Here is a 230686-nt window from a genome sequence, read left to right as displayed (position 1 = left end):
TGCTTTTTGACCAACTTCTGGTTGTGAACCAGCACCAAGACCACGGGTATATTTAGGGCCTAATTGAATGACTGTTTCTGCTTTTGAATTTTTTAATGCTTGAACGTCAGTGTTGGCTGCAATAAATTCTACGCCTTTGACATTTTCTTCGATCATACGATTTACTGCGTTGCCGCCACCACCGCCGACTCCGATGACTTTGATCACAGCGCCGTCATTGATGTTATTATCAATTGAAAATTCCATAGTTTATCTTCCTCCTGAGAATCGTTTTAGATTATTCAAAGATATTTGAGAAGAAATCTTTTACTCGGTTTGTGATCGACTCACCTTTTTTCTCTTCTTCTGTTTCTTCATAAGTTTCTTCTGGAGCTTCATATTGTTCGTAATGCACTTCTTGTTGTTGAATGGCAACGGGCTGTTGCGCGACTGTTTTTTCACCAGTGATCGCACTTTTGGCAAGCTGATAGACTTCGCTTAAGTTTGCTGAATAGTCAACGATACTGATTACATTGGTGAATACAGGATTTCTAAGTCCCATATGATTAGGAACGTAAAGCTTAACGTTTGTTTCGAATACTTCTTGAGCCAAATCTACGACACCCGGCAGGCTTGCAGCACCACCAGTCAAAATCACGCCACCTGGCAAATCAAGTCCATCAATTTCATCTAAGACTTCTTTTGATTTGGTAAAAATCTGTTCCATACGTGCTTCGATGATTTCTGACAAATAGCGTTCATCGATCTTCACAGGTTCTGATTTCCCAATCACATCCACTGGAAATTCTTCACTAGCGGATGTCCGTTCAGGATACGCATCCCCATAATTGATTTTTAATGCTTCTGCATTGTTGAAGGAGGTATTTAAAACTGTCGAAATGTCTTTTGTGACAAATTCGCCACCCTCTTGGTTCACATGGGTAAATTTCAATTGCTTGTCGTGCATCGCTGATGTCGTCGTTTGGCCGCCGCCGATGTCGATAACGATCGTACCAAAATCTTTTTCACCATCAGATAAAATCGATTCTGTCAGTGCTAATGGCGTAATGACTACTTCATTAACGATCAGACCAGATTTTTCCACACATTTACGAATGTTGTGAATGATGGTTTTTGGACCTGTATAAACCACACCAAACATCTCTAGGCGAACACCGATCATGCCACGAGGATCTTTGATCCCTTCAAAACCATCCACTGTAAATTCTTGCGGTAAGATAGCAATGATCTGTCTTTCAGGAGGGGTTGAACGTACAAGTGCTGCGGAAGCAACATTGCGGACGTCTTCGTCGGTGATCTCTTTTGATTCACTGTTGACAGCGATCATCCCTTGACAATTTTCCACTTCAAGAAGATTGGCTGGTACACCAACACTTACACTGCGAATTTGAATTCCTGCTTTTTCTTCTGCTTGTCTTACTGCTCTTTGAATGGCTTGTACCGTTTTATCGATATCTACAATGATGCCACGGTTGATTCCTTCTGATTTTGCATTTCCTACACCAATGATATTCATTTGGCTGTCAACGTATTCGGCTACTACAACTTTTACAGATGTCGTACCGATATCAAGGCCAACATACATTCCCGTTTTTGCCATGGATGGGGTTCCCTCCTACTTAAATTGGATATATAGCGAACCATCACAGTCCGTTTTTAGAGTTCATTCGAATAATTTGTTCACTGTTACCAATTCTACCATATAATGGCGCTTTTTAGAAACAAGTTAATGAAAAAAACTCTTGAATTTTTCCTAAGAATCACTATCAGCTGTTTGATTTTCGTCTGCATCGTCTTCTTGTGTATTTGAAATTGGGTAAGTAAAGATCCCAACTTCCATATCCACAATACTGTCCTCGGTCAAATCTTTGGCAATTTGCGGATAATACTGCATTTGACTCACCATATTTGAGATATTGACAATCACTTGATTGCCATCATTCATAAAGAGAGTTAACAGTTCATCATTGCTGTCACGGGGGGTGTATTTGATTTGAGAAATGCCATCTCGAATTTCTGAACTTAATTCTTGATAGGCATTGAGTGTCGCCTTGATTTTGTCTTCAGCCGAAAAATTTTCTAAAACCGGCAATCCTTCCTCTGGCTGCTCACTGATATCATCCAAAACAGCGCCATTTTCCAAAACTGGTGCATAGCCGCCATCTTTGGCTAATAAAGCCACTTCCTGGAATTCAGTGACAGTGATATCAAAACGATTAATACCAGATAAAGAAATAGAAGCATTTTTTATGCGCGGCAATTCTTTTTTGATTGCTGCTACACTCTGATTCCGTTCAAAAAATTGCGGCCACATCTCTTCATTGACGGCTAGGTCAGAATTTTTGAGAATCGCTTCTGCGGATACTTCTTGATTGCCTTTGACCACCACATTAGCCAAACGACTAAGCGGCGAAACAAAATACAAAACAATCAGCAAAGGAATCATCAGTAAACCGATAATCAGCGCTAAACGGCGAATCAATACTTGATTGCGGTACGCCTTTAGATTAGGTAGCCGGTCAGCAAAGGAGCGAGCCTTTTTTTCTGGCTCAGGCAGCTCTTCTTTCCCAGCGTCGGTTTCTTCTATCGCTTGTTCTGCTTCAAAAAGTGCTTCTTCTGCCAACTCCTCTTCATCTTCATGCGCTTCTTTCATGTCTTCTGTTTCTTCAGAAGCGGGTGAAGACCAAGCTGGCTGATTGCCTTTTTCTTGCAAATATTTTAGATTTTCTTTTTGCCAAGGGGTCAACTCTTCCGTTGACGAGGGGGTTTGATCATCATGAGGTGTTTTGTCTTTACTAATGATAATCGCTCCTTTCTATCCCACACATTGTACTATTTGATTACCTCTTGCACAAGTCGAAATAATCGTTCTGAGGCATCGCTGATCCCTTGTTCTTTTGAGGCTTTGGCCATCTTACTACGAAGGGCTTCATCTTGCATGATACTATCTACTGCTTCCACGAGGTTTTGGCTGTTTAGTTCATGATCGGCAATCATTTTGACTGCTCCTGCATTAGCTAAACTTTGGGCGTTCTTTGTTTGGTGGTCATTAGTCACATAAGGGCTAGGAATCAGAATTGCTGGAATCCCTAATGCCGTAAATTCGGCAATCGATGTGGCACCTGCTCGTCCAATCAACAAATCACTATTTGCCATCACTTCTGCCATTTGATCGATATAGGGACGAATACTGATATTAGGGAAAGCATCTTTTGACATCCCGATTTTTTCTTCGATCTCTTTGTAATACCTTTCGCCAGATGCATAAAGTAACTGATACTCTTTTTGAGCAAAAAGCGGCAGCGCATCAATGATCGCTTGGTTGATTTTCAGAGCTCCTTGACTCCCACCAAAAACCAAAACCGTTTTTTTCGCCGGATTTAAATCGTAAGAAGACAAAATCGTCGACTTTTGACTATTCCGTACTTCTTGCCCCCTGGGATTGCCCACTAGCACCGTTTTCTTCGCTGGAAAGTATTGAGAAGCATCGTGAAAAGCAATGGCGATTTTATCCACATACTTGGTTAGAAACTTATTGGTGATTCCAGGAACACTATTTTGTTCATGAATAATGGTAGGTATTTTCAACTTCGCTGCAGCAAAGACCACGGCGCCAGAAACATAGCCGCCGGTGCCAATCACCACATCCGGTTGAAACTCCTTGATGATTTTCTTTGCTGCATAATAGCTTTTCATGAAAAGCTGGATCGTTTTTACGTTATCAAAAGACAGCTTACGCTTAAAGCCTTGAATCTCTAACGTTTTAAAAGGAATACCTGTTGGAGGGACGATTTTATTCTCCAAGCCCCTTGTTGCACCAATGTATAAAAATTCGGCTGTCGGGTCAATCTCTTTTACGTAATCGACAAAAGACAACGCTGGATAGATGTGGCCGCCAGTACCGCCGCCAGTCACAAGTATTTTCATGTCCTTCACTCATTTCTATTTAAGTTCTGCTACTGCCGCCATAAATTTGTCGCCGCGAACTTCAAAATTAGGGTATTGATCCCAACTTGCATTCGCCGGTGACAATAGAATCGTATCTCCAGCAGCACTTAAAGAAAAGGCAACTGGGACGGCGGTTTCAACATTGTCTGTCATTTCAATCGTTTTTACGCCAGCTGCTTGAGCGGCTGCGGCTAATTTTTCTTTTGTTTCTCCAAACACTACGATAGCTTTGAGTCCTTTTAGTGCTGGAACCAACTCATCAAAACTGTTACCACGGTCCAAGCCGCCTGCCAATAAGACCAATTTCTCATTGTCAAAACCGCCTAAGGCCATTTCTGTTGCTAAGATGTTGGTTGCTTTGGAATCATTGAAAAATTTCACCTGATTGATGGTGGTGACATACTGGGTCCGATGAGGTACCCCAGTGAAGGTTTGCAACGCTTGTTTGATTGCTTCGTTTGGCATATTGCAAAGTTTTCCAACAGCGATCGCCGCTAAGGCATTTTCAATATTGTGTGCCCCTGGTACGCCAAGTTCCTCCGCTGCCATAATTGCTTCTTCTTTATAGTAGAGCATCCCATCAAGCATATATGCTCCTGCTACTTTTTCCTTGGTGGAAAAAGGAATGATTTTCGCCTTTGATTTGGCCGACAGTGCTTCTAGTTCCGGTTGGTTCCAGTTGATCACTAAATAATCGTCAGCGGTCATTCGTTGTTGCAAGCGCCATTTTGCTAAGACATATTCCGGGCGACTACCATGGTAATCGATATGGGCTTCATATATATTCGTGATGACAGCGATTTTCGGCCGTAAGGTATCGATTCCCATCAATTGGAAACTTGAAAGCTCCATCACCAAGCGATCTTCAGGCTTAGCTGTTTGAGCAACGGAACTTGCAGGAAACCCGATATTTCCAGAAAGCAATGCCTGTCCTTTTTCCATTCCAGCATTCAAGACATTGGCGATCATAGTCGTTGTGGTGGTTTTTCCATTCGTACCAGTAATACCGATAATCGGCGCTTCAGAGATTTGATACGCTAGTTCCACTTCCGTGATCACAGGAATTTTTTTCTCTAAAGCTTTTTGAACAAGAGGTTGTGAATAGGGGATCCCTGGATTTTTAACGACTAGCGAAAATCCTTCATCCAATAATTCAATCGGGTGGCTGCCAGTGATCACTTTGACCCCTAAAGCCAAAAGATCTTGTGCTTCTGGATTTTCAGCAAATGGCTTTCCGTCATTAACGGTCACAAGTGCGCCCAAATCATGTAACAATTTGGCCGCACTGAATCCACTACGCGCTAATCCTAGCACAAGAACTTTTTTATTTTGATATGTTGTAATTTTTTTCATTTTCTTCATCTCCTACCATACAAGGGCTATTGTGAGCAACGAGCAACCTAACGCGATACACCAAAACACAGTGTCGATCTTCCACTCAGACCATCCGCTCATTTCAAAATGATGATGGATGGGTGACATCTTGAAGATTCGTTTGCCTGTTAATTTGAATGAGGCAACTTGCAGCATCACGCTTGCTGTTTCACAAACATAGACCAGTCCGACAAGCAATAGGGTCCATTCTTGGTGTAAAAGAATCGAGATAGCTGCCAGCAGACCGCCTAAAGCCAGTGAGCCGACATCCCCCATAAAGATTTTTGCCGGTTTGCGATTGTAGGGAAAGAAGCCGATCAATCCGCCGATGATCGCAAGACAAACGATTAACACATCGATTTGATCTTGTCGCCAAGCAATCAGTGCGTAAGTTGAAAAAGAAATCGTGCCCAGTCCTGCGACTAGCCCATCGATACCGTCCGTCAAGTTGACTGCATTTGAAAAACCAACAAGCCAAAAAATGACGAACAAGCCATAAAAAATCGATAGCGACACGTCTATCCCAAAGAAATTCAGTACATCCGCATTGCCTTCGGATCGGAAAACAAAGTAAAAGACGAGTCCGCCTAAAATCTGTCCAATCAGCTTTTGCAACGAGTTCAGCCCCATATTTCGTTTGCGGAAAATCTTGATGAAGTCATCAAGAAATCCTAATGCACCATAAACCAAGGTAATGAACAAAAGAATGAACAATGAAGCAGTCAATTGATTTTGCCATGCTCCTACCCAGATGGCAGTGATCATTGCAGAAATCAAAAATACAAACCCACCCATCGTTGGTGTACCGGCCTTTACATTGTGCCATTTGGGGCCGTCACCACGTATTTCCTGTCCGTATTTCTTCATTTGAAAATAGCCGATAAACAAAGGCATTGTGGCTGTTACGATCGCAAAGCCACTTGCCAAAGGTAATATCATCTCTGTCCATTCCATATTGTTCTCTCCTATTTATTCGTTTTCACTTAGTGTAAACTTGATCGATTGTCCTGATAATTCGGTGTATGGTTCCACGCTTTGTTTGGTACAATAGCCGTTTCCTTCAAAACTGACGTCTACATTCAGCAGACTACCAAATTTGATTAAGTCTGCTTTTGACCAAGAAGTCGTATCCGGCATATAGTACTTATCGCTGTCGGTAACGAGCAGTACCCGTCCGCCAGGCATGATCGAAGTCCCACTGTCAACCGATTGGGCAATGACTTTTTCACCATCCCCGATGACTACCGGGATCAATCCAGCTTTTTGAACATCCGTTGCAGCCGATTCTGTATCGAGATTGCGATAATCCCCCACAGTTGTTTCGCTACCAGATGTTGTGCTTTCTTCTAATGCAGAGTTTTTCAGATCCATGACCCGTTTCATCAATGGATTGGCAATTTCACCCAACACGGTGCTTTCGTGCTTCTCTGGTAATTTAATCGTCAAATACAAAATGTATTCTGGTTCTTCTGAAGGAAACATCAAAACAACGGAATATAGATAATTGGTGCCACCAGACAAATACTTACCGGTTGTTGGATCGGCTACTTGGGCCGTCCCTGTTTTTGCAGAAATGTTGTAGCCAGGTAATTCATAAACGCCATAGGCACTTCCATAATTTTCACTCTCGACAACATCACGCATATATTCACGGACCTCTGTTGCAGCCTCTTTTGTGATCGGATGGCCGACCTCTTCTGGTTGCGTGACCGTTTCTTCTCCAGTATTGCCATCAACGATTTTACTAATAAATTGTGGTTTCAGCATCGTTCCATTATTTGCGACCGATGTGAAAGCCTGCATCATTTGGAAATTCGTCACACCAATCGCTTGACCAAAGGAAGTCATCGCTTGGCTGACAGGATTATCTTCTGGGGTGATTCCAGTATTTTCGTTAGGCAATCCTGAATAGGTGCTACGGCCAAAGCCAAATTCTTTTAAGTATTGTTGCCAACGATCAGCCATCCGCTGCTCCAAGGTCACCATTCCGATATTACTGGACCATGAAAGAGCTTGGCGCATCGTCAGTGTTCCTTTTTGACCAAAGTCCCAGTCATTGATGGTTGCATCGTAAAGTTTTAATCCATCAGGACTTGGGGTAAAGGTTTCGTTCTCATTGAAGATGCCTTGATCGATGGCAGCTGCTGTCGTCAAAATCTTCATGGTTGATCCTGGCTCATAGTTGTCTTCAACTAACAGATTTTGCCAATCATTGATCGAATCCAAATTTTCTGGATTGTAGGTTGGTCGTTGCGCCATCGCTATGATTTCGCCGGTTTTGGCATCCATTAAGTTCGCTGTTAAGTTTTCTGGTTTGTTTTCTTTAAAGACGCTGTCCATCAGCGTTTCCAAATAGCTTTGGATTCGACTATCGATGGTGGTATAAACGTCTTTTCCGTCAACGGCTGCGACGGTCTCTGCTACTGTTCCGGGCAGCGGGTTTTGATTGTTATCTTTTTGATAAACGATCTCACCATCAGTTCCCGATAATACATCATTGTAAGCAGCTTCCAACCCAGTTTTGCCGACTAGACCAGTATCGTCATCATTGGCAACAGCATACCCGATAAAGTGAGAAGAAAAGACCCCATTCGGATAAAGGCGAGCTGGATGGCTATCAAAATGGAAGCCGGCAATATCTTCTTTTTCCATTGCATCTTCGATCGCATTTTTTTGTTCTAATGTAATATTATTTCCCTTGCTCCCAAAAGAGACCCGCCACAATTGTTGCTCAAGGCCATCCTCTAACGTATTGACTGCTGTTTCTTGATCAATGGACAATACATCTGACAAAATTTTGGCCAACTTATTGAAGTTTGCTTTTTCTGCAAAGAGATTTTTGTTGCCATCTTTGTAATTCTGATTCAAAACAGCATAAATGGAATACGAGGTCACATCTTCGGCGATCGGAATCCCATTACGGTCATAGATTGTTCCACGTTTCGCTTTGATCACTTCGCTGCCTTCATAAAGATTTTTGGTCTTTTCTGCTAATGAAGTTCCCGCGACATCCCCGACAATGACGATATAGCTCAAACGCGTGACAAACAAAAAGAACAATCCAATACTCGTAGCAAAGAGAATAATACCTACTTTTTTGCGATTGTTCGTTGTAGTTTGATTGTTCTTTTTTAAGTATTGCTTGAATTTATCTGTTAACTTCATTTAGTCCACTTTCCTTAAATTGCCATCATCGATCGACAATCCATTATCCTCAGCAATCTTTTGGATGCGCTCGGTTTTAGAAAGTTCATTTTTCTCTTGTTCCAACTGTTCTGCTTGTGTTGTTTTCTCAGTGATATCCGATTGGATCAAGGAAATATCATGCTCAACTTGGCTGATATTGGTCCGAATATTGATGGTCAAGATTGCCAACGTCAATACAGCGATAATCACAAAGGCAGCAATCAGTTTTTCTAGAGTAGAAATACTTTTTAACCGACGAGCCGGAGATGCTGGTACACGGATGACCTCAGGACGCTGGGGATCAGTAGGCAGTTTTTCAGTTGTCGGTTCAGAGTGATCCAAAGGTTGTGATTCAAGAGGTTCTCTGAATTCATAGTCATGAACTTTTAGTTCTGCCATAGTTGTTACCCTTCGCTTTCCTTGATTTTTTCCGCGATTCGTAGTTTCGCACTACGAGAACGATTATTTTCAGCTACTTCTTCCTCAGTAGGAAGCAGTGGTTTTCTTGTTATAAGTTTTAGTGTTGGTTGAAATTCTTCTGGTATCATCGGCAGACCTGGTGGCATATCCTTTGGTGTACTGTATTCCTTGAACATCGATTTCACAATGCGATCTTCTAATGAGTGGAACGTGATCACACTGACACGTCCGTTGACTGCTAAAAGATGAATGGCTTGTTCAAGTGATTCTTCAATTACACCTAGCTCATCATTGACTGCAATTCGAATGGCTTGGAAAACCCGTTTTGCTGGGTGACCGCCCTTTCTTCTTGCTGGAGCTGGAATGGCTGTTTTGATGATATCGACCAATTCCCCTGTTGTTTCGATGGGATGATCTTGTCTCACCCGCTCGATTTCCCGAGCGATTTGTTTTGAGAATTTTTCTTCTCCATAACGGAAGAAGATTTTGACTAATTGATGGTAGTCGAATTGATTGACCACTTCATAGGCAGTCAATGCTGCAGTTTGATCCATCCGCATATCCAGCGGTGCATCTTGGTGGTAGCTAAAGCCACGTTCGGCTTCATCTAATTGGGGTGAGGAAACACCTAAATCATACAAAATACCATCGACTCGGCTTACGCCGTGTTGATTCAATGCTTCCTTTAAATAGCGGAAATTACTTTTAATAAACGTGACCATCCCTTTAGCAACATAAGGTGCTAAACGTTCTTTTGCATGGTCGATGGCGGTTTGGTCTTGATCAAAAGCAAAGAGATGTCCTTCTTCAGACAGTTGTGACAATAAATATTCACTATGACCAGCTCCACCTAATGTACAATCGACATAGACGCCTTCTGGACGAATTGATAATCCATCAACGGTCTCCTGTAGCATAACGGTGTAGTGTTGAAAATCTGCCATGTGTTTTTTCCTCTTCCTATCAAGCCTATAAGCCAAAGTCGATCATTGTTTCAGCAATTTCATCAAAGTTTTCTTCTGCTTCTTCAGAGAATGCTTGCCAACGCGTTTCATCCCAAATCTCGATTCGATTTGAAACCCCGATGATCACGCAGCTTTTAGTAAGGTCTGCATGATTTCTCAATGTAACAGGGATATTGATTCGTCCTTGTTTATCGATCTCGCACTCTGTTGCAGCAGAATAAAAGAAGCGGACAAATGTCCGAGCATCCTTTTTCGCTAAAGGCATTTCGTTTAGTTTTTCTTCAAGTTTTTCCCATTCAGATAAGGGGTAGCCAAATAAACAGCCATCTAATCCACGTGTCACAACAAATTTTTCTCCGAGTTTTTCTCGTAGTTTTGAAGGGACGATTAGTCGGCCTTTTGCATCTATCGAATGTTGAAATTCACCCATAAACATCGATAAATAACCCCCGATCTCCACCTGATATTCACAGTCTACCACAATCCCCCACTTTCTACCACAAATTATATGAAATTTGAAAGGGAAGTTGTTTGACTTTTCTTTACCAAATGAACAAAAAGAGGAAATCAGACTCCTTAAAGTCTTTAAAAAAACTTTAAGTGAAAAAATGGACGTTTATCAAGGGGCAAAACACTATAAGTAACTTACGATATTTAGAATGATCAAAACGACATGAAAAATGATCGTAAATAGAAAAATACTGCGCCAATACATCTTAAAATAGCGACCATATTGGATCTCTTCATAGTAGTACGCCTGAAAGACGGCCAGTAGAATGCCTAATAAAAAAATGGAGATCAAATAATACAATGTGATTGCTTGATCAAAAGTATATTTTGATAATTGATGAATCCCCACCATTAAAAATGGTACCGCTAAATCCGGTGCCTTCACATGGAAACGATCATTCAACGAAAGTGCAGAAACGATAAAACGACAAGCAAAATAAACGAGCACAGGAAAAATATACCAAAACAAAACGATTGGATTAAATCCAGACATACAGCAAAATCCTTTCTAACAACTAGTGTCACTATACTTTATTTTCTTTACATCCATGTTTCAGTTCTTTTAAAAATTTAAGCCGGAATAAGACAGCCATGAAATTTTTTAAGGAGGCTCTTATTTCAACAACTAACTTTTGAAAGTTTTAAAGAATGTATTTCTTTACCTATTAAAACAGAAGGGCGTAGCTTCAACAAGCCTATCTTGCCATTCTAACGAATTTTTTTATAGTGAAATTGAAATTTTCTTAATTTCTCCTTGGATCAACTTGAGTTCTTGAGAAATTGAGGGTAAACTGTCACTAGAATAACTCTAAAAGGTGGATTAGAATGAACGAGAAAAAACCAAAAAGTACCTTTGCAAAAATCACGCAAGTCGTGATCTGGACCATGCTTATTCTCACTGTCGGCTCGATTTTCTTAGCAGCGTACACAAGTATTATGGGTTAATCCTATTAAAAAATGCCCTTTTCCAAAATGATGGCTTCCATCTTTTGGAAAAGGGCATTTTTTTACAGTAACGGTGACACAAGACGTGCCAGGCCTTCCTTGATCTTGATCGTCAATTTTCTTTGTTGATATGCTTCGATCGTTAATGGTTTGGAATCGATCGAATCCGCCAGAAACGCTTCTTTTGTTTGAGTCGCAAGTTGCGCATCATAGATAATCGTATTGACTTCAAAATCCAGACGAAAGGATCGAACATCGATATTTGCTGAGCCAATCGATACAAGTCCACTATCTATAATCATCGTTTTCGCATGCATAAACCCTTTCTCATAGGTTTCAATGATTGCGCCAAAATGAAGCAGCTCAGCCGCAAAGGAATAGGTCGCCCAGTAAACCAAGGGATGATCTGGTTTGTTCGGAATTTGTATATGAACTTTCACCCCAGAGAGCAGTGCTAACTTTAAGGCGTTATGAATGGCTTCATCCGGAATATAGTACGGCGTTTGAATTAGGATTTCTTTTTTGGCTAAATTGATCATTTTCAAATACGTCATTTTAATTTCTTCATGTTCCGTATCAGGACCACTAGTGATGACTTGGGCTGCGACTGTCCCCGCTTGTTTGATTTCAGGAAACAAAGAAGGATCATATTTGATCTCCAAGGCGTGTTGTGAATTCCAATCCATGAGAAACCGATTTTGCAGCGAATAGACTGCTGAGCCGGCAATTCGCAAGTGATTGTCTCGCCAATAGCCAAATTTTTCCACTTGCCCTAGATACTCATCTCCCACATTAAAACCGCCTGTATAGCCAATCTCACCATCAATCACCACGATTTTGCGATGATTCCGATAATTGATTCGCGGATTGACATAAGGAACGAACAAAGGAAAGAAAAAAGCAATTTGCCCGCCATGCAGACGCAATTCATCAAAAAACTTCAATGATACTTGAGTACTGCCCCAAGCATCTAATAAGACTCTTACTTTTACGCCTCGCTTTGCGGCTCGTACTAATGCTTCTTTGACTTCATTTCCCAATGCATCACTGCGATAAATATAATATTCCATATGAATGTGATTTTTTGCCTGTTCGATATCCGCGATCAAGGCATCAAATTTCTGCCGCCCATCGGTATAAAGTGTCATGCTATTGGCTGTCGTATAGAGGGATTGACCAAAGACCGTCAATAGATAGACTAACTGCTGGACTTCTACTTGAGCAGTCGGCGGATGCGGAAACAAATGACGCGCGAGTGCTTGTTTTTGTTCTTCTAATTCAACGTTTAGACCAATCTTTGCTTGTGAGCGCATATCGAAAATCTTTTCCTTGGAAATTCCTCTACCAAAGAAAAAGTAAAGCACAAAACCAACGATTGGGATGAACATCAAGACCAAAAGCCAGGCCCATGTCTGAGCAGTCTGACGTCTCTCTCTGAAAATGATAATGATTGATAACAAAATATTAACTATAAATAAAATGGTTACCAAATTATCCATTACAACCATTTTTCCACCTCTTCCCCGATTTCCCGCTACTAAAGCATATCAAAAAATAGTACCTAAAGTAAAGAAACACTGTGATGAAACAAAAAAAGCCGATCTGACGATCGACTTTAATAAAACATACGTTTAGAATTTTAAGAATCGGCGCATTGATAAGATGGAACCAAGCGAACCAATCACGATACCAATCAGTGCCATCACACCGCACACTTGTATTAGAAACATATTTGGTGCAATTAAGCTGTAATTTGAACGTAGCAAGGATGGATTGACCATTGCATAAACTTGATGATACCCGAAGTACATCAACGCAATTGGGACAATTGATCCTAAGAGTCCGATCCAGCCGCCTTCAAGGAAGAATGGCCAACGAATGTAGCCGTTTTTCGCCCCAACCAGACGCATGATTTGAATTTCTCTTTGACGGGACAAAATCGTGATCCGAATCGTATTAGAGATTAGGAACATTGCCACAAAAATCAGTAAGACAGCAGCAGCTAAGCCCCAAGTCCGCACAGCCGCAGACAATTCAAAGATTCGGTCAGAAGAATCTCCACCGTAATCGGCTTTAAAGACATTCGGCAAATCCCCAGCTTGTTCTGCGATCTCTGTCGTATACTCTGGATCTGTTGCACTTACAACAAATACGTTATACAGTGGATTACTGTCGCCTTCGAACAAGTTCCATGAATCCCCCATGGCATCCTGGATCTTCTGCAATTCTTCGTCTCGACTAGAAAATGTCACTTCTGAAACGTTCGGCAGATCATTTAAGGCCTGTTCTAAAGCATCCATGTCTTCTTGTTCTGTACCAATATCAACGAAAACCGACACGTCCACATTCTCACGAATATCTTCGGCTAGTTTTGTTGCATTTAAGATTACACCTAGAAAAATACCGACTAATGTTAATGTGATCGTCACGGCACTCAATGACGCGATAGTCATCCAGCCGTTACGCTTTAAACTTTTAATACTCTCCAGGAGATGACGGAAAAATGTTCTAATCATCGTAACCATATTCTCCTTCCGCTTGGTCGCGAATAATGCGGCCATTCTCAATCGCGATCACGCGATGACGAATCGTATTTACGATCGTACTATTATGGGTCGCCATAACGACCGTTGTTCCTTGTGCATTGATTCGATCAAGCAATTTCATGATTTCCCATGAGTTTTCAGGATCTAGATTTCCGGTTGGTTCATCCGCAATCAATACCTTCGGTGTATTTACGATGGCACGAGCGATCGACACCCGTTGTTGTTCCCCACCGGAAAGTTCACTTGGAAAGACCCGAACTTTATGTTTCAGTCCGACCAAATCCAAAACTTCCATCACCCGTTTTTTGATATCACGGGGTTTGCGTCCGATAACTTGCATTGCATAAGCAACATTTTCAAAGACCGTTTTCCGCGGTAAAAGTTTGTAGTCTTGGAAGACCACGCCGATTTCCCGGCGCATCAAAGGGATCTCACGGTTTTTCATGCCGACCAAATCATATCCTGCGACATTCAAAACGCCTTTTGTTGCTCTTTCTTCTCGATACATCAATTTGATAAAGGTTGATTTTCCGGCGCCGGATGGTCCAACGACATAGACAAACTCCCCTTGATCAATTGAAATCGAAAGGTTACGGATAGCAGTCGTACCATTAGAGTACTTTTTCATTATATCTTTCATTTCTATCATACAGCTATCTCTCCATCTCAAATTTTCATTCTGGCTTATTATAGCATGAATATATTTCACCTTGCTTGCAACAGATTACAATTGTGTTTCAATCTGTTTAAGTCATACCAGGTTATTTTTGATTCAGTTTCAGCTTCAAATAGGCATCGATAAAGCCGTCCAAATCGCCATCCATGACTGCCTGTACATTCCCAGTTTCGAAATTCGTTCGGTGATCTTTGACCATTGAATAGGGATGGAAGACATAAGAACGAATTTGCGAGCCCCAGCCGATCTCTAATTGCTCGCCTCGCAAGGCTGCTGCTTCTTGTTCTTTCTTTTCGACTTCTAATTGATACAGCTTAGCTTTCAACATCCCCATCGCTTGCTCACGGTTTTTCAGCTGTGAACGCTGGGCTTGGCTAGCGACCACTGTACCTGTTGGAATGTGAGTGATCCGCACAGCAGATTCGGTTTTGTTGATGTGCTGTCCACCAGCGCCGCTTGCGCGGTACGTATCGATCTTCAAATCATCTGAGTTGATCTCCACATCGATCGCCCCATCTAATTCTGGCATCACATCCACCGAGCAAAATGACGTATGCCGTCTCTTAGCAGAATCAAAAGGTGAAATACGGACCAAGCGATGCACGCCTTTTTCCGACTTCAAATAGCCATAGGCGTTGTGGCCTTTCACAAGTAATGTGACACTTTTGATCCCCGCTTCATCACCGGCTTGATAGTCCAAAGTTTCCACCTGATACCCATGTTGTTCGCAAAAACGAGTATACATCCGTAACAGCATGCTGCCCCAGTCTTGCGACTCGGTACCGCCTGCTCCCGGGTGCAGCTCGATGATGGCATTGTTTCGATCATAGGGTTCATCTAACAACATCGACAATTCATAAGAAGCCATTTTCTCATTTAACTTACCGATTCGCGCATCAAGTTCTGCTTCCATTTCCGGATCGGCTTCTTCTTGAATCATTTCCAACATCACTTCGAGTTCTTCCAATTCTTCTGCTAGCTGATTGAATTGATCGTAAGTCTCTTTGTTGGCATTGTTGGCGTTAATGACTTGTTGAGCTTTTTCTGAATCATCCCAAAAGGTAGGATCTGCCATTTGGTGTTCCGCTTCCGCAATGTCCTCTTCTAACTGATCTAAGTCAAAGAGACCCCCTAAAACTGATTATTTTTTCATTCATCTGGGTCAATTGATTCCGAATATCTGCGATTTCCATTAAAATTCCTTCTTTCTTTTTTTCTTACAAACGAAAGTAGACTGGACAAAAACGTCTGCCAGCCTACTCTCACCTTTTTCAAAACTTGTTACATATTTTTCCCGTGGCAATTCTTGAATTTTTTCCCGCTTCCGCAAGGACAAGGATCATTGCGGCCCACGTTTTTGAAACTTGGCGCTTGGGCAGCCGGTGCTTCTTCTACCCCTTGTGCTTCTCCTTGGGCTACTTGTTCCCGTTGAACGTTTTGGCGGATTTCTGCCTTCATAAACAGACGAGTTACTTCATACTCGATGGCTCCAACCATGTTTTCAAACATATTGAATCCTTCTGTTTGGTATTCAACTAACGGATTGTTTTGTCCATAAGCCCGTAACCCAACCGATTGGCGCAATTGATCCATGGCATCGATGTGGTCGGTCCACTTCGTATCAACGACTCGTAAAATCACTACTTTTTCAAATTCCAGTAATTGTTCTGGACTATTAAGTTGTGTTTTCTTTTGTTCAAAGACTTCTTCTGCCCGTTGGTTTAGATAATCTTTAATCTCTTGAGCTGATTTGCCCTTGATGTCTTCAATACTGATGGTATCTTCATGAACAAGTGCATTAGCAGCAAAATCAACGATTCCTTCATAATTCCAATTGCTTTCTTCTAATTGCGTATGACTGTCAACGACACGGCTGATGGAACGTTTCACCATATTCATTAATTGTGGTGAAAGATCCGTTTCTTCCATGATTACTTCTTGACGTTGTCCGTAAATAACTTCCCGCTGTTCTCGCATTACGTCATCGTATTGCAAGACGTTTTTCCGGGTATCGTAGTTATTCCCTTCCACTCGTCTTTGGGCAGATTCTACTTGTTTTGAAAGCATCTTACTTTGGATCACGGCATCGCCTTCATCGATTTTCATCCGATCTAAGAACACTTTGATTCGTTCAGAACCAAAACGTTTCATTAAATCATCTTCTAGCGACAGGTAAAATTGCGACATCCCTGGATCTCCTTGACGTCCCGCACGTCCCCGCAACTGGTTGTCGATCCGTCGTGATTCGTGACGCTCGGTACCAATAACTGCCAATCCGCCTAGTTCTGCAACACCAAGACCCAACTTGATATCCGTTCCCCGACCAGCCATATTGGTCGCGATCGTTACAGCGCCTTTTTGCCCAGCATTCAAAATGATTTCCGCTTCTTTAAAGTGATTCTTAGCATTCAATACTTCATGAGGAACTTTCTCCCGATCAAGCATTGATGATAGTAATTCAGAAGTCTCAACAGCGACCGTCCCTACAAGGACTGGTTGCCCTTTGCGGTGACGTTCTTTGATGTCTTGAACGACTGCTTGGAATTTGCTAGTAAGTGTTGGATAAAGCAAGTCCGCACGATCATCCCGTAAGATCGGTTTGTTCGTAGGAATCTGAATGACTTGCATGTTATAGATTTCTCTAAACTCTTCTTCTTCCGTTTTCGCAGTACCGGTCATCCCAGACAATTTTTTGTACATCCGGAAGTAGTTCTGGAATGTGATCGTCGCCATCGTTTTGGTTTCATCTTCGATCTCGACACTTTCTTTTGCTTCAATCGCTTGATGCAGTCCGTCAGAATAGCGGCGGCCATCCATGATCCGACCTGTAAATTGGTCAACAATCATTACTTTGCCATCTTGCACCACGTAATCAATGTCACGGATCATGATGTAATTCGCCCGCAACGCTTGGTCCAAGTGATGGGTCAATGCGGTGTTTTCGATATCATACAAGTTTTCTAAGCCGAAGGTCTCCTCCGCTTTTTCGATCCCACGTTCTGTCAAGCCGATCGTTTTTGATTGAATATCGATTTTGTAGTCTTCTTCTTCCGTCAAGCGTTTGACGAAATTGTCGACCCGATTGTATAGCGCGGTCGATTTTTCTGCTTGTCCTGAAATGATCAATGGCGTTCTCGCTTCATCAATCAAGATCGAATCGACTTCATCGACAATGGCATAGTTTAATGGACGTTGTACCATTTGATGACGATAAACCACCATGTTGTCCCGCAAATAGTCAAACCCTAATTCATTGTTTGTACTATAAGTGATGTCACAAGCATACGCCGCACGTTTTTCTTCTGCTGATTTTGAGTTGATGTTCAAACCGACTGTCAATCCTAAAAAGTTGTACAGCTCTCCCATCTCAGTCGAGTCACGAGTTGCCAAGTATTCATTGACGGTTACGACATGGACGCCTTGACCACTCAAGGCATTCAAATAAACAGGTAATGTCGCCGTCAAGGTTTTCCCTTCACCGGTACGCATCTCTGGAATATTCCCATCATGCAAGACGATCCCACCCATTAATTGGACGTGGTAAGGATAAAGACCCAAAACGCGTTTTGCAGCTTCACGTACTACTGCAAAAGCTTCAGGTAATAATTTATCCAAAGTCTCTCCCTCTTGGAAACGACGACGAAATTCATCGGTTTTCCCGCGTAATTGTTCATCAGATAAAGCGGCCATTTCATCCGCATGTGATTCAACTTGATTCGCAATATGGTCAAGACGTTTTAATTCTTTTTTGTCGTTTTCGATTAATTTTCTAAAAAAATTGGCCATACCTTAATAATTCTCCTTTTACTTCTACATTATCCTAGCTGGAAACTCTCCTAACTATTTTAGCACTAGTTCACCATAAATGAAATATTTTTCGATAGAACTATCGCATCAATCTTGCGTGATAAACGGATTCTTAACCTTTTTTCACAGATTTTAAAGAAACGAAGGGAAAAAATACGCAACAAGCCATCGATCGGTGCCCAAAGTCCAGCGCACGTCCAAATGACTTGTTGCGAATATTTGCAAATTAGGCCGTTTTAAAACGGGTTTTTAAGAAAGCTAAGAAGAGCATCAGCAGCATGCCTAAAGATTGGATCCCAATCATCAAGATGATGTCCGCGCCAATAAATCCTGCCAACATCGCCACCAGAGAGCCTGCCCCCAGTGCATTTAAAATCACGTTGGTACTTTCTTTGAAACTGCTGATCGTCGACAGTCGCGACTTTTTCGTCAGCCAGAGGAAAAACGCTGCGCCCATGACGAGGATACTATTCATTGCCACCAATAAAAATGCCACCGTGATCGTCTGGCTGAAGAAAATCGCCGTCTCGTTGTTGCGATAAAAGCCGTCTTCGATCACTTTCTGAAACGAAGCCGCATCATGCACTTGATCAGGCATCATTTCCGCCGTGTAACGCATCTCATAATGATAGGTTTGTCCATCGATTTCCTCTTTGATGGTCCAGTCTGTCTCACGAAAATTGATGGCATATTTTGCTTCATCAAGGTCCGCTTCTGAAAGCGCAACACCTATAATGCCCGCTTCTGTTTGCGAAAAGACTTGTGACTCATCCGTTAAAAGTTTGCCATCTTCCAGCTGCAGTTCACTGTATTCGGCTGCTGTTTCAGCAGTCATGAGTGTTTTTGCATGGGGAAAAAATGCTACAAAGGCTTGATCCGTTTGCTTGCTGATCATCAAGGTCAGCGGGATCATCAGCAAGGACATCAAGAAAATATAGACAAACACTTGCTGCCAGCGATTTAATTTTTTACGCCATGCATAGACTTTTGTTGGAGAAAATATGGCCCCAAAGTATGTTAAGGGAAATCGTTGTTCAGACATCCTATCATTCCTATCCTTTTGTTCCGCCCGAGGTCAAACCTGAAACAAAGTATTTTTGTAAGAAGAAAAACAGTGCAGCAATCGGTACGGCGATCAAAATCGCCCCAGCCGCAAAGAGTGCTACCCGTTGGTTACGGGCATCGTTGATAAAAGTCTGCAGACCGACTGCGACGGTCAAACGCTCTTGTGAGCGAAGCAAGAACCGCGCCAGCAAGAATTCGCCGAATGGCCCCATAAAGGCCCACAATGCTTGGACGGCAACCATTGGTTTTACGAGGGGCAAAACGATTTGCCAAAAGATGCGAAAATGCCCTGCACCGTCAAGTTTTGCTGATTCATCCAAGTCGATCGGTACCGTATCAAAGTACCCTTTCATCAGCCAAGTATTCATGGGAATCCCACCACCGATATAGATCAGTGTCAAGAACCAGAAACTATCTAGGCCGTTTGCTAATAAGCCCATGACATAAAAAGCGGTCAACGCCGACATTGTTGGCACCATCTGAACGATCAAGAACACCATCAAACTGCTCTTACGACCGGCAAAGCGATAACGACTGTAAGTATACCCTGCCAGTGTTACGATCATTACTTGGATCACCATCGTGGAAACAGCCACGATCAAGGTGTTTTTATACCATGTCAAATAGGGGGTTTCATTGAACAATCGTCGAAAGTTGTTCAATGTCCAATCCGCATCAAAATCCAAGCGAAAGGCGATCATATTCCCTGCCTTGAAGGCTGAGGTTGCGGTAATCAACAAGGGATAGATGATAACGATCGATAAAGCGATCATAAACAAGTAGGTAAATAATTTGCTGAAAGAAAACTTTTTCTTTTTCATCCTCAATCCTCCATATTAAATGCATTCGTCTTTTTAAACACCAGTAATGAAATGGAAATCACCACAAAGGAAATGATCAAGGTCAATGCAGAAGCAATCGAGTATTGTGGCGAGCCGCCCGTCGTCAATTTGTAGATCCATGAAATCAAAATATCCGTCGAACCGGCATTTCCACCTAAACTCCCTGGACCACCTTCGTTAAAGAGATAGATCATGGAGAAGTTATTAAAGTTCCCTGTATATTGCGTAACGAAGGTTGGTGCTGCCACCAAAAAGATCGCCGGTAACGTAATATTGCGAAAACGCTGAATCGCATTTGCTCCATCCATTTTGGCTGCTTCATACAAATCTTCAGAAATGGATTGTAAAATCCCTGAGACCATAACATAAATATATGGAAACCCTAACCAACCTTGAATCAAAATAATCGCGGTCTTTGTCCAAAACGGGTCGGTTTTCCAAGCAATATTGCCAATATCCACAAAGGGCAGATTGTTCAATAGCGGGATCACCTGCGTATTGATCGCTCCTGCGGTATCATTAAACATATTTGAAAAACTCATGATTGTGATAAACGCTGGCACCGCCCAAGGAAGCAAGAAAATCACCCCGAAGACCCGACGGAACTTCACAAATTTTTGATTGGCAACAACTGCTGTCAGTATTCCTAAGGTAATTTGCAAAGTAGTTGCTAAAACGGTCCAAATCACCGTCCAACTAAACACTTTTACAAAGGTGTCGCGGTAAGAACTTAAGGTGAAGATATTCGTAAAATTCGAAAAACCGATCCAGTCGATTAAGTTTGCTGGCGGAATATGTCGAAAATCATAGTTGGTAAACGCCATGAAGAGTGTCACCATTACCGGAAAAATAATTGCTACGATCATCACCAGATAGGCTGGGATCGTCAATAGATAAGCGAAACCATCCTCATACAATTTATTGAAAAACTCTTTTCTCGTAACTGCCACCGGGAACCCTTTTTCAATACTTTGGCGAACTTGATAGGCATCTTTGATATTTAAAACCCAAAAGATAATGAAAATAACGGTAACGATGACCTGTAGCGTTCCTTCGATCAACAAGAACAAAGAATTGTGTTCCATCGGTACTGATCCCAGTGTGACAAAGTTATATAATGCTTGTCCACCGAACAAAAGCATTTCGCCTAGAAAAATTAGAAAGACCGCAAAAAAGAGTCCCGCTTTAAATTTCTGACCATTTTTGAATTGTCCCACCCCAGGGATGATTGAAAGAAGCGCTGTCTGCGTGGCTTTTGAATTCGTCCTCATATGTATCCTCCTTAAAATCGAAAGTCTGCCAAGCGGCCGACGATCCATAGAAATCAATCTCATCAAGCAATTTCTTGCGTGCTACGTTGCAAGGAATCCTTTTGACAAACATCCTCTATAGAATCGTCGACATGAATGACAGACCGTAATCGGCTATTTATTAATATTTCTGCTCAATCGCTTCTTCGATTGTTTTGGCAGCATTATCCGCTGCTTCTTGAGGAGTCATATTGCCTGAACCTGCATCAAACAGCATGTTTTCAGCCCCTACCCAAACCTCAGACATTTCAGGGATATTTGGCATTGGTTGTGAAACACTGTATTGCTCGATCACTGCTTTTGCTACTGGATCATCAGAAGCAGCAACTGTTTCTTGAGCCATAATGTTTGCTGGAATATCATGACGCATTTCATACAATTTCTCTTGATTAGCTTCGTTTGTTAAATATTCGACAAATTGTTGAGAAATGTCTTTGTTTTGTGAGTAGTTGGAAACAACCCATGCTTTTCCACCACCAAACGTTTCATAATCATTGCCATTGCTCAGCGTTGGGATTTTCGCTACGCCATAGTTAATCCCTGCTTCTTCAAAGCCGTTCACGCCCCATGGTCCGTAAATGATGGCTGCTGTTTTGCCTTGGTTAAAGTAATCTAACATCAAGTTTTCGTTGGCTGATACATCCAGCATTCCTTGCGGCCAGACATTTTGGAACCAATCAGTTGCGTACGTGATTGCTTCAACAGAACCTTCATTGTTGATCCCTAAATCAGATGGATCTGTCCCTTCATCCCCAAAGACATAACCACCATAACCAGCTAATAGACCATACGTATAATAAAAGTCTGTCCAACGAGCTAAGAAACCAACATTGTCATCGCCTTCTGCAAAACGATCATCTTTTGCTAGCTCTTCTAAATCAGAAAAAGTTGCTGGCGCTTCATCGATCAAATCTTTGTTATAGAACATGACAACTGCTTCAATCATTGCTGGTGCGCCATAGATTTTATCATCGATCGTCACTTGTTGCTTGTCTGTATCGCTGTACCGTCCATCATCTGGCAAAGTCATTTCTGCCAAATGCCCTTGCGAGCCTACTTGACCTACACGATCGTAAGGAGACATCGTAACATCTGGACCTTTCCCAGCAGGACCGTCTAGTTGAAGCGCATCCATTTGATCGAACATATCCATTTCTACAACGTTGATGGTAACATCATTTTCAGATTCAAAGTCAGATTTCACTTCATTGATATAATCAATATAGTCTGCTCCTACAGAGACCGTGAGCGTTTTTTCATCGCTACCTGAACCTGCATCTGCATTACTACCATCGGTACTACCACCGTTGCCGCCACACGCCGCAAGCGCTAACAACGCACTTCCTGAAACTAATCCTAGAGCTGCCTTTTTCCAATTCACTTTCATCCTGTTTACCTCCTGCAATTTGTAACTCCATTATGCAACCGGTTTCTTAAAATGGCAAACCTTTTCTAAATGTTAGCGATAACAAAAATAGAAAAAGCCTTTAAATTAAGATGTCGATGAATCGAAAAGAAATTGCGCAACCATTTGCTTAATTTTTCATTTTGTGGATTCACGAACCACGAGTTGAGGTAAAAAGCGCTGTTGTCGCTGGCTCGTATCATTATGTTCGATTTTTTGGATCAATAATTCGCCGCAAACTTCCCCCATTTCCACAATGGCTTGCTTCATCGTTGTCAATTTTGGCGAACTTACCTGATCAAGGAATACGCCATCGTAGCCGATGATCCCAAAATCATCTGGCACCTCCACTCCGATCGACTGTAAGCCTTGATTGATGCCTAACGCTAAACGATCTGTGGCACAGATAAAACAAGTGTTTTTCATTAAATGCTCATTCTGCGATTGGATAAACTTGCGGGCGGCGGAAGATCGGTTGTCAAAACGATAGATTTTTGGTGATATTCCCGCTTTTGTGACTGTATCTATGTACCCTTTTTCTCGGCTTTTCGTAAACGCTTCTTCCAACTCTAAACCAATATAGACCAATTGTTGATAGCCGGTGTCGATAGCATGTTTGCATGCAGAAACGATTCCTTGGTAGTTGTCACTGTCAACAAAACTGAACCCAGCTTCATTTTCGCCAAATAACACCACAGGCTTTCTTAAATTTCTTATCCAGTCCATGTCAGCCTGGCGAAAGCCCGTAATGATGCAGCCATCTGCTGGACCACGATCCACCCCGTCAGTCGTAACTAGCTGCAAAGAATAGTGTGCTTTACCAATAGAACGAGCGATCCCAACCAATAAGTTCATATAGTAAGGTTCCGTCGTATCCATCTCCTCTAAAATATACACTTTGATGATATGGGAACGCTTGGAAACTAATGATTTGGCAGCAATATTCGGCTGATAATCCAATTCAAGCATCGCTTGATGAACCAGCTGCTTTAACTCTTCAGTTACTTTGTCCGGATGATTGATCACTCGAGAAACGGTCATTGCGGAAACATTTGCTTTTTTAGCAACATCTGCTAGCGTAGTCATGATTCACTCTCCTTGTATTATTTCATCTATAGTATAACATAATAAACCAAAAGAATAACCAAGACACTCTCTATATAAAAAAGATTTCCAGCCAATTTAACGAGTATAAAAAAACAGAGTAGCTTCTCAGCTACTCTGTCAAAAAAGACTATTTTTTGGGGTGTCGAGAAAAAGGTATCAACACTTGTTAATCGGTTTCGATCAACCCGTATTTGCCATCTTTTCGACGATACACAATGCTCGTTCCATTCGTTTCCGCATCTTCAAAGATAAAGAAGTTGTGTCCAAGCATGTTCATTTGTAAAACAGCTTCTTCACTGTCCATTGGTTTTAAAGACAAACGTTTTGTACGTACGATGTCTAATTCAGAACCATTGTTTTCTTCATCGTTTGCTTCAGTTGTGAACAAATCACCATCTGTTGGCGGAACCAATGCTGTCTCGCGAGATTTGCGGTTGATTTTTGTTTTAAATTTGCGGATTTGGCGTTCCAATTTGTCAACAACCAAATCGATACTAGCATATAGATCAGGTGAGGTTTCTTCCGCACGCAGAACTAAGAATGGTAAAGGAATCGTTACTTCTACTTTTGCTGTTTTTTCAGTATAAACTTTCAAATTAACATGTGCTGTTGCTTCCGGCACATCGTTAAAATAACGTTCTAATTTACCTACTTTTTTCTCGACGTAATCACGGATCGCTTCTGTTACCTCGATATTTTCGCCGCGCACATTATATCTAAACATAAAAATTACCCCTTTCGTCTACCAGTAAAGAAGGAAAAGGACCACTCTTTTCTTCTTCTTAACTCTATTATATCGAACTCTTGCTCATTTGCCTAGTAAATCGAACAAATTTCTTTAAGCGTTTTCAAAATAACGATTCAACGGGCAAAGGAAAAGGATCGAATCGACTGGGGGCCAAAGGTCTGCAATGCTTCAGCTGCGTGATATAACGTTCTACCGGTAGTGTAAACATCATCGATCAACAACAGTTTCTTGTTTTTTATTTCAACCGTTGCCTCTGGCTTCACCGCAAAAGGTTGCACCTCCTCTAATCGTTGCTTGCGAGAACGTTGAGCTTGTGGTGCGGTATCAACCACTTTATCCAGCCATTCTTTCGACTTAACTCCGCCTGCGTCCAGCACAGCGGTCACTTGATTAAACCCTCGCTCCTGGTAACGTTCTGCCGATAGCGGGATGGGTATCAAACAATCGTAATCAAAGTTGTTGATCTTTTGTCTGATGGCAGCAGCAAAGGTCTCTCGCAACTGATAGTTTCCCATTAATTTGTATTCGTGAATCCACTCCTTCATCCCTTGATCGTAAGCGAACAGTGCCCGATGCTGCAAATGGATCATGGGACAGGTTTTCGCCCAAAAGAGACAGTCACTGCAGGAAATGGTATCCTTTTTGCCACATGTTGGGCAGCAGCTTTGCCAATTGATCACTGTAAATCGCTGAGCGCATTGTGGACATAATTCTTTTTCGGGGATGCGCCAAGGAGCCAACAGCTCAATGATCGTTACCTCTCTTGAAAAAAATATTTGGCACCAACTACACTCCATCGGTCAACCAGCTCCTTGCTAATTGGTTCATCTCATTGATTTCTTTGATTGCTTGACGGATCGCTTCTGTCGTTTGGTCGTAGAAAAAAATGACTTCCCCTTCTGTAAACGCACCTTTGCGATCGACACGGCCAGCGATTTGTACTAACGCCGATTTTGTAAAGACCGGGTGATTGGCTCCCAGTACCACCACTGAGACATTTTCAAACGTTACACCTCGTTCTAAAATCATCGTTGTAAACAACACCTTGTACACTTGGCTGCGTGCCGATTGGACTTTTTCCCTCCGTTTTTCATCTTGTGAAGAAACACTAGTGAGGAGCCATGATGCTTCTTGCCTGCGGACTGCCCCTTCCATTTCCTTCATCAGCTGAATACTTGGACAAAATACCAAGACAAAGTTTTTTTTAACCAACCGCTGCAAGTGCTGTAGCAATGGTCGCAGCCAACGTTTTTTGCGATAAGCCTGCGCCCAGCGGCTATAATGAATAGGTTTCGGAACGATCAGCGGACGCTGATGAAACCGTAGAGGCATTTTTAACACTGCAAATTCCGAATAAATTTCTTGCAACAATCGTTTTGAAGGCGTCGCACTTAAATAGATCAGACACCCGTTTTCTGCCAAGGCATTGTATAATCCGTAACGCAGCTGCGCATCGCCCTCGTAGGGAAATGCATCTATCTCATCCACCACGATCAGTTGAAAGCTGCGATAAAAATGCAGTAGCTGATGAGTGGTGGCAATAAGGATCGTTGTATAACGATAAGGTTCTTCTGATTTCCCATAAAGGAGCAGGCTTTCCTCTTGTGGGAACGCTTGTTGAATCCGGGGGAACAGTTCACGGCAGACATCGATCCGTGGCGAGACGATCGCCACACGACCACCTTCTTGCCGTATGTGGCGGATCGTTTCAAAGATCATCTCGGTCTTCCCTGAACCCGTGACTGACCAAACAAGAGACGATTTCTTTTGTCGACAATTTGCCACTAATTGCTGAGAAATTTTTTGCTGAAACGAAGTCAACACTCCTGGCCAAACGATCTTGTGATCAAAGGCTGCAAGATCCGTTTGTTGAATTACGAGTTGGCCATCTGATGTGATCCGACCATAGCGAATACAAGTTGGACAGTAATAGCAGCCTATCGGCAATAGAACCGACGGCTTGTGGTGGGAAGAACCGCAACGCTGACAAACGATTCTCTTCCCCTGCTCGAGCATTGCCGGTCGAGAATCAAAAGTTTTTCCTACACTCATTGTTTCATCTAAAACAAAAAATTGTCTTCCTTTTTGATTGGTCATAACATACACCTCAGTTTTAAGTACGCAAAAAAATCGGTTCAAGTACTTTTTGAAAAGTACTTGAACCGATTACAGGTTTCTTGTTTGCTTCAACAGCAGGTCTTGCTTATTCGCCGATCAATGTCAAAGCTTGATCTAAGACTTTTTCGCCGTTCATCATGCCGTAATCTGCCATGTTGATTACTTCTAATGGAATTCCTTTTGGCGCTAGACGTTTCTCGAAATCGCCTTTCATGAAACGAACTTGTGGTCCTAATAGTAAAACGTTTACGTCTTTGCTTTCTAAATGTTGATCTGCTTCTGATGCGGAAACTGCAAAAATATCTGCTTCTAATCCTTTTGCTTCAGCTGCTTTTTGCATTTTTGTTACTAATAAGCTTGTACTCATCCCTGCAGAACAAACTAACATAATTGTTTTTTTCGCCATATCGAACACTCCTTGAATTTTAAGAATAAGATAACATTTCCTATCTCTAGTATAGAACAAGTTTGAAATTTGTCAACGCTTTCTATCCAGCAACCAGTTTGATTTTACTAAACGATTAAAAACGACGTACTCTTTTTTTAAATTGACTAGGACTACCTCGTAGCCGGCATTCAGCCACGCATAAGCCCCATTTTCTGGATGTCGGTAATCATTCGCCCACCAATCGCTACTGGTGCGGGCACTTTTGGGCAAACCGGATGCGGGGAAAAGAAATTCATCAAACTGCGTAAACGTTAAGGTGATTTGCGAACCACCGTTGTTTTTTAAATAGTGAGTGATCGTATCGTACTTTTTGCGTCTACCCAAAGCAACTGCCTCCTCTTTTTAGAGTCTATGTTCGTACCTGTTTCTTTCTTCTATTTGTAACTTTCCTTCCGATTGCCTATACTAGAAACATAAAGGAGGCGATCGTGCGCGTGACTTATCGAACGATTCGACAAGACGGAGAAACAGAAATAGAAATCAAAAAATCGCGTTTCCTCTGTTCATTAAAACGAATTCAATCAGAAGACGAAGCCAAAGCGTTTATTCAAGCCCTCAAGAAAGAGCATTGGAAGGCAAATCATCATTGCAGCGCCTATGTATTAGGTGAAAATCATGAGATCCAGCGCAGCAGTGATGATGGTGAACCGAGCGGCACCGCTGGGGTACCGATTTTAGAAGTGTTAAAGAAAAACGAACTGATCAATGTGATCGCCGTTGTTACCCGCTACTTCGGTGGAACGAAACTGGGTGCTGGTGGATTGATTCGCGCTTATTCAAGTTCGGCCTCTGCTGGAATCAAAGAGGTAGGAATCGTCGAGGGTATTTTGCATCAAGAACTTGCCTTGACCATCGATTATCCCCTTTTAGGCAAGCTCCAAAACTACTTAGAACTGCAGAATATCTATATAAAAGATATTGCTTATACGGAGAAAATCGTTGTCACCTTAATGATTCCTGAAGCAGTACTTGCCGACCAAGAAGCCGCTCTGATCGATTTGCTACAAGGTCAAGTGCAATTGACCAGAGGGACTACCGAATATGTAGAACGCTTGATCGAGCAGTCCACAGAGTAAGCCAGCTTACTAAAGACCTTCCAGTGTGTGCTCTTTTCCTCAAGGAGGACGCTGCCAAGTTTGCTACAACCAATGCAGGAAGCCCAAATATTTGAAAAGCCGAAACGGTCATGCAACCAGCGACGCTACGCAACAGCTGAAACGCTCGTAGGGTCCTTTCGGCTTTTTTGGGCTTTTTGTTGCCAATTGAAATAGACAGGTTATTTTTCCATATAAAATTCAAAACGATTACCAACATATTGGGTGCGCACGTATTCAAATGGTTGACCATCTTCAAATGAAGTGATTTGCCGCATACGTAAAATCGCATCGCCGCGTTTGATTTGTAAGTAATCAGCAATTTGCTCGGAAGCGACCATGGCTGAGATTGTCTGTGAAGCGCCACCGATTTTCCGTTGTCCTTTTTCCTCTAAAACTTTATAGAGGGAAGAGATGATCTCCTCTTTGCTAAAGTCATGAATAAACTTCTCAGGGATACTCGCGACTTCAAAACAGATCGGCACATCATCCGCATACCGAATCCGCTCCATCCGTAAAATCGTTTCGTGACCTTCTAATTGCAGCTTTTCCATTTCACTGGAGCTAGGTGCAGTCAAGAAATAAGCGACCGCTTTGCTAGAAGGTTTACGACCAAGAGAATTCATGATTTCGGTAAAACTCGTCGTGCCCGTCATTTTCTCCTGTACTTTTTGGCGAGCCACATAAGTGCCGGAACCGATTTTACGCTCAAGAATCCCCTCATCTGCTAAGGTTTGGATCGCTTGTCGCAACGTCATGCGACTCACACCGAATTGTTTCGACAACTCGCGCTCTGAGGGCAGACGATCCCCGATTTTGTATGTATTGTTTTCAATATTGGCTTTAATTTGATCATGAATCTGGATATAAACAGGTAATTTTTCCACCACTACACATTCCTCCGTTCCCCTCCTATTATAACTGGTATATACCTAAATAGCTAATAAAAAAAGCAAAAACTGCTCTGTTTTTCTCAATTTGTGCGAATTCTTTCCCTATTTTATAGGCAGAAGAAAGAAGTTATCACAAAATGTCCAAACAAGAGCAGTCGCTTTTCTTTTAAATTGGTTCGGTCGCTGGCTTGAGAATTTATTCAGCCAACGCTTTATTGGCAGTGGCCATCAACAAGCGGATACGATTCAATTGATTGACGATCGAGACACCTGGATCATAATCAATGGCCGCAATGTTCGCCTGCGGGTATTGACGACGTAATTCTTTCATAACACCTTTTCCTACCACATGATTGGGCAGACAGCCAAATGGTTGCAGACAAATGATATTGTTGACATTATTTTCCAATAGATCAATCATCTCACCGGTCAAGAACCAGCCTTCTCCCGTATGATTACCAATGGAAACAATCTCGCTCGCTTGCTCCGCAAGCTGATGGATCGAATGGATACCATCAAAACGCGTTGACGCCCTCAGTGCTTTATCCATCGGTTTTTGGAGCCTTTCAATCGCCATGATCGCAAAATCAGCGATCATTTTACTTTTCTTCGCCATCCCCAAATGCTCGTAGCGCCAAATCTGATTGTAGAGGGAATAATTCATGAAGCCGACAATATCTGGTACGACCGCTTCCGCTCCTTCTGCTTCTAACAGGCGAACGACATCGTTATTGGCAGTCGGTGAATACTTCACTAAAATCTCTCCCACGACACCGACACGCGGCTTCTTGATATCTCTTATCGGCACTTGATCAAAGGCTTGAATGATTTTTTTCATATTTCGATTAAACAGACTGAAGGAGCCATTGCGGACATTTTTGGCAATTTTTTCCAGCCATTCTTGATGGAGCCGATCGACAGCCCCTGCTTCTTGCTCATACGGACGGGTGCGATAAACGACCCGTTCAAAGAGATCTCCGTATAAAAATGCCACCGCCAAACGCTTCATCATCGGTAAGGTAAAGCGAAAGCCCGGATTTGATTCAACCCCGGTGTTGCCCATCGAAATAGATACCACCGGCACTTGTGGAAATCCTGCATCGTTCAGTGCTTTACGTAACAAAGGAATATAGTTCGTTGCACGACATCCGCCGCCCGTCTGAGTCATCAAAACACTGGTATTTTCAACATCATATTTTCCGCTTTGCAATGCTTCTACTAGCTGTCCAATGGAAATGATCGCCGGATAGCACGCATCATTATTGACAAAGCGTAAACCGACATTAACCGCCTCACGATCTTCACTAGGTAGACAGACCACTTGATACCCAGAAGCTTGCAAAGCAACATCGACTAACCCGCTTTGATGGATGGGACTCAACATCGGCAATAAGAGCGTGTGCTGCTTGCGCATCTCTTTGGTAAAAATAATCTTTGCCGGTTCCTCGTATTGCTTTTTAGGTACAAAGTGCTGTTTGTCCCGTTCGTTGACTGCTGCTTTCAAGGAACGCAACCGAATCCGAATTGCCCCAAGGTTCGCTCCCTCATCGATTTTCAACACCGTATATAACTTCCCATACTGCGCCATAATCTCTTCGACTTGATCAGTAGTGACTGCGTCGATCCCGCAACCGAATGAGTTTAATTGAACCAGTTGTAATTGTTTGTTTTTCGCGACCACTCGAGCTGCCGCATACAATCGCGAATGATAGACCCATTGATCCACAACCCTCAGATCGCCGACATTTGCTAAATGAGCAATACTGTCCTCAGTCAATACATGGAAGCCTTCTTGGGTAATGACTTCTGCAATCCCATGGTTGATTTCAGGATCCAAATGATATGGTCTTCCAGATAAAACGATCCCTTTTTGATTGGTCGTCATCAGCATACGTAGCGTTTCTTCTCCCCGTTGCGCAATATCTGTCTTGAACTGATCCAGCTCCTCGAAACCGCTGCGTAGGGCTTGGGCAATTTCTTCTTCTACAAAACCAAAATCTTGAAAAGTACTCGTTAAAGTTTTGACCATTGAGGCTTCATCCGCCAAATTCAAAAACGGACAGCGGTAGTCAACCGCCCCTTCACGAATCGCATCGACGTTATTACGAATCACTTCTGGATAGCTTTGCACAATTGGACAGTTAAAATGATTCTCAGCGGCAGTGTTCTCTAATCGCTCAAAAATGACCCCTGGATAAAATATCAACGGTACGTTTTGATCAATCAGTGCTTGGATGTGTCCATGGGCTAGTTTGGCTGGGTAACAAACCGTATCACTAGGAATCGTTTCGATCCCTTGCTCATATAGTTCTTTGTTGGAACGTGGCGACAAGGTTACTCGAAACCCTAACTTGGTGAAAAAGGTATGCCAAAGCGGATAATTTTCATAAAGATTCAATACTCTTGGTAGGCCGATTTCACCATGGACGGCCTCTTTTTTACGCAAGGAACGGTACTTAAACAAGCGGCGATATTTTTCATCCACAAGATTGACTTTGCGGTCTTCTTTCTTGATTTTGATTCGCGCACCACGTTCGCAGCGATTTCCGGTAATAAATTTTCGACCGTCAGAAAAGAGGGTCACCGTCAACAAGCAATTGTTTTCGCATAGACCGCAATTCGTAAATTCTTTTTCTGCTTGGAAATCGGCCATTTCTGCAGGAGACAACAATGTACTAACATCGTCAAGGGCTGCTTCTTCTAAAGCGATCAAAGCGGCACCATATGCCCCCATCAAACCGGCGATCGATGGTCGAACGACTTCACGGCCGCTGATCAATTCAAAAGCGCGCAGAACCGCTTCGTTATAGAAAGTCCCTCCTTGGCAGACGATTTTCTCGCCGAGGTCTTCAGGTCGCCGAACCTTGATCACTTTATAGATGGCATTTTTTATGACCGAGTAAGACAAGCCGGCTGAAATGTCGCCAACAGAAGCCCCTTCTTTTTGGACCTGTTTCACTTTTGAGTTCATAAAGACGGTACAACGCGAACCAAGGTCAACCGGTGCTTGGGCTTTTGTCGCTGCCAACGCAAATTCTTTGACATCCTGATTCATAGATTTGGCAAATGTCTCAATGAAGGAGCCGCATCCTGAGGAACAGGCTTCATTCAATTGAATCGAAGATAACGCGCCATCTTTGACCGTCATCGCCTTCATGTCTTGCCCACCAATATCTAGGATAAAATCAACCCCCGGCTGGAAATGTTCGGCAGCTTTGTAATGGGCCATCGTTTCCACTTCACCGATATCGACTTTCAGTGCATGTTTGATCAAATGCTCGCCGTAACCTGTGATCGTTGACTTTGCGATGTAAACGTCAGAAGGCATCTGACGATAAAGCTCTTGTAAAACCGCCATCGTTGTCGCTAACGGTTCACCTTCATTATTGCCATAGAAAGAAAACAATAATTCCCCTGCATCATTGATCAAAACCACTTTCGTTGTGGTTGATCCTGCATCGATGCCTAGATAAGCAGCGCCTGTATGCTCAGACAACGCTTTTTCTGTGGCCACCGCTTGAGCATGGCGAGCACGAAAAGCAGTCAATTCCTCCTCGTCTTTAAACAATGGGGCTAATGTATCAGTTGGCGCGAGTTTGCCATCTTCTCCGTTGGCTAAGCGGGCCAATAGCACGGAAAGCTGTTGCTCTTCTTCTGCATACAGTGCGGCCCCCATCGCTACAAACAGTTCTGGGTTCTCGGGAAAAATGATATCTGCTTCTTGCAGGTTCAACGTATCGATAAATCGTTGACGCAGTTCCGACATAAACGTCAGTGGACCGCCTAAGAAGGCTACCTTGCCTTTGATTTTACGACCAGCAGCCAAGCCAGCAATCGTTTGATTGACCACCGCTTGAAAGATACTCGACGCAATGTCTGCTTTTGCTGCTCCTTCATTGATCAGCGGCTGCACATCGGTTTTGGCAAAGACCCCACAGCGTGAGGCAATCGGATAAAGGGTTTGATAATCTTTGGCTAGTTCATTGACCCCATTGGCATCCGTTTTCAATAAAACCGCCATCTGATCAATAAACGCACCCGTTCCACCGGCACAACTGCCGTTCATTCGCTGCTCCAATGCCCCTTCAAAAAAGGTGATCTTCGCATCTTCGCCGCCTAACTCGATAGCCACATCGGTTTCGGGAATCATTGTCTCAACTGTTTTGGTACAAGCGATGACCTCTTGGACAAATGGGATCCGCAAAACTTCCGCCAGACCCATCCCACCCGATCCGGTAATCGCCAGCGCCAGCGGCTGATCTTCGATCACTTCTTGCGCTTCTCTAATGATTTTTTCCGCTGCCTTCTGGATGTCTGCATAGTGTCGTTCATATCTTGAAAAACACGTTTGATTGCCTTCATCTAACAGAACCATCTTGACTGTTGTCGACCCGACATCGATGCCCGCTTTATATTTTTTCATTTGTTGCCTCCATCTAAACAACACTTTGTTGATTATCTAACAAGCCGTTTGTTATAATACTTATGTTCATTGTAATTCTTTTGATTGATAATTCAACAAACAATTCTAAGGAAGGTGTGGGATAAACAACAATTACCCGTTTTTTGTTGTTTATTTTGAAAGGAAATTCACAATATGAAAAAATTGGATTTACGTGTCAAACGAACCAATAAGTACATTATTGAAGCTTTTATCCGCTTAGTGGAAGAAAAAGGCTTCGAGCAAGTGACTGTCCAAAATATCGCCGATGAAGCCATGATCAACCGTGCAACCTTTTATGCCCATTACAAAGACAAACAAGACTTGTATGAAAAGATATTTGACTTGGCTGTCGAATCATTTACCGCGATTCTTGATTTTGAAGATTTTGTTCAAGGAAATCGCATCAAAATCCGCAAAATCGAAGCGGCCATGACCGAACTTTTTTTACACATTCAAAACAATCGTTCCTTTTATTTGACGATCATGGATGCCTCTGCCATTGAGATCATCCGTAAAAAGTTGGGCCTGATTTTGACTGAACGTTACCAAGAGATCTTTTCAACGTTAAGAATCACCGAAGGAGACATTGAAGTGCCCTTAGACTTCATCATTGACTATATGACCTCGATATTTGTTGGTACCTTGCATTGGTGGCTAACGGCAGAAACAACGATGACACCCGACCATCTAGCAAAACTTGTCATCAAACTGGTGGCAAACGGCCACCTGACTGTCTTGGGGATTGAGATTGAGGAATAAAAAAAAGAAGCTGCGAATGTGCAGTTTCTTTTTTATTCCTCAATTAGTGATTCTTTGAACGCCATTTGATCGTGTCTTTCGTCTTGCGCTGTTTCGTTACTTTGATTCCTTTTGGAGCCACACGAATCGCATAATCTTCCTTTTTCACCACATCATAGACATGCTCTGCAACTTCCGTTACTTTTTCTTTTAGATTCAATTTAAATTTCATGTGTTTTCATCTCCCGAATGCTTTACTAATAGCCTATCGCAAATAAAAAAAATCTTCAACTTATAGCCCTTCATAAAAAAGGATTTTTAGGGTTTTCGTTCCTCTTTATTGGACAAGCGATTTAGACGCAACCAATGCTTCGTAATGCTGAACTGTTTTTCTAGGTTTAGTAGAAAATTTGTTGAACAAACGGAACGATCCTTTCTTCTCCCCTTCACCGTTCCCCATTTCTGGCAATTCAGCATTATTGACATAGCTTTGGTTTGAAGGATGTTTGCAGAAACTTATCTTTTTCATATGCTCCTCGTTTCTTATCAAATGAGACTGAGTTTGATCGACAGATTGTCTCCAGTTAGACGCACTTATTTTCTATTTTCAATAAAAAAGTGTCAGTAGAAAATCCAACGATTTCCCACCAACACAAAATAGTGTAGTTTCCAACTACCACGAAGTTCGATTAATAAATTAAATAGTCAGAAGCACCAGCTTGCTTGATCTCGATCACTAGCTTATGAGGCAGGCAAATGCTCGTCTGTCCATTGCGATAGATCCAGCTGGTTTTGACAGCAATTTGGTCCGGGCTATTGTCTTCACGCACTCGGATCGCACCATCTTTGATCTCGACGATATTGTACTGACCTTCTGCTGGATAATACGTTTTTTCCATCGCATCGATTTCTTCCAAGTTGAAACGGTCAACTTCTTCCCCATTGATTCGCACGATCGCATAACGATCCCCAGTATCACTTTGGGCTTGCGCTTCAAATAGAAAAAGCGGTAAAAAAGAGCCAACAACTAATAGAACAAACAATAGATAATCATAGGGCTTTAATAGTTTTAAAAATGGCTGGATCGTCTTTTTCATCACATGTACGCCTTTCACTGTTCATTCACTGTTCCTTTTTAGAAGGTAATCGCTCTTCGAAAAAAGCAGTTAGATCAATGATCTCTTCCTCTGTGAAGGTTTCTTGCTCCCATTGGTCAAGAATTTGTTCTTGCAAAGCCAAATCCATTTCCCAAAAATGATCGATCTTCTTGAAATGCTTTGGGTCAAAGGAACGAAACACGGGGTAGATCATCAAAAATTCTTCAAAGGTAAGATCCCAGTCCTCAGTATAATCTTTAACGACCCCTTCTGACAAGGCTTTTTCCGTTGGATCGCCATTTTCTTTGATTAAACCAGCTTCGTAAAAATGGCGATAGATGGCCTCTTTGGTGATCTCTGGATGAAATTTTTTACTGTGACGATAGGCTTCTTCAATCAATGATGGATAGATGATCTCCATTTTCCCCCTGCTTTCTGGACGGCGTCATAAGACGGCGTTAATTCTTTTCGATTGGGTGCTGTGCTTTGTATTCTGCTAAAGATACATGGTGGCTGCGCTTGAAGGTTCCTGTTGTCCCATCAAACGAAATCGCTGGGGATTTGACGCCATGGTGGGTCCGACGCTTATTCTTTTTTGCTTTTGATGTTTTTCTTGCAGGTACTGCCATGTCATTTCCAACTTTCTGTCACTTTTTCATTATGCACGCAGCTGCAATGCATTTTTTCGTTTGTTTCGTTTAAATTCATGAATGATTTTTAATGCGCGTTTCCTTGTTTTGATGTTCGGGCTCTTTAAACGTCGATACGCACTAGACAAGTCCGTTTTTTCCATGTTGACTCCTTTCTGTTACCAGCTTGCTTTTGTAACGCCGGGAATTTCTCCGAGGTGTGCATGCTTACGGAAATTGATCCGTGACATGCCGAATTTATTCATGTAGCCCCGAGGACGACCATCGATCATATCCCGTTTCTTCAAACGAGTCGGATTCGAATCCTTCGGTAGTTTGGCCAATGCTTGGGTATCTCCTTGCGCTTTTAATTCTTGACGCACTGCTCGGTATTGTTCGATCAGTTGTACTTGCTTGTTGTATTTTGCCATTTTTGATTTTTTTGCCATTCAGTTATTGTCCTTCCTATTTCTTGATTTCACGAAAAATCGCTCTGCGCCGCAACTTTGGTGAATATTTTTTTAATTCTAAACGTTCCGGCGTATTGCGCTGGTTCTTATTAGTCAAATAAAGTCTTTCCCCTGTCTCCACACATGCCAAAATAATATTGTTTCTCATAATAACCAGCTCCTTTCTCTTGCGTCACACCAAAAAAGGTTAAAGTGTAACGATTACGTTTTGTATCATATCACACTCAAACATAGGAAGCAAGCAAAACTATTTCTTCTTTTTGTTATTTAACACGTGAAGAAAACGTCATATGAATTTGTTTTCAATCGTTGCTGTCATTGGCGGCAAGGTAACAGGAACCTGTAGCTTTTGATCGCGCAAAAAAACCACCTGATCTTTAAGGAATCACTGGTCGGGCTTTTCAAGCAGCCCACGTCGTGATCCTTTATCAGGTGATTTCTTTCGGTTAATTTACTGATTTGTTCTCATGTGATGCAAGCCATTCACTGATCGCTTGCAAGCGTTCTATCCGCAAGTTCGGCAAGCCATTGCGTGATAAACCATGAGAGGATTGAGGAAACAGCATCAGCTTCGTATCGACGCCTTTACGCTGCAACGCCATGTAAAACTGCTGTCCTTGTTCTTGCGGACATCGCAAATCATTTTCCCCATGGAGTACTAGCGTAGGTGTCTTGACTTGGCTGGCATAGGCCAAAGGCGACATCTTCCAAAGTCCTTCGGTCTCATCAAGTTCCCGCAACAATTGGAATTTGACAAAGGCAGGTCCAATGTCGCTCGTCCCATAAAAGCTGATCCAATTTGAGATCGAGCGTTGCGTAACTGCCGCACAAAAACGATCGGTATGACCAACGATCCAGTTGGTCATAAAGCCACCATAGCTGCCACCAGCTACATGGATCGTGTTCGTATCGATTTCTGGATGGTTTGCCACCACGGCATCAACCCCCAACAGCAAGTCTTGATAATCTTTATTGCCATAATCACCTAAAATCGATTTGACAAACGCCTGACCGTACCCTTGCCCGCCACGAGGGTTCAACAAGATGACCCCATAGCCGTTAGCGGCATGGACTTGCATCTCGTGGAAAAATGTTTCGCCGTAGCAGACTTGCGGACCGCCATGGATGTACAAAATTGCTGGATGACTTTCTTGTGTTTCGGTCGGGGGCAAATACCAGCCTTGAATTTGCCAACCATCTGCTCCTTCGTACCAAAACGCTTCGGGTTTACTGATCGCTAACTGTGACATAATTGCTTGGTTGGGATCATATAGATCAGTTACTTCGCCACTTGTTAAGTCAATCAAGCCTAAGCGACTAGGGATCGATGGCGTCGCATAAGCAACAGCAAGTTTGGCTTCCGAATAGATCGCCGCATCAAGGATATCCATTTTTTCATCAAGCAGTTTGGTCCATTCTCCTTGGATCGAGGCGCGGTACAATTGTAGCTTGCCATGCTCCGTTACGGGTACAAGGAATGTGTCATCCGTCAACCAGGTGATCGCTACGCCGCGATTTTTTTGTTGAAAATCACTGATGATCGCATTGCCAAAAGCGATGTCAAGATCTTGGGAAAGATTTTTGACCGCTTTCGTTTTTAAATCGATCAAAAATAAATCATCCAAGGTCACAAATCCGTAAGAGAGGTCATTGCCTAATAATAGCAGCTGATCATTGCGCGCTGCAGCAAAAGTATACGTTCCTTCTGGCAGAATGTTTTCTAAACTTTCTGTCTTTTTCGTCTGGCTATTTAGGAGACAAACCTTCGATCCATAGTCCCACTCGTCTTCTTCCTCTTTGTCAAAAGTGAGAAACAAAGTCTCTTGATCATCCGCTAAGCCAGAGAACACAAAGGGATACTTATGCTCAAAAATCAGTTCCGTTTCTTGTGTCGCGATCGTTTTTTTGATGATCGAATGTTTTTTTTCTTTTAAAAAGCCGACGCCATCCGCCAAATAATTGACTTTCGTAGTAGCTTTTACTTGTGGAAATTCCTTTTGCTTGTCCGTCTTTTCTTTGTCGTCTTGATTCTCTGAAACCGTCTCCTCTTGTGCCAGCTGGTAATAGATAGCTGTTGCGTCTTGCTTCCAAAAATAGTCGCCCAGACCTTTTTCAGTCACAAGTGCTTGGGGCTTGCCGCCGGACACCGACATCGTCCATAACGTACTTTCACCTTTCTTTGGATCGGTCGTCACAAAACTGAGCCATTGCTCATCTGGCGAGACCTTTAGGCTGTTGTGGGTCGTCGCTTCGGTGCCCCACTCACGCCTTTCGTTGGTCTTTGGGTCAATACTATAAATCGCTGAATCATACGTATTGGTCTCTTGGTTGACTGCCGTTTCCAAGTAAAAAACCTGATTTTGCCCCACGGCAGGTTGCGCAATCGTTTTCAGTTCAAACAGTGTCTCATTCGTTATTTTTTCCATCCATTTCCCTCCAAATATACGTATTTTCGCAGTAACTATCTACTAGTATATCAAAAGAAACGAATTTTTCTGCATTTTTTAATAGTGAAATCCTCGCAAATTCGCTACTTCTTCAAAACCAGCCGACATCCCTGTCTGCCTTAAGATCTCCTGCCCATTTTCTAAAAGGGTTAAGGTGATTTCCGTACTGGCGCTTTCGCGAATGATCCGATTCATTTGTCCAATAGAAGGTGCTAACAACGAATGGCCTTCTTTCGTCAAAACTTCGATCGTCAGCAGCCACTGTTTTTGTTTGAGATGGATCACTAAACGGTCTTCCGTGCGTTTGACATCATGAATCTTTGCGCCATGATAAGTAGCAAAACGATATTCTTGGCTGCCGACTTGCAGAACACAAATCGTTCCCAAAAAAGCAAAACCCGCAAAGGGAATGTCGGCTGCGGAGAAAAAGAACCGAACATCTGGCGCATCAAAGCTGTTGCACTGAACCCAAATATAAGCTGCTGGAAAGGAGGTTCCCCAATCTTTTTCCAAATAACCGATCCCGTTCGTAAAATCGATTGGTTCTTCGTTCCAGTACAGCGTACCTTCTAAGGTATGACTCATGCTCAAGACACCGTGGTAGCACTCCATAAATGACAGATACGAAAAAGGCCCCATGATACTCGGCGCATAACGTGTCCGCTGAATCGGTTTGTGGTCGTTGTATTTTACTGCTCCTTGTACTTGAAGATCGTTATTTTTTAAAGAGACTTGAATGCCTGCTTCACTAAAGATATTGTCACCAATCGTTACTTTACGCTCCTCTTCTGACACTTGAAAGTCAGTTTCCGGAAAGGAAAAGTAATGCGCGCCCTCATGATTGATCACTTGAATGAACACTTCTTTGGTCCCGTCTTTTTGAATCGAAAAACCAGGAATAAAAGCATAGACTTCTTCACCGATTTGGTGCTTATGGTACCAGCCTTCAAAAAAAGCGGTCTGCTTGTCGTGGCCGTGAAAGAACCGATCTGTTGTCAACATCTTGATTTCCCTCCGTTTCTTTTTTAAGTGTAGCATGAAGCAGAAAGATTCCTCAGGATAATGCTTTTTCTATGTAAAAAAAGCCAGAAACAAGTAAGACACTTGTTTCTGGTTTTGCTTATTGCTCTTTCATCACTCGTTTGAAAATATTCTAGCAGAATAAAAAAATCTCCTAAGAAGAATTTTCTTCTAGGAGATGTTTTTATCAAATATATCAACGTTTCACCCCACGTTGATAGGAATCATTGTACGCTTGAAAGGACTTATCGTGAAGTTTAGCCGCTGCATCTGCCAACCAGTTGACATTTCTGATCAACGCGCGGCCTTGTAAAACCAAATCCACTTGATTGGTTTGCAAAAGATATTCGCAAAGATCAGGATTATCCAATAAACCGACTGCTGCTACGGGAATATCGACCACTTGCTTGATGGCTGCAGCAAAGGGCACTTGGTAGCCATCATAGATCGGAATATTAGGCTTTTTATCCACCACACCACCGGTTGAGCAATCAAGACAATCAATGCCATCTGCTTGAAGCCATTGGGCTACTTGCTGCCAATCTTCCAACGAATTTTGGCGTCCTGGTTCTTCATAGTCTGTCAGTGACAAGCGCATCCACAATGCCCCAGAAAAGACCGCCCGAACTGCTTGTACCGTTTCTTTTACAAAGCGATACCGATTCTCTAAGGAACCACCATACTGGTCGGTGCGTTGATTGACGAATGGCGAAAGAAATTGGTCCATCAAGTAGCCATGAGCCCCATGAAGTTCGATCATCGCGACACCCGCATTAGCTGCTCGTTGGGCAGCCTGAACAAAACTGTCTTGCACCCGTTTGATCTCCGCCAGGGTCATTTCTGACGGTAACGGGTAGCGTTCGTTAAAGGCAACGGCACTTGGTGCCAAAGGATTGGTGGCATCAACTGCTTTTCGTCCTGCATGGCTTAGTTGGATGCCTACTTGCGCATTGAAACCATGCAGCAGTTCCACCAATTTCGTCAGTTCTGTTTGCTGTTCTTCATTCCATAACCCTAGATCATTGTTTGTGATTCGTCCGTCTGGTTCAACGGCAGTTGCTTCGATAATGATCAATCCGGCTTTGCTTAATGCTCGTGCCCCATAGTGAACAAAATGAAAGGGCTCCGCAACACCGTCTTCTTTTTTTACTTCATACATACACATCGGCGACATAACGACGCGGTTGGCCAATGTTAAATTCGCTAGCTTCACTGGTGACAATAGTTTGGACATGTTGACACTCCCTCAACGATTTTTCGCTTTGTATTTTTCTCTATATTCAGTATAAACAGCCCCTTCAAAAACACAAGCAATGACCCTTTTTCTCATTTTTAAAACAAAAAAATAGACGCATTCTGCTTGCTCCCATGACATTGGAACAATCAGCTGCCTCTTCCCACTATTATTATACCGCATCCAGAGTCAAAAAAATAGACTAGTATTTTTGGTGGATGCCCGTATAATTGAGTTACTTTGGAGAATGGATGTGAGTCTGAATGAACAACCTAAAGGCTGAAAAGAAGCATCTCGCAGACACGTACCAGCAATTGCTGACACGAAAGACAGTGCTGAACAGTTTCTTGACTGAAGGCAGAAAAAAAGATCGCCTTGCGATGCAAAGCATCGGCGAAGAGATTCGCTTAAACTTTGATAATTTTGCTGACCGTTTAGATACTTTTGCTGCCATCGAAAGTAAGAATCGTGAGATCGACCAAATGAACGCCGCTCTTCAATCTGCTGAACGTGAATTAGCTGCCATCGACCGTCTTCTGGATAGTCCCTACTTTGGTAAAATCTCCCTACAATTTGAAGATGAGGAAACGATAGAAGATTTTTACATTGGGATCAATGGTTTTGTTAATGAAAATAAGGAAGGGCTGATCTATGATTGGCGCTCCCCAATTGCCGAATTGTTCTATGCCAAACGCTTGGGTCCGGTCTCTTATCAAGTGAACAATCAGACGATTTCTGCCGTTCTTGAACAACGCCGTCAATTTATTATCGAAAAAGATCAATTGAAGCAAGCCTTTGATACCTCAGTGGCGATTCAAGATGACGTGTTACTGGCAGCCCTTGAAGCCAATAATAGCCAAAAAATGCAGGATATCACTGCTTCGATCCAACACGAACAAAACGTCATCATCCGTGACTTAGCGCATAAAAACCTACTGGTCAACGGTGTTGCTGGAAGCGGAAAAACTTCTGCTGTCATGCAGCGGATCGCCTTTTTGCTGTACCATTTTCGTGAAGAGATGACCGCAGAGAATGTCTTGATCCTCTCCCCGAATTCGCGGTTTATTGATTATATTTCGCAAGTGCTGCCTTCCCTCGGTGAAAAAAATCCATTGACGTTGACCATGCGGCAGTTTTGCCAAGTATTTCCTAGCGTTGACTTAGAACCGGAAGAGGCTTATTTTGACCGCATCCAGCAAGCACCCAGTGAAGCAATCGAACTTTTACGCAGTGCTGACTTCAGCCGCTTTCTTCAATCCTTGAGCAAACAGCTGCCAGAAGAACTTGTGCTTCAGTTTAAACCAATCAAAAGAAAAAACGTCGTCCTTTTTTCTGAAGAAACGATCGACACTTTCTTCCAAGAAACACCGAAACAGGCACCCTTGCGCGATCGCATCCAAGCTGTCAAAAAGAAATTGGCTTACGCTTGGGAGGAACGATTGCAAAAAAATGCCTTAGCAGCGAATGTTCACGACCAAGTTCGTTCTTTGACTGAAGATGAACAACGATCCCTTTTAGGGACAGTTTTAAAAGATGATTCAGAAAAAACGATTCAGAAAGCAGCCCTTCGCCTCCTAAAGAAAAAATATGCAAAAGTTACGAAACAAATCAACGACCTTACGTGGTTTGATACGAAACAATTGTTAGCAGACAGTGCCGACTATTTTACTCATGGACAGATCACTTTGACGCAAACAACAGATAGTTTGGATTATACTGTTTGTCTATTGCTGATACGTCATTTGGTGGCCGAAAAACAACCTGTCCCTGCTTTGCGCTATCTCTTTATCGACGAAGTCCAAGATTATACGCCAGCACAACTGCAGTTTCTATTATGTCTTTTTCCTATGACCGCTTTCACCCTCGTGGGGGATCAGCAACAGGCGATTTTTACAAGTGCCATCACCGTATCAGAAATCCAAACGATATTTCAACAACAGGCGAAATCCCTCGAAACGTATCAGCTGACTACGAGTTATCGGTCTAGCGGTGTAATCACACGGTTATTTGCTCAAATGCTACCAAAAGAAACCAATTTAAAAATCTCTGCCGTTCGACCAGCAGGAAAGTTGCCACAGTTTTATGCCAATCTGACTGACGTTGCCTTGGTAGACATAGTAAAGGAACTTAAGCAGCCAGTAACGATCATTACAAAAGATAGTCGATCCAGTGAAGAGCTTAAACAATTCTTCGATAAACAGGCCGTGTCATTTCATGGAACGGTTTTACCGATTCATCTTGCCAAAGGATTGGAATTTAAGCAGGTTCTTTTATATGATGTTTCAGCAGAAAATTATCATACCGATCAAGATCAGCGGATTCTCTATACGGCGATTTCTCGTGCAATGGAAGAACTGATGGTAACTTCAAAAACGACCTTTTCACCGTTTCTCACTATTTGATAGTAGAACGAGAAACCTCCTATTTTCTATAGAATCTTGATAAGATTTGAGAGAACCCTGTCTTGTCTCTCTGGGTAATTCTCTTGTCTGACCGATTTAGAAAGCGATCGATCAAATAAAAAAGCATCAACGCGATTGCGTTGATGCTTTGCTTTTGATTTGATTAGCGATGGATGTAAGTATATCCAGATGCGCTCAATGTTGCAGTGTTTGGTCCACCAGGACTGTCAAAGCCCATTCCGCCTTGAGAGATTGTGATCGTATTGTTTGATGGGTTGTATGATTCAACATAGGCTACGTGACCATAAGTTGGATCAGCAGTCCAAACGCCACCAACTGATTGACCAGCGGCAAAGACTACAACAGCACCGGCTGCTGGTGTACCATTGACAGTGTACCCATCAGCTGCAGCTGACGCACCCCATTGGGCCCCGTTACCCCAGTAAGTACCTACCCAAGGAGCGCGGTTTTTCACGTACCAAGTACATTGACCCCAAGCATACATGTTCCCTGAGCTTGAATGATCTTTTCCGCCGCCTGTAGAAGTACTTCCGGTAGAATCATTGTTTGATGAAGAGTTTGAACCTGAGTTACTTGAACTTGAATTGCTTGAACCATTGTTCGAAGAGCTTGTGTTCGATGAACTTGAGCTGTTAGAACTGCTAGTATTGCTTGAACTTGAGCTTGTGTTGCTTGAAGAACTACTTGTTGCTGTTTCAGTAGAAGCAACTGTATTTTCTGTCGTGCTCTCTGTTGATTGGGCAGCAGCTTCTTCTTGTGCTTCTTTCAAAGCAGCAGCTTGTCTTTCTTCTTCTGCTTTTTGAGCAGCAGCAGCTTCTTGTTGTTCTTTCAAGATACGGGCTTTTTCAGCTTCCGCTTCTTGTTTTTTCTTGTTCAATGCATCTTTGTCTTTTTCAGCAGTTGCTTGTTCTGCTGCTAAGTTTGCTTTCAAGACATTTAAATCAGCTTGTTTTGCTGCAATGGCATCTTTTTGTTGGCTAAGTTCTGCTTGGTTTGCAGCAACTTCTTGGATCTTGCTTTCGTTTTCTTTGACTTTGTCTTCAACATCTTGTTTGTCTTGTTTTTGTTGTTCAACTAAATCATTGTTTGCATTGACGATCGTTGTCATCGCTTGTACGCGACCGATAACATCCGTTAAAGAATCTGCTTCTAAAACAGCATCAATGAAATTGGTGCTTTGACCGTTAACTTGTACATCACGGGCTTGCTTTTGAATTGCTTCTTCACGTTTGGCAATACGCAATTTCAATGTTGCGATTTTGTCTTGCAATTTCTCAGCTTCTTGACCTAACTCAACTTGTTTTGCTTCTAATGAAGCAACTTTTGCACTCACTGTTTCAATTTCTGCTTCTAGAGAATCGATCTGTGATTGGGCGTCAGCTTGCTGACCTTTAAGAGAATTGATTTTTTGGTCTTGCTGCTCGATTTGATCATCAATGGAATCTGCAAATGCTAATGCAGGTGCTGCAACTGCGGTTAATGTTAGTGAACACACCATTAATGCTGATAACAAACTATTCTTCACTCGTTTTTCCTCCGACTAGCTGGTTGATTTGACAGATGAACTGCCTTTATAAAAACTTAATTTTGTCTAAGAAAGTTTAATGTTCGATTTAACGACAAATGAATTCTACCATAATGATATGACACACAGATAAAGGAAATGTTACAAAAATGTTTCAATCTAACACTTCCTTTATCTCAGCGATAAATAACAGAACAATTAAAGACCGTTAAATCAATGTTTCTGAATAAAACACCGCGTTTTCTTTTCATTTTCAAAAAATGATGTTCTTTCTATTTTAGTTATTTTTATCACATAAAAGCACCTAAATAAGAGCACTTATAGTTTTTTCGGAATTATCTTAACAAGAAAAACTATGAAAACAAGAAATCTTTCAAAAAAAGACCCTTTATGTGACAAGATTCCTTTTCCTTCCTATAATAAATAAAACAAGCGAGGAGGGAATCGCGATTCGTACACACAAAAAATGGTTTTGGCCATTGGCACTTCTTACACTTTTTGTCACCTGTTTCCTGTTATTCTTTCAATTTCGTAAGATGCATGAAGCCGATACACCTTTGCAACAGGCAAGCAACAGTGAGTTTTGGCTCTTAAGTGATATTCATTTTCTTTCCTCCACGCTTCATGATAATGGCGAAGCCTTTCAGACCTTCACGCAAGGAGCTGCTGGCAAAGAGATGATGTATCAAGAACAATCAATCGAGGCCTTCACCGCTCAAGCCTTAAAAGAGAAACCCACGGGAATTATTTTGACCGGTGATATGACGCTCAATGGCGAGAAAGCAAGTGCTCAAGAGTTGGCAAGATTGCTTGAACCATTGCAAGAAGCTGGCATTATGGTTTTAGCATTACCTGGCAACCACGAGATTTACAATGGTTGGGCGCGAGCATTTCAAGGTGAAAAGGAATACTATGCCGATCAAATCAGTCCTGAGGATTTTCAAACGATTTTTGCTGAAGGTTACGAAAAAGCCAACAGTATCGACAAGTCTTCCCTTAGCTACAGCATTCAGTTAAATGACAAGTATCGCCTCTTTTTACTAGATTCATGTATCTACGATTCTGAGGTTAATTGGGATGATCCTACAACGAATGGTGAGTTGAAACCAGCTACTCTAACCTGGTTGGAGGAGCAATTAACCCTGACAAAAGAAGCAGAGCAAGTACCACTGATCTTTTTACACCATAACTTGTTTGGTCATAATAAATTGTTACAAGACGGTTATGTTCTCGATAATGCCTCTGAGACTGTCGCTTTGTTGGACCGTTTCAACGTGCCAGCCGTTTTCTCTGGTCATATCCACATTCAAGACATTAACGAAGGGAATGATTCGCTTTATGAAGCAGTCACTGGGTCTTATTCAACAGCAGAATTAGGCTACGGCGTCCTTTCTCTTTCTGACAAGGAAATCGACTATGAAGCTCGTCAAATTGATCTAGATGCTTGGGCGGCTGAAACGAAGCAAACTGATGAACAGTTACTGGACTATCAAAACTACCAGAAAAGTATTTTTGAAAATGACACCGACCAACTGGTCCGCGACCAATTGTCCGCCGTGTCTGAACTGTCAGAAGCCCAGATCACACAACTTTGCACGTTTGTCACGAAGCTGAACACGGCCCTTTTTACTGGCAATGATACTTACTCAGTCGAGGAAATAGCTGCCATCAAAGACTCCGAGGAGTATCAGTGGTTAGCGACCTATTCTTACTTTTTGAAGCAATATGTCGATTCAATGCTCGACGATCAAACCGATGATCGCAAGCTGACGATCCCCCTCACAGCAGAATAAAGCCAAAAAGTGTCTTCTTCCTTTCTTTTAGGAAAAAGACACTTTTTCTTTTCTAATGAACGATAGCCCTCTCGTTTGGGTAAACGAGAAGGCTATCTGACGAGTCAATATTTATTCTTTGAAAGTGCAGCATACTATTACTACTATTATTTATTTCTCATTTAAACGATACAATCCCTAACCTCTATTGTATCCTTGTAACTCTGAAGTTACGCCAGGTTTGAATAAATTTCTTCAAAACAAGTAACGTGTGGTACAAAAATATTTGTCGCTTATTAATAACTATACCACGAGACAGAGTGCAAATGGAAGAAAACGTACTTATTCTTAAACATTACTTAAACAAAAAGCTTTGTTTTCATACAGTGTTGCCCTTTAAGAATTTTACGTGAAGCGATCAACCTTCCTGTCATGCATATCTGCTAACCATTCCTATACGGGAATTCCTTTTATTCAATAGGCAAGTCGTGCTGTTTTAAAAAAGATAATTTATCCCAGTAGCCTCTTTGAAATAAAATTTTATCATTTACTATTTGAAAAAAACCGCAGCCTCTCAAACCTAATGGGTCACACCACTCTAAAATTGCCCATTGTCCATCTTCGAAAATGTTCTCAACGATACAAACCATTTTTGCGTTAGAAAAATCTTGCTCAAACATCTGCTTTATCGCTTCTTTCCCAATAACTGGCTCATTGGCAACCTGATGGTTTATTGCATTGTCATCATATAATTCTGAAATACATTCTACATCTGCTTGATTAAACGCATCAACCCATTGGCAAAGTATTTCTTTTGGCTTCATATAAATCCCCCTCGAAATGTAATCATCTTTGTTCCAATCGCAATAAAAAAGCAGCTAATTTGTATCAATATATTCTACTTTTACAATTCATTCAAGACAATATCGATGAAACGAATAAGAATTATCGATCTTTCACATCGATTGCTCTTGTATAAGTACGGGGGACCATACATTGAATCGTGGCATTTTCCACTGTACCTGTTTCTTTATTCTATTCAAATGAGACATGCCATTTGAATCACTTGCGATCAGTGATTTTATTGGTAGCGATGCTACTAAACCTGTTCAATCACTTTTTCATTTACTGTGAAAAGCATTTATTTATTGAATACGGTATAGTGCCCTCTTTCTCTTTTCCTCTTTTTATACGCTTATCATCGAATGAGAAATCATGGATAAGTAAAACACAACGCTTAGGGTTAGTTGACTATCGAAAGCAAAGATGTACTATTTACCATGTTAGGCTCTCAAATCTGCAACTATTCTCTTGTAGCAGATCATCAAAACCCTATCCATTTCAATACTTATATAAAATAAAACAAAAAAAAAGCGAGAACCCAATGGATTCTCGCTTGTTAACGTCAATTAACCTTTAACGATGTTTGTTGCTTGTAAGCCGCGTTGGCCTTCTTCAACGTCGAAAGTCACTGCTTGACCTTCTTCTAAAGTTTTGAAGCCGTCGCCTTGGATAGCTGAGAAGTGAGCAAATACATCATTGCCGTCTTCACCTGTAATAAATCCAAAACCTTTATCTGCATTAAACCATTTTACTGTACCGTTATTCATAAACGTATACCTCCATATTACACATCGACTGTGTTTATTTGTTTGTAATAGAAAATGATGTGTAATTGAAGTGTGTATCAATAGAAAAGATAAACAAGTATTAACATATCAGAACTTTACCTATTCATCATAGCACGGTTAAAATAAAATAGCAAATAAATTTGGGCTTTTTTCTTGATAATAAGCGAAATTGTTATGAAATCTTATGATTAAGCCTAGGAATTGCTTTATCTGGAAGAATCAAAAATCAAAGAGTTGCGCCGTTTGAAGCAATTACTTTTTTGTACCAATCAAAAGATGCTTTCTTGATGCGTTTCTTTGTGCCATTGCCTTCATCGTCTTGGTCGACGTAGATAAAACCATAGCGTTTCGACATTTGTGAGGTCGAAGCACTGATGATATCGATGCAGCCCCATGCCGTATAGCCAAAGACCTCGACGCCATCATGTAACGCTTCATTGATTTGTTCAATATGCTGACGCAGATAGTCGATTCGATAAAAATCATCGATGGTGCCATCTTCGTTTACGACATCCTCTGCTCCCAAACCGTTTTCGGCAATAAACAAAGGTTTTTGGTAGCGGTCATAGAGTTGATTCAATGCTGTTCGCAACCCTTTGGGATCGATCTGCCAGCCCCATTTACTGCTTGGCAAATAGGGGTTTTTTATCCCACCAGTAATCAAATTCCCGACAGCACTTTCCAATCGTTCTGGATGCGCGCTGACTGCACTGGACATATAGTAACTAAAGGAAACAAAATCCACAGGGTTTTCCCGGATGACTTCTAAGTCTCCTGGTTCGATCACCAATTCCACTCCTTTTTCTTCAAACATGCGGTTGGCATATGCTGGATAATAGCCTCTTGCCTGCACATCACTGAAAAAGAGTGAGGTTCGTTGACTTTCGACTGTTTTTTGGACATCATCTGGATCACAGCTGTACGGCGTTAATAATTGATAGCTGATCATACAGCCGACCTTGGCATCGGGAATCAATCGATGGCAATAGTCAGTCACGATTGCGCTGGCGACAAATTGATGGTGCGCCCCTTGGTATTTTTCTTGTTCAATATTAGGATGGCCTTCTTCAATGATCCCAACACTAACATATGGATGGTGTTTGACACAGTTGATTTCATTAAAAGTCACCCAGTATTTGACTTTCTTTTGGTATCGCTCAATCACCGTCTTGGCAAAACGGACATAAAAGTCGATCACTTGCCGATTCGGCCATCCTCCATACTCAGTCACTAAATACAAAGGCATCTCATAATGGGATAGTGATACCACTGGTTCAATCCCATACTTCAAACATTCATCAAAGACTGCGTCGTAAAATGCCAATCCAGCTTCGTTTGGCTCTACCTCATTCCCCTTTGGAAAGATCCGTGTCCAAGCAATTGACATCCGATAGGCTTTGAAGCCCATCTCAGCAAATAAGCGAATATCTTCTTTAAACTGATGATAAAAATCGATGCCCTGTCTTTTCGGATAGTATTTCGTGCTGTTAGGATCCTGTGCTTCTGCAACTTGCTGATGAGTCATCATATGCCATTGGTCAGTCCAACGTTCTTTCGGCATTGAGGAATCGAACAGATAGACATCAGAAACCGACAAGCCTTTTCCATCGATCCCAGAGCCTCCTTCAACTTGGTTGGCAGCTGTTGCTCCCCCCCAGAGGAAATCTTTTGGAAAATAACTTTTCATTTTACTTGCCGCCTTTCAAAAATGATTCGTACGCCAACGCTTCCCCATTCGTGGCGATCACTTGCTGATAATACGCAAAACTAGCTTTTTTCTTGCGGGAAAGATCTCCGCTACCATCATTTTGCTTATCGACATAGATAAAGCCGTATCGTTTTTCCATCTCTCCTGTCCCCGCAGAAACGATATCGATCGGTCCCCACCATGTATAGCCTAGAATCGTTGCGCCATCTTTGATCGATTCCGCCATTGCCTTTACATGGTCTTTCAAATAAGCCATCCGTTCTTCATCGACGATCGATCCATCTTCATTGACAACATCCTTTAAACCAATTCCGTTTTCAACGATAAATAATGGTTTTTGATAACGATCAGTCAATTCGCTGCAAACATAACGTAATGCCAACGGATCGATCGGCCATCCCCAAGCAGTTTCTTTTAGGTAAGGATTCTTTTTCCCCAATAATCCGCCAGTATTGCCTAAAATTTTCATGCCCGCTTCATGCAATGAGCTGCGGTAAAAACTAAAGCCTAAATAATCGCAGGTCCCCGCTTTAATGATCGCTAGATCTTCTTCTGTAATGTCCAGCAACAGATGATTATCCTTCACGATGCGGTCGAAGTATTCAGGATACGCTCCTCGCAATTGCACATCACTATAAAACAAAGAACGACGGCGCAGTTGATACGATTCAAAAACATCTTGCGGGTTGCACGTTGCAGGATAAATCGGACTCAGTGACAGCATACAGCCCATCTGATTGTTTTCATCTACTGCCTTCCCATTCAGAACTGCTTTGGCACTTGCAACAAACATATTATGACTCGCTTGATAAAGTGCCTGTAATTTTTCTTCTTCAGTCTCGAAAGAAAACACATCGATACCTGCTGCGAGTAAAGGGATCGTATGGGTATGGTTGATTTCATTAAAAGTCATCCAATATTTCACTTTCCCTTTATAGCGTGCAAAAACCACTTTTGTATACCGATCAAAAAAATCGATCAGTGCACGATTTTGCCAACCACCATATTTCGTTACCAAATGCAGTGGTGTCTCAAAGTGAGCTAACGTAACAACTGGTTGGATCCCTTTTTCATTCAAGGCATCAAATAAATCATCATAAAATTGTAAACCTGCTTCATTCGGTTCCGTCTCATCCCCATTCGGAAAAATGCGACTCCAAGCAATTGAGGTACGCAAACACTTCAAGCCCATTTCCGCAAACAGTTCAATGTCTTCTGGGTACCGATGATAAAAGTCGATGGCTTCATGGCTCGGATAAAAGTTTTCCTCTTCAAGCTGCAGTGAAACTTGCTCAATACGTTTTTCACCAACTGGTAAAATATCTGCTACGCTTAATCCTTTTCCTCCTTCCAAATAAGCTCCTTCGGCTTGATTTGCGGCGATTGCGCCGCCCCATAGGAAATTTTTTGGAAATACACTCATGAAATCGCTCCTTTTAATAAATCATTTGCTACCAATGCGGTAACGTCTTTTTTCGCTTGATCCACAACTGTCAATGCATCTTCTTTGATCACACTGGTAAAGACCAACATGGTTGTCGGATCATATCCTTTTTCAATAATTTTTGCTAAGTCAAAGGTGCCAATTTTTTGCCCCTTCACGACTTGATCCCCTTGTCTCACCGAAATCTCAAACACGCCTTTTGCTAAATCAACCGTGTCTAAGCCGATATGAACCAACACTTCCGTCCCAGCAGCTGATTGGATCCCAAAAGCATGTCCAGTTGGAAACACTGTCACAACCGTACCAGTAAGTGGCGCATAAATATCGCCGGCTGATGGATAAACGGCTAATCCATCTCCCATTGCTCGAGAAGAAAATACTTCATCTTTGACATCATCAAGCGTGATCGCTTCACCAGCAACTGGTGTCATCACTTGCAGCCCTGCACCATCTTTTAAAACAGGTTCTAGCGTTTCTTCAAATCCTAATACATAGGTCAAAATAGCAGTACCGAAGAACGCAAAGGCAATGCCGATCAAATAGTACACAAAGGTGTCCCCAAAGAAAGCTGGCAATGTCGTCAATGCTGGAAAAACATAGACGATGGCCTTGGTTTGCATCATGCCCATAAACGCACCAGCAATGGCACCAACGATGGTTTGAGCAATCAACGGCTTTTTAAATTTTACCGAAAGTCCATAGACGATGGGCTCTGTAATTCCTCCAAGCAATGCTGGAAGCAAGGAAGATAGCGCCAGGCCTTTGGTTTCTTTTCTGCGAGAGCGTAAAAATACACCTAAAGCAACCCCAGCACTCGCAAATGTTGCTGCTGCGATCATCGGGCGCAGCGTATCATAGCCATATACCGCTAGGTTATTGACCATGATCGGTACAACTCCCCAATGGATCCCGATCATTACTAAGAATGTCCAACCGCCACCGATCAACAAGCCAGCCAACAGCCCACTCTTATCGCTGATAAAGTTCATGGCATTGCCTAAACCGTCCCCAAGCATTACACCGACCGGTCCAATGATCAAAACGGTCAGAGGCACCATGATCAAAAGAGCCACTAGCGATAGAGCAAAAATCTCGATACTCTTAGGAATGATCCGTTTGAGTAGGCGTTCCAAGTGCGAGTAGATATAGATCGAAACGATCGCTGGAATCACGGTACCCGAATACCCCATCAGCACAGCTGGGATGCCAAAGAAATCAACCGTCACACCGTTTTCCGTCACCATTGCTGTAAAATTCGGCTCCAGCAACGCCCCAACGATTGCTAAAGCAATAAACATATTGACTTTGAAAATCCGCGCTGCACTGATCGCTAAAAATAAAGGCAAGAAATAAAAGACACTATTGCCAGCAGCAGCTAATATTTTATAGGTGCTTCCTTCTGCGTCCATCAAATGATAGGTCGTAAAAACAACTAGTAAAGCTTTCAACATCCCTGCCCCTGCAAGCGCAACAATGATTGGATTAAAGATCGCAGACAATACATTGAAGAATCGGATAAATACATTGCCTTGTTTTTCTGTTGATTCTTCGGCATCTCCATCACTTTCCAAAGCGTTTTGGATCGAATACTTGCTCATGATCGTTTGAAAAACATCTGCCACATGATTCCCGATCACGACTTGAAACTGGCCATTTCCTTCAATGACTGACAATACCCCATCAAGCTGCTGGATTTTGTTCTTATTTTTTCGTGCCAACTCGACATCTTTCAACTTAAAACGCAATCTAGTGATGCAATGATACAGGCTAACGATATTTTGTTCCCCACCGACCTGTGCTATAATTTCACTAGCAAGTTTTGAATAATCTTTTGCCAAATGACTCACTCCCGTGTTTGATTTATAAAGCGCTTTATGGCGTTACTATAGCAGATTTTTTTCTCTCACCTGCGAAAGTTCGCAATTTGGAAACTGCTTACAAGAAAGGAAAGAAAATGGGCCTCTTAATCATTCGTTTATTGAATCTTTTAAATAATGCACCCACTGATTCCACCAACTACTATATCGGTTTGACCATGATCAACTATTACGATCAGATCCAAACTCTAAGTATTGGTGAATTCGCCGCTCTTTGCCATGTGTCAAAGTCAACCGTTTCAAAATTCGCCCGTACCTTAGGCTTTGATGACTATGGTGATTTAAAAGACAACGCAGCTTTCATCGAGAACCGCTTCAACAATCCGCTAAATTATCGCTCGAATATTTTGTCTGCTTTGGAGCAAGAAGGCGTAGACTCCTATTTTGACGCAGTGATACAAGACATCGATTATCTGCGGCATCATCTTGATCTGCCAGCCATCGAACGGGTCGCACAAGCAATTGTTTCGCATAAAAATGTCTTTGCTTTTGGAATATTATTCTCAGAATCGGCTGCTATTGATTTCCAGATCAAACTAGCTTACAACGGCAAGTTCATTCGGACCTTCCAAGACGATCTCGTACAAGAAGAAATCATCAAATCTGCCGATGAAGAATCGCTTTTTATTATTTTTACCAATTCCGGTGACTACCTGACCAAGCAACAAATTCGAAATGGAACGCCTCGAAAAGATTTCTTTGATCGAACCAAAGCCAAAGTCATTGTGATCACCGCCAACCCACAGATCTCGGAACTTCCCTTTGTCCAAGAAGCCATCATCTTCCCTCATCAAACCCATTTCCAAACCCATGCCTTTATGTATCAGTTCATCATGGATTTGATCGTATCGAAGTTCAAGCAGTTGACTGATCGAAAGCGAATGTAGTAATGACCCTCCATTATAGAAGAAGTGCATTTCCTCCATAATGGAGGGTTCTTTGTGAATGAGATGTCTCATTCATTCGTAAGCGTCACGCATTTATTCCTAGTTTCTTTGAAATTTTTTTAATCCTAGGCTGATATTTATTAAATTTCTCCTCATTTATGTTTTTTGTTTCACAAACTTCACTTCGGTATGGTATAATCATTTTGTTTTTAAGAAAACTATGGGAATACAAAGGAGAAGGAAACATGAAAAAAACTAAAATCACTTTAATCGCTGCATCATTGCTTATGGGAGGCACTCTTTTAGCTGCATGTAGTTCAGATAACGACACAGCTGCAAGCTCATCATCAACAGCAGCTTCAACTGCTGCATCAACTGAATCATCAGATGATGTTGTTTCAACTGCTTCTATCAGTGACCAAACTTCAGTCATTGAAAAAGCATTGGGTGCAGATGGTAACTGGATCGTTGCTGTAACTGCTGACATGACATTTGATAACGATGTAACCGTTGATGGCGAATTCCATGATAAAGGCGATGACTCAGCTGATATCTACCGTAAATTTGCATTGTACTCACAAGATGAAGACCGCAACGTAACAGCTGAGTACACAGTAACTGTTCCTAAATTGATCGTTAACTCAGAAAACTTCAACATCGTTCACGGTGTAATCAAAGGTGACGTTGAAGTGAATGCAAACGGCTTTGTATTGAACGGTGCAAAAGTTGAAGGTAACGTAACATTCACTTCAAAAGAATTCCAAGATTCAGCAACACTTGACGAAGATGGCGCTTCTGTAACAGGCGACGTAACAGTTAGCGAATAATCTTTCACTGGATTTCTGTGAAATAGATGAAGAAAAAACGAGGTTGACAAGTTGATCATTGATCCTTGTCAACTTTTTTTTGTTTTTTTATAAACAATTGCATCCGCTCTCATTACTAACATTGTGTAAGTAAGAACAAAGCACAAGAAAAAAACTGGCTTGCTTACGCAAAACCAGCTTCTTCTTTAGGCGCTTATTCTTCAATAACTGCCCACTTGTAATCGTATTGCGCACCGGCACCGTGAGAAACGACCCCTTTTACTTTTGGTGCACGTAAATGAGCTTCAACGTTTTGGTACACAGGGATAACCCCTTGTTGATCCATGATGATTTTCTCTGCATCCAACAAATCTTGCCAGCGGGCATCTGGATTGCCAGCATTTGTCGTGGCAGATGATTTCACTGCTGCATCGTACTCATCGCTTGTCCAACGACCTCGGTTGTATGAATTATCGGTTACAAATAGATCTGTAAAACTGCTGGCATCCGCATAGTCAGCACCCCAGCCACCCATAACGACATCAAAATCACCTGAGTTTGAACGATCAAGGCGAACGGAGAAAGGTACTGGACTTAGGCTAACTTTCACCCCATCAAGCGTATCTTGAATCGCACTTTGAATATATTCAATGGCTTTTTTGGTTGAGTCTGTGTCAGAGGCCAAAATTTCAAAACTTAAAGAATCGATTCCCAAAGCCTCTTTGGCTTTTTCCCAATGTTCTTTGGCTTTTTCTTGATCGTATTCAATGACACTTTCCGCTTCATCGACAAAATCAGTATTATCAGTTGGGTTAAAGGTCATTCCTTTTGGTATCAATCCTGTGGAAGCCAATGAACCATCACCTAAAATCGATGTCACTAATGCATCACGATCGATGGCATAAGAGATTGCTTTACGCAGATCCTCATTGCGAAATGGCGAATCTTCTTCTCGCTGATTCAACTCGATATAGGAAGTACGGGCTAATGGTTCTGACACAAACGCTTCATCATTGGCCATTTGCTGCGCCAATTCTCCTGTTAAGATGACGTCGTCCGCTTGCCCATCCTGGAATAGATTCAAAGAGGTCGATGATTCTTTTACGACACTGACATTGATCGTATCAAGTTTCACCGTATCTTTATCCCAATATTGGTCGTTCTTTTCATATGACCATTCTGTATCGGTTCCTGGACCATCAAAGCCAGCTAACACAAACGGTCCATTGTAAACGGCATTGTCGCTTGTTGAAGCATATTGATCGCCGTTGTCTTCTACGACTGCTTGGCTTTGTGGGAAGAAGGATGGAAATGCCAATAAGTATTGGAAGTATGGCGTAGGTGTCGTCAGCGTGATTTCTAATTCATAGTCGCTGACTGCTTTGATCCCCAATTCTGAGGCATCTTTTTCACCTGCTGTTATCGCTTCGGCATTGGTTACGGGCGCAAATAAGTACGCATATTCAGAACCTGTTTCCGCACTTACGGTGCGTTGCCAGCCAAAGACATAATCCGCTGCTGTTACTGGTTCTCCATTTGACCATTTGGCATCTTCACGTAATTTCAATTTATAGGTCAGACCATCTTCACTGACTTCCGCTAATTCGGCGGCACCTGCTGGTTCGGGCTTACTATCAGCATCTAAGCGGTACAACCCTTCATACACATTATTTAAAGCACTGAAACTGATCGTATCGGTGGCTAAGGATAGATCAGCACTAGGCATTTCTTGTTGAACCACAACATTAAAAATTTGTTCGGCAGCTGCTGTCCCACTACCACTTGAACTTTCACCTGTACTTGATGTCCCTCCTGTTGAGCAACCTGCTAATACGATTCCACAAACAGCGATGACACCATATCCCCATTTTTTCTTCATCTTACCTACCCCTTATGAAAATCCAAAATTTTCAGAATTATTACAAAACTCTGAATGTAAATAAGATTTTAATAAATATTAATTATAAAAGCAAGCTATTTTTCTCATTTTATTATTATTTATTTTTTATGTTAACACTGCATGTTATTATTTATGACACAAAAACAAAAAACACAAAGCGAAAGAGATCGCGCTTTGCGTTTTTTTATCTTTGGATAGAAAAGTGGATTACTCCATTTTATAGCTTTGACGCGTCACTTTCCCCTCTCGTACCGCAGCGATAATAGTTGGAATAGCCCCAATCGCCGTAAAGAGATAGACCAGACCTAAGTTCCCGTAATATTGACTCGCTTCCAAATACCCTTCACGAATCAAATCAGGTAAAATACGGAAAGCGTAGAAGACATCAACGTCTGTGTAATAATTCGCTACACTGATCGACCAGTCGATACGATTCCCGACATAGACCATAATGATCATGACGATGATACTACTAATAATACCTTTTGTACTGAGTTTTCCACCTAATAATTCATACCCTTTGATGGCACAGATCGCCATTGCGATTCCAGACAATGCAGCTACATATCCCAGTTGTCCTAATAAAATAATTGCGCCGGCACCAATCAGTGAACCAAGAAACGCGCCCACTGTTCCAGCTAGCCAATTTTCTTTTTTCTGCCCTTTTTCCCGTTCTTGTGCAAGGACCGCTTCTTGTTGTTTCTTAAAGCAAGCTTCACACGCAATGACGGGAGTGCCGCTAATAGCATACAGCGAAACCGGCTCAGTGATCGTTCCGCAGAAGGTACAAGCATTTTGGTAAGCTTTCGTCTTCAAGAAATTCGTCAATTGGTCCAACGCAGTACGGATCTTGTCCACAGTTTTCCCTGCAGTCATCGCTCCGCGTAATGTATAGGCAACTTGATATCCTTGGATCACACAGTCGGTGATCTCTTTTGACTCACTTAAAACTTCTTTGACTTCTTCTTGGTTCGGAAGTTCCCCCTCTTTGCTAAGGGAAAAATGAGCCACAAGAGAATAACTATTGTTATTCTCTTGAACTAAAAAAAGTTTATAACTATGATACGTTCCATAAATCACCCCGGTGGAAGTATCAACTGAGAGCCCCAACGGCTCGGCAAATTTGGTCAATGTCTTCTCGATCTTCTTATTCATTTTTCTCCTTCTTTCCAACAAACACTTACCTTTTTAGGTATAGCTAAAAGTTTAAGGAGAGTAGAAATGAAAGTCAATCAATTTGTTCAAAAAACCTAGTTTTTTTATTTATTCTGTGACAAATCGCCGCAATGCATCAGCAACCCCATGGTCTGTATTGCTAGCCGTCACAAAATCAGCTTTTGCTTTGACCAAATCGGGCGCATTCTCCATCGCAACACCGATACCGGCTGAAGCAATCATTGGCAGGTCATTAAAATTATCGCCGATCGCTAAGGTTTGCGCCAGCGGCACTTGGAAATAGGCCGCTAATTCATTTAGCGCCTTATCTTTTCCCACAGCTTGATGAGTGACTTCCAAATAATTCTCTTTGGATAAATAAAAGGCGCTTTCTAAAAAGTCAGCGTTCTGGCAGGCAGCATGAAGCGCTTGGATTTCTGCCGTTGTGCCGATCAAAAGAAACTTATGTACCTCAAAAGCTTCTTGTGCCAACAGTTGTTCCAATGAAGTTTCCAAAGGGGTCTCTTTGGTAATCGCCGCTTCTGCCTGTGCCCACTGATCCACTCTTTCGCAATACCACTGATCACCAGAGTAGACATTGATGGAAACGGCAGGAAAATCAGCTTTGATGCGAGCAACCAAAGTCTTTGCTTCTGCTTTTTTGACCTCATGACTAAATATTGGTACAAGCGTACCCGTATGATCGTACCGTCCAATCAGGGCACCGTTGTAGCAAGCCAAGGGCCAGTCTTCTATCTCTAATTCTTCAGCTATCGGTAGCATTCCTTTCGGGGAGCGAGCGGAAGCCAAAACAAAAGGAATCGCTTGCTGCTTCAACCGTTTGATTTCTTCAATCAAAACCGGATCGATTTGATGTTTATGATCCAAGATCGTCCCATCGATATCACTTAAAATAAACCCAATCTGCTTTTTTTCCAAATAAACCATCCTTCCCCATTCCCATCCTTTTTACGAAAGCGAATTGATCCATCGCTTTCGACCAAAACAAGCGCCGTTTCCATAAAACTAAAACAGCTTTCTTGTCCTTCTTTGCTTCCAGTTTACCATACTAGCCAATGAAAAAAAGAGTACATCGCTGCACTCTTAGGAAGTATAGATATAAAACTCGATTTCCTTCTTGATCGGCTTTTTGATCCAGCGTTTCACAGCAGCTGCCCGCTTCAAGCCCATATGCTCATAAAAACCGTAATTACAAGTGGTATCGGTATAAAGGAAAAACGGAGCTGTTTTATCATGCTGGACCATCGCTAAGAAGGAAGTAAAGAGTTGCTTGCCTACACCCAATCCTTGTGTTTTGGGACTAACGGCAAACAAACCAACTTCGGTCTGAAAAGGAATTTGTAAGTCTTTCAACATCGCTTGATTTAACTCAGCCACCTCTTTGGCATAATGCAGCAGCGTGTTTCTCCCTTGATTAGAAATCATTAAGCAGCCAGCATGCCACATCGTTTTCCCCCAATAGCGCATTGGATGAAGCTTCTTCCCTCTTTTACTGTCTGCTAATAAGATACCGACAGCTTCACCATTTAAAAGAGCCACACGTGAATAGGTAGCACGGGCAAGTTCATAACACAAAAAGACATGAGCAAAGTGTTTGGCGGTCTTCTGGTCAAATTGCTTGTCGTAGTTCCAGCTATCAATAATTACTTGCACAAGCGCAGGCAGATCTTCTCGTTTAAATGGTCGATATGTTACTTGTTTATTCATTCTATCTTCCTCCCAGTAGTTGACTATCTTTAGTATAAAGTTTACAGTAACTGTAAAGTCAAGGAGGAGCGCCATGAAAACCAAATTAAAAGTATCGGAAATGGCACGCTTAGCGCGAATCAATCCTCGGACACTCCACTATTATGACGAGATTGGGCTATTTCAACCAAACAGCAAAGACGAGAACGGGTACCGGTATTATTCCCTTGATCAACTTTTGGATCTCGGATTGATCCTGTCATTGAAAGAATTATCGATGCCCTTAAAAGAGATTCAAACAGCGTTGCAGGGGGATGCCGAGACCATGAGAAACTTATTGGAAGCCAAGCGGCAAACCATCGATGAAAAAATTCAGCAGTTGTCCAACATCCAAAAAATCATCGAACGAAAAGCAGCGGACTTGCGTCTGGCTGCAGAAAAAACTTCCCCCTTCACCTTGAAGGAACAGCCAGAGGAGTATTTCTCCCTTAGTCCTAGATTAAACGGCAGCAGCATCCCAGAGATGATCACCCAAGCCTACGACCTTTTGATGGCACAGCCTTATCTTTTCTCGAATAACGAATACGGTTTTATGATTCGGACGAACAAAGACAATACGCAGGACATCGACTACGTTTATGTGCGGCAAGAAGAACCACAACGAGCTTCCTTCGTGAAACCAGCAGGTTGCTATTTAACCACCATTTATCAGGGGGATGACGAAGGATTGAAGCAGTTCTATCAAAAACTCAAGCAGCTGATTGCAGCGCACCAATGGCAAATCGATGACTACTTCTATGAACGATCGATCCATGAAACGACCCTTAGCAACGAGCAAGCTTATTTGACAGAGATCCAAGTACGGATTTTATCTGAGGAATAAGGATTCGTCTAAACAACACTAAAAAGTAAATGAAAAAACGCAACGACCACGAGCAGTTTCTTTCGCCTCGCCGTCGTTGTGTTTTAATTAAATCAAATGGTTTTCTTTCAACAGATCGCCAATGTAGGTATGTTCGGTTTTCTTAACGAATCCTTCCAATAGTTTCCGTTCGATAAATGGTAGCTCCATTTCCGTGATTTTTTTCTTATCGGTCAGATAATAGACAGCTTTGGCCAAGGTACGCAGATCATAAGCGGAAGCAAACACTTCTGGTACCCCGCGTTCCACATCTAATAGCTGATAAACAGCCTCCATTGCAGTCCGAACGGAATACTCTGTTGTAAAAACAGTGTCTCTTTCAGTCTCTGCGAAATTACCGATAAAAGCTAAATTTTTGGAGCCATTTGGAATAACCAATGGCCGATCCCCTGGCTCACGCAGCATGAAGTAGGAAGTGATAAACGGCATGTAAACCGGAACTGCCACACTTGATTCTTTTGAAATGCGTTGGATTTCTGCTTCCGGCACGCCTAAATGGTAAAGCAGTTCTTGCACGATTTCTTGTCCCGAACATTGTTCAATTGGTTTTTTGATGTAGTTTCCTGGCGTATTTGACAACAATCCATACACCCATGTGATCGTTTGTTGGTCTTTTTGTTCTTTAAAGTGCGGTTGGCGATGGGTCGCAAAGCTCATCATCCAATTGGAATCTTTGATGGTGACGATCCCGCCAGTGACGATTCTGCCTGTTCGCAACTTGCGATGGGTCAATTTTTCTAAATAAGGTTCAACATCAAAATTTTGCCAAGTGACAGTTGCCGAAACAAACCAGCTTTCTTCAGGTAAGTTTTCATAAAAGACTTCTGGATGACCAAACTCAGGCGATTGCGCCGCCAAGTTTTTCCATAAACGCCAGCTACCACCAGGTGCTTTTGAGATAGGCGCTGGAGTATAATGGTCCCCTTGCGTGGAACTTTCAGTGATCGATCCGTTGGTAACAAAGACCAAGTCATCTTCTGACAAAGGAATTTCTTCGATTGCCCCCGCTTTTTCTAGCACAAGTTTTTGAGCAACTTTTTCCTCGCCCACGATCCGAACATCGATATTGCTGACTGTGCATTCATATTGGAAGTCGACTCCTTGTTCTTCCAAATAAGCAAGTAGTGGTTTGACCAATGACTCATATTGGTTGTAACGGGTAAATTTTAACGCGGTAAAATCAGGCAAGCCATCGATATGATGCACAAAACGCAACACATAGCGTCGCATTTCAATCGCCGAATGCCATTTTTCAAAGGCGAACATCGTACACCAGTATAGCCAAAAATTGGATTCAAAGAATTCTTCGCCAAAAACATCTTCGATTTTTTTTCCGATCAATTGATCTTCTGAAGTCATAAATAATTGAGTCAATTCTTTTTGTGCTGTAGCAGACAAGGTAAATTCTCCATCATCTGCTGCTCGTTGGCCGCGATTGTGGATGATCCGACAGTTAGACGAATTTGGATCATCGTGATCCAACCAGTAAAACTCATCTAACACCGAAGCATCTTCCACCTCCAAAGACGGAATTGAGCGAAATAGATCCCACAGACACTCAAAATGATTTTCCATTTCTCGACCGCCGCGGGTCACAAATCCATCATGGGGAATGAATTTTCCGTCTAATGAACCGCCTGATAAAGAAAGTTCTTCAAGGACGTGGATTTTCTCACCCGCCATATGGCCGTCACGGATCAAGAAGACTGCCGCAGCAAGTCCTGCTAATCCCCCACCAACAATATAGGCTTCTTTCTTTTCGACATCTTTCGGTTTTCTGCTTCTTGCAAAAGCTTCGTAATTTCCGTTCGTATATCTCATGTAGATCCCTCCTAATATTGGTACGTTTTTATGGTATCAGTAACTATTTTTTTTGACAAAAATTTGTACTAGTAAAATCAAGTGATTTTGACAAATCGGCCTTTTTGTCAAAAAAACAAGGGCAAAGTCCCACCTTTTAGAAGATCTGCGCCCAGCACAAAAAGCGCCCCTAAGAAAACTGATTGCAGCTTTCTTAGGGGCGTTTCTAACAAAGGACAAACCCTTTGCCTTTTCAATAAAATATTTATTTCACGCGTAGAGCGAAGCTAGCAGTCGAAAAGCCTGATTGTGCTTCGGTGACTGTATAACCCGTGCTTGGCGCATGGATATAGCTTGTATTACTTGTAGCGATCGCTACATGGTAGGTATTCCCTTTTTGACCCCAGAACAGCAAGTCGCCAGCTTGTGCTTGCGAGACAGGAATGATCGTCCCTGCGCTTTCTTGTGGGACTGTCCAATCACCGATGTTTTTGCCCGTCACTTTTAAGAAGACGTAGCGTGTAAACCCAGAACAGTCGAATACATCTGGTCCTTTGCCTCCCCATTGATAAGGAGTGCCGATATGTTTTCTAGCTTCTGCAACGATCGCTGCTCCGTTCACGCTCATCGGAACATTAGTATTGCCTGCGTTGTTATTGTTGCCAGGAGTCGTCGCACTGACTTCTTTGACATATGCTGCAGATACCCAGCCACCAGTTGATAACTTATACCAAGTGGTATTGCCATTGACTGACGTGCCTTGTTTTTGAGCCACTGCTTTGAAGGTCGCATTACTGCCCAAACTGCTGACCACACTTGCAGAAGTCGATGCATTTGAGCGCACATTCATCCCAGTGGTTGTTTGGAACGTCTTATTGATGGCTTGCTCACTCGCATTGCTTGAGCCGTTTGATGAACCAGTATTGTTTGAACCTGTGTTTGAATTATTGTTATTACTTGTATTTCCAGAACTAGACGTGACGTCACGCACATATGCCGCTGTGATCCAGCCACCAGTCGATACTTTGTACCAAACATTGGTGCCGCCAACGGATGTGCCATTTTTCTGGGCAACGACCTTCACCGTCGTGCTGTTGCTTAGGCTGCCAACGACACTGCCGCTTGTTGACGCACTCGAACGAACATTTAATGCCGCTGTTGTTTTCACGTTCTTGGTGATAGCCGTTTCTGCAGAAACACTTGTATTGCCGCCAGAAGAACTATTGCCTGTGGAGCTACTGGAAACATCTTTGACATAGGCTGCCGTGATCCAACCGCCTGTGGACAATTTGTACCAAGTGGTCGTGCCATTCACCGATGTCCCACTCTTTTGTGCAACGACCTGTACTGTCGCATTACTGCTCAAACCGCGTACGACACTAGAACTTGTCGTTGCATTTGAACGGACGTTCAATGCAGTAGTCGTTTTCACTGATTTCGAAATTGCTTTTTCCGATGAAGAAGACGACGAATTGGACGAGCCTGTATTGGCAGAAGAAGAGCCTGAGGTGCTCTTCACATAAGCCCCTGAGATCCAGCCGCCTGTTGATAGCTTATACCATATTGTATTGCCATTCACTGAGGTACCGTTCTTTTGAGCCACCGCAGTGATTGTTGTATTTGCTCTTACACCACTTACGATAGAGGCACTTGTTGAAGCATTTGAACGAACATTCAGTGAAGCTGTTGTTTTAAATTGTCGATTGATCGCCGTTTCAGCTGACGATCTGGCAAGAGTAGCAGTTGTGTTGGTTGATGACGAAGCGTTCGTCGTTTCGGTCGCATGAGCAAGAGACGTAAAGACACCTGATGTTGATGCTAACGCTGCTGTGATACCCAATCCTTTTTGTACGAAAAGGGACCGTTTTTGTTTCACTAAACGCTTCCGTTTGATTTTCCGAGATTCCAATAAAACACCCCCTGTACCCCATTTTAACAAAAATTAATATTTTTTGATATTGTTTTCGTTTTGTATTTTTTTAATTTGCGTTTAATAAAACGTGTCATTTATTTTCCTGCGTTATTCTTTTTAATCACTTTCGCTTTGACGCTGACCGTTGGCACTATATTTACAAAGATTTCTATAAACAACAAAAAAATGCTATTTCATTCAACGTTATTTTAATTCGCGAATAAAAACAGGATTTTTTTTACAAACAAACCCACTTTTTGAAAATCAAGACTGTTATTTGAATAACATTTCTTTCCTGATCCCCTTTTTCAAAAATCGATACTAAAATCACCCATTTATCATTCCTTTTTTACACACGGGGTTCTGTGAAAAAAGTTTTTTCAAAAAGAATGCTTCTTTTACCAGTGTGATCGACGCTATGATGAAATCCTGTTACATCGCTTCCAACTGGATACGAATTTTTTGATAGAGAAGTCCCTCACTTCTACCGAAAGAAATATTTTCACAATGTATTTCATACGAAAGTTTATAATACCAAGGAGAAAACCAAGAATTTGCACAAGTTTGTGAAATTATGCTATACTAAAAAAAAGGAAGAGGTGACCGAGTATGAAAACAAAGACGAAAGAAAAAGTTTATGCTGAACGACAACATAACTACAAAACGAAAAAAGAAGAGATTTTCAAAAAAGCCCTAGATTCCGTACCGACCACAGACAAGAAAAAAGAAGAACAGAAAAAAGAAGAACAGAAAAAGAAAGCGTAGAATCCTGCGTTTTCTTTTTTTGTTGATCTGTAAAAAGACGAGGCTTCGCCGAAGGGTGGCGAGTCTCGTCTTTATTGTAATCGAAAAAAAAGCAGGCTATGATACTTTCTATCTCAACCATTGTCAATTCACCTTGAAAATCACCGAATGACTACCATCAATGCAATAAAGGGAAACTCTTCCTCAAAAGAAGCGACAGTTTCTTATTCCAACGGGTCTTAAACACAATATTTAGTAGGCGAAAACACGTTCCTACAATATATTGTGGATAAACCTGTTGAAACTGTGCATAACTAAAAAGCCTGCGATTTTTTTGCAGACTTTTTAGTTATTGACATGCTTGAATTAATCTAGAGATAAATAATAGCTCACATTATCTGGTAACGGTTTAAAGCCATTCTTTTTGTAAAAATCCGCTGCGGGCATACTTTCTTCGGTATCTAACAGGATCGTTGGAATCTCTTTCTTGAGCAGATCCTCTTTGATCATTTCTAAGAAAGTGGAACCCAAGCCCTTTCCTTGGTGCTTGCCTGTAATTAAAAAGGTGTCGACCACATACTCTTTTCCTTGATACCAGGGCTTGATAAAGCCTAATGAAAGACCAATCAATTCATTCGATGCTCGGTTTGTTAGTCGATAACCAATAAAAGTATTCATTGCCATCATTGATGATACATAGTCGGTGATTTGCGGCACTGTCAATTGGTCATTCCATGGTTCTGCTGAAAATACAGCAATATAGTGGTCCACGACTTCTGCTAAATCTGCCGTTGTTAATTCACGCATGCTTACGTTCTTTTCCATCCTATCTCCTGCTTCCCTTTCTATTTCGGTCGAGCCTATACTCGAAGAATCCACTAATTTTTGTGCGTGTATCAATCATCGATTCGTTTTGCATAGCCATTGCCATAACTGATATAACGGCGCTTTTGGTTGACGGCCATTTTTTTATGAATCTCTGCTTCAAGATCAATGGAAAGGATTTCTGCTAACCCAAGAAGATAAATCGCCACATCCGCCAATTCTTCTCCTACCTCTTGTTGCTTCCGATAGGCATCAAAGGCCTCCCCTATTTCACCATATAAAGCCAAAAACTCTTTTTCAATATTGGTGACATTGAATTGGTGATCAATCTTGTTTTGATAAATCGCTTTTTGCATTTCTGATAGTTTCATAGTCGCTCCTTTTGGGATAGTATACCATTTAATTAAAATTCAAAATAGAAACTTAGTAAAAAAATCACCTCAAAAAATAGTGACCCCAAAACGTTAGAATTTTGATCTAACTTTTGTAGGTCACTATAATATAGGATTCCCTTTTTTTATTCTGCCCGCTCCAATTCAGCAGATTTGATTGCAACCCGTTGAGCGATTTTTAAAAATGGAAAATAGATTGCTACACAGACGACGATGATGATCACTTGAACCAAAACAACTTTAAAATCCCCTTTTGATGCCAACAATGCACTAAGAATTGGTGGTGTCGTCCAAGGAACCATCACAGAAAGTGGCTCAATGAATCCTACTGCGGTAGCAAAGTAGCCAATCAACGTCGCCACAATTGGACTTGCAACGAAGGGAATGATCATGGGTAAATTGAAGACGATCGGTAAACCAAAGATGATTGGCTCATTGATATTAAAAATACCCGGAGCTAGGGATAGATTGACGACATCCCGAAAAGGTTGGTAATTGCGGACGAATAAGAGCACTGCAATGATCAAGCTGATCGTAAATCCAGTCCCGCCTAGTTGTGCGAAAACCGTCACGAATGCTGAATTTAAGATATTGGGTGGCGTAGCGCCTTCTTGCACGGCTTGCATGTTTTCATTCATATTGACTAACAGCAATGGATCTAATAAGGTGCCATTGATGACGGTTTGGTGAATGCCTAAAGTAAACAGAAAGTTGCCCGTTGAATAGATGATCAAGAACCCAAAAATCGATGTGTTCAATAAACGCAGTGGTTCTTGGATCACTGTGGAAATGATTTGAATCAGATCGGTATCAAAGGCTGCTAGCACGGTCGCAACTAAGGCAAAGAAAGAAATCACTAAAATAGCAGGGATCAACGTGCTGAAGGATTTGCTGACGGCAGGAGGAACTTGATCCCCTAAATTGATTTTTAAGTGCTTGTTTTCTGACAGTCGAATAAATAATTCCGTGGCAACTAACCCACAAATGATGCCAGAAAACATCCCTTTGGTCCCGACATCGTCAAACAGCATCACACCACTGATGGTTACTTCTGCTTGAGCGCCTTCTGGCATCACGGCATGAGCCATCGCCAACATGACCACTAAGCAAGTCGTTGCCACAAAAGTTGCATTGATAGCGCTTGGATTATTTTTGTTGCGACAAAGAAAGTAGGCGATCATCGGAGCAATCAGCAAACCGGCGATATTCAATGTTCCATTGGTGATGGAATTGCCAAACACTTGTATTCGCGCCAAGGCAGCCCCTTCTAAGAACCACGGAAAGAAGACATTATTAAACAACACAGCGATCCCCGCGATAATAAAGGCAGGCATTAAGGTCGCAAACGCATCACGAAGACTTTTGAGATGAACCTGATTGCCGAGACGGACCGAAAACTCTGTAAATTTATCTAAAAACGTGCGCTTTTCTGCTGCCATTTTCTGTTCCTCCTATTCTGCATATGGGTTTGTATAGATCGTACTACCATTCGTTTTGATCACTTCTTTGAACCATTCATACGATTTTTTCGGCACACGTTTCATATCTCGCAACTCATGGTTGCCACGATTGACATACACAAGTCCGTATCGTTTCTCCATATCACCTTGAGAGCTCAAAATGTCGATCAGCCCCCAGCCAAGATAACCAAGACAGACCACTCCATCTTCCACCATCGCTGCAAACATCGCTCGAATATGCTCTTGATGGTAGGCAATCCGGTAATCATCTTGAATCGGTTCGTTGCCATTCCAATGCTCTCTGACACCAATTCCGTTTTCAATCGGAAACACTGGCAAGCGGTACCGCTGATAGACTTTATTTAAGACATCACGGAAGCCGAGCGGATCAATTTGCCAATTCCATTCCGTCGTTTCAATATACGGATTGTCTTGTTTTCCAAAAGTCATGTACCGATTTGGCGGCGTTCCTTCAGGGATTTTTTCAGCGTTCAAGGTAGAAGAAGCATAATAGCTAAAGGCAATGTAATCATTTTTCTGCGCTGCGATCGCTTCTAATTCCCCAGGTAAAATATTCATATTGAGTTGATGATTTTTCACGTATCGGTCTTGTGCTGCCGAATACTTGCCGTGCGCATAGCAATCTAATAAAGTAAAATTCGCAAATTCATCAAACTCTCTTGCTGCTTTGATGTCTTGTGGACGACAAGTCGCTGGATACGCTTCAGAATACGCCAGCATGCCGCCAATCTTCGCATTTGTTGTTTCATGAAGATAGTTACAGATCTCTGCATGGCAAACCATGACATTGTGGAAAATTTGATACAATTCTTCTGTTGTTTCTTCCCCTTCTAAATAGCCGCTGATCTTAAAACCATGATCTTGGTGGAAAAGATTTTGTTCGTTAAAGGTTAACCAATAATGGACTTTATCCGCAAAACGATCCACCATTTCTTTTCCAAAGCGAATGAATGCGTCCTTCACTTCTTTACTGATGAAACCGTTATAGGTTTTCGCCAGATGTAGGGGCATATCAAAATGGTACAAACAAATCATAGGTTCGATTCCTCGAGCTAACAGATCATCAATAAAACGATCGTAATAGGCGATCCCTTCTTCATTAAAGGCACCATCTCCATCGTGAACGACCCTTGACCAAGAAATTTGAAAACGATACATGTTCATCCCCAAATCTTTCATATAATCAAAATCTTCTGTATACGCATGATAGTTATCATTTGCTACATGCCAATCGCTAGCCTGTTCCGAAGCTTCCCGTATATCATAAACGGATAAGCTTTTACCACCTTCATTCCATCCACCTTCTGTCTGCATACTGCTGACACTGTTTCCCCAATAAAATGTCGTCATATTGATTCCTCCATCATTTGTATTCGCTTACAAAACCTATTATAATTAGGTGAAATCGGCATGTAAATTTTTCGAGAACACATGTAAAGCTTTTTCTGTACATATGAATTTCAGTTGATTCTTTAATGATATACCTTGTTTTTATCCCCTTCAAACAAAACTCAAGTCCATGAATTACTTTACATAAGGAGTGATGACTATGACAAAATACAAAGAGATCGTTGATCAGTTGCGGACGAACATTTATGAAGGTGTTTTTCCAGCTTTATCAAAATTACCGGAACAAACTGCGTTAGCCAAACGATTTCAAACCTCGCGAATGACGATCCAAAAAGCGCTAAATCAACTGAAGCAAGAAGGCCTGATTTCCACCAAAAGAGGTCATGGCACCTATGTCAATTCAGCAACCTACCAAGGACAGATCAATGAGTATATCGGTTTAGTCAACCGATATGGCGGGCGGCATAAAGTGCAAAGTAAAATCATTAGTTTCAATGTTCGCTTCCCAGAAGCCAACGAAATGGATTACTTGTCCTTGCGAGAAAACGAACCTGTTTATGATATCGTAAGACTGCGCTATGTTGATAACGAACCCTTTGAATTAGAGTACACGATCATGCCCATCAAAACCATTCCCGATATTGATATGGCGATCCTTGAACACTCGATCTATCGATATATCACTGATTCCTTACACCTCAAAATAGGTCCCGCCATACGTAAAATCCGTGCCGACAAAGCAGATTCCTATGATATCAAATATTTAGAAGTCGATCCCAATGATCCGATCTTAGAATTAGAACAAGTTGCTCGTCTCTCCGACGGGCGGCCCTTCGAATTTTCGCAAACTCGTTATCCTTACCAAAATCGTGAGATTTACTATCTTTCTGAACCTTAATGGCAAAAAAACAAGCCTGAAGAAAACTCAGACTTGTTTTTATTGTCTAGGAAAGGTGAACTCGTTAAGATTCTTCGGTTTTTTTCGCCGTTCGCTCGGGACTGACCCAAACGCCGCTACCGTAGCCAAGGATGGTTTTGACGGCTGGAATAAAGGTAGTGACGATCGTTATGGCATTAATCATCCAGTAAAACAGCATGTAAAAAGGGGCAAAGCGGAAATACTTCAGCTTGCTGCGGTTGTCATCCGCCAAAAGGCTGGTAAATAGCTGCATGACCCCTGCAATCATCTCAAAACACACGAAGAGAAAGGCCATCGTAAACATATGGTAGATCCGCTCGTAATTCCCAGTTGCCCCATAATAAATCAGATAAAAAACAAACAAAGCCGAAGACAACCAGAAAAAGAATGACCAGATAATACTTAAGGACTGATCCACAAACATGGCGGTTCGTCCGATATTTTCAAAAGGGTGTAAGAAAACTTTTTTAAAATTGGTCAACCACACTTCCGTCCCGCCTTTCGCCCAACGTTTCCGTTGCCGATAGAGCATCTTGAGGGTTTCTGGTACCTCCATGAAAAACATCACTCGTGACGCAAATAAGGACAACCAACCATGGAATTGATGGTCCCAGGCAATACTGATATCTTCCGTGGCACGATTTTGTCGAAAAAGACCAACATCCATCAATGCAGCTCTACGATACATCGTGTTGGCACCGCTATAGGCATAGATGACGCCGAAAACGGCTTGCTGGGTTCGTTTGATAATTCCTACGATACTTGAAAACTCAACAGTTTGTGACTTTCCGACGATGGTTGTGCGATTTTGAACGTCCATATTCGCCGTAATAGCAGAGATATTGATGGAATCTTGGCGGATGAAATAATTGACATATTTCCACAATGCATCAGGTTCAGGGACCGTATCTGCGTCGTTGCTCAAAATCAATTCCCCTTTAGCAAACCCTACACCAATATTAAAAGCATGGGCTTTCCCTTGGTTTTTTTCGATGCGCAAAACCCTTAGATTCGGGTACTGTTCCATCAATCGATCTAGTATCACAGGAGTTTGATCCGTTGAGCCATCATCCGTCACCAACACCTCATAGTTGCTGTAGTTTAGATTGTTCATTAAGTAATGAATCGTGTCTTCAATTACGACTTCTTCATTGTGAGCCGGTACCATAATGGTGATCATCGGCTCGATCTCTTCGGGGATTGGTATCCACTCTAATTGACGATAGCGGAACAAAAAACGATTGCAGATCACCCCGATGAACCAAGCAAAACCTCCTAATATCGGATACGTGAACAGAATCATTAAAACGACCGTTAAAAATGTATCCAACCACGGAAACCCAGTATCAAAATTGACAACCATCAGCCCACCCCATTTCTACGGAAAAGTTCTTGGATCTCCGTTTCTCCAATGTTTTGCTCAGGAGCAACGGCATAGTACTTGGCAGCGTGACGCTCTTCTTTGGTTCCGAAGCGTTCTTCGTAAAAAGCTTCTAATACTTCTTTACGTTTTTCTAAGGCAACTTCGTCATGCATCGATTGCTTTTGCAACAATCGTTTGAAGCGGCGGTTGTTCCTCAAGGTCAATAAAGTAAACGTCAGAACCAAGACCAAAAACGAAATTCCTAAGAACAACGCCAAAAAATCAAAAGTCACTGCTTCTTCAAGATATGTCCGAAAGGCGATCCGATCCGCCAGATTCGGTAAAGTCAGCGGGATGGCCAGCCAGACAAAAGGACCCAAGACCATCAGCCAAGCAAGAATCGTCAAAATCGTTTGGCGGGTCTTCAAAGCAGAACGACCTTTTTGAAAATACGCATCGGTGACCAACCGTTCTTTGACTTCTTCCCGTGTCACTCGTTGTTTCATTTTACTCACTCCTTAAAAAGTATTTTTTTGCTGTGAAGAAAAAGAAGCAACAAAAGCAAGTCGTCTTTTGATGGACCTGCTTCGTTCTTCTTTTTGACCTACTTGGATTTCTTGCCAACTTTCAACGCATTGAACAGCGTGTGAAATTGGCCTTTAAAGGACATCACTTGCTCAAACACATCTTCCCCATCATTCAGCATCTTGACAGTCACCCAGCCTAATGCTTCGGTAATACCGCTAGCCACACTGGCATTGATTGCAGCTCCAGCAACGGTGCCGACTGCTGGGACAAATTTCAAGATATTGCCAACGGCACTGCGACCAAAACTCACAACGACTAGCTCTTTCGAGATACTTTTCGCTAACCCTTCGCGCCATGTTCGCCCAAAAATACGATACAAACGGGCCATCATTGTCATCTGAACTGGCACAAGTAACACTGCATCTGAAAAGGGAATCGGTGAACAGCCGATGATCGCCGCCGTCAAAGAAGCCGCATGGATCGTGCGGTGGGCTTTTTTTCGTGTTTCATCATCTACGCCAACCAAAAACTCCTCAAACACCTGATCAAATTGATCCTTGCTTTTCGCTAACACTTTTTCCGCTTGGGCTTTTGATCCGTCATAACCTTTCATCACAAGGGCAGCCGATTTTTTCGGCATTCGCATCATGACATCCGCAAAAAAAGAAGTAAACTCCGCTTCTTCTTGCAGCTCCTCTCCCGTTTGACTTTGCTCGACTTGAACGGACTGTTCCGTTAATAATTCATTTTCGTTTTGTTTCTTTTTGCGTTTTATCCATGGTTTTTTCAAAGAAATGTCTCCTTCTTTCGACTCGTTGTTCATTAAAAAAATCAAAGTGAGCCATGATTTTGTTCCTCTTTCTATTTTAGCTCAGGTTTTTCAAGATAGCGAAAATGTAGCTTGAGAGAGCTTACACTTGCTTAAAAATGCAAATTTGCATCTTTAGATTATTTATTTATATTATCGTTTTTTTATGCTATGATACCCAAAAGGAGTGGATCGAATGAAAAAGAAATTGAATTGGAAAGTCCTTTTTTATCTAGGCTTATTGACTTACTTTCTTTTAAGCGGGATCTTCGCATTCTTTGGCGTCGAAATACCGTTTCTTTATAAACGTTGATCTTCACGTTTTCTCAGAACCATATCATTCAACCCTTTGCTCTATGTTGAGAGAATCTATCATTCTATCGTCCATTCAATCTAATCAGAAAAGGTGATTTTCTTGTCCATTTTATTTGATCTATTGCAGCTGCTTGCCGTTATCTGTATCGCGTATTTATTATTCACAAAAAACCATTTCCTCAAACAATTAACAGATGTTCAGAAAATGGTCTTTGTCGTCTTATGTGTTTCGGTGATACTGCCGGTTCTCTACGAATTTATTACTGGTTTTGCGCAGGGATTTTGGGAACGGTTGTGATTGACGTTCCTTACAAAACTCGCTGCCTTTACAAGACAAATAGATAGCTCATACCTACCAATCCTTTCTCCTTTGATTCAAGCAATGAACCAATTCTTTGGTGCTTAGAATACTAAGAAGAAAGGTTTTTTCTTTTTCTGTGTTGAAGTATTTTTTGATCGCACAAAAAAAGAACCCCTCAAAAGAGGAGTTCTCAAGGCTTGCTTACATCATGCCGCCCATACCCATTGATGGGTCCATTGCAGGAGCTGCTGGCGCTGCTGGTTCTGGTTTGTCGGCAACGACTGCTTCAGTTGTTAACAATAATGCGGCAACAGAAGCTGCGTTTTGTAATGCAGAACGCGTCACTTTCGTTGGGTCAACGATCCCAGCTTCTAGCATGTTTACCCATTCGCCAGTTGCTGCATTGAAACCAACGCCTAAGTCAGCGTTTTTCAATTTGTCGATGATGACTGAACCTTCGTAGCCTGCGTTTTCAGCAATTTGACGAACTGGTTCTTCTAATGCACGTAACACGATTTTGACACCTGTAGCTGCATCGCCATCTGTTTCGATTTCTGCAACTTTGTTGATGACATTGACTAAGGCAGTTCCCCCACCTGAGACCATGCCTTCTTCAACAGCGGCACGTGTTGCATTCAATGCATCTTCAATACGTAATTTCAATTCTTTCAATTCAGTCTCAGTTGGTGCCCCAACTTTGATCACTGCAACTCCACCAGCAAGTTTTGCTAAGCGTTCTTGTAGTTTTTCACGGTCAAAGTCAGAAGTTGTATCAGCGATTTGGTTTTTGATCAATTGAACGCGTGCGTCAATTGCTTCTTTTTCACCAGCACCTTCAACGATCGTTGTGTTGTCTTTATCCACAACCACTTTGCTTGCTTGACCTAAGTTATCGATGGTTGCATCTTTCAACTCAAGACCTAAGTCTTCAGTGATCACTGTACCACCAGTTAAGATCGCAATGTCTTCTAGCATTGCTTTACGACGGTCACCAAATCCTGGTGCTTTCACTGCAACAACGTTGAATGTTCCACGGATTTTGTTCAAGACAAGTGTTGGTAATGCTTCGCCATCAACGTCATCAGCGATGATCAATAATGGTTTTGATTGTTGTAAGATTTGTTCTAACAATGGCAAGATATCTTGGATGTTAGAGATTTTTTTGTCAGTGATCAAGATGTATGGATTTTCTAACGCTGCTTCCATTTTATCGTTGTCAGTTACCATGTATTGTGATAAGTACCCACGATCAAATTGCATTCCTTCCACAACATCTAATTCTGTTTCGATCCCTTTTGATTCTTCAATAGTGATAACACCGTCATTGCCGACTTTTTCCATTGCATCAGCGATGTATTGACCAACTTTTTCACTACCAGAAGAAACAGCACCAACTTGTGCGATTGCTTCTTTTGAATCAACGATTGATGAAATGTTGTGTAGCTCTTCTACAGCCACTTTTGTTGCCATTTCGATCCCACGACGAATACCTAATGGGTTCGCACCAGCGGTGACATTTTTCAATCCTTCACGAACGATTGCTTGTGTCAATAACGTAGCAGTCGTTGTTCCGTCACCAGCGATATCGTTTGTTTTTGAAGCGACTTCAGAAACAAGTTTTGCGCCCATGTTTTCAAAATGATCTTCTAATTCGATTTCTTTAGCGATCGTTACACCGTCATTTGTAATCAATGGTGAACCGTAAGATTTTTCTAAAACCACGTTACGACCTTTAGGACCTAAGGTTACTTTTACTGTATCTGCTAATTTATCTACCCCACGAAGCATTGCTGCGCGTGCGTCTTCTGCAAATTTGATTTCTTTTGCCATGATTTCATCACCTCAAGTATTTTTTATTTTTCTTATTCTACTACTGCAATGATATCTTTTGCAGCAACGATCAAATATTCTGTTCCTTCATATTTCACTTCTGTGCCAGCGTATTTTTCAAACATTACTTGTTCGCCAACGTTGACAGCAACAGGAGCTTTTTCACCGTTTTCGAGCGTGCGTCCTTCGCCGACTGCAATAACGGTACCCGTTTGTGGTTTTTCTTTTGCTGCTGATGCAAGCACGATTCCGCCTACAGTTTTTTCTTCTTCTTTTGCGACTTCGATAATCACACGATCACCTAATGGTCTTAACACGATAAATCCCTCCAATGAATGTTATAGAATTTAGTATTAGCACTCTCTTGTATCGAGTGCTAACTTACAGTTTCAATATTACTCATTTTCCCAAATTTTTGCAAGCCTTTTGCTAAATTTTTTTTGCATTTCTATTTGATTGATAAAAATAGTAGGATTTTTTGTTTCTAGAAGCAACCTAGTCTATAATGAAGCAAAGGAGTGTGAGGAAACAACTATGTCTTTATCAAAATATTCTTTGTCCACGATTCTTACTTACGGCATCGTCTTTTTTCTACCGATCGCCTTCATCCCTAGCGGACATCAAGTGGCCGCAACAACGATTGGTTATTTAGTTGGTGCTGCGATCATGTTTTTCTTGTATTTCAAACAAACGGAACCGTTATCGTTTGAACACAAAAGATCAAAAATTTCATCGATTCTTATTTATGGACTGACAGGTATTATTGCAGCGATCTTGTTGCAAAATCTAGCCATTTTTATCGAATCGCTTTTCGGTGAAGTCAGTGCTTCGCAAAATACCGAAAATATCATTGCTATTGTGCTGCAAAACCCACTGTTCGCCCTCGCGGCAATGGTTGGTGGACCAATTATGGAAGAATTTGTCTTCCGCAGAGCCTTAGTTGGCATCATTGGGAAATACAGCAATGTTTGGGTCGGTGTAGTGGTCAGCGCTGTAGCCTTTGCCTTTGCCCATAATGACAATCATCTCTTAGTCTATATTTTCTTAGGACTGTTCTTTTCTGGGCTTTATGCCTTGACCGGCAGCATTTGGACTTCCATGATTACCCATGTGGGAATGAACACTTTAGTTATTATTATTCAGTTGTTGCTTCATTACGGCTATATCCAAATGCCCTAAAGAAAAAAACGCTACGCAGAAATTTTGCGTAACGTTTTTTTCTTTATACCTTCATGCCATTGGACGCAATCACTTGCTGATACCATGCAAATGAATCTTTCTTCCGACGATCAAGGGTCCCATTTCCTTCATTGTCTTTGTCCACATAGATCACACCATAGCGTTTCTTCATTTCCCCTGTACCAGCAGAAACCAAGTCAATGATGCCCCACGGTGTATAACCCAATAAGTCGACGCCATCATAAGCTACTGCTTCTTTCATCATTTCGATATGGGCTTTCAGGTAATCAATACGGTAGTCATCATGGATCTGTCCATCCTCTTCCACTGTATCTACGGCACCAAAGCCATTTTCTACAATGAAGAGCGGCAATTCGTAGCGTTCGTTGAACCAATTCATGGCGTAGCGTAAGCCCACGGGATCAATCTGCCAGCCCCATTCGGAAGCATCAACATAGGGATTATCCACCAGATCTTGGCTCTCATCATAGTCATAGGTTGGATCATTTTCCTTACCTTTGATCGCAAAAGACATATAGTAACTAAAGCCGATGTAGTCAACACAGCCGTTTGCCAAAATTGCTTCATCTTCAGGGGTGATATCTAAATCAAATTGTTTTCTCTCAAAATAGCTGCGCATATATCTCGGATAGTGTCCACGGGCATGCACATCTGAAAAACAATAGCGGCGCTGCATGGCCACCGTGGCTGCCATCATGTCTTTGGGATTGCAAGAATACGGATAGATTGGACACATCGCGATCATCGATCCGATTTGAAACGCAGGATTGATTGCATGCCCTAGCGCCACCACTTTCGCACTAGCAACGAGTTCGTAATGGGCTGCTTGGTACATGATTTTTTCTCGGTCTTCTCCTTCGGTAAAGAACAGACCGGAATTGGTAAACGGCGCAAAATCTTCTTTGTAGTTTGCTTGATTGTTGATTTCATTGAAAGTCATCCAATACTTCACTTTCTTTTGATAGCGCGTAAAACAAACTTCTGCAAAGCGGACAAACAAATCGATCAACTTACGGTTACGCCAACCTCCGTATTCGGTAACTAAATGATAGGGCATTTCAAAGTGAGAAAGGGTAATAACCGGCTCAATGCCATAGCGTAAACACTCATCGAATAATTGATCATAAAAGGCCAAGCCTTCCTCATTTGGCTCGCGTTCATCACCTTTTGGAAAAATACGGGTCCAGGCAATCGATGTTCGGAAGCACTTCAACCCTAATTCGGCAAAAAGCTTGATGTCTTCAGGATACCGATGATAAAAATCGATCGCTTCATGATTGGGATAACTTTCGCCCGGTTGGATACCTTCCGTGATTCGGCGAGGAATTCCGTTGCCTCCTACAGTCATGACATCAGCGACACTCACGCCTTTTCCGCCCGAACGATAGCCGCCTTCCAATTGATGAGCAGCGACTGCGCCACCCCATAAAAAATCGTTTCTAAGTTTATTCATTTCTTTTCAACCTGCTTCCTTGGTATTAAACGATCTCTGTTTCTTGTTTATAGTTCAAACTATCGACCTTACGAATGAAAGGATAGTAAATAAAGAAGCCGATTGCTAAAACAACAAATTGTAAAATAGCGGTCCGGATGCCCCCTACTAGAAATCCTGAAATGATCGGTGGGGTCGTCCACGGAACTTGCACAGCAGTAAATAACGGTACGATACCGGTATAAAGTGCAAAATACGTGATCACGCCTGAAACCATCGGTGTCAAAATAAATGGTAATACCATGATCGGATTCATGACGATCGGTGTCGCAAAAATAATTGGTTCATTGATATTAAAGAATGCTGGGATCAAGGAGAGACGTCCTAATTGTTTGAACTGCGCTGAACGGGCAAAAGCCACCATATATAGCACGATGCCAATCGTCATTCCTGCGCCAGTTACCGTCATAAATTGATCTAAAAACTGTTGGGTCACGATGTGTCCCCCATTTTCCAATGTCAATGCTTTACCAGATTCAAGAATAGCCGTATTTGCTAATGAATTGGCTTGTAAAATCGGCCCCATGATGCCGCCCACGATCGTCGAACCATGAACCCCGAAGAACCACAAGAATGGTACTAAGAAGCCTAGCATCATTGCACCGCCAAGAGAATCCGTCACACCTTGCATCGGACTTTGAATCACGGTGTAGATCCATTCGACCACGGTTGTCTGAAAGACTTTATCAAAGAAAACATAAATGCCTAATGCGATGGTCGTCAAAACAGCTGCCGGAATCAACGCTGTAAATGAGTTTGCAACATTGGTCGGTACTTGTTCTGGCAGTTTGATCCGGATGTCGCGTTTTAAGAACCAAGTATAGCCCCAACCCACAAAAAGCCCTACTAAGATGGCACTGATCATGCCTTGTCCACCAGTCCATGTTTTATCAATGACATTTGCGATGGTCACATTTGCTTCAGCATCCGTTACACTTGACTCCATAGTTAATAAGAAAATAACTAAACCAATCATTCCTGCAGGGAGTCCTTCGTAACCTTCTGCTTTTACATACGAATAGGCGATACCCATTACGGCGAAAAAAGCCATAATTGCAAAAGAGGCGCCATAGGCTTGGTTGAAGTATTCACCTAAGCCACTATTCGTTACCCAATCCGCAATCGACTGGACGGGAAAGTTTGCTAATAGCAGGAAAATCGATCCTACGATTGAAAAGGGCATCGTATAAAGCATACCGTTTCTTAATGCAGTGATTGCTTTCGTATTAACAAATTTTAATATTGGGGGTAATAATTTCTCATTGATCCATTCGTTCATCTCACATCACTCCTAAAATAAAATTCCATCCACCGGCCAGTGAATTCGCTTACAAATAAATCTTAATGGATAATATTCCCCTTGCCTATAGCTTTTCTAAGTTATGAAACATGTTCCAACAAAAAAAACAGCCGAAGCTGTTTTTTTACGATCGCTTAGATTTGCTTGTAGACTTGATGGGCTAAAAGTTCGATCAGTGTAATCACCGGGACTTGCGTTGTCAGGTTCAAATCGACTTCTTTTCCGCCACTTACGACGGGCATATAATACGATATATTGTAGTCTGCCATTTGGGCGATCGTCGATTTTTCATCATTGGTGATGCTGAGTACTTTTGCTCCATAGCGTTTGAAGTCTTCCGTTTGCTTGATCATTTGAATGGTTTCACCCGACACCGATAAAATGATTGCTAACGTATTTTCCATTCCACGAGACGGTACTGGCAAAAAGGGATCAACGATGCTATAAGCATTAATGCCTAAGTTGGCAAAATAGCGACTGCCATAGGTGCCCAGAATGCCGCTTGTGCCGATACCGGAAAACGCCACATGGCGTGCGGAAAGAATCAATTCTACTGCCGGCTGGATAAACTTACGGTAATCTTCATTATTGACTTTTTTTAAGAATGTATTGACTTGAATCGTTGCATCATAGAAAAGATCAAACGCTCGTGCGTCTTGTTCCTTTTTTTGACAGATTGCATACTTTAACTCTGAATATCCTCGATAGCCCAATTTCGTGATACATCGTAAAATCGTCGACGTTGAGACGTGGCATGCAGCTGACAATTCGCGAATCGTCAGCTGATCGATCTCTTCAAAATGCTGGACAATGTATTTATAAACTGCCATTTCAAGCTCGTTCAAAGTCTTGATTTTTTCTTCATCAAACATCCCACTGCCTCCACCCAACAAATTCATCGCTCTGATGATCGATTAGATCGCAAATAATTCCGTCGCTTTGTCAGGATCGGTATCATAGACTTCAAACGTTTCTCCAACACCTAGATCATGTTCTTTCATGGTGTTGACCATCGTTAAGTGCGCCAACTCTTTCAGGTTGTTTTCTTTACTTAAATGACCAAGATAGACCCGTTTGGTGTTGTCGGTCAAGATATCCGTCATGACAAGTGCGCCATCTTCATTCGATAAGTGACCGCGATCTCCAAGAATCCGCTGCTTGAGACTCCATGGATAAGGACCCATTCGCAACATTTCTAGGTCATGGTTGCTTTCTACAAGGTATGCATCGGCGCCTTTGATGATGCCTCGCACATGATCGCTGCAATAACCGGTATCCGTCAACATCACGAATGATTTGCCGTCTTTATGGAAACGATAAAATTGCGGCGCTGCAGCATCGTGAGAGACGCCAAAGCTTTCAATGTCCAAGTCACCCAAGGTCAGCACTTTTCCCATTTCAAAGATATGTTTTTGCTCGACAGCGACGTTACCGATCATTGGATCCATCGCTTGCCATGTTTTTGTATTCGCATAGACATCAAGTTTGTATTTTCGTGCCAGTACTCCAACACCGTGGATGTGGTCCCGATGTTCGTGGGTCACAAGAATGGCATCCAAGTCTTCTGGTTTGCGCCCTACTTCATCCAATAATGAAGTGATCTTCTTGCCGCTCAAACCGGCATCCACTAAGATCCGCTTTTTATTGCTTTCGATATAGAGCGAATTCCCTGAGCTTCCGCTGGCTAGAATACTTACTTGAAAGGCATTTTCCTTCATCATGGTTTACGTGACTTCCTCTCTGGTTGTTTCAACGAGTTCCATTATACCCGCTTTTTTATGGATTTTCTACCTTTTGAACGGCATTATTCGTGATGATCCGATTGCTAAAGGCATTGACCGTTTCGATTTGGATGGTGTCATCGCCATCTAATTGGAAAGCAATAAACCATGCAGGAATATACACATTTTTTTCCCTAACCTTCAAAATCATCGTATAGGCTAATTCCGTCCAGAGAATTTTCGAGTGACTTGGCAGCTTGTTGTTCAGATAAAGCGTATTTACTGCTTCTTTTTCTGAATAGACCGTCATCTTTTCCCTTAGAGGCGTAATATTGGAGATATGTGTTTGCGTATAACGGGCAATCTGCAGTAGATCATCCGTTTGTTCTAAGGTGATATCGATCCGACTTGAGCTGTCATTGAAAGGAATGCCTTCATACGACTGGACCGCCACCACCGTCGGATGATTGGCGTTCAAGACAGAGAGGTTTTCCAAATAGTCATATTCATCCCCAAACAGGACTTGGTCTTTACGTTGCAAGAAACCATTGACGGTTTCTTCCGTTTGAGAATCATCACTGATATAAAAGCCATTGGTTGAGACATGGATCAACTGCTGCCCTTTGACCGTCGACCCTCTTTTGAACTGAGTATTGAGTTGCGGATTTCGTAGTTCTGCCTCAAAATCCGTCTGTTCACCGCTCAAATAATAGCCACTCAAGACCTCGTCTGATAATTCACCAGAATACCGAATGTCCTCAGAATCGAGTCGTTGTTCGATAGGAATCGTTTGGTTTGATTGTGAAACCATCTGATGCTCGCTGCGAGCCTCACTATAAACATTGAATAAAAAGACATTCAGACCAAGAAAAGCGAGGAAAAAAATCCATTCGATTCGTTTAAAATCCAATTAATTCTCCTCCGTTTCTGCTAATTTTGTCATTAATGCATCATAGCTAATCCAAGACGAGTCATAATTGACATACCAAGCAGGTGTCAAATCAACCAGTGGTGCATCTTTGATCTCCCCCCATTGATAGCCGACGATGATCTGTTGCAACAACGCTGGGTCAGCCCCTGCCGCAATCAAATCATTTTTGACTGACAAACTAGAAGGCAATTCAATCTCCGTTTCAGAAGGAATCGGCACTTGGATCGCATTCAAGCTGGCAGAAATCGTCATTTCACGACTGCCGGTCTGACCACTTTCTGAAAAAGCGACACTGATCACCCCCTGGCCGCCAGTACTAAAGACTGGATAGCCTTCGACGAAAACCCGATAATCCAAGTGTTTGTCTTGTTGATCAAAATAGCGGATCGTCCCAAAGTTATTGCCTAGACGAATAATGTAATCCGCACTCAACATTGCCAGATCCATTTCATCGGAACCGTCTGTGGTGGTTTCAAACTTGACTTGCTGCTGATCTTGCAAGACAGTCATGTTTTGCCCACCTTCATAATAGTAGGTATCGACACTTTCGTCGTTGATCTTGACATTTTTAGGATTGCTGAAAAAGGCTTCTCGGAACAAACTCTGAGACTGTGTCGAAGAATAGTAGCTGTATTTTTTTAGCTTGATCGAATCCTGCGTATAGTATTGATTGCTGGATCGTTCTTGATCAGTCCTCATTGCCGTCCATTCCCGAGGATTGTCTGCTAGTAAGTGTTTTACTTGGCTTTTATCCCAGTCGATCTTGCCTCGAACTACTCGTTGATGGGTAAAGTCAACAAATTGGATCGTATTTTCTTCAAGATCAAACTGGATGCGAGAAAACGGAAAATCCTCTGTTTCACTTTCGTCCTCTAAGGACAGTTCTTTATCAAAGGTTTTCTCGTAATCTTTCAAGTAAAACGTCGTATAGTAGTTTAAGGATATTCCTTGATCGACCTCTTGGGCTTTCGAAAAAGCCTGTTCTTCACCATAGGTTCGCAGGGTCAAATCACTGATCGTTGCCTCGTTGATCACCTCTTGGATCTCTCGAATCACCGCTTCAGAGTTGGTTTCTTTGATATCCTCTTCGTCATTCCATGTCAGATATAGGGGCAAAAACAAATCACTTTTTTGTTTGTAGGTTTGAACCGAAGGATTGACGCCAGTATCTGTTTCGGTGCTGGCATTGTTGAACCCGGTCGGATTTAGCCAAATCATATAGGAGAAATAAAAACTCAAGGCGATCATCACGATCAAACCTGCTCGAATGATTTTTTCTGAGATTCTCATACCCACCAATCCTCCTCATACGGTTCATAAGGCAACATGATGTAAAATGTTGACCCGCGATTTTCTCGACTTTCCGCCCAAATCGCACCGCCATGAGCTTTGATGACTTCACGTGAGATCGCCAACCCTAAGCCGGTGCCTCCTTGTTGGCGGGCTCGAGCTTTATCGACTCGATAAAAACGATCAAAGATCTTCGTGAGATCTTTTTTCGGAATTCCTAGTCCTTGGTCATTGATGCTAAGGACGATGTTGTTATGAGTCTCCATCAATTTCACCGTAATAATCCCACCATCTGGCGAATATTTGATGGCATTATTCATGATGTTGTCGATCACTTGGATCATTTTGTCCGTATCGACTTCCACCCACAATTCTCGTTTGGTGAACTCCCGACGAATCAAATATTTTTTGCTTTCATTCGTCACCATCATGTCAAAACGATCCAACACGAAATTAACCATTTCATTGAAATTGATGTATTCCAACTGCAGTTGCGAATTGCCGCTATCCATCCGCGACAGACTCAACAGGTCATTGATCATGCGAATCATTCGATCCGTTTCATCCAAAGTCACTTTCAAAAAGTTCGGCGCAATTTCTGGATCTTTCCAAGCACCCTCACTCAGCGCTTCGATGTAACTACGCATACTCGTTAGAGGTGTTCGCAACTCATGGGAAACGTTGGAGACAAATTCTCGCCGTTCCTGCTCATTTTTTTCTTGTTCCGTGACATCGTGCATTACCGCAACTAGACCGGAAATGAACCCGGACTCTCGACGGATCATGGAGAAATCAATGCGCAAGATCAGATTTGTTCCCGTCAAATCATTGCTAGGACGTTCCAAAAGCATGTCTTCAGGATTTTCCAAAAGCTTTCGTAACGTGTATTCTTCATCGATTTCCAATAACGTCAAAATCGACTGCCCGATCGCTTCTTCGTTTGTGACATTCAACAAGGACATCGCCATCTCATTGATGGTAATGACTTTGCCTCGTCGGTCGGTGGCAACAACGCCGTCTGTCATGTGGGATAAGACACTATCCAAGCGATTTCGCTCGGACTCCATCGCCTCTTGAGTCTCTTCGATTCGTTCTCCTAGTTGATTGAAGGTTTCCGCCAATTGTCCCAATTCATCTTTTCCATGAATCGCGACCTTGCGGCTATAATCTCCTTTAGCGATGCGAATCGCTTGTTCCCGCATCTCTCCAATTGGTTGGGTAATCGAACGAGAGACCAATAGTGCCACAATGATCGAAATCACTGCCGCAATCAGCGAGGCGGTAACAAAAATGACCGCCGTCGTACTGACTTCATTGTACTTTGACTCTAGATTGCTCCGTAAATAAAGGGTTCCTAAAACGGTATCCCCAGTCGGTGATTGGATCGACTGGACGATATTGAACACCCGCTGACCGCTGGATTCATCATAAAGGACTTCACTGCGGTTCGTATCGTAATCACGGTAATCATTTTTTTCACCCACCGAGCCACGATCATTGATATTGGTGGTTGCACGAATAATCCCTTGCTCATCCACCACCCGCATCTCCAAAATTTCTGAAGAGTTGGTACTCGTTAAGATTCGATTCAAGGAAGCATTCATGGAATCCCAATCCAATCCGTCATCATTATCCATGCGACTCAATTCAGAGCCTAATGTCACCACTAACGTGCTGGCCCGTGCCTCCATGTCGCGTTTGAAGGCATCGACCGTTGTTCTTTCCAATTCGCGAATAAAATACGCCCCGATAATCTGGATCGCAATCAATAAGATCAAGATAAAAGTCAGGGCGATTTTGAAGTTCACCGATTGAAAAAAGCGAACCTTATTTTTCATAGCTTATTCCTGTTCTGGGTTCCGCAAGTAATAGCCCACTCCGCGACGAGTAACCAAATAGTTTGGATGGCTCGGGCTGTCTTCGATTTTTTCACGCAAACGGCGCACCGTCACGTCAACGGTTCGGACATCACCAAAGTAGTCATAGCCCCAGACAGTTTGCAATAAATGTTCTCGGGTCATCACTTGACCAAGATGTTTTGCCAAGTAGTGCATCAATTCAAACTCCCGGTGCGTCAATTCGATGGCTGCACCATTTTTAGTGACCATGTAGGCATCGGGATGAATCGTTAAATCACCAATCGTTAATTCGCTGTTGGCATTGTCGTCTGCTTCCTTCGCAGCTGCCGAGCCGCGACGCAGATTGGCTTTGACGCGGGCCACCAATTCCCGGTTTGAAAATGGTTTGGTTACATAATCGTCCGCACCAAGCTCAAGGCCTAGTACTTTATCGATTTCAGAATCTTTGGCTGTGACCATGATGATCGGCATGTCATGGGTTTTGCGCACTTCCCGTGCAACTTCCAATCCATCCATTTTTGGTAGCATCAAATCAAGCAAAATCAGATCAGGATCGACCTCGGCTACTTTTTCTAATGCCTCTTCTCCATCATAGGCGGTATATACTTCATATCCTTCTTTGGTTAAATTAAATTTGACGATATCAGAAATTGGTTTCTCATCGTCCACGACTAGGATCTTTTTCAAAAATGTCACCTCAATTTTTTTTGGTTTCTTACTTATTATACATTATTTAAACGGGCTTTTCATCTTTCCCAAAAACCGCGGCCTTATTCTTAAGGAAAGCACAAAAAAAGAAAGGCACGGGGCCTTTCTTTTTTACTCTTCTAAAAGCTGGATACCGATCCCTAACAACCCAGGACCCGTGTGGACGACTAATGCGGGAGAAATTTGTCCAAATAAGATTTCTTTGACCTTAGGAAATTCGGCTTCTAATCGTGCTTTCATTTCTTTGGCTTCTTGCAGTGCATCACCTTGCGCCACAGCTAAACGCACATGGCGATGATCACCGATGAATTGCTTGATCAAGTCAACGGTTTTGTCCAAGCTTTTCTTCCGTCCACGAGATTTTGCGACCGTATAGTAGATCCCTTCTTCATTACAAGAGATAATTGGATTCAATTTCAAGGCATTGCCTAAGATGGATGCGACCAGACCGATGCGGCCGCCTTTTTGTAAATACTCTAAGGTAGCTACGTTGAAAAAGACTTTGTTTTTCGGCACTTCATTCGTTAATTGTGCCCGCAGTTCTTCCCAAGTCACGCCTTTTTCTAACAGTTCTGCTGCACGAATCGCTTGCAGCCCTGCACCGATTCCGATATTTTTCGTATCAAGCACGAAAACCTCAAGATCCGTCCGTTGTTCACCTAACAGGCGAACAACATTAAACGTTCCACTCAATCCGCTGGAGATGGTTACAGCAAAGACTTTTTCATACCCATCGGCTTTGATCCGATCAAAGATTTCCCCGATCGCCGCGCCATCAGGTAATGAAGTACTAGGAATCTCTTGCGGCAAACGTTCGTAAATTTCTTCGGCAGTAATATCAACTTTATCGGTATAGGTCCGATCCTTGTAAATAATTTGCAATGGCAGCATATACATGCCGTATTGCTCCATGATCTGTGCGGGAACATCGGTACCTGAATCAACTAATAGGGCAATTTTCTCTTTATTCATGGGCTTCTCCTTTATGTGTTTCTAAATAAATGACTTCTAATTCGATGGTTTTTTCTGCCAACAATTTATTAGCAAAGGAACGCGTTGCACCTTTCATGGCCACTAATTCAATCGGGATTGGTTCCGATGCCATTTGCTCGGGCTCTCCCATTGCTTCTTTGCCAACAAGATGAATTGCTTTTTCTTGTTCTTCACAAAATACATTATAGGCATTTCTGATTCCGACAGCTTTCCCTTGAAAAAGGATGCCTGTCTTTATTTCTGGAATTGTCAACACTTGCTTCAGCATCGTGATCGCGATCAAAAATGCGAGATGCTTTTGGTTGTAACGTTTTTTTTCTGGTGCGGGGATCATCCCTTTTTTGACATAATTATTGACCATAGAAGAGGTCAATAGCGGATGTTTTTCTGTTTGGATCACAGGTGATAAATATTGGTCAATCAAAGTGATTACCTGATCCATATACAGTTCCAGGGTTGGCAACTCTTCCCACCTAGGCAGATGGAATTCCAGCAGCGATTCACCCCATGTTTTCATGTCCGATTGTAATTTTTCCATGTCATCCTCCATTTTGACTAACAGAAGGTTAGATTATCACAAACTGATCATCTAGTTTCGATAACTAGATACATTTTATCACGGTTTTCTGAGTTTTTAAAGCAATCTGATCAATCTTTTAAGAATTTCCTATCATTTGAAATTGGGGAACGAATGGTGTTTTTTTAAGATAACCCCTGTTTTCCAACTGAAAAAAGCGCACATTTTTTTCAAAAGAATGATTGATTTTTAAACACCGGAGTGCTAAGATAATGAAGTACTTTTGGTACGGGCCGTTAGCTCAGTTGGTAGAGCAGCTGACTCTTAATCACCTGCCCTCTTGTGTAGAGGTATGTTTATAAAAGTTGATATGTAGAGGTTTTAATGAGATTTACTTAGTTGATAATCTTCAAGCCATTTTATTGCCAACAATTTGCCAACAAAATGACAGATTTTTTTTAATAGTAATCGTTCAAAGACTTGCCATTCAATTTTGATCAAGTCTTTTTTGTTATTTATTTTTTGAATCCAAATGTATTAGCTAAATTTTCTGCAGAAGCATATTTAAAGCTTGGATCAAGGTGTGCGTAAAGGTTAGCAGTTGTCGTATAAGAGGCATGACCAAGCCACTCTTGAACCTTCTTCATGTGCTCACCATTTCCAATCATTATAGAAGCGGTTGTGTGTCTCAAATCGTGGAATCGTATCCTTTTTATATTGTTTCTCTTGATTACCTTCGCAAATCGTTTGGAAACGAAATCTGGTCTTATGATATTGCCATTTTCCATGGTAAAGAGGTAATCGTCGTCTTCGTAATTATATTCAGCTCCGAAAAGCTTTTTATTTTTTTCCTTCCACCTAGCTAATTTCACCAACTCCTCTTCAACTGTTTCTATTAAAGGAACAGAACGATAGCTGGAAGCATTTTTAGTTCTGTCTTCTTTAAGAACAGTTGTTAAGTCTTCTTTATTTTCCAAAACTACATGTTTAATGGTAATCGTCTTATTCACAAAATCAATCGCATCCCATTTAAGCCCTAAAACTTCACTTCTCCTAAATCCATAAAATACTGTTAATAGAATTATTGGATAGAGCTTCTCACCTTTGAATATTTGAAGTAGTTTTAGCACATCATCCTTTGTGTAAAAGTTTGGCACGAAGGAGTCCTTTTTTGGTCTACGTACACGGTCAGCAATATTTTTATCTATCTGTTCTGTCATAAAAGCTTCCTGTAAAGCTTTTCTAATAAAGGCGTGATAGTGTAGAGCAGTATTTCCAGTGCACCCATCGTCTAATATTTTTTGATAGAACCTTTGCAAGTGGACCGGTTTTAAATCAGATAACATAATTCCACTTGGTCCAAAATAATCCTTTATCCTGATATCGATGTAACGTTTATAACTAAAGTAAGACGTTTTAGACAGTTGTGGTTTAGCAGTTTCAAGATAACTATATAGGTAATCGACAAAAGGTGTTTCGGTTCTTTCCTGTTTTAAAACAAGATAATCCTCTTGTTTCATAGCAATTTCTTGCTCAATCTCAGATATAAATTGGTCTTTTATTCTTTCAGCTCTTTTCTTATTTCCTTTCTTTTTTAGTTTGGTATCTCTCCATCGTTGAGAAGTTTTTCCAAAATCATCTTTTATTGTTACAACAACTTGGAGAGTTCCTCTTTTTTCTACAATATTCGCTCGTAATTTCAATTCAAATCCTCCTAAAACTGAAAAAAGCAAGCTATGGAAAACGCAATTCTAACACCTGTATTATACCATAGCCTGCGTATGCTCATCTGCCACATTTTGGGCATCTTGTAAGTATTCGATCACACACTTTTTAGGAATCTTGTAGTTGCTGCCTATCTTGACATGTTTTATCTTGTTCGCTTTTAGTAACCCATAAGCTTTATTTCTACCTATCCCTCCTAACATTTCTCTCAATTCATTTATTCCAACCAGATCTTTATAGTTCTCAAACATGACGTCATAAATGTTTCGATCCATTTTTACCTCCTAAAAAAACCATAGATTATTGTTGCCAACATTTTAAAATAGTGATACTATATCAAAGTAATAAATTTTGGGCCATTAGCTTAGTTGGTAGAGCACTTGACTCTTAATCAAGGTGTCGAAGGTTCGAGTCCTTCATGGCCCATTGGGTGCCAAACCCACGGAACAGGTAAATGTTGGTGCGAAAGCATTTCGAAAACATTTATGCTGTTCCTTTTTTTATTTAAAACATTTTCTAAACCACCTTGGAAAAGGTACACAGGAGTCTCCTCCTCCCCCTGTTCATCAGCGGGACGCTTACGTGAGTATCATTATCTTCAACAATTATCTCTTTGCCTAAAGTTTCCATGCTTTAGTCACAACTTTTGATCTATCGCTCCTTCAAATCTAAGAGATCTTGGCGCCAAAAGTTGCCTGCTACTTAATCACTGAAAAGAATTTAGAAAATGGGCTATTCTGTTATCAATGAGCAATAAAAGAACGAAAGCGTTCCTTTCTAAAATAGTTTTACCAAATTTTTTTCAGAAGATATATAAGTACAGGCTAGAATGACACATATTGAAAAGTAGATGATCCAAAACACAAAGACTAGTGATTCTAAAAGAATAGTATGCCCCCTATCTTCAATTAATTGTTAGTGACTAAAGACACCACTAGATAAATTTATCGTTCATTTTGATTTTCTTCTATATTGATAATATCCCCTATATGCTCGCTCAACATTAATCTGAGCATCATCGTGCATCCTCTTAAGATAGTTGCTTTGCAAATTACTATAAGATATAGATACTAGCTTTTCTTTCACCAAGTATTCATAAATAGTTTTAGATCTAGTTGGAATACCTTTTTCTTTTAAAAAAGAAGCTATATATAACGAAATAATGTCATAATTATTCTTATATTTTTGGTAATCATTCTCTCTTAAATATTCTTCATAAACTCTCTCCTGCGAAACTTTCTTGTCGTAGTCAAATCTATGATTCTTTAACAAAACATATTCTTTTGATAAAGTAACAATCTCATCCATGATTTCTATTATACGAGCTTCTATTTCTCTACTTCCCATATCACTTTCACCTCTAAATAGTTAAGCTATGCTCTTTCCAAGAATTAAAATAATTTTGTCTATATTCTTTTGGAGATACCCCAGTTTCCCTTTTAAAAAAAATAGTAAATGCACTAGCGTTAAAGAAACCAGTTTTCTCGCCAATCTCAAAAATTTTTTCATCTGTCGATTCCAACAAATTTTTCGCCAACGTAATTTTGATATCATTAATTAAATCCTGAGGCACTTTATTTATTTTATTCATACAAAATCGATTTAAAGTTGGTTTAGACATATGCATAAACTCCGCCAAGTCACTAACGGTCAAATTTCCAGATAAATTCTCTTGTATAAATGCTATTAATTTAAATATTTCAAAGTATTCTTTCAGCGTTGAAAGATTCAATCTAAATGTCTTTCTTATTATCATTTCGATAGCGGGATTCACTACATACGTTCGATCTCTCGTTTCAAACCTTGTAAAAAGTAATTGAATTAAGCTAGATAACTCTTGATTGATTATCAGATCAATCTTTTTAATATAGTTTGAAGAAGGCTCGCAGAACAAATTCAACTCGACAATAATGATTTGATTCAATAGGCTCTGCGAAAGATATTGAAAAATCATATGAGATTCTATCAGAATTATTCCCACCTCAGATTTCTCCATGTACAGTCCTTTCTTCGTCAACAGGATAGCCCAACCATTTTCGCAATGATCATTTGGAGAATAGTTATTACCATTTGTATAATAGATGTTTTTGATTTCTATCATTCTTTTCACCCTTCTACATTATGCTACTCACTTTATTTGTAAAAGTTGACATATTCTGTACGTGTTCATCAACTTCTTAATTCACTTTTATCATAAAAAATAAATTAATAAAACGCTTTCAAATAATGATGATTAAAAACGCAAAATTATTGATTCAAATTACAAATTATTATTATCACTTCTAAATATTTCAATCCATCAATGCTAAATTATCAGCATATAATTTTTCTTTTTAATCGATTCAATATACAATCCAATTTTCAGTAAAATATATCACTTATTAAGAAATAACACCGATAAAAAACTCTATAAACGAATTAAAAATAACTATTTAATATAAATAACAAAACTTCATATCTTCTCACGAAGTCCTGCCAAAATACTTTTTAATAATCAAAATGTCACCTAATTTTTTCGAACGCCTAACCTCCACTTTATAAGTGTTAATTGATGCCTTTGGAGACACAGATCCTAATTTTTTCTTTTTACTTATTTATTGAACTTCTTTAAACTTTATATGGCGGTTTTCGAGTAAACCTTCAAAATTTTTTAACCTAATAAGAAAAAGTCATCACTAATGCGATGATTTATCCTTATTCCAATAGAAAAATAATAGATAAGAATACCCATACAAAGGAAATATTACTAGTTTCCTACGGATTTGAATCATATGAGTAATTGAGAACCAGGCCCTTTTTTGATCATCAATTGTTCAATGTGGGAAAGCAAAAAATCTGGGCCAGATTGATGTTCAATCTGACACAGATTTTATTTTGCACAACTTATCAATCTTTACTGACTAAGTTTTTTTAAATCATGTATTAAAATTAAATCTACTCATTATTACATATCTAGGAAAATCTTTCCCTTACTGAAAAAGCTATTCCTGCATTAATTGTAAAGTCCTTGTTTATGCTTTATGAAATCAAGAAATATAAAATTTTGAGTCCACGCTAAGCAAAGTCCCATTTTATAATGTTCTTAGTCTACATTTCATATTCTTCCACCACTAACTTTCAAGAAAATAATTATTTCCTCTTTCTACTGATATCAAGAGATATTAAATATCATTGAATTTTCCGTTTTCATGCTTAAATTATGGCCACATAACTCTTTGAAATAGGTTCGATAATCATTCTCGGTGATTCGAATGATTTCATTACTTGAAAATTCTTGAATTTTACACAATTCCACTAAAAGATTCAACTTTGCATCAATCCCCAGTATTTCTGGAAGATCTTGCCAAAATGTTGTTTTTGATATATTATCAGTCAGCTCTATCAGTCTAACTATCTGTTTATTGATATACTCTCGAATTTCTTCTGTATCTCTGCGAGACTCATCCAATTCTTGCCAGAAATAGTTAGTATAATCTTTTTCTGTTGTGAATAGAAGCATGTTTATTTTCCTTTCCAAACATTTAAATGTTATATTTGGTACATTCTAGCTACGCATTATTTTAATTCTTTTCACTGCCATCCTTATGGTCTGTATCCTTTTAAAGAAACTATACAAGACTAAAAATATTTTTTTCGTACAGTAATCAGGTGGATATCATATACCCTTAGACATGTAAAATAACACTGAAACTTAGTCAGAACCTCTCACCTATCATCTTAGTTGACTTAAAGTAGCTTAAGCAACTGTAACGATTGTTTACTGTATGCTTATGGATTAATTTTTTTTGTTAAAGAATTTACTTATTTGGTCTCCTATCACTATGCAATCTTCTTAAGTTACCTTCTTATTCTTATAAAAAACACTAAGAGTAAGAGTATAACAAGAAAAATAGAGATAAATAACCAGTAATTATTTGGACTAGAAATAGTTATATCTTGTCGATTAAATTCCTTAGACGTCTGATCATCTACCACAAATGACCTCGTCCACTCCCACTCTAATTCTCCTGAATTTGCTTGTAGATGAAGAACATAAGTTCCTGGGACAAATGACTCACCATTCAAAGGAATTGGAAAGGCAAAATTGGAGTGCGGCGCCATTTGCATTCCTGATGCCTCTGTAGAATAGAGGCGTTCTGTTTGATCTTCATTATAAATTGAGGCAATAACCTCTATCTGATTAACAAACGTCCCCGATTGATTCTGGATCTGAGCACTGAACACATTTCTAAAGTTTAATTGATCCGCATAGACAGCTAAGAGATCTAGCTCGGGAGAAAGTTGCTCCCGCCTATTCGATACAACGAGGCCCATGACATAAGACAGTGTGTTCTCAATAGCCATTGATTCTTCTGACAAGTACTCGCTATCTTTGATTTCTTCCACGCGAATTCCTGCTGCTAGAACACCTTCAAATGGTTTATCTTCTGGTAAGGTCAATAAGAGATCTACTTGTTTCGTCTCCCCTTCACTAAGAGTAATCTTGCCATCTCCTTGAATATAATCAGCCAAAAAAAATGGTAGGGTGTCATCTGGGACATCGGCATCGCTACCATATTCCACTACACCACTCACATTTGTAAAAGCTGTATGTACGGATATTGATAAGTTGATCGCTTCATCAGACATATTTCGTAACTCCAAAGATAACGTCTGGCTTTCTGCAGGCTCAAGATTCAGATCAAAATAGCCTACCTCAGAATTCACTTGATTTTCACCCAGAATCGGTCTAACTGAAAAACCAGCAGATTGATCAGCAAAAGCAACTGGGCAAAAAAACAGGGTCAATATAAAAATTACCACTATGTACATCATAGTTTTCTTACTGTCAAATAGTATTTTATTCATAACGATCTTCCTCTCTATATTCCACGGGGATTGCCTTCATTTCTTTTGCTACTACCATTAGTGCCTAATTCCTACCCAGCATAGCAAAATTCATGAATCATATACGCTCGATTTGTGCATGGGACGATGCACAAATTGACCATCATGATTACTAATGAGGAGCAGTACCGCCAGATTCCTCTCGCTTGTAATCCTCGCAAATGGCCAAACAGAAAAATAGCCTAACAACCAAAATGATTTCCTATTGGATGTTAGGCTGTTTGAACATCTGATGAAGTACGCATCCAGTTGATTTCTATCATTGAATGACATTATCAGGGACCGATTGAAGAATCCACTCCAAGGTGGTTTCATATGTTCCAGTTTGACGTTCCTGTTCGGACGCTAAGTGCAGTACAACACTCTCAGCCGCTTGGTCTGTTGTACCAAAGGCAAATAGCCAAGTTTCTAATCCCGATCCTGCTTGTGCCTGAGCGACAGTAGATGAAACACCCGGAAGGAGCGAGAGTTGTTCTGAATGGGTAGGCTGATTTTCTTGACCGGATGCTGCTATTGCTTGAATATGATGAAACTGCAAAGAAGCGCCAGCTAAAACATGCCCTGTTTCGCTATTCTTAAACTGTTCTCGTTGTTTCACAGATAAGCGCCACCCATCACTTTGATTTCTTCCACGTCTATCAGAAACCTGCACAAAATTTGCACGTGTTTCATTTGCTGTTGTTCTTAATGGTTCGGCGTATAGTGTTTCCGGTGCAAAATACGATATTTCTTGATCCCCAAACTGAATCGCAGGAACAAAATCAATGCTTAAAAATCCTTGATTTTCTGGCAGTTCTGGCATCACCTCTGGATGCAATTCTTCTTGAGGATTCTCTGGATCTTTAGGTGAGACTTGTAACGGCCTTATTGTTACTGGAACGGTGTAATCCATTTGAGCGTATTGCCCAGAGGATAACTTTTCTTGCACTCGAACAACCATGGATGAATCTCCTGGCTGATTCGTATCAGGCATTTCAATGATCTCCGCTATGGAAACGTACCCTTCAGCAATGTCAAAATCAAAAAAACTTTCTGCTACTACCAATAACTCCTCTTCAGAAATATATTGCCAAACCTCATTGTTCAGCAATGGCTTCAACTGATTGATCACTAACGGTCTTAGGTTAGTTGCTGTCACTTCATAAAATGCACTATTTTTATGATTCGTGTGATCTGTGCCTACATTTTCTTCTGCTTCATCTTGCATAAGTACATTCCATTCTAGATTAGAGAAGCCAGCTAAGGCGCCATCAAATTCCTCTCCTGATGAAAACAAGTGCGTCGCGCTGACGATATCACCAACCGATAACTGCAGACGTCCATTTTCTCCCACCGCATTTTCAAAATCTTGTTGTGCTTCGGCAGGTGTTTGCTGAGTAGACAACGTAAAGTCAAAAAAATGTTGGCCTTGGTTTACAAGAATAGTGGCGGAGCCTGAGTATGCATGAAGTGAAGCAAACTCTTGATTTGGCAACTGTTGGATCATTGGTGTAGTTGGATTTGTCCCACCGAGTCCTGGCGATAGGGACAGTTCAGGGCCCGATTCTCCAACGTGATGTGTAAAAGCGGCTATTGTTCGCCACTCCTCGAAGTTATTCGCCCATGTTCCACGTAAACGTATTGTGTTGCCCCAACGAACGGAAATGGGAATACGGACAGATAACGTATGCACCGTTCGATATGTAATGGTCACATCTTTAAATCGATCACCTATATAAAGATAGGAGGATGAGTCAACGTAAGTAACATCGTACTCCCCTGAAGACAACAAGACACCATCTGCCGTTACCGTATGAATCGCACTGCCTAAATCTATGTCTTGGGTTCCCTCTCCTAGAAGGATTGTCTGGGGTCTTACTTGTGCTTCAAGATCAATTGTTTCTTCCCAAACATATACGCCAGGATTCGCACCATTATATCCAGACATAAATGCAGTTGAACTAGCAAATGAAACAAAATTAGTTGAACTAGCCAAACTATCTTGAAGTACCCAACGCCCCGTATAGGTTTCCGTTGCCGGTATATTGGATAACCAGGTACCGTTAATTCTTGTTCCGATACCTAAAGTGAGTTGAGAAAGTGACTCTGCTCGACGAAACATATTGACTACCAGTATGGAAGTACGCCATGAACTGATGTCTAATTTTTGAAGACTAGTAGCTTCCGCAACTATCGCTACAGTACTAGTAACATTGGACATATCCCATTGACTCAAATCTAATTCTGTTATACTACTTGCTCCTTGAAACATTGAGTTCATATTTGTTACCTTAGCAGTATCAAACTTTTCAATCCCTTGTATATTTTTCAATTGAGTTAATCCACTGAACAAGCTTACAGCAGTACTATCCAGGATGACTCGATCTTCAAGAACTATCTGTTCAACATCAGTATAGGTTTTCCAAGGCGCTAGTCCGGTCACCCCAACCTCTCCGCCCCTGAGAACGATTGTTGACGATACTAAATCATAGCTCCATGGAACTGTCCCCCATACGCCAGTGATCAACTGACCTTCGGAAGAACGGGTTTCAGAAGAAACCACATTCTCTTCTTGCTTGTTTTCTGAAGTATTCCTACCACTATCACTGGGAGAAACCGCGTCATCTCTTGCCACTTTATCACTTGATTGAATCTCATCTTCCTCATTATGATCACTGCTTTCCTCAACGCTATCTTCCACGAAAGAATCGCTAGTTTCCTCATAGACTTCGTCTATAGATACTGTTTGAGCAAAAGTTAGCATTGGGGATGAATGACTGATTAAAGAAAATATCGCTATCAAAACTATGAATTTCTTCATTTTCTTCTCCTCATATTTCAACGAAATAATCTTCTTACAAATATTGTTGATCTCATTCATATAAAAGAGACCAACAATATTCTACCAATACGTTTTTGTTGTTCTTAAATAACAGGGGCCAGCGAAGAAGGGACATTGCTTAGACTCCAGTTCAATTCACTTGTGAATTGGCCGTTTGCTCGTTCCCCTGGAATTTCTAAAACAATATTCGGATTCACCTCACCATTTAACGTTCCCCAGGTAATCGAATTCCATCCACGCCCGTTAAGCACTTCTGCACCCATAAGAATTTGGCTGCCATGTTCCGCCGAAATAGTGACAGGATTTGAGTGAATAGCAACCTCGGAATCCCAGGCTTGAGAAAGTCTTGGGTTACTAAACGTAATGGATGCACCATTCAATTGCACATTATTATCATTGGTAAATGGTGTTGCTTGTTCAACTCTCAATGTCCATCCTGTTGATACATCACGGGTATCACGAATCTGAGCAAAATGTGGACGCAAAACTTCTTCCCCAGACTCATCATTCACTTCAAAGGACTCTGCCAGGGCCTCAAATTTTAACAAACCTGTTGAATGAACGTTATCATGCATCCCAAAATTTAAAGTAGGCACGTATGTTATGGAAAACTCCCCGATTTGTACTGGGGGAATGATAATTCCAGGACCTGGGTCTGGACCTGGGTCTGGATCTGGATCGACCGTGTCAACATCATCAACTATCGAAAGAGTTACTTCTCCTTCTGTTTCTGCATTTCTTGTAATTTGTTCGGCTGAAGCTGTAACAACATTTCCAAACAACAGGCTGCTAAGTAATCCAAGTGCTAAATACTTCTTTTTCACTTCTTTTTCCTTCTTTCCTTTTCTTTAATAGGACAAAAACGATCAACAAGATGCTTCCTAGAAACACAATATGTGTTTCTGTTATAGCCATTAACTGGGGAAGCCTTTCTGGCTTTTTGTATGCGGGGATTTCTTGAATGTCTGCCTGATCTCCTTTTGGTGGCTCCGGCTGTATTTCGTCTTGAATGATATTTTGAAAGGTAATCGAACTATTCGATTGAACCGTTTGGGCAGAAACAGTTGGGACAAAAATCCACAATGCTAACAAACAAAACCAAATACATTTCCTCTTTAATAATTGCACATATAATCACCCCTTTTTGAACTTGTGAAAATAGTATCAACCGCTTTAAAATTCTACGTTTCCCCATATTTCGTTGGTGTTGGATCAGGTTTTTCTTTAGAGACATACACACTCGTTAAACTAATTATTCGACCTGTTTCAACTTTTTAATTTTCTTGTATAACAACTGATTTGTCTCATAATTCTTCGATTTTGAGAGAGGAACAAAAAAGACATCCGATCCGATCGAATGTCTTAGAAAAGTTATCAGATTAGGTTTTCTATTTTAGAGAATACATAACATATGTTTATTCTAAAAAACGAAGGTTTTTGATACTTTTGTCTGTAAGTTTGTATGCATACCTTTTTCTTACATGATTAAGGTTACATGATTTTTTGGTCAAATTGGAATCAATATTTTCATATGAAGATGAAATAAATGAAAAAAAACACTTGTTAATACCTTTAACGAGTGTACGGAGATTAGAGAAATGCTTTTCGATACGGATCAATTTTTCTTTCCAGATTCCGCCAGTCATGCTCATCTGGGACAGTTTTTAATAACAAGTAATCAATTTCAATAATATAGTCTAAGAAGTACCGATTATAGTTTGTGACAATCAAATCAATATGATCGGCATTTAACATTTCTTGTATCAGATGTTGTAACGGCAAAAAGGTCAACGTGTGCTTTGCGCCAAACTGCTGCATTGCACGAGTTCGAGTCTGTTGGCAGATGAAATAATCACCTTCTAAAAGAAAGTAAATTCTTTTAGAAGGTGATTAAAATCAAAAATAAAACGCTGTATATCCTTAAACTCACACAAATATCTACAAAATTAGTTAATAGAAATGGGTTTGAAGAATCAGTTCTGATCCAACAGTTTCATAAATTATAAAGCCAATAATTCTTATGTAAACTAAAAAAGGGAATTACAATCGTTTGTAACACATTAAACATGCATACACAAACTTTCAAAAGGTCCCATTTTCAGTTGTGAATTTATTAAAAACCTAAACTCTATATTGCTACTACTCTATCTTTATGATAAAGTCTGAAATATTTCCCCGAGTAGTCATTCTAGAATCTCTTCAAACATTTATGCACGTTATCTAACACTTTATTCTATAAAATGCATTTATGCAAGTGATTCATGTAGAAAACAATACTAATTTATCGTGACTAAGGTATTAAAAATCTATAGAATCAGTTTAAATGCTTAGCAATTGTTTATAATTTATGACTGTTTTTTTCTGAGGTATCAGTCACTGCTGCAGTCGATAAGGTGACAACTGCAGAGTTTCCTAGTAGCTTTATAATTGTTCCAACTACTTGTTTTTTTCTATATATAAACAAGACATGTTGATCTTTATGAAATTCTCGTCCTTCTACTGAAGGTTCTTGTGGTTTCCATTGTGAAAAACTCATTCTTTGCCCTCCTTTAAAGTATGAAAAAACCCGCCTCAAACATGTTGAGACGGGTTAAAAAGACATTTTTTTATGCTTTGTAGATATTAACGGCTTGCATGCCACGTTGACCTTCTTCAGTATCAAAAGTAACTGCTTGACCTTCATCTAAAGATTTAAATCCATCGGCTTGAATTGCTGAAAAATGAGCAAAGACGTCTTGACCGTCTTCTCCTGTAATGAACCCAAAACCTTTATCTGAATTAAACCATTTTACTGTACCTTTATTCATATTGTTTCCTCCTTGTGCATCTCTACGTATGCGTTTTGTTGCAATAAATGTTTGATTAGCAAAAGGAGAGTATAAATTAAGTATAGCACTCTTAATACGTTTCAAATTATATCACTAAAAGTAGTATACCACATAATTAGATAGGATTGTATTTTTTGGGAAACAAGGTGTTTTTCTATATTAAAACTTAATAATATGAGGTTTAATTCTAAAGATATATTATCACAAATATAACATACTACTCAGTCTCCATCATTCGATTCATAAACCATTCTACTTGTTGGGGTGCATCGTGATCAAAGAACGCAGATTTTTTCCTATCTAAAGCGGCTATTTTTTCAATGTCTTCTTGTGAAAGCTCAAAATCAAAAATCGCTATGTTTTCAGCCATTCGTTCGGGACGAACTGATTTTGCTAAAGCGACAATCCCTCTTTGCATCAACCAGCGAAAGACAACTTGACCAACAGTCTTACCATATTGCTTACCAATTTCTGCTAATACAGGATTGGTAAATAGGTCATGACGTCCTTTACTTTTTTTGATATTCGTCGAATTGTCTCCTCTTTGTTATTCCCATAATAAACCCTGGTCTTAGCTGCAGAGCAAGTGTTCTGTGGAAATTATTTGTCTATCATATTAAAGCTATCACAAGATAAAACGCTTATACTTTAGAATAGATTGTAAGTTTTCGTTTTTGCTCCATCAAAAAGTATGTCGATTCATCGTATTGTTATATGTATCTAATTTAAAGATACGATTTTTTATATTTTAATATTCATTATGCTTAAATAATGCTAAAATAAAAAAACGAAGAGTACTAGGCGCAGTCCAGAAAAACTTCCCCAAGTTTTCTGTGCCAGTACTCTTCTTAGATTAATGCATGTTGCTTACTCAGCCTACGTTATAAAATCTTTTTTTGCAAGCAATATACGCCACTGTACTAATTATGATTATTTGTCTTTTGTATATCTAAAATCAGCAAATCACTGATATATTAACGTGTCAAGGTGTAGAAATAGTATTAATTGATCAAGCAGCGGTGCATAAATAATACTTAGGAATCCCTTACGTTTTTTCTGTTTTTACTTTTGTCTTCTTTAAAGTGCTATACTGGATAAGTACCATGAAAGTAGGTGTTCAAATATGAATACTAATTTTTACCCAGTTGAAGTTTTTAGTTCAGACTATCGTTTATATTCGTCAAAAGCAAAAACAAGTTTGTATGATTTTCAATCCAGACCGCCTTTGATCACCTCATTTGCCGTGTTAAATTTGAAAGAGTTGCGCAATATTCAACTCAAGTTATTTATTTACGATATTGATATCGAAAAATTTTCTACTTTAGAGGAAGCTAAATCTAGATGCAACTCTCTTATGTATAAATAATTTAACTAGCTGATTATAGCTAGTTTTTTTGTTTATCTATTTCTAATAAACTAAAACTAAACCCAAATGTTCATCGTTCATCCGCTTGATAAAAAGAAAAATCTAACGCTATACTTTTGATAATAGACTAAGAAGTTGATAGCTTTATCGAATGATACGAAAATATCTTCCGTCCGCTATTGGAGACTCGGATAAAATATATTTTTGGATGGTTCCTTTAAAGAGTTTTTCTCCTTCACAACAACTTTTTAAGGAAGTATACACCTTTTTCGAACCATCCAGATAATAAACAATGATCCCTTGAATCTGATTATAATTAATCGGTGAACGTCGAGTGCAAGAAAGCTGGTCTCCTAACAATTTCACCTGATTAACTATCACTGGGTCATTAAGCCAATCCTTGTTAAGTGTCAATTTTACAATTAACTGATGAATAGCTTCTTTTTGCATTTTATTCCTCCATTCAAAAAATCGACTATCTATTTACTTATAAATAGTAAATCATCATATACACTAAGAATGTTCTCCATTGATTTCAGTTACTCATTAAATTTTTATAATTTATAACTGTTCTTTCTGTAGTATTCGTCACTTCTGAATGTGATAAGCTTACAACTGCTGAATTACTGAGTAGTTTTATAATTGTTCCTGCTACTTGTTTTTTTCTATATTTAAATAAGACTTGTTGATCTTTATGAAATTCTTGTCCTTCTACTGAAGGTTCTTGTGGTTTCCAATGTGAAAAACTCATTCTCACCCCTCCTTTAAAGTATGAAAAAACCCGCCTCACACACGTTGAGACGAGTTTAAAAGATCCTTTTATGCTTTATATATATTAGCAGCTTGCAAGCCACGTTGACCTTCTTCAGTATCAAAAGTAACTGCTTGACCTTCATCTAAAGATTTAAATCCATCCGCTTGAATCGCTGAAAAATGAGCAAAGACATCTTGACCATCTTCTCCTGTAATGAACCCAAAACCTTTATCTGAATTAAACCATTTCACTGTACCTTTATTCATACTGTTTCCTCCTTGTGCATCTCTACGTATGCGTTTTGTTGCAATAAATGTTTGATTAGCAAAAGGAGAGTATAAGTTTAAGTATAGCACTCTTAATACGTTTCAAAATATATCACTATAAGTAGTATACCACATAATTATATAGGAATGTAGTTTTTTGGAAATAAGGTATTTTTTTAAAGTAAAGCTTAATGACATGGAATTTACGCCTGATGCACATGGCAATTTTTGTCTATCTAAGTATCTCTTAAAAGCTCTTCCTATATCTACATAATAATATTTCTTAACCCCAAAAATAGAAGTAAACTAAATCTCCATACTTAAATGAATCACTAGTTTGCTTCTATTCTTTGGGATCAATCTTCGTTGAATTGTTTTTTAGCATGTCTGTTGTTAAATTCTTTAAGGTATCAAATTCACCCTGATACGTAGCAATTCTAACTACAAATTCTACAACTTCCTGATTTTCCATTTTTAGGGAATGGCCATTTAGCTTAAGAAAAACATATGCAGCTAAAAATGCTGTACGTTTGTTTGCATTATGAAATGGATGTTTTTTGATCAGGTTTATTAACAGGACTGCTGTTTTGCTGAACCCATCATGATATAAATCTTTTTCAAAAATATGTTGTTTGGGTTCATTAACAGCCATACTCAACGCATTTTTATCAATGATACCAATTGTTTCCTGCGGTGAATAATTCTTTATTTGAATGACATTTAATTTTACTATATCTTTTTCACTTAAATAGATCATCCATCAACGAGTTCCTTAAATGCAGCATCACATTCAGATAGAGCTTGGTTCACATACATATCAATTTCAAGATCTAAATTGCTTTCTTCCTTCACGATCGCATCCATCATTTTGTCTTCATCAATAAAAATTGTATCTCCAGACTTCAAACCCTTTTGTAATAAACTTTCTTTTGATAAAGTTACAACTATTGAGTTACCTACTTCTCTAATCTTCCTTTTTTTAATATTCATATTATCAGCTCCCATATTATGTATACACCGTATATCCTAAACGCTCAAAAGTTTTTATTCTGTGTATAGTATCCCTTAGAAAGCACTGTGGCAAAGACGAGTACTACTTTAATGCATATAATAAGTTGGAAAACAAAGTTGTTAAAGCTTAAAAAATTAGGATGGAGACATTATGACAAAAATTGTAGATTTACAAGGTGATTCAAGAATCATGGGATCAATGAAACCGGACAGATTCGTGGCAGGTATTACTAAAATTGCTCAGTACCATTCAGCAACACCAAAAGGTGATGTGTGGGTATTTGAAAACCATTGGCGTAATTTAGGATGGGGGAACTAGAGCCTACCATAAAGTTATTTTGCATAACGGATCAGTTCAATTGTTTTATTGGGATAACGTGATTAAAAAATGGCGTAGGTGGATACGGTTGTTTAGCCATTGGACCGACAATAGACCGAAATCTGACATCTTATTAAAAGCGGACTTACAATTTTAATAAAAAAAAACCGCTTGAAAAAAAGCGGATGTGCATAGTTACCAAGAGTAAAATCTATAGTTCGAAATTAAGCTAATATAAATTGACAAAAAATGCTTGCTAATGAATTTTTTTTAATGTAGGGTTATTATGCAAGGTGTATTAAAAAAGAAGAGTACTAGGCTAGAAAGTTTGGGGAAGTTTTGGGGGAAGTCTTTCTAAGCTTACCTAGCACTCTTCTTTTTTATCTTATCATTATTATTACATAATAGATATTATTAATTAAACTATCGTCCAATTTTTTTCTTACGACCAAATCCCTCTTATTCAGATTCGAACAGGAGGGATTTTATATTATCGTGGTTGGCTCTAACAATTAGATCAACAAATTTCTTGATAAGTGCTTTCCCTGCTAAAGATTAATGTGTTGTCCTCAAATAACGAACTATCGGTTGCATTTGTTTCTGTATCTCCTTTCTCAATCCAATTTGACCACTACCTTGCCATTAGGATGACCCTCTTTGACAAATGTTATAGCTTCGTTCACTTGTTCTAATGCGAACTCATGTGAATCAATTTTTGGTACGATATTTTCTTTTTCTACGATTTCTGATATTGCTCGTAATTGCTGCCCATTCGCTTGAACAAAAATAAAACAATACTCAACACCATGTTTCTTCGCTTTTTGATCTATCTTGGCGCCTGCTACTCCGAATACCAATTGTTTCCATTTTGGCATGTTTTGATTGACTGCAAATTGCTTATTTGGCCCTACAATCAAACTAAGTAATTTCCCGCCAGATTTGATGATAGAAAGCTCCCGATCAATTTCTTTCGCGCCTAGCGTATCTATAACAAAATCAACTTTATCTAGAACTTCCCAATAGTTTTCTTTTTTATAATTTAAATATCGATCTGCACCTGCTTGGAGAATTCGTTCTTTTGCAGCTGCATTTCCTGATACAATGACATGTAACCCAAGATGTTTCGCAAGTGGCACTGCCATTTGCCCGAAGCTCCCTGAGCCACCAGAAATAAAAACAGATTGACCAGCTTGAACTTGTAATATTTCTGTCAATCCTTGATAAGCGGTAAGTCCAGTCAAAGGAACACCAGCCCCGGTAACAAAATCTAAATTCGTGGGTAAAAACCAAATTGCTGATTGATCGACTGCGACATATTCCGCAAATGCGCCAATTTTATCCACTGGTAATCTTGTATAGACTTTATCTCCTTTTTTAAAATTGGTTACTTCACTTCCGGCAGCTTCGATTATCCCCGTTAATTCATTTCCAAGTGTCAATGGTTTTGGGTAGTCTTGAATCAACTTTACAGCACCCGTAATATTTAAAGTTTCTAATGGATTGACTGCGGCCACTTTTACTTTAATTAGCACCTCATGCTTTGAAATTTTTGGAATTGGAATATCTGTAATTTTTACATCAATTGATTTGGAATAATGATTGATTTGCGCTGCTTTCATCTAAATTTCACTCTCCTATTAAAGAAACCACCAATATTTTTTTATTGATGGTTTCTTTTGTTGTCTAGTTCATTTCAGGATAATCGGCATAGCCAACTTCTCCTTGGTTGACATAAAACGTATTTGGATTCGGTGCATCTAAGGGATACTCATTTTTTAATCGTTCCACTAGATCAGGATTCGCCAAAGAGATGACTCCTACCGAAACAAGATCAGCTAAATCATTCTCTAAATCACTCGCTAAACTTGATAATGGGCGATATGGTCTGTTTACGATTAAAACACTGTCCCATAAATGGCTAATATCTTGTAAAAACGCTTCTTTTCCTACATGCAGTGGATTAAATAGCCGTTTACTCCATGAATTTCCACACCATCTGCTCCTGCTTCGATTGCTAAAGAGGCAGCATGACGGTACTCATCAATGATAGTAGGAATATCTTTTGTTTGTATGGCTTTCGGAACAGGAATATCTTGCATTCCTGTAAGTGTAAACATTTTTTCTTTAGGTGCGATTGCTTTTTTATGAGAGGGCAAGTTATCCGGGTGTGATATTCTCCCAACATACATTAATTGAATAAAAATTTTCCCACCTTTTGCATGGACTTCATCAATTATTGTCTTCCATGCGTTGGCTTGTTCGATAGTATAAATTCCTGCGTATTAAGATAACCTTGACCTATTTCTGATGGTTGTACGCCTTCAGTAATAATCAATCCCATTAAAGTGCGTTGTCCGTAGTACTTTTCTGCGTATTCTCCAGGAAGACCATCTTCTGTTGCGCGATTACGAGTCATCGGCGCCATAACCAGCCTGTTTTTTAATAGGATCTCCCCTAATTGATTTTCTTCGAATAATTTATCCATTTTGTTTTCTCCCTTATCTTATAATCTTTGTCATATTGGGTGAATTCCATCATTCAATACAAATTCGTTCTTTTCATTTACAATCCCTACGATATGATCACTTTCATATAGCTTGATCAAGAATTGTGCCATTTCCTTTGCTGTATGATACTGTTTCACACCCGTGCTATAGTCAAAACTATCAAGATTATTAGCTTTAGCAATAAATTCTGTTTCCGTGATTGCTGGTGTCAAAACTTTCGCTTTCAGTCGATGTCCTTGCAATTCTTTCGCTAAACCCTCGGTATAAAAGCTAACATAATAATTTGTTGCCGAATAAATGGTATTACCTAATGCAAGTATATAACCCATAGCTGATGAAACATTGATTAATTGTGTATTTTCTTTATCGGCATATTCTTGTGCAAAAAGAGTAGACAAAATAGTTACTGCATCAATGTTTACTCGTAACATAGATTCTATTTTCAGGAGGTCTTCATTAATGATTAAACCCGAATCTCCTAAGCCTGCATTATTAATCCATGTTTCAATATTATAGGATTTCAAGTCTTCATATAATTCATAGACCTGTCCTCGATCAGATAAATCGCTACTTTTGAGAACAATGTTAAGTGTATTATCTTCAAAAAGAATCTTTTCCTACAGTTCCTCTAATTTATCCATTCGTCTGGCTACTAATATCAAATTCTTTCCTTTTGCGGAAAATGCCAGAGCTGCTTCATAGCCAATTCCTGAACTAGCTCCTGTAATCACTGTAAATTCTATGTTTTGTGACTCCTTTAGAATATATTTTTTAGTGTTTGGTCAATAATTATATTTAATTTTTGAGAATCATTCGTTGTTTTTGCCAATACTCGAATACCAACTAATTCATTATGAAGATAGTATGCTAACGCTTGTATATTCGTATTTGGCGTCAATTGATTTTTCTCTTGCGCTTTCTCCAATATCTCAGAAATAATTTGAACTTCACGATCAAAATAATCTTGAACTTCTTTAGCTATACTAGGATCAATGTATGCTAGTTCGGTTGCAGAATTTACAATTAAGCATCCTGCCCTATTTTTCTCCGTCGAAAGAACGATTGAAAAAAGACCCTTTAAACGGTCATATCCTGATATTCTTACAGATAACGTTTTTTCTATTTTACGAGAAATCATTTCTTCATAGCGCTTTAGGGATAGAACAAATAGATTGTGCTTATCGCCAAAAGTATCATAAATGCTACGTCGATGAATCCCCATTGCATCGACTAAATCCTGTATCGAAGTAGCTCCATATCCATTTTCCCAAAAGACATCCATCGCTCGATCTAAAACTTCTTGAGTATCAAACTCCTTTGGTCTCCCCATATTATCAACTCCTTTGTTTGTAATTTTCATTTGGTCCATTATTTAGAACGAGCCTTCTAAAAAATATCTAAAAAAGAAATCCTCTTTTCGAAATTATTAGAACGATCATTCTCGAAATAGCATAATTATTAAATTTTACAAAGTATTTTGTTTAAAACGCTAAATAAGCTTAATTTACTAACCCTTGTAAAGTAAAAAGATTATTTTGCTTCTCATGTAACCTAATAAACTCTTTACACTAACATTATTCCCATACAATCCATTTGCTATTTTCCACCAATAGAGACATAATTCTGATAGTATAGTATCTTAAGTAATCAACCTACAAACAAATAATACGTTGCGAGAAAAATATCAGGCTTGTCATATAAAGTTTTAACAGTAGCTTTTAAAACCATAAAGAAAATAGTAAAGAACGGAACTAAACTGAATCATACATAAGCAAAAATACTTTTTAATTTCTTTCTATTTAAGCGCTTACTACCAATAAGGAGATATAAAAGGTTGAATATGTTATACTACATAAAAGGAAGTGATCGCATGATTTACAAGACTGTAATATGGTTAGTGCCAGAAAATAATAGTTATGTTGGCTTCCATGAAGAAAGAATCTCATTCGTCAATTTAAATACAGAGGAGCTTTCCAATTTATATATCATCACTCGTAGTTATAAGTATCAAGATGTATTGCGTAGAATTTTTGATGAAAATATGAATCATAACGATAATGATGTTAGGTTTTATTTCTACAAAGATGAATATCTTGCTGTTAGAGTTCTTGATTGATTCTTATTTTCAATTCTCAAAAATTAAAAATACAAAAAAGAAAATGTTATTATAAAGACCAATTTTGCTCATTTATGAACAAAATACTAGCTTTCACTTTTTATTAATTTATTTTCAATAAATTTTGATTATTCTAAACAGCCTCTTCTCGAATACGCTTTTCAAAATCTACTATACCTTGGAATTAATTAATAGTAATCTGAGCACTAATGAAAGGAGACTATATTTAATGTACGTTGTAAAAGTATTGCATGGCTATATAACACCTAACGGGTACCGAACACTTTTTAAAAGCAAAGCAAGATTATTTCAATATAAATCTGAAGCAGAAGAATTTGCATCCAAGATAGGCGGAAGAGTAAATAAAGTAGAATAGTTGATTGGAAGTAGAGAAGTCATTTTTTCGCTAAAAAAATTTATATATTTCACTTGATTCACTCCACTTTATGTTAATATTTGCTTATTTTTACTTTTATGATTAACCTAAACTATATTTACTATGTCTTCAGAACCAAAATTTTATGGAATATCAAACCTTCACCAGAATTAAATGACAGAACTGAAGCTATAGTACTTTCTCTTATATTAACTTTTTCAATAAGTTTAGGCTATTCAAGATTGATAGAGTTAATTTGTATCTCACAGTCAAATTCATGCTTTAATTGAAATTTGTCATAATTTCCTTTAAGCAGTGTTCATTAAAGAGATGTATAATTAATACTCTGGTGCAGTATTCTAATTCTTCGTTAGCTTTATCTGATTTATTATTTTATTTTAAAATTATACAAAGAGGTGACTTTATGTTAAAAACAAAAATTGATATTGTTTCACTAATGAAAAATGTATCCATACAAGCGGCTGATTCTTTCGATAGTACCTCAGTTATTGCAGAGTTCGAAACACCCATTGAAGTACTTGAGTTTTCAGAGAAAAAATTCAATTCCACATCCGAAGAATTCCTACAAACCTTCCATAAAATTTTCCAGGATGCCTATGTTACAGAACTCATTAAACAATTAAAAGATCAAAATGTTAGTTTCAAATATCTCTCTTAAAAATCAATTGAAGTAATACCTATAAAAATGTCTAAAAGAATGACCAGCTTGATATTCACAAGTAATTTTTTAATTATTTGTAATGGATTTTTAAACAATTAAGTTTTCTTAATTGTTTGGCAATTAATCTCTTCTAAGGTTAAGTTGAGTAAGGGGCTGGTTTCAAAAGCTGATTTTTCTCCTTGGATAAATTATTTCTGGCGAGGAAAGCATCAAATTATTCCTCGCTAGTCAAATATTTATATAAAATTATTTGATATTGCTTCTGATAAGATAAGTCTTTTTCAGAAATTCCAAATATTCTTTGCTAAGTAATAAATTGAAAACAGGTGCGTAATTTATTACTATATTTACTTTTACATTTTTTGTATTTTCGAAATAATTGGTTTCTTGTCAATACACACCAACGCTCTTTTAATCGCTCTTCCCTTAATAAATCCTCCCCATCCTGATTGTTCGTCCATGTTTCTTCCGGTAGCTTCCCGATAAAATGAATTTTTTCATGAAGAATCATATTGATTAACTGATTTTCTGACTCAAGAAGTAATCCCCAATGAATGCTTTATCTAATTCTAACAAAATTTGAATTTATGCATTTAACGCAATATGGTTCCTCCATTTTCAAAAAAATTATCTCGTCATTATAAAAACGTTTAAACTCTCGATATAATTCTTCATAGTACAAGTTAGTTTTTTGATATTTTTAAGAATTATCGTCATGAACAACTCTTAGATCTTTATTTTTGTCGCGAATTGATTCCATGCTCTTCATTTTTAGCCACCTCTCAAATATTACTTAAGATGGATTATAGAAGATGATAAGTCACATTTAAACAAGTTATGGAAAAAAGGCGCTAAAAGAAAAGTGATTTTCTCTTAGAGCCTCTCAGGATTGAGCTGTTTTGACGAATGGTAAAGAATCCGATTGTATCTCTTTCATTTCATTTTTTTACACAAACATCTGATATTTAATACAAACACTTAAAAACATCCTTGTAGTTTTTTATAAAATATAGTAGCTTAATTTTTTGTACACATTTGAAGGAGAATTTAATTAAGCAAAGGTTATCCAATCATTGAAAATAAAAAATTAATCTGGAAAAGAATTTACATTGCTTTATCATAGAATTGTTTTTTAAACCACTTAGCATTTCCTGTTAACTAATAGCCAAAACCTCATTGTTATTTACTTTTATTGATTGATGGTTTGTTCTATTCATTGTATCTTGATAGAGTTGTTGTAATTTATACGTTAATATTTCTTCGATCATTTGATAGTCACGGTAAAACAAAGGGGGGTCAACTACACATATAGTTTCAACCGTATTTTTAAGTGATGGCATTGTGGTAATAACTAGGTAGTTATCTCTATCCTTTGGAATAGTTTCAGACATTTGCAAGTTAAAATATTTATCAAACTGCCCTCTTAATCTTCTTTTCAGATCTTCCTGAACTAGAAAAGGTAAATCTGAATCAATGACTACATTGATTTGTGGTTCATAATCAGTCAAACGACCAAAATAAGAAAAGAGAGCCAAGTATTTTTTAACTAAGAAAGCTTCTTGCGCCAAAATTGTCTCGTTTTCTTCATGTTTCATCTCGCGAATAAACTTTAGAATCTTATTGTTTAAATGTTGTAGTGCATCTGTATTCTCAAACGTTCCATATCCATCTGCATCAAGAGGGACATTCGGAAAAATTTTAGATTGAAGGTGAGTACAGAAACAGTACGTGTAAACTAATTCAAGACTCTCTGGTGGTATTGAGAAAAATTCTTGTTCAAATTTATCTATCATTTGATTGGTTAATCTATAAATATCGGTATCATTTTTTTTATGATATTTTAGCACTCTTTTTTTTATTTTATCAGATTTATACATTCGGTGCTTAGTTTCCATTATCATAAGAATAAACAAAATTTCATTACTGTCAAAAATTTGATAGTGACGCATACCTTTAATGAGTATTTCTTCTTTACTGCTCAAAGATTTAATATTAACGTATTTTTCCCATTCAGGATAATGATCAATATACAATTTCTTACGATTGCGAATCAAACAAATCGCCATGAAATAAGATATTTGTTTTCTTTGAATATTGGAGAAAGTTAAATCTAATTCTTGTTCGATTGTATCAATTGATTGGTACAATCGCTGTTCATCGATATAGTGAAATGGCCAACAATCATTTTTGTAGATTGACCAGAGAATGTTATAAATAAAGATCCTGATAGTTTTTTCTTCACCAACCAACGTTAATTTTTTAGAATCGACCTTAAGATCAAAAGAAGTCAGTAATGGCTCTATTTCTATTAATGCATTTTTTATTGCGTATATACTAATAAAATGCTTCTGAGAATATTTCTTGATTGGTTCGGTTTTTAATAAGCATAGATCCAAAAGCAGTCTCATATTTTGATCATTGCAAAAAATATACAATTTAAATTGTTCTATTGAAGAGTCACTAAAGTCAAATTTAATACCTTTGAACTTTTCATAATGCATTATCAAACTTTTTTGTTTTTCATCATTATATTCATTAACTAACTCTTCTAAATAGTGAATGTAGCGTTGGGCACTTCGGTTGCTAATATCCAATTCAGAACTTATTTTTTTTACCTCGAGCCAACTATTTTCAATTTGAAATAATTCAATTAATTGATAACTGATTTTATTTCTTTTTTCCAGTAATTGAAATAATTCTCTTCTCATACCCAACACTCCATTCAACATTCAAATTGCTTTCTTTATTGTTTAATTTTATTTATATCTTAAAATCCTTTGGGAAATTTTTTTCAAAAAATCAGTAATTATTATTATTGAGTGTATATTTACTAATTTTCAGATTCAATTGGGAACTTAACGGTATACGTATGCTCTATCATATCATTATCCTCATTTCTTGCATGAAAAGTAATCTCAATTGCTGTGATATCAGGAAGATTTTCTTCGTCTTTCACTTTAAAGTGGATATAGCCGTCTTTGTGGTCATTTGATTTAGTAAATTCATCATTCCATGTATTTGTGAAAAAATCAGCTTCAACTTTTGAGCCATCAGCAAGTACAATTTCAGCATGATTTGGTGACACAAAACGATAAGTATTATCTTTAAGATACATTTTATATTTTAATGAGAGGAGAGTTTTATATGTGTCATCCTCCGTATCTTCATAGTGATCAACTGTGACTAGCTTCATATGATCAATATTAAGATTAATCGCATCCCAATCATCATTTTCATAGTTAGTATTATAAGACAATATGTCTTTTATTTTTGGATTAATATTTGTCGACACGATTTGTTTAAAATAGCCATCATCTTTAAGATACCCTTCACCTACAACTGCTTCATCACCAGAATCGTCTGTGTATAAAACCTCTGTTCCTGATACATCAGCAATTTTACTTGTTTCTTCTACTTTCCCACATGCGCCTAATAAGGAAAACATTCCGATGGTCACGGTTGCAATTCCTATTCCTTTACTGTATTTCATTATTTTTTCCTCCAATAATATTTTTATTTTACCTTCTTTAATCAGTGTGTAAAGCCATGAGTGTGGGGACCTTCATTAGCATGCATAGAAACATTTGCTTTGGTCAGTTCAGAAATAGAGGCATTAAAGTCATTGATAAGTTCCTCGGCCATGTTCATTCCAAAATCTCCTCGGCAAACAAAACGTTGAATAACAACTTCATCTAAGTCTTTAGGCAATGGATAAGCTGGAACTTGCCAACCTTTCATTTGCAAGCGATCAGCTAAGTCATACAAAGTCCAAGCCACTTGTTGATCGTCTTTCAATTTGTAGCAAACGAGTGGGATATTCTCGCCATTGTTATAGATATCGAATAAACCTGTCTCTTCTATTGCTTTAGCTACTTTCATTGCTACTTTTTGGGTACGCTTGTGAATATCTCGGTAACCATCAAAGCCATAACGATAAAAATTATAGTATTGACCTAAAATTTGACTCGCTCCACGAGAAAAATTAATCGCCATAGTTGGCATATGCCCACCCAAATAGCTTACATTAAAGATCAATTCTTCCGGTAAATATACTCGATCTCGCCAAACAATCCATCCGACACCTGGATAAACCAGACCATATTTGTGACCAGAAGTATTGATTGACACTACATTTTTTAGTCGGAAATCCCATTCCAAATCTGGAAATACGAAGGGGGCGAACATCGCTCCACTTGCACCATCCACATGAATTCCTAGTGAGCGACCATTTTCTTGGTTATAATCTTCAACCAACTGGTCTAAAGCTTTGATATCATCAAATTTTCCTGTATAAGTGATTCCCAAAATACCAACAATTCCAATGGTATAGTCATCAACATAATTCATAACTTTGTCGATATTAATACTCATATGTTCCTTATCCATCGGTACAGTACGCATTTCAATATCCCAGTAAACACAGAACTTTTCCCAGCATACTTGAAATCCTGATGAAATCACAAGGTTTGGTTTTTTCTTTTGTACATCTAATCCGCGAGCAATGGCTTCATTACGCCATTTAAATTTCATCGCCATGCCACCGAGCATACATGCTTCACTTGACCCAACAGTTGATGTACCAATCATCTTTTCTTGATCGGGAACATGCCATAAATCTGCAATAATATTTACACAGGCTTTCTCTATTTGTGCGGTACTTGGATATTCAGATTTATCAATAGCATTCTTTTCAAATGTTTCTGTCATTAGTTTCGTTGCTTCGGGTTCCATATATGTTTGACAAAACGTAGCCATATTTTGGCGAGCATTTCCTTCATCGATCAATTGATCTTTAATTAATCGATAGGCTAATTCTGGTTGTACTGGCTTTTTTCTCAATTTTTTTAAAATAACATCTTCACTTGATTGTTTGGTGCCGAACAGTGGTGTGTTGTTAGTCATTAATTTTCCCTCCAAATATTGGTTAGACAGATTTAATTATAAGGTTACGATCAACTGGGAATTTTTGTACAGTTGACTCTTCAAGTAATTTTTCGGTAATCATTGCTTTTGTAACACTATTACTATCATAGTCTTTATAATAGATTGATTTTGTCTCGTTGCACATAATACTAATAAACTGAGAATAATCTTGCTCACCAGTTTCTTTTAGTACAATTCCTTTAGGTATGCTGACAGTAGACAAGATATTCAATGCGTTCATAACGCCTTCTTCTTCATTCTCCGCTTGATCGATATATTCTTTGAAAAATGCAGCTCTGACAAAGCGTTCAGGAGGAGTATATCCACCGGGCAAGCTTGAGGTCCCTGTTCCTTGAGAAAACGGGGTTGCTTCAAAAGAGTCAAATGTCACTGATGGAAGTTGTTTTGGCTGCGCACCTAAATAATTTCTGAGATTTTGAATATGCCATTCTAAATGCGGTGTATTTGTCATAACACGAACAGGATTTTCTTTAAAGTATAATTCTTTTTCAGTTGGTTCAATCACGATTACTCGGCCATTTTTATCTGAAATAATCCAATGCAACGGTGTAACGAATCCTAATTCAGGAACAGGACGGCTAACTAAATTTATTAACGGTAATTGTTCTTCTAAAGCATCCAAAGATTGAATATTTCCTAATACCCAAAGAATAAACTCGTGGGGACAAATATTAATTTTGTCAGTTTCTGCTTCTTTTTGGTAAACTGCTTCGCCAGGAAGATAAAGTTCTGCAATTGAAATTCCAGCTTCGTTGACGCCATCACTAACGAAATAGTTACATGAAATTTGTTCTCCTGTTCCTAAAAAGCCTAGTTGATTGCTCCAGACCTTTTGATCACTCGCTGATGTCCATAAATAATCACGAGGAATATAAAGTGGTGTAACATTTAAGGGATATGAGAAATCCATTGTCCTTGCCAAAAGATGTTTCCGGTCTTTTGTTCTTGTAAAAATACTTGTACACATATTCTATTTCTCCTTTTATGATTTTTTGTTTTGTTATTACAATTATTATTTTAAGAGGAAATCATTGGTATGATTGTTTAGATGTTGTCGTTTATTGCGCCAATTTTAATACTTTTATACTCAGAATTTCTCTACTAACGGCTTAAGTATGTACATTGGTTATTTCCCCTACTTGATTTCAAAATAAGAGCCCATGACTATATCCGTCATGGGCGTTCAAGACCTTATTAACTGGAAGAAACTACTTCACACTGTGCAAATCATCTTTATTGATGATCCCACCTATGATTTTGGCCATTCCAAAAAGCAGGAAGTAATTGCCTATCAATGTCGGTACTGCAATAATCAATGTATCACCACCAATAAGAAGCAATAAACCTATTAGACAGCCAATCAAATCGACAATCAGTGAAAAGTAGTAATACGGCATTGCAATCAGTTTAGCCAAGTCCAACATGAAGAAGGACAATACTGAATCGCAGATAAACCAAAATCCAAAAAGTATTGATAATGAACTAACATCTAGCGTTGTATTCACTACCAAGATCAATCCAATGATACAATCCACAAAGCCTATCACAAGTGCTGAATATTGTTTGCGTTTAGTTCTTTGTGCAATTTTTTGATGATTCATCAGTTCAAAACATCCTTTGATTAATGAAAATACGCCGACTAATTGAATAGAAGCAATAACGCTTTCCTTTGAATACCTCATGGCTAATACCGCCATAATCAAGTAAATGATTCCAGTCAACAATTGTAGGAAGCGATAAGATTTTATAAAACTTTTTTTATTATTCATGATGTATCTCCTTCTCATATACTTTATCTTTTTTCTTTGTTATTTTAATTTGTTCTGCTAAACGTTCTTTGTCATCTGTCTCTAAGGCTAACATTTTTTGATTATCATTTAATAAGGAAACATCTCGTAAATGTTTTTTTTGCAATATAGCCATAGACACACGTAAAAAGATAAGAAATAAAACTATCAATGAAACTAATATTGTAAAACATTTAATAAGCAATTGGTGGCTTATTCCGCTGGCAATTGCATTTCTAAAAGCGTATAAAGAATAAGTCATTGGTAAAAATGGATGAATGATCTGGAAAAATTTTCCTTGCGTTTCGATTGGAAAAGTCCCTGCTGCGCCGCCAAGTTGCAAGACCAACAAAATCATTGCTACAAATCGACCAGGATTATCAAATGTAACTGCTAAAAACATCACAATCGCCATATAAGCCCAAGCAGTAATGAGCGCTGTAACGTATAAAGCTGGAATACTATATGCTGGTAGCCCTAAGAGCAGCATAATTGTTACTTGGATAATAGCCATCATGGATGAAACTACAAATCCCAAACTTGCTTTACTTAACCACCACGCTCCACTACTTTGACCATCCATAGAAGATTTTCTGACTGGATACACAAAATTGAATAGCATACATCCTACAAACAATGCCAATGACATAATGTAAGGTGCTAAAGCTTCGCCATAGTTGTCTACTTTAGTGTAAAGATCATTATCTAGGGATACTGGATCTACAAACTGGTTGATAGTTTTATGAGTAATTTTCACACTGTCCGCCTTGTCGACCCCTTCGTCTAATCCACTTGCTAATTCTGCTGCACCAGCTTGAAGTTTTTTAATACCAGAAACTAATTCTGGTGACTTGCTGTTCAATTCGTTCAATCCAGCATCTAATTGTTCGCTACCGTTATACAACTGTTCGACACCACTACTCAAGCTTGGGATTTTACTATTAAGTTCACCCAATCCATCAGTTAACTGTGAACTACCAGAAGAAAGTTGTTGTACTGCTGACTCCATTAATGGAATATCCTCAGCAGCTGTATTCAGCATCTGGCTCAGCTGATTTAACTGGGCAATAATTTGTTGTGCACCTTCAGCCTTAGGAACAATCCCCATAGCTTCATCTAACTGCTGACTTCCAATTTTTATAGCTGATAAAGTATCTTGAACATTTGCTGTATTTTTTGACATACTACTAGCCACTTGACTCATTTCACTTGCTTGTAGTGCCAATTGTGCTGTAATTGTTGACAAAGCATCCAAGTTTCCATTAATTTCATTTATATGAGCGGTGATAGATTGATTTAAGTTAGTTAAATTTTGATCCACAATACCGCTAATGTTACTAATTAAACTATTTTTCGCTTCTTCCGATAATTCCTGATTAGTTTGAATCAAATCTTTAATCTGGCTGGTGATTTTTTGGTTAGCCGTTCCTAGATCTCCAGCAATGACCTGTAATTTAGATGAAATCGCAGAATTTTGTTGTTCTATTTCATTGGCATCAATAGAAGCTTGATTTAAAGCCGTTGTATTTGTAATTAACTCTGCTAATTGATTTTGTGCGCGTTCAATCTGTTCATTCAGCTTGATTCTCGTTTCTTCACTCAAATGATTTTCAAAATTTTCTAGAGCATCAGCCATATCTTGTGCAGCTGTTGATAAATTTGAGAGTCCACTATCTAATAGATTGATACGGTTTTGATTAGCTTGAATCCCTGCTTCGACTTTGTTTAAAGCTGAACTAAGTTCTTGTGATCCGTTCGCTAATTTGTCGACACCGCTGGCCAAAGGTCCAACCGCTGATTCCAACTGTTCAGTACCCGAAGCTAATTTACTGGCACCTATATCTGCTTGTGAAACACCATTCGTGTACTGATCTATCCCTGTTTCAAGTTGCCCTGTACCTGAAGATAGCTCATTTGCTCCAGAAGCAGCTTCACTAATAGCCCCAATCATTTTGCTTGCTATCTGATCGACAGCACTAGCATATGCTTCTACTACTTGATTTCGAATTTTGATCTCCAATGCATTGGCAACAACCTCTGAGATTTCTTGTCCGATATAATTGTATGAACCATTCGTTGTGTAGATAAGTTCCATTTTCTTTGGTTCGTTATCCATAATGCTAACTGCTGATTGCGAAAAATCTTTTGGTATTGTCACAATAGTATAGTACTTCATATCTTTCATGCCTTCTGCAGCTTCTTTTGAATCTACTATATGCCAATCGACATCTTTGTTTTTTTTAATATTATCAATAACCTGCTCACCAACATTGACTTTTTGTCCCAACATTTCAACAGATTCGTCTTCGTTGACTAAAGCAATAGGAAAATCTTTAATTCCTCCATACGGATCCCACAACGATTTATCAAAAACCGAGGTATATATAATGGGAATAAACGTTATTGCAATAACTGATATTAATAAGATTTTATTATTTAATAAATTTTTGAATTCTTTTAATGCCATCTTCATTATGCGCTACCCCTTGATATTTGTTCTTCCTTGTGACGTTTGCTATAACACTGATAAAAAATAAATGGACAAGCAAGTGTCACTACAAATCCAACTATTAAACTAACAAGATATAAACTACTTTTACCCTTTGGTACCGTTGAAGGAACAATGAATGCTGTGCAAACTGCAGCAATCGAAATCAATAGGCCGCAACCCGCTACGATTCCCTTAGTCCACTGACCACCAGGAATTTGGAATTCTCGGTTAAGCGATTTATGTTTAAATAAAAGTACGAAATAAGCTACGAAGAACAAAATATAGGCGCTTAAGTAAATCAATACTGTTAAAGAAATAGCTGTCTGAAAACCAACATTTCCACCTGATTCCTTAGATCCAAAAGTAAGTAATGCAGCCCATACTGTTACTATAAGTCCTTGAATCATCAAAATTCTAACTGGTACGTTATTTGCATTTTTTTGAGCCAACTTTTTCGGAAGCAAATGCTTACTTGCTGCAAATTGTAATCCTTCAGTTGGACTCACAATCCAAGAACTAACTTGTGCTAATATGCCGAATGAAGTTAGAAAGCCTATAATTTTAACTAACAATCCGACATGCCCTGGAGACATCAATTGCGTCGCCGTATCTATAACCCCTTGATTAGCAGATATTTTTCCTGTTAAAACCGTTGAAACGACACAGCCACCAATCGTGCTCATCATGATCCCAACGATGACTAAAACCATCAAAAGTTTTGGATAATTCTTTTTGCCATCTTTTAAGTCCGAAAAGTGAGTTGCTGAAGCTTCTACACCCATATACGCTAAGACAAATGAGGTCAACGCTCCAATATTTCCTTTGTTAGGTAAGAAGGACGAATGTGTAAAGTGAGACGAAACAGCATGTCCTTGTTTAAAGTATGCAACAGTATATCCAAACAATACGAGTACCGGGAGAATGATTCCGACTGAGAACCCTAATTTCGCCATTTTAGCAGTTGTTTCGGTCCCCCGTAATTGCAAGAATGTCAAAATCCAAAAAATACCGACAACTGAGACAAATTTAAACACTGGATCATTATTCATTGCGGGTATTTCCAAAACGTACGATAACGTACCCACAATAAAATAAATCATTGTAACAAAACCAACTGTGACTTGGAACCATTGAAAGAAAAGCGCTGCAAACCCGTATTTCTCTCCAAGTGGTTTTCCAACCCAACTATAAATGCCTCCTTCTTGATAACCCTCAATTGTGGCAAGCTCTGCTGAGCACAAGGACACTGGTAAAAACCAGAAGAATCCACAGAGTAATAAATAAAAAACCAATGCTTTACCCACAACTGCAAACGTAGGATACTCATATACAGTAACAAATAATGAAGCTGTCATTGCAAAAAACGAAAAATTTGACATACTGTTTTTTTTCATGTATTTAAATTCCTTTCATCCATTTCTATTTTTATTTTATTTCTTTTTTAGTTTACTAATGAACAGGAAGTAATGTTATGCGATTATTGTCGAAATAAAAGACAAACCATACAAAAACTCCATTACTTGAACAATAAAAAGAATTGTAGAAGTGAGAGAACTATTCGAACAATACTTTAAAAACAAAAAGATCAGCACAAAACTGATCTCTTTTTGACAAGAATATTCTATTTAATCAGTATCAAAATTAATCTAAATGATTTTGTGCAGTTTTTATATCTTCTTGAACTTCCTCATAGTCAAAGCGTTCAATTGAACCGTTGTACTTTTCGACAATCATTGTATTTAATAATGTCTCGTCCGTTTCATCAATATATATCAATAATCCAACTTGATTTTCTTTCAATTCACCAGCGATTTTATCAAAAACTGTGATTGTTTTTTTATTTTTCAAATAATTAGTACTCATACCTGCAATATCTCCAACAATCCAACCACAGAGAACACCTAGAGGCCCCGCAAGTATACCTACCAACATGCCGATTAAACTCCCTTTGACCACACGATTACCACTTACGTAGTCAACACTATCTTTGATTGTAATATCTGTACCTACTTTATTTTTTTCAATTACTGCGGCTTGTTTGATATATAAGGTATTACTGTTATTAATATTTTTCATTTGTGAGAAGGCTTCATAAGTAGTTGCTGAATCCGAAAATGTTACTAATGCTATTTTTTTCATATTATTTTCCTCTTTCCTTGTAACTGTATTCAACTGTCTGTATTCTTTAACTGCTTTACATGTCTGATGGCAATGGTTTAATGTTTTTGGCACTTAAAATTTTTTACAGCCATCTATAGAAATTTTATTGTAGATATTTAAGGAATAGATTTCTCCTAGATCCATTGTTCTTTAGTTAAAGAATATTTTTTCATGTTAGTACATGTAACTCTCTATAATCATTAATTTCTTAGTTAAGTAAGCAGAAAACTTTTTTGTTCTAATTTAGAAATGGCTTCTTCAATTGTTGTTGCTCTTACTTGAACCATTTCATTTGACGCTAGGTACACTATAAATTGATTTTTATCTATATTGAATGTTACACGATATTCTAGATCATTTGTTTTAAATTTCATTTAGTTTACTTCCTTTTTTACATCTGCTTGACTCCTTTCAAGCAGTGCATGATTTTTTTCCTATTAAGCAAACATTCTCTTGAATGTTTTTAAGTACATCTTGATATTATTAAAACGAGGTATCTCAAATACTTGAGACATCCGTACATACGAAAAATCGAATGCTCCGTTTTCACTTGAGTGGATAACACATTGTTAGTAAAGATAGTTCGTTAAGTTTGCTCTACAAATCATCTATTAAATGCAAATCTTTTTAATGTTTTAGAACTACTTGATTGCATTCAGTTTGGTTGAATTGTTAAATATGCAGATGCATAAATCATATGAACTGATACAATATTTTAAATACTTACTATGACCTCTACTCCGTTTTTCTAATATCAATTAATCTTAGTTATATTTTTCCTATATATTCAATTGATTTCTAGGTTACTTTTTTTCATTCACTTTAATTTAAGTTTGTTTGAAAAAATTACCCAATCCTAAGTTAGTATACGATGTACCCGCAGATAACAATTTCATTTGGTTTAATATTAGTGAAATAAAGTTAATCTTGACTAACAACCGAAACTGTCGAATCTATTTAACTGATTGATGAATTATCTTTGATGAGATAATTGAATTTAACGCATTCAATATCCTTGTTTACGGATCCGTAAACAAATACGCGATAATTAAGCATTCGTCAATCACAAGCAATATTTTCTTTGTTATTTACTATTTGATAATATTGCTTGATAATCATATGTCATTGAAAGATTAAGTGCTTCATCGTTTGATACTTGATTTTCCAATGAAAAAAATGAATATCTGGTCCTTTCCATTTTTTCTTGATTAAAGTAAATAGTTGCTTCCTTACTGACGCATAAACTCTGACTATTTTGCTTTTTTTATGGTTCTCACTCCTTTATTTTCGCCTACATTTAGTATTATGTTTGTCATAAGATTGGGACTCATTTTGCAAGATTCCTGTTTTTTTTCCTGCATAAAAAATTCCTAATGCGACAACACCTAAACCAATACTCGTTTTTACTAGATTATTCATCAAATGTTTCATCTACCTTTCAATATAAATATCTTACGCATACATCAAAGTCAGATATTGTTTCATCCTAAAATTTATGCGATTAATTTCATGTAGAATGTGCTTGAAAAATTAAAATATCTTTTTCTCAACAACCGTTTTGCTGAAAAAATATTTATAGTATCTTGCTCGATGGTATCTATTTTCACTTTTTTTGATCGAGCTCATTGATTCAGTGAAGGATATTTTCGACCAATTTGCTAACTTGCTCTATGCCTGTTGAAATAGAGCGCTTTCTTCATCTACATTAGTTCATTAATATAATCTTCGAAATCAACCATTTCTTTTTCATCATATGTTTCATAAAGATTGGCTTCATGTAAGATATGCTTGATCTCATGTAATGCTCTTTTCTCAATGAACCATCTCTTTAAAGCATGCTTCTTTTTATCTTGTTCTAAGGTATTCAATTTTGCTAATTCGTAATCTAATTTTTTCATTGTTTTTATAATATTCTCTACTACATTCTTGTCCCTTTTTTCGTAATTTTTCATATATATATCACCCTTTTAATTGACGTAACTAATTGATTGTACTAATTCATTTACTTCGTATGTTTTATAGTGATCTGCTTCATTAAGAATGTGACGAATTTCATGTAGTGCTTCTTTTTCAGCGAAAGATTTTTTCAACGTATGTTTTTGTTGACCTTTAGATAAGTAATCAATTTTGTCAAAGTTATTATCTAATTTGATGATAGTTTTTTGAATTTTTTTTATAACGTACTTTTCTTTTTCTGTGTAATTTGTCATCCATTGCTCTCCCTTTTCACTTTAATGACTGATTCATATATTTTTCAAATTCTCTTTTTTGATGTCTTTTCGTCGGTTGGCAAAGCATAACGATCAAGACGATCCACCCAATCACCGGTAGCAAACCAATTAATAACCATGCAGCGGATCGATTGATATCATGTAGACGTCTAACTGTCAACGTGAATTGTGCAATAAACAATAGAATACCTATACTGATCACAAATATGTTAGTGCTATCAAATGTAATATAAGAAAATCCTGTTAATGTAATCCCTGTACTGTAGAACAATAAGTTGTATAGTACGCTATAAACGATTGTTGGGATCCAATATTGTTTTCTAGTTGCAGTATAATTCCACTTCAACATGTCCTTCCAAAATTCTAATAAAGGGGTCATTTTTCATCTTCTTTCTTTTTGCTATATTTCCTATTACTAAAACTTTTTTCTGCTTTGTTCAAAAATTATACTTGGTTAATGATCATATCTCACCGCCTTTTTTGTTTAATATTTTTCTTTCATAACTCTAGATTAACCCTTTTTTTTATTCGTAATAACAAAGTATTGTCCAATTATTCGCCGATTTTTTTATCCATAAAAGCTTTCTATGATAAATTTCTTTTAAAATAAATTTTTCAAAAAGGATCTTAAGTTTGTAGAGGTATAGAATCAGAATTGATTGTTCACCCCCATTTTTATTCATGCCTTTATTCACTTCCGCTCGCAATACCTTTAAACAAAAACCCATGTTTCAACAGGACGAAAAAGTAGCTTTAGCGAAAAAATCCTTTAAATATGCTGATTAGTTATATTTGTAGCTTTAAAGTTGAAAAAATATGACTAATAAAATCAATACTTACAGATAAAAATTTAAATCCTTCTTTTTATCTTATAAGGATTTATTCCTAACCAGAGCAAAAGCTAACTTGATACAAAAAAATGCTCTATAAATATTATTCGGATAAAACTATACAGAATTTTGTGATTCATTTTGCTACTAAATCAATCTTAAACTGTCCAACACAAAAAAATTCACTTAATTTTCTAAAAACGAAAATTATTCAGTTTACCTTATCTCATATCAAAAGTTTTTTATTAAAGAATTTTACAACATCGATGATAAGACATCTTCAAGTGACTCGTATGGTAAGTTAGTTTATCGCTTTTCTTAAAAGAGCAGAATGATTCGTAGTATCGTAACCCTGTTTAAAAGATTATTTTTCTAATTATCTTCTTTAAGAAAATTTTTACTTCTGAGAAAGCGTCCATTCCTTATTAGTACAGAACCTTAAGAATTAAGTCATTTATTCTAAGAAGTATAGATAAACCAGTGTTTCCTGTTCATTTAGTTACTAAATTATTCAACATCAAATAAGAATATTTCTCGTATTGCCCCCCCTAAAACGAATCAAATTTTTGTTTATAAGAAAGAATAATTTTTACAGTTATACTTTACTTCCTTTTAGCGTATCAACTATTGGCTGTCGGATAATGCGACAGAAATCGCATCTTATACCTATTTGATTTCATTAAAATGAAGTCATAAAAAAAGGAGGTATACTTATGTATAGAAGTAATGGAAATTATGAAGCCTTTGCTAAACCAAAAAAACCTAATAACGCAGATGAAATTTCAGCATATTTGATTGGCTCCGGATTAGCTTCACTTTCTGCAGCTGCATTTTTAATCAGAGATGGTCAAGTGAAAGGTGAAAAAATTCATATCATTGAAGAACTACCAATTACAGGAGGTTCTTTAGATGGAATGTACAAGCAAGAGTATGGATTTGTTACTAGAGGCGGTAGAGAGATGGAGAGTCATTTTGAATGTTTATGGGATCTATACCGCTCAATTCCATCTTTAGAGGTAGAAGGTGCATCTGTTTTAGATGAATTTTATTGGTTAAATAAAGAAGATCCTAATTCATCACACTGTAGACTTATTTACAAAAAGGGAGAACGCTTTCCAAGTGATGGTAATTTAACTTTAAGCGAAAAGGCAACTAAGGAAATTTTTGCTCTTTGCTTAATGAAAGAAAATCAATTACAAGATAAAAAAATCTCAGATGTATTTTCGAAAGATTTTTTTGAATCAAACTTTTGGGCTTATTGGAGTACAATGTTTGCCTTTGAAAAATGGCATTCAGCGATGGAAATGCGTAGATACTTAATGCGCTTTGTTCATCACATCGATGCACTAGCAGATTTTTCATCATTGAAATTTACTAAGTACAATCAATATGAGTCGCTTGTTTTACCACTACTTTCTTATCTGAAAAATCATGGAGTGCATTTCCTATATAATACAAAAGTAGAAAATATAATCATTGACACAAAAAATAATGAAAAAGTAGCACAAAGCATAATCTTAACAAACGAAGACGAAAAACAAACGATTGAACTAAGTAAAAATGATTTAGTCTTTGTAACTAATGGATCTATTACAGAAAGTTCAACATATGGTAATAATGATACGCCAGCGCCTCCAACACATGATTTAGGTGGAAGCTGGACACTATGGAAGAGACTAGCTGATCAGGATCCATCATTCGGACGTCCAGAGAAATTTTGTGATAACTTACCTCCAGAAAGCTGGTTTGTTTCCGCGACAATTACAACACTAGATAAAAAAATTGCTCCTTACATTGAAAAAATAAGTAAAAGAGATCCATATGCAGGAAAAGTAGTGACCGGTGGAATCGTCCATGTAAAGGATTCAAATTGGAAGTTAAGTTACACACTGAACAGACAGCCACATTTCAAGAGTCAGCCAAAGGATCAATTAGTCGTTTGGGTTTATGCGCTACTATCTAACAAACCAGGTAATTATATTAAAAAATCAATTACAGAATGTACAGGAAATGAAATTGCACAGGAGTGGTTGTACCAAATGGGTGTACCAGTAAGTAAAATTAAGAATTTAGCACTAAATTCTTGCAACACTGTACCTTGTTATATGCCATATATAACATCTTACTTTATGCCTAGAGCAAATGGTGACCGACCATTGGTTATACCTAAAGGATCTAAAAACTTAGCCTTTATTGGTAACTTTGCTGAGACTGAAAGAGATACTGTTTTTACAACAGAGTATTCCGTCCGAACTGCGATGGAAGCTGTTTATACACTGTTAGATATTGATCGTGGTGTTCCCGAAGTCTTTGCGTCATCTTATGACATAAGAATGTTACTTAAAGCCTTTTACTACCTGAATGATAGAAAAGGAATAAAAGAGGTGAAAGTTCCATTATTAGCCAAATTAATCGAAAAACATGAGCTGAAAAAAATAAAAGGAACTTTCTTAGAAGAATTACTGCAAGAATCAAAATTACTTTAGAAAAGTTTTAAAAAATTAATCAAATTGATTAAGGAGGAAGTTAATATGTATTATTCTAATGGGAACTATCATGCATTTGCACATCCTAAGAAACCAAAAGGTGTTGAAGATAAATCAGCATATTTAATCGGATCTGGTTTAGCATCGTTAGCAGCTGCTGTATTTTTGATTCGTGATGGACAGATGCCAGGTAAGAATATTCATATTTTAGAAGAGTTATCCTTACCCGGTGGGAGCCTCGATGCCGCACTACAACCCGAAAATGGTTTTGTTATGCGTGGTGGTCGAGAAATGGAAGAACATTTCGAAACATTGTGGGATTTATTCCGTTCAATCCCTTCTTTAGATACCAAAAATGCTACAGTTTTAGATGAATTTTTCTGGCTAGCAAAAGAAGATCCAAGTTTCTCTCATGCTCGTATAATTGAAAATAATGGAATAAGAATGGCTACAGATGGACAACTTAAACTGTCCAAACAAGATATTAGAGAAATTTTATCCTTAGTTTTAATGACAGAGGAAGAATTGAATGATACAAAGATAAATGACATATTTAGTCCAGAGTTTTTTGAATCAAATTTTTGGTTATATTGGGCATCAATGTTTGCTTTTGAGCCTTGGGCTTCAGCGATGGAAATGCGGCGATATTTATTAAGGTTTGTACACCACGTAGGAGCATTGGCTGATATGTCATCATTAAGATTTACTAAGTATAATCAATATGAATCATTGGTAAAACCACTGATTCATTATTTAGAAGAACATCATGTTCATTTCCAATATAACACAGCGGTTAAAAACGTAATTGTAAAAAAAGATGAAGACAAAAAAATTGCCACTTCATTAGAGTTAGTGGTCGATGGAATTGAAAAAACCATCTCTTTGACAGAGAATGACCTGATCTTTGTAACGAACGGTTCTATTACAGAAAGTACTACGTACGGAAGCAACCACAAGCCTGCTGATCCCAATCACGAACTAGGAGCTTCTTGGGCATTATGGAAAGCTTTAGCCAGACAAGATTCAGACTTTGGTAAACCAGAAAAATTTTGTGATAACATTCCAAAAGAAAACTGGGTGATTTCAGGAACAATTACATTAAAAGATGATCGTGTATTACCGTATATTGAAAATATTAGTAAAAAAGATCCTCGTAGTGGATCAATTGTAACAAGTGGACCTGTTACAATCAAAGATTCAAGCTGGTTTTATGGCTATTCTATTAGTCGACAACCTGTTTATAAAGCTCAAAATCCAAATGAAACAGTTGTTTGGGTCTACGGTCTATTTTCTGACAAAAAAGGCGATTTTGTGAAGAAAAAAATTACAGAATGTACAGGTATTGAATTATGCGAAGAATGGCTATATCATATTGGTGTTCCAATCTCTGAAATTCATGATATTGCTACAAATTCTGCGAATACGATACCAAGCCATATGCCATATATCACTTCTTACTTTATGCCAAGAGCTGTGGGAGATCGTCCGTTAGTTGTACCAAAAGGTTCACAAAATTTAGCCTTTATAGGTAATTTTGCAGAAACGGATCGGGATACTGTTTTTACAACAGAGTATTCGGTTAGAACAGCTATGGAAGCCGTTTATACATTGTTAGAGATTGATCGTGGTGTTCCAGAAGTATTTGCCTCCTCTTTTGATGTCAGGACTATTTTAGAAACCCTTTACTATCTAAATGATCAAAAAGGACTAAATGAAGTGAATATGCCTTTAATTGATCACCTTATTGAAAAAGAAGCGTTGAAGAAGGTTAGAGGAAGTTATATAGAAGAGCTATTAGAGAATGCAAATCTGATTTAAATCGACTTCTTACAATTAAAAAAGAATGAATTTACTACGCAATTGATGCATTATTGCACGTATCTTCCCCAAACAATAATAAAAGTAAGTCATTCGTATTCTCTTAGGACATAGTTGAGACAGCCAAGGATTTTTTAAACAAAGACGAAACAATTCATTTTTATCAAAATTAAGACATTAACAATATAATTAGGATGTAAAAATATTGACAACTTAACAATTAGGCTCTTTGTCATCTAATATTGTTGAAGAAAATCCTAAGAATCATATCACTTAATATTTTTCCTAAAGAAAATTTATACGATTGTAAAAAGTTTAACTTTTTCGGAGTGGAGAAATCCACTCCATTTTTGTATGCTTTTATTGATGATTTGAGGAAGCTTTTAATACATCTTATCTATATTATACCGGACTCTGACAGCTTAGTTTCCCTCCATATGATTGTAATTGTAGTAATCAAGTTAGATATCAATTTCTCACATCAATGAGAATCTCTTCCGTCATAAATTTTATACTTTAATAGGCTAAAGAAATTCTCCATAATTGAATTATCTAAAAAATTCTCTTTACGAAACATAGTTTGGAAGTCTTATGTCCTTTCAATCCATGCCTCTAAGCTTTAATTTATTATTTTCATCTTTTAATAGGACTTATGTATTTGCTATAAATTTCTCTCTAGGTAGTTTCCTCTACTCTTCGTAAAATTGTTTGATTTTGATTATCTACTTAGACAAAAAAATTCATAACTTAATGTCGATTTTTCTGCACTAAAAAAGGTGTCAGTAACTTTTAAGTTTCTGACACCTTTTTTATTACATATTTTGAAACAGCTAAAAATTGTCCATAACTTTTATACCAAAATGGATTGTTCGAAGTATTTTACCTTTGAACAATCCATTTTAATTTTTTTAGATATATATGAAATTAACTTCTCAATCCAATTCCCTTATTCACCAGGTAATAACAAATTCCATAAAGGACAATGATAAATCCAATAAGAAGTGACAATGAAATAGCAATTGGAACATCCGTCGTTCCTAAGAATCCATATCTAAATCCGGAGATCATATATACTATGGGGTTGATTTTAGAAACAGCCTGCCAAAAAGGAGGCAGCATTGATATCGCATAAAAAACACCGCCCAAATATGTAAGAGGCTGTAAGACAAAGGTTGGGACAATCGAGACGTCATCATAAGATTGAGCGAAAACCCCATTGATTAGACCTGCAAGTGAGAATAAGATTGCCGTCATTAATAATGTGACGATCACAATAAGCCAAGAATGGACATGTAGCGGAACAAAGAACAATGATATCAACGTGACTAAAGACCCGACCAGGATACTCCTTCCAAGTCCCCCCACTACAAACCCCCAGATGATAATATGTGTAGGTACAGGAGCAACTAATAGTTCCTCAATATTTTTCTGGAATTTTTGTGAGAAAAAGGAAGATGATACATTTGCATATGAACTTGTAATTGCTGACATCATTATTAAACCTGGTACAATAAATTCCATATATGAAAAGCCGCCCATATCACCAATACGGCCCCCAATCATTTTCCCAAAAATAATAAAGTACAAAGAAGTTGTAATAACAGGTGGTACCAGTGTTTGTACCCAAATTCGAAGATACCTATTTGTCTCTTTTATTGCTAAGCTTTTCAATGCTGTGTAGTAAAGATTAAACATGATTCTCCTCCAATGTTTTTTCTTCTGTTATTTTCAAGAACAATTCTTCTAATCGATTAGACTTATTCCTTAGGGACAAAACTTTCACTTCTTGATCACTCAATTGTTTAAAAATATTGTTTACACCTTGATCACGCTGCACGACGACTACTAATGTCGTATCATCTTCAAAATAGTATTCATAACCCAAAATTTCTGGTTTATTCTCACTGGATTCTAAGTCAAAAATAAAGGTTTCGTATTGCAGCTTTGAAAGGATACTTTTCATACTAGTGTTCTCGATCAACTCACCTGATTGAATAATCCCGATGTTTCGACAAAGAAGCTCTGCTTCTTCTAAATAATGTGTGGTAAGAATGATTGTTGTTCCTTGATGATTCAACTCCCTTAAGAAGTTCCACATATCACGTCGCAACTCTATATCTACTCCTGCAGTCGGCTCATCTAAGATAAGTAAATTAGGTTCATGCATTAATGCTCGTGCTATCATTAATCTTCTTTTCATTCCTCCGGATAGCATACGTGCTCGCACATTTCTTTTTTCCCATAAGTTTGATTGTTTTAAATACTTTTCAGCTCTACTCAGTGCTTCTTTTCGTGAAACCCCATAGTAGCCTGCTTGATTGACAACGATTTGTTGGACTGTCTCGAAGGGATTGAAATTGAATTCCTGAGGGACAAGTCCAATTTTCTGTTTGGCTCTTACTAAATCTGTATCAATGTCATAGCCAAATATTTTTACCTTTCCCGAAGTCTTATTTACTAATGAAGTAATAATTCCAATAGTCGTGGATTTACCCGCTCCGTTTGGTCCCAGGAGTGCATAAAAATCTCCTTCATCCACTGTTAAATCAATCCCTTTCAAAGCCTCTACACCTGTAGCATAAGTCTTTTTTAAATTCTTAATTTCTAATGCATAAGACATTAATCAATCCTCGCTTTCTTGCTCTAAGTAACATGCTATCTTCTATTGACCGAAATAAAATCATGCAACCAAGAAGGTCACATGACTTTATGAATTTTTGAATTTACTTCGCTCTTTTTTTAGCGACTATATATAAGACAAAAATCAGAATAAGGATATTTAAAAATACACCGAATCGAATGGGAAAATTTAAAAGTTTAGCAACCGCAAAAGCAAATATAACACCAACAATACGTGCGGCGGTTCGCTTTTCTTCTGTCATAAGTTATTGCGCCTCTTCCTCATTTAATCTTGTATCTTTAAGAATTTCCTGATAATTTTTGTTTCCTCCAGATAAATTGTAGACTTGTCTGAAACCTTTTTTCAGTAGAATATTTTGAGCTGCATTTCCAGTAACTCCTTTATTACAGTAAGTTACGGTCACACATTCTTTATCCAACTCTTCATATCGGTCTCTTAACTCAGCTAAAGTTATGTGAATTGCTCCTATAACTCTTGAAGTTTCAAACTGTTTTCTTGATCTGGTATCAATAATTTGTAATTGTTCACCGTTTTCAATTCTTCTTAGTAGCTCTATAGGAGTCATTAGCGGTGTGTTATTATTTACATCGTTGTTCAAAGCCATCCCGGTATAATGAATAGGATCTTTTGTTGTAGAAAAAGGTGGAGCGTATGCTAGATCTAGGTGGAATAAATCTTCAGCAGTTGCGCCAAATGAAATAGCAGTAGCAAGCACATCGATACGCTTATCTACACCATCATAACCAATGATTTGTGCCCCAAGTATCTTCCCGTTTTCTTTATTTGCGATCGCTTTGATCACCATTTCTTTACCATTCATATAGTCCGGCTTATTAGGTTTAATATTATATAAAGTAGTAATGGCTATATCATTTGCTAAAGCATCTTTTTCTGTGAGACCAGTTTGAGCGATTGTAATATCAAAGAATCGTAAAATACCAGTTCCTAAGATTCCCTTATGTCGTAGATCGCCACCGGTAATAACATCTCCTGCGATCCTTCCCATTTTATTGGCTGTTGAAGCTAAAGGTCGATAAATAGGTCGCCTAGTTATGCGATCAAAACTTTCTGCTACATCACCCACAGCATAAACATTTGGAAGATTGGTTTCTAACTTATCGTTTACTTCTATAGCTCCGGTAATTCCTAATTTAATTCCCATGGATTTTGCTAATGCGGTGTTCGGCTTTACTCCAGTAGCTAATACAAAAATATCTGCCGTAAAGATAGTTCCTTTAGCCGTTTCAATAGACTTCAGACGACCATCACTGTTAACTTTTCTGATGGTTTCTTCAGGGAAAAAGGTAATGTTTTTCCTTTTCATTTCATTAATGATTCTTGAAGACATGTCCCAGTCTAAATGGGACATGGGATATTTACTTCGTTGAAGTAACGAGACCTCAAGACCTAATCTTTGCAACTGCTCGGCCATTTCTAAACCAATATATCCAGCGCCGATGACAACAGCTTTTTTTGGCTCGTTTTCATCTACAAACTTCTTGATACTTTTCCCACTCGAAATGTTTTTCACCTGAAAAACATTCTCAAAATGTCTATTAACAAATATTTCTGGGGTATTATAAACCGATCCTGTGGCAAACACTAAAACATCAAAGTTATTCGTAAATGTTTTTTCTGTAATTAGATTGATTCCGTGAACCAATTTTTTATCATAGTCAACCTGAGTTATTTCATGAGAGGTATGAATATCTACGTTGTACCTTTTTTTAAACCATTCAGCATCACGAGGCGTCAGTTCATCAAAGTTTTCCACTTCTCCACCCACTGCATATGGAATCCCACAAACTGCGTAAGACACATCTATATCTTTATCATACAAAACAATCTCTGCATCTTCAGTATTCCTTCTTGCTTTTGCAGCGACACTTGTTCCAGCAGCGACAGATCCAATAATGATGATTTTCATTTCTCCACACCTATCCTTTATATGTTCTTGATTTCACTCAAAGATTCCGGATTTATGAACCAGTCTTTTGTTTTATTAGAAACCTTAACTAAAAGTAACATAACCGGCACTTCCACAAGTACACCTACGACTGTTGCTAAAGTTGCTCCTGACTGTAATCCAAAGAGTGATATTGATACCGCTACTGCTAATTCAAAAAAGTTACTTGCTCCTATCATTCCGGCGGGTGAAGCAATATTATGTGGCAACTTCCAAAATCTTGCCCAACTATAAGCAATTGTAAATATTAAAACCGTTTGAATCGTCAAAGGAATTGCAATCAATAAAATATGCAATGGATTAGCAATGATTCTTTCACCTTGGAAGGAGAAGATAATGATCAAAGTTAGTAATAACCCAATAATCGTCACTGAATCAAATTTCTTTAAGAATATATTTTCAAAATAGGTTAACCCTCTTTTTTTTATGATCAACACTCGAGTAATGAAGCCTAAAAACAATGGAACAACTACAAAAAGAACAGTAGACAGTAATAAAGTAGCTAAGGGGACACTTACATTATCAACACCTAACAAGAAAGCAACAATAGGTGCAAATAATACTAGGATAATTAAATCGTTGATTGCGACTTGAACCAAAGTATAGGCAGAGTCACCTTTTGTTAGGTAGCTCCACACAAAAACCATCGCTGTACATGGTGCAGCTCCTAGAATAACCGCACCAGCGACGTATTCTTTTGCTAGTTCTATTGGTATCAATTGTTGGAAAATCACATAAAAAAAGAGTGCTGAAATGCCATACATCGTAAACGGTTTAATAAGCCAATTAGTAACGCATGTGATGATCAAACCCTTAGGTTTTTTAGCAGCACGAACAATACTAGTAAAATCAATTTTTAACATCATAGGATAAATCATCAACCATATTAAAATAGCCGTTGGAATTGAAACCTGAAAATACTCAAATTGACTTAATGTATCAGGAATAGTTGGTGCAAATTGTCCGATCAACACACCGACAATCATGCACAAGATTACCCATAGAGTTAAATACTTTTCAAAAAATCCTAACCCTTCAGTTTTACCTTTTGGTTTCATTTTTCTTCCCCCCCTATTTAGATCCTTCTTTTACTTTGCACACACAGTTGTCTTCATTATTTACAAGTAATTGTTGAATAGATTTCATAAATTCTACAACAAATTCTTCCCTCAACGAATAATGGTGCCATTGTCCTTTTTTACTTACACAAACAACACCTGCTTTTTCTAGTACTTTCATATGATGAGAGAGTGTAGGTTGTGTAAAATCAAAATATTCAAGTAAATCACATGCACATAAACTGCCGCAAGAAAGCACATCTACTATTTTCATACGATTTGGATCCGCTAGAGATTTTAATACTAATGAAAGAGATTCATAATTCATTCTTTCGATCCTCCTTATATAGATGGTTGTCTATATACAATATAGACAACCATCTATATAAGGTCAAGTTGTTTACTCATAATTTCTAAGTAAAAAGGAATTAATAGCATAGTTATTGCTCTTACTATAGGTTAATTTAGCATAGAAAAAGTGTCCAATAATATCCAATCTTGAACGATTTTATAATATATAGCAATCAAAGAGAGCTCATAAACTCTTAAGTTTCTGACATCATTCAAGATATGTAATTATCATCATAAACTTAATTTTTAATTGAACAGTGAATAATTTATGAGTTTGTGGATACAAAAATAGAATAATACATATCAATTATAGTATTTAAAAAGAGTGTTCAGTAATTAGTCATTTTCTGAACACTCTTTTTAACAATTGCATCATACACATTCTATTTTTTTGAATTCTAATTTGCTCAACATATCTGGCTGCAAAGAACGGTTTATATATTCCAATCGGCAAATAGACCAACAGGGTAAACTCTACTGTCCTACTAAGAATTTGTAATATGCCGGAATTAAATTTAAATCAGATTAAAACACTGACTGACTTAAACAATTTAATTACGCGTCGACACACTTATTAGGTACTATCAAAATTTGGCTGCAAGTAATTAGTAAATAAAAAACCTCTTGAACATGTAAGAGGTTTTTACTAGTTATTTATTTTATACTATTCATGTTTCACTCATTAAAAAAACTAGAAACTACCATAATACGGAAATGAAATAATAAGATAGGACAATCAATATGAACAGCAGTAACATTAAACTTACATACAACCAATTTTTTTGGAATAGTTGGGTTCTTTATCTATCCTTTTTCCTGCAACCCATTTCCATAGATCAAAGTTATTCATATTCTCAGATTCTAGTTGAATAATGTCCGATATACCGAGCTCCGCCCACATAACTTACACGTTCTACATGACCAATGTACATATGAGTTGAGTATACAGCTGGAGGATATTGTCCAGGAGGAAATAATATACTGAACTTAAAACCTGAACACGAGATTGGATACCAACTTGCTCCTCAAATCCTATCGTTATTGATACTAGGAAATCATATATAACTCATTTTACTTGCTTCATTAATTGCGTTCATTATATAAAAGAGGGACAAAAACTTTTAAGTTTATGACACCATTAAGGGTTTGTCCAAATACTCATAAAACTATTTTTTTAATAAATAATCTTTTGATGACAAGTTTACGAAAACAAAAAGAGCATCCAGCAATTAGTCATTTTCTGAATAGACTTAGTTTTTACATCACAATAATTTGAATTTATGACACATTAAAAATCATAGAAGGTTTGGATTTCATTTTCAGGTCATACCCACATAACTCCTTAAAATAATTCTTATAATCATTCTGAACTATTCGAATGATATCCTTACTGGTAAAGTTCTCGAATGATACCAACTGGATCAATAAAGTTAGCTTAGCATCAATACCTAATATTTCAGGGAAAACATCCCAAAATGAATCTTTGGGAACACCATCAATTAATTGATTCAATTTTTCGAACTGCTCCTCCATATAACGGCTCAACGCATTTCGTTCTTTTCCTTTTTTTAAGTGACTGTTGAAAATATTCCATATATTCTTCTTTTTTTTATTAATTTCGTCATTATTTTCTTCCTCATCCACTTTATTTGAAGATTAGGTCCACACTACGGAAAGGAACCATTTCTAGTATATTTTAATTAATGCATTTTTCATTTTTTCTGATGCTTAAAATCATTTTATACTATGGTTACACCAAGTGAGAAAACATCTTCGCTAACGGTTCTTGATCTAAGTAACGCATAGTTTCAAGCATGTGCTCTGCAATTTTTCTTCCTTTTACTTCCTCTCCTCGCTTCATAAGTAACAGTCCTTCAAAGAATTTATAAACTGTTCTGTGGAAAAATTCTCTATAATCGGTTGATAACAGATCTAATTGTGCAAGTAAAACTTCTGTATACTGATATTGTTCTTTCTTAAAGGTGTACTCTAATAAATTTATTAACAAAGTACAATAAATTTCTCGACCATTATCAAGCAGAACATAATATTCTAATAAATTAGAAACTCTTTTGAAAAAAATAAAGATGAGTTCATCTTCTAAAAAGTCCAGTGTATTAGCAAAAAGTAAGATTTCATGTAGCGTCCAACTTTCAACATCTACCAGATAAGAAGCAATAACCTGACGATCACATTCCAGAACTACTCCAGCATGATAAGTTCCAAACTTTTTAAAATGCGTTAAAATTCTTATACGTGATCTTACTTCTGCAATTCTAATATTGTTCAATTTTCCTGTTTTTTTTTCAAATCTTCTAACAAGAGATTTAGACCAGAAATATCTTGTTTATTTGCCAATCTTTGATAAATATGATTGTAATTATTTTTTTCGTTCAATTGATAATCATTTGCAATAAATAAGAATTCATCAATATCCATTGAAAGCTTATCTAGGATTTGAATAAGTATATTGGAAGCTATTTGATGTTTTCCTTTTTCAAATTCAATAGCATAGGACTTAGATATGATATCTCCATAAACTTCTTTTTGACTAAATCCTTTCTTTAAACGAATTTTTCTGATCGTCTCACCGTACATAAATAGTACCCCCTCTTTTACATAACCTTCAATAAACCATCTTCTGAATAGAATCAGTTGATTTTAAGTTTTAATTGCTATTTAAATTATTTATTCAAGTTAAAGTCATGATCTTTAAATTAATTCAGTGAAAAACTTCTAGCGTCTTGAATTTCACAGTTTTGCCTCTTTTGTTTTGAATACAAAGCGCACTACTATACATATAAATATAATACCAATAAAACTAAAAATAGTTGAAATCTTACTATTTTCTCCTGTTTTAGGAAATCTATTAGCATTGATATTTACTTTATCTTCTAGAACTTTAATTTCTCCTTTTTTAACAGAACTAGCCGTTTTCGTCACAGATGTTGCTTCCTTATTGGCTCCTTGACCAATAACCTCTGATGTGTTTTTTGCTGTCTTAATAGAGAGGTTCGTTTCTTCTGGTTTTGGTTCTGTTTCTTTCGTTCCTTCTAGTTCTTGTGTAGGAGTTGGAATTACGGGAGTTGTTTCTTCCGGTTTTGGCTCTGTTTCTTTCGTTTCCTCTGGTTCTTGTGTAGGAGTTGGAATTACGGGAGTTGTTTCTTCCGGTTTTGGCTCTGTTTCTTTCGTTTCCTCTGGTTCTTGTGTAGGGATTGGAACTACGGGAGTTGTTTCTTCTGGTTTTGGTTCTGTTTCTTTCGTTCCCTCTGGTTCTTGTGTAGGGATTGGAGTTACGGGAGTTGTTTCTTCCGGTTTTGGCTCTGTTTCTTTCGTTTCCTCTGGTTCTTGTGTAGGGATTGGAGTTACGGGAGTTGTTTCTTCCGGTTTTGGCTCTGTTTCTTTCGTTCCTTCTGGTTCTTGTGTAGGGATTGGAATTACGGGAGTTGTTTCTTCTGGTTTTGGTTCTGTTTCTTTCGTTCCCTCTGGTTCTTCTTTGAAAAGAAGAATGCCCTTTTCACCGGTAAGGCTATTAAACCATGTGCCACCATCATTTGACCACATGGTTCCATCATCATCAATTGCATGGTATTCATCTTTTACTGTGACGTGATACCCGTTTATTGTATCTGCCGAAACAGGTACTACAACCCCTATACTGCTAATTGCAACTGCTGTTAATCCAATAAAAAGTTTTTTCATTTTGTTTTCCTCCATTAAATTGATCGTTAAAAACTCGTATTTACACGAAACTAAGTAATATTAAAGTAATGATCATAACTATCCATTTCACTTATTTGCTCCTCACAGCTTTTATTAGAATTTAAAATTCCACTTCATTATAGTTTGATTTAATGAATATAGAAAAAAAGTCTTAAATATACGACTTTATTTCTTTTGTTAACTGAAATGACGTAAGATACACTTGTATAAATATAAGAATAAGAGAATCAATCCTTTGGAAAAGGCTAGTCAATACAACCAAGAGTTGTTAATGCCTACATGCATTGCAGTTTTATACTCTATTATATAGAAGCTGATTAAAAGTAAGATTGAACGTGTTCGTTTGATATGATTTATGCCGACCAAGCTTTAAATTATATTTTGAAATGATAATAGTTTATACTTACAACAGTTATTTCATATTAAATTGTCTTAAACTGATCCGATTAATTTTCCTCACTTAATATTTTTACAAAAAACGAATTCTATTTTATACCACATTAGGAGCTGAATCATATGAACAGATTATTACACAGAGATTTAGAGACAAAAAAAATTTTCATTGGGACCTTCATCGTAATACTTGGAATAGTCGGACTATTATGGGGACCATCAATAGTCAGTATTCTTGCACTGACAGTCACAGGTTTTATTGCTTTTCGCTATGTTTATGGGCCGGGTAGTATAAAGTCCCTTTTTTCTAAACCCACTGCACCAATTAAAAACTTCCTTCTGTACTTCTTTTTAAATCTGATTTTGAGTTTCATTGTCTCTGTGATATTAGAACATGTATTGAAATGGGATCTCAAAGGAAATTCTGCTACAGAAGCTGTTCAGCCCTTACTTTTTCTTATTTTACCAATAATGATATTGGGTGAAGAACTCTTTTCTGTTTTCATTTTATCCATTTTCTCTAGCAAATTTCGTCTTCCGATTGCAAGCTTATTGTCAGCGATCATATTTGGGCTAATACATTATTCCACTTATGATAATGGTAATATTATCCATACATTAGGTCATATCTTATTGATACAAGGAGCGGCAAGGATTCTCTTTAACCAAGCTGCAATTAAAAGTAATTCTATACTTACCAGTTATGCAGTTCATTTAATATTTGATCTCACTGCTATTTTGTTAGCTTTTTATTTTGGTTAATATTCATACTAGCTAGCCTAATTAGGGTTGGCTTTTTTTGTTTCGTCGGATTACTGAGTAACTTGCTTATACTTAACCCAAAAAGATTAATATTTTTATTGTTTTTTATTTTTATCTCTATACTTTTCTTAGTTTCATCATATAAAAAGGTGTGATGATGTTGAAGAAAAATTCATCTTTTATTCTATTCTCTATAACCATAATCATTGCTATCTCTTACTTGTTTCTTTCTTATACTGGTTTAAACACTAACGTTTTATCTGTATTCGGAACTGTTTGGAATTTCTTGTTATCAGCTTTAGCGGGGTATTTCTTATTGAAGACTGAGTTTTTATCTCAGTTTAAACATTTCAGTATCAAAGTTTTACTTTGGGGAATACCATTAGTTCTGATTTCTGGCTTCTTCTTTTCTTGGATGTATGTTCATTTTTTCGGTCAAACCACATCTAATTCTATTTATGGAACCATCTCATGGACAATGTATTTTTTACAAATACCCTTTATGCTTTTGGGGGAAGAATTGGTAAGTACAAATATTCTTTTATCTCTTCAAAAAAGAGGAATATCTTTTTTCTGGTCTACAATTATTTGTAGCTTCCTATTTTCTATGTGGCACATCACTTCATATGGTTTTCATCCACTACAATTAGTAATGACTTTGATGCCTGCAAGACTTGCTCTAAATTATATTTGGAAGAAATCTAATAGTGTATGGATTAGCTGGATTTGTCATTTCGTATATGATTCTTTTGGATTTTTAAGTTTCCTTATAAAATAAAAATGGTTCTTCGACATTTAGTGTTGGTAGAGAAAGATACAACTGAAAATTTAGTCATAATCAGTTAGGCAGAGTGCTTAACTGGTTTTTATTTTACTTGGAAGATCAAGCCTTGAATGAGATAAATTCTTGCTCGAAAGTTGTGGGAATTTCGATAACCGTAGGCTACTCGTTTTATCACTTTTATCTTATTGTTTATTCTTCTCTCACAAAATGGCAAGTTATGATTCTCTAACTATTTCCCCACAGTATTTCTGTAAATTCCGATTTTCAAATGTGGTTTTGAGCATGCGGTTATAAATATGAGGTCAGAAACTTTTAAGTTTTTGACCCCATCCATTGTTTGTCCTAATACTCATAAATCTAAATTTAATTGAACAATGATTTAGTTACGAGTTTATGAACACAAAAATAAAGTAATACCTATCAATTATGGTATCTAAAAAGAGTGTCCAGAAATTCGTCATTTTCTGAACACTCTTTCTTTTTTAATGATTAGCTTTTTTACGTATTTTACCTACTACAAATGCAAGAGTAACTAATAAGGCTCCAGCAGCTGTCATAATTCCTTGTCCATAGGTCTGTTCTCCTGTTTTTGGCAAATGATTATTTGAATTGTCATTGTTCTTCGAATTATGCGATTTAGTGCTATACACGTACACTACTTCTTGCACTGCGTCGCTGAAAGTGCCGGAAGCATTATTCGGTGTTTCTGCGACATACCATCCTGGAATCTCTTTAGGATCACTATCATAAGGCAACCCCACTTTTCCACTTAGGATCGTTGGTTCTGCTAGTTGATTCCCTTCGGAATCTTTGTGTTTTACGGTAACAGGTGCTGCATCGCTACGTTCATACACATACACCACTTCTTGGGCTTCTTTTGTAAAGGTACCAGATGCATTATTCGGTGTTTCTGCGACATACCATCCTGGAATCTCTTTAGGATCACTATCATAAGGCAACCCCACTTTTCCACTTAGGATCGTTGGTTCTGCTAGTTGATTCCCTTCGGAATCTTTGTGTTTTACGGTAACAGGTGCTGCATCGCTACGTTCATACACATACACCACTTCTTGGGCTTCTTTTGTAAAGGTACCAGATGCATTATTCGGTGTTTCTGCGACATACCATCCTGGAATCTCTTTAGGATCACTATCATAAGGCAACCCCACTTTTCCACTTAGGATCGTTGGTTCTGCTAGTTGATTCCCTTCGGAATCTTTGTGTTTTACGGTAACAGGTGCTGCATCGCTACGTTCATACACATACACCACTTCTTGAGCTTCTTTTGTAAAGGTACCAGATGCATTATTCGGTGTTTCTGCGACATACCATCCTGGAATCTCTTTAGGATCACTATCATAAGGCAACCCCACTTTTCCACTTAGGATCGTTGGTTCTGCTAGTTGATTCCCTTCGGAATCTTTGTGTTTTACGGTAACAGGTGCTGCATCGCTACGTTCATACACATACACCACTTCTTGGGCTTCTTTTGTAAAGGTACCAGATGCATTATTCGGTGTTTCTGCGACATACCATCCTGGAATCTCTTTAGGATCACTATCATAAGGCAACCCCACTTTTCCACTTAGGATCGTTGGTTCTGCTAGTTGATTCCCTTCGGAATCTTTGTGTTTTACGGTAACAGGTGCTGCATCGCTACGTTCATACACATACACCACTTCTTGGGCTTCTTTTGTAAAGGTACCAGATGCATTATTCGGTGTTTCTGCGACATACCATCCTGGAATCTCTTTAGGATCACTATCATAAGGCAACCCCACTTTTCCACTTAGGATCGTTGGTTCTGCTAGTTGATTCCCTTCGGAATCTTTGTGTTTTACGGTAACAGGTGCTGCATCGCTACGTTCATACACATACACCACTTCTTGGGCTTCTTTTGTAAAGGTACCAGATGCATTATTCGGTGTTTCTGCGACATACCATCCTGGAATCTCTTTAGGATCACTATCATAAGGCAACCCCACTTTTCCACTTAGGATCGTTGGTTCTGCTAGTTGATTCCCTTCGGAATCTTTGTGTTTTACGGTAACAGGTGCTGCATCGCTACGTTCATACACATACACCACTTCTTGAGCTTCTTTTGTAAAGGTACCAGATGCATTATTCGGTGTTTCTGCGACATACCATCCTGGAATCTCTTTAGGATCACTATCATAAGGCAACCCCACTTTTCCACTTAGGATCGTTGGTTCTGCTAGTTGATTCCCTTCGGAATCTTTGTGTTTTACGGTAACAGGTGCTGCATCGCTACGTTCATACACATACACCACTTCTTGGGCTTCTTTTGTAAAGGTACCAGATGCATTATTCGGTGTTTCTGCGACATACCATCCTGGAATCTCTTTAGGATCACTATCATAAGGCAACCCCACTTTTCCACTTAGGATCGTTGGTTCTGCTAGTTGATTCCCTTCGGAATCTTTGTGTTTTACGGTAACAGGTGCCGCATCACTGCGTTCATACAGGTAAATCACTTCTTGAGCTTCTCCGCTAAATGTACCTGTCGCATTATTTGGTGTTTCTCTTACGTACCATCCAGAGATTTCTTTTGGTTCTGTAATAAAGGCTGCCCCAATATCTCCGTTCAGAACCACAGCTTCTGCTAATGGTTTCTCTGTCTCAAAATCAAGATAATGAACAGTAACGGGTTCAGGGCTTCGACGTTCCCAAACATAGGTTCCAGGTTTACTCCCATCATATTGGTCCATGAATTCCTCAGAACTAGCAAATCTAACAGTTAGCTCTTCTGAATCCAGTATCCATCCACCGGTATAAATACTAGATGACGTAACTGTAAATAAATTAGCACTTGCAGAAAACACCGACTTTTCTCCCAAAGTAATAGAAGACAAATTACGCGTTCCTCTAAACATGTCTCGCATATTCGTTACATTGGACGTGTCCCATGAACTAAGATCTAATGAAGATAACGAAGTCGAACTAAACATACTCCACATATTGGTAACATTTGAAACATCCCACGTGCTGACATCTAATTGGTTGAGTCTTATCGCAAGATTAAACATGTAGTTTGTGTCAGTTACTTTAGATGTATCCCATAAGCTTACATCTAACGAACGCAAGTTCTCGGTATTATAAAACATCCAGCCCATATTGGTGACATTTGACGTATCCCACAAACTGACATCCAATGCAGTCAAACTACGAGCTCCTGAGAACAGATTTCCCATATCAGTGACACTAGAGGTATTCCATGAGCTGACATCTAAGGCAGTCAAACTACGAGTCCCCATAAACATGGATCGCATGCTTGTAACACTTGAGGTATCCCAGGAGCTGACATCTAAAGTCGTTAAACTACTCGAATTAGCAAACATAGAGCGCATATCTGTGACACTTGACGTATCCCAAGAGCTGACATCTAAGGCGGTGATACCAGTGCCCATATTCGAAAACATGGCAGCCATGTTGGTGACTCTTGACGTATCCCATGAACTGACATCTACATTAGAAAGATTTTCAGCACGGAGAAACATATTACTCATATTTGTTACTTTTGACGTATCCCATGAACTGACATCAAGAAATGATAATTCACGGGCATTATGGAACATGTTGCTCATGTTCGTTACTTTTGACGTATCCCATGAACTAACATCAACAGAGGATAAGGCTGTTGTACCATTGAACATGTTGCTCATGTTCATTACGTTTGACGTATCCCATGAACTAACATCAACAGAGGATAAGATTGGTGTATTATTGAACATGCTACTCATGTTAGTCACATTGGATGTATCCCATGAACTGACATTAAGAGATGATAACTCACGTGCACTAGTGAACATACTACTCATGTTCGTCACGTTGGATGTGTCCCACGTACTAAGGTCTACTGTTTTCAAACTCTCTGCACGGTGAAACATATTACTCATATTCGTTACATTTGACACATCAAAATTGGCAGCTGAATCGATCTCAGCCAATCGATTCGTGTTTCTGAATAACCCTGAACTATCACTAGGTAGTACTACGATTCCTTTAACAACAATCTTCTCTACCTGAGTATACTGTGAACTCCAAGGTGCTTGTAACGATCTTCCGGCAACTCCTGCTTCTAAAGTGATTGTTTTTGTGGCTTCATCCCAACTCCAAGGAACTTCCCCCCAAGTGTCTGAGTCAGTTTTCTCCATTAGTTTCTCTTCATTTTCCTCATTTTTTTGTTCGATGGTATCCGATGAATCCAAAAAATCAGGATCATTTTCCTCAGAGTTGGTGGCTTCGTGGCTATTTTCAGGCTTTTTCTCATCTGAATCAGAAAGAACAGGTGAAGAGTCTTCGCTTGCATTTTCATCCTTACTGTTTTCTGAATTAATAGGATCATTCTCATTACTTAGCTCATTTTTAGGGGGTGATTCGTCTCTTTCCATATCCTCACTTTCTTGGTCTCCTTCTCCTAGTCGTTCCTTTTCCTGCAGTGGTTTTTCCATTCCTTCTGCCACTGCTATAAGAGGATGACCTAACGTCATCATTCCAACTACTAGTATAATACCTAATTTTTTCAACATAATAAAACTCCTCTTCTTCTACTCAGATTCACAATTTCTATGAATGTAGATATCACTTCTTTAGTATTTAATTTCCAAATAAAGCTTAGGTTCAAGCACTACTATTCTCATCTATAATTGCTCAACAAATCACATTAAGTCAGTTGGATTGCTGGAGATACCGCCAGGCCAACTAACTTCTTATAATAGTCCCTACTGACCTTTTATGTTTGTTCAAGCAAAAATCCTTCATTAGGAATTGCATAAAAGCGCGTCCAAAAAAAAATCGAGATTCACTAAAGATGAAATTTTCAAGAAATTACGAGTAATTGTTATACAGATGGTGGCCGATCGCCGGATAACTAATCGTCAGTTATTGATAATAGCGTTTTTCTTTAGGGTATTTTAAAGCATCTTATTCAATAAATGAAAATTATCCTTACCGTTGTGATTAATTTACAATTCAATCTCGATAGTAAAAAATTATTGTGTTTAAGTAGTTCCCTTAGAAACTAAATGTTAACTTACATTTAAAGTGTTTGGTTATATTTATTGGTAATATTAACAATTATTCCTCTTATTAGCTTACAATGGAATCGTGTAAATAAGTAATCAAATTTTTCGTCTCTCTAAGAAATATTTGAAAGAAAGCGATTGCAAATCGATGTCTACTAAGGAATTAAAAAATCTAAAAATTCCCTTTAATGAGAACTTTGCATATTTTCTACTGACGCTTTAGTTGGAAATATAATAGAAAAAAATGATAGACTAACTGAGGCAATGTTCTCTATAGTTTATGGATCTGAAGAATCACAAATAAATTTACAGTTCATTTCCCTTTAAGACTTACAATATATAGTTCTCTAGCACGGTTATATTATGATTTAATCAGTAAGCGAATAACGCCCAGTCACCAATTAGATCTCTTACAAGATTTTTTGGATTAAGTAGAAGACTCAGTTTTTTCAGCTCCTACTCAGGTCTGTAGAAACTGTTTTCTTCATTCTTGATCGATGGGAAGATTGTCGTTGTTTCCCCACCTAAAAAAATGTTTTGCGAATGGAAATATACTATCATATACCATTATTAAAATAAAATAGGAATATTATATAGCTCATAATCACTCATAGCTTATCTATTGTCTATATTAGGAACTAATTACTATTAAATCACTCAAAAAAGTCAATGATATTTTTTTAAAAAAATTCTATTACTAGAGCATACTCCGTTGTCCTCTGAAAAAGAAACTTTCTGACCACACAAAAAAATAGTCTTCATAACCATAAATCTAAAATTTTAAATGAACAATGATTTTTTTCCGAGTTTATGATCACAAAAATAGAGTAGTACATATCAATTGTAGTATCTAAAAAGAGTGGTAGAAGTTGATTTGTATCATTTCGTAAAAACAAAGATTCATATTTTGAATTATAAAAATAGGCAAAATTTCATTTATTATTTATGGTGATTTCTTATTTAACTGAAATCTAACTTTCTAAATGCCTTGACGCTAATGAAGTAGCTAATTATAAAGAAAACTAATCCCACACCTAACATAGCATTTGGCATTTGATCCCATGTCAAGTTAATAAAATGAATGTAGGAATCTGCCATCATATATACGCCCGTTATAATAACGGTTATCCAAAATGGTGGTTTTCCTACATTTTTGAATACTGTATAAGATAAACTATAGTAAAGGGCTGTCTGAAACAAGGTAAATCCCAATACAATTTTTACGACAGTTAAAAATGGCACTTGAGCAAATAACCAGTTTAATCCATCTAGATCAAGGCTGAAATTGATATTATATTCTACTCAACGAAGAAATTCGTTGTCATGTAAAAAATGTAACTCACTCCAATGGCCATGAGGTTAACAATGATAAAACTTATATATCTGATATCCACATTTTGCTTTCTCGAAATAGGAAAGCTCAACTGTAATTTCGTGTTTTTTCTTTCTGCCACTTCCATACCGTTAAAGTTAATAAAGCTTGGTACTAACCATAAAAGAATGCCTGTTGCAATGGTTGTCCATCCAAGTGAAACGGCAATGGCTACGCACCCTAGGACAATTAAGTACATCCATGTAGTTTCTATTGGCAGATTATAAAATCGGTATTGTAATAGACCAATTGTTTTACTTTTTCTCATTGTGACTCTCCTCTAATAATAATCAGCATTATTTCTTCAATGGTTGCCTTATCCATGATCAAATCTTTATACTTTTTTTCTACGACGCTTTTGTTATGGACTAACACGTCAATTTGAAAATCTCGCTTTTTATAAGCCACGACATCATATTTATCTATGTCGGAAAATTTTGATACTGGGCAACGTAGTATCCCATATTCGTAAGTTAGTACGTCTTTTGCTTTTGACAGAATAATTTCACCGTCATGAATGAAAGTAATGGTATTCGCAATTTTTTCTAAATCACTAGTAATATGTGATGAAAACAAGACCGATTTGTGACCGTCACTCACAAAATCTAAAATAATGTCCAGAACTTCGTCTCGAACAATTGGATCAAGGCCACCTGTAACCTCATCCAAAATAAGTAATTTGGGGTGGTGGGATAGTGCTACAGCTAACGCCAATTTCATTGTCATACCTCGTGAAAATGTGACGATTTTCGCCTTATAAGATAACTTGAAGTTTTTAAGATATTCTTGATATAAGTTGTCATCCCAATCGGTGTATACATCTCTCATAACACTGGCAATTTTTTTTGGTGTCATGCGTGGCCAAAAACTTTCTACATCGAAGACTACGCCGATACTGTCTCTTAAGTATGAATTCTCATCGGTAGCATCTTGACCAAACAGTTTGATATTACCTGAGCTTTTAATGAGTGTCCCTAAAATACAGCCGAGTGTAGTGGTTTTTCCTGCACCATTCTCGCCAATGAACCCCATAATTTCGCATGTTACCAAGGAAAAGTTTACGTTTTTAAGTGCGAATTCTGATTTTGAATAGGACTTCTTTAGTCCATTAATTTCTATTAGTTTTGTCATTCTTATTCGTCTCCTAGATAAAAAATATCGATCAAACTTTTCAATCTTTCAATGCCTATGCCATTTTGACGGGCAATATCAGTTACTTCTAGTAGTAAGCTTTCAAGTTTCCGCTGTTGTTCTTCCTTTATCACGTCTTTGTTTTGGACAGCAACAAAACTGCCTCGTCCAACAGCACTCTCGATAAATCCGTCACGTTGTAAATCTTCATATGCGCGTGGAACGGTAATAACACTCACATGTAGTGACTTGGCAAAAGCACGCATTGATGGCATTGAATCGCCTGTTTTTAATTTTCCTGTCATAATGTGTTCTTTGATTTGTGCTGTGATTTGTTCGTAAATTGGTTTGTCTCCAGATGTTGAGATAATAATTTCCATATGGTTTACTCCCTACCTTGCCCGTCGACGAGGCATCCTTTTGTGCTTGTTCAACAAGTACAATTTCGTTCTATTGTATATTTCAAGAATGAGATATGAATCTTATAGAGAAGTTAGTTATTCACGTTCAAACAAAAACCAGCCAATATTTATAGGCTGGTGCGGTGGCAAAAGGATACTTTTTTATTATTGCGTTTCCCTCTTTACATGATTCTATGTCTAAAAACCTTAAAACCTCCTTTTTAATTGATCTATTTGAAATGTGTTAAAGAATTCATAAACTCCTTTGGTAAGAATCACATGAACCTATGCTAGTTATTCAACGAATTTTGATTTCTTCCTCTATCTCAATAGATATTCTTAAATTCATAAATCTGTTCATATCTCTTCTTCTCTTTCCTCTAAAATTAGGACGTTATTACACGCTACCAATCAATCACCTTTTAAACTTATTTGATTTCTTTTTCTTCAGGTATATTCGATAGCCATCCCACCTTCGCACTTCGTGTGGGATTCTTCGATTAGTCATGATCTCTTTGCCTTATTTAAAGGCAAAGATTGTCCTTGATCAATGTGCCATTGTGCCATTTGGAACCACTGATTCAGGCAAGTCGAATCTAGCATCCAATGTCCATAGTGACTCAAGTGGATATTTAATGCTGTCCAATTCTTACAGCACTATCCAATTAAGAACAAAACAGTTCCTCTACTATAGAGCTTTGATGGGGAGCTGTATGTGTTCACGATAAAATGTAGACTAGGGCGTGCGGATAAAAACATGAGTCAGAAACTTTTAAGTTTTTGACCACAGTTGCTTATAGTATTTTACACAACGAAATTTGATCCACTCCTTTATTATTAATTTGAATCACTAATTGCTTTTTCTGAATAAAAAGGTAGAGTGTTAAAGCAGTCTACCTATCAATTAAGAATGTGATATACTGATAAGGAAACTTGTTGTCCTTCAGGTGTAGTATTGTTCGGTCGTGGTGACCCCAACAACTTTACAATTTCTTTTTGAAACGTTGGTTGTAAGGAGGTCTGCCAATGAATTACAGTGGAATGGGAAAGGTTACGTTCTAAATAGAATGTTGCAAAATATTCTAGTAATCCTAACGATCATTAACTTGATCTTAGAAATTGCGAACAAAATAAAAAGCTTAAAGGACTGATCCTTTAAGCTAACCTCATTACTACTACCGTAACAGTTCTGTAAAAGGTACTACCAATACCTTTTACCTACACCTGAAGTATAACAAGTTTTTTTGTGTACGTCAAAGCTAACTTCTTCCGAGACTGGACTCAAAAACTATCATGTTGACCACATCCAACATTTGTCCTAATACTCATAAATCTAAATATTAATTGAACAATGATTTAGTTATGAGTTTATGAACACAAAAATAAAGCAATACATATCAATTATGGTATTTAAAAAGAGTGTCCAGAAATTAGTGGCTTTCTGAACACGATATTTTTAATGAAAGCAAAAAAATCACTTCATTATTTCTAAGCGATTTTTTTGGGGAATCATATATTTACAGTTTGTGCCATTTAAAATTTAAAAAATTTGCTAATTAAAAAGAAAAGTGACAAGTAGCCTTAGAAGAGTGAAAAATATACTTTAAAACTAAAGGAACAGTCACGAGCATAACATCTATTGTCCACTTTTTTTTATATCTAACTGATCTTAACTAACTTAGCTGTTGATGGAGCTTGCAATGAACAATAAAAAAGAACAAAAGCTTTTTTGAGCTGCTGATATTTCAAAAAATTCTTATAAAATTCATATCTCGTTTTTTATGAATATATCCTTATAAAGAAATATATATCCTAAAAAGAAGGGAATTCTACATGTTGGCTCCTAAAAAAGAGTGCTCAAAATTATTATTTTTGAACACTCTACTACAGTTTCTGTTTAAATTTTTTACTAGGAATTCACACACCGCTTATATAACATTGAAAATTATCGAAAAATTTGGCGCCATACTAAGATCATATCCGCAAAGTTCTTTGAAATAGGAGCAGTAATCATTCTCAACGATTCGGATAATCTCTTTATCTGAAAATTCTTCACAGACAATCAACTCCGCAACTATCCCAAATTTGGCATCAATCCCTAAAAATTCTGACCAAACGTGCCAGAATTTTTCCGGAGTAATTTGTGCGATCAATGTCTCTAATCGTTGTACTAGAGTTTGCAAATAGATCTTCAGGTCTTTATCGTCTCTTTTTTCCGCTTCATCAAAAGCGATCTGAAATCCCTTTAAGTATGTTTCTGTTGTTAGAAATTCTACCATTATTCTTTCCTTCTCGTAATATTTATTTTGAAACGACTTCCATCGTTTCAGTCACCCCTTAGGGCTATTCCTCATTAAATAACTTTTAAACCTTGGCTTTCTTTTGTTAGGCGCTCCAATCTATCAACGGACTCAATTGGTATTTCGCCCATATTCAATTGCGTGCCTTCGGAAAACATTTCATAAGAACATACTCGGTTTCAAAGGCATAATCCAATAGGCATAGCCAATAATTTGTTACGATCAAAGTAGTTTGTTTATCATTCGAATGTTTTCATGTTAATGCTAGAAGAGAAATAATCAGTATGTTGTAGTGAGTTCCAAAAAGTTTCAAGTCCTACAGCCGAGAGCCGATTGGACGACCAAAGATTCCCCTTTTAAAGAAACAGAACGTGTATGATCACCTAGTAATAATATCTCTGCAAAGGCCAACCATCTCCTAGTAGAGATAAAAAAGAAAAAATGATGAAATAGTGCTTGTATTTTTTCCCTTATTCATCTTTGACTAATTGCCCGGTACGGCACTCAATTCCCACGTGAGTGTTGTTTGATAGGAAGTCGCTCTTGGGTTTGCCGTTGGTGGAACTTCCAGTACAATACTTTCTCCAGCATTTTCTCTGTCACCAAAGCGATAGACCCAAGTGCCAAGACCTTGATCATTATGTGCGGTTAAAAGCGTCATCTTTTCTTCTGGAACTAAAGGAACGCCATCTTGATGATTCACTTCGGGTTCCCCCATTTGTTGGACAGAGGCCACTTGTTGGTTCGTTAATAACAAGCGTGCACCCTTAAGCTCATGTTCTTGAAGGTTCGTAAACTGATTATTTTGTGTAACTGCTAATTGCCAACCATTACGTTCATTTTCATGCCGGCGATCACTGATCTGCACATAGTTTGGTCGTTCTTCGGCGTTATTGTTAGTCCCGTCAGCACTCAATAAACGTTGAGGTTGTGCATAATACCTCTTCATTTGAGTAGAAATAGTTTGTTGTCCAAACGTAAATTGAGAAGCAAAATCAATACTTAAAGAGCCTTGATCGTTTGGAATTTGTGGGGGATTTTCTGGATCAACCTCATTTTCTGGCGCTAATGGATCCACAGGTGAAACAGGATCTTTCAAATACCGAAAAATTAGTAATTGTTCTTGTTCTGTAAATCGACCTGAAAGATTAGTCGGAACTTCTTGAATAGTATAACCTTCAATCGCTTTTTCTTCGATTTGAAAAGGTGCACGTACCCCACCAGTTATCACCAGAGGAGCAGCTACTTCATGATTTTGAGTATCTCTGTATTGAACAGTTACCGTTCCTACTGATTGCCACTTATAAGTTCCGGGATTAGTACCATCATACTCCCGCCAAAAATCAGTTGGCGAAGATGTAATGTACGGGTCCGGAGTTATCTCTGATTGATTCAAATAATAGACCCAATTTCCAGTGTGGTTACCCAAAGAAGGGGGGGCAGGCATAGTTGGCAGAGGCATTAAGTGATCAAAACGAGATCTTATTCCCAGATGAATGGTAGAAAGGTTTGTCGCACCAAAAAACAAGATTGTCGCGCGGTCCACATTTGATGTATCCCAGGTTGAGAGATCTAACTCGGTCAGACTACTAGCATTTTGGAACATAGAATCCATGAGAGCAACATTACTCGTATTCCAATTCGAGACATCTAACTTGGTCAAGCTACTAGCCTCTCGGAACATCGTACTCATAGTAATAACATTACTCGTATCCCAGTTCGAGAGATCTAACTCGGTTAAACTACTAGCTAGTTCGAACATCCCGTTCATATGAATAACATTACTTGTATCCCAGTTTGAAACATCTAACTCCGTCAGATTACTAGCATTACTGAACATCCAAGCCATATAAGTAACATTACTCGTATCCCAATTTGAGACATCTAACTGTATCAAATTACTAGCCCAACTGAATGCCCAAGCCATATTAGCAACATTACTCGTATCCCAGTTTGAGACATCTAACTCCGTCAGTCTAATAGCTTGATGGAACATTGAATGCATATCAGTAACACTAGATGTATCCCAGTTTGAAACATCTAACTCCGTCAGTCTAGTAGTTAGCATGAACATCCCAGTCATTTTAGCAACATTTGATGTATCAAAATTACCCGCCTGATCAATGATCTCGAGATTTGATAATTCTGAAAATAAATACGACGAATCTGACGGTAATACCACTCGTCCTTCGACCACAATCTTTGAAACATCAGTATGAGTTTTCCAAGGGGCTGAATCCACTGATCCTGCTGTTCCACCACTCAACGTAATTGTTCGAGTGGCTTCTTCCCATAACCATTCAACGATTCCCCAAGATCCTGTCGCATTCCTTATATCGGTAGTTGGATTCAGTTCGCCTTCCTTATTCGTATTAGTTTCGTCGAGAACTGTTTTCTTGTCTGTCATTTGCTCTTTTTCCGATTCATTTGTTTCCGGTACCTCCGCGTTTTTCGACGGTTCTAAACTCTCAATTTCCTGTAGGTCTTCCCACTCAGGTGTTTTTTGCTCTGATTCATCCGTTGATTGTGTTGCAGTTTCTTCTATATTTTTGTCCGTAGGTAGTTTTTCGATTGCGACAACTGGTTGTAGAGTGACATTGAACAGAAAGACTGACAGACTTATTACGATTGTCATTTTTTTAACACTATTCATCCTTTTTCTCACTCCCTTTCGTCTAAACGTTTTCTACGTAAGAGAAATCGATAGGTTCCTAACATGATCCAGACAACTGCTAAAAATAGAGCACTGATCATCCACCAATTCGGACGATTGTCGATCATGACATCCTCACGGTTTAACTTACGGGCATCGTCGGCATCGATGGTAAACATTCGTGTCCACGACCATTCATTTTCTCCTGACTTAGCTCTTAGTTCCAGTACATAGTTCCCACTGCGGAAACGATCCCCTTCTAAAGAAATCGGAAAGTTGAAGTTCGAATTCGGTGCCATCTGCATCATTTCTTTGCTTGCCTCATAGAGAACGTCACTCTCTCCTGCACGTTTGACTGTGGCCTCCACTTCTAAGCGATTCACAAAAGCCGGTGTGAAGTTTTGCAAGGTCGCACTAATCACATTCCGATAGTTCAACTGATCCGCAAATACATCCAACAATTCTAATACCGGCTGTACAGAATCACCGGTATTACTGACGACGACGCCGACCACATGGGCAAACTCATTCTTGATAGCCACCCCTTCCTCTTCTGGGGCTTCACTTTCTTCCTCATTTTTTACTTCGACGATCCGTAAACCGCCAGCTAAATACCCTTCAAAGGCTTCTTCAGGCATTTCTAGAAGAATCTCTACGACCTTCGTCTCATTTTCTGCTAATGCAATGACCCCTGAAGAGGTCATTAACTCATCCAGAGAATGGACCAGCGTCGGGTCTGCTTCAGGCGCATCTTTGCCATACTCAACGGTTCCTAAAACATTGGTATAAGCGGTATGTGGAGTGATTTGGATCTTGATCGGGTCTACACTAGAATTACCGACTTCCAGCCGCAACGTCTCTTTTTGCCCCGGAGCGAGGCGCAATTCATAATACCCTTTGCTTTCATCCACTTGACTCTCTGGAAAATGCGGGGTGACATACGTATTCAAGGTCGTTTCTTCAGCCTCGACTGAAAACGGAAAGAATACGAAGAATACTGCTAGGAACCAAAAAAAGGTACACAACGATTGTTTGTATCTCATGCATCATAATCCTTTCTAAAAAAGCAGCGCTACAGAGACCTGTAACGCTGCCAGTACCTAAAGTACAACAGTAACGGAATCGAATTCGTTATTAAAAGACGATGCCAGGAAGTTCGTTGTCAGGCGTTTGTTCCAATTTCCATGTTAAAGTAGAGCGATACGTTACTGCATCTTTCGCCGTCGTTCCTGGAACGAATAATTGTATGGCGGCGTTTTCTACGACGGCTGCGCCCGCTTCAACCTGTTTGTCTAGGGCTACTTGATTCCCCCAAGTAGCGGTCGAAGTCCCACCTCCTTTTTTAGCAGCGGCAGTCATAATCGGTACAGCATCATTATTTGGAATCAGTTCTAACCCATTGGCGTGAATGGTCGGTTCCTGTTCCGCATCATTGACACTGTATCGAAGTTGAGGATCGAATAACTTGATTTGTGCCCCTTTTAACACATTGTTTTTCGTGTCTTTTGCTTCAAATTCAGACAAGCTCACGCTTAGTTTCCATCCCTCATTGGTTCCGCGCGTATCTTGGACTTGTACAAAACTTACATAAGGCACCTTGTTTGTGTCACCAGTCGTTCCTGCTTTTTGTTGTCTCTCAGCGACCATGTTGTAATGCTTATCCGAAGACGAGATAATTTGTGAACCAAAGTTCATCGTTGGTACATAAGCAATGGTTAAGGGACCGTTGTTTTCTCCATCCGGACCGACAACTGGCGGGATCTCAACTTCTGGCCCGTCTGGATCCAATTCAACGTTTGGCGCATCATTATTCGGAGTAAACGTGATCTGCCCATTCGTAGTGATTTGTCTTACTTCACCTGTTTTCTCTGTTTCTTCTGCTTCTTCTGCAAAAACGCGGATGCCTCCGGCAAAGATTGTTGTGGATAGTGCAACTACAGTGGTTAAACGGATAAATTTCAAACTTCATTCCCTTCTTTCATTCCAATAATTTTTGTACTGCTTTTTTCTTTTCTCCCCTACAGCCAATGAAACGCCGACCACTAGGAGAATGCCGATCCATCCGACAAATGCCCCTTCGATCATATTTGTTTGGGGTAACGAGCCGCCTGGACTTTGCGGGCTGGTGCTAGGGGGGGGATCAGGCGGGCCGATCGGTTCATAGGCCCCGGTAAATCCAACAGATCCTTCTGACTCAACGGATTGGACCTGTCCCCCATAGACGTACAGTGGAAACTGTAGTGCAAAAAGTACTGCGAAAATACAAAACAAACGGCCAACCGCTTTCTGCATCTTCCCTCCTCCTTTTACTAGTTGTCTCAAAACTCTTGATTTTTGGTCTGAATCAAAATCTTTTCATTCAAGTGAGGACAGTAATAAACGCTCAATGAAATGAAACTTCAAAGTGATTGACGCCGTCTTGATCCACCGTCAAACTGATTTGCGCCTGCAGCGTTTCTGTAATGGCTTTGGCAATGGCTAAACCTAACCCATAACCACCGTCTTGATGGTTGTGAGAAGGATCCCCGCGGTAGAAGCGATCAAAGACATAGGAAATTTTTTCTTCTGGGATCGGACAACCACTGTTAGACACTTGCAGCACCGTTATTCGTTGGTGTTTAACGAGTGCCACTGTGACGTTTTCTCCAGCGGGTGTATATTTCAAGGCATTGTCTACCAAAATCATAGTCAATTGACGCAAGACTTGCTCATTGCTTTCAAGGCACACCTGTTTAGTGATCTGTTCCTGATAGTGGATCCCTTTTTCTAGCGCAATGGCCTCCATGCTTTGATAAACACTTTGAACGACTTGACTGGCATCGATCACCGAACACACGACCTCTTGCTCGGCACTTTCGAATTTGGTCAACATCAATAAGCTATTTACTAGCTCATCCATCCGTTCGGAACCTAACTGAATGTTTTCCAGCCATTTCATTTGGCTTTTCAAGGTTTCTTCTGGACTGCCAGCTAATACCTCAGCATTGACTTGAATGATCGCCAGTGGTGTTTTCAATTCATGGGAAGCGTTAGAAATAAACTCTTTTTGTTTGCGCCAAGCCAGTTCCACCGGTCGCAAGGCTCGTTTGGCGACATAAAAACTAGCGATATAAATACTGACTAAAGCTAAGACACCGATGATCAAAAGCGTGGTTCTTAAGTTGCTTAGACTGGTTGTGTAGTCGGTGACATCGAAAAACAGAACTTCATAAAATGGCTCATAATTATTGATACTAGTAGAATATTCCTCTATATAGTCATTACTGATTGAGTAATAACTACTCGAAGTTACTAAAAAGAGCGTATACCGCCAATACCGACCATTCACCTTTACTTCGTTGGGAACTTCACCTTGTTTCGTTGCTGCATCTGCTAATGCTTCATAAAGGTCGCTCTCATCGGTACTTTGGATCTCGCCTTTCACTTGATTAACGTCGACTAGAGCTATATGTCTGAGCTCATTGGTACTATTCGTGATGGTCAACATCATTGGATACTCAGGTTCTGTCAGTGATTGCCGTACTTCCTCTTCATCCAAAGGTACCGCAGCTAAGGTGTTTGCTTCTTGCGAGATCAATGATTGGATCTCGTTTTCAATTTGGGTGGCATTCAAAATATAGATAAAGGTAAAGGCACCTAAGACAATGATTGAGATCAACGCCATATTGAACCATAGCATTTTATTCCGTAATTTTTTTAACATGGCGGCTCCTTGCTCTGCAAAATATACCCCGCATTGCGGATCGTGCGAATGCCGATATCCGCTTCAAGCAGCGTCAGTTTTTTCCGCAGCAAAGACACATAGATTTCAACGCGGTTTTCTTCCACATCGGGATCAAAGCCCCAAATTTTATTGATGATGGTTTCTTTTGATAAGATCACTTTGGGTCTAGATAAGAACAGTTCCATCAGTTTCATTTCTTTGGGTGACAACACCACTTGATTGCTAGGCGTGGCTAACTGCAGCTCATTACGATCTAAGCCCACGTTGCCAAAGGCTAACTGGTCTTCTTGATAATCCAAATCTTTTCTTCTGCCTAGCGAACGAATCCGTGCCAGCAACTCTTTCATTTGAAAGGGTTTCGTCAAGTAATCATCTGCCCCTGCATCCAAGCCGAGTACTTTGTCATCGACTTCGCTTTTGGCCGTCAACATAATGATCGGCGTGCGAATATTTTGCTTGCGTAACGTCTTTAGCAATGTGATCCCATCGATTTTTGGCAGCATGATATCCAAAACGAGAATGTCATATACACCACTCGCTGCATAATCTAATCCGGTTTCGCCATCATACGCCAAATCAACGGAATAATGTTGTTTCTTCAATAAGCTGGCAACCGCTTCTGCGATCGATGGCTCATCTTCTACGAATAAGATCCGCATCGGTCAGTCCCCCTTTTACACTCATCATTTCTTTTTCAATCACTTTTCAGTAAGCACAATCATTCCTATAGACTCATTCCAATTGTTCTCCAATAAAAGGTTCTGTTGAAACGATGCGCATGTGTACACTTGTTTGATGAATCCACATGTGTAGCAACAATGCTACCATACCGCTTAACAAAAAGACAAACAGCTTTTTCCTAAGGTCTTGAAAATTCTCTTGATGACGCATGGGTTTCCTCCTTTTTGCAGGTCATCGACAAATCCGCTCGACTATTCTGGATCAGTAGCCGCTGGGGCTGTCTGATTGCCTAAGCTGATATCGAAGGTGATCGTATCTTCTAACGGTAAAAACTGATTGAACTTGCTCATCCCCACGATTGTCCCGTAGGGTTCTGCTGAATTGACATAACGGACTTGATAGCTGATGTTCGCCCCTTTTGAACGGAATTCATCAAAGAAGAGTTTTTGCAGATCCCCTTCAAGGATCTCGCTTCGACGGTAATCTTTGATATACGGTTGACCTGCCGAATAGACGACTTCAATGCCTTTGTCATCTTTGCTGGTTAAGACGGTCCCGGCGGTCTCACTTTGCGAGATCAATTGTCCATAGGGCAGACTCTGAGTAAACTGCATCCGCATCCGCACAGTGACACCCTCAACAGCGGCCTGGGCATCATCTGGTAAAATCGTTGAAAAGTCTGGTACGGTGACCCCTTTCCCTAGGGAAATCGTTACTTGAAACGCATCCCGTTTCGCGATTTTTTCTTTTGGTGCCACGCTTTGTTCAATGACTTTGCCTTCTTCCACAGTATCCGAAGCCTGTTCTTTGACTTCAAGCTCCAGCTCATGGGCTTTCCCCCATGTTTCTACCTCTGCACGGGTTTTATCACTAAAGTCTGGTACTTCAATATCTTTTTCAAAGGTTTCTTCGCCTTTGGAATAAAAGACTCGTCCGACATCTCGACGATGATAGTTCTCTCGTGAGACTTCTTTATTGGTAAATTCTACTCGAATCGGTGCTTTTTCCTCGATCTCATCGTGGTATTCATCGACGATCGTCAAATTGCTTGCTTGATTTTTTTCGATCCACTCTGCTGCCTCGTCCCTCGTCATTTCCATAAAGTCTGGCAATGCCAATTTCTCTTCTGGATCAGGTCCTTGGCTCACGGTTAGATGCAGAGTGCTTCTTTTTCTGACTCGACTTCTGGCAGCTTCTGCTTGGGCGATCACTTGATTGGCTGGGGCTTCATCATAGGCTGGTGTGACATCAACCGCAAGATCATGTTCCGCTGCCCATTCTCTGACCTCTGAGATCTCTTTGTCCACAAAGTTATCCAACCGGACATACGCCAATTGGAAAAATAAAAAGCCGCTGAGTATAAAGAGTCCAAGCAAGGCAGCTAACCCTAGCAGTCGTTTTTTTCGCCGCTTCTTTTTGAAGGAGGGATCATGTTCGATCCCCTCTTCTAAAGAAGCTGAACCTTTTTCTTTGCGGGAAGCACGGGAAGAAGGTACTTCGGCTGCTGCTGATTCCTTGTCTGGCTGTTTCGGTTCTTCTTCAAACTTCGATAAAAAATCACTCATAGGCCGTCAACGCACCTTTTTTTAAGTAAAAAGTCTGATCTGACTGCTTGGCGATCTCGGTCGAATGGGTCACTACGATGATGCACTTGTTGTGGATCGCCGCTAGTTCTTTAAAAATATCCACGATTTCTTGTTCCATGCCTTCATCCAAATTCCCGGTAGGTTCATCGGCTAAAATGATATCAACGTTGGTCGCTAAAGCACGAGCGATGGCGACCCGCTGCTGTTCCCCACCGGAAAGCTGATTGACGAAACGATCGGCTTTCGTGGAATTGATGCCGATATAGTCCAGCAAACGATACGCAATTTGATCGTGCTGATCCGGGAGTTTGTTGTCTGAAATCGCCATCGAAACAAGGACGTTTTCTAAAGCCGTCAAATAAGGGATCAAGTTGTAACTTTGAAAAATCAGACTGATTTTGTTGCGGCGATATTCTTCATAACCGATCGTTTTGATATTTTTTTCTTCAAAAAACACTTCCCCATCGGTTGGCTGATCCAATGCACTGATCAAGGAAAGAAAAGTGGTCTTTCCTGAGCCTGATTTTCCTAAGATCGTGTAAAATTTGCCTTTTTCAAAGGAGATATTGGTTTTATCTAAAATTTTCCGGCGATTCTCGCCATCTTGGTAGTAATACGTCATGTCTTTTGTTTCTAAAATTGCCATGTTCATCGCTCCTTACAGCATGATTTTTTTCGGATTCAACCGTAAAATGTACAACAGCGGCACCACTGCCGAAAGCAAGATCGTCACGATCCCAGTCGCTAAAAAGGCGATCACATAAGATAAGGTATATTGAACGCGAAACGCCTCGTTGATCGTCGCTTGGTCGATTTTCGGTGCCCCCACAAAGAATTGTTCCATCCCTGCCTGGTTTGCCTCTAGCATACTGCTGGCTAACAAAGATTCAGAAACCATCTTGCCCAGCATATTCCCTGTAACCAAGGAGATCAGCATTGCACTGACACCAATCAACAGGAGTTCGATCACAATCTGTGCAAACACGTATTTCCGGCGTTCCCCTAACGAAAGGTAGATGCCTAACTCATATTTACGATCACGGGTAAACAACACAATGATCAAGGAGATAATAATCAAGGAAGCAATCACCGCAATCACTACGACATACGAGGAAATTTGTGATAAGCGATTCATACTGGTTCCCACACGGTCATACTCATCCGTAGAAGAATTGACCTTATAGCCATTTGGCAAGAGTGGTGTCACCTCTTGTTTGAATTGTTCTGCATCTTCTGGTTGATTCAAAATAAATTGCGGGGTAAAGAAATCCTCGTCAGATCCGGGGTCTGTCGCTGGAAACGCCGCTTGTCGCCCCGCACGTTCCTCTTCAACAATCGTTTTCACAGCATCATTTGGCATATAGATCCGATTGAAGGGACGATCATCAAAAAAGGACGAACTCGAATTATCATTTTTTTCATTCGCTTTTTCTAAACTGGTGTTTTTAAAGATCCCGACGATTTCAATTGGGTAATCATTGCCTTTTTGTTTCTCTGGATCTCCACCAGATGAATAATCGATAAACTGTCCATCTAATACCATGGTGTCACCAACGGTCAAGCCGTTTTCCTGAGCCACCTCTTCAGAAATCAACCCTACACGTTTTCCGGTACGCTGTTCCTCTTCAGTAAAGAAGCGTCCCTGTGTTAAATTCACCGTATCTTCTTCAAAATCCAACGGTTGTAAGAGATTGGTTCCTGTTAAATAGACCCAAGAATCCATACCTCCAGAAACCATGATATTCTCGTTTTCAACTTCTGGTCTAAAACTATAGGGTTTGAATTTATCAACAGCAATCATTGCTTCTCGCAAATAGTCATACTGTTTGACTTCCGAGCGCTCGCCAATTTGTTTGATCAGCTCCTCCGGCAGCGGCTGAATCTCCTCCATACTTGCGCCGCCCTCACTATTTGCCATCAAGGCTTCATAGTCGATATCGATCGTTGCGAGGGAACCTAATTGGTTTTTGATCTGCTTTTCGACATTTTGAGTCGACTGATTGACCGCAATTGCGCCAGCGATCACATTTCCTAAAATTAGAATAACAGCAAACAATATTGCAGATTTTCCTCGCTTTCTCGTCACACTCAGCCATGCCCGTTTCATATAATTCAATTGCCAACATCCTCTCTTTTTTTCTCTAACAAAAGCATACTGGATGAACCTTTAGCGAACCTGTCATTTGATGATTCTTTTGTCGAATTATACAAAATAATATAATTAGCTGAGTTTCAAAAGATTGATAACATTACACTTCTTTTTAGTATAATTTTAAAAAAAATTCACCTTGTTTATTCCCTATTCTTAAGTTTGATTTTGCATAACATACATTACACTTAACAATGCTATATATTTTATATCCAACTCAGCTACTTAAAGAGTCATGGAACGAACAAAAAAGGGGCAAAAACTTTTAAGTTTCTGACCCTACTAGAAATTATTCTACATGCATAATTGATATTAACTAACTTAACAACCATTTTTCTTTTCGATAAGAAAAGACCTATCAATTAATAGCGAACGCATCATTGAACATTGAAGATCATCGAATGTTTGGTCTCCATACTCAAGTCATACCCGCATAACTCCTTGAAATACGTACGGTAATCTGTTTCAGCCATGCGAATGATCTCTTCACTGGAAAAGTCCTCAAAATGAACTAACTCTGTGACTATGGACAGTTTGGCATCAATCCCTAAGATCTCTGGCCACCGCTGCCAAAAGGTTTCTTGTGTCAGGCCATCCAGTAAGGTATCCAGTCGCTGAACTTGTGCTGTCACATAGACCTCTAGGTCTTTGGTGTCCCTTTTCGTTTCTGTAAATACTTGAATAAATCCTTTAATATAATCCTCTCGTGTAATGAATATAGACATAATCTTTCTTCATGCTCCCCTCTCATTTTTTTCGTTTAGCTTTGATAAGCAGCTATTCTATTTCTTCGCTTTGTTTTCACTCTGACTTAGCCTAGGTCAAGTGATCGGCTATTGGATTCAACCGATGTTTGATTCGTACCCAATCATTGGCATCAGGCAGCGTATTCATCAAGACATAGTTCGCTTGTAAATTATACTCAAACAAATACGGTCGGTAATTCGTCACGATCAGATCTACTTGTTGGGCAGTCAACCGTTGTTGGGTCAATTCCTGTAATGGTAAAAACAAAAGCTCATGGGTTTCTCCTAGCTGTTGTCGTGCTTGCAGTCGAATCGATTGGACCAACAAATAATCCCCCTCTAACAAGAACAACACTTTTTTTTTCGGCTGATAAGCCTGCAATAACATATTCATATACATCGTAAAACTAACCACGATCTCCTCAAGATCAGTCGAAGAAAAAGATAAATCCTTGACATAATTTCCAAGAAAGGCCGTATGCTTGTCATACAAGTTCCGGTGGTTTTTCTTTACGATCGTCGTTACTTCTAATAGCTCTTTATTCAACACAGGGGAAATTGCGTCATTTATTTTTCGCGAGACGAAAAAAGAAGTTATAAAGTTCTTTAGCGTCTCCGTTTCCCATTCGTCAAAAAAAGGATTCGACAAGTACTCTGCGACCAATCGTTCGATCGCCGGCCACCGATTAAAGCGTTGTGAAAAGACGATCTCTTGGTCTCTGCGATGGATCGTTCGCTTGGTGATCACCGAAAGATGGAGCCAGGAAAACTCACTTTTCGGGAGGAAAATACCATATTCCTTTTTAATGATTGCCTGTAAGGAGTATAAGAGCTGAAAGTCTTTTTCCTGATAGTCGATTTCCCTCAACCAATCGGGGATAGTCACCAATCGACCTTGTTCCACCCGCACCATCGTGATATATAAGTGATAATAAAAGGCCGAAACAGTGGTTCCAGTTCCTAATTCATAGGTACCTAGCTTTCCTGCGAGTTCCTGTAAAACCATCGGGTGCAGCCCTTCTGGAGGGCGGATCGTATGTGGGGTCTGTTCTCCTGCGTAATAAAAATCAAAAAAGAATTTTCGAATGTTGGCCTCAGGTCCCTGAAAATCCACCGGATTGAAGGTCATAGTGAGTCCGTAACTCAGCAAGATCGGTTGTGTACGAGAGAAAAAACGGCGCAACGTACTTTCTGCATAACTGTAGCGGTGTGCCCATTCATCGATGGGCAACCGTTCCCCGTAAAATATAGACTCAATGATCTCAAATAATACTTCTTGTTCCAATAACTGTTCTTTTTTCTCGTAGTAGGTTAGTCGATTCCGTTCTTCAAAGTAAAATCCTTTGTGTTGGGAAACCAATGATATACTGTCACCGAAATAGTTTTTGATCGATTGGATGTCTTTGATCATCGTCCGTTGTGAAATCGTCAACCGCTCACTTAACTCGACAATGGTAAATTGTTGTTCACGTTCGAGGATCGTCAAGATCCGCATGGTCCGTCTGATCTCGGCATTTGTGATAAAGGCAATCTGAAGTTCTCGCATGCGTTTCCCCTCACTCTTTTATTTATTTTATTCTCACTGTACACCGAAACATAATCGTTTGCCTAAACAAACGGCTCCTTCTAGAAGTATTCTGTCAAGGCTCCCACGATTGTTTCCTTAGTGGGGACATAAGGCAATTCGATCGCGGCTTCAGATGCCATCTCTATTGGTCGGTTTGTGATACAGACATGGCGAATCATCCCCAACTGCTCACCGATTCCGCCTTCAATCAAATGTAAGCCCGCTTGTGCAAAGCTTTTCTTTACTTCTGCTTTGATCCAGCACTTTAATGCGGGTGAACCCGTTAATCGATAAGTAACATAGACTGTATGATTGTATTTGTGTTTTTCCGCTACGTACCGGTCGATCAGTGCTAACAAGAGCGCCTGTTCTTCTATTTCTTCAGAAGCCTCATTCATGACGGGGAGTTGAAAAAAAGTTTTCATCAACGAAAGTAGTGTCTCAAAAAGGTGATAGGAAAGACTTTCGGTCGATCGAACAAGAAAATGTAAACCCGTACCAGGCGAAAATGTCTGAATAAATGCTTTTTGCGTGAGGGGATTCAAAAATTGTTTTTCATCCAAAGCAAGCAAAAAAAGTGCTGCTTTTTCTGGTCTTGGCAGTGCCACCGTTACTTGTTGGTCAAAGGCTTTCACAAGTAGCTCCTGAATGACTCTTTGTTCCTTTCGCTCTGGCAAAAGATACCCTTGATCGACCCGCAGTTTTGTCAATTGGCACCATTGATTGAGCAGCTGATGATCCAAGCGCCAGGTACCTTGATGGACGACCAACTTTTCACTATGTAGATGGCGAATATGATCAGTCAGTATCTCGGGGTATAATGGCAACGTAAAATAAAAATCATAAAGGAATTGTCTGACGGCCGCTTCTTCTCCTACAAATTGATTGGTCTTGTTCTCCAGGCGAACGCCGTAGTGTTGCACCAAAACTGATTGTAATTGACGTTTCATCCGACCAAAGGCTGCTTGAGACACCGATAGATATTGTGCCCACTGATGATTTTTCAATCGTTTGCCAGCAGTTAACTGGTCCACAAAAAGAAACAACTTTTCCTCCTCTAGTAACGCTTGTTTTTTCTTATAAAATCTTATTGGGTCCCGAAAAGAAAAATGATAGCCTTTTTCGTCTCCAGTCAATTGGAGTGTATCGCCAAAATAGGTCTTTATTTCTTTGATATCATTCAAGACGGTTCGTCGCGCAGCTTGCGTCTGAGCGATCAGATGTTGCGCCAGGATATGTTCGTTTTCTTCCATGATTTCCAACAATTGAAACCACCGTTTGGTTTTGGCATGAAAAATCAATTGGTAAAATAAGGTATCCATGTCTTTCCTCCATTCATTATATAAAAAAGAAAAAGAGCCGCAGCTCTTCCCCATTATGTTTAATTGTCAGGAACCATACTTAATTCCCAAGACAACGTAGTTTGATAGGTCGCAGCTTGTGGAGCAGCACTTGGTGGAACCTCTAGCGCTACACTTTTATCGGCGCTGGCTGCATCACCAAACCGATAGATCCAAGTACCGATCCCTTGGGTGTCTTTTGCGGTCATCAGCTCGGTCTTTTCTCCCGGAATCAGTTTGATTCCGTCAGGCTGACTCAGTTCAGGCTCGCCCATATCTTGGGCAGACGCCACCTGTTGATTAGTCAATTGCAAGCTTGCCCCTTTAAGTTCATGGTTATGATCATTGTGGAACTGTTCATTTTGGGTCACAGAAAGGGTCCAGCCATGGCGGTCGTTTTCACTCCGACGATCACTGATCTGCACGTAGTTCGGGCGCTCTTCCTCTTGATTGACGGTTCCATCAGAATTTAACAGGCGTTGCGGTTGCGCATAATACCGCTTCGTTCGCGTAGATATCGCTTGTTCGCCAAATATGAATTGAGAAGCAAAATCTATGCTTAACAAGCCTTGGTCTTCTTCGAGCTCAGGTTTATTCTCTGGATCGACTTCTATTTCTGGATTCATCGGATCTACCGGAGAGACTGGACCAAGATCCCCAACTGTTAAAATCGTCGCAGATTCAAATGTGACGTCATGATAAGGCAGTGCTATTGTTGGATTAATATTTCCTCGATCATTATTTGTTTTTGGTGGATCAACGACCCCTGCGGCCTTTGCGGATCCTGCATTATCCCGTAAAAAGATTTGAATTTCATCATCTTCTTTTAGTGAAAGTTCACTTAGATCAAGAGTGAATCTGCCATCGTCATTAACAGTAACATCCGACGTATCCATGGGTTGCCCATTATGCGTTGCGGTTACTTCAGCTTCTTTATTTTCTGAAATACCTTGGATGGTTTTACTATTTTCACCAATGATAGAAGATGAGAATTTCGCAGGTGCCGGAGGGACGATTGGAAAGACTTCCACAGTATCTGTTAAAATCTGGTGGTCAAAACCTTCGGTCAGTTCGCCACTGGTTAATTCTACGTTACTGATTCGAACTTTTGATCCCGCTTCGAGGGGTTCAGGTAATGTGATTTCAAAAAGTCCACCACGTGGGTCTTCTCCGTAGATACTGATTCCTGGTGATTCGTCTGAATGACCGACGGTCTTGGTCGTATACTCTTGTGTTCGTCCTGACGGAAATTCTACTTCGACTGTCACGATCGCTTCATCGTCCCATGCTGGACGACTATCATCTAGGCCTACAGGAAGACTCACGCGCCCATAGATTTTCTTATCGGCATTGGTTGGCACTCTCAACTCATCTGCGATGGCCCATCGCCCATTGTTACTACTCAATCGACTGTATGCAGTCAAACCTGTGTTTCCAAACACTTCCGTATTTAGTTGTGTGGGGTCATTTGTCTCTCTTAACGTATTAAAATTTGTTCCAGTAAACGAATAATCAATACTTCGGAAGTCTAAATTTGGGTCTCCATTCAAATCAGCGCCTTTTCGCCAAACAGATAAATCACTATTTATTGCATTTAATGTCGATCCACTACTAGCATTAAATATATTCCCACCACCGACGCGAGTATTTCTAAAGTCCATAAATAACGGATTATCAAAATCAACAGTTAAATTTCCAGCATTGAAAATTCCTGCCGCATCTGTAGCTGTTCGTCCTTGGGCAACGAAGGTAGCACCATTTCGTGCTTCAATTTCTCCCGCCTGACTTTCCATATCGATCGCTGCACCGTTGTCCGCAATAATTTGAACTTTAGAACCCAAACCATCAACTACAAAAGAATTACCCCCGGTCCTAGGATAATGTACCCCTTGATTTGCCAAACCAGAGGACGTATCTTGATCTATAGGTGTACCATTCCCAGGATTATAGATGAAAAATTGCCCTCCGTTCCTAACTAAAATATGATTATTACCACCATACATACGAATACCTGGTGTTCTTCCTCCAGATTTACTTATGTTCATTTTTGCATTGTCTATTGTAAACTGATAGCCTCCTGCACGTATAAAACGTAAGACAGCAACTGCACCGTTGGCTGATGAATCAGTATTACCTGCTGTTAAATTTAATTCCGATAGATTTAATAGGTTAAATTGTCCATTCGAACTAAGTAAACTTAATGCAGAGGCTCGATTCGCATGTACATTCATTTTTGCACCCTCAGTCAATCTAACTTCAGCATTAGGATTTGTAGCTCCCGCAGTTGTAGTAGCTGCACCTAAAAAAACTGCTGCATTTAACTCAGCTTCACTGACATTACTAACAATGTCCATGTTTGATTTAGAACCACTCATTTGTAATAATGCCCGTGCACCATGTATCGTTATACTGTTGGCATCCTCAGATTTTGCATTTAACTGAGTACCATTTTCTACGGCTAGAACTGAATCTGCTCCAGCTAGCCAAATATTCCTACCAGAACTGGCTGCTTCAAAAAAGGCATCAGAGTTATCAACTAAGACTGTACTATTGTCCCCGACCATATGAATATTGTGTCCGGAGCTCCCGTTCGCCTCCCACTGGCTCTTTGAGATGGCTAATTTATTAGTAGTTCCTGTTGCAGAATAACCGACCCCACTACCAGCTAACTTCAAACTTATATCACTAGAATCAACGTTTGTGGTTGAATTATTTCCCGTCATTACTATTCCACGTCGATTACCAGAAGTAATATCAATAGAAATGCTTGACTTATCTGCTACATTTAGTTCTGGATTACTTCCTCTGAGATGGACGGCATTATTGGCTGTGGCAGAGCCTGCACCTGTTCCACTGGTAGTAGTGATTCCTAATTTTGAACCATTTTCTAAGTCTATCTTAGGTCTTGCATTATTATTACCAACTTGAATATTTTCGGTAGTACCTGTTCCACCACCAGAAACAGTGAACGTACTATTCTTTTTCAAAGAAAGTACGGCATCGGTCCCTTCCAAAATCATTCCTTGTGAGGCACCGGTGTCTGTCATTTCAATCTGACTTTCATTTAGGCTCACTTGTGGCGTTGCTCCTAACAAATAGATGCCTCGACCAGTCGTTGCATTCATCGTCAGATAGCTTTTGTCTAAATCCAATATAGGGGAAGCTCCTATAAGGTTCATACGCTGGCCAGTCGTTGATTGGATCATCATCTCTGTATTCACAGCATTTATGGTTGGATTATCTCCCGCAAAAGCAACGCCTATACCAGTCGTTGTTTCTATGGATATTTTGCTGTTTGTCGCATGAAATCGTGCGTCTCTCCCATTTAAATGAAGTCCTTGTCCGGTCAACGTTTTCACATTAAACTGACTAGTATCTACTTTCAATTCGGCTTCAATACCATTTAAATAAACGCCGCGTCGTGCATTGGAAATAACTGAAATATTAAGTTCTGATTCTTCTGTTATCGTCATTTTCGGTTGTTCACCACGTAAGTGTAGGGCATTGTTCGCCGTATCCGAAGCCCCTCCCGTACCACTCGTAGTAGCGACTGTAACTTTAGAACCACCTGTCATTGAAAGTTCTGGACGAGGGTTATTGGCGCCAATTTGAATATTTTCTAATGTTCCCGTTCCGGCACCATTAATTGTCAGTTCGCTATCTTCTGTTAGAGACAGTAATGCGTCTGCTCCTTGTAAAATCATTCCTTGTGAAGCTGCGGTATCTGTTATTTCAATACTACTTTCATTTAATAAGACTTGTGGTGTTGTTCCTTCTAAATACACTCCACGTCCGGTTGTAGCTGACATTGACAATTGGGTCTGATTCAATGATAACTGAGGGTTGGTGCCGATCAAATTCAATCGTTGTCCCGTGGTACTTGTTAAACTACCTGTGGATCCCACATAGTTGACTTTAGGTGATAAACCTATCAAGGCAAGTGTAGCTCCTGTTGTAGAACGAATGTCGGTATGACTATTCGTTACAGAAAATAATGGCTCATCCCCTGATAAATTTACCGCTGACTGTGTGGCTGAGTTCACAGATAATTTCGAACCATCCACAATCACCTGGGGATTATTTCCAGATAGATGTAACCCTCTTTTGGCTGCAGTACTTGTCGTCGTCAAGCTGCTTTTATCACGAACGGTGATTTTCGGATCTGCTCCAGTCATTGCAATCGTATTATTGCTTGTATTAGTAGGAGCAGCAGTCGTTCCTACTGTATTGATCGTTAAATCCCCACCAGATTGGAGTGCAATCTCCGCATTTTCTCCTCTAAAATCAATCGTATTTGCCACACCTGAAGTCGTAGTAATTGCTAAATTTGCACCGTTTTCGATTGTTAGTTTAGGTTCGGAAATTGTCGCTGCTGCTAGAAAGAACGTGGCATTTCCACGACTGATCGTTACTTTCGCTTGATTGATTGCTTTGACTTCTTTTGCTTCAATGAAGGTTTGCGTAGAACTTGTGCGTGTAAAGTTATTCGTGCCACCTGTAAATTGAACCGTACCTTTTGGAATTGATGCTAGTCGCATCGTATTTGCATTGACTTCTGCTACATCTTCTATTTCTAGTGTCCAATTGTGGCTAACCTCTGTTGTTGCGTTGACTAAAGGAGTAGCGCCGGTCTTTGTAATTGTTGCGTCCTCTATCCGAAAGGTCGTTGGCTCACTCACTTCTACTAATTGAAAATAAAAACTATTGTTACCAAAAGTCAGCGTATGTCCGTTTCCTTGTATCTTGATTGGTCGGTCGATCGTCATGATATTGGCTGTATTTTCAGTTAAATTTGCTTGAACAGAGATAATGCTGACTTCAGGATTTGCGACAGCTTCTCTGAATGCAGCCATTGTTGAGACTTCTTCTGTATTTCCATCAAAGACCGCCTGTTTGAATGTATCGTTCTCAGAAGGAGTAGCTTCCTCTTTCGATTCTTCGGTTGCTACAGGCGCTTCTTTTTCTTCTGATTGTTCAGTCGTATTTGGATATTGCTCATGTTCTTCATTTGATTCATCAGATGAATCCTGATTCATTTCTGATTGATCTTCAGTCTCCGTTTCTTCCTTTTCCGATATTTCAAGTGTCGCAGTTACGTCTTCGACGGACACATCATAATTACCTTCAGATTTAAATACCACTGGAAGCACAAACGTTTGTTGTGCACGCTCCGCTTGAATCACCCATTCATTTGATTCTTCTTCTTGGTTGACGGTAACTCCAGCTTGTAACTGGTCTTTTACCAGCTGTGCTTCCTTTGGAAGGGTAATCCTTGCCTCTGACACCTCTTGATCTGAAACAAATGTCACCTTCAATGACTCTTCAACCGTTCCTTGAAGGCGAGAGCGAGGAAAGGAAAAGCGAGGATTGCCTTCTTCTTCCACTTCTAGATAGTTTTTTATGGATGGAAGTTCCAATTGTTCTTCTTCCTGTACTTGCCCCCCTACCTTTTTATCCGTGGTTTCCGCATAGACGATGCCTACTGGCAGGAGGAATGCATGCAGAACAAGAATCATCGTCCCTAAAATGAGCATTCCCTTTTTCATTAGCTTTCTCATGGAATCCTCCTCTCTATACTTCTTTTTCGCTTTCACGTGCTCTTTTCTTTTGCCACATCAGGTAAAGCACAAGTCCAAGCATTAAAATAAGCAAAATAATTGCACCGATCATCCACCAATTGACACCTGAATCAATCGTTACATCTTCTCGATTTAACTTGCGGGCTTCATCGGCTTCAATCGTAAATTCACGCGTCCATGACCATTCATTCTCTCCCGATGTAGCTGTTAATTCTAGAACATAGTTTCCACTTCGAAAACGGTCGCCTTCTAAAGAAATCGGAAAGTTGAAATTAGAATTTGGGGCCATCTGCATCATTTCTTTCTCTGCCTTATAGAGAACCTCGTTCTCCCCTACTCGTTTAACAGTCGCTTCCACCGCCAATTGATTGACAAAAGTGGGGGTAAAGTTTTGTAACGTAGCACTGATTACATTGCGGTAGTTCAATTGATCTGCAAATACATCTAGCAGTTCCAACTCCGGTTGTACCGAGTCTCTGGTATTACTGACGACCACACCAACCACATAGGCGAATTCATTCTTTATGGCTACGCCTTCTCCTTCTGCTTCGTCGGTTTCTGCCGTTTCCTCTTTTTGTTCAGCAATACGTAAACCACCCGCTAAAAAGCCTTCAAATGCTTCTTCTGGCATCTGTAAGGGAATCTCCACAGTTTTCGTTTCATTTCCAGCTAATTCAATCACCTCAGAGGACTCCATCAGGTCAGCTAAGGAATGAACCAACGTAGGGTCTGCTTCTTGTGCATTTTTACCGTATTCAACGTTTCCTAACACATTGGTATATGCAGTATGGGGAGTCACTTGAATTCGTATAGGTTCAGCACTCGTATTCCCAATCTCCAAGCGCAAGGTTTCTTTTTGATTGGGTGCTAAGTTTAAATCATAGTACCCTTTGCCTTCATCCACTTGACTGTCTGGAAAAATTGGTGTGGCATAAATATTTAGAGTCGTTTCTTCTGCCTGAACAGAAAAAGGGAAAAGCAAGCAGAAAAAAGGAAGCAGCCATAAGTAATAGTTATTCTTTTTTTTAAGTTTCATGAAACGTACTCCTTTCCTAAAAAAGGCAACGCTACAAGGATCTGTAACGCTGCCGATACTACAATGTCGTAGTAAAAAATATTTATTCTTACACTTCAGTATCAGGAATTGAGTTGTCAGGAGTTGAAGTTAACTCCCATGTCAATGTGGACTGATACGTTACGGCATCTTTTGCGGTAGATCCTGGAACAAATAGTTTAATCGCGTCATTTTCTACAACGTCTGCGCCATCTGCGACTTGTTTTGCAATAGCCTCATGGTCGCCCCAGACAACTGAAGATGTTCCTGCTCCTTTTTGCGCTGCTGCTGTCATTACTGGTACTGCAGCTTCACTTGGTAGAAGTTCTAACCCACTTGCGTGTGTTTCAGGTCTTTGTTCAACATCATCAATGCTATAAAGTAATGCTGGATCAAGTAAGGTGATCTTTGCACCTTTTAATACAGCATTTTGTGTTTCCTTCGTTGCTTGGAATTCAGTTAGGCTCACACTTAGTTCCCAACCTTCATTTGTCCCACGTGTATCTTGAACCTGAGCCATACTCACGTAAGGAACTTTGTTTTCATCGCCAGTCGTTCCTGTTAATTGTTGTCTTTCAGCAACCATATTGTAGTTTTCATCAGTGGTCGAGATAATTTGTGACCCAAAGTTCATCGTTGGAACAATAGCGATCGTTAAAGGACCTTTGTTTTGACCATCAGGATCTACAACTGGGGGAATGGTTACATCTGGACCGTCTGGTCCAGGATCAACGACAGTATCATCATTCCCTGGGGTGAATGTGATTTGACCATCGGTTGTTGTTTTACGAACTTCGTTTGTTTTTTCTGTTTCGGTCGGCTCATCAGCAAAAGCTTGAATGCCTCCGGCAAAAATAGTAGCAGATAATGCAGCAACGGTAGTTAATCGAATAAATTTCATTAATAATTTCCTTCTTTCCTATTAGTTGTTTTTGTCATTCTTTTGACACCAAGACTACCCGCAACAATGACGAACAGCCACCCCAGCAACAACCACTGCTTTTGTCTTAGTGTGTTAGTTTGTGGCAATTTCTCAGACGTAGGTGGTTTGGCGATATCCGGCGGTGGATTGGGTGTGCCGATTGGTTCATAACGCCCCGTAAATGTAATGGAGCTATCTGTTTCGGACGATTGGATCGACGCCGCCTGCCCTTCAAGCAATGGAGCTTTAATAAAGAGTACCAATAAGCAACTCAAAACGATCCACTTCTTACCTTTCATTTCCCTCCTCCTTAATTAGATTGCTCAATAACCTTCGTTTTTAAGATTTACAATTATCAATAGATACGATTTTTCATAAATACCAATGTATAGATATTTCTAAGACATTTGATTGAATTCAAATGTCTTTTTTTCTGCAATCCCAAAAACGAAGGTTTTTAGTACAAAGAAGCAAGCAATCGTAACATAAACTGTTGTTCTTGTGCATCTATTACTTTAAATGAATTTCACTTACAATGAAATTCATTATTTGCACACTTAAGTGAAAATATCGAAAAATACTTTTTCATTTTCCAAACAATGGAGAATGATAGCTCGTGGGATTCAGTTCTATAAAAATGGAAATGATCACTAAAATATTAAATAGACCCTTGAAAAAACAGGTATCAAATTGCACTCTGATATTCTCAGAGTGGTCATTATAAGAAATCAGAATACTTGAGTGGTTAGAGAATCGATAAAGTGATCAAAAAAAGGGGGCAAAAACTTTAAAGTTTCTGACCCTCTCGAAGCAGTATCCTAATCATCATAGATCCGATATTTTCAATGAGCAATGATTAGTTTACGAATTTATGGACGGAGGTATAATCTGTTTTTACTTTTCTAACAAAAAGAGAAACATCACCAAGTAATTCTACATGGTTATCCTTGGAAATGATTGCTCCCCGATCTCCAATACCATACACAACTGCTTTCTTTTCGTTAAGACATCTTTGAATAGCAGCTTCCTTAGCAGGATCTCCCTTTACGTAATGTACTTCAATATCAAAACTCTTGATAAGGTTCAATCCGTCGTGATAACTATACATTGGATAATAATCATCTTCTGTAATATGGAAATCTTGAATTTGAATCATTGCTCCAGCACTGAAACCGATAATTACTCCTGGAAAATTTCTAATTTTATTGACTATTTGTTTTTCTTCTAATCGTTCGACCATTTTATCAGGGAGTCCACCTGGAAAAAATAATACATCATTACTCTTAATCAATTTTGCAATTTGACTACGACTGTCGCGAAAATAATTAACAAAAGTTAGATCTTTTTCTCTTACACCAAAACTGGTAAAAGATTTAATTAAAGGACCGTAATATTTCCCTTTGGGTCTACCATATGCTTCTTGCCAGTCAGACTCATTCTGTATTGTTTCTTCAGAAAAAGAACAAGCTATAATTAAAATTTTTTTCCTATTAAATAGTCTTGAATCTTTTCACTCCAGGACTCTTTAGGCTCAAACGTACTCATTAAGATATTTATCATGACCTTCTCCTATCTCTACTTCACAGTTCAGCATCTGAATAAAAAAAGACCAGCACCGCTAGTCTTCACTTGCATTCCTTCGTTCTAATTCCGCCATTCGATTAAAAGCAGCTGAGTCTGCAGTTTCATCACCATAACCACCATTTACATACATATCTACTTTGAGAGTTTCCAGCTCTGCTTCCTGATTCTCGCTAATCAAAATACCATAGGCTTCTTCATATTCTTTGTCCAATTCAGCGGTATTTTTTTCGACATATTCTGCATGGTTATGGACAAATTCAGCCAGCTGTTGCCACAGCTGACGTTTATTAAAGAGGAACGCGGGCGCCGCCCGCTTTTCCCCCACCGATCGACGATCGTCGGGTCCCCCTGGCGTGTGCTGCGCACACTTTCCGGCCGTTTCCAACGGCCTCTCAGGCTATCGCCTTCGCTTTAGCGCTCCTGCGTCGCGCACCGACCTTCCAGGTCTCCACCTTTCATCGATTCAATTTTTCTTTGAGAAGAACGGCGGTTCCACCGCCTTATATCATACCTTCCATTCAACCGACAAGGGTAAATACACAACAGTTGGATCCAGCTGAAGCTGGTCCATCTGTAAGCCCTTGTCGCTCATTCCAAGTATGATCCATCTTCTGTATCAAAGAAAAATACATCAAATCAATGAAAGGCAAAAACCTTTCTGAAGGAGGCATTCTCATGCGAGACAATAAAATTCAAGGATATTTGGAACTCTCCATGCAAGCAGACAATTACTTAAGGAGCTTGTCCATCAATCATTATTTAGATTTACCACTATATGAAATGTCACATGTCATATCAGGCGCTCAACTCTTTGATTTATTAAGAAAGCGGGGCTTGATTATTTCTCCAAACTGGCTCTACCAAGTTCCCTTCCAAGCTTCATTTGAAGAAATAATTGAAGGTAGAAAGGTTCATGACAAGTGCAAGTCTGACACACATTGGTTAGACTATCTGCTTGAAAAATATATCAAAGACAAAGATTCATTGGATACCCCATTTATACTCGATTCACACAAAACTAGCATCAATTCTTTGTTGGCATTCTATACTATTGGAAAATCAGGTAGTAAAAATCTTGACGAAACCCCGTTATACGTTCTTTTCACTGCATTAAGAGCAATTATCGCTAAACGATTAATCAAAGAGAATATCCGCGATATTCGACACTCAAGAAGTCCACTGAATGACGTCAAGGTATATTTTTGAGAATAAGACAAAGAACCTTTCAGATTGTATTACCACGTAATTACGTGGTATACTTTCTGTAAAAGGAGGAATGCTTTATGACTTCTACAAAAACCAGAAAACAAGGAAATTCTCTTGTCATTACAATTCCTGCAAAGCTAGGACTTAAAGAAGGTGAAGAATTTCTAATTATCAGAAAAGAAAACGGAACGGTCGCTCTCATTCCCAAAGTTGAAGATTTTTTTGAAACTGCCAAAGAAGGTGAGTTCTCTCTTCCTGAATTAGCGATCGATTACACGCCGCAGGGAGGCGAACTGAATGAATTATAAGCCACGCCAGCGTGACATTGTTATTCTTGACTTTGAGCCCTCAAAAGGCTATGAAGTCAAAAAAAGACGTCCTGCATTAGTTTTAAGCAAAGATACGTATAACTCTGCAACGAATTTGATTATTGTTTGTCCAATCACAACAAGTGACAAAGAACGTCCTTTTCTTGTTCCTATTCAAAGCGATAAGCTCAAGTCAAACGATTCGAAGCCCAGCAAAGTAAATACACTGCAAGTATTTTCACTTGATTACACCCAAGCAGCCAACCGAAACGTCAAGTACGTCGATACACTTGACGAAGAACTATTCTTTGATATTGCGCAAAGATTTCTCAAAAACTTTTCCTTTCCTCTTTAACCATTCTAGGTAATAGAATGGTTATTTTTTTGTCCTTTCAGGAGACAAATTGCTGGCGCAATTTGTAGTGAATTTGTCCATATACAGTCATTCGCTCCGTACCGTCTTCGACTGCGCTCTCTTCCTTTGACGCTACGCTATATGGACAAATTCAGCCAGCTGTTACCACAGCTGACGTTTATTAAAGAGGAACGCGGGCGACGCCCGCTTTTCCCCCACCGATCGACGATCGTCGGGTCCCCCTAGCGTGTGCTACGCACACTTTCCGGCCGTTTCCAACGGCCTCTCAGGCTATCGCCTTCACTTTAGCGCTCCTACGTCGCGCCCAACCCACAGAACGGCATCTCTGCCTTCCATTTATTTTTTCTTTTGAAAAGAACGGCGGTTCCACCGCCTTCTATCACACCTTCCATTCAACCAACAAGGGTAAATACACAACAGCTGGATCCAGCTGAAGCTGGTCCATCTGTAAGCCCTTGCTGCTCACTCCAGGAGTGATCCATCTTTTCTGTCAAAAGAAAATATAAAAAAAGAAAGGCAAACCCTTTCTGTAGGAGGTCAAACCATGCCACAAACGTATTATGAAGAATTTTCACGATTGCCTAAAGACAAAATGGCGCAAAAAATGGAGGATATGACGTTCGCTTATAACGAAACACGTGTCCCTAAAAAGCACTATAAAAAATTATTGGATATGGCCCAAGAAGAAATGATTGAAAGCAGTGTTGAGCTTAATCTGATTGACACTTACTATCGAACGATTGAACAGCTAAAGAAAGCAAACCCCAAATGGCTATTTCAAGCTTTAGTGTGTATTGACAAAGGAATCAAACCTAGCACGATTAAGCCAGACGAGTATCAAGCGTTAGAACTTACATGGCAAAGATTTAATGACGATAAGAAAGCAAAAACAACGGATAGTCAATGGTTGGACTATTTCGAATCAATAAAAGTAAACGGCGCTTTCTATTCATTCACCGAAAGAGAGGACGACTAAAATGAACTTGAATAATTGTTTCATCCTAGAAATCATGGACAATGAACTACTTTCTTCCTTAACAGATTCTCCCAATCTTGAAAAATACGAAACCGGCCATGACATCCTTGAAGTCCAAAATGAAGCCTTTGCTCTCCAAGTTTGGGTAAACAAAATGTACGGTCCGGCTGAAGTCGAATGCAACTTCGGCAAAAAGGTGAATGTTAACACTCAAACTGGCGAGTATGAATTTGATTATTTGGATAGTGCAGATTTTGTTGAAGCTTGTAAAGATATCCCGCCTATGGCGGTTGCTTTAGGATTCTTTCTTAGCTTTTTAACACATTACGAAGGAGTGTAAGACCATGAAAAACGAACAAAAACAACGATATAAAAAAGAAGCAATCAAGCGTATGAAAGCCCTTGGTATCATTGACGATACGATTCAATAATTCGAACAAGCTGACTTGGTTTCCTATTCTTTACGTGGAGGAAATTATTGGCTAGATAATAGCTTTAAGCAATTGGTCGCAGAGTTTGAAGAAAAGCACGACTACCTCGTGTATTACGCCATTTTAAGCCACACAGACATCGGCAGAATGCTTTCTCTCTTCTATGTTTCAAACCGAGAAGAAGAATGGTCCGGCGATTGGAAAGAACTCAATGAAGGCTTTCAAATGTCCTATGTTTTCAATTTGGATATTCCCGAATACTCAGAATTTGGACTCATTGGTTTCAAACCAATATTTGGTGGCTTGATTCGAACTGCATAAAAAGCAAACAAGAATAGGGAAACCTATTCTTGCCTGCTTTTTGGAAACAAATTGCTGACGCAATTTGTAGTGAATTTGTCCATATACATTCATTCGCTTCGTATCATCTTCGACTGCGCTCTCTTCCTTTGACGCTACGCTATATGGACAAATTCAGCCAGCTGTTGCCACAGCTGACGTTTATTAAAGAGGAACGCGGGCGACGCCCGCTTTTCCCCCACCGATCGACGATCGTTGGGTCCCCCTGGCGTGTGCTGCGCACACTTTCCGGCCGTTTCCAACGGCCTCTCAGGCTGACGCCTTCGCTTTAGCGCTCCTACGTCGCGCACCGACCTTCCAGGTCTCCACCCTTCATCGATTCAATTTTTCTTTGAGAAGAACGGCGGTTCCACCGCCTTTTACCATACCTTCCATTCAACCGACAAGGGTAAATGCACAACAGCTGAATCCAGCTGAAGCTGGTCCATCTGTAAGCCCTTGTCGCTCATTCCAGGTATGATCCATCTTCTGCATCAAAGAAAAATACATCAAATCAATGAAAGGCAAAAACCTTTCTGAAGGAGGTCAATTTATGAACAAAAAGAAAGAAATCATCAATAAGCTGCAATCGATCACAGGAAAGAATTCAATTGGTGGGGTATTTAACGACTGGATCCATCTTATGGCCTATACGTTGTCAAATACACTTGATCGTAAGCACCAGAAAGAACGAGAGGCCTTATATCTTCAGACAATAGCCAAGTACACAACGGTACAAGCTGTAACCTTCAGTGAATGCCTTGACCTTCTAGTCCATGCTATGGAATCAGAAACCATTGACTGGTTAGGAGAAATTTACATGGAGCTTAGTTTGGCCAATAAATCGATGGGCCAGTGTTTTACACCAAATCATGTGGCTAGACTGATGGCAGAACTCAGCCTACCTTCAATAATAGCCGAGATTGAAGAGAAGGGTCGCATTCATTATTATGAACCTTGTTGCGGATCGGGATCCATGATAATCGCATTAGCCTCTGCTCTGAAGGATAAAGAGTACAACAGTCAGACAAAACTAACCATCCAATGTGAAGATTTGGATCAAACGTGCCTATTAATGTGTTACGTTCAACTGTCTATTCTTGGGATCAAAGCGAAATGCCAGGTAAAGAATACACTGACAAATGAGGTTTTTTCAACCTGGCAGACCCCTTTTTCAATCCTTTTTGGCTGAACTATTTAACCCAAACTGCTGGTAAGTTATACTAAGATAGAAGAATCTATAGCCACGTAAATCCAATACTTATTCTAAAGGAGAAATCAAAATGGATGAAACAACGGTATACACCTGCAAATATTGCGGAACGACCCTAACAAGCCATTTGATGTGCGACTTTTGTCAAATAGGGTTTTCCCCTTCAGAAGTTTCTACAGATCATAGGAGAGCCTCTCAAATTCCGGAAGAACTGCCCATCCTCGAAAATGAGAATGAGGTATTACAACGTGGGACGCTGGATTTGATGCAAGAAAAGACATTAACGTTATACTATCTATTAAAAATCGCACGAAAAGCCAAGGATACGGCTTTTCGCGCGAATGAATATCAAAAGCTGGATCACCTTGTCAAAAAAATTTATGTGATTGAGAATCTGATTTTTGAACGAGAAGGCACCTATCCCAAATCAATGCAAGACTCTGTTTTAAAGAAAAAACGCACGGAACTGATCGACTTTCAAAGTTTTTTAGAAGGCAAAGATCGCATGATTATGAAAAATTTCCAACGAAAAAAGTAGCATCCTAACCAGGATACTACTTTTTTGTTTTATCTAAAATGATGAACAAGTATTATTTTTTATAGATAATGCTTCTGTGACCAATCGAAAAGATTTCTATCACTATGTCAGATTCATTTATATTTGCTAGTATCCGGTAATTCCCTATACGATAGCGCCATTCACCACTTCTGTTTCCAACAAGTCCTTTTCCGAATTGACGAGGATTAGTTGTTCCTTCTAAGTTTTTTCTGATCCAAGCAACTATAATTCTTGCTTGGTTTCGGTCCATTTTTTTCAGTTGCTTTTGTGCCTGTGGCATATATAAAACCCTATACTTCATCCAACAATTTCTCCATGGCAGATTGAGAAATACCTACCTCTTCTTTCTCCTTAGAAAGAGCCATTGCTTCTTTCAATTGTTTTAAATCAAGCTCATCTTCAATTTTATCAAGTACTGCGGTTCTGTATAGCTCTGTTAATGACGAGTTATGTGCTTTTGCATATTCAGCTACCAACTCTTTTTCATCATCCGGTATTCTAAAAGTAATCGTTGATTGGGACATAGATAGGACCTCCTATTTTTCTTTTGTAACTACATTGTACTAACAAAAACGTCGTTTGTCTATACGTTGTTAGTACTTTTTTTAAAAGATAAGTCCTTTGGATCTACAAGAATTTATTCGTATTCACTTTCAAAGGCACTGTAGCTTACTTCTTCAGGAAAATATCCTGCAGATGGTGGTGATTTCCAGCCTACCGCTGTCTACGTGCTTCTGCCACGGAAAAATTGTTGTAATTCATTTATATCTTCGAAATTATTCGGATACAACTAATAAATCAATCAAAGTAATTATAGCCGCTACTATCCGGATTATTGTGCAATCTGACTGGATAGACAGTTCGTCCATTCCTCTTGTAAGGATAATCTAGTAAATACATTAGCGAATTTCTTAAAATCAACAATTCACATTCTCCCCGTCCACATCCAGGAATTAAGTTAGTATAAACACCAACTGTCCCCTTATCAACAAAAATTTCCAATACATGCTCATGATTGAAATCCTTCATATTTGGTGGATCATAAATAAGGGAGCTGCTCATAAAGCTTTTATCTATATAAAACGGCTCATTTTTGTTTGATTTTAGAATTAATTCTATTGCTATTTCTGGTAAATAACGATAAACGACTATATCTTCTGGAATTCTAGGCGCCATAACAAGCAGGGTAGTTAATGTATCATTGAATCTTGCAGGGTCAAAAGGTGGATAAAGAAGAAAAATTTGCTCCGAATATCCTCTGATATAGTTATTAAGTTTCGAACCAGAATATCCGCAATACGTTGCAATCGGATTAGTTGAACACGAATCTAACATATAAGAATCTAGGTTGCCCCCAAATACGCTACCAAAAGCCCTGCTATAATCCTCAGACCATTTCCCATAATACATTTCTGCCCAACTGGTGGCTTGTTCTTCTGTTAAAATACGGTTGTAAATACGCTTATTTTTATTGGAAAGTAATTGCCCTCTTGGTTTTCCATATTTCAAATTAAAGATATAGTGATAAATTGGATTCTTATCAAGCATATGTCTTAAGTAACACTTCCTTTTTTACTAATTATAGCATGATTATTCGTTCCAATTTCTTCACCAGGGTAAAGAGACAGACTACTTAGTCCGTCTCTTTCTATCCTCTAATCTTGAAATGGTAATTCGCTCGGATCCACAATAATTGATTCATATTCACTTTCAAAGGCACTGTAGCTGCCATCTTCAGGCAACTCACCTGTTGGGTTGGCATTTTCAGCCTGACGCTGTCTTCGCGCTTCTACGACTTCTTTTGACTCCAGTAGCTTGATTGTTTCTACGTTGATTTCCATCACAGAAATGGTTTGATCATTTTTTTTATAGCTTCTCGTCTCGTTTCTGCCCTCAATACTTACAAGAACGCCTTTGGATCCATACTTCCCAATATATTCTGCTGTCTTTCTCCAGGCAATACAGGGAAGATAGTCAGTGACTTCCTTGCCAGTTTTATCTTTATACCCTCTTCGGATGGCCACTTTGAAATTTGCGACTGAAAGGCCAGACTTGAGTTCCTTTACGATTGGTTGTTGGACGAGCCGTCCAACGCCAGTAAATCGATTCATTTGTTTTCCTCCTTAGGATCGTGCATAGTGTTGTTCTACTTTTTGGGGAGCAGCGGTTCGTTGTTGCTTTTGCTTAACCGCATTGACTTCCCGGTCCCGGTCCTTTTTTGCGATCAATTCATTGATCCAATTAATCCCGATCTTTGGCCGTTCGGACTGAAAGGCAATATCGGATCCAAGTTCGGTCTGAAGCAACAACGTCTGCTGGTTGAATGTTTTTAGTTGAGCGACTTTATCCAACAGCTCAAGTGCTTGTTTATTGTTCCCGACACAAAACGTTACTTGTTGGATTTTATGCCCTGCCTGAAGTTTATTATTGATATTATCAACGACATGTTCGGCTTGGCCATCTGATAAAGCAAAGACGATCGTGTCTTTTACTTGATCGATATTCAACGTCCAGTAAGCCAACAAGTCTTCAGGCGACTGAAAGAAATGGATACTTTGAGGTGTTCCCAAACTTACGTTGAACCCATAGCCTTCCGCTGAAAAGTCCATTATTTTTTGTTCATAGCCAAGCTTGCCAAACTCTTTGCTTTGGAAGGTTCCCCGCAATTGACCGCCTGTGACGCGCCCTTGATCGTTCCACAAAAAGACGATCCGGTCATGGATATCCTGACGCATCAACCCTTTTTTATAAAGCGCATCGACGATTTTAGGGTTTATACTGTACTGATCCACCAACAATGCCTTCATTTCAACATTGTCTTTCTTATCGGTTAAGTAATACTTGAATTGGTTGATACTTCTTCGATTCACCTGATCGACTGGCTCTTGAATGACCAGAGGCGTATGTTCCGTGATCAATCCTTCTGAGCGTTGCTCTTTTAAAAAATCGTTCCAATCCTTGCTGACTTCATGGACAACTTCCATTTGATCATTCGTGTACATCGAATACAGTTCGTTCGCTCGACTCTGAAGCAGCTGCTGCTCTAATCCTGACGGTTTATTCTCCAGGTATAAATCGGCAATCGATTCAAGTGTTACATGCTTTTCATTAATGTCCTTACAAAGGGTATCTAAGGCATCAGTCAGGTCGATCGTTTCTTCTTTGGCATGACTCTTAGGGGTTTTAGCAAAGTAACCGTAGGCTTTCCAGTCATTTGAAATTTTGTTCGTGTCTGTTAGATTATTCTCAATCTTTTGGATCGTTAGGAGTAGGTTCGGATCTACACCGTGGATGGTAGCTGCCTGGTTGACCTGGTCAATTATCTCTTGTTGGACTTGATGGTCATAAGGATTCAAGGCTTGATTAATAATCAGCGTATCAGTGCCGACCTCTTGCTTGATATTGATTTTTTTGTCGCATTTACTGTAGAAAGACTGACCCGCTGGATCATTGTCTACCCCATAGAAAATGCCATTTTTGGGAAGGGTCTCAAAGATTTGGTAGCCTTCTTGGATCATTTTAACGACTGTTTTTTCCTTCCGACCCTCCAAACAAACTAAGCGGCAATCCGTCAGGTCCTTATGCAGCGACCAATAGCTGAGTAAATCGATCCCTGCTTCAAAGAAGTAGATCGCTTTTGGTTCGCCAAGAGTAATATTAAACCCATAATGTTTCTCGGAATTTTCTCCAATATACTTACGGGGCGAATCCGTGATCTTGGCTCGGGTGACGATACTCGTTGCACCAACGATCTTCTCTTGTGCCAGTCCATACTGTTTCCAATTTAAAACCGCACTTCCGTATTTTTTATCTTGAATCAAGTAATCATTGTCGATTAAGTACGTAATAATTTCCCGATCGATCCCGCGTATATTTTCCAAATAGTGCCTTACTTTTTCTGTAGAATCGGCTGCCTCATACGCATGTTGATAGGGACCTTTATTTTCTTCTGATTCATCGTACCCCTTGTGTGCTTCAAGCTCTTCACCAAGAAGAAAGCCGACCGCATTTTGAAAGGAATAGCCTTCATACTGTGTAAGCAAAGAAATGTGTTATATTCCTTATCATTGTTTTTCCAGTAGGTTAACACGATGAAATTCTTATTCAGGAGTTGCTTCCACACTCCTTTGACATAAAAGTGACAAGCGGTGGCTTTCCATACGTTCTTTCTCGCAATCAATAAAGTCAACAATCATTTCATCATACGTATTCCCTTCACCAACTAGCTCCCAATTGAATGTTTTATTTCCTTCATACAAATCCACTCTTTTCCTTGAAAGATCTTATATACTTTTAAACTAAAAAAGTAGGTTATCAATTCGACTCTTCATTCCTTCAACAAAATATCTCAAAAAATATTCAGAATTTCTACAGTTATGCTGAGTAAAGTCTAATTGCTTTTCAAAAACTTCTCTAAACAAGTTTTCTAAAGACGTTTCACCATATAAATTGATATTAGCACTTATCTTTTCATTGCCATGATCACGTTCGAAAAGTAATAATTGCCAGCAATTGTCTAAAGAGTTAACAACTAGATACTCTAGCTCTATACTATAATTTTTTTCGAATAGCAATCTATGAGCATACTTCTGAATAAGAGGATTATCACCCGTTAGTCTTTCAATTTCTCTTTTTAAATTCTCTTCGTCTTTTCTCATATTATTTTTCTTATTTATATTAGTATCATTAGGATCGTTTTTCCCGACATCAAGAAGTCTGTTAACCCTATTTCTAGAAATCGGTTTTTCCGTCTCCCCAGTTTCATGAAAGATTTCTTGGAAGTCTGCTTTTCCGACTTCTTTAGTTACCAGAAGACTTTTACCATCATTGTACTTCTGAATTAAAGAAATTCGATACTTTTTCAGAAAATATTTGATATTACCAATATCACAATGAAAGTTTTGTGCTAAGCTCAGAATGCAGTTGTTCTCAAATTCCTCAAAACATTCACTTTGACAAACTTTCTCGTTCTCAATAATTCTTCTATCGATTTCCTTTATCATTAATGATTTAGAAATAAATTTTCGTATATCTGTGTTTAAATCAATTAGATGCAAATAAGTTTTATTTACTAGATTTCTCCCTTGCCTTTTTTCAGATAGAAGATCAAATGCTATTAGCTCTTTTTTTATTTTTATAGTCTTATCTCTTCCCCATCCCATAAAAAAACACACTTCATCTATGGAAAAAAGAAAATAAATATCACCATTTAAATCTGTCCATTTATTTTGGATTGAAATCTCTGCTCTGTCCTGATAGACTGCGTAAAGTAATTTTGCATCGGAAGTTAATTTTTCATACTTTTTTCCTTGAATCAATAGTTTGGGAACTCTATAAAAATTTCCCTGCTGATAAACTGATATATTGAGTTTTCTTTCCAATTTCTCTTATCACCTATCTTTATTTCTACATACTGGTTAATAGCTAAATATAAAGATGTTTTTTTAAAAAAACTTTTTTGTTAGACTCGTTTTCCATCATGCCAACAATTTTCTTGTTTATTTCTGTATTTCTTCTTTTACTGTTTTATATTTATGTTTATTAACTAGTATTAAAACAATCCTAAAAGCCTTGGTATACTTAATAAAATTCAACACATCCAAAGCATTTTCAAACTAAATAAAACTATCAATTATTTAACTCTTAATCAGCGGATCGCGGGTTCGAGCCCCTCACGGCCCATTGGGTGCCAAACCCACGGAACAGGTAAATGTTGGTGCGAAAGCATTTCGAAAACATTTATGCTGTTCCATTTTTTTTGTTTATTATTATCACCTTGCGAATAAAGGGATTTTTTTTGATAAGAGGATTTCTTATTTGAAGAGGTCTGTGTAAAACTTCAAAAACTTTTGAGCAATGAAGAAGGCATCTCAATACGATTCTCTCCCTTACTCAAACGATGACTCATTTACCGATCACGAAACGAGTATTCTACGGATATAAATCATTTGAGAACATGAGAATTAGAATCTTTTTGATCAATCAATTAATCAAAGTAAGATAACAAAAATCTGGGTCAGAATGCTATTCATTCTGACCCAGATTTGATTTTGTACGACTCATCAGTCCTTGTTGACAAAGAGTCGAAATAGTTTAGCATATTATATCCCACGTTCATAGTGTGACCAAACAGAGAGAATCGTGATCGTTTTACTCTCTTCTTCCACGCTGTAACCAACCTGTGTTTGATATTGAGACGTCTTGAACAGTAAGGTAATCCTGGTAATTTTTCGTAAGGCGGCGGTGTTTGAAAAGGATTTTCCTTAATGACTTTGATCAGTTCATCAAACTTACTAGTTAGATTGATACTCTTCAATTTAGACAAATCTTTGCGAGCATTCTTTTTGATCTTTACATTCTATCCCAATCAATTTCACCTAAGTCTTCACTTTCTTCATTCTCAAAGTGTTTGATCCGATCAAGTACACCCACATTTTGTAAGTTGAGCGGTTCTTGTAAGGAGTTCCAATCGCTCTTACTAATCATGCTGACGCTTTCTTCCTCTTTTGTACTCGCAATTTCTACAGGTTGACTGTCAGCCACAACATGCTTAATGATTCCATAAAGGTTTTTTCTTGCATTCGTTGGTGTAATTACTTCCATGTTTTCTCCTCCTTCTATTTAAAAATCTTAAGCATATTATAACGTACGTAAATAAAGAGGAAGAATATACTTAATTTTTCTTACAAGTCTTCAAGTCTTTTAGTAATCGTTTTTTGTGCCGTAATTTGTGGTTTCGATTGCTCAAATTGGTTACTGTTTGCCGTCCTATTTACCAAATGGGCGGTTTCTTGTATTGATTCTTGGTCTTTAACAGCTGCCATAGTCATTTTGTCTTCAGCGGCTTGCTTTTTGATCCGTTTATTAATCGAAGAATGCAACAAGAAAAGAAATTGCCAATCACTGTTTTGCTTCTAGTATGACTGTCCTTTGTGTCCTGCACAGTAATAAGACTAAATGTATTGAAAAGGAGTAAAAACATTTTGATGCTACTTCATTTATTCTTTTGCTCAATCACTACTTCATCTTCATTTATCGGTTCTTCGAATCCTGAAAAAAACCGTTGAAGGATTTCTTCTGTAATAGGAAAAGCGGAATTTGCAGTCTGGACTTTATTTCTGATCGCTAATCGTTTTCGTAAAGTGTCATAATCAGCTTTTAGATAGATTACTTTAATCGTCACATCATATGCTGCCAGTAGTTCTCTATAAGCGTCTCGGTGACTTTTAGCCCAAAAACTAGAATCGACAACTACGTTTTTTCCTTCTTGAACAGCCCTTACTGTAAGCTCTTTCAATTTAACTGAAGATAATGACGAAACTTTTGCATATTTTTCCGAAGGGTAATCAACACCATAAACGCCATAGTCTTCCCAAATTAATTCATCTATTGCTAATCTTACATAACCTTCTTGCTCTTTTTGTTTTGAGTAAGTGGTTTTGCCTGCACCACTAACGCCACACATCAAAAGTACCTCAACCATTATTCTCCTCCTACCTTTTCTGATCAATAAACAAAGAGAACGAAAAAACCTTATTTGTAATCAACGCTCGTGTTTTAGACCACTGTTCGCCACCCACATCTGATGATACAATGATAACATTGTTTTTATGAACAACAAGCAGATTGGGAAACAATCGCAAGAAAAATAGTAAGTAAAACCATATATTAGAGAATAGAAGCGTTAGCCACTTAAGCTAACGGATAAATCAAATTTTTGTCCATTTCCACTCTACTATAAAAAAATTATTTTCTACAAAAAAAAGGAACGCAAGCCAAAATACGAAAGAAACATCATGGCTAAAACTTATGTATGTAATGGTATCTTTATTTCTATTATTCCAATTTTAAAATAAAATAAGCCACCACTCCAAACTATGATAGAAAAACAAGAATAGACTCTTGAATAGAACTTGAATGCAAAACTACCTCCAAAATCAACGCAAGAGTCTATCTGTATAGATAAAGATCTTTATGTGCAAGTTCTTTTGCACCAATAAAGATCCTTAGAATCAAACAAATCAGAATGCTTTCAAATCAAATGTAATGATATCATTGCTTTTTAAAAACAACTCTTGTGCCCCTTTATCGGTCATTTCGTCATTGACGGTATAGACCCAAAATAGATTGGCTTTTTGATCTTGACTGATGCCGTCAATCGAGGTGATAAAGCCATCTTTTTCTTTGATCGCAAAGTTTTCTTTCATTACTTCCATCAGCGACTCATTTTCTCGGAACGTTACTTCTTTTGAGGTCACATCTTCTTGATTTTGGATGACGATCGTAGCTGTTCCTTGTTCTTGCTTCAAGGAACTTTGCTGCGTGCTTTCTGACGTTACACTTGCCTGTTGGCATCCTGTAGCGACGAGTAATGTGCTCACTAGCATAAATACGACAAATACTTTTTTCATCTATTTCTTCCTCTCCAATAGTCAAAATACAAATCTTTTTTTATCCAATATGCGGATAAGACTTGCTCTATCAATCCTGTATCCTTTTAGAGCCCGCATTTTAATTGGATTTTACAGTTTGTGCAGGTACTACAGCCGCCGATTTCCTCAATGGTTCCTTCATGGCAGATGGGGCAGATTTCACCAGAGACGACGGGTTCATCTACTTGAACGACAGGCAGCGGTTCAACTTGTGCGGTCAGCTCATTTTCTACCGCTTCTAAGGTAAGTACTTGTGAATCTCGGCTGCCATCTACATAGACGGTCCCTCCTTTGGCTCCTCCTTCATAAAGATCTCGATAAACCTTGGCTACTTGGCTTACTGTATATCCTTTTGGTGCATTGACCGTTTTTGAAATGGAGCTATCCACCCAACGTTGAATGGTGCATTGCACACCGACATGTTCTTCGGGCGTCAACTCCATAGCGGAAATGAACCATGCCGGCAACTGCGCTTTGGTTCTTTCAGGATGATCCATCAGGTATTCGTCAACGATCTCCGCATTGATTTCAATAAACTTACCTAGTCGACCGCTTCTAAAATAAGAAAAGGAGTAGTAAGGTTCTAAACCGGTTGAAACTCCCGTCATCGTGCCTGTCGATCCTGTTGGTGCAACGGTCAAAAGATGAGAGTTACGAATGCCGAATCGCAGCACGCCTTCGCGAATGTGCGCTGGCATTTTTTTCATGTATCCTGTATCGATAAATTTCTTCCGCAACGCTTGCGTCTCTTGGTCATTTTTTCCAATCAGGAAGGGAAAGCTGCCTTTTTCTTTCGCCAATTCAATGGATGCCTCATAGGCAGTGACTGCCATTGTCTCGAAAATTTGATCAACGAATTGATTCCCTTCTGTCGATCCGTATTTTTTCCCACAGTAGATCAATAAATCTGCCAGGCCCATGATCCCTAATCCAACACGTCTTTCCCCTTTCGCCTGCTGCTCATTTTTGTCAAAAAAGTAAGGCGTTGCGTCAATAACATTGTCTTGGAAACGAACTGCTGTTTTCACGGTTTCTTTTAGTTTGGCAAAATCAACGGTGCCTTTCTGGCGATCCGCCATGTTTGCGAGATTGATGGCTGCCAAGTTACAGACGGCATAAGGGGTTAGGGGCTGTTCACCGCACGGATTGGTTGCCACGACTTTTTGTCCGTATGCTGTAGCATTCGTCATCTTGTTGGCATTATCGATAAAGAAAATACCAGGCTCAGCAGAATACGTTGCACAAAAAGTAATCAACTCCCATAACTCACGAGCTTTGATCCTTTGATAGGTTTTGACTTTATGGCCAGCAGCTGCCCATTCTCGCACATCCCCGACTTCCGCCCATTTTGCATCATATTGCGCCATCTCTGCTTCCGAATAATTGTCAATATCTGGAAAGCGCAGCTCATACCACCCATCTGTCTTCACTGCTTCCATGAATTCTCCTGTCAAGCAGACTGAAATATTCGCACCAGTTAAGAAATCACTTTCTTTTACCGTATAGCTGCCACCTATTCGCAATTTTTCTTTTGCCTTTTGGATCATGTCATTATGTTCCTTATCTGACGATTCAGGCAGTTGCGCTAGATAAGTGAACATTTTTTCTTCCATTTTTGTCAAAGGATCAAATTGCAGTTTTTCATTGATCAGTTGTTTGATTGCTGCATTCGTGACTGCTTTTTTCAGGTGAAGCAATACAGCAGGATTTTGAACTTTAGAAAGAATAAACGTAAAAATATCTGGATGCCAATCTGCCATCATAATCATCTGCGCTCCGCGACGACTACCTCCTTGTTCGACAAGGTTCGTCAAGTTCGCCAAATCATTCAGCCAAGAAACTGCCCCAGAAGACCGACCGCTGACGCCGTGGACCACACTTGATTTTGGTCGCAAGGTCGACCCATTGGTTCCAACCCCGCCACCACGACTCATAATCTCCATGACTTCTTGTCGATGGACAGCAATCCCTTTTCGGGAATCATGGATGAAAGGCATCACAAAGCAATTGAAGTAGGTAACTTGAGAATTTGTTCCTGCTCCATAAAGTACTCTGCCTGCGGGAATTAGGTTTTGCGCCACGATTTGTTGGTAAAACGTCTCAAGGAAGCGCTCCTGGTCATGGGACTCGTTGGCAGAAATCCCTTTGGCAACACGATGCGCCACTTGCTCAAAAAAGAGTTCTAACGGTTTTTCAATGTCACTTTTTCTTCTTTTCACAAGTCCACTGGCTTGTTCATCAGTATCTTCTAACGCTGAACGATAGGCCTCTTCCACTTCGATAGAGACTAGTTCCCCATCGATTGCTTTCACAATACCGATTCCTCGTGCAGGATATTTAGGATCAGCTTTCGTTGTCAAAATCACCAAATCATCCTTACCCAACGTTTGATGGGTTTGATCCTTGAATGAGTAACGATCCAACATAATCAAACGAGCGATTCCCTCAAATGTTTTGGTCATTTCCGGTGTGATCGCCGAAACTTCTTGGAACAACTTGATATCTTCGTTCAATTTCTCAATCGTTTGTTTTTTGTAGTCCATTTCTTTCCCTCTCCTTCTAAAAACACAACATATTGTGCTCCATTTTTATTATCGTACTATATAATGTGTATTTCAATCTTGAATTATATTATTTTCCATGTATAATGAGAATGGTTATCAATTAGAAAGTCGGCGATTTTCATGCTTCCTCCCCAATCCAATGTATTCTCCGTTCAAAGAATTTCTCATTTAGCACTGCTCACCGCAGCGTGTATCGTTGGACGGTTGGTTTTTGTCTTTATCCCTAACGTTCAGCCTATGAGTGCCCTTTTATTTTTAGTGGCTTTTTCTTACTGCTTAACCGATGCGTTGATGATTGCCTTGCTAAGTTTGCTCGGAACAAATATCTATTTAGGCATGGGTCCCTGGACGATCAGTCAATTGGCTGCACTTACCGGCACCATCGTTCTTTTTCAACAGCTTGGAAAAATCCCGATCATCAAGAAAAATCGTATCCTGCAAGCTTTCTTTGCCTTTCTTTGCGGACTTCTTTATGGCTTGATCGTTTCGTTGATGGAGGTTTGGCTGTATCAGTTTCCTTCGTTTCTTGCCTATTACCTTCAAGGACTACTGTTCGATTTCTTCCATGCCAGTGGAAACTTCGTCTTTTATTTGCTTTTATGGCCAGTATTTGAGCGAATAACACCCAACTCCTATAAATTGAAGAAAAAAAACCAGTGATTTCGATGGAATGAAGAATCCGGCTAACTTTGTTTTCGTGTTTCTTTGAAAGAAAGTTAGCGTAAAGTTATTGTTAGAAAAACAAAAAAGCTACGACTACTCTTCTGTTTCCTTTGCTTAAAAATCTATCCAAAAAGTACCAGTGAAAAGCCTTTCGAAAGGGTTTCTTTCATCTTTATGCGTCCATTCATTTAAATGAAACGTTCTCTATTTCATCCACGCCCTTGACCGAATGTAGTAGCATTTCTTTCAGATTATTAATGAATGATGATGTTTGCTTTTTCTATCATCAGAAATTTATTATTTTTTTTAAATAACAATTTAATTTTTCTTGACCAAAAGAATTCAGAGGTTTATCCTAACTATGGAAAATCAATGACTGGATAAAAAAGAGCAGCTGAAATTTTTTTATTCAATTTGACCTTTGACATTTGTGAAAAAGTGCATAAGAAACTTGATAGTGATCAAGTGCTTATGGAAAGAAATTTTTTTCTCACTAAATTTCAAAAAACGCTCTATTTTAACCAGTCAGAAAAATCATTTTAAGAAGGAGAAAGCGATGAATGAGAAACAATTACGCTGGTATAATATTGCGCTGATGGCGTTCGTCTCTGTTTGGGGACTGGGAAATGTTGTAAACAATTACGCTCAACAAGGATTGACTGTTGTTGTTTCGTGGCTATTAATTATGGCTCTTTATTTTGTACCATATGCATTAAGTGTTGGTCAGTTAGGATCGACCTTCAAAGAGTCAAGTGGTGGGGTCTCCTCATGGATCAAAGAAACCTCAACAAAGCGGTTGGCTTTTTTTGCTGCTTGGACTTATTGGGTCGTTCACGTGCCCTACTTGGCACAAAAACCCCAAGGAATCTTAGTATCCTTGAGTTGGTTATTTAAAGGAAATGGTACATTTGTATCGACGATGGGTTCCATGGAAGTCTCGTTGATTTGTTTAGCTATTTTTCTATTCTTTTTATGGATTGCCTCTAAAGGATTGACGACCTTAAAAATGATTGGGAACATCGCGGGAACAGCCATGTTCGTGATGTCGATTCTTTTTATTCTTTTAGCAGTCACCGCTCCAGCAATGACTGGTGCTGAAATTGCTACACCAAACATGTCATCTGTTTCAACCTATATCCCTAAATTTGACTTTACCTATTTAACCACGATCTCGATGCTGGTATTTGCGGTAGGCGGCTGTGAAAAAATCTCGCCTTACGTAAATAACACAAAAAATCCTGCAAAAGAATTTCCAAAAGGCATGATCTTTTTAGCCGGTATGGTGGCGTTATGTGCCTTGCTCGGCTCGATTGCTATGGGGATGCTTTTTGATGCCAACCATATTCCAGAAGATTTGATGGTCAACGGCGCTTATGAAGCCTTTCAACGACTTGGAAACTTCTACGGAATCGGCAACTTCTTTGTCATTCTTTATTCCATCGCCAATGCGTTGGCGCAAATCTCTGCTTTGGCCTTTTCAATTGATGCCCCATTGAAAATACTACTGTCTGATGCTGATTCAGAATTTGTACCAAATGGCTTAGCAAAACTAAACAAAAAAGGAACACCAGTAAATGGATATATTATGACTGGTATCCTGGTAAGCATTTTAATCATTATTCCAGCACTAGGAATCGGCAATATGACCGAACTGTACCGTTGGTTGCTGAACTTGAATTCAGTTGTCATGCCACTGCGTTACTTATGGGTCTTCTTAGCCTTTATGCTAGTCAACAAACACGCCAATCGCTTTACTTCCGATTATAAATTCGTGAAAAACACCAAAGTTGGCTTTGGGATTGGCTTATGGTGCTTCTTGTTCACGGCCTTTGCCTGCATTTTAGGGATGGTTCCTAAGCTTGATTATGCGGCAGATCCGCAAGCTTGGTTCTTCCAATTGGCCTTAAATATCATTACGCCGATCGCCTTTCTTTTGATTGGCTTGATCTTGCCAATCATTGCGAAACGTGTAAATAAAAAATAACCATTTGCTCAAAAAAGAGGTGTCCGACAACTATTTCGGTTGTCGGGCACCTCTTTCTTTGTAAATGAACTTCTCCGCCGTGCGAGGTATTTGCTCCATCCTCTTGCCGAAGCATTCATTCCTCTTTGTTGTACTCTTTGTTGTCCTTTTTGATTCCATACTTGATCCACTGCACCTTATAGCGGAAATCTTTGATCAGCTCTTTTGCGGTCCATTCATTCGAAATAAAATCTGTCAGACTATCCATCACGACCGCCATAATAAAGTAAAGGAAACTGACGGCTTCTTGCGTATCATGGATCGTGAAGCGATTTTCTTCCAACAGCTCCAACCATTGGCGAATCATGGGCGAATCGTCAGGGATCGCATCGCGCTTCGTCCAGGCATTGCTTTGGGTACATAAGTGGATCATTTTCCAATGATCATCTTCAGGTGACCATTGACTGCACCAAGCCAAGTATTCTTCGATCCCTTTGAAAAAATCATTTTTGTTGCGATTGATAAACGTAAAAATCGCAGAATGGATTTGGTTGGAATAGTTGGTGATCGCATAGTCATAGGCATCTTCTAAGTTTTGAAAGTACTTGTAAAACGCCCCTCTAGAAATGTGCGATTTTTCGACGATGGCAGAGACCTTGACTTGACTGATATGCTTGCTAAAAAATTCTTCTAAAAGCACGGCATCGATTTTTTCTTTTTTCTCTTGTTTTAAATGAAAAAATGTTGTACTTGGCAAGGGATTCTCCTCCATCATTCGCAATCTACTCCCTCTATTATAAACAAATCCCTCTACTTTTCCACTCAGACTTGTGCAGTTTCTCTTGATGGGGCGTTTTGTTCGATCAGATTGCCATCTTCCATTCGGAAAATGCGATCACTCCATTGGATCATTCGCTCGTCGTGGGTGACCATGACTGTCGCTTTCTTTTTCTCATGCGCTTCTTTCACCAATAACTTCACGACTTCATACGCATGATCCGTGTCTAAGCTGGCAGTTGGTTCATCCGCCAAAATCAAGCTTGGGTCATTAAACAACGCCCTGCCGATCGCCACTCGTTGACGTTCCCCACCAGATAAATCGCGGGGAAACTTGTCTTGAAGATCGAGAATATCTAATGAAGCAAGCAATTCATCAATCCGTTCCTTTTCCTTGGCTTTTCCTGAAACTTTGTCGACCAAATAAAATTGTTCCTTTACCGTTAGAAAAGGGATCAAATTCGAGCTTTGCAAGATAAACCCAATCTCTTTAAAACGCAACTTCCCTCGTTGCTTTTCATTTAATTGGGAAAAGTTCACCTGGTTGATGATGATTTCTCCGGTTGTTGGATTTTGTAAGCCGCCAGCGATGGTCAAAAAGGTACTTTTTCCTGAACCAGAAGGACCGATGATACTGACAAACTCCCCTTCTTGAACATGAAAATTCAGTCCTTTTAATGCCGTTACTTCGGTATGCTGCTTGCCAAATTTTTTTATAATATCCTTCATTACTAAAATGTCTTTCATCTTTGTTACCCTCCTATTGCCGTGATTGGATCGACTTTTGTGACCGTCCGAATGGAGAATAAGCCGCCTAGAACTGCCACGAGAATCAAGATGCCGCTATAAAGCAGCCATTGCTTTAATTCAAAGAAAAATGGCATGGCATCTGGTAAAAACAAGCTGGTGCCGTATGCCGCCGCAAAGGCTAGGGCTACCCCAATCACACCGACCATAAATGCTTGCGCAATAATTGATTTGGCAATAAAGCTGGTCCGAATCCCTTGGGCTTTCATCACACCAAAAATCGCTGTTTTTTGTAGGGTGATCACATACATGAAAATCCCCACGATTGCCGTTGCAACAACAAATAAGAAGTAGATCATGGCATTTAAGGTCAAGTTTTGGGCAGAAAATCCAGGAAGCTTTTCAATAAAGTCTTCCGTTGCCAACACTTTAAGCTGGGTTCCTTCTTGGTTATCGACTTTCGGATCACTTGATTTGGTCACAATGATATTGATGGGCTGCTCCTTATCAGATGCGAATGGTTGATTAGCAAACTTCATTTTCGTCCAAGTATCGAGGGAAGTATAAATCACTGGTGACACCGTATAAGACGTTTCTGGGGTGATCCCAACGACTTTGAAGGTTTCATCTGAGCGTCCGATTTTCACTTGATCCCCGACCTTGATACCTTCTTCTGCTAAGTTTTCTGAAATCGTGATCTCATTTTCTTTTGAAAACAGCTTGCCCTCTAAGACTTCTGGTAACAAGAACGCATCGTCTTGTGTACCAAAAACAGTCACATTGACTTGTTCATCGTTGACCGTAATGACACTGCTGTATAAACCAATTGGGGCTTTTTGTGTCCCTTCTACACGGTCTAAATCCCCTCTCGTCAATTGCGAAGCCGCAAATGTGTCATTCGCATCTTCTGATAAAACGATCGCGGATGAATCCCAGTCGACGATGGCCTTTTTAAAATCCCAGTTAAGTCCGGTAGCTAAGCCAGACAATATAAAAACAACATAGGCGATCAAAAACATGATTCCTACGATCAACCCATATCTTAATTTTGAATAACGCATTTCTTTTATAGCCAGAAACATTGTTCTTTCCTCCTACTTTCCAAATATTGACAAAGTGTCACTTTTTGAAGAATACCACATAAGGTGACACTTTGTCACTTTTTACAACTCGGAAAGTTTGTAAGGTTGATCGATCATTCTTTTTCTGTCATTCACTGAGGATGTTTTTTCCTAAAGGAGTGTGAATAAAGAGAGTTGAATACTGGGCGTTTCGCGTGAAATACGCCATTTCCTTTTAACATTCTTTGCTAGATGAAAAAAAGCATGGCAGACCGTAAATAGTCGAACCATGCTTTGGCAAAAACGAACACGAGGATTTCATTATTGGTGTTCTAGAGATCAGCTGACTTTGCTTTGTCCAATTGTGGAAATTACTGCTCGTAACTGATGACACGAAGTATCAAACTGCCGTTTTTCCTCAGGTGTAAGCGTCAATTCAATAATTTCGCGGACGCCGTTTTGGTCCACGACTGCAGGAACCCCTGTGAATAAATCGTTGATGCCATATTCCCCATTAAGGTAGGAAGATACCGGCAGAATCGCTTGCTCATCATTTAAGATCGCTCGAACGATTCTTGCGACACTCATCCCTATCCCGTAAAAAGTTGCTTGTTTTCGATCGATGATTTCATAGGCAGCATTTTTTACTCGTTCAGAAAGAACCGCTAGATCGGCAACGGTCAAACGATCCTTTTGCTTGATCAATTCTACGATCGGTTTCCCACCGATCGTTGTATGGGACCAGACAGCGACTTCCGAGTCACCGTGTTCCCCAATGATGTACCCATGAATATTCCGTGGATCGATGGCTAATTTTGCCGCCACTTCTTTTCGAAGTCTTGTGGTATCGAGGGTCGTTCCCGTACCAACGACCCGATTGGCTGGCAACCCGGACACACGCCATGCTTGATAAGTTAAGACATCGACTGGGTTTGAAGCGATAACAAGCACGCCATCAAAGCCTGAAGCCATCACTTGTTTTGTGACGCTTGCCATAATTTCGGCGTTCACATCAATCAATTCAAGCCGTGTTTGTCCTGGCTTTTGGTTGACTCCTGCGGTAATAACCACGATGTCAGCATCTTTACATTCCGAGTACTCTCCAGCCCAAACTTTGATGTTTTCTTGCCCCCATGACATACCGTCTAACAAATCGAGGGCTTCTCCTTCTGCTTTGTCCCGATTGACATCGATCAAGACTAACTCATTGATCAGTCCTTGATTGATCATGGAATACGCAATGCTCGTTCCAACGAAACCTGTTCCGACAACGACAACTTTTCTGCTTGTACTTTTCATGTGCGATCCCTTCCTTTTCTTTTCAAATACTTGTGCTATTGTTTTGCGTATATTACGTATTTTCTCAAAAAATGTATGTTCTCTTGTGTACTCTTGTGTTTCCTTAATAACTATGACCGGCAATCAGCGCTTTGGCTTGCTGATACAAATGAATTGCATATTTTCCTAACACATAGCAGACGACAATCACGGCAAAGCTTGTTTCAATAATCGTTAAGGCTTGTAGAAACCCAAATATCAGTGGGTGATTCGCAAAAAACAGCGCTGATTTGAACATAGCAGTCGCTGAAATCACAAGAGGAAACGTAAATGCCGCATAGCTTGGGTAAAAGCCGACTGCCAGCATGTTTTTCATATAAGCGACGACACAAAAATAAATCGTTTGTGACAATAACAGCATAAAGGCGACAAACCAAGCAGAGCCTTGTTCAAATACGGAAAGGTAACCTGCTAAGCAAAGAGAACCTGGTGCTGTTAAAATCGTGATCAAAGGAACTGCCGCACGTTCCGTCAGCTTCTGATGGACGATTCGTTTTAAAATAATCGGCAAAAGCGCAAAATACAATACCAATGCGATCCAGACGATCACTTCCCCCAGCTCTTTAAAAAAGACAGCAGAAGTATTGGGAATTACGCCAATACCGACGAAGGTAATAAACCAGCTCGGATAAATGTATTCCAGCGAAAGGTCGACAGGCAAAATATGCACGACAACAAAATAGATCATTAAAGCAAAATGTAAGCCGATAGCCCCCCACCAGAGCAGATCATTCACCACTGCATCGGGAATGACCCGTTCAAAAACAGTGGAAATCACCATCAGCGCCATCGTAAAGGTCGGCGCCACAGAAGCAACGATTGGGTTTTGCAACTCTGACATCGTGTGCTTAAATGTAAAGCATACTTTCAGAAGGAAGAGCCCCATGATGAAAATACCAAGGGTGCAAAACGCATTTCCAACCGTCTCCATTCCTTCTGAATACAATAAATTCCCCAATGACACAGTGCCTAAAATCAAGCCACAAATCGGGATTGGCAATGAATGTAAAAAATGCTGGATCGATGTTTTCATCAACTCATCCTTTCTAAACGTATGAAAATTTCAACTAAATTTGCTTTCTTTTTTCTCTACACTTATACTATAATCACCTGATAACTATTTGTAAAATTGTACTTTTAAATACTAATTATAAATATTATTAATAATAAAGGAGTCCGCAAAATGATTGAATTGCTCAAAACCTTCATTGCTGTTTATGAAACGAGAAACTTTAGTCTTGCCGCCAAACAACTCTATAAAACTCAACCAACGATTTCCTTGCAAATCCAACGCTTAGAGGCCGAACTTGGCTTCAAACTTTTTGAACGTAAAGGAAAACAATTGATTTTACCTACCAGCCAAGCGGAGTTTTTGTATCCTCGTGTGGTCGAGTCTCTCCGCTCAATGTCCACTATTTTTTCGCAAGCCAAAGACACCAAAAATTTTAAAACAGAGTGTGTGCTCGCTTGTTCGAATACCACCGCCGTCTACTTACTGCCCAGCATCATGGCGCAGCTGATTGAAGAATTTCCAACGTTTGCTTTTGAAATCAAAATCATGAATTCTCAAGAAGTAATCGATGCCGTCGAATCAAACAAAGCCCATATTGGCCTGATCGAAAAATCAATCGTTTCGCCATTGATCCAAAAAGAATTCGTTTATCGCGATGAATTGGTGTTAGCAGGCAACCTCGCTTCTGATTTTTGGGTCTTGCGGGAAAACGACTCGGGGATGTACTACATTAACGAAACCTATCTGTACGCACAGCACTTGCATCCGCAAATCATCAAAGCCAATAACAGCGAAGTGATTTTGTCCCTACTAAAACAAAACATCGGCAAATCGATCATCTCGAAACTTTCATTACCAGAAGAGTTGCCTTGGCAGGAACTTGATCCAGAGTACCGCTATCGTGATCTTTTTATCATTCAGAATCGTCAGCGTGCGACACCGGAGACCGGAGAGATTTATGAGGAGATTAAACGGCTGTTGTTGGAAAGGAATAGAGCTGCTGGTACTGGTGAATCGAGAAGATAACAAAATATCCTTTATACTGATTCTTAAGAAAATTTCTCAGAATCAGTATAAAGGATTTCCATCAGACAACTTCGATTTTTTGCAAAAAAACAAAATACATTTATGCGACGTTAAATACTAAAGAATATCTCGTTTCCATACTTAAATCATACCCACATAGTTCTTTAAAATAGCTTTGATAGTCATTTTCAATGATACGGATAATTTCTTCGCTTGGTAGTTCTTCAAATTTAATCAATTCAACTAATAGGTTTAATTTTGCATCAATTCCCAAAATTCTTGGCAGCACACTCCAAAAATTTTCTTTTGAGATTTCATCAGTTAGTTGGTTTAAACGCCGCAATAAATCAATTAAATAGTCTTTCAAATCTTTTTCTTTTCTTGATGCATTCCCAAATTCTTTTTGATAATAGCTACTATATTCTTCTTTCATTGTGAATAGCATGATTCATAAGGTCCTCTCTATGTGATTATTTCTTTCTAATGCGTACCAAAAAATAGTGAACATTTTTTTGGAAGCTAATAAAATACATGCCTCTCGATAAAGTAGTTTAATAGGTGAGATAATGTATGAATGATACTCTTGAAACCTCTTCTTAAAAAAAATTTCCAGATGTAATTTATGAAGAAGCGACAATAGCCAATAAAAATCTCCTTCATTATGGGAGTCACTCTTGATCAACAAAAAACGATCAAGATGTAAAAGTGATTTTAAACATGCTATTAACGTCGGATTCATTGAATCCCCCTTGAATCCGAACGAGTTGGAAAGAGAAGATCCCCCAAAGAATACTGATAACCGCCAGTCTACTATTAAACATTTTACTTTTATTTTACATCACTGCCGATACCACTAAGCATTCATTTTGAGCAACTGACGTTCTTCTTTTAATACTTGTAAGACTTTTGATGTTAAGGTTCTATCGAGCATTTTCTCTTCCTGCTTTACTACCTTCATTTCCTTATTGACTCTTTTAGTTACACCTTTCCATAATAAGATTCATTCATCTTTTACTTGCCTCTTTTATTATTACTTATTTCGGTGTGATATATTGAACCAACGAGGAACGAGCTAGATCATTGCCAATCACTCGGTAAGAAATCGTTGTACCACCATAAACGTTTGCTTCGGAAATTAAAATACCATTCGGTCCAACCGCTTCTACAAATGCGACATGACCATACCTGGGATCCGACCCCGCTGTCCCGTGGCTGAAAGAAATCAAGGTCCCGGCTTTTGGGGTTCGACTAACTTGATAACCTAATCTAAGACCAGTAGTTCCCCAATCTCCCCCATTTCCCATGTAATCATCTACACGACCACCTAATTGTGCGACTCGATTAAAGGCATACCAAGTACACTGACCTACAGGATAAGAACCAGAAGTATTATAATCTTTCCCATTATAAGCTGGGAAAGTCATTAACTCCCGATATTCATTTGGAACTTCTTCCAATCCTTTAATGAAGACACCACTTTGCCGTCTTCATACACATAATGAACCGTTTGTTTGACCTCTTTGGTCTCCGTAGATTCGATCATATTTGGCGAATAAGTGACAGTCACTTCGCGATCTTCTGATTCTGCAGTCAGACCTGTGACTTTATCAACCGTTTTTTGGTCCGCATTGTATTTGTCAATTTCTGGACTTAACACTTCATCAAACATCGTATCATCATCTTGGGCTTGCCATTCGCCATAGATCTTGTCACCAGTTGCTTCGTTGGTGGTGACGATTCTAGTGAACGTAACCGTGTCTACTTTATCTGGCGCGGCTTCTTTACCATCTTCATACACATAATGGATCATTCGCTTGACTTCTTTTGTCTCCGTAGATTCGATCATATTTGGCAAATAAGTGACGGTTATTTCGAAATCTTCTGATTCTGCCGTCAAATCAATGACTTTATCAACCATTTTTTGGTCTGCATTGTACTTGTCTATTTCTGGACTTAACACTTCGTCAAACGTTGTATCATCATCTTGGGCTTGCCATTCACCATAGGTATTTTTCCCTGTTGCTTCATTCGTTGTCACTGTGCGTGTAAAGGTCACCGTGTCTACTTTGTCTGGCGAGGCTTCTTTACCATCTTCATACACATAATGGATCATTCGCTTGACTTCTTTTGTCTCCGTAGATTCAACTATCTTTGGCGAGTACATGACAAATTCTTCAATATCTTCTGAATCGGCCTTTACATCGATAACTTCATCGATAAACTCCCTATCTGCATAGTAGTTGACTATCTCTGGACTTTTGACTAAATCAAATATCGTATCATCATCTCTTGCTTGCCATTCACCAAACGTTTCTTCGCCAGTGGCTAGATTCGTCCTTACTTCTCGAGTAAATTCAACTGTGTCTACTTTATCTGGAGCAGCTTCTGTACCGTCTTCATGCAAATAGTGAATGACTCGTGCGACAATTTTTCTTTCCTCATTACTTTCTATTTTAGGACTATAGATATACGTGACCGTTTGCGGAACATTGCTAAAGACAATTTTTTCCTCTCCTTGAACTTCCTTCAATGTATAGTTAGGGATCTCCTCAGGAACAACTTCAATTGAATCGCCAATATTTCCGCCAGTCAATACATTGTTTGATGGAATGGTTTCCTGTTCCTCAGCCATAACTTGTGCCAAAGGTGCCAACACAGGCTGACTTAACAAGATCGCCAATGACAAATAGCCCCAAAATTTCCTTTTCATAACATTCTCCTTTTATATTCGTTTAAATACGATACGCTTTCCTATCTTTCACCTATCTACAAACTTCGCCTTCTGATGATGGTGATGACTTGTTAATTACAACTTTTAGACACAGGATGCTCCTGTTCATTTTGATAGTATTGCATGGTTCATCATTCTGAACACGTCAACATTTGTATCAGAAATGACCAAACTTGTCAGGTTTCAACGAACAGGTTATTCAAACAAACAGATCGTTCACTTAACCTGCTTCTTCATGCTCCAAGCTTGGACTCGGTCAGTGTTCCAATCACTGATTTAAATTGTTATTTTTACACACATAAAAAGAGACACATAACATGCATCTCTTTAGGCGCCCCATTGTAAGTTCAGTCTATTATTGATTTTTTACTAGTTATCCCGATACTCGATCGTCAATCCTTTTAAAAAGTTGCGGGCATATTTGTCTAAGCATGGCTTGTAATTGCGATGGCCTTCTTTGCGTAAAATGGCGCCCAGTTCACCTTTTGAAACCGTAACTCCCGCTTGCTCGAAAATGTTCAGCATTTCATCCGTTGTTAGGGAAAGGGCGATTTTTATTTTCTTCAGCATCAAATTATTCACATTGCCATTGTTCAACTCTAAGACAGGTTCTGCAGCATCTGACTTTGTTCCTCGTTGCGAGCGAATCAAACCATTTAAGAAACGCTCAAAGGCTTCATTGGTACACTCAATCTCGTAGGTCTCAGGGTCTTTTTTCTTCAATAATTGTCTTACTTCTTCTTTCGTGAAAGAAGCGCCGCCAAGTTCAAAAATTTTCACCATGTCAGTATCTTTGATATCCAAAGCATAGCGTAAACGCGTCAAGCGATCATTGTGATTCATTCTATACACCATCCATTTCTTAGGTTGATTATAACAAATAAACCTAGACGAGTAATCCCGTTTTCGCTTTTTTACTCTAAGAACCCATTGTTTTCGTTCAAATGTATATCGATTCTCTCATTCTACTTCCTCCGCTATACTTGATTTAGGGAGTAAATTTATTCTAACAAAACAATAAACAAAAAAAAGCATCTGGTACGATGATGTTTTGGATTGCTTTATTGTTTTTATTTTGTATACAAAAGGGAGAGGAAAGAAATGAAGAAGTATGGGAAATTTTTGGTAATGATTGGGGTATCGACGGTGATTATGTTTTGTATGATGTATTTCAATGTCTATGCCCTCGATCATATTTTTTTCAGCCAAACCCGCCTGTTTATGGCACTTATGATGGGCGCGATGATGGCGATCATCATGCTATTGTTTATGTGGAAGATGTATGACAAAAAGAAAATGAATATCGGCATTCTAGTTGTCAGTGTTGCACTCTTTTTTAGTTCACTTTTTATGGTCAGAAGCCAAACTGCCGTGGGAGATACAGCCTGGATGAAAGCCATGATTCCCCATCATTCGATTGCGATTCTAACCAGTAAAAATGCCGATTTGTCTGATCCAAGAGTAAAAGAACTTGCAGAAAAAATCATCGACGCACAGGAAAAAGAAATCAAAGAAATGAAAGAATTGATCGAAGAGTTAGAAAACAAATAGCAATTTTATGTGCTCACTTAAAGAACCAGCAGATCAACTTTTTCCTCACGGATGAGAAGCCCTTCAAGCAATAGCTGAAGGGCTTCTTTTTTATCGTCAGCTACTTTCTTTCTACTGAAAAATCCTGACCGTTATTGCATCCGCTCTTGTTTGACTTTCTTATCCACAACATGACGCTTGGCAAGCTCTTGGCGAATAGCCGCTAAATCAATCCCCATTTCTGCCATTAAAACCAATGTATGATACGCCAAATCAGCAATCTCATAAACGGTTTCTTGACGGTCTTCCTTCATCGCCCCAATTACGACCTCGGTTGCTTCCTCGCCGATTTTTTTTAAGATTTTTTCACTGCCTTTTTCAAACAAGTAGCTGGTATAGCTGCCTTCTTGTGGCGTATCTTTACGACCTTTTATCAGCTCATACAACGCATCGATGGTTGGAGAGGATTTTGTACCATAAAGCACCTCTGTAAAGCAGCTTTCTGTGCCTGTATGGCAAGCGGGTCCGTCTTTTTTTACTTTGGCGACTAAGGCATCTTGATCGCAATCTGCGGTCAATGATACTAAATGCTGGTAATTGCCGCTAGTTTCTCCTTTGCGCCACAATTCTTGGCGACTGCGGGAATAAAAGGTCATCAATCGGTCCTTCAAGGTCAAGGTCAAACTTTCTTGGTTCATATAAGCCAAGGTCAAAACTTCATTCGTTTCCACATCTTGCACGATCACTGGAACCAATCCTTGTTTATCAAATCGTACTTGCACCATGTTATCCACTCCTTCTATTGCCTGTCAAAACGCCAACGCTATACGGTTCGTACGGGAATATCGACGGCCTGTAATTGTTTTTTTAGCTCTGGGATTTTTACCTCGCCATAGTGAAAAATCGAGGCTGCCAACCCTGCTTCAATATTTGGCAATTGAAACAGCTCGATAAAATCGGCACTTTTGCCAGCACCACCGGATGCGACGATCGGTAATTTGGTGATTTCGCTGACAGCTTTCAGCAAGTCGAGATCAAACCCCTGCTTCACGCCATCGGTATCCATGCTGTTGATGACTAGTTCACCAGCACCTAACTGCTCAGCTTGGTGAATCCACGCCAATGCTTCTAAGCCTGTATCTTCCCGTCCGCCTTTGGCAAACACATGCCAGTTCTCACCGACACGGCGAACATCAACGGATAAAACAACGCACTGGCTGCCATAGCGTTTCGCGCCTTCTGCGATCAGCTCTGGTCGGCGAAGCGCTCCCGAATTGACGCTGACTTTGTCGGCGCCACAGTTTAAGACTCGCTCAAAATCTGCTACTTGATTGATGCCACCGCCCACCGTCAAAGGAATAAACACTTCTGACGCCACGCGCTGCAAAATGTCCGTGAATAAGCCGCGTTCTTCTGCAGAAGCAGTAATGTCATAAAAAACCAGCTCATCGGCGCCTTGTTCATTGTAAAAACGCGCCAAAGTCACCGGATCATTGACATCTTTTAAGCCAGCAAAGTTGACCCCTTTCACGACTCGCCCATCTCGCACATCAAGGCAAGGAATGATTCGTTTGGCGATCATGACCTTTCCTCCCCTGCTGCTAAGACATCGGCCAATTGGAGACTGCCGTTATATAAGGATTTCCCGACGATCACGCCAGAGATCCCCAACTGTTTTAATCCTTTGATATCTGCCAATGAAGCCACGCCGCCAGAAGCCACGATGTCGCAATCCAATTGATTGAGTTTTTCGTATAAGGGCAGATTGATGCCTTCTCCTGTACCGTCACGGGAGATTTCGGTAAAGATGATCGTTTGCGCGCCCCATGCCACCAATTGTTGGCAAAAAGTAAACGCGTCTGTTGCCGTTTTCTCGAGCCAGCCTTCCACTGCCACTTTTTCTTCCTTGGCATCGACTCCAATGGCGATCTTATTGCCGTATTTCTTGAGCATCGCTTTTGTGAATGCTGGGTCTTTCTGGGCAATCGTGCCGAGGATCACCCGATGAACGCCTGCTGCCAAACAATGTTGGATCGTTTCTTCCTCACGAATCCCGCCGCCAACTTCGACAAACAGATTGGTCTGCTGGACGATATTTTTTGCGACATCAAAGTAATGGAGTTTGCCGGCTTTGGCACCATCTAAGTCGACGAGGTGCAGATAGTTGGCACCTTCTTCTTCAAAGGAACGAGCAAATGCCACTGGATCGTCCCCAAACACTTCTTTTTGCTCATAGTCTCCTTGGTACAAACGGACCACTTTTTGATCTAACAGATCGATTGCTGGAAAAATTTTCATAGCGGCACCTCCGTAAATGCTTTTAAAATCTTCAACCCGACTGCCCCGCTTTTTTCTGGGTGAAACTGAGTGCCGAAGACATTGTCTTTTTGCACGATACCGGGAATTGCTAGACCATAGTCACTGTCTGCCACGACATACTCTTGGCAATCAGTAGCAAAATAACTGTGGACATAGTAGACAAAGTCTTGTTCCCCTAGCCCGCTGACGAGGGGACTTTCTTTTCTGACAGTCAAACGATTCCAACCAATCTGCGGCACTTTCAGATTCAGTTTGGCTTCTTCAAAGGCGCATTGCATGGAAACGATCCGTCCTGGAATCAAACCGAGCCCCTCATGTGTGCCAAACTCCTCACTGCTATCAAACAACAGCTGCATCCCTAAACAAATGCCTAAAAAGGGTTTGCCAGCTGCTGCCAATTCTTGGATCGGTTCGATCAGCGACAACTCTGCTAACTTTTGGCGGGCATCGCCAAAAGCGCCTACGCCGGGTAAAAGAATGCGGTCGGCAGCTTTTAATTCTGCTAGTGAACGCGTGATTCGGCACTCAACACCCAAGAAGTCCAGCGAACGAGACAAGCTGAACAAATTGCCGACCCCATAGTCGATGATTGCTAACATAATACGCCCCTTTCCTTATCTCATCCCTCTGTGTGGAAGATACGTAATCATTTTCCCCCTCATGAATCACTGAATCGTCCCTTTGGTTGAAGGGATCTCATCTGGGGCTGCTTGATTGATCGCCACCGCTTCACCTAAAGCACGCCCAAACCCTTTAAAGCAAGCTTCCACAATGTGGTGGCTGTTTTTGCCAGCGATTTGATGGAGATGAATCGTAGCACCTAATTCACGGGCAAAAGCAATGAAGAATTCTTCAACCAACTCCGTATCAAACTGCTGCCCGATTTTTTCACTCGGTATCGCCAACTCTACGACTGCCATGCCGCGACCGCTAATATCGATCGCTGTCATAACTAAGGCTTCGTCCATCGGCAGCAGCATACTACCATAGCGTTTGATGCCTCGTCGCTCCCCAAGACTTTCTGAAAACGCTCGGCCAATGGCGATGGCAACGTCTTCTGTTGTGTGATGGGCATCCACTTCTGTATCGCCATCACAAACCAACGTCAAATCAAAGCGACCGTGGCGGACAAATAATTCCAGCATGTGGTCTAAAAACCCCACACCAGTCTTGATTGATTGCTGACCAGTACCATCGATCGTCAACTGCAGGTGGATCTTGGTTTCCGTCGTATTGCGGGTAACTTCTGCTTTTCTCATTCCTTCACCTCTTCTATGATCGTTGTTAGCACCGTCATCAGTCGTTCCATCTGGGGCTTCGTTCCTACCGTAATTCGTAAATACTCTTTGATGCGGGGCTGATTGAACCAGCGGACGAAGATTTTCTGCTCTTTCAGTGCCTGATACAACTCTTCACCGGCAATCGCAGGGTGCCTTGCAAACAAAAAATTCCCTTGGCTGTCGGTCTGCTCAAAGCCGAATTTCGCTAGGGCTTGCTTGCTCCACTCACGCACGTGGATCGTTGCTTGGATTTTCTCATCGACATACGCTTGTTCCTGCAAAACGGCTGCACCAGCGGCTTGGGTCAAACTATTGACATTGTACGGATTCAAGCTAAATTTCAACCGATTCAAGTCTTGGATCAGTCCTTCATTGGCAACCGCAAAGCCTAAGCGTGCTCCTGCCAGCTGCCGAGATTTCGAAAACGTCCCCACAACCAAGAGATTTGGGTATTGATCGATCAAAGAAACCATTGAAGAGCCGCCAAAATCGATATAGGCCTCATCGACTATCACTAAGCGATCGGGATGCCGTTTTAGAAAGGCACAGATTTCGCTTTGTTCTTGATAAACCCCAGTCGGGGCATTGGGATTGGCAAAAATGACGGTCCCTTTGAGTGAATCGTAGTCCGTTAACGCGATTGAGAAATCTTCTTGCAGCGGAACAACGGTAGCAGCGACTTGGTACAAGGCACTATATACTTGATAAAACCCGTAGGTCACATCGGGAAAGGCGATGCCGTTTTCCGTGAAGCCTTGAAAGAGGTAGGACAAGACTTCGTCACTGCCATTACCGAGAAACAGTTGGGCTGGCGTAACGCCAAGATAGGCAGCCAGAGGGTTTGTCACCACTTCAGCAGCAATATCCGAGTAACGATTCAGCTTTTGGGCGGCATCAGCAACCGCTGCTTGAACACTTGGCGCTGGCGGATAAGGACTTTCATTGGTGTTCAGTTTAATAACGACTTGCTCATCTACTTGTTCCCCCGGTGTATAAGGAGTCAGCTTGTGATACTTTTGATGTAAAAAGGTCATTTTTCTCCCTCTCTTCGTACATTGATCGAACGGGCATGGCCGATCAAGTCTTCGGTTTCCGCGAACAACGCTACAGCTGGACCAGCTGCTTTCATGGCTGCCTCTGGGTAATACAAATAACTGCTTTTCTTAATAAAATCATCCACTGATAACGGCGAATAGAAACGAGCTGTCCCTTCTGTCGGTAGGGTATGATTTGGTCCAGCAAAATAATCTCCCAGTACTTCCGGTGTATGGTGACCTAAAAAGACACTGCCCGCATTTTCTACTTGTCCCAATAATGCAAAAGGATCAGCCACCGCTAATTCAAGGTGTTCTGGAGCAATTTGATTGGTAATGGTAAGTGCTTCGGTCAAATCTTTGACCAGAATCAGCTTTCCGCTAGATTCAAGCGCCGCAGCAGCAATGTCTTTGCGGGGCAGTTGCTTCAGCTGCAACTCAAGCTCGGCTTGGACTTCTTCAATCAAAGCTGCTTCTGTTGTGACTAAGATGGCTTGCGCTAAGGGATCATGCTCGGCTTGTGCCAAAAGATCCGCCGCCAGCCAGCGAGGATTTGCGCTGGCATCAGCGAGGATCAGCACATCGCTGGGCCCTGCGATCATATCGATATCAACTTCGCCGTACACCATTTTTTTCGCTGTGGCGACATAAATATTTCCCGGTCCGACGATTTTGTCGACTTTGGGAATTGTTTCTGTTCCATAAGCCAATGCCGCTACGCCATGGGCCCCACCGACTTTGTAGATTTCATCCACTCCGGCAACGGAAGCTGCCGCTAAAATAGCAGCCGGAACTTTTCCCTGACTGTCCGTCGGTGTGATCATAACGATTTTTTTGACCCCGGCGATTTTTGCCGGCAGGACATCCATCAAAACCGTACTTGGATAAGCTGCTGTGCCGCCAGGAACATAGACCCCGACTTTTGTTAATGGTAAGACCCGCTGTCCCATCACAACGCCATTTTCCTTCGTTAAGACAAAGCCTTGCTGGACTTGTTTTTGATGAAATGCCAAAATGTTTTCTTTCGCCTGTTCCATCACATTAAGCAGCTCGGGTGAGACGGCATGGACAGCCGCGTCTATCTCCCTTGGACTGACGGTTAAGGAAGACAAGGTCACTTGATCGATTTCCTCAATTAATTGAAACAACGCCTGATCTCCTTGCTGCTGAACACGGGCAATGATTTGGGCGACAATGGTTGAAACATCTTTCGTTTCCGACTGTTTCCTTGCCACAATCGTTTCGATCGTATCTTTTTGGGTCGAAAAAATTCTCATAATTGCTCCCTCACCTTCTCAATCACTGTTTGAATGCGTTCTTGCTTGAAACGCCACGTGGCGTGGTTGATCACTAAGCGCGCTGAAGACGGCGCGATGTCTTGGATCACTTCTAAATCATTTTCCTTTAGTGTCGTCCCCGTTTCGACGATGTCAACGATCACATCGGAGAGACCTAATAAAGGGGCCAATTCAATCGATCCATGCAGTTGGATCAATTCCACCGAGCGACCTAACCCTTGATAAAACTGGCGAGTGATCTGCGGATATTTTGTAGAGACCCGCAGCGGTCGGGAGAAATCTTCCTCGAAATCCTTACGCGCCGCTACGGCCAAACGGCAGACCCCCATATGCAAATCAAGAAATTCGATGACTTCCGCCTTGCTTTCCATTAAAATATCTTTGCCTACGACACCGATATCCGCCACTCCGTGCTCCACATAGATTGCTACATCGCTAGGCTTGACTAAGAAAAAGCGCAGCTTGTTTTCTTCATCACAAAAAATTAGTTGGCGATTGTCTTTAAAGACGCCTTGCGCAGCGACTCCGGCTTTCGTGAACAAATCGTATACGGCATCCCCCATGCGGCCTTTTGGCAGCGCAATGTTCAAATAGCCTGAACTTTCGTTGTCAGTCGGCAACTTTTGCCCTACATGGTTGAGCTTCATACCAAACCCGATCGCTCCTTGCGCTTTGCCTTGCCGACTCATTAAGCGATCATAACGGCCCCCATATAAAATCGTCTCTCTTGCTTCTTCGATAAATCCTTGAAACAGCAAACCACTGTAATAATCGGCATCATTTAAAATCGAAAAATCCAACCTTATCCGAATGGAGGCTGACAGTTGTTCTTTTTGCAGAGCTTGATACAGTTGGTTCAGTTCTGCTAAACCAGCTTGTGCTTGGGGATATTCTGCCAGCAGCTCTTTGGCTTTTTGATACTTGGTTTCAAAATCACCTGACAAACGTACCAGTTTCGCTAATTTTTCAGCTTCTGTTGCTGATAAGCCAGCCTTTTCAGTCAGTGCATCCATGCCATGAGAACTCTTGTCCCGCAGGCAGTGCAGTACCTTTTGTCGATCCGCTTCGGGGAAGCGTTGGCAGATACCGTCCAAAATCCCCATATGGGACAGATCTAAGGTCCCTTTTCCCACCTGAGCCAAACTTTCCCACGCCAGTTTTACAACCTCCAGTTGATCTTCCCACGTGATTTGGTCAATGAGCTCCAAACCGATTTGATCTATTTTTTGGTATTCCCCAGCTTGACGATCCTGTCGATAGACATCTTCCACGTAATACACTCTACGCGCCTCTCCAGACGGTGTATTTTTGGCAATCGACAAGGTAACATCGGGTTTTAGAGCCATCGTCCTGCCATCCGTGCCTGTAAATGTGATGATGGAAGAACCACGCAAAAACTGATCATTTTGCTGATAGTTGCGATACTCTTCAAAGTTGTTCGAGTGATAAGGTGAAAAATGATGCTGCGTATACAATTTTCTTAATTTCAGTTCGACTTGTTCGGCTGGTTTCAATACATTCCATAACTCTTCCACACTTATCACTCCTATTTCATGCCACTGATCCGGCTTTCTCACTGTTAAAGCCACGCTTTATCATCGATTCACCATCAGTTTTTCTAATAATACTAATGGTTTTGCCATAAATAAGCAATGGTATTTTTCGAAATATTCTGGATTTTTTCGATACAATTCATTGGTAGAGACAAAGAAAGGGCATCAAATAAAAAAGCCCTGCTGAAAATTCAGGACAGGGCTTTCACTTGAAGGTATAGTTGATGTCCGCGTTAAGAAGCTTGAAAAAGAAATGATTGGGAACCCATTATTGAACTGAAAATATATAATCGCTGCTATTTACTTTTTGCTGTATCGTCTGAGCAAATGGTTCATGATCAGCTGTGTTTGTGACAATGATGGGGATCGTTAGATCATAGCCTGCTGCACTGATTTCTTTTTCGTCAAAAGAAATCAGTTTTTCTCCAGCTTTAACGTATTGATTTTCAGCTACATAAAGAGTAAATCCTTTTCCATCTAAATGAACCGTGTCGATCCCGATGTGGATCAAAAGTTCGACCCCATTTTCACCTCTTAAGCCAATCGCATGCTTGGTGGGTGTAGTCATAATCACATAACCATCAAAAGGAGCGACTATGGTCTCATCAGAAGGAATGATCGCCACTCCGTCCCCCATCATTTTTTCCGAAAACATCGGGTCCTTGACTGTCTCAAGGGAAACAACGCTTCCCGATATTGGACTGCTGACTTTCAAAGCATCTTCGGCTTTACTCATTTGACTTACTTGAACTCTTTTTCGTTCTAAGAGAATCGTTGTAGTAAAAGAAACGCATACTGCTAGAAGAATGACGACAATTGCAAACCAAAAATTGCTATTGAATCCAGAACCATCTGTCGGGATAAAAGTCGGGATCGCAACCAGACCTGGTGAAACAACTGCATATTGTTTTAGTTGAACAAATCCTGCCATGATCCCACCTACTGCACCACCTAGAATCGCTCCTATAAAAGCACTTCGATAGTTGATCAAGATGCCAAAAATAGCCGGCTCGGTGATCCCCATCACACCAGTCAGTCCTGAAGAAAGAGCCAATGCTCGTTTTTCAGTATTTTTTTCTGTATAAGAAATAGCTAAGGCTGATGCACCCACGGCAACGTTAGCTGCTAGCATAGCCGGCATAACAAATGAATCATAGCCGTAGTCCCCTAACATAGCAAAGACCAAGGGGAACAACGCTTGATTGGTGCCGGTCATGACCAATAGCGGAGTCATTGCTCCTAAGACACCAACTGAAAACCAACCGAGTTTGTCGTATAAAAAGCTCAACCCACTAGCAATGTATCCGCCCACTGCATTTCCAATTGGCCCTAATACAATTAATGTGACAGGCACTGTAATTAAAATAACTAATAATGGCTTGACGAAATACTTGATCGATTGCGGAATACACTTATCCCCGATTCGATCCATTACCGCCATAAACAAAACACCAAATATTACGGGAATAGTCGTTGTATTATAGCTCATCGTTGGGATAACGATTCCTAAGAAATTCAATCCTTCCACGCCATTGATCAATGAGTGGACGAGGATCGCACCTAGGAACATACCCATCAAACCATTGATACCAAGTTTTCTAGCAGCACTATACCCAATATAAATCGGCAGAAAATAAAAACCCGCATCGTTGATGGCATTTAAAATCGTGTAGGTCCCGCTGTCAGCTGCAAGTCCGAAAAAGGTCACACCAATATTCAATACCGCCGATACCAGCCCAGCAGCTACCAATACGGGCAGAACCGGAACGAAGGTTCCACTGATAAAATCGACAATCAGTAAGCCGTAGTCTTTGAGGGTGCGCTTCGTTTTTCGTTCCTCCTTCGCCTGACCATTCATTTGATTTCGCTCTTCTGTAAAAATTGCATACACTTTTGGCACATCCGGACCGATGATCAGTTGAACTTCATGTCCTCTTCTCACTGTGCCCAAAATGAGTTTGTTTTCTTTTAATTGCTTGTCATCAAAAGCGGTCGGATCACTTAGCTGTAGACGAAGCCTAGTAGCACAGTGATTGACTGTTTGAACATTTTCGATTCCTCCGATATTTTTTATAATATACGCAACCAGTTCATGATAGTTTGACATAGTGATTCATCCTCACTTTATTTTATAAACCGCTTTCATTAAAGTAGTTTTTGGAGCGATAGAAGCTCTTTCTTCTATCGCTCATTTCTCATCCTTTTGGACGTGCTAACGTTTGACCATTTGATTGGATCACTTCTTTATACCAATAGTAAGAATCTTTCGGGATTCTACGTAAATCCAGTAAGTCTTCATCAGTTGTATTGATATAGACAAGTCCATATCGCTTCGCCATCCCATTGCCTGTACTCAAAAGATCAGTAAAGGACCATGGATTATAACCAAAGACTTTTGCGCCATCTTCAATCGCCAATCCGACTTGATAAATCTGATCATTTAAAAAATCGATTCGTTCTTGATCATGTACTTGTCCATCCTCACCCAGCGTCTCATGCGCCCCGTAGCCATTCTCAGTAATCACCATTGGTAAATGATAGTGGTCTTCCATATAGCGTAACAAGTAACGCATAGCAACTGGATCGATCTCCCAATCCCAATCGGTTGTCTCGACAAAAGGATTGACCGTTTGCGCAAAAATCCCTGGATAATTTGGGTAAACAAATTCCCCTTTTTTCCCCGATTTGTTCAACCCAATTTCTTGATGATCGGATGCCACTGGTGACTCCTTCGCTACGTTGCTACGGTAACAGTTGATGCCGAAAAAGTCGATTTTTGCTTGTGCAACCAATTCCATATCCCCAGGGCGAATATCGGGATCAATATTATTTTCTTTCCAATAACGTTTAATAAAACCATTGTATTCACGATTTGCATTAAAATCATTCCAGATTTTTTCCGTCAGTTCTTCTGCATTCATCGCTGCAATCTGATCTGCTGGTTTTGCTGACTCAGGATAAAACGGAACCATCCCAGGAACCGGGCCGATCTTGCCGTCTTCAACCAATTCATGACACGCAATCACCGCTTTTGCATGACATAGGTTCATAATATGATTGACTTTCCACTTATCTTCAAACCAAGTCTCTGGGTATTTGCATACTCCTAACCAGTCTCCATAGACAATTTGCATGTTTTGCTCATTAATTGCCAGCCAGTATTTCACACGATCGCCGAATGACTCAAAACAGGTTCTAACATATTGGTCAAATGCATCAATGATGCCTCGGTCGTACCAACCATTAAATTCTTCGTCAACCCAGACTGGCATATCGTAGTGATACAAAGTGACGATTGGAGTAATGCCATGTTCAACTAATTCATCAATCAGCTGATTATAAAAGTCAATGCCTAATTGATTGGGCACCCCTGAATTATCAGGATAGATCCTAGGCCAAGCAATCGAAAAGCGATATGAAGTAAAGCCCGCATCAGCCATTAATTGGACATCTTCTTTGTATTTATGGTAATGATCAGCGGCAATCGAATTATCTGTATAGGGCTTTTTCTTTTTGCTGTTTAAGTCGATGATCGCAGTTGAACGCCCATCTTCTGCTACAGCCCCTTCAACTTGCCACGCAGCACTTGAAGCGCCCCATAAAAAATCCTTTGGAAATAGTGGTTTATCTTTATAATGCATGCCCATTGCCTTCTCTCTTAAATTTAAGTAAATAACCATTGAATAGTAGATCAAGTACGAAATCAATGCCATACGTATAGTAAAGCAGCTCAGTGATTTCTTTCTCATGTGTTTGTGAACTTAAATGATACAATTTATCAAAATAGCGGTTATAGATCGGGTTTCTATTATTTGTAAACAAAATCGTTGGTGCCTTGACCTCTTTTAGTATTTCAAGCATAGAAGAGACGAAGAGACCCGATAGCGAAAAAACAATGATCAAGGGATCTTGGCAATGTTCCAAGGCTAATGTCAGATCGCTCTTTGATGTTAATAAAGTAATTCTTTTACCAAAGATAACCATTCGCTGCTGGAAAGTTTTTACACTACCAGTAATATTGCTTGAACACAAAATCATAACTTCCCGGCTATCATTGATTAATCGGACAAGACGATCGACTTCTTGTGTATTAAACCGCAGACTTAATTCTTCCATTAGCGAAGTAATATTGGCTTGAAGCTTAGGCAAAAAATCAGAGTAGCCGTAAAACTTTAGAAATTCATTGATTCCATCATCAAAAGTTTCCGCGTTTTTTTTCATATCTAAAAAGTTCTCGTAGCCCAATTGTTTCGCAAATCGTCGAATGGAGGCCCGCGATACATGCTGCTCTTCTGCAATCTGATAAATGTTCCATCGAGTCACGCTTTTGAAGTTCTCTAAGAAAAATTTAGCAAGTTCAAATTCAACCGTCCCTACTTCATTTTCGTTCACAATATGATTTAACTTATAAATGAAATTCAATCGATTATTATCCATTTTTTTAATCTCCCTTGGCCAAGTTTGATTGTATCTAAATTATAACGTATCCGTTTCCAATATTGGGGTGCATGTCTTGTCCCCAGTTAAATCTTATCTAGAAATAAAAAAAGAGGCACAGAATTCGGCTTCTGTCCCCTTTTACCTATTGTATGTTGTATAGTCACTGATAGTACTTCTTTCTAATCAGAGTCTTCTTCACAAGAATGAAGCAAAAAACTACTCTGTCGATCACTTTACAGGTCTTCTGAACTTTGTTGCTATGAAACCTGACTAGCATAAAAAAGCATGTGCTAATCATGTTTTTTAGTAGCTACACGAGGCCGTGCTTTTGGAGCGCTTGCGCAATCCCGCCGTCTTCTGGTCGAGCCGTCACCTCGTCAGCTACTGCCAATAGCTGTTCACAGGCATTGCCCATTGCAATTCCCGTCGCAACAGCTTCAAACATTTCGACATCATTATGGCCGTCACCAAACGCCAAGGTATCTTTGTTATCGATCCCTAGATGGTTCAAGAGAAAATCGATGGCTGTTTTCTTGTGGATATTCTTGATGCCGATCTCGCCGCTATCTTTGCCAAAAACAGGTACCGTACTTCGAATCATTTGGAATTGTTCGTGGTATTGGTCATGGACCTGTTCATAAGGAATGGAATGATTGATGAAGGAAACTTTGTTCACGTCATCGTAATCGATTTTCGCTTCGTCCTCAATCAGTAAATCAAGGAACCACTGAATAGTTTGAACGCGTTGTTTTCCTGCTTCACTTTCAACAGACTCACCTGCTAAGACGATCTCCAGCAAACGATTTCTTAGATTGGTACTTGCAAATAAACCTTGGTTCGATTCCAAGTAATACTCGATTTGGTTTTCTTTTAAGAAATCAATCAATCTTAATAAAGCTTCTTTTTCAAAAACTTTGTGCAAAATCACCTCATTATGCACCTCACAATAACCGCCGCCGGCACCAATCATCCCACTTAGGGGCAGTGCCAACACGTCTTCTGTAATTTCGGCCTTTGAACGACCGGTACATAAGAAAAATTCATGGCCTTTCTTATGTGCCGCTGTGATCGCTTGGCGTGCACTTTCTGGTACATTTCCAGCATCATCACATAATGTTCCATCTACATCTAAAAAGACAATTTTTTTCGTCAAATCATTCCCTCTTTTCTCACTCAATCAATAAAGCGCTCACATGAACGTACTTGCCGAACACAAGGTGTCAAGATCAGCTCCTTAGAATTAGTATAACAAATCACAAGGAAAGTGCGCTAGACTATTTTACTAGATCATAAGATGGAATTCTGTTATTGTGATCCCTCTTTCTATTCCTCTACTCCCGTGTTCATCGCGTTATTGCTCCATGTGTTCTTTCTTGAGATGGTTGAATTATCCTAAAATATGCTTACTCCTCACTTAAATAAATTAAACTCCATTTTGGTACTTGATTGTTTTTTTGACCTGTAAGCTCGCGATAATAAGATTTTTTATCATTTTTGATCATACAAATAATTTCATGCTCATCCATACAAAACTCTTTGCATAGGTTTGTTCTACTATTTTCAAAAAGTTCCAGTAAAATTTGAATCTGCGCATCTATTGCTAGAAGTGCTTTGAGCTGATCAAATAAATTTTTTGATCGATCATAATAAATGTACTCAAATTCATTGCAGAGTTCTTGATAAAAATGAAAAATTTTGGGGAAATCTGTCATTACCCCTAAACTTAGCAACACTTCTTTTGAATAACACAAATAGTCTTTCGGTTCCTTGATATTTTCTGATATCATATCCTTACTCCTTTACATCTATTTTTTTTTGGTGAAAGTAGCGCTATCCCTTCTGCTCGCTTTGATTTTCTTCCGATAGTTTTTTTAATTGAAGCTTTGCTGTCCAAAAACCACTAAAAATGATTGGGTCTTTAGCTCTTACCAATGCAGACACATTAAGAAAATCAGTTACGCCTATTATAGTTTCCCTTTCAGATTCTCTTATAATTACTTTTTATTAAATAAAAGAAATAAGAGTGAAAAAGAGGCGGCCCCGTTCCCTTCTGCTAAAAAGTAGTGCCCGAATGCAACTAGATCGTCTCTAATGACAAGAAAATGACTATAATATCCACAAAAATCAACAGATAGCTAAAATTGTTGCTTCATGTAAATAGACGCCCCATATCCATACCAACAAAAAAAACCAATAATCGAATCTATCGATCATTGGTCGAAACCTCAAATATACTGCTGGAAGAAGACGTTCAGTCCATTCTATTTTTCACGCTACAGATCAAAAATAGAAATGATTTTTAAACTGTATCAGTAAAAATAGATCAAGCATAGATATAATCTAAAATATCCTGCGGCGCTTCTGCCAAAGCATCTGGTTTTTCAGCGGAAAGTTTTTTCGCATCGTGGCTGCCCCAGGTAACAGCGATGGTTTTGACACCGGCTGCTTTGCCCATCTGGATATCAAAAATAGCATCTCCTACCATGATCGTCCTTGTCGGATCAAACTGATACTGAGTTACTACTTTATTGATTCCTTCTGGATGAGGCTTGTAGTGGGACACCGCATCTGAGCCGATGATTTCTTCAAAGAACGCCACCAGGTTCTGAGCAGCCAAATTTCGTTTGACGACCGCTGTCTTCTTACTTGAAACCACGAAACAAGGAACCTTTCGTTTCATTAAGATTTCTAGGACATGGGGAATTTCAGGAAATACGTTCAAGGTACTTTCCTCGTATGTTTGATAATAGGTACGAAAAACCCGAATCAGTTCCGTTGCTGTTTCTTGATCCAATGGCTGTTCTGACATTTTAAAAAACGATTCTTCGATCGGTATCCCCATGTAATGTTCAATGACTACCTCACTCGGTACTTTGAGTCCCATCTCTGTAAAAGCTGCTTTTGTCGCCTTGATGCTGCATTCTCTCGAATCTAATAGGGTTCCGTCTAAATCAAATATCACACACTCAATCTTCTTCACGACATTTCCTCCTCTGAAAGATACTACAGCACGTTTCTCCAAAGTGCTTTTTAAATCCTGTAGTATTCCTTTTCATTACTGATTATCTCTATTTTAACACTAAAAAAAAGCATTATCATAATTTTCGATACCATCATTTATTTAATACTAATATTTTTATATAAAAAACGACTCAATTTGAAAACAGAGTCGTTTCTACCTGAAAAGCAGTCGAAGCTACAAAGAGGTCTATTCGTGAGAAATAAGGCTTCGATGCTCTTTTGATCACACAATTTTCTTTTTATTGTAAGATATAGCCTTTGCCCCAAGCGGTACGAACCCGTTTTTCAGTGTAGTCGTATTCATCTAATTTTTCATTGATTCGTTTCGCTAATATCGACAACTGAGATTTTCTCGAGTTTGTTCCACCATTTCCCCAAATTTTCCAACACAGGTCTTCTCGGTTAATAAATTGCTCTTCTCCTAAATTGTTAAAAAAGATCTGTTCTTGTAGACTAAGAAATTTAGGAAAGGATTCTTTCGTGACGGATGCTTTTTCTAACTTACGACTAATTGGTGGTAGTGCAGCCAAAAATTCTCTCAGCTCGACAAAAGAGCGATTCAGGTACGTGGCATTTTCAGCTTTTTCCATCCTACCTTCTTGTTCAATATTCCCTGGCAAGATACGGACGATTCGTTTTTGATAATAAGGAGCCAACGCCTGATTGATCAATAAAAATTCTGGATCTGCAATCGTTTCACTGACAAATAAGCAGTCAAATAATTTGGCGCTTTCTATCAACCATTCCGCCTCTTCTGTATTTTTCCCTACGAACACTTCATGACTCAAAATCTGTAACTCCCGCTGCAAATCAATCTCATATGATATATTTTTCGTCAGTATAATAATTCTCATGACACATCCTGCTTTCTTTCCCTTTTATTCAGAAATCATCTACTGAATCCTTTCCGACTCATTTCTGAATGCTTTATGTTGACATTATTACTTATTTTTATCAGCTTGAGGTGTCATTTTTTGTTCATAAATGATAGTCTACTGTCATGTTTTGTTGGAAGGAGCACCATTCGTTTCATGATTCGTTTTCTCGAGAGCTAATAAAAAAGCAACCTGTTGGTCAGGTTGCCTTATTAGTCATTTTGATTTTCTTTTTGCTGCTCCCACTTCAAATCTAACAGCTCCAGCATTTCATGGTAGGCGGTTTCTATGCGCTGTCGTTTTTCTTCAGGAACACGTTTGGCGTATTGTCCATCCGGTAGATAATCTTCGGCCAAGTAAACTTGAAAATCAAAGGCCTGTAAGACGCCGTATTCTGGATCATAATAGGTACGATCAGGGATCGGCTCTTTGGAGACCCAAGTTGGATGTAAGGCAATCTTACTTAAATAGGTCCGAGCTCCCTGTTTGGTGATCTCAACTTCTGGAATGACGCCGCGTTCGGTCCAATAGTTGTTATTGACGGTTTCATAACGTTGATTCGACAATAAGTTCCCCATTGAATAAATGATAAATTTCTTTTCACCGTCCTTTTCGATGATTTCGGTTGGTTCTGCTACATGCGGATGGCCGCCGAAAATAATATCAGCACCAAAATCAATCATCTTCCGATAAACAGTTTGTTGTTCTTCCGTTGGTTCTAAAGAATACTCGACACCAGACTGAGGCATCACGATGGTGATATCCGCCAAGGTTTCCGCTTCTTTGATCTCTGCTTCCACTTTATCGAGGGACAAGTCTTTCAAATAAGTGTCATACTCTGCTTGAGTTAAGCTTTCTTCAAGTCCATTGAAGCCATAGGCATAGGCCAAGAGAGCAACTTTGATCCCGTTGACTTCTTTGACCAAAATTCCACTATTGTCGACCGTGACACCAATCGTTGCCAACCCTTGATCGTGAAAAGCAGCCGCCGTTGTTTTGACTCCTTCGATTCCCGTATCTAAGATATGATTATGAGCAAGATCGATCACATCAAAGCCAGCGTCTTTGATGCTGGCAACGGCATCGATAGGCGCGTTGAATAAGGGAAAACCGCCAAGTGGTTTATTAGGATTGATGGTTCCTTCAAAATCACCCAGAGCAAGATCCGCCGATGCAATTAACGGTTTGACTTGCTCAAAATCATTGTCAAAATCATAACGCTTTCCATCGTAAGCGCTTAAATAAACAGGTGTATGATAGAGCATATCGCCACTAGCTGTCACTGTGATGGTTTTTACTTCTGGCTTTGTTTCGGTAGAACTACTTGATTCTTGCATTGGCTTAGTCGGTTTTGTCGATTCTGCGGTAAGACGCTGTTCGGGGATGCTTGTCGCTTGAATCACTAGATAAATCACTCCGAATGTGATTGCCAATAATGCTACACTTAACCCAGCAATGATCCGCTGCCTTTTCTGATGTTCCTGTCTTCGTTGCTGTCTCATGAACCCACCCTTTCAATGTCCTTTTTCCCAAATTTTTATTCTATTACAATCGAAAGAGAGTGCTTCTATTCCCTTTCGCACAACATTCACTAAATAATATCTTTTTATTAAATAATTATACTATACTTTTTAGCCCCTTAATAGGTCATTTCATAAAGCATAAAAAACAGCCCGATCGTGATCGAACTGTTTCTCCACTTCTATGGTAGCTGATTTCCGAATGAATCTTTCTTGTAGAACTGGACTAACCTCAAACGGCATAAATTAGTATCATTAGATAATCCTTCGGCTGTTAACAGTTCTGGATGACATCCCTCGCTTTCGGATGAACAGCAGCAAACGATGAAGGCAAATTACTCCCCTTCGCACGCTTCTCTCAATAAAGACCAAAGAGTATATGCTTTATTCTATAATACTTACAGTTTTTTCGAAAAAATTTATACAACAGCAGTACGTAAAATCTCTGCAAACCAGTGATAAACTGTTTCCGGACATTCATGTTTTTCTAATTCTCGAAAAAAGTCTTTGGATTCAATAAGGGTAATAAACTGAGTCATCGCATTTAGATGCTGCTTGCTGTCTAACGCAGAAAGAGTAAAGATGTACTTTACAGGAATCGTTCCTAAGACATATACTTCAGATTCTAACGTTGTCAATCCCATGCCAAGTTTTTTTGCACCTGCTTCAGGAACCGTATGCGGTAAGGCAACTTGATCGACTATCACCATATAAGCACCTTCTGATCTGGTTTGTTGAATGATCGAATCGATGTAATTTCTAGTGATGATCTTTCTTTCAATCAATGGATTGGCTGCGAGATAAAAGGCCTCTTCCCACGTTCTGGCTTTTTTGTTTAATTGTATCAATTCTGGACGCATCATATCCAACAGCATTGCAGGTTCTTTTGGCTTTTTCTCTTTTTGAGACATGATAGATGCCGTTGGCGAGCAGGACTCTTGTACAAATTTCTCTAGATGATGCCGCAGAGCTGACTCGCTGGTAACCGTTGAATATTGTTGAATAACGTGCATCAAGCCGTCGATCGTAACAGTATTGGGCTTTATACTTGTACTGGTTTCGAATTTGACATCTAAAAACAACTGGGTTCGTTCCTCGTAAGACATGATCGGGTTTACTACAAAAATCGGTTTTTTTAACGGATAAAGTTGAAAGTTGGGTTTTGTCGTAAAAATGATATCGTAAGACTGATCAAATGAATGTAGTTCGCTTGTTTCAATCGGTCCCAATAAGATAAAAGAGGGAAAGATTTCCTTTAATTCATTGTAAATGATTGCTGAGCTTCCAATACCATTTGGGCAAACAACGACCCCCACTTTTTGTTGCACCATATATTCTTCAGAATTCCTGATCAAAAGCGCAAAGTGCATTGTTAAAAAGGCTACTTCTTCATCTGGAAGCTTTGAATCAAAGCTATCACTGATTGGTCTCAAGGTTTCTTTTACGATCTGATAAAGGTCATTATATTTTTCAAAAATTTTCTCCTGCATAGGATTGATGATCGGTAATCGAAACAGCATCCGGAAATAGGTCGGTCGAAAATGACTATATAATTGCTTGATGACAGAGTGTTTATCCTTGAAACGAATACCTGAAAGCAATTCAAATCGCTCGACGATTCTTTCTACCAAGTCAATGATGACCAAATTTCCTTGAAGCCATTCCTTTTCATTCCCTAATGCCATTCCCAGGACCCACCCACAGAGATAGTTCTTTTCTATACTATTCATCACCCCTGCGTTTTCTAAAATTTCTTCAGCAAAGCGGTACTCCTTCATTTTTACTAACTCATGATCATTAGAAAAGGGCTTTAGATTAAATTCATTCAAGCCCATTCTTGGGTATAAAAAAATAAGGATATAGTTCAATTCAATCAATCTATTTTCAACTAACTCTATCGCATGTTTTTCTAAAAGAAGAGAAAGATAGGTGTCCTGCTCATCCGCCAATTGTATTCGTTCGTTATGAATAAAGTAACGGTAAATAAAATCATCGTCCTTGCTAGTCACATCTTCCAAAATCATTCGAAATAAAGCGTAACGAATCATCAGTTCATCACCTGCTAAGTGATACCCCTCTTTTCTCGAGTAACTGATTGAAATATCGTACCCATGTAATTCCGCTTGTAATTTGCGCAGATCACTCATAAAGGTTGTTTTGCCGATTTTTAACGCATCTAAAAAATGATTGACCGACAGATAGTCTTTCTCGTAGTAAAAGAGCGTCAAAAAGATATATTTTCCTCGTTCTTTTGAACTCATCTCATAATACTTAAACATACGCTCACGTAAAAATGACTCCAACAAATATTCCTTGCTTTTTTCAGGCAGTCGAATCACACTTTCCTTATTCACGCTAAGTGGTAGTTTTTGGGCAGATAGAAACTGGTTGATTTTATCAATGGTATACTCTATTTGAGTGCGGTTCATAGAATAATTCCGCTGAAGATAATCGTAACTGATGGTCGGTTTTTCAATCAGAGCCATCATCATCTTTCTCGTCCTATAGTCAATTTTTACCATCAATGTTCCCCCATTTCTGCAGCCTACTGTTCTACTTTCAATGTAAATCCTTCCGCTTGTACATATTTTTGAAGCACTTGATCTACCTGCTGCTTTTCTTCTTTCGTAAGATCTAGAACAGGCAGTTTCGGTAACCCAACATCCTGTCCGATTGCCCGCAAACAGTATTTCAGCCCAGACGGAATCGTTGAGCATTTGCAGGCTTCTCTAAAATCATCAATACTTGCTTGTTCTTGCCGCGCTTGTTCTATGTTTCCAGCTACAAATTGTTCATAGATCGACACATCTGTTTTCGTCACAACATTTGCGGTTGAAGCCACAGAGCCATCTGCTCCTAACTGTAGCGCTTCTAAAATCTTAGAGTCGCTTCCCATCAGCAAAGAGAAATCCTCTCGATGATTTAATTCAAGATAGCCCTTGAAGTTTTCTAGATCACCGCTTGAATCTTTTATCCCAATGATCGAGTCAATTTTGAGTAATTCCGAGAAAACATGACGATTGATGAAATTTCTAGTATTTGGCGGAATATTGTACAAAATAATTGGTAGTGTCGTTTGCTCAGCAATCATTCGGTAGTGATGGATCAACTCCTCATCGGTATATTTCAAAAGATACGGCGTAATGATGGAAGCAGCATCAACGCCGAGTTTTGCAAACTCATTTACTAACTCAATCACTTTATTCGTTGCGATATCTCCGGCACCTGCAAATACTGGTACTCTGCCCGATACTTCATCGACAACGATTTTTGCAAACTGGATTTTCTCTTCTTTGCTTAAGGTATGAAATTCGCCATTGGTTCCTAAAATAAACAACCCGTGGACACCACCAGCAATCAAATGCCTTACAAGCTTTCTGGTGCCCTCTTCATTGATGCCGTTCTCATTTAATGGTGTGACCATTGCTGGTATAATTCCTCTGATTTTCATTGCGTAAGCTCCTTTTTTGTCGTTGCTCCTAAGCTTCCCCCTGGATGCCATTTAAGGTAATCTTCTAACTTGATTTCTTTTGCTTCTTGCAGCAACACCGACAGAACCTGCAGCTGGATCATTTGGGCGATCACAGAGGAACGTGGCGGTTTATTCAATGAGTCCCCTTCTTGGGAAACATAAGAAGACAATGTGACTTCGGCACAGGAAGCTAGGGAAGAATCTTCATTTCCTGTTATCGCTAAAATTACAGCGCCATTGGCTTTTAAGGCAGCAAGTGCATATTCTAATTCTTTGGTGTTCCCACTATTACTTATCGCAATCACTACATCGCCAGCCACGACTTGTCCTGCCGATCCGTGCACAGTTTCGGTTGTGTCTAAAAAATAGGTTGGCGTGCCGACAGATGAGAAAAGTGAAGCTGCATAGCCTGCTACATAGGAACATTTTCCCACGCCTGTTACATGAACGCGCTTATGGTTTTTTTCTGCATGGAGAATAAGTTCTTTGGCCTTCACCATCTGTTGATAGACTTCTTCTTCTTCAAGTCGATAAAATTGAGCATCGCTTTGGGCTTTTAAATTCGTACTATATGCAAACAAAACGTTTTTTTCATTCAATACAGATTTTCCTTCCTTATAGCAAGGAGAAATGGTATCCACCTTTCTCCTTGCTAATCATACTGTTTAACTAAATAGTTTTAAGATTTTATCTAGTAAAATTCCGATAATATTGTAGTCGATTTGAGGAAATCCAGCGTCTGTGATGCCTAATTCAGAAAAAGCTGGGAAAAGCACCAAAGGCAATGCAGTCAGCAAAATACCGCCTAAGAAGGATGCGATGATCGCCCCTTTCAACCCGCCTCTTATTGAACCAAAGACACCCATTGTTCCACCCGAGAAAAAAGCAATCCCAGCTGCTGGCAAAAGTACAACGGGAGAACCCATAGCAGCCATGGCAAACGTCGCTGTTAAGCCACCTATAAACGAGGTAATAAAACCGACAGGAACCATGGTTGGCGCATATTGGAAAAACACAGGAACATCTACTGCCGGCATTGATCCCGGGATATATTTTTCAGAGATCGCCACGAAGGCAGCCGTTAATTCAGCAATAAATTGACGCACACCATAAATCAGTACAGACATACCCGCCGCAAATTGCAACCCTTGAATCAACGGATACAAGAACCATAAGTCGTTGCCAGCCATTTCTTGAACGACATCCATATGACCACTTAAAACTGCTGCGATCGTTGCAATGTAGAAAAGAATAATCATGAAAAATGCAACAGAGAAGACAAAATCTCGGAATACGGAGAAGAAATCAGGAAGCTCGCGATTGGCTGCTTTCTCTTTCTTTGCTTGCCAATTTTTCCCGCCAATGACACTGCCAATGACACCTGAGAACCAGTAAAAAATCAAGTTAAAGTGACCTAGTGCAACCCCTGCATTACCTGTCAGCTCATCTGTATATTTCTGAGCCAATTTGGGCAACCCTGCTCCTGCAAAACCTAGTACCAAAGAACCAAAGATAACTGTTACCCAAGTGGACATACCATTCGAAATAAAAATCAACCCAATGACAGCAGCAAAGAAAAGATAATGCTGACCGGTTAAGAAAATTGATTTTAAAGGCGTCAATTTCGCAATAACTAATCCGAATATGAACCCTAGCCCCATAATCATTGATATTTCAAAACCATATACATCCATAGCTAACGCTGTAGCAGGCTCTACTGCCAGAACCGTCCCTTGAACACCAAATGCGGTCTGAAACAACGTGGCGAAATTTGCAGCAATCGTTCCTACATGACCACCACCAATATTAAAAATCATAAACCCAATGCCCACTTTGAGGACACCGCTCAGGGTCTCCTTCGCAGGCTTTCTTTGTGCAAGTAACCCGATCAAAGCTAAAATCATTAGCAACACAGCAGTATTTCTGAATTGGTTCATTACTAAAATTGCCATTCAATTTATTCCTCGCTCCATCAATTTATTTTGTTTGCATCGTTTCAAGAAATGTTTCTAGTTTTCCTTGGATCTCTTCTTTACTCATAATATTTTGAATACCTATGACTTCATAAGGTTTGTTTTGAAAATCAGGTTCCGCTGCGATATCTGCCATACTCATAAAGGCATCACCCGTAAAACCAATGAGAACATCTAGATTTCCATGAATCGTTTCAATGGGATAGCCGTTTTCTTCAATCACTGATTTTACTTTTATGTGAAGCAGCGTTGAACTCCCCATCCCAGCACGGCATGCAACCGCTATCAAAAATTTCTTGCCATTACTCGCCTTAGGTTTTGCATCTGATTGGATCGATGCATCATTTTTCTTTTTTTGAAAGAATCCCATCTTAACTCCTCGTTTCTTCTAATAGTTTTATAAATGCTTCTGGTGTCTCCACATTTGCTAAACGATCAATGATATTGTCCCTTGCTAAAACCTCTGCTAACTCACCCATCAGTTCCAAATGACTGGTCGGGTCTATCGCTGCCAAACAGAAAATGACTTTAACTGGATCATTGGGCGAACCAAATGAGATGGGGGTATTTAAGGTCATCGCACTTAGTCCTAAACGACAAACCCCATCTTCTGATCGGGCATGGGCCAAAGCAAACCCAGGCATAAGCACGATATACGGCCCGGCATCTAAGACGGATTGAATCATCGCTTCGACATACTGTTTTGAAACACTGCCATTCCTCAATAACGGCTGGGCAGCTTTTTTGATTGCTTCTTGCCAACTGGTACTGTCTTGCTGAAGTAAAATGTTTTCTTTTGTTAATAATGTAGTTTGCAAACGACGATTTCCTTTCTAAAAAAATTTCTTTAGGTTTTAGTAAAAGAATTTCTCGAGATAATTCCTATACACACACTATAAGTGAAAAGTTCTGACCTGAATAGACGATTTGCGACCACATATTTGTACACGCTTCCAGATTAAGTGAACTGCTCTTCTCAAAAAGACCAGGAATACTGCCTATTTTTTTTACTAGCCTCCAGTTTTTCTCGATAACCTTCTTGAGCAGTTCACAAAACTTATTCTACCAAGGAAAAAATGAACCAAAAATGGACAGATCTTTTGCTTGCACCCACAATAAAAAAAAGAAGCTCTTAAATAAACTAAGAACTTCTTAAAGCAAACACTCTATTCATGGCTATAGATCTACCGTTTCAATTGTATTTCTACCCGTAGGTGTTTTCACACGAATTTTTACTTACAACCGCTATTTTCTACTTTGCTTCCTCATGCTTCACGGGACAACTGCTGTGGCAATCAGAACAATGATCCTTTTTCACCATGCGGTACACCACACGACCGCCATAGCCAAAAATCAGTCCGCTTAGAATTACTGTAGCAATCATTTTTCGCCTCCTACGACTTGGATCAAGGGCGCACTCCCTCGGAATGGTTTCTTCACCAGAGCAAATACTAATAGACCAGCAATGACTATTGCCGCAAAAACACCTAGCGTGAGGTGTCCGCCTTCAAAGATGACGTGTCCGAATTGGTAGACCAGAAAACTGGCGCAGTACGCCAAGCCGCATTGATAGCCAATGGCTAACCACGTCCACTTGCTGTCCCCCATTTCACGGTGAATCGCACCGATGGCAGCAAAACAGGGGGCACATAGTAAATTAAAGACCAGGAAAGAGTATGCCGCCACAGCAGTGTAATCGCCGCGCAACACTTGCCAAATCTCCGTCCCACTTTCTGACAACTCACCGGTTTGTCCGTAGAGAATCCCGAATGTGCCGATCACATTTTCTTTGGCCACCAAGCCAGTGATCGTCGCCACGGCGCCTCGCCAAGTTCCCCAGCCTAGGGGAGCGAAGAGGGGCGCCAAAAGTCGACCGAAAAAGGCCAAAATGCTTTGGTCTTCACTGACCCGCTGCAAGGCAAAGCTGTAGCTGGAGGTAAACCAGACAAAGATACAAGCCACAAAGATTATCGTTCCGGCTTTTTTTACAAAAGCAATGGCTCGATCACAGGCACTTTTCAAAATCGTTGTGAGCTGCGGCAAGTGATACGCTGGCAGTTCCATAATGAATGGTGCCAGATCACCTGCAAAAAGCGGCGTTTTTTTCAAGACGATCCCTGAAAAAATCACAGCGCCCATGCCGACAAAATAGGCCGATGGTGCGACCCAACTATAATGAGGGAAAAAGGCACCCGAAATCAATGCAATGATCGGCAATTTGGCAGAACAAGGCATAAAGGTCGTGACCATCACCGTCAACCGACGATCCTTTTCGTTTTCAATCGTTCGGCTTGCCATCACCCCCGGCACGCCGCAACCTGTAGCGATCAACATGGGGATAAACGACTTGCCAGATAGACCAAACTTGCGAAACAGTCTGTCCATGACAAATGCCACCCGTGCCATGTATCCACAGTCCTCCAAGATAGCCAAGCAAAAAAACAACACGAAAATCTGCGGCAAAAAGCCTAAAACCGCACCGACCCCAGCCACGATGCCATCCAAAATCAGTTCTTGTAGCCACTGGGCGACCCGCAGCTGTTCTAGCCAATGCGCTGTTGTTTCGGGAATCCAGCTGCCAAATAATACATCATTGACCCAATCAGTGCCGATCGTGCCAATCGTCTGAATCGATAAATAGTAGATTCCCCACATAATGAAGGCAAAAATCGGTAGTGCCAATACGCGATGGGTCAACACGCGGTCGATTTTGTCGCTGAAGGCTAAGTGCTGATCTGTTTCCTTGATGACTGCCAGCGCCAACAATTCTTCAATGAAGCCATAGCGCTCATTAACGAGAATGGCGTCACTGCTGTCTTTAAAGATCATCTCTAAAATCGAAATCGTCTCCTGAATGACTGCTTGCTGGGAATCAGTCAGTTTACACATTGCTTGAATCGCTTCATCTTTTTCGAAGAGTTTTATGGCAAACCAGCGTTTTCGCTGCTGAGGGATCGTCTCTGGCAAAATCGCCATGATCTCGGTCAAGCCAGCCTCTAGACGAGCATCGTAGCGGGGAGGGAGCTGTAGTGTGTTGGCTGCTTGCTTCGCTGCCTCGATCATTTTGGCTAAACCACGTTGTTTCAAAGCACTGATCCCCACTACAGGAATCCCTAATCCGTAAGCCAATTTTTCGAAGTTGATCTGCAAGCCTTTTTTCTTTAATAGATCGATCATGTTGATGGCTGCCACGGTCGGACCATTCATTTCTAATAATTGCAATGTTAAATACAGATTTCGCTCAAGATTAGTTCCGTCAATAATATTGATCACCGCATCCAGCGATGCTTCCATCAAATAATTGCGGGAAATCAGTTCTTCAGGCGTATAAGGTGACAAGGAATAGATCCCGGGCAGATCTTGGATCAGCACGTGCCGGTCTTTTCGCAGTCGCCCCGCTTTACGTTCTACGGTGACACCCGGCCAATTGCCCACTGTTTGTTTGGCACCAGTCAATTGATTGAAAGTACTTGTTTTCCCACTATTGGGATTTCCTGCTAATGCAAATTGATAGGTCATCAAGCTTCGACTCCTTTTTCGATAAAAACCAACGCTGCTTCTTGCTTTCTCAAAGACAATTCATAACCGCGGAGCCGAATCTCCATTGGATCACCCAATGGAGCCAGTTTCACTACTTCCAAATGAACGTTTTTCGTAAGCCCCATATCCATCAAACGACGGCGCAAAGCACCTTTTGCACCAATCTGATTGACCTTCCCGCTTTCACCAACTTGCAGCTGATCCAAAGAGGTAATGACCGTTTGCTGCTGGATTTCTGTGACATCGATTTGTTCCATGACCCGTGCATCTAAAGCAATCCGCGTCCCTTGGTGCAAAATGATGCCGCCTTTGCGATCTTTTTGCACCACAACGATTTCAACCCCCGTGCGAATGCCAAGATCGTTTAAATGAACCGTGATTTCTTTGGTTGTTGCCAACGAGTCGATTTTGTATGTCCCAGAAGCCCAAGTTTGCGCCATTTTCATTGGTTCTTACTCCTTTTGTGAAGTGTTTTTTAATTAACCTACTTTAATTGAGAATGATTATCATTATAATAGAGCCATTTCCATAGGAAGTCAATCTGTTTTCGACTTAACTTTGAATCTTCCTTCACAATAGAGATTTTTTTTACTCATTTTGATTGCATATCCCCTCTAATAATTACGCAAAAACCTTGTAATTCTAAGTATTTTCCGCTTTTTTCATTTGCATAAAAAACACAGAAACACTATAAATTGTGTATGCCGAATTCACAAGCACAAGATATAGTGTTTTTTCGTTGACTTTCTCCGAGACTTATTTATACTAGGTTTATAACTATTACAACTCGGAGGAAACAATTATGAATATCAAACTATTTTCTAAAAACAACTGCATGCAATGTAAAATGGCGAAACGCTTTTTAAGTGAAAATCAGATTGCCTTTGAAGAAATCAATATCGATAATGAGCCTGAAGCATTAGAATTTTTGAAAGAACAAGGATTTCAAAGTGTGCCAGTCATTACCTCTGATGCGCAAACGATCATCGGTTTCCGTCCAGATCAACTACGTCAATTAGCGAGCTAAGATTTTTCTCAATGTGATGCTTTTGAGGGATTTGTCAGTCGTCCAGACCGCAAGTCCTTTTTTATACGAACAAAACAAGAAAAGAGGTTAGCCATTTATGAGCTTGAAAGAAATCAAAGATGTCAGTTATTTCAAATTGAATAATGAGATCAACCGTCCAGTAGATGGTCAAATTCCATTAAATAAAGACAAAGAAGCCCTAGCGGCATTCTTTAAAGAAAACGTTGAACCAAATACCTTAACCTTTGCGACTGCAATGGACAAAATCAATTATTTGATTGAAAATGATTATTTAGAAGAAGAATTTATCAAAAAGTACCGTCCTGCTTTTATTGAGGACTTG

At 39.5% G+C, this 230686-nt stretch carries 211 protein-coding genes, 1 tRNA gene and 9 pseudogenes (2 of these 221 only partly in view); 36 read left to right on the top strand and 185 right to left on the bottom strand.

Annotated elements, in window-relative coordinates; all coding sequences use genetic code 11:
• The 11 genes from ftsZ to IGJ42_RS04335 all read right to left on the bottom strand — a co-directional run.
• Positions 1-246 carry the 5' end (the start) of a cell division protein FtsZ gene (ftsZ, locus tag IGJ42_RS04385; protein ID WP_005237278.1) on the bottom strand. It extends 999 nt beyond the left edge of the window, so 246 of the gene's 1245 nt are visible here — the first part of the coding sequence; it begins with the start codon at positions 244-246; its stop codon lies beyond the left edge, outside the window.
• A gap of 31 nt (positions 247-277) precedes the next feature.
• Positions 278-1600, bottom strand: coding sequence for a cell division protein FtsA (gene ftsA, locus IGJ42_RS04380; protein WP_005237279.1), 1323 nt, complete (start codon positions 1598-1600; stop codon positions 278-280).
• A 153-nt stretch (positions 1601-1753) separates the two neighbouring features.
• On the bottom strand, positions 1754-2746 hold the full coding sequence (locus tag IGJ42_RS04375) for a cell division protein FtsQ/DivIB (RefSeq protein WP_086332116.1): 993 nt from the start codon (positions 2744-2746) through the stop codon (positions 1754-1756).
• A gap of 86 nt (positions 2747-2832) precedes the next feature.
• Positions 2833-3927 carry an undecaprenyldiphospho-muramoylpentapeptide beta-N-acetylglucosaminyltransferase gene (gene murG, locus IGJ42_RS04370; RefSeq protein ID WP_005237281.1) on the bottom strand — a complete coding sequence of 365 codons (1095 nt, stop codon included), beginning with the start codon at positions 3925-3927 and terminating at the stop codon, positions 2833-2835.
• Between the two features lie 15 nt (positions 3928-3942).
• On the bottom strand, positions 3943-5301 hold the full coding sequence (murD, locus tag IGJ42_RS04365) for a UDP-N-acetylmuramoyl-L-alanine--D-glutamate ligase (RefSeq protein ID WP_042890037.1): 1359 nt from the start codon (positions 5299-5301) through the stop codon (positions 3943-3945).
• Between the two features lie 12 nt (positions 5302-5313).
• Complete coding sequence (gene mraY / locus IGJ42_RS04360; protein WP_005237283.1) at positions 5314-6276, bottom strand: phospho-N-acetylmuramoyl-pentapeptide-transferase; 963 nt, start codon at positions 6274-6276, stop codon at positions 5314-5316.
• A gap of 15 nt (positions 6277-6291) precedes the next feature.
• Positions 6292-8487, bottom strand: coding sequence for a penicillin-binding transpeptidase domain-containing protein (locus IGJ42_RS04355; protein WP_008377336.1), 2196 nt, complete (start codon positions 8485-8487; stop codon positions 6292-6294).
• Positions 8488-8907, bottom strand: a complete 420-nt coding sequence (gene ftsL, locus IGJ42_RS04350) for a cell division protein FtsL (RefSeq protein ID WP_008377334.1) — start codon at positions 8905-8907, stop codon at positions 8488-8490.
• Between the two features lie 5 nt (positions 8908-8912).
• Entirely contained in the window at positions 8913-9872 is a 960-nt protein-coding gene (rsmH, locus tag IGJ42_RS04345; protein WP_008377332.1) for a 16S rRNA (cytosine(1402)-N(4))-methyltransferase RsmH, read from the bottom strand.
• A 25-nt stretch (positions 9873-9897) separates the two neighbouring features.
• Positions 9898-10329 (bottom strand): division/cell wall cluster transcriptional repressor MraZ, encoded by a 432-nt coding sequence (mraZ, locus tag IGJ42_RS04340; protein ID WP_005228792.1) that lies wholly within the window; start codon positions 10327-10329, stop codon positions 9898-9900.
• Positions 10330-10527: 198 nt separating this feature from the next.
• Positions 10528-10896: a DUF3397 domain-containing protein gene (locus IGJ42_RS04335; RefSeq protein ID WP_005237289.1), complete on the bottom strand. Its 369-nt coding sequence runs from the start codon at positions 10894-10896 to the stop codon at positions 10528-10530.
• Between the two features lie 332 nt (positions 10897-11228).
• Between IGJ42_RS04335 and IGJ42_RS04330 the strand changes: the two genes are divergently transcribed.
• On the top strand, positions 11229-11348 hold the full coding sequence (locus tag IGJ42_RS04330) for a DUF4044 domain-containing protein (RefSeq protein WP_005237290.1): 120 nt from the start codon (positions 11229-11231) through the stop codon (positions 11346-11348).
• A 62-nt stretch (positions 11349-11410) separates the two neighbouring features.
• On the opposite strand, the gene cls is transcribed toward IGJ42_RS04330, so the two are convergent.
• From cls to IGJ42_RS04250, 16 genes and pseudogenes are all read right to left on the bottom strand, one after another.
• Positions 11411-12856: a cardiolipin synthase gene (cls, locus tag IGJ42_RS04325; RefSeq protein ID WP_005237291.1), complete on the bottom strand. Its 1446-nt coding sequence runs from the start codon at positions 12854-12856 to the stop codon at positions 11411-11413.
• 123 nt (positions 12857-12979) lie between these two features.
• Positions 12980-13864, bottom strand: a complete 885-nt coding sequence (ftsX, locus tag IGJ42_RS04320) for a permease-like cell division protein FtsX (protein ID WP_016620650.1) — start codon at positions 13862-13864, stop codon at positions 12980-12982.
• The gene (gene ftsE / locus IGJ42_RS04315; RefSeq protein WP_005237293.1) at positions 13857-14543 is read right to left on the bottom strand and encodes a cell division ATP-binding protein FtsE; all 687 of its coding nucleotides are present in this window, start codon (positions 14541-14543) and stop codon (positions 13857-13859) included. Before ftsE ends, ftsX begins: the two co-directional genes overlap by 8 nt.
• 112 nt (positions 14544-14655) lie before the next feature.
• A protein-coding gene (prfB, locus tag IGJ42_RS04310; RefSeq protein WP_101495161.1) for a peptide chain release factor 2 occupies positions 14656-15763 on the bottom strand; the annotation gives its coding sequence in 2 pieces (ribosomal slippage) (positions 14656-15690 and positions 15692-15763; 1107 coding nt in all).
• Between the two features lie 88 nt (positions 15764-15851).
• Positions 15852-15926 (bottom strand): annotated as a pseudogene (locus IGJ42_RS04305) (SEC-C metal-binding domain-containing protein); the annotation flags it as partial.
• 45 nt (positions 15927-15971) lie between these two features.
• Positions 15972-18356, bottom strand: a pseudogene (secA, locus tag IGJ42_RS04300) (preprotein translocase subunit SecA); the annotation flags it as partial.
• 247 nt (positions 18357-18603) lie between these two features.
• Positions 18604-19419 carry a DUF1189 family protein gene (locus IGJ42_RS04295; RefSeq protein ID WP_430615976.1) on the bottom strand — a complete coding sequence of 272 codons (816 nt, stop codon included), beginning with the start codon at positions 19417-19419 and terminating at the stop codon, positions 18604-18606.
• 10 nt (positions 19420-19429) lie between these two features.
• Positions 19430-20263 (bottom strand): sugar ABC transporter permease, encoded by an 834-nt coding sequence (locus IGJ42_RS04290; protein WP_005237297.1) that lies wholly within the window; start codon positions 20261-20263, stop codon positions 19430-19432.
• Between the two features lie 2 nt (positions 20264-20265).
• Positions 20266-21555, bottom strand: coding sequence for a carbohydrate ABC transporter permease (locus IGJ42_RS04285; RefSeq protein ID WP_005237298.1), 1290 nt, complete (start codon positions 21553-21555; stop codon positions 20266-20268).
• Positions 21556-21715: 160 nt separating this feature from the next.
• Entirely contained in the window at positions 21716-22981 is a 1266-nt protein-coding gene (locus IGJ42_RS04280) for an extracellular solute-binding protein (RefSeq protein WP_061053856.1), read from the bottom strand.
• A gap of 156 nt (positions 22982-23137) precedes the next feature.
• Positions 23138-24085: a LacI family DNA-binding transcriptional regulator gene (locus IGJ42_RS04275; RefSeq protein WP_005237300.1), complete on the bottom strand. Its 948-nt coding sequence runs from the start codon at positions 24083-24085 to the stop codon at positions 23138-23140.
• 187 nt (positions 24086-24272) lie between these two features.
• Positions 24273-24830, bottom strand: a complete 558-nt coding sequence (gene hpf / locus IGJ42_RS04270) for a ribosome hibernation-promoting factor, HPF/YfiA family (protein WP_005237301.1) — start codon at positions 24828-24830, stop codon at positions 24273-24275.
• 137 nt (positions 24831-24967) lie between these two features.
• A complete protein-coding gene (locus IGJ42_RS04265; protein ID WP_034872461.1) occupies positions 24968-25651 on the bottom strand; it encodes a ComF family protein in 684 nt (227 codons plus the stop codon).
• Entirely contained in the window at positions 25641-26951 is a 1311-nt protein-coding gene (locus IGJ42_RS04260; RefSeq protein ID WP_086332115.1) for a DEAD/DEAH box helicase, read from the bottom strand. The genes IGJ42_RS04265 and IGJ42_RS04260 overlap by 11 nt, the downstream gene beginning before the upstream one ends.
• 106 nt (positions 26952-27057) lie before the next feature.
• Positions 27058-27378 carry a PTS sugar transporter subunit IIB gene (locus IGJ42_RS04255; RefSeq protein ID WP_005228768.1) on the bottom strand — a complete coding sequence of 107 codons (321 nt, stop codon included), beginning with the start codon at positions 27376-27378 and terminating at the stop codon, positions 27058-27060.
• A 72-nt stretch (positions 27379-27450) separates the two neighbouring features.
• Complete coding sequence (locus IGJ42_RS04250; protein ID WP_005237305.1) at positions 27451-27744, bottom strand: DUF7662 domain-containing protein; 294 nt, start codon at positions 27742-27744, stop codon at positions 27451-27453.
• Between the two features lie 110 nt (positions 27745-27854).
• Here IGJ42_RS04250 and IGJ42_RS04245 point away from each other — a divergent pair, with 110 nt between their 5' ends.
• Positions 27855-28496: a YigZ family protein gene (locus IGJ42_RS04245; protein ID WP_086317472.1), complete on the top strand. Its 642-nt coding sequence runs from the start codon at positions 27855-27857 to the stop codon at positions 28494-28496.
• Between the two features lie 200 nt (positions 28497-28696).
• On the opposite strand, the gene IGJ42_RS04240 is transcribed toward IGJ42_RS04245, so the two are convergent.
• Positions 28697-29404, bottom strand: coding sequence for a GntR family transcriptional regulator (locus tag IGJ42_RS04240; RefSeq protein ID WP_005228765.1), 708 nt, complete (start codon positions 29402-29404; stop codon positions 28697-28699).
• Between the two features lie 199 nt (positions 29405-29603).
• A complete protein-coding gene (locus IGJ42_RS04235) occupies positions 29604-33830 on the bottom strand; it encodes a 2-hydroxyacyl-CoA dehydratase (RefSeq protein WP_086332114.1) in 4227 nt (1408 codons plus the stop codon).
• A gap of 174 nt (positions 33831-34004) precedes the next feature.
• Between IGJ42_RS04235 and IGJ42_RS04230 the strand changes: the two genes are divergently transcribed.
• Complete coding sequence (locus tag IGJ42_RS04230; RefSeq protein ID WP_005237309.1) at positions 34005-34610, top strand: TetR/AcrR family transcriptional regulator; 606 nt, start codon at positions 34005-34007, stop codon at positions 34608-34610.
• A 43-nt stretch (positions 34611-34653) separates the two neighbouring features.
• Here the strand turns inward: IGJ42_RS04230 and IGJ42_RS04225 are convergent, their stop codons facing one another.
• The 11 genes from IGJ42_RS04225 to IGJ42_RS04175 all read right to left on the bottom strand — a co-directional run bounded on the left by IGJ42_RS04225 (position 34654) and on the right by IGJ42_RS04175 (position 41486).
• Entirely contained in the window at positions 34654-34821 is a 168-nt protein-coding gene (locus tag IGJ42_RS04225; protein ID WP_005237320.1) for a hypothetical protein, read from the bottom strand.
• A gap of 105 nt (positions 34822-34926) precedes the next feature.
• Entirely contained in the window at positions 34927-35118 is a 192-nt protein-coding gene (locus tag IGJ42_RS04220; protein ID WP_086332113.1) for a hypothetical protein, read from the bottom strand.
• A 160-nt stretch (positions 35119-35278) separates the two neighbouring features.
• Positions 35279-35686, bottom strand: coding sequence for a NusG domain II-containing protein (locus tag IGJ42_RS04215; RefSeq protein ID WP_005237322.1), 408 nt, complete (start codon positions 35684-35686; stop codon positions 35279-35281).
• 25 nt (positions 35687-35711) lie between these two features.
• Complete coding sequence (locus tag IGJ42_RS04210; protein ID WP_086332112.1) at positions 35712-36107, bottom strand: hypothetical protein; 396 nt, start codon at positions 36105-36107, stop codon at positions 35712-35714.
• A 37-nt stretch (positions 36108-36144) separates the two neighbouring features.
• On the bottom strand, positions 36145-36315 hold the full coding sequence (gene rpmF, locus IGJ42_RS04205; RefSeq protein ID WP_005237324.1) for a 50S ribosomal protein L32: 171 nt from the start codon (positions 36313-36315) through the stop codon (positions 36145-36147).
• A 29-nt stretch (positions 36316-36344) separates the two neighbouring features.
• Complete coding sequence (locus IGJ42_RS04200; RefSeq protein ID WP_005237325.1) at positions 36345-36479, bottom strand: putative metal homeostasis protein; 135 nt, start codon at positions 36477-36479, stop codon at positions 36345-36347.
• A gap of 15 nt (positions 36480-36494) precedes the next feature.
• Positions 36495-36764, bottom strand: coding sequence for a 30S ribosomal protein S14 (gene rpsN / locus IGJ42_RS04195; RefSeq protein WP_005237326.1), 270 nt, complete (start codon positions 36762-36764; stop codon positions 36495-36497).
• 16 nt (positions 36765-36780) lie between these two features.
• Positions 36781-36933: a 50S ribosomal protein L33 gene (gene rpmG / locus IGJ42_RS04190; protein WP_005225339.1), complete on the bottom strand. Its 153-nt coding sequence runs from the start codon at positions 36931-36933 to the stop codon at positions 36781-36783.
• A 298-nt stretch (positions 36934-37231) separates the two neighbouring features.
• Entirely contained in the window at positions 37232-39211 is a 1980-nt protein-coding gene (locus IGJ42_RS04185) for a S9 family peptidase (RefSeq protein ID WP_086332111.1), read from the bottom strand.
• Positions 39212-39289: 78 nt separating this feature from the next.
• Entirely contained in the window at positions 39290-40234 is a 945-nt protein-coding gene (locus tag IGJ42_RS04180) for a tocopherol cyclase family protein (RefSeq protein ID WP_086332110.1), read from the bottom strand.
• A 214-nt stretch (positions 40235-40448) separates the two neighbouring features.
• Positions 40449-41486 carry an NADH:flavin oxidoreductase/NADH oxidase gene (locus IGJ42_RS04175; protein WP_086332109.1) on the bottom strand — a complete coding sequence of 346 codons (1038 nt, stop codon included), beginning with the start codon at positions 41484-41486 and terminating at the stop codon, positions 40449-40451.
• Positions 41487-41749: 263 nt separating this feature from the next.
• Here IGJ42_RS04175 and IGJ42_RS04170 point away from each other — a divergent pair, with 263 nt between their 5' ends.
• Positions 41750-43888: a HelD family protein gene (locus tag IGJ42_RS04170; RefSeq protein WP_422705365.1), complete on the top strand. Its 2139-nt coding sequence runs from the start codon at positions 41750-41752 to the stop codon at positions 43886-43888.
• 163 nt (positions 43889-44051) lie between these two features.
• On the opposite strand, the gene IGJ42_RS04165 is transcribed toward IGJ42_RS04170, so the two are convergent.
• Complete coding sequence (locus IGJ42_RS04165) at positions 44052-45434, bottom strand: CHAP domain-containing protein (RefSeq protein ID WP_223347066.1); 1383 nt, start codon at positions 45432-45434, stop codon at positions 44052-44054.
• Positions 45435-45826: 392 nt separating this feature from the next.
• Between IGJ42_RS04165 and IGJ42_RS04160 the strand changes: the two genes are divergently transcribed.
• Positions 45827-47227 (top strand): metallophosphoesterase, encoded by a 1401-nt coding sequence (locus IGJ42_RS04160; RefSeq protein WP_016620636.1) that lies wholly within the window; start codon positions 45827-45829, stop codon positions 47225-47227.
• Positions 47228-47676: 449 nt separating this feature from the next.
• On the opposite strand, the gene IGJ42_RS04155 is transcribed toward IGJ42_RS04160, so the two are convergent.
• The 5 genes from IGJ42_RS04155 to IGJ42_RS04135 all read right to left on the bottom strand — a co-directional run bounded on the left by IGJ42_RS04155 (position 47677) and on the right by IGJ42_RS04135 (position 53836).
• On the bottom strand, positions 47677-48030 hold the full coding sequence (locus IGJ42_RS04155) for a nuclear transport factor 2 family protein (protein ID WP_061053848.1): 354 nt from the start codon (positions 48028-48030) through the stop codon (positions 47677-47679).
• Positions 48031-48615: 585 nt separating this feature from the next.
• Positions 48616-48816 (bottom strand): cold-shock protein, encoded by a 201-nt coding sequence (locus IGJ42_RS04150; RefSeq protein WP_005225331.1) that lies wholly within the window; start codon positions 48814-48816, stop codon positions 48616-48618.
• 247 nt (positions 48817-49063) lie between these two features.
• Positions 49064-50524 (bottom strand): glycoside hydrolase family 1 protein, encoded by a 1461-nt coding sequence (locus IGJ42_RS04145; RefSeq protein WP_086332108.1) that lies wholly within the window; start codon positions 50522-50524, stop codon positions 49064-49066.
• Between the two features lies 1 nt (position 50525).
• Positions 50526-51968 carry a glycoside hydrolase family 1 protein gene (locus IGJ42_RS04140; RefSeq protein ID WP_016620634.1) on the bottom strand — a complete coding sequence of 481 codons (1443 nt, stop codon included), beginning with the start codon at positions 51966-51968 and terminating at the stop codon, positions 50526-50528.
• Complete coding sequence (locus IGJ42_RS04135) at positions 51965-53836, bottom strand: beta-glucoside-specific PTS transporter subunit IIABC (protein ID WP_086332107.1); 1872 nt, start codon at positions 53834-53836, stop codon at positions 51965-51967. Before IGJ42_RS04135 ends, IGJ42_RS04140 begins: the two co-directional genes overlap by 4 nt.
• A 107-nt stretch (positions 53837-53943) precedes the next feature.
• On the opposite strand from IGJ42_RS04135, the gene IGJ42_RS04130 reads away from it, so the two are divergent.
• Both IGJ42_RS04130 and IGJ42_RS04125 read left to right on the top strand, forming a co-directional pair.
• Positions 53944-54753, top strand: coding sequence for a MurR/RpiR family transcriptional regulator (locus IGJ42_RS04130; protein WP_008377267.1), 810 nt, complete (start codon positions 53944-53946; stop codon positions 54751-54753).
• Between the two features lie 245 nt (positions 54754-54998).
• Positions 54999-55580, top strand: coding sequence for a polymer-forming cytoskeletal protein (locus IGJ42_RS04125; RefSeq protein ID WP_005237347.1), 582 nt, complete (start codon positions 54999-55001; stop codon positions 55578-55580).
• 193 nt (positions 55581-55773) lie between these two features.
• Here the strand turns inward: IGJ42_RS04125 and IGJ42_RS04120 are convergent, their stop codons facing one another.
• From IGJ42_RS04120 to IGJ42_RS04105, 4 genes are all read right to left on the bottom strand, one after another.
• Positions 55774-57438 (bottom strand): peptide ABC transporter substrate-binding protein, encoded by a 1665-nt coding sequence (locus IGJ42_RS04120; RefSeq protein WP_005237349.1) that lies wholly within the window; start codon positions 57436-57438, stop codon positions 55774-55776.
• A gap of 228 nt (positions 57439-57666) precedes the next feature.
• Positions 57667-58614 (bottom strand): hypothetical protein, encoded by a 948-nt coding sequence (locus IGJ42_RS04115; protein ID WP_005237351.1) that lies wholly within the window; start codon positions 58612-58614, stop codon positions 57667-57669.
• 108 nt (positions 58615-58722) lie between these two features.
• Positions 58723-59562: a Cof-type HAD-IIB family hydrolase gene (locus IGJ42_RS04110; protein WP_005237353.1), complete on the bottom strand. Its 840-nt coding sequence runs from the start codon at positions 59560-59562 to the stop codon at positions 58723-58725.
• A gap of 156 nt (positions 59563-59718) precedes the next feature.
• The gene (locus IGJ42_RS04105; RefSeq protein WP_086332106.1) at positions 59719-60342 is read right to left on the bottom strand and encodes a GNAT family N-acetyltransferase; all 624 of its coding nucleotides are present in this window, start codon (positions 60340-60342) and stop codon (positions 59719-59721) included.
• A 73-nt stretch (positions 60343-60415) separates the two neighbouring features.
• On the opposite strand from IGJ42_RS04105, the gene IGJ42_RS04100 reads away from it, so the two are divergent.
• Entirely contained in the window at positions 60416-61204 is a 789-nt protein-coding gene (locus tag IGJ42_RS04100) for a MerR family transcriptional regulator (protein WP_005237356.1), read from the top strand.
• Positions 61205-61291: 87 nt separating this feature from the next.
• Here the strand turns inward: IGJ42_RS04100 and IGJ42_RS04095 are convergent, their stop codons facing one another.
• The gene (locus IGJ42_RS04095) at positions 61292-63064 is read right to left on the bottom strand and encodes an oleate hydratase (RefSeq protein ID WP_086332105.1); all 1773 of its coding nucleotides are present in this window, start codon (positions 63062-63064) and stop codon (positions 61292-61294) included.
• A gap of 244 nt (positions 63065-63308) precedes the next feature.
• On the bottom strand, positions 63309-64952 hold the full coding sequence (locus IGJ42_RS04090) for an SH3 domain-containing protein (RefSeq protein WP_086332104.1): 1644 nt from the start codon (positions 64950-64952) through the stop codon (positions 63309-63311).
• Positions 64953-65564: 612 nt separating this feature from the next.
• On the opposite strand from IGJ42_RS04090, the gene IGJ42_RS04085 reads away from it, so the two are divergent.
• Positions 65565-65720 carry a hypothetical protein gene (locus IGJ42_RS04085; RefSeq protein WP_176256976.1) on the top strand — a complete coding sequence of 52 codons (156 nt, stop codon included), beginning with the start codon at positions 65565-65567 and terminating at the stop codon, positions 65718-65720.
• A gap of 345 nt (positions 65721-66065) precedes the next feature.
• Here the strand turns inward: IGJ42_RS04085 and IGJ42_RS04080 are convergent, their stop codons facing one another.
• The 4 genes from IGJ42_RS04080 to IGJ42_RS04065 all read right to left on the bottom strand — a co-directional run bounded on the left by IGJ42_RS04080 (position 66066) and on the right by IGJ42_RS04065 (position 69747).
• Entirely contained in the window at positions 66066-66524 is a 459-nt protein-coding gene (locus tag IGJ42_RS04080; protein ID WP_422705367.1) for a GNAT family N-acetyltransferase, read from the bottom strand.
• 71 nt (positions 66525-66595) lie between these two features.
• Positions 66596-66895, bottom strand: coding sequence for a MazG-like family protein (locus IGJ42_RS04075; protein WP_005237365.1), 300 nt, complete (start codon positions 66893-66895; stop codon positions 66596-66598).
• A 146-nt stretch (positions 66896-67041) separates the two neighbouring features.
• Complete coding sequence (locus IGJ42_RS04070; RefSeq protein WP_429961147.1) at positions 67042-68355, bottom strand: PTS sugar transporter subunit IIC; 1314 nt, start codon at positions 68353-68355, stop codon at positions 67042-67044.
• 12 nt (positions 68356-68367) lie between these two features.
• The gene (locus IGJ42_RS04065) at positions 68368-69747 is read right to left on the bottom strand and encodes a glycoside hydrolase family 1 protein (RefSeq protein WP_008377252.1); all 1380 of its coding nucleotides are present in this window, start codon (positions 69745-69747) and stop codon (positions 68368-68370) included.
• 199 nt (positions 69748-69946) lie between these two features.
• On the opposite strand from IGJ42_RS04065, the gene IGJ42_RS04060 reads away from it, so the two are divergent.
• Positions 69947-70645 carry a GntR family transcriptional regulator gene (locus IGJ42_RS04060; RefSeq protein ID WP_034868333.1) on the top strand — a complete coding sequence of 233 codons (699 nt, stop codon included), beginning with the start codon at positions 69947-69949 and terminating at the stop codon, positions 70643-70645.
• A 64-nt stretch (positions 70646-70709) separates the two neighbouring features.
• Here IGJ42_RS04060 and IGJ42_RS04055 read toward each other — a convergent pair whose 3' ends face one another.
• The 3 genes from IGJ42_RS04055 to IGJ42_RS04045 all read right to left on the bottom strand — a co-directional run bounded on the left by IGJ42_RS04055 (position 70710) and on the right by IGJ42_RS04045 (position 73380).
• Positions 70710-72029: a glycosyltransferase family 2 protein gene (locus tag IGJ42_RS04055; RefSeq protein ID WP_008377250.1), complete on the bottom strand. Its 1320-nt coding sequence runs from the start codon at positions 72027-72029 to the stop codon at positions 70710-70712.
• Entirely contained in the window at positions 72029-72535 is a 507-nt protein-coding gene (locus tag IGJ42_RS04050) for a hypothetical protein (protein ID WP_430615971.1), read from the bottom strand. The genes IGJ42_RS04055 and IGJ42_RS04050 overlap by 1 nt, the downstream gene beginning before the upstream one ends.
• A 98-nt stretch (positions 72536-72633) precedes the next feature.
• Positions 72634-73380, bottom strand: a complete 747-nt coding sequence (locus tag IGJ42_RS04045) for a YcjF family protein (RefSeq protein WP_016613772.1) — start codon at positions 73378-73380, stop codon at positions 72634-72636.
• A 400-nt stretch (positions 73381-73780) separates the two neighbouring features.
• Here IGJ42_RS04045 and IGJ42_RS04040 point away from each other — a divergent pair, with 400 nt between their 5' ends.
• Positions 73781-73978 carry a hypothetical protein gene (locus IGJ42_RS04040; RefSeq protein ID WP_086332099.1) on the top strand — a complete coding sequence of 66 codons (198 nt, stop codon included), beginning with the start codon at positions 73781-73783 and terminating at the stop codon, positions 73976-73978.
• Between the two features lie 204 nt (positions 73979-74182).
• Here IGJ42_RS04040 and groL read toward each other — a convergent pair whose 3' ends face one another.
• Together groL and groES are read right to left on the bottom strand one after the other, a co-directional pair.
• Positions 74183-75811: a chaperonin GroEL gene (gene groL / locus IGJ42_RS04035; protein WP_005237384.1), complete on the bottom strand. Its 1629-nt coding sequence runs from the start codon at positions 75809-75811 to the stop codon at positions 74183-74185.
• A gap of 32 nt (positions 75812-75843) precedes the next feature.
• On the bottom strand, positions 75844-76128 hold the full coding sequence (groES, locus tag IGJ42_RS04030) for a co-chaperone GroES (protein ID WP_005225291.1): 285 nt from the start codon (positions 76126-76128) through the stop codon (positions 75844-75846).
• A 217-nt stretch (positions 76129-76345) separates the two neighbouring features.
• Here groES and IGJ42_RS04025 point away from each other — a divergent pair, with 217 nt between their 5' ends.
• Positions 76346-76990, top strand: coding sequence for a CPBP family intramembrane glutamic endopeptidase (locus tag IGJ42_RS04025; protein ID WP_008377239.1), 645 nt, complete (start codon positions 76346-76348; stop codon positions 76988-76990).
• A 43-nt stretch (positions 76991-77033) separates the two neighbouring features.
• On the opposite strand, the gene IGJ42_RS04020 is transcribed toward IGJ42_RS04025, so the two are convergent.
• The 12 genes from IGJ42_RS04020 to IGJ42_RS03965 form a co-directional block, all read right to left on the bottom strand.
• Complete coding sequence (locus tag IGJ42_RS04020; protein WP_008377237.1) at positions 77034-78464, bottom strand: 6-phospho-beta-glucosidase; 1431 nt, start codon at positions 78462-78464, stop codon at positions 77034-77036.
• 25 nt (positions 78465-78489) lie between these two features.
• Entirely contained in the window at positions 78490-79782 is a 1293-nt protein-coding gene (locus tag IGJ42_RS04015) for a PTS sugar transporter subunit IIC (protein ID WP_005237388.1), read from the bottom strand.
• 155 nt (positions 79783-79937) lie between these two features.
• Positions 79938-80675, bottom strand: a complete 738-nt coding sequence (locus IGJ42_RS04010) for a MurR/RpiR family transcriptional regulator (protein ID WP_008377233.1) — start codon at positions 80673-80675, stop codon at positions 79938-79940.
• 42 nt (positions 80676-80717) lie between these two features.
• Entirely contained in the window at positions 80718-81524 is an 807-nt protein-coding gene (locus IGJ42_RS04005; protein ID WP_005231151.1) for an MBL fold metallo-hydrolase, read from the bottom strand.
• A 55-nt stretch (positions 81525-81579) separates the two neighbouring features.
• Complete coding sequence (locus IGJ42_RS04000) at positions 81580-82434, bottom strand: two-component system regulatory protein YycI (protein WP_005237391.1); 855 nt, start codon at positions 82432-82434, stop codon at positions 81580-81582.
• Positions 82435-83745: a YycH family regulatory protein gene (locus IGJ42_RS03995; protein ID WP_005237392.1), complete on the bottom strand. Its 1311-nt coding sequence runs from the start codon at positions 83743-83745 to the stop codon at positions 82435-82437.
• A complete protein-coding gene (gene walK / locus IGJ42_RS03990; protein ID WP_008377228.1) occupies positions 83742-85583 on the bottom strand; it encodes a cell wall metabolism sensor histidine kinase WalK in 1842 nt (613 codons plus the stop codon). Before walK ends, IGJ42_RS03995 begins: the two co-directional genes overlap by 4 nt.
• A gap of 3 nt (positions 85584-85586) precedes the next feature.
• The gene (gene yycF, locus IGJ42_RS03985; protein WP_010747607.1) at positions 85587-86291 is read right to left on the bottom strand and encodes a response regulator YycF; all 705 of its coding nucleotides are present in this window, start codon (positions 86289-86291) and stop codon (positions 85587-85589) included.
• A 132-nt stretch (positions 86292-86423) separates the two neighbouring features.
• Entirely contained in the window at positions 86424-87284 is an 861-nt protein-coding gene (locus tag IGJ42_RS03980) for a DegV family protein (RefSeq protein WP_005225280.1), read from the bottom strand.
• On the bottom strand, positions 87277-87843 hold the full coding sequence (locus tag IGJ42_RS03975; protein WP_034872437.1) for a DUF1836 domain-containing protein: 567 nt from the start codon (positions 87841-87843) through the stop codon (positions 87277-87279). Before IGJ42_RS03975 ends, IGJ42_RS03980 begins: the two co-directional genes overlap by 8 nt.
• Positions 87844-88337: 494 nt before the next feature.
• Positions 88338-89525 (bottom strand): tyrosine-type recombinase/integrase, encoded by a 1188-nt coding sequence (locus IGJ42_RS03970; RefSeq protein WP_223347065.1) that lies wholly within the window; start codon positions 89523-89525, stop codon positions 88338-88340.
• A gap of 60 nt (positions 89526-89585) precedes the next feature.
• Complete coding sequence (locus tag IGJ42_RS03965) at positions 89586-89822, bottom strand: helix-turn-helix domain-containing protein (protein ID WP_010747603.1); 237 nt, start codon at positions 89820-89822, stop codon at positions 89586-89588.
• A gap of 78 nt (positions 89823-89900) precedes the next feature.
• On the opposite strand from IGJ42_RS03965, the gene IGJ42_RS03960 reads away from it, so the two are divergent.
• Positions 89901-89973, top strand: a tRNA-Lys gene (locus IGJ42_RS03960).
• 525 nt (positions 89974-90498) lie between these two features.
• Here IGJ42_RS03960 and IGJ42_RS03955 read toward each other — a convergent pair.
• The 16 genes and pseudogenes from IGJ42_RS03955 to IGJ42_RS03880 form a co-directional block, all read right to left on the bottom strand.
• Positions 90499-90894, bottom strand: a complete 396-nt coding sequence (locus IGJ42_RS03955) for a hypothetical protein (protein WP_422705370.1) — start codon at positions 90892-90894, stop codon at positions 90499-90501.
• A 13-nt stretch (positions 90895-90907) separates the two neighbouring features.
• On the bottom strand, positions 90908-91648 hold the full coding sequence (locus IGJ42_RS03950) for a helix-turn-helix domain-containing protein (protein ID WP_422705371.1): 741 nt from the start codon (positions 91646-91648) through the stop codon (positions 90908-90910).
• 1050 nt (positions 91649-92698) lie between these two features.
• A complete protein-coding gene (locus tag IGJ42_RS03945; protein ID WP_016620699.1) occupies positions 92699-93046 on the bottom strand; it encodes a DUF7006 family protein in 348 nt (115 codons plus the stop codon).
• A 338-nt stretch (positions 93047-93384) separates the two neighbouring features.
• A complete protein-coding gene (locus tag IGJ42_RS03940) occupies positions 93385-94395 on the bottom strand; it encodes a DUF916 and DUF3324 domain-containing protein (RefSeq protein ID WP_429961100.1) in 1011 nt (336 codons plus the stop codon).
• Between the two features lie 298 nt (positions 94396-94693).
• Positions 94694-97234, bottom strand: a complete 2541-nt coding sequence (locus IGJ42_RS03935) for a WxL domain-containing protein (RefSeq protein WP_429961099.1) — start codon at positions 97232-97234, stop codon at positions 94694-94696.
• A gap of 104 nt (positions 97235-97338) precedes the next feature.
• Entirely contained in the window at positions 97339-98079 is a 741-nt protein-coding gene (locus tag IGJ42_RS03930) for a WxL domain-containing protein (RefSeq protein ID WP_429961098.1), read from the bottom strand.
• A complete protein-coding gene (locus IGJ42_RS03925) occupies positions 98045-98383 on the bottom strand; it encodes a hypothetical protein (protein ID WP_429961097.1) in 339 nt (112 codons plus the stop codon). The genes IGJ42_RS03930 and IGJ42_RS03925 overlap by 35 nt, the downstream gene beginning before the upstream one ends.
• Before the next feature lie 462 nt (positions 98384-98845).
• On the bottom strand, positions 98846-99073 hold the full coding sequence (locus IGJ42_RS03920) for a hypothetical protein (RefSeq protein ID WP_429961096.1): 228 nt from the start codon (positions 99071-99073) through the stop codon (positions 98846-98848).
• A 501-nt stretch (positions 99074-99574) separates the two neighbouring features.
• Positions 99575-99791: pseudogene (locus tag IGJ42_RS03915) on the bottom strand (hypothetical protein).
• 70 nt (positions 99792-99861) lie between these two features.
• Positions 99862-100062, bottom strand: coding sequence for a cold-shock protein (locus IGJ42_RS03910; protein WP_042890051.1), 201 nt, complete (start codon positions 100060-100062; stop codon positions 99862-99864).
• A gap of 238 nt (positions 100063-100300) precedes the next feature.
• A pseudogene (locus tag IGJ42_RS03905) lies at positions 100301-100597 on the bottom strand (aldo/keto reductase); the annotation flags it as partial.
• 996 nt (positions 100598-101593) lie between these two features.
• Complete coding sequence (locus IGJ42_RS03900; protein WP_016620690.1) at positions 101594-101899, bottom strand: hypothetical protein; 306 nt, start codon at positions 101897-101899, stop codon at positions 101594-101596.
• An 85-nt stretch (positions 101900-101984) separates the two neighbouring features.
• Positions 101985-102200 carry a hypothetical protein gene (locus IGJ42_RS03895; RefSeq protein WP_429961095.1) on the bottom strand — a complete coding sequence of 72 codons (216 nt, stop codon included), beginning with the start codon at positions 102198-102200 and terminating at the stop codon, positions 101985-101987.
• Between the two features lie 68 nt (positions 102201-102268).
• On the bottom strand, positions 102269-102469 hold the full coding sequence (locus IGJ42_RS03890) for a cold-shock protein (protein ID WP_005237682.1): 201 nt from the start codon (positions 102467-102469) through the stop codon (positions 102269-102271).
• 343 nt (positions 102470-102812) lie between these two features.
• Positions 102813-103226 carry a type II toxin-antitoxin system death-on-curing family toxin gene (locus tag IGJ42_RS03885; RefSeq protein WP_086339272.1) on the bottom strand — a complete coding sequence of 138 codons (414 nt, stop codon included), beginning with the start codon at positions 103224-103226 and terminating at the stop codon, positions 102813-102815.
• Positions 103223-103459 (bottom strand): AbrB/MazE/SpoVT family DNA-binding domain-containing protein, encoded by a 237-nt coding sequence (locus IGJ42_RS03880; protein WP_429961094.1) that lies wholly within the window; start codon positions 103457-103459, stop codon positions 103223-103225. Before IGJ42_RS03880 ends, IGJ42_RS03885 begins: the two co-directional genes overlap by 4 nt.
• 172 nt (positions 103460-103631) lie before the next feature.
• Here IGJ42_RS03880 and IGJ42_RS03875 point away from each other — a divergent pair, with 172 nt between their 5' ends.
• Positions 103632-103799 (top strand): hypothetical protein, encoded by a 168-nt coding sequence (locus tag IGJ42_RS03875; RefSeq protein ID WP_176324029.1) that lies wholly within the window; start codon positions 103632-103634, stop codon positions 103797-103799.
• 614 nt (positions 103800-104413) lie between these two features.
• On the opposite strand, the gene IGJ42_RS03870 is transcribed toward IGJ42_RS03875, so the two are convergent.
• The 5 genes and pseudogenes from IGJ42_RS03870 to IGJ42_RS03850 form a co-directional block, all read right to left on the bottom strand.
• Positions 104414-105418 (bottom strand): NADP-dependent oxidoreductase, encoded by a 1005-nt coding sequence (locus IGJ42_RS03870; protein ID WP_429961093.1) that lies wholly within the window; start codon positions 105416-105418, stop codon positions 104414-104416.
• A gap of 64 nt (positions 105419-105482) precedes the next feature.
• Positions 105483-105605: a hypothetical protein gene (locus IGJ42_RS03865; RefSeq protein WP_254907905.1), complete on the bottom strand. Its 123-nt coding sequence runs from the start codon at positions 105603-105605 to the stop codon at positions 105483-105485.
• A 140-nt stretch (positions 105606-105745) separates the two neighbouring features.
• Positions 105746-106224 (bottom strand): annotated as a pseudogene (locus tag IGJ42_RS03860) (hypothetical protein).
• Positions 106225-106314: 90 nt separating this feature from the next.
• Positions 106315-107049 (bottom strand): annotated as a pseudogene (locus IGJ42_RS03855) (SDR family NAD(P)-dependent oxidoreductase).
• A 14-nt stretch (positions 107050-107063) separates the two neighbouring features.
• Positions 107064-107675 carry a TetR/AcrR family transcriptional regulator gene (locus tag IGJ42_RS03850; protein WP_254907904.1) on the bottom strand — a complete coding sequence of 204 codons (612 nt, stop codon included), beginning with the start codon at positions 107673-107675 and terminating at the stop codon, positions 107064-107066.
• A gap of 501 nt (positions 107676-108176) precedes the next feature.
• Here IGJ42_RS03850 and IGJ42_RS03845 point away from each other — a divergent pair.
• The 3 genes from IGJ42_RS03845 (at position 108177) to IGJ42_RS03835 (ending at position 109477) form a co-directional block, all read left to right on the top strand.
• Positions 108177-108422 (top strand): hypothetical protein, encoded by a 246-nt coding sequence (locus IGJ42_RS03845; RefSeq protein ID WP_042890047.1) that lies wholly within the window; start codon positions 108177-108179, stop codon positions 108420-108422.
• Between the two features lie 229 nt (positions 108423-108651).
• Positions 108652-108798 carry a hypothetical protein gene (locus tag IGJ42_RS03840; protein ID WP_086339269.1) on the top strand — a complete coding sequence of 49 codons (147 nt, stop codon included), beginning with the start codon at positions 108652-108654 and terminating at the stop codon, positions 108796-108798.
• Between the two features lie 424 nt (positions 108799-109222).
• On the top strand, positions 109223-109477 hold the full coding sequence (locus IGJ42_RS03835; RefSeq protein WP_086339268.1) for a toxin-antitoxin system, toxin component: 255 nt from the start codon (positions 109223-109225) through the stop codon (positions 109475-109477).
• Positions 109478-110634: 1157 nt separating this feature from the next.
• On the opposite strand, the gene IGJ42_RS03830 is transcribed toward IGJ42_RS03835, so the two are convergent.
• From IGJ42_RS03830 to IGJ42_RS03775, 12 genes are all read right to left on the bottom strand, one after another.
• Complete coding sequence (locus IGJ42_RS03830) at positions 110635-112188, bottom strand: helix-turn-helix domain-containing protein (RefSeq protein WP_429961091.1); 1554 nt, start codon at positions 112186-112188, stop codon at positions 110635-110637.
• 122 nt (positions 112189-112310) lie between these two features.
• Positions 112311-112970, bottom strand: coding sequence for a hypothetical protein (locus IGJ42_RS03825; RefSeq protein ID WP_429961090.1), 660 nt, complete (start codon positions 112968-112970; stop codon positions 112311-112313).
• A 41-nt stretch (positions 112971-113011) separates the two neighbouring features.
• Positions 113012-114382, bottom strand: a complete 1371-nt coding sequence (locus tag IGJ42_RS03820; RefSeq protein ID WP_429961089.1) for a glutamate decarboxylase — start codon at positions 114380-114382, stop codon at positions 113012-113014.
• 22 nt (positions 114383-114404) lie between these two features.
• A complete protein-coding gene (locus IGJ42_RS03815) occupies positions 114405-115391 on the bottom strand; it encodes a choloylglycine hydrolase family protein (protein ID WP_429961088.1) in 987 nt (328 codons plus the stop codon).
• Positions 115392-115632: 241 nt separating this feature from the next.
• The gene (locus IGJ42_RS03810) at positions 115633-116193 is read right to left on the bottom strand and encodes a DUF308 domain-containing protein (protein ID WP_429961087.1); all 561 of its coding nucleotides are present in this window, start codon (positions 116191-116193) and stop codon (positions 115633-115635) included.
• Positions 116186-118684 carry a YhgE/Pip family protein gene (locus tag IGJ42_RS03805; RefSeq protein WP_429961086.1) on the bottom strand — a complete coding sequence of 833 codons (2499 nt, stop codon included), beginning with the start codon at positions 118682-118684 and terminating at the stop codon, positions 116186-116188. The genes IGJ42_RS03810 and IGJ42_RS03805 overlap by 8 nt, the downstream gene beginning before the upstream one ends.
• Complete coding sequence (locus tag IGJ42_RS03800; protein WP_429961085.1) at positions 118684-120096, bottom strand: amino acid permease; 1413 nt, start codon at positions 120094-120096, stop codon at positions 118684-118686. The genes IGJ42_RS03805 and IGJ42_RS03800 overlap by 1 nt, the downstream gene beginning before the upstream one ends.
• Before the next feature lie 247 nt (positions 120097-120343).
• The gene (locus IGJ42_RS03795) at positions 120344-120841 is read right to left on the bottom strand and encodes a hypothetical protein (RefSeq protein WP_429961084.1); all 498 of its coding nucleotides are present in this window, start codon (positions 120839-120841) and stop codon (positions 120344-120346) included.
• 233 nt (positions 120842-121074) lie between these two features.
• Positions 121075-121236 carry a hypothetical protein gene (locus IGJ42_RS03790; protein ID WP_176324028.1) on the bottom strand — a complete coding sequence of 54 codons (162 nt, stop codon included), beginning with the start codon at positions 121234-121236 and terminating at the stop codon, positions 121075-121077.
• 1326 nt (positions 121237-122562) lie between these two features.
• Complete coding sequence (locus IGJ42_RS03785) at positions 122563-122814, bottom strand: hypothetical protein (protein ID WP_429961083.1); 252 nt, start codon at positions 122812-122814, stop codon at positions 122563-122565.
• A 15-nt stretch (positions 122815-122829) separates the two neighbouring features.
• Positions 122830-123072, bottom strand: coding sequence for a hypothetical protein (locus IGJ42_RS03780; protein WP_429961082.1), 243 nt, complete (start codon positions 123070-123072; stop codon positions 122830-122832).
• 16 nt (positions 123073-123088) lie between these two features.
• A complete protein-coding gene (locus IGJ42_RS03775; RefSeq protein ID WP_429961625.1) occupies positions 123089-123442 on the bottom strand; it encodes a DUF805 domain-containing protein in 354 nt (117 codons plus the stop codon).
• 1194 nt (positions 123443-124636) lie between these two features.
• Here IGJ42_RS03775 and IGJ42_RS03770 point away from each other — a divergent pair.
• Both IGJ42_RS03770 and IGJ42_RS03765 read left to right on the top strand, forming a co-directional pair.
• Complete coding sequence (locus tag IGJ42_RS03770; RefSeq protein ID WP_429961081.1) at positions 124637-126409, top strand: oleate hydratase; 1773 nt, start codon at positions 124637-124639, stop codon at positions 126407-126409.
• Between the two features lie 45 nt (positions 126410-126454).
• A complete protein-coding gene (locus IGJ42_RS03765) occupies positions 126455-128227 on the top strand; it encodes an oleate hydratase (protein WP_429961080.1) in 1773 nt (590 codons plus the stop codon).
• A 924-nt stretch (positions 128228-129151) separates the two neighbouring features.
• Here the strand turns inward: IGJ42_RS03765 and IGJ42_RS03760 are convergent.
• The 10 genes from IGJ42_RS03760 to IGJ42_RS03715 all read right to left on the bottom strand — a co-directional run bounded on the left by IGJ42_RS03760 (position 129152) and on the right by IGJ42_RS03715 (position 137945).
• On the bottom strand, positions 129152-129922 hold the full coding sequence (locus IGJ42_RS03760) for an ABC transporter permease (protein ID WP_429961079.1): 771 nt from the start codon (positions 129920-129922) through the stop codon (positions 129152-129154).
• Positions 129915-130847, bottom strand: a complete 933-nt coding sequence (locus tag IGJ42_RS03755) for an ABC transporter ATP-binding protein (protein WP_429961078.1) — start codon at positions 130845-130847, stop codon at positions 129915-129917. Before IGJ42_RS03755 ends, IGJ42_RS03760 begins: the two co-directional genes overlap by 8 nt.
• Positions 130848-130950: 103 nt before the next feature.
• Entirely contained in the window at positions 130951-131109 is a 159-nt protein-coding gene (locus IGJ42_RS03750) for a hypothetical protein (RefSeq protein WP_429961077.1), read from the bottom strand.
• A gap of 3 nt (positions 131110-131112) precedes the next feature.
• Positions 131113-132795 carry an FAD-dependent oxidoreductase gene (locus IGJ42_RS03745; protein ID WP_429961076.1) on the bottom strand — a complete coding sequence of 561 codons (1683 nt, stop codon included), beginning with the start codon at positions 132793-132795 and terminating at the stop codon, positions 131113-131115.
• A 17-nt stretch (positions 132796-132812) separates the two neighbouring features.
• Positions 132813-133892: an ACR3 family arsenite efflux transporter gene (gene arsB, locus IGJ42_RS03740; protein WP_429961075.1), complete on the bottom strand. Its 1080-nt coding sequence runs from the start codon at positions 133890-133892 to the stop codon at positions 132813-132815.
• Positions 133893-133905: 13 nt separating this feature from the next.
• Positions 133906-134220 carry an ArsR/SmtB family transcription factor gene (locus IGJ42_RS03735; RefSeq protein ID WP_270277295.1) on the bottom strand — a complete coding sequence of 105 codons (315 nt, stop codon included), beginning with the start codon at positions 134218-134220 and terminating at the stop codon, positions 133906-133908.
• 1301 nt (positions 134221-135521) lie between these two features.
• The gene (locus IGJ42_RS03730; RefSeq protein WP_429961074.1) at positions 135522-135887 is read right to left on the bottom strand and encodes a DUF7006 family protein; all 366 of its coding nucleotides are present in this window, start codon (positions 135885-135887) and stop codon (positions 135522-135524) included.
• 106 nt (positions 135888-135993) lie between these two features.
• A complete protein-coding gene (locus IGJ42_RS03725) occupies positions 135994-136533 on the bottom strand; it encodes a hypothetical protein (RefSeq protein ID WP_430615960.1) in 540 nt (179 codons plus the stop codon).
• Positions 136530-136841, bottom strand: coding sequence for a helix-turn-helix domain-containing protein (locus IGJ42_RS03720; protein ID WP_430615958.1), 312 nt, complete (start codon positions 136839-136841; stop codon positions 136530-136532). Before IGJ42_RS03720 ends, IGJ42_RS03725 begins: the two co-directional genes overlap by 4 nt.
• Positions 136842-136994: 153 nt before the next feature.
• Entirely contained in the window at positions 136995-137945 is a 951-nt protein-coding gene (locus IGJ42_RS03715) for a hypothetical protein (protein ID WP_429961073.1), read from the bottom strand.
• Positions 137946-138482: 537 nt separating this feature from the next.
• On the opposite strand from IGJ42_RS03715, the gene IGJ42_RS03710 reads away from it, so the two are divergent.
• Together IGJ42_RS03710 and IGJ42_RS03705 are read left to right on the top strand one after the other, a co-directional pair.
• The gene (locus IGJ42_RS03710) at positions 138483-139121 is read left to right on the top strand and encodes a CPBP family glutamic-type intramembrane protease (RefSeq protein ID WP_086332066.1); all 639 of its coding nucleotides are present in this window, start codon (positions 138483-138485) and stop codon (positions 139119-139121) included.
• 157 nt (positions 139122-139278) lie between these two features.
• Positions 139279-139899 (top strand): CPBP family intramembrane glutamic endopeptidase, encoded by a 621-nt coding sequence (locus IGJ42_RS03705; protein WP_429947053.1) that lies wholly within the window; start codon positions 139279-139281, stop codon positions 139897-139899.
• An 88-nt stretch (positions 139900-139987) separates the two neighbouring features.
• On the opposite strand, the pseudogene IGJ42_RS03700 reads toward IGJ42_RS03705, so the two are convergent.
• The 25 genes and pseudogenes from IGJ42_RS03700 to IGJ42_RS03580 all read right to left on the bottom strand — a co-directional run.
• Positions 139988-140098: pseudogene (locus IGJ42_RS03700) on the bottom strand (transposase); the annotation flags it as partial.
• Between the two features lie 289 nt (positions 140099-140387).
• Positions 140388-144455 carry a MucBP domain-containing protein gene (locus tag IGJ42_RS03695; RefSeq protein ID WP_430615955.1) on the bottom strand — a complete coding sequence of 1356 codons (4068 nt, stop codon included), beginning with the start codon at positions 144453-144455 and terminating at the stop codon, positions 140388-140390.
• Positions 144456-146248: 1793 nt separating this feature from the next.
• Positions 146249-146590 carry an ABC-2 transporter permease gene (locus IGJ42_RS03690; RefSeq protein WP_086332064.1) on the bottom strand — a complete coding sequence of 114 codons (342 nt, stop codon included), beginning with the start codon at positions 146588-146590 and terminating at the stop codon, positions 146249-146251.
• Positions 146587-147453 carry an ABC transporter ATP-binding protein gene (locus IGJ42_RS03685; RefSeq protein ID WP_422705381.1) on the bottom strand — a complete coding sequence of 289 codons (867 nt, stop codon included), beginning with the start codon at positions 147451-147453 and terminating at the stop codon, positions 146587-146589. Before IGJ42_RS03685 ends, IGJ42_RS03690 begins: the two co-directional genes overlap by 4 nt.
• Positions 147454-147455: 2 nt before the next feature.
• Positions 147456-147833 (bottom strand): GntR family transcriptional regulator, encoded by a 378-nt coding sequence (locus IGJ42_RS03680; RefSeq protein WP_086332062.1) that lies wholly within the window; start codon positions 147831-147833, stop codon positions 147456-147458.
• A gap of 1949 nt (positions 147834-149782) precedes the next feature.
• Positions 149783-150133, bottom strand: coding sequence for a DUF7006 family protein (locus tag IGJ42_RS03675; RefSeq protein WP_086332061.1), 351 nt, complete (start codon positions 150131-150133; stop codon positions 149783-149785).
• Between the two features lie 505 nt (positions 150134-150638).
• Positions 150639-152807, bottom strand: a complete 2169-nt coding sequence (locus IGJ42_RS03670) for a BspA family leucine-rich repeat surface protein (protein WP_429946531.1) — start codon at positions 152805-152807, stop codon at positions 150639-150641.
• Positions 152808-152815: 8 nt separating this feature from the next.
• Positions 152816-153850: a DUF916 and DUF3324 domain-containing protein gene (locus tag IGJ42_RS03665; RefSeq protein ID WP_086332059.1), complete on the bottom strand. Its 1035-nt coding sequence runs from the start codon at positions 153848-153850 to the stop codon at positions 152816-152818.
• Between the two features lie 91 nt (positions 153851-153941).
• Complete coding sequence (locus IGJ42_RS03660; protein WP_086332058.1) at positions 153942-154769, bottom strand: WxL domain-containing protein; 828 nt, start codon at positions 154767-154769, stop codon at positions 153942-153944.
• Positions 154770-154772: 3 nt separating this feature from the next.
• Positions 154773-155099, bottom strand: a complete 327-nt coding sequence (locus IGJ42_RS03655) for an LPXTG cell wall anchor domain-containing protein (protein WP_139843203.1) — start codon at positions 155097-155099, stop codon at positions 154773-154775.
• 91 nt (positions 155100-155190) lie between these two features.
• On the bottom strand, positions 155191-156510 hold the full coding sequence (locus IGJ42_RS03650; protein ID WP_086332057.1) for a sensor histidine kinase: 1320 nt from the start codon (positions 156508-156510) through the stop codon (positions 155191-155193).
• Positions 156504-157190 carry a response regulator transcription factor gene (locus IGJ42_RS03645; RefSeq protein ID WP_430615951.1) on the bottom strand — a complete coding sequence of 229 codons (687 nt, stop codon included), beginning with the start codon at positions 157188-157190 and terminating at the stop codon, positions 156504-156506. The genes IGJ42_RS03650 and IGJ42_RS03645 overlap by 7 nt, the downstream gene beginning before the upstream one ends.
• A gap of 73 nt (positions 157191-157263) precedes the next feature.
• Positions 157264-157422: a hypothetical protein gene (locus IGJ42_RS03640; RefSeq protein WP_016621946.1), complete on the bottom strand. Its 159-nt coding sequence runs from the start codon at positions 157420-157422 to the stop codon at positions 157264-157266.
• Between the two features lie 41 nt (positions 157423-157463).
• Positions 157464-158777 carry a PASTA domain-containing protein gene (locus IGJ42_RS03635; RefSeq protein ID WP_422705384.1) on the bottom strand — a complete coding sequence of 438 codons (1314 nt, stop codon included), beginning with the start codon at positions 158775-158777 and terminating at the stop codon, positions 157464-157466.
• Positions 158770-159444 (bottom strand): ABC transporter ATP-binding protein, encoded by a 675-nt coding sequence (locus tag IGJ42_RS03630; RefSeq protein ID WP_008379303.1) that lies wholly within the window; start codon positions 159442-159444, stop codon positions 158770-158772. Before IGJ42_RS03630 ends, IGJ42_RS03635 begins: the two co-directional genes overlap by 8 nt.
• Positions 159445-159456: 12 nt before the next feature.
• On the bottom strand, positions 159457-160905 hold the full coding sequence (locus IGJ42_RS03625) for an ABC transporter permease (protein WP_422705973.1): 1449 nt from the start codon (positions 160903-160905) through the stop codon (positions 159457-159459).
• A gap of 419 nt (positions 160906-161324) precedes the next feature.
• Positions 161325-161672 carry a DUF7006 family protein gene (locus IGJ42_RS03620; RefSeq protein WP_429947056.1) on the bottom strand — a complete coding sequence of 116 codons (348 nt, stop codon included), beginning with the start codon at positions 161670-161672 and terminating at the stop codon, positions 161325-161327.
• Positions 161673-161763: 91 nt separating this feature from the next.
• On the bottom strand, positions 161764-163239 hold the full coding sequence (locus tag IGJ42_RS03615) for a helix-turn-helix domain-containing protein (protein ID WP_429947057.1): 1476 nt from the start codon (positions 163237-163239) through the stop codon (positions 161764-161766).
• A gap of 80 nt (positions 163240-163319) precedes the next feature.
• Positions 163320-164582, bottom strand: a complete 1263-nt coding sequence (locus IGJ42_RS03610; RefSeq protein ID WP_429947058.1) for a helix-turn-helix domain-containing protein — start codon at positions 164580-164582, stop codon at positions 163320-163322.
• A 59-nt stretch (positions 164583-164641) separates the two neighbouring features.
• Positions 164642-170158, bottom strand: a complete 5517-nt coding sequence (locus tag IGJ42_RS03605) for a WxL domain-containing protein (RefSeq protein WP_430615948.1) — start codon at positions 170156-170158, stop codon at positions 164642-164644.
• Positions 170159-170171: 13 nt separating this feature from the next.
• Entirely contained in the window at positions 170172-171215 is a 1044-nt protein-coding gene (locus IGJ42_RS03600; protein WP_086332084.1) for a DUF916 and DUF3324 domain-containing protein, read from the bottom strand.
• 88 nt (positions 171216-171303) lie between these two features.
• The gene (locus tag IGJ42_RS03595; protein WP_429961069.1) at positions 171304-172134 is read right to left on the bottom strand and encodes a WxL domain-containing protein; all 831 of its coding nucleotides are present in this window, start codon (positions 172132-172134) and stop codon (positions 171304-171306) included.
• On the bottom strand, positions 172134-172454 hold the full coding sequence (locus tag IGJ42_RS03590; protein WP_086333070.1) for a hypothetical protein: 321 nt from the start codon (positions 172452-172454) through the stop codon (positions 172134-172136). The genes IGJ42_RS03595 and IGJ42_RS03590 overlap by 1 nt, the downstream gene beginning before the upstream one ends.
• Positions 172455-173011: 557 nt before the next feature.
• Positions 173012-173533: a Type 1 glutamine amidotransferase-like domain-containing protein gene (locus IGJ42_RS03585; protein WP_223347178.1), complete on the bottom strand. Its 522-nt coding sequence runs from the start codon at positions 173531-173533 to the stop codon at positions 173012-173014.
• Between the two features lie 240 nt (positions 173534-173773).
• Positions 173774-174124, bottom strand: coding sequence for a hypothetical protein (locus IGJ42_RS03580; protein WP_086333068.1), 351 nt, complete (start codon positions 174122-174124; stop codon positions 173774-173776).
• Positions 174125-174414: 290 nt separating this feature from the next.
• On the opposite strand from IGJ42_RS03580, the gene IGJ42_RS03575 reads away from it, so the two are divergent.
• From IGJ42_RS03575 to IGJ42_RS03540, 8 genes are all read left to right on the top strand, one after another.
• The gene (locus IGJ42_RS03575) at positions 174415-174945 is read left to right on the top strand and encodes a hypothetical protein (protein ID WP_430615945.1); all 531 of its coding nucleotides are present in this window, start codon (positions 174415-174417) and stop codon (positions 174943-174945) included.
• 77 nt (positions 174946-175022) lie between these two features.
• A complete protein-coding gene (gene mazE, locus IGJ42_RS03570; protein ID WP_016619898.1) occupies positions 175023-175253 on the top strand; it encodes a type II toxin-antitoxin system PemI/MazE family antitoxin in 231 nt (76 codons plus the stop codon).
• Positions 175243-175608, top strand: coding sequence for a type II toxin-antitoxin system PemK/MazF family toxin (locus IGJ42_RS03565; protein ID WP_016609834.1), 366 nt, complete (start codon positions 175243-175245; stop codon positions 175606-175608). The genes mazE and IGJ42_RS03565 overlap by 11 nt, the downstream gene beginning before the upstream one ends.
• 565 nt (positions 175609-176173) lie before the next feature.
• On the top strand, positions 176174-176605 hold the full coding sequence (locus IGJ42_RS03560) for a hypothetical protein (protein ID WP_086333066.1): 432 nt from the start codon (positions 176174-176176) through the stop codon (positions 176603-176605).
• Between the two features lies 1 nt (position 176606).
• On the top strand, positions 176607-176945 hold the full coding sequence (locus IGJ42_RS03555) for a hypothetical protein (RefSeq protein ID WP_086333065.1): 339 nt from the start codon (positions 176607-176609) through the stop codon (positions 176943-176945).
• Positions 176946-177051: 106 nt separating this feature from the next.
• On the top strand, positions 177052-177357 hold the full coding sequence (locus tag IGJ42_RS03550) for a hypothetical protein (protein WP_430615942.1): 306 nt from the start codon (positions 177052-177054) through the stop codon (positions 177355-177357).
• A 571-nt stretch (positions 177358-177928) separates the two neighbouring features.
• A complete protein-coding gene (locus IGJ42_RS03545) occupies positions 177929-178567 on the top strand; it encodes an N-6 DNA methylase (protein ID WP_223347162.1) in 639 nt (212 codons plus the stop codon).
• A gap of 91 nt (positions 178568-178658) precedes the next feature.
• Positions 178659-179126, top strand: a complete 468-nt coding sequence (locus IGJ42_RS03540) for a hypothetical protein (RefSeq protein WP_223347161.1) — start codon at positions 178659-178661, stop codon at positions 179124-179126.
• A gap of 52 nt (positions 179127-179178) precedes the next feature.
• Here the strand turns inward: IGJ42_RS03540 and IGJ42_RS03535 are convergent, their stop codons facing one another.
• The 6 genes from IGJ42_RS03535 to IGJ42_RS03510 form a co-directional block, all read right to left on the bottom strand.
• Positions 179179-179448: a type II toxin-antitoxin system RelE family toxin gene (locus tag IGJ42_RS03535; RefSeq protein WP_016612459.1), complete on the bottom strand. Its 270-nt coding sequence runs from the start codon at positions 179446-179448 to the stop codon at positions 179179-179181.
• Positions 179438-179671, bottom strand: a complete 234-nt coding sequence (gene relB, locus IGJ42_RS03530; RefSeq protein ID WP_016612460.1) for a type II toxin-antitoxin system RelB family antitoxin — start codon at positions 179669-179671, stop codon at positions 179438-179440. The genes IGJ42_RS03535 and relB overlap by 11 nt, the downstream gene beginning before the upstream one ends.
• Before the next feature lie 274 nt (positions 179672-179945).
• Positions 179946-180695, bottom strand: a complete 750-nt coding sequence (locus IGJ42_RS03525; protein ID WP_086333062.1) for an ADP-ribosyltransferase — start codon at positions 180693-180695, stop codon at positions 179946-179948.
• Positions 180696-180802: 107 nt separating this feature from the next.
• Positions 180803-181258 (bottom strand): single-stranded DNA-binding protein, encoded by a 456-nt coding sequence (locus tag IGJ42_RS03520; protein WP_086333061.1) that lies wholly within the window; start codon positions 181256-181258, stop codon positions 180803-180805.
• Between the two features lie 12 nt (positions 181259-181270).
• Positions 181271-183190: a DUF3991 domain-containing protein gene (locus tag IGJ42_RS03515; protein WP_430615939.1), complete on the bottom strand. Its 1920-nt coding sequence runs from the start codon at positions 183188-183190 to the stop codon at positions 181271-181273.
• 255 nt (positions 183191-183445) lie between these two features.
• Positions 183446-184528: a replication initiator protein A gene (locus IGJ42_RS03510; protein WP_086333060.1), complete on the bottom strand. Its 1083-nt coding sequence runs from the start codon at positions 184526-184528 to the stop codon at positions 183446-183448.
• Positions 184529-184981: 453 nt separating this feature from the next.
• Between IGJ42_RS03510 and IGJ42_RS03505 the strand changes: the two are divergent.
• A pseudogene (locus tag IGJ42_RS03505) lies at positions 184982-185151 on the top strand (ISL3 family transposase); the annotation flags it as partial.
• Positions 185152-185498: 347 nt separating this feature from the next.
• Here IGJ42_RS03505 and IGJ42_RS03500 read toward each other — a convergent pair.
• The 4 genes from IGJ42_RS03500 to IGJ42_RS03485 form a co-directional block, all read right to left on the bottom strand.
• Positions 185499-185750 carry a type II toxin-antitoxin system Phd/YefM family antitoxin gene (locus IGJ42_RS03500; RefSeq protein ID WP_016621797.1) on the bottom strand — a complete coding sequence of 84 codons (252 nt, stop codon included), beginning with the start codon at positions 185748-185750 and terminating at the stop codon, positions 185499-185501.
• A gap of 391 nt (positions 185751-186141) precedes the next feature.
• The gene (locus tag IGJ42_RS03495) at positions 186142-186630 is read right to left on the bottom strand and encodes an AAA family ATPase (RefSeq protein WP_005237399.1); all 489 of its coding nucleotides are present in this window, start codon (positions 186628-186630) and stop codon (positions 186142-186144) included.
• 538 nt (positions 186631-187168) lie between these two features.
• On the bottom strand, positions 187169-187558 hold the full coding sequence (locus IGJ42_RS03490) for a DUF4430 domain-containing protein (RefSeq protein WP_086333059.1): 390 nt from the start codon (positions 187556-187558) through the stop codon (positions 187169-187171).
• Positions 187559-187644: 86 nt separating this feature from the next.
• Positions 187645-190122: a vitamin B12-dependent ribonucleotide reductase gene (locus IGJ42_RS03485; RefSeq protein ID WP_086333058.1), complete on the bottom strand. Its 2478-nt coding sequence runs from the start codon at positions 190120-190122 to the stop codon at positions 187645-187647.
• A gap of 141 nt (positions 190123-190263) precedes the next feature.
• On the opposite strand from IGJ42_RS03485, the gene IGJ42_RS03480 reads away from it, so the two are divergent.
• The gene (locus IGJ42_RS03480; protein WP_086333057.1) at positions 190264-190803 is read left to right on the top strand and encodes a hypothetical protein; all 540 of its coding nucleotides are present in this window, start codon (positions 190264-190266) and stop codon (positions 190801-190803) included.
• A gap of 559 nt (positions 190804-191362) precedes the next feature.
• Positions 191363-192790 carry an APC family permease gene (locus IGJ42_RS03475; protein WP_005225272.1) on the top strand — a complete coding sequence of 476 codons (1428 nt, stop codon included), beginning with the start codon at positions 191363-191365 and terminating at the stop codon, positions 192788-192790.
• 115 nt (positions 192791-192905) lie between these two features.
• Here IGJ42_RS03475 and IGJ42_RS03470 read toward each other — a convergent pair whose 3' ends face one another.
• The 5 genes from IGJ42_RS03470 to IGJ42_RS03450 all read right to left on the bottom strand — a co-directional run bounded on the left by IGJ42_RS03470 (position 192906) and on the right by IGJ42_RS03450 (position 197725).
• The gene (locus IGJ42_RS03470) at positions 192906-193544 is read right to left on the bottom strand and encodes a TetR family transcriptional regulator (RefSeq protein WP_016613761.1); all 639 of its coding nucleotides are present in this window, start codon (positions 193542-193544) and stop codon (positions 192906-192908) included.
• Between the two features lie 47 nt (positions 193545-193591).
• Positions 193592-194293: an ABC transporter ATP-binding protein gene (locus tag IGJ42_RS03465; protein ID WP_086333056.1), complete on the bottom strand. Its 702-nt coding sequence runs from the start codon at positions 194291-194293 to the stop codon at positions 193592-193594.
• A gap of 5 nt (positions 194294-194298) precedes the next feature.
• On the bottom strand, positions 194299-195375 hold the full coding sequence (locus IGJ42_RS03460; RefSeq protein ID WP_005237408.1) for an ABC transporter permease: 1077 nt from the start codon (positions 195373-195375) through the stop codon (positions 194299-194301).
• Positions 195376-195693: 318 nt separating this feature from the next.
• Positions 195694-196653 carry an L-lactate dehydrogenase gene (locus IGJ42_RS03455; RefSeq protein ID WP_034878749.1) on the bottom strand — a complete coding sequence of 320 codons (960 nt, stop codon included), beginning with the start codon at positions 196651-196653 and terminating at the stop codon, positions 195694-195696.
• A gap of 103 nt (positions 196654-196756) precedes the next feature.
• Entirely contained in the window at positions 196757-197725 is a 969-nt protein-coding gene (locus tag IGJ42_RS03450; RefSeq protein ID WP_086333055.1) for a TDT family transporter, read from the bottom strand.
• 150 nt (positions 197726-197875) lie between these two features.
• Here IGJ42_RS03450 and IGJ42_RS03445 point away from each other — a divergent pair, with 150 nt between their 5' ends.
• Positions 197876-198730, top strand: a complete 855-nt coding sequence (locus IGJ42_RS03445) for a LysR family transcriptional regulator (protein ID WP_086333054.1) — start codon at positions 197876-197878, stop codon at positions 198728-198730.
• A 100-nt stretch (positions 198731-198830) separates the two neighbouring features.
• Here the strand turns inward: IGJ42_RS03445 and IGJ42_RS03440 are convergent, their stop codons facing one another.
• From IGJ42_RS03440 to IGJ42_RS03425, 4 genes and pseudogenes are all read right to left on the bottom strand, one after another.
• On the bottom strand, positions 198831-199175 hold the full coding sequence (locus IGJ42_RS03440; RefSeq protein ID WP_008377205.1) for a DUF7006 family protein: 345 nt from the start codon (positions 199173-199175) through the stop codon (positions 198831-198833).
• Between the two features lie 589 nt (positions 199176-199764).
• A pseudogene (locus tag IGJ42_RS03435) lies at positions 199765-200211 on the bottom strand (CHAP domain-containing protein); the annotation flags it as partial.
• Positions 200154-201362, bottom strand: a complete 1209-nt coding sequence (locus tag IGJ42_RS03430) for a mucin-binding protein (RefSeq protein WP_223347177.1) — start codon at positions 201360-201362, stop codon at positions 200154-200156. The pseudogene IGJ42_RS03435 and the gene IGJ42_RS03430, both read right to left, overlap by 58 nt.
• 468 nt (positions 201363-201830) lie before the next feature.
• The gene (locus IGJ42_RS03425) at positions 201831-202304 is read right to left on the bottom strand and encodes a DUF1456 family protein (RefSeq protein WP_086299161.1); all 474 of its coding nucleotides are present in this window, start codon (positions 202302-202304) and stop codon (positions 201831-201833) included.
• Positions 202305-202562: 258 nt separating this feature from the next.
• On the opposite strand from IGJ42_RS03425, the gene IGJ42_RS03420 reads away from it, so the two are divergent.
• Positions 202563-203012: a DUF305 domain-containing protein gene (locus IGJ42_RS03420; protein ID WP_086333051.1), complete on the top strand. Its 450-nt coding sequence runs from the start codon at positions 202563-202565 to the stop codon at positions 203010-203012.
• Between the two features lie 131 nt (positions 203013-203143).
• On the opposite strand, the gene hisIE is transcribed toward IGJ42_RS03420, so the two are convergent.
• The 25 genes from hisIE to IGJ42_RS03295 all read right to left on the bottom strand — a co-directional run bounded on the left by hisIE (position 203144) and on the right by IGJ42_RS03295 (position 229762).
• The gene (hisIE, locus tag IGJ42_RS03415) at positions 203144-203776 is read right to left on the bottom strand and encodes a bifunctional phosphoribosyl-AMP cyclohydrolase/phosphoribosyl-ATP diphosphatase HisIE (RefSeq protein WP_005237439.1); all 633 of its coding nucleotides are present in this window, start codon (positions 203774-203776) and stop codon (positions 203144-203146) included.
• A gap of 38 nt (positions 203777-203814) precedes the next feature.
• Positions 203815-204573 carry an imidazole glycerol phosphate synthase subunit HisF gene (gene hisF / locus IGJ42_RS03410; protein ID WP_086316936.1) on the bottom strand — a complete coding sequence of 253 codons (759 nt, stop codon included), beginning with the start codon at positions 204571-204573 and terminating at the stop codon, positions 203815-203817.
• Positions 204570-205289, bottom strand: coding sequence for a 1-(5-phosphoribosyl)-5-[(5-phosphoribosylamino)methylideneamino]imidazole-4-carboxamide isomerase (gene hisA / locus IGJ42_RS03405; RefSeq protein ID WP_086333049.1), 720 nt, complete (start codon positions 205287-205289; stop codon positions 204570-204572). The genes hisF and hisA overlap by 4 nt, the downstream gene beginning before the upstream one ends.
• A complete protein-coding gene (gene hisH, locus IGJ42_RS03400) occupies positions 205286-205909 on the bottom strand; it encodes an imidazole glycerol phosphate synthase subunit HisH (protein WP_086333048.1) in 624 nt (207 codons plus the stop codon). The genes hisA and hisH overlap by 4 nt, the downstream gene beginning before the upstream one ends.
• Positions 205910-205975: 66 nt before the next feature.
• Entirely contained in the window at positions 205976-206569 is a 594-nt protein-coding gene (gene hisB / locus IGJ42_RS03395; protein WP_005225202.1) for an imidazoleglycerol-phosphate dehydratase HisB, read from the bottom strand.
• Positions 206566-207624, bottom strand: a complete 1059-nt coding sequence (gene hisC, locus IGJ42_RS03390) for a histidinol-phosphate transaminase (RefSeq protein WP_430615934.1) — start codon at positions 207622-207624, stop codon at positions 206566-206568. Before hisC ends, hisB begins: the two co-directional genes overlap by 4 nt.
• Complete coding sequence (gene hisD, locus IGJ42_RS03385; protein ID WP_086333047.1) at positions 207621-208901, bottom strand: histidinol dehydrogenase; 1281 nt, start codon at positions 208899-208901, stop codon at positions 207621-207623. The genes hisC and hisD overlap by 4 nt, the downstream gene beginning before the upstream one ends.
• Positions 208898-210457, bottom strand: coding sequence for an ATP phosphoribosyltransferase (gene hisG, locus IGJ42_RS03380; RefSeq protein ID WP_034878755.1), 1560 nt, complete (start codon positions 210455-210457; stop codon positions 208898-208900). The genes hisD and hisG overlap by 4 nt, the downstream gene beginning before the upstream one ends.
• Before the next feature lie 286 nt (positions 210458-210743).
• Positions 210744-212582: a glucose PTS transporter subunit IIA gene (locus tag IGJ42_RS03375; protein WP_139960334.1), complete on the bottom strand. Its 1839-nt coding sequence runs from the start codon at positions 212580-212582 to the stop codon at positions 210744-210746.
• 88 nt (positions 212583-212670) lie between these two features.
• Positions 212671-214116: a glycoside hydrolase family 1 protein gene (locus IGJ42_RS03370; RefSeq protein WP_005237448.1), complete on the bottom strand. Its 1446-nt coding sequence runs from the start codon at positions 214114-214116 to the stop codon at positions 212671-212673.
• Positions 214106-214912 (bottom strand): MurR/RpiR family transcriptional regulator, encoded by an 807-nt coding sequence (locus tag IGJ42_RS03365; RefSeq protein WP_005237449.1) that lies wholly within the window; start codon positions 214910-214912, stop codon positions 214106-214108. The genes IGJ42_RS03370 and IGJ42_RS03365 overlap by 11 nt, the downstream gene beginning before the upstream one ends.
• Before the next feature lie 313 nt (positions 214913-215225).
• The gene (locus tag IGJ42_RS03360) at positions 215226-216068 is read right to left on the bottom strand and encodes a Cof-type HAD-IIB family hydrolase (protein WP_034878757.1); all 843 of its coding nucleotides are present in this window, start codon (positions 216066-216068) and stop codon (positions 215226-215228) included.
• 250 nt (positions 216069-216318) lie between these two features.
• Positions 216319-216702: a DUF7006 family protein gene (locus IGJ42_RS03355; protein WP_005237452.1), complete on the bottom strand. Its 384-nt coding sequence runs from the start codon at positions 216700-216702 to the stop codon at positions 216319-216321.
• Positions 216703-217238: 536 nt separating this feature from the next.
• Positions 217239-217895, bottom strand: coding sequence for an HAD family hydrolase (locus IGJ42_RS03350; protein WP_042891036.1), 657 nt, complete (start codon positions 217893-217895; stop codon positions 217239-217241).
• Positions 217896-218175: 280 nt separating this feature from the next.
• Complete coding sequence (locus IGJ42_RS03345; protein ID WP_005237455.1) at positions 218176-218790, bottom strand: hypothetical protein; 615 nt, start codon at positions 218788-218790, stop codon at positions 218176-218178.
• A 233-nt stretch (positions 218791-219023) separates the two neighbouring features.
• A complete protein-coding gene (locus IGJ42_RS03340; protein WP_016620579.1) occupies positions 219024-220313 on the bottom strand; it encodes a CapA family protein in 1290 nt (429 codons plus the stop codon).
• Between the two features lie 437 nt (positions 220314-220750).
• The gene (locus IGJ42_RS03335; RefSeq protein ID WP_086333045.1) at positions 220751-222853 is read right to left on the bottom strand and encodes a BglG family transcription antiterminator; all 2103 of its coding nucleotides are present in this window, start codon (positions 222851-222853) and stop codon (positions 220751-220753) included.
• A 23-nt stretch (positions 222854-222876) separates the two neighbouring features.
• Positions 222877-223782, bottom strand: a complete 906-nt coding sequence (gene dapA / locus IGJ42_RS03330) for a 4-hydroxy-tetrahydrodipicolinate synthase (RefSeq protein WP_086333044.1) — start codon at positions 223780-223782, stop codon at positions 222877-222879.
• A complete protein-coding gene (locus tag IGJ42_RS03325; RefSeq protein WP_086333043.1) occupies positions 223779-224444 on the bottom strand; it encodes an SIS domain-containing protein in 666 nt (221 codons plus the stop codon). The genes dapA and IGJ42_RS03325 overlap by 4 nt, the downstream gene beginning before the upstream one ends.
• A 24-nt stretch (positions 224445-224468) precedes the next feature.
• The gene (locus tag IGJ42_RS03320) at positions 224469-225755 is read right to left on the bottom strand and encodes a PTS ascorbate transporter subunit IIC (protein WP_086333042.1); all 1287 of its coding nucleotides are present in this window, start codon (positions 225753-225755) and stop codon (positions 224469-224471) included.
• A gap of 25 nt (positions 225756-225780) precedes the next feature.
• On the bottom strand, positions 225781-226146 hold the full coding sequence (locus tag IGJ42_RS03315; protein ID WP_005237463.1) for a PTS sugar transporter subunit IIB: 366 nt from the start codon (positions 226144-226146) through the stop codon (positions 225781-225783).
• A 1-nt stretch (position 226147) separates the two neighbouring features.
• A complete protein-coding gene (locus IGJ42_RS03310) occupies positions 226148-226594 on the bottom strand; it encodes a PTS sugar transporter subunit IIA (RefSeq protein ID WP_086333041.1) in 447 nt (148 codons plus the stop codon).
• A gap of 434 nt (positions 226595-227028) precedes the next feature.
• Positions 227029-227160: a hypothetical protein gene (locus IGJ42_RS03305; RefSeq protein WP_005237465.1), complete on the bottom strand. Its 132-nt coding sequence runs from the start codon at positions 227158-227160 to the stop codon at positions 227029-227031.
• A complete protein-coding gene (gene feoB, locus IGJ42_RS03300) occupies positions 227157-229295 on the bottom strand; it encodes a ferrous iron transport protein B (protein ID WP_086333040.1) in 2139 nt (712 codons plus the stop codon). Before feoB ends, IGJ42_RS03305 begins: the two co-directional genes overlap by 4 nt.
• On the bottom strand, positions 229295-229762 hold the full coding sequence (locus IGJ42_RS03295) for a FeoA family protein (RefSeq protein ID WP_005237467.1): 468 nt from the start codon (positions 229760-229762) through the stop codon (positions 229295-229297). Before IGJ42_RS03295 ends, feoB begins: the two co-directional genes overlap by 1 nt.
• Positions 229763-230118: 356 nt before the next feature.
• Between IGJ42_RS03295 and nrdH the strand changes: the two genes are divergently transcribed.
• Entirely contained in the window at positions 230119-230343 is a 225-nt protein-coding gene (gene nrdH, locus IGJ42_RS03290) for a glutaredoxin-like protein NrdH (RefSeq protein ID WP_005225182.1), read from the top strand.
• Between the two features lie 97 nt (positions 230344-230440).
• A protein-coding gene (gene nrdE / locus IGJ42_RS03285) for a class 1b ribonucleoside-diphosphate reductase subunit alpha (protein WP_086333039.1) crosses the window boundary here: on the top strand, positions 230441-230686 show its 5' end (the start). Its footprint extends 1914 nt past the window's final position; 246 of the gene's 2160 nt are visible here — the first part of the coding sequence; the start codon lies at positions 230441-230443; its stop codon lies beyond the right edge, outside the window.

The sequence above is a fragment of the Enterococcus sp. DIV1067f genome (assembly GCF_050543505.1).
Lineage (GTDB): Bacteria > Bacillota > Bacilli > Lactobacillales > Enterococcaceae > Enterococcus_D > Enterococcus_D entomosocium.
Note: the sequence above shows the minus strand (reverse complement) of the source record. Positions and strands in the feature narration are given on the sequence as shown.

Coding starts and splice junctions, on each gene's coding strand:
- ftsA (WP_005237279.1), bottom strand. CDS start 1,600: ATGGCAAAAACGGGAATGTATGTTGGCCTTGATATCGGTACGACATCT.
- murG (WP_005237281.1), bottom strand. CDS start 3,927: ATGAAAATACTTGTGACTGGCGGCGGTACTGGCGGCCACATCTATCCA.
- murD (WP_042890037.1), bottom strand. CDS start 5,301: ATGAAAAAAATTACAACATATCAAAATAAAAAAGTTCTTGTGCTAGGA.
- mraY (WP_005237283.1), bottom strand. CDS start 6,276: ATGGAATGGACAGAGATGATATTACCTTTGGCAAGTGGCTTTGCGATC.
- IGJ42_RS04355 (WP_008377336.1), bottom strand. CDS start 8,487: ATGAAGTTAACAGATAAATTCAAGCAATACTTAAAAAAGAACAATCAA.
- ftsL (WP_008377334.1), bottom strand. CDS start 8,907: ATGGCAGAACTAAAAGTTCATGACTATGAATTCAGAGAACCTCTTGAA.
- rsmH (WP_008377332.1), bottom strand. CDS start 9,872: ATGGCAGATTTTCAACACTACACCGTTATGCTACAGGAGACCGTTGAT.
- mraZ (WP_005228792.1), bottom strand. CDS start 10,329: ATGTTTATGGGTGAATTTCAACATTCGATAGATGCAAAAGGCCGACTA.
- IGJ42_RS04335 (WP_005237289.1), bottom strand. CDS start 10,896: ATGTCTGGATTTAATCCAATCGTTTTGTTTTGGTATATTTTTCCTGTG.
- IGJ42_RS04330 (WP_005237290.1), top strand. CDS start 11,229: ATGAACGAGAAAAAACCAAAAAGTACCTTTGCAAAAATCACGCAAGTC.
- cls (WP_005237291.1), bottom strand. CDS start 12,856: ATGGTTGTAATGGATAATTTGGTAACCATTTTATTTATAGTTAATATT.
- ftsX (WP_016620650.1), bottom strand. CDS start 13,864: ATGATTAGAACATTTTTCCGTCATCTCCTGGAGAGTATTAAAAGTTTA.
- ftsE (WP_005237293.1), bottom strand. CDS start 14,543: ATGATAGAAATGAAAGATATAATGAAAAAGTACTCTAATGGTACGACT.
- IGJ42_RS04295 (WP_430615976.1), bottom strand. CDS start 19,419: ATGTCTGAACAACGATTTCCCTTAACATACTTTGGGGCCATATTTTCT.
- IGJ42_RS04290 (WP_005237297.1), bottom strand. CDS start 20,263: ATGAAAAAGAAAAAGTTTTCTTTCAGCAAATTATTTACCTACTTGTTT.
- IGJ42_RS04285 (WP_005237298.1), bottom strand. CDS start 21,555: ATGAGGACGAATTCAAAAGCCACGCAGACAGCGCTTCTTTCAATCATC.
- IGJ42_RS04280 (WP_061053856.1), bottom strand. CDS start 22,981: ATGAAAGTGAATTGGAAAAAGGCAGCTCTAGGATTAGTTTCAGGAAGT.
- IGJ42_RS04275 (WP_005237300.1), bottom strand. CDS start 24,085: ATGACTACGCTAGCAGATGTTGCTAAAAAAGCAAATGTTTCCGCAATG.
- hpf (WP_005237301.1), bottom strand. CDS start 24,830: ATGTTTAGATATAATGTGCGCGGCGAAAATATCGAGGTAACAGAAGCG.
- IGJ42_RS04265 (WP_034872461.1), bottom strand. CDS start 25,651: ATGGAGTGTAGTTGGTGCCAAATATTTTTTTCAAGAGAGGTAACGATC.
- IGJ42_RS04260 (WP_086332115.1), bottom strand. CDS start 26,951: ATGACCAATCAAAAAGGAAGACAATTTTTTGTTTTAGATGAAACAATG.
- IGJ42_RS04255 (WP_005228768.1), bottom strand. CDS start 27,378: ATGGCGAAAAAAACAATTATGTTAGTTTGTTCTGCAGGGATGAGTACA.
- IGJ42_RS04235 (WP_086332114.1), bottom strand. CDS start 33,830: ATGAAAAAATATAAAGCGGGCATCGATGTCGGGTCGACAACAGTCAAG.
- IGJ42_RS04230 (WP_005237309.1), top strand. CDS start 34,005: ATGAAAAAATTGGATTTACGTGTCAAACGAACCAATAAGTACATTATT.
- IGJ42_RS04225 (WP_005237320.1), bottom strand. CDS start 34,821: ATGAAATTTAAATTGAATCTAAAAGAAAAAGTAACGGAAGTTGCAGAG.
- IGJ42_RS04220 (WP_086332113.1), bottom strand. CDS start 35,118: ATGAAAAAGATAAGTTTCTGCAAACATCCTTCAAACCAAAGCTATGTC.
- IGJ42_RS04215 (WP_005237322.1), bottom strand. CDS start 35,686: ATGAAAAAGACGATCCAGCCATTTTTAAAACTATTAAAGCCCTATGAT.
- IGJ42_RS04210 (WP_086332112.1), bottom strand. CDS start 36,107: ATGGAGATCATCTATCCATCATTGATTGAAGAAGCCTATCGTCACAGT.
- rpmF (WP_005237324.1), bottom strand. CDS start 36,315: ATGGCAGTACCTGCAAGAAAAACATCAAAAGCAAAAAAGAATAAGCGT.
- IGJ42_RS04200 (WP_005237325.1), bottom strand. CDS start 36,479: ATGGAAAAAACGGACTTGTCTAGTGCGTATCGACGTTTAAAGAGCCCG.
- rpsN (WP_005237326.1), bottom strand. CDS start 36,764: ATGGCAAAAAAATCAAAAATGGCAAAATACAACAAGCAAGTACAACTG.
- rpmG (WP_005225339.1), bottom strand. CDS start 36,933: ATGAGAAACAATATTATTTTGGCATGTGTGGAGACAGGGGAAAGACTT.
- IGJ42_RS04185 (WP_086332111.1), bottom strand. CDS start 39,211: ATGGAAAAAATAACGAATGAGACACTGTTTGAACTGAAAACGATTGCG.
- IGJ42_RS04180 (WP_086332110.1), bottom strand. CDS start 40,234: ATGTTGACAACAGATCGGTTCTTTCACGGCCACGACAAGCAGACCGCT.
- IGJ42_RS04175 (WP_086332109.1), bottom strand. CDS start 41,486: ATGTCCAAACTATTGTCACCAGTGAAGCTAGCGAATTTAACATTGGCC.
- IGJ42_RS04170 (WP_422705365.1), top strand. CDS start 41,750: ATGAACAACCTAAAGGCTGAAAAGAAGCATCTCGCAGACACGTACCAG.
- IGJ42_RS04155 (WP_061053848.1), bottom strand. CDS start 48,030: ATGAAGCCAAAAGAAATACTTTGCCAATGGGTTGATGCGTTTAATCAA.
- IGJ42_RS04150 (WP_005225331.1), bottom strand. CDS start 48,816: ATGAATAACGGTACAGTAAAATGGTTTAATGCAGATAAAGGTTTTGGA.
- IGJ42_RS04145 (WP_086332108.1), bottom strand. CDS start 50,524: ATGAAAAGTTATTTTCCAAAAGATTTCCTCTGGGGGGGAGCAACAGCT.
- IGJ42_RS04140 (WP_016620634.1), bottom strand. CDS start 51,968: ATGAGTGTATTTCCAAAAAATTTCCTATGGGGCGGCGCAATCGCCGCA.
- IGJ42_RS04130 (WP_008377267.1), top strand. CDS start 53,944: ATGGGCCTCTTAATCATTCGTTTATTGAATCTTTTAAATAATGCACCC.
- IGJ42_RS04125 (WP_005237347.1), top strand. CDS start 54,999: ATGAAAAAAACTAAAATCACTTTAATCGCTGCATCATTGCTTATGGGA.
- IGJ42_RS04120 (WP_005237349.1), bottom strand. CDS start 57,438: ATGAAGAAAAAATGGGGATATGGTGTCATCGCTGTTTGTGGAATCGTA.
- IGJ42_RS04115 (WP_005237351.1), bottom strand. CDS start 58,614: ATGAATAAGAAGATCGAGAAGACATTGACCAAATTTGCCGAGCCGTTG.
- IGJ42_RS04110 (WP_005237353.1), bottom strand. CDS start 59,562: ATGGTTTATTTGGAAAAAAAGCAGATTGGGTTTATTTTAAGTGATATC.
- IGJ42_RS04105 (WP_086332106.1), bottom strand. CDS start 60,342: ATGAATAAACAAGTAACATATCGACCATTTAAACGAGAAGATCTGCCT.
- IGJ42_RS04100 (WP_005237356.1), top strand. CDS start 60,416: ATGAAAACCAAATTAAAAGTATCGGAAATGGCACGCTTAGCGCGAATC.
- IGJ42_RS04095 (WP_086332105.1), bottom strand. CDS start 63,064: ATGAGATATACGAACGGAAATTACGAAGCTTTTGCAAGAAGCAGAAAA.
- IGJ42_RS04085 (WP_176256976.1), top strand. CDS start 65,565: ATGAAAACAAAGACGAAAGAAAAAGTTTATGCTGAACGACAACATAAC.
- IGJ42_RS04080 (WP_422705367.1), bottom strand. CDS start 66,524: ATGGAAAAGAACGTAAGCATGCGTGAATTAACAACGGCAGATTTAGCA.
- IGJ42_RS04075 (WP_005237365.1), bottom strand. CDS start 66,895: ATGAAACTATCAGAAATGCAAAAAGCGATTTATCAAAACAAGATTGAT.
- IGJ42_RS04070 (WP_429961147.1), bottom strand. CDS start 68,355: ATGGCAGCAGAAAAGCGCACGTTTTTAGATAAATTTACAGAGTTTTCG.
- IGJ42_RS04065 (WP_008377252.1), bottom strand. CDS start 69,747: ATGACGACATTTTATTGGGGAAACAGTGTCAGCAGTATGCAGACAGAA.
- IGJ42_RS04060 (WP_034868333.1), top strand. CDS start 69,947: ATGACAAAATACAAAGAGATCGTTGATCAGTTGCGGACGAACATTTAT.
- IGJ42_RS04055 (WP_008377250.1), bottom strand. CDS start 72,029: ATGGTTGTCAATTTTGATACTGGGTTTCCGTGGTTGGATACATTTTTA.
- IGJ42_RS04050 (WP_430615971.1), bottom strand. CDS start 72,535: ATGAAACAACGAGTGACACGGGAAGAAGTCAAAGAACGGTTGGTCACC.
- IGJ42_RS04045 (WP_016613772.1), bottom strand. CDS start 73,380: ATGAACAACGAGTCGAAAGAAGGAGACATTTCTTTGAAAAAACCATGG.
- groL (WP_005237384.1), bottom strand. CDS start 75,811: ATGGCAAAAGAAATCAAATTTGCAGAAGACGCACGCGCAGCAATGCTT.
- IGJ42_RS04025 (WP_008377239.1), top strand. CDS start 76,346: ATGTCTTTATCAAAATATTCTTTGTCCACGATTCTTACTTACGGCATC.
- IGJ42_RS04020 (WP_008377237.1), bottom strand. CDS start 78,464: ATGAATAAACTTAGAAACGATTTTTTATGGGGTGGCGCAGTCGCTGCT.
- IGJ42_RS04015 (WP_005237388.1), bottom strand. CDS start 79,782: ATGAACGAATGGATCAATGAGAAATTATTACCCCCAATATTAAAATTT.
- IGJ42_RS04010 (WP_008377233.1), bottom strand. CDS start 80,675: ATGTTTGATGAAGAAAAAATCAAGACTTTGAACGAGCTTGAAATGGCA.
- IGJ42_RS04005 (WP_005231151.1), bottom strand. CDS start 81,524: ATGATGAAGGAAAATGCCTTTCAAGTAAGTATTCTAGCCAGCGGAAGC.
- IGJ42_RS03995 (WP_005237392.1), bottom strand. CDS start 83,745: ATGAGAATCTCAGAAAAAATCATTCGAGCAGGTTTGATCGTGATGATC.
- walK (WP_008377228.1), bottom strand. CDS start 85,583: ATGAAAAATAAGGTTCGCTTTTTTCAATCGGTGAACTTCAAAATCGCC.
- IGJ42_RS03980 (WP_005225280.1), bottom strand. CDS start 87,284: ATGAATAAAGAGAAAATTGCCCTATTAGTTGATTCAGGTACCGATGTT.
- IGJ42_RS03975 (WP_034872437.1), bottom strand. CDS start 87,843: ATGGAAAAATTACAATCGGACATGAAAACATGGGGTGAATCGCTGCTG.
- IGJ42_RS03965 (WP_010747603.1), bottom strand. CDS start 89,822: ATGGATCGAAACATTTATGACGTCATGTTTGAGAACTATAAAGATCTG.
- IGJ42_RS03955 (WP_422705370.1), bottom strand. CDS start 90,894: ATGGGAAGTAGAGAAATAGAAGCTCGTATAATAGAAATCATGGATGAG.
- IGJ42_RS03950 (WP_422705371.1), bottom strand. CDS start 91,648: ATGATAGAAATCAAAAACATCTATTATACAAATGGTAATAACTATTCT.
- IGJ42_RS03945 (WP_016620699.1), bottom strand. CDS start 93,046: ATGCTTCTATTCACAACAGAAAAAGATTATACTAACTATTTCTGGCAA.
- IGJ42_RS03940 (WP_429961100.1), bottom strand. CDS start 94,395: ATGAATAAAATACTATTTGACAGTAAGAAAACTATGATGTACATAGTG.
- IGJ42_RS03935 (WP_429961099.1), bottom strand. CDS start 97,234: ATGAAGAAATTCATAGTTTTGATAGCGATATTTTCTTTAATCAGTCAT.
- IGJ42_RS03920 (WP_429961096.1), bottom strand. CDS start 99,073: ATGCAGCAGTTTGGCGCAAAGCACACGTTGACCTTTTTGCCGTTACAA.
- IGJ42_RS03910 (WP_042890051.1), bottom strand. CDS start 100,062: ATGAATAAAGGTACAGTAAAATGGTTTAATTCAGATAAAGGTTTTGGG.
- IGJ42_RS03900 (WP_016620690.1), bottom strand. CDS start 101,899: ATGCAAAAAGAAGCTATTCATCAGTTAATTGTAAAATTGACACTTAAC.
- IGJ42_RS03895 (WP_429961095.1), bottom strand. CDS start 102,200: ATGAGTTTTTCACATTGGAAACCACAAGAACCTTCAGTAGAAGGACAA.
- IGJ42_RS03890 (WP_005237682.1), bottom strand. CDS start 102,469: ATGAATAAAGGTACAGTGAAATGGTTTAATTCAGATAAAGGTTTTGGG.
- IGJ42_RS03885 (WP_086339272.1), bottom strand. CDS start 103,226: ATGATCTATTTAAGTGAAAAAGATATAGTAAAATTAAATGTCATTCAA.
- IGJ42_RS03880 (WP_429961094.1), bottom strand. CDS start 103,459: ATGAATATTAAAAAAAGGAAGATTAGAGAAGTAGGTAACTCAATAGTT.
- IGJ42_RS03875 (WP_176324029.1), top strand. CDS start 103,632: ATGACAAAAATTGTAGATTTACAAGGTGATTCAAGAATCATGGGATCA.
- IGJ42_RS03870 (WP_429961093.1), bottom strand. CDS start 105,418: ATGAAAGCAGCGCAAATCAATCATTATTCCAAATCAATTGATGTAAAA.
- IGJ42_RS03850 (WP_254907904.1), bottom strand. CDS start 107,675: ATGGACCAAATGAAAATTACAAACAAAGGAGTTGATAATATGGGGAGA.
- IGJ42_RS03845 (WP_042890047.1), top strand. CDS start 108,177: ATGATTTACAAGACTGTAATATGGTTAGTGCCAGAAAATAATAGTTAT.
- IGJ42_RS03840 (WP_086339269.1), top strand. CDS start 108,652: ATGTACGTTGTAAAAGTATTGCATGGCTATATAACACCTAACGGGTAC.
- IGJ42_RS03835 (WP_086339268.1), top strand. CDS start 109,223: ATGTTAAAAACAAAAATTGATATTGTTTCACTAATGAAAAATGTATCC.
- IGJ42_RS03830 (WP_429961091.1), bottom strand. CDS start 112,188: ATGAGAAGAGAATTATTTCAATTACTGGAAAAAAGAAATAAAATCAGT.
- IGJ42_RS03825 (WP_429961090.1), bottom strand. CDS start 112,970: ATGAAATACAGTAAAGGAATAGGAATTGCAACCGTGACCATCGGAATG.
- IGJ42_RS03820 (WP_429961089.1), bottom strand. CDS start 114,382: ATGACTAACAACACACCACTGTTCGGCACCAAACAATCAAGTGAAGAT.
- IGJ42_RS03815 (WP_429961088.1), bottom strand. CDS start 115,391: ATGTGTACAAGTATTTTTACAAGAACAAAAGACCGGAAACATCTTTTG.
- IGJ42_RS03810 (WP_429961087.1), bottom strand. CDS start 116,193: ATGAATAATAAAAAAAGTTTTATAAAATCTTATCGCTTCCTACAATTG.
- IGJ42_RS03805 (WP_429961086.1), bottom strand. CDS start 118,684: ATGAAGATGGCATTAAAAGAATTCAAAAATTTATTAAATAATAAAATC.
- IGJ42_RS03800 (WP_429961085.1), bottom strand. CDS start 120,096: ATGAAAAAAAACAGTATGTCAAATTTTTCGTTTTTTGCAATGACAGCT.
- IGJ42_RS03795 (WP_429961084.1), bottom strand. CDS start 120,841: ATGAAAAAAATAGCATTAGTAACATTTTCGGATTCAGCAACTACTTAT.
- IGJ42_RS03790 (WP_176324028.1), bottom strand. CDS start 121,236: ATGAAATTTAAAACAAATGATCTAGAATATCGTGTAACATTCAATATA.
- IGJ42_RS03785 (WP_429961083.1), bottom strand. CDS start 122,814: ATGAAAAATTACGAAAAAAGGGACAAGAATGTAGTAGAGAATATTATA.
- IGJ42_RS03780 (WP_429961082.1), bottom strand. CDS start 123,072: ATGACAAATTACACAGAAAAAGAAAAGTACGTTATAAAAAAAATTCAA.
- IGJ42_RS03775 (WP_429961625.1), bottom strand. CDS start 123,442: ATGTTGAAGTGGAATTATACTGCAACTAGAAAACAATATTGGATCCCA.
- IGJ42_RS03770 (WP_429961081.1), top strand. CDS start 124,637: ATGTATAGAAGTAATGGAAATTATGAAGCCTTTGCTAAACCAAAAAAA.
- IGJ42_RS03765 (WP_429961080.1), top strand. CDS start 126,455: ATGTATTATTCTAATGGGAACTATCATGCATTTGCACATCCTAAGAAA.
- IGJ42_RS03760 (WP_429961079.1), bottom strand. CDS start 129,922: ATGTTTAATCTTTACTACACAGCATTGAAAAGCTTAGCAATAAAAGAG.
- IGJ42_RS03755 (WP_429961078.1), bottom strand. CDS start 130,847: ATGTCTTATGCATTAGAAATTAAGAATTTAAAAAAGACTTATGCTACA.
- IGJ42_RS03750 (WP_429961077.1), bottom strand. CDS start 131,109: ATGACAGAAGAAAAGCGAACCGCCGCACGTATTGTTGGTGTTATATTT.
- IGJ42_RS03745 (WP_429961076.1), bottom strand. CDS start 132,795: ATGAAAATCATCATTATTGGATCTGTCGCTGCTGGAACAAGTGTCGCT.
- arsB (WP_429961075.1), bottom strand. CDS start 133,892: ATGAAACCAAAAGGTAAAACTGAAGGGTTAGGATTTTTTGAAAAGTAT.
- IGJ42_RS03735 (WP_270277295.1), bottom strand. CDS start 134,220: ATGAATTATGAATCTCTTTCATTAGTATTAAAATCTCTAGCGGATCCA.
- IGJ42_RS03720 (WP_430615958.1), bottom strand. CDS start 136,841: ATGTACGGTGAGACGATCAGAAAAATTCGTTTAAAGAAAGGATTTAGT.
- IGJ42_RS03715 (WP_429961073.1), bottom strand. CDS start 137,945: ATGAAAAAACTTTTTATTGGATTAACAGCAGTTGCAATTAGCAGTATA.
- IGJ42_RS03710 (WP_086332066.1), top strand. CDS start 138,483: ATGAACAGATTATTACACAGAGATTTAGAGACAAAAAAAATTTTCATT.
- IGJ42_RS03705 (WP_429947053.1), top strand. CDS start 139,279: ATGTTGAAGAAAAATTCATCTTTTATTCTATTCTCTATAACCATAATC.
- IGJ42_RS03695 (WP_430615955.1), bottom strand. CDS start 144,455: ATGTTGAAAAAATTAGGTATTATACTAGTAGTTGGAATGATGACGTTA.
- IGJ42_RS03690 (WP_086332064.1), bottom strand. CDS start 146,590: ATGAGAAAAAGTAAAACAATTGGTCTATTACAATACCGATTTTATAAT.
- IGJ42_RS03685 (WP_422705381.1), bottom strand. CDS start 147,453: ATGACAAAACTAATAGAAATTAATGGACTAAAGAAGTCCTATTCAAAA.
- IGJ42_RS03680 (WP_086332062.1), bottom strand. CDS start 147,833: ATGGAAATTATTATCTCAACATCTGGAGACAAACCAATTTACGAACAA.
- IGJ42_RS03675 (WP_086332061.1), bottom strand. CDS start 150,133: ATGGTAGAATTTCTAACAACAGAAACATACTTAAAGGGATTTCAGATC.
- IGJ42_RS03670 (WP_429946531.1), bottom strand. CDS start 152,807: ATGAATAGTGTTAAAAAAATGACAATCGTAATAAGTCTGTCAGTCTTT.
- IGJ42_RS03665 (WP_086332059.1), bottom strand. CDS start 153,850: ATGAGATACAAACAATCGTTGTGTACCTTTTTTTGGTTCCTAGCAGTA.
- IGJ42_RS03655 (WP_139843203.1), bottom strand. CDS start 155,099: ATGCAGAAAGCGGTTGGCCGTTTGTTTTGTATTTTCGCAGTACTTTTT.
- IGJ42_RS03650 (WP_086332057.1), bottom strand. CDS start 156,510: ATGTTAAAAAAATTACGGAATAAAATGCTATGGTTCAATATGGCGTTG.
- IGJ42_RS03645 (WP_430615951.1), bottom strand. CDS start 157,190: ATGCGGATCTTATTCGTAGAAGATGAGCCATCGATCGCAGAAGCGGTT.
- IGJ42_RS03640 (WP_016621946.1), bottom strand. CDS start 157,422: ATGCGTCATCAAGAGAATTTTCAAGACCTTAGGAAAAAGCTGTTTGTC.
- IGJ42_RS03635 (WP_422705384.1), bottom strand. CDS start 158,777: ATGAGTGATTTTTTATCGAAGTTTGAAGAAGAACCGAAACAGCCAGAC.
- IGJ42_RS03630 (WP_008379303.1), bottom strand. CDS start 159,444: ATGGCAATTTTAGAAACAAAAGACATGACGTATTACTACCAAGATGGC.
- IGJ42_RS03625 (WP_422705973.1), bottom strand. CDS start 160,905: ATGAAACGGGCATGGCTGAGTGTGACGAGAAAGCGAGGAAAATCTGCA.
- IGJ42_RS03620 (WP_429947056.1), bottom strand. CDS start 161,672: ATGTCTATATTCATTACACGAGAGGATTATATTAAAGGATTTATTCAA.
- IGJ42_RS03615 (WP_429947057.1), bottom strand. CDS start 163,239: ATGCGAGAACTTCAGATTGCCTTTATCACAAATGCCGAGATCAGACGG.
- IGJ42_RS03610 (WP_429947058.1), bottom strand. CDS start 164,582: ATGGATACCTTATTTTACCAATTGATTTTTCATGCCAAAACCAAACGG.
- IGJ42_RS03605 (WP_430615948.1), bottom strand. CDS start 170,158: ATGAGAAAGCTAATGAAAAAGGGAATGCTCATTTTAGGGACGATGATT.
- IGJ42_RS03600 (WP_086332084.1), bottom strand. CDS start 171,215: ATGAAACTTAAAAAAAAGAATAACTATTACTTATGGCTGCTTCCTTTT.
- IGJ42_RS03595 (WP_429961069.1), bottom strand. CDS start 172,134: ATGAAATTTATTCGATTAACTACCGTTGCTGCATTATCTGCTACTATT.
- IGJ42_RS03590 (WP_086333070.1), bottom strand. CDS start 172,454: ATGAAAGGTAAGAAGTGGATCGTTTTGAGTTGCTTATTGGTACTCTTT.
- IGJ42_RS03575 (WP_430615945.1), top strand. CDS start 174,415: ATGCGAGACAATAAAATTCAAGGATATTTGGAACTCTCCATGCAAGCA.
- mazE (WP_016619898.1), top strand. CDS start 175,023: ATGACTTCTACAAAAACCAGAAAACAAGGAAATTCTCTTGTCATTACA.
- IGJ42_RS03565 (WP_016609834.1), top strand. CDS start 175,243: ATGAATTATAAGCCACGCCAGCGTGACATTGTTATTCTTGACTTTGAG.
- IGJ42_RS03560 (WP_086333066.1), top strand. CDS start 176,174: ATGCCACAAACGTATTATGAAGAATTTTCACGATTGCCTAAAGACAAA.
- IGJ42_RS03555 (WP_086333065.1), top strand. CDS start 176,607: ATGAACTTGAATAATTGTTTCATCCTAGAAATCATGGACAATGAACTA.
- IGJ42_RS03545 (WP_223347162.1), top strand. CDS start 177,929: ATGAACAAAAAGAAAGAAATCATCAATAAGCTGCAATCGATCACAGGA.
- IGJ42_RS03540 (WP_223347161.1), top strand. CDS start 178,659: ATGGATGAAACAACGGTATACACCTGCAAATATTGCGGAACGACCCTA.
- IGJ42_RS03535 (WP_016612459.1), bottom strand. CDS start 179,448: ATGAAGTATAGGGTTTTATATATGCCACAGGCACAAAAGCAACTGAAA.
- relB (WP_016612460.1), bottom strand. CDS start 179,671: ATGTCCCAATCAACGATTACTTTTAGAATACCGGATGATGAAAAAGAG.
- IGJ42_RS03525 (WP_086333062.1), bottom strand. CDS start 180,695: ATGCTTGATAAGAATCCAATTTATCACTATATCTTTAATTTGAAATAT.
- IGJ42_RS03520 (WP_086333061.1), bottom strand. CDS start 181,258: ATGAATCGATTTACTGGCGTTGGACGGCTCGTCCAACAACCAATCGTA.
- IGJ42_RS03500 (WP_016621797.1), bottom strand. CDS start 185,750: ATGGAAGTAATTACACCAACGAATGCAAGAAAAAACCTTTATGGAATC.
- IGJ42_RS03495 (WP_005237399.1), bottom strand. CDS start 186,630: ATGGTTGAGGTACTTTTGATGTGTGGCGTTAGTGGTGCAGGCAAAACC.
- IGJ42_RS03490 (WP_086333059.1), bottom strand. CDS start 187,558: ATGAAAAAAGTATTTGTCGTATTTATGCTAGTGAGCACATTACTCGTC.
- IGJ42_RS03485 (WP_086333058.1), bottom strand. CDS start 190,122: ATGGACTACAAAAAACAAACGATTGAGAAATTGAACGAAGATATCAAG.
- IGJ42_RS03480 (WP_086333057.1), top strand. CDS start 190,264: ATGCTTCCTCCCCAATCCAATGTATTCTCCGTTCAAAGAATTTCTCAT.
- IGJ42_RS03475 (WP_005225272.1), top strand. CDS start 191,363: ATGAATGAGAAACAATTACGCTGGTATAATATTGCGCTGATGGCGTTC.
- IGJ42_RS03470 (WP_016613761.1), bottom strand. CDS start 193,544: ATGATGGAGGAGAATCCCTTGCCAAGTACAACATTTTTTCATTTAAAA.
- IGJ42_RS03465 (WP_086333056.1), bottom strand. CDS start 194,293: ATGAAAGACATTTTAGTAATGAAGGATATTATAAAAAAATTTGGCAAG.
- IGJ42_RS03460 (WP_005237408.1), bottom strand. CDS start 195,375: ATGTTTCTGGCTATAAAAGAAATGCGTTATTCAAAATTAAGATATGGG.
- IGJ42_RS03455 (WP_034878749.1), bottom strand. CDS start 196,653: ATGAAAAGTACAAGCAGAAAAGTTGTCGTTGTCGGAACAGGTTTCGTT.
- IGJ42_RS03450 (WP_086333055.1), bottom strand. CDS start 197,725: ATGAAAACATCGATCCAGCATTTTTTACATTCATTGCCAATCCCGATT.
- IGJ42_RS03445 (WP_086333054.1), top strand. CDS start 197,876: ATGATTGAATTGCTCAAAACCTTCATTGCTGTTTATGAAACGAGAAAC.
- IGJ42_RS03440 (WP_008377205.1), bottom strand. CDS start 199,175: ATGCTATTCACAATGAAAGAAGAATATAGTAGCTATTATCAAAAAGAA.
- IGJ42_RS03430 (WP_223347177.1), bottom strand. CDS start 201,362: ATGGCTGAGGAACAGGAAACCATTCCATCAAACAATGTATTGACTGGC.
- IGJ42_RS03425 (WP_086299161.1), bottom strand. CDS start 202,304: ATGAATCACAATGATCGCTTGACGCGTTTACGCTATGCTTTGGATATC.
- IGJ42_RS03420 (WP_086333051.1), top strand. CDS start 202,563: ATGAAGAAGTATGGGAAATTTTTGGTAATGATTGGGGTATCGACGGTG.
- hisIE (WP_005237439.1), bottom strand. CDS start 203,776: ATGGTGCAAGTACGATTTGATAAACAAGGATTGGTTCCAGTGATCGTG.
- hisF (WP_086316936.1), bottom strand. CDS start 204,573: ATGATCGCCAAACGAATCATTCCTTGCCTTGATGTGCGAGATGGGCGA.
- hisA (WP_086333049.1), bottom strand. CDS start 205,289: ATGAAAATTTTTCCAGCAATCGATCTGTTAGATCAAAAAGTGGTCCGT.
- hisH (WP_086333048.1), bottom strand. CDS start 205,909: ATGTTAGCAATCATCGACTATGGGGTCGGCAATTTGTTCAGCTTGTCT.
- hisB (WP_005225202.1), bottom strand. CDS start 206,569: ATGAGAAAAGCAGAAGTTACCCGCAATACGACGGAAACCAAGATCCAC.
- hisC (WP_430615934.1), bottom strand. CDS start 207,624: ATGACCTTTTTACATCAAAAGTATCACAAGCTGACTCCTTATACACCG.
- hisD (WP_086333047.1), bottom strand. CDS start 208,901: ATGAGAATTTTTTCGACCCAAAAAGATACGATCGAAACGATTGTGGCA.
- IGJ42_RS03375 (WP_139960334.1), bottom strand. CDS start 212,582: ATGTCAAACTATCATGAACTGGTTGCGTATATTATAAAAAATATCGGA.
- IGJ42_RS03370 (WP_005237448.1), bottom strand. CDS start 214,116: ATGCATTATAAAGATAAACCACTATTTCCAAAGGATTTTTTATGGGGC.
- IGJ42_RS03365 (WP_005237449.1), bottom strand. CDS start 214,912: ATGGATAATAATCGATTGAATTTCATTTATAAGTTAAATCATATTGTG.
- IGJ42_RS03355 (WP_005237452.1), bottom strand. CDS start 216,702: ATGATATCAGAAAATATCAAGGAACCGAAAGACTATTTGTGTTATTCA.
- IGJ42_RS03345 (WP_005237455.1), bottom strand. CDS start 218,790: ATGAGAATTATTATACTGACGAAAAATATATCATATGAGATTGATTTG.
- IGJ42_RS03340 (WP_016620579.1), bottom strand. CDS start 220,313: ATGAGACAGCAACGAAGACAGGAACATCAGAAAAGGCAGCGGATCATT.
- IGJ42_RS03335 (WP_086333045.1), bottom strand. CDS start 222,853: ATGGTAAAAATTGACTATAGGACGAGAAAGATGATGATGGCTCTGATT.
- dapA (WP_086333044.1), bottom strand. CDS start 223,782: ATGAAAATCAGAGGAATTATACCAGCAATGGTCACACCATTAAATGAG.
- IGJ42_RS03320 (WP_086333042.1), bottom strand. CDS start 225,755: ATGGCAATTTTAGTAATGAACCAATTCAGAAATACTGCTGTGTTGCTA.
- IGJ42_RS03315 (WP_005237463.1), bottom strand. CDS start 226,146: ATGGGATTCTTTCAAAAAAAGAAAAATGATGCATCGATCCAATCAGAT.
- IGJ42_RS03305 (WP_005237465.1), bottom strand. CDS start 227,160: ATGATTGCTACAGTAATTCTAAGCGGACTGATTTTTGGCTATGGCGGT.
- feoB (WP_086333040.1), bottom strand. CDS start 229,295: ATGACCTATCAATTTGCATTAGCAGGAAATCCCAATAGTGGGAAAACA.
- IGJ42_RS03295 (WP_005237467.1), bottom strand. CDS start 229,762: ATGAAAATGGCGCAAACTTGGGCTTCTGGGACATACAAAATCGACTCG.
- nrdH (WP_005225182.1), top strand. CDS start 230,119: ATGAATATCAAACTATTTTCTAAAAACAACTGCATGCAATGTAAAATG.